Here is a 226,294-nt window from a genome sequence, read left to right on the forward strand (position 1 = left end):
CATCAGACTGTGGGTGATCTCGGCGTTCGCCCGCAGCCACCGCTCGCGCAGCCGGGACTCCTCGTAGAGGCGGGCGTTGTCGATGGCGACGCCCGCCGCGACCGCCAGGGTCGACAGAACCGACTCGTCCTCCTCGTCGAACTCCGCCCCGCCCTGTTTCTCGGTCAGGTAGAGATTGCCGAAGATCTGGTCCCGGACCTGGATGGGGACGCCGACGAAGGTGTTCATCGGGGGGTGGTGGGGCGGAAAGCCGTAGGAGGAAGGGTGGTCGGAGAGCTTCGTGAGCCGCAGGGGCTCGGGGTGGCGGATCAGCTCGCCGAGGATGCCGTGGCCTTCCGGGAAGGGACCGATCCGGGCGATCTCCTCGTCACTCACCCCGACCGTGTGGAAGGCGGACAGCCGCTTTCCGTCCGGTCCGATCACGCCGAGGGCCGCGTACTGGGCGTCGACCAGTACGGCCGCTGCCTCGACGATGCTGTTCAACGCCTGTTCGAGGTCGAGTTCCCGGCCCACCGAGAGCACGGCCTCCAGGAGGCTGTGCACCCGGTCGCGGGTGCCGCGGGCCGCGTCGATGCGGGCCTGCAGCTCCTCCAGCAGCTCGTCCAGCTTGAGCTGCGGCAGCCGTACGCGAGCCTCCTCAGGGCTTCCCACCGGTGCTTCTCACGTCCCCTCGGCGGCTGACAGGCGACCGTTGCGGTCATCTGCCACGGTAACGGTCCGAGGAGCCGGACGGTGAGGAATCGGTCCTGGTCATCCCGCAGAAGGACGGGCTGGGAAGGACGGGCTCCGTCGAGCCCGCGGTGGTGCGGTCCGGCCCTCGGAGCTCGCGCCTCAGTGGCCTTCGTGCCTCAGCCGGTCCTCTGCCTGGGTGGCGATCACCGCGGCCTGGATGCGGCGCTCCACCCCGAGCTTGGCGAGCAGTCGGGAGATGTGGTTCTTGACGGTCTTCTCGGCGAGGTAGAGCCGCTGGCCGATCTGGCGGTTCGTCAGGCCCTCGCCGATGAGAGCGAGGATCTCCCGCTCGCGCCCGGTCAGGCCCGGCAGCGCGTCCGGCTCCGGTTCCCTGGTCTGCTCGCCGCGCAGCCGGGCCATCACCTTCGCGGTGGCGCTCGGGTCGAGCAGGGACTGGCCCGCGGCCACCGTACGGACCGCCGAGACCAGGTCGGAGCCCTTGATCTGCTTCAGTACGTACCCGGACGCCCCGGCCATGATCGAGTCCAGCAGGGCCTCCTCGTCGTCGAAGGACGTCAGCATCAGACAGGCCAGCTCCGGCATGCGCGATCGCAGCTCCCGGCACACACTCACCCCGTCGCCGTCGGGCAGCCGGACGTCGAGCACGGCCACCTGGGGGCGCAGGGCGGGGACCCGTACGAGTGCCTGCTCCACCGTGCCGGCCTCGCCGACCACGGTGATGTCCGGCTCGTCGTTCAGAAGGTCGTGGACGCCTCGGCGTACCACCTCGTGATCGTCCAGCAGGAAGACCCGGATCGGTCCGCCGGTACCGGGCGTACCGGGCCGCTCGCTGTCCGCCATCGGATGCTCCTTGTCGGGAGTGCGTCGTGTGCCGTGGGCCGCGCTCCGGACCGGGCCGCGGCTCCTGCGGGAGATCCTTCTCGTTTCCGGGCCGGACGGCCAGGGCCGGTCGGCCCTGTTTCGTCCGCGGATCACCCCCCGCCTTCTTCCGGAGGGGCGCACGGGTCGCACACCGGTCGGTCGGAGCAACTGCTCAGGTCCGCGGGCTGATCGCCCTGGGGTGGCGGCTGTGGCAGCGACGTGAAAAGGTCCGGGCACCGCCGCTCTCGCAGGGCGGTGCCCGGGGCCGGGCGGGCCGCTCAGCCGTCCCAGGTCCAGTCGGCGACCTCCGGCAGATCGGTGCCGTACTCGCGGATCCAGCCGTGGTGGCGCAGCCGGGTGTCCTCCATCCGCTGCCGTACGGCAGCGGCGCGCACCGCGAGGCCGGGGACGCGGTCGATGACGTCCATGACCAGCCGGTACCGGTCGAGGTCGTTGCGGACGACCATGTCGAACGGCGTGGTGGTTGTGCCGATCTCCTTGTAGCCGCGCACGTGCAGGTGGGCGTGGCCGGCCCGGCGGTAGGCCAGCCTGTGGATCAGCCACGGGTAGCCGTGGTACGCGAAGATCACCGGTTTGTCGGTGGTGAACAGGGCGTCGTACTGCGCGTCGGGCATGCCGTGCGGGTGCTCCTCGGCGGGCAGCAGCCGGGCCAGGTCGACGACGTTGACGACCCGAACAGCCAGCTCCGGCAGGTCGCGGCGCAGCAACTGGGCGGCGGACAGGACCTCCTGGGTGGGGACGTCGCCCGCGCAGGCGAGCACCACGTCCGGCTCCCGGGTGCCGTCCTCGGTGCCGGCCCAGTCCCAGACCCCGGCGCCGCGGGCGCAGTGCACCGTGGCCTGGTCCATGGACAGCCAGTCGTAGCAGGGCTGCTTGCCGGCGACGACGACGTTGACGTAGTCGCGGCTGCGCAGCACGTGGTCGGCCACGGAGAGCAGGGTGTTGGCGTCCGGCGGCAGGTAGACCCGCACCGCCTCGGGGCTCTTGTTCAGGATGTGGTCGACGAAGCCGGGGTCCTGGTGGGAGAAGCCGTTGTGGTCCTGCCGCCACACGTGTGAGGTCAGCAGGTAGTTCAGGGAGGCGATCGGGGCCCGCCAGGGCAGGCGCCGGGTGGTGCGCAGCCATTTGATGTGCTGGTTGACCATCGAGTCGACGATGTGCACGAAGGCCTCGTAGCAGGAGAACAGTCCGTGCCGGCCGGTGAGGAGATAGCCCTCCAGCCAGCCCTGGCAGGTGTGCTCGGAGAGGATCTCCATCACGCGGCCGTGGCGGTCGAGGTCCTCGTCGACCTGGAGCGTCTGGGCCTGCCACGCCTTGCCGCTGGCCTTGTAGACGGCCTGCAGCCGGTTGGACGCGGTCTCGTCCGGGCCGACGAGCCGGAAGTCGCGCCGGTCGGCGGTGCCCCTCATCACGTCCTGGAGCAGGTCGCCGAGGACTCGGGTGGGTTCGTGCAGGGTGGCGCCGGGCTTGTCGACGTCGACCGCGTACTTCTCCAGCGGCGGCATGGGCAGCTCCCGCAGCAGCAGGCCACCGTTGGCGTGCGGGGTGGCGCCCAGTCGCCGGGTGCCCTCGGGGACGCAGGCCAGCACCTGCTCGCGGGGGCGGCCGTCCTGGTCGAAGAGCTCCTCGGGACGGTACGAACGCATCCAGTTCTCGAGTTGGCGCAGGTGGTCCGGGTTGTCGCGGACGGCGGCCAGCGGGACCTGGTGGGAGCGCCAGGTGCCCTCCACCGGCAGCCCGTCGACCTCGGCGGGCCCGGTCCAGCCCTTCGGGGTGCGCAGCACGATCACCGGCCAGCGGGGGCGGTCGGTGGCGCCGTTCTCGCGCGCGGCGCGCTGGAAGGCGGAGATCCGGTCGAGCGCGGTGTCCATGGCCTCCGCCATGGCGCGGTGCACGGCCATCGGGTCGTCGCCGGTGACGTGGATCGGGTCGTGGCCGTAGCCGCGCAGCAGCTCGTCGAGTTCGCTCTCGGGCAGCCGCGCCAGCACCGTCGGGTTGGCGATCTTGTAGCCGTTGAGGTGCAGGATCGGCAGGACCGCGCCGTCGTGGACGGGGTCGAGGAACTTGTTGGAGTGCCAGGAGGCGGCCAGCGGCCCCGTCTCCGCCTCGCCGTCGCCGATGACGCAGGCGACCACCAGGTCCGGGTTGTCGAGGGCGGCTCCGTAGGCGTGCGAGAGGGAGTAACCCAGCTCACCGCCCTCGTGGATGGAGCCGGGGGTCTCCGGCGCGACATGACTGGGCACCCCGCCGGGGAACGAGAACTGCTTGAAGAGGCGGCCCATACCGGGCGCGTCCCGGGTGATGTCCGGATAGGTTTCCGTGTACGACCCCTCCAGCCACGCGTTGGCGAGGACGGCCGGGCCGCCGTGGCCGGGGCCCCACACGCACAGGGCGTCCAGGTCGCGGGCCTTGATCACCCGGTTGAAGTGGGTGTGCACCAGGTTGAGTCCCGGTGATGTGCCCCAGTGACCCAGCAGCCGCGGCTTGACGTGCTCCGGGCGCAGGGGCTCGGTCAGCAAGGGGTTGGCCATGAGGTAGATCTGGCCCACGGCCAGATAGTTCGCGGCGCGCCAGTGGGCGTCCAGGGCGCTGAGCTCCTCCTCGGTGAGCCGGGCCGACGCCTGCTGCGTGTCGACGGACATGGGGGATCCCTTCCGGATCGGGTGCCGATCGGGTGTCGATCGGGTGCTGTGCGCGTGCCTGGCGGACGTACAGGCCGTCCATGCCTTCCACCATCGGTGGCTCGACGGGTACCCGACAGGGCCGACCGGACCACTGCGGTGGGGCCTCTCGGATCGTCAGGGCGTGAGATCCACCCCGTAGAGCGTGCGCACGCCGGCGAGTTCCCGCCCGGTGACCAGTTCGGGCCCGATGCGGACGAAGACCTGCCGGGGCGAGGGCACCCAGGAGCGCGGGCCGCCGCGTGCCAGCCGTTCGTGTTCGACGGGGTCGGTCACGACCGTGGCCGGGCCGGTGACGACGACGCTCCAGCCCGAGTGGGCGGCCGCGTCGATCTCATCCACCTCGAAGGCGACCACCGTGCTGTCGACGGCACGGACCAGTTCCGAGGTGGCGGAAGCGCACAGCACCACCGCGTCGTCGCGGTCCAGACAGAAGGTGACCGGCAGGACGGCCGGCAACGCCTGGCGCGTGTGCACGATCCGGCCGACCGGCACCTTGGCCAGCAGACGCAGGCACTCCTGCCGTCCGAGTTCACGGAAACCGTCGTTGCTGTACATGACCAGTCCGTCTTTCGCCCGATGTCGCGGGGTGTGGTGTCGGTCCATCCTCCGGCGGGCGGGGGACGGGGGTGAGGGCCCGTCGGTCCCTCCTCGGCCGGAGACCGGTCCCGCCCGGCGGGTCCGGGGGGCGGCCGGCGCGGTCCCGGAGAAGGGCCGCGCGATACCCGAGAACGTCCGTACGGTCCTCGAGACCGGCCGTGCGTTGTCCTGGACGGGCCGTGCGTTGTCCTGGACGGGCCGCGCGCTTTTCGGGACAGGCCCCGTCACACCGTGATCCGGCGCCCGGTGACGGCATCGGGTTCGATACGGATCCACAGGTCCCGTTGCCCTCCGGCCCAGGGCGCGCTGTAGACCCGTTCCGTGAGTCGGTGTGCCTCGTCGGGTTCGGTCACGGCGTGTGCCTGTCCGCGCACCAGCACGCTCCAGCCCCGGCTCAGGGTGTCGTCGACGCTGTCGGCCTCGAAGGCGACCCGGTGGCCGGACGCCTGGGCCGGTGCGGTGCCGGCGGCCGTACGGAAGACGATTGCCCCGTCGACGACGCCGTAGTTGACCGGCACGACGAGCGGACCGGCGGGCGTGGTCATCGCCAGCCTGCCCACCCCGTGCGTGCTGAGCAGATCCCGGCACTCGCGCTCGGTCAGCTCGGTGAACTCGACGCTGCGGGCGGCCCGCCCGTGGCCGGGAGGCAGGTCGGCACTGCCGCCGGCGAGCTCGGAGGCGGTGGTGCCGAGGACACCGGCCAGCCTCAGCAGGGCGCCCCGGTCCGGCGAGGCGGCAGGGCGCTCCTCCAAGTACCGGAGGTAACTCGGCGCCATCTCCGCCCGCAGCGCCGTCTCCCGCCGGGTGAGTCCCAGCTCGGCACGCCGTCGGGCGATGCGACGCCCGAGGTCACCGCGAGGCGCTCCGTCGCCCCTCTCCTCCTCGATTCCGGGATCCGGCACGTCCTTCCGGGCGGGCTGCCCAGGACCGCGAACCACGTGAGCGCTCATGACCATCGCCGCCTTCTCGAACGGTTCCACCGCTCCGGGCCCGTGTGGCACCGGGTCCGGAGCGGTTCCGGGGATCCCCCGTCTCCAGCCTCTCCCCCGGCCCGCCGGCCCCGCTTGGGCCGTTCGGCCCTCCTCGCCGACCGGACGGACCCTGTGGGCACACCCGAGCCGCGGCCGAAACAAAGGGTCCGGCCGGCCCGCCCGCCGGGGGGCCGAACGGCCCTTCCCGCCTCCCGTCCCTTCTCGCTGCATGTCCGCAACACTCGCCAGGCCCGCGTTCCGCCACGCGATGCGCAGCGTCGACGGCACGACCGTCGTCGAGCTGCCCGGCGCGATGAACCTGGCTCGGGCCTGCTGAACAGGGCGCGCGACCGCACTGCGGTACGACACGGCCGCCTCGGGTTCGCCCGCGCTGTCCCCGCCTGACCGGGGCCCTGGTCCAGAGCGAGGCTCTGGTTCGGACGGCGACGACACCCGTGGCACGGAAGTCCCTGAGCGCGCACAGGGCACCGGCCCACTCACATGGGGTGCCGGGCGGCCCCGGGCCCAGGGCCGAGTGGCCCATGGTGCGGGCCGGTGCACGGGGCCGACGGTGGAAGCGGACCACCTATCCGTGGAGGCAGCCATGAACGTTTCCGTCACTCCGAGCCTGCTGCGAGGGCTGCCGACCGAGCACCGGAACCGGTTGATGTGCCTCGCCCGCGAGGTCGACATCCCGTAGGGCGGCCGCCTGTTCGAGGAGGGGCGGCGAGCAGACCGTTTCTGGATCATCCGCAGCGGCAAAGTGACCCTCGACATGCATGTGCCCGGACGCCGCTCACCGGTCATCGAGACGCTGGGTTCCGGGGATCTCGTCGGCTGGTCCTGGCTGTTCGAGCCGTACGTCTGGCAGCTGGGCGCCCAGGCCGTGACACCGGTTCGCGCCCACGAGTTCGACGCCGTCGCCGTACGTCTGCTGGTCGCCGACGACCCGGACTTCGGGCGGGCCGTGGAGCACTGGGCCGGCCGGGTGCTGGCGCACCGTCTGCACGCGACCCGCATCCGCCTGCTCGACCTGTACGCCCCCTACGGCAGCGGCACCACGCTGTGAACCGGTCGACCCCCCACCCGTTGGCGGCCCGTCAGCCGCCCGTGTCCAAGGAGGCACGATGTCGTCCGACACCCCGCGCTCGCCGCGCACCGTGAGCGACGTGATGACCCACGCTGTCGTCGCCGTCGGCCGGGACGCCCCCTTCAAGGAGATCGTGGAGTTGATGGACCGGTGGAGGGTGAGTGCCCTGCCGGTGCTGGAGGGCGAGGGCCGGGTCGTCGGTGTGGTCTCGGAGGCCGATCTGCTGGCCAAAGAGGAGTTCCGCGACCACGACGGCCGGATGAGTGAGCTCGCCGACCTCGCCAAGGCCGGGGCGGTGACCGCGGGCGAGCTGATGAGCACTCCGGCCGTCACCGTGCACGCAGACGCGCTCCTCGCCGAGGCAGCCCGCATCATGGCGCGCCGCCGCGTCAAGCGGCTCCCGGTCGTCGACGCGGTGGGCATGCTCCAGGGCGTGGTCAGCCGCAGCGACCTGCTCAAGGTTTTCCTGCGCCCCGACGAGGATCTCGCCGACGAGATCCGGCACACCGTCCTCAGCCACGTGGCGGCCGCGTCGGATGTCACCCTCACCGTGGAGGGCGGCGTCGCCACCCTCGGCGGAGCCCTGAGCGACAGAGCGCTGGTCCCGGTACTGGCGCGGGCCGTCCGCGCGGTCGAGGGCGTGGTCGACGTCCGGTTCGACGTCGCGCGACAGTGATCCCGGACGGCCGGCACACCACCACCGCCACCGCCACCGCCTAGGCCGACGGACGGGACGTCCCCCGGCCGGAGCGCAGGTCGGCGAGGAGTTCGGCCTGGCCTGCCAGGACCCCGGAGAGGATCGTCCGGGCCACTTTGAGCAGTTCGGCCACGTGCGGACTGGTCAGCGAGTAGTACACGGCCGAGCCTTCCTTACGGGAGACGACCAGGTTGGCGCGGCGCAGCACGGCCAGTTGCTGGGACAGGTGCGCGGGCTCGATGCCCACCTCGGGCAGCATCTCCGCGACCGCGTGCTCCCGCTCACTGAGCAGTTCCAGGACGCGGATGCGCGCCGGGTGACCGAGCGTTTTGAAGAACTCGGCCTTGAGCTGGTAGAGCGGCGTACTCATCGCGTTCTCCCCCTTCGGTCCCCGGCGCGTCGCGTCCGGCCTCTCGTCACCCGCATGCCGACCATCTTCGCCTGCCGGCCCCGGGACGGGATCCGCGGCCCGCAGACACGGCTGCCGTACCGGCCGAGCCCGGGCGCACCGTGCCGCGGCCTGACCCCGTACCTCCCTCGCGGCTCCGTATGGGCTCTGATCACAGCGTTCACGAGTCGGCTCCTCGGCCGGCCGTGCCCCGCGTCCCGGCGGTCGGTGCCGGTATCAGCCCGACCGTCTCCAGGTGGCCCCGGGCCGCCCGGATCGCCTCGGGTGTATCGGCGTACTCCCGGCCCTCGGCGCGGAGCAGCCCCAAGGCGCCCACGGCGTCGAGAGCCGGGAGCTGGGCGGGTCGTATGCCGGAGGCCATGACGACGATGCCCCGCCGGTGGAGCTTGGCGACGGCGTCCTTGAGGACCAGGGCACCGGTGGCGTCGACGGTGGTCACCCGGGACATGCGCAGGATGACGACGCGGACGTCGGCGACCTCGCTGAGCTCCAGCAGGAAGCGGTGGGCGGCGGCGAAGAACAGCGGGCCGTCGAGGCGGTAGGCCACGATGTGCTCGGCGAGCAGCGCGTGCTCCTCCTCGGTGTGGTCGCCCGGGTCGAGCGGCACCTCGTCGAGCCGGGCCTGCTGGGCGACCGCGCGCAGTGCCAGTGCGCCCGCCACGAGGAGCCCGATGATCACGGCGTACACCAGGTCGAGAGCGAGGGTGGCGGCGGCCGTGAGGACCAGGGTCAGCGCGTCCGAGCGGGTGGCGCGGGCCAGGGCGAGCAGCGAGCCGACCTCGATCATGCGGATGGCGGTGGCCAGCAGGACGCCCGCCAACGCGGCGAGCGGGACCTTCGCCACCAGCGGAGCGGCCGCGAAGACGACGGCCGCGAGGATCGCGGCGTGGGTGAGTGCGGCCAGCCGGGAGGTGGCTCCGGTGCGGACATTGACCGCGGTCCGGGCGATCGCGCCGGTGGCGGGGACGCCGCCGAACAGCGGTGCCGCGATGTTGGCCAGGCCCTGGCCGAACAGTTCCCGGTCCGGGTCGTGCCGCTGGCCCACGGTCATACCGTCGGCGACCGAGGCGGACAGCAGAGACTCCAGCGCGGCCAGGGCCGCCACGGCGACCGCGGGGGCCAGCAGAGTCCCGAACCGTCCCGGGTCGAGGAAGGCCAGTGATGGCGCGGGCAGTCCAGCCGGCAACTCGCCGATCGGCCGGGCGTCGCGCAGGCCCGCCACCTGCACCACGACCGTGGCCGCGGCCACCGCCAGGAGGGAGAAGGGCACGGTGGGCCGCCACCGGCCCCCCAGCAGCATGGCGGCGGCCACCGCGCCCGCGAGCCCGATCGCGGTCCAGTTCGGCTCCCGCGCGAACTCCACCGAAGCCCGCCAGGCGACCACCAGCACCCGATCCCCCTCGACCCCTCTCACGCCCAGGGCGTTCGGGATCTGCTGGAGGCCGATCACGCAGGCGATCCCGAGCGTGAAGCCCTCCACGACCGGCGCGGGGACGTAGCGCATGTAGCGGCCGGCCCCCATGACCGCCAGCGCGACCAGCATCACGCCGGCCATCAGCCCGACGGTCAGCACGCCGCCGGCTCCGTGCTCGGCGACGATCGGTACCAGTACGACCGTCATCGCACCGGTCGGGCCGGACACCTGGAGGTTGGATCCGCCGAACACCGCCGCGAGCGCCCCGGCCACCACCGCCGTCGCCAGCCCCGCCGCCGCTCCCAGCCCTGAGGAGACGCCGAAGCCCAGGGCCAGCGGCAACGCGACGATCGCGACGGTCAGTCCGGCGAGGAGGTCCCTTCGCGGGCTGCGGCACACGTCCGCGAGATCGGAGCGGTCGGGCAGCAGCACCCTCAGCCGGTGCGTCACGGACACAGCACTCCTCGACCCGCCTTTCGGATGCCCGCCCCATCGGCGTGCGACCTCCACAGCATGTATCGACTTGCGAAATTTGGCAATTCGTAATATTCGATATCTCGCATGCTTCGCACCGATCCACGGTGCGCCCGCCCCGGCCCGCGCGTACGGTGCTGGCTGGACGACCCACAACACAGTGCAGTGGGAGGCGGCATGGCCGGCGACAAGAAGGCTGCGACCCTGCCTCGCAAGGTCTACGAGAAGGAGTTGCTACGCCTGCAGACGGAGCTGGTGAAACTGCAGGAGTGGGTACGCGCGGAGGGCGCCCGCCTGGTGGTCGTCTTCGAGGGACGGGACGCGGCGGGCAAGGGCGGCACCATCAAACGGGTCGCGGAGCACCTCAACCCGCGCGTCGCGCGCATCGCCGCGCTGCCCAAGCCGACCGAACGACAGCGCACCCAGTGGTACTTCCAGCGCTACGTCGAACACCTGCCGGCCGCCGGGGAGATCGTGCTGTTCGACCGGTCCTGGTACAACCGGGCCGGCGTCGAACACGTCATGGGCTTCTGCTCCAAGGAGGAGTACCAGCTCTTCCTCCGGCAGTGCCCGATCTTCGAGCGGATGCTGGTGGAGGACGGGATCCTGCTGCGCAAGTACTGGTTCTCGGTGAGCGACACGGAGCAGCAGGAGCGCTTCCGACGCCGCATGCAGGACCCCCTGCGGCGCTGGAAGCTCTCACCCATGGACCTGGAGTCGCTCACCCGCTGGGAGGCCTACTCCCGGGCCAAGGACGAGATGCTGGTGCACACCGACATCTCTCAGGCACCCTGGTATGTCGTCGAGAGCGACGACAAGCGGCGCGCCCGCCTGAACATGATCGCCCACCTCCTCGGGTCCCTGCCGTACCGCGAGGTGCCGCCCCCGGTGCTGGAGCTCCCGGAGCGTCCGCCGTCGACCGGGTACCAGCGACCGCCGCGCGATCTGCAGACCTACGTCCCCGACCACGCGGCCGGCCTGTGACTCACGCCCGCTGCGGTACGACGGCGACGGGGCAGGCGGAGTGGTGCAGTGCGGCGTGGGCGACGCGGCCGAGGTGTCCATGGCGGCGTCGGGAGCCCACGACCAGGAGATCGGCGTGCCGCGAGGCGTCCACCAGTACCTTCCAGGGGTGGCCCTCGGCGGTGCGGCGACGCAGGTCCACGTCGTGCGGGGCGTCCAGCAGCGCCGTCTGAAGCGCTTCGGCCGCCCGCTCCTCGTGCAGCCGTGCGGGCTGTCCCGCGAGCAAAGGGTGGTCGGTGCTTTCGCGCGCGGGCCACCGCCAGGCCCGTACGGCCTCCAACGGCACCCCGCGCAACCGTGCCTCCTCGCAGGCGAAGCGGATGGCCTCGGAGGCCTTGCCCTCCTCTCCGACCCCCACGACCACGCGGCCGTGGTACGCAGGCCCGGCCTGGTCGTCGTGGTCGCCGCGGACCACGATCACGGGGCAGTGGGCGTGCGTGGCCACCGTCAGACTGACGGAACCCAGCACCGCACCGGCCAGGCCGCCGCGGCCTCGGGTGCCGACCACCACCGCGGTGGCGTACCGCCCCTCCCGTTGGAGCGTGTACGCCGGCTCCTCCGGGGCCACGTCCGCGGACACCGTCAGCGCGGGATGCCTGCCGCGGGCCCGCCGGGCGGCGGCCGCGACGATGTCGTCGGCCATGATCTGCTCCGACGGCCTGCCGGGATCGCCGGCGGGTACCGCGCCCTCGTAGCGCTCCCAGAGCGAGGCGTGGACCACCCTCAGCGGCAGTCGGCGCAGGGCGGCCTCGTCGGCCGCCCAGTCCACGGCTCGCAGGCACGGTTCCGAACCGTCCACGCCCACCACCAGCGGTCGCTCCGTCATCGTCGTCATCCTCCCGCGTCCAGGTCGAAGACGATCCGGGCCTTGACCTCGCCGCGCAGCACCTCGCCGATGGACTCGTTGACGGAGGCGAGCGGACGGGTCTCCCGAATCACCCGCGTGCGTCCGGCGGCATGCAGGTGGAAGACCTCGGCGAGGTCCTGCCGGGTCCCGACGACGGAGCCGATCACCGAGGTGCCGTTCAGGACGGTGTCGAAGATCGGCACCCGGATCGTGCCGAGTGCCGGCATGGCCACCATGACGAGTCTGCCGCCGCGTCGCAACCCGGAGTTGACCGCGGCGAACGCGGCCTCGTCCACGGCCGGCGCGAGCGCGGCGGGTGCGCCGCCGTAGCGCTTGAGCGACTGACCGACGTCGTCCTTTCGGGCGTCGATGACAAGGTCGGCCCTATTGACCTGCTGCTCGCACAGCGTCTCCCACCCGGACAGGCAGTGCTCGCACCGCCCGCAGGCCTTGCCCAGCGACGGCACCGTGACGCGCTGTCCGACCGCGAGGTGGGTGACACCGTCACCGAGCTTCCCGACGAGCCCGACGCCCGAGGGGCCCGGCACGAACGGCGGGTTCGGCGTGACCGGCCAGTCGCCGTGCGCGGCGTGGATGTCGGTGTGGCACAACCCGGAGGCCTCGGCCCGGACCCGGACCTGGCCGGGGCCGGGCTCGGGGTCGGGGCGTTCTTCGATCACCAGGGGTGCACCGAAAGCTCGAACGACCGCTGCCTTCATGACCGTCTCTCCTCTGCCGGGCTCTGTCTCGGAGCGCGTCAGCTGTGCGGGACGACGGCGACGGGGGTGGTGGAGTGGTGCATGACGGCGTGCGTGACGGGGCCGATGTGGGCCCCTGTCGGGCTGCGCCGGATCCGGCGGCCCACGACGACGAGGGAGGCGTCGCGGGAGGCGTCGATCAGGTGGTTGGCCGGGCTGCCCGCGTGGGAGACCTCGGCCACCTCGACGTCCGGGTACTTCGCGCGCCACGGCCGCAGCACGGCGGTGAGGGCGTCGGCGTCGGCCCGGTCCAGCTCCCCGTTGAACTCGGGGTCGGCGGCGAGGCCGTAGACGTAGTACGGCGGCAGGTTCCAGCCGTGGACGACACGCAGGGCCGCGCTGCGGCGTGCGGCCTCCTCGAAGGCGAACGCGATCACCGTGTCGTCGGGGCGGTCGGTGTCCAGACCGAGGACGACGGGGCGGAACCCGGTCGCCGCCGACGGGATGCCGACCGGGTCCATGGCGTGCTCGTCGGCCGCCTGCTCACCGGCCCGGACAAGGACCACGGGAACCTCGGAACGCGCGACCACTGCCTGCCCCACGGAGCCGACCAGGAAGCCACCGATTCCGGTCAGCGCGCGGGAGCCGAGGACCAGGAGGTCGGCGTCCTGTGCCTCGTCCACCAAGGCGTCCGCGGGCCGGCCGGTCAGCTGCCGCCGGGTGACGTCGACACCGGGGTGGCGCAGGGCAAGGCCCTCGGCGGTCTCACGGGGGACGCGCTCGCTCCAGTGCGCCTGCGTCTCGGCGCCGAGCAGCGGCGCCTGGGCCAGCGGATCGGGGGCGGGTTCCCAGACGTGGACGAGCCTCAGCGACAGACCCCGCAGCTTCGCCTCGCGGGCCGCCCATTCTGCGGCGGCTCGGCTCTCGGGCGAGCCGTCGATGCCTGCGACTACGGTGCGGATCATGGTGTTCTGCCTCCTGAACTGCGCAGGCCGCTGAGACTGCGGCAACTGCTTTCAGCGTGGCGGTGTGAGTGGTGCGCGGTGCAGGGACCGCAGGTCCTCGCCGCAGGCCGACCGGCCCCATGAGCCGGGCCGAAAGGGGTGGCGCGGAACGCGAAGTGCGAAGTACCGCAACGCCGCGGGGCAGGGCAGTGGGAGGCAGGGCGGCTTTGGCGGGTTCCGACGCCGAGGGCCCGCCCTGCCTGAGAAGCCATCCGCTTCAGCGGCTGGTGGATGCCCGTGTGACGGTGACTGAGGCGCTGGCCGAGCCGTCTTGCGTGGTCGCGGAACCGCGGAGCGCGGTCGGGGTGTCCACCGCGCTCGCGGCGCCGGCCGGCTGAAGGTGCCTGGGCGGCGTCCGGCCAGGCGTCTGCTCATGAGCATGGTCATCGACCACAGAGCTTGTTCACGTTCGTGTCACCCACGGGCAGCGCGACGGGAACGGGGTCGCCGCCGACGGAGGAGACCGCAACTCGCAGACACTGCTCAACATGGTTACACAAGCGGCTTAATGAACTCGACCTGCACTCTGACTTCTTGTATCTGCTACGCATAAGCCATATTGATCAAGTCGATGAGACACCACCTTGACAGGTGTCTTCTCTTCACCAATGCTGGTACTCCTGACCGACAGGAGGCACCATGCACGAGCACGACGAGTACCTGTACTTCCTTCGCCGCGCCTTCGACGGCATGCTCGGCGCACTGGAAGAACTGGGTGATGACCTCGCCAACACCGCGCCGCACCTGCCCGGCGCCAACTCCCCGTACGCCATCGCGCACCACTGCGTTGCCGTGGCCGACTACTGGCTGGGCCACGTGATCGCGGGGCGCCGCGTCGACCGCGACCGTCCCTCCGAGTTCACGGCGAAGGGGGACGTGCGGCGTCTGCGGACGCAGGTCGACGCGCTCTTCGCCCGCCTGCAAGCAGACCTCTGCGAGGCGCTGCCGTCGCAACCGCCGCGCAACACACCCCCTGCCGACTTCGAGGGGCCGGACCGTCCCCTGAGCGTGCGGGGCGTCCGGCTTCACGTACTGGAGGAACTGGCCCAGCATCACGGGCAGGTGCAGATCACCCGCGATCTGCTGCGGACGGGGGTCCCGGCATGAGGCCCGCACCGGCCCGGGGGATACCCGGCTTCGACGACCTCGACCTCGACCGGCTGCGCGTTCGCGGCAGCGTGAAATGGCACCGTCCGGAGCGAGACGTCCTGCCGGCGTGGGTGGCCGACATGGACTTCCCCACCCCGCCGCCGGTGGTGGCCGCGCTACACGAAGCCGTCGACCGCCATGATCTCGGTTACCCGGACTGGCCGGACGGCAGTCCGCTGCGCTCTGCCTTCGCCAAGCGGATGGCCGAGCGCCACGGATGGGCCGCGTCGGCCCACCGCGTGCGCGAGCAGACCGACCTCATCCAGTGTCTGCAACTCGTCCTTCACCTCGCGACGTCGGACGGGGACGCGGTGGCGGTGCAAATTCCCAACTACCCACCGGTCCTGTCGACGTTGCGGACGATGAACCGGCGGATCGTGCCCATCCCGATGAAGGACACCGACGACGGCTGGCGGATGGACTTCGCCGCCCTGGACACCGCGGTGAAGCGGTCCGGCTGCAAGACACTCGTCCTGGTCAACCCCCACAACCCCACCGGCCGGGTGTTGACGCCCGACGAACTCGGCGAGCTCGCGGCCATCGCGCGACGACACGATCTGCTCGTCATCAGCGACGAGATCCACGCCGAGCTGACCTACACGGCCCATCGGCACATCCCCTTCGCGAGCATGTCCGACGACGCCGCGCGCCGCACCGTGACCCTGACCTCCGCGACCAAGGCGTTCAACCTGGCGGCCATCCGCTGCGCCGTCACGCACTACGGCCCAGACCGCCTCCTCGCGTTGCGGGACGCACAACCGCCCGACCTGTACGGCACCGTCTCACCCCTCGGTGTCATCGCCACCCTGGCCGCGTGGGAAAACGGCGACGCCTGGCAGCGCGATCTCCTGACCGTGCTGGACCGCAATCGTCGGCGCGTCCGCGACGTGGTACGCGACCGGCTCCCGCTGATCCGCCACCACCTGCCCGAGGCCACGTACCTGGCATGGCTGGACACCCGGCCGCTCGGCCTGGACGAACCGCCGGTGGAGAGGGTGCTCAGGGACGGCCGGGTCCTGCTCGACGGCGGCGCGCCCTTCGGTCCGGACACCGAGGGGTTCGTGCGGCTGAACTTCGCCACCTCGCAGCAGGTGCTCGACGAGATACTGGGCCGGGTCGTCGACGCACTGGGCGGGCAGGAGGGGTGACGACGGTGCCGGACGCCACCTGGCACCATGGCCATGTGAATGATTTCGTCTTCGTCAGCGGGCGGCTCTCCCTGGACCTCGCGGGCACGCTGCTCTGGCGACGAAGCCGACGCACCGAACTGCTGCGTTCCCCCGACGACCTGCGACGCTGGATCCACCAGGCCGGACTGCTCGACGCGCCCGGCCTTCTGGACGCACGCGCCCTGTCGAGAATGTGCCGTCTCAGGGAAGCGGTGTACGCGCTGGTTGGCGCATGGCCCCTGACACCGCCCGCGGACAGCGAGGTGCGGGAAGCCCTCGCCGAGGTGAACGAGACGGCCCGGCTGCCGCTGCCGAGGCTCCAACTCGACGAGGACGGTCGCCTGACACGTACCGGGGGCATCGACGAGGTGCTCGGCGCGTTGGCACGGGACGCAGTGGACCTTCTTGGCGGCACCGACTTCACTCGCGTGCGGGAATGCCTCAACGAGGACTGCACCCGGCTGTTCGTGGACCTGTCGCGGTCCGCCAACCGCCGCTGGTGCGGCATGACCGAGTGCGGGAACCGACACAAGGTGGCCAACTACCGCAAGCGGCGGCAGGGGACAGCACGCTGACCTCCTCCGAGCATCGCCTGCCGCCCGGTAGGAGCCCCTGCCGTACCGAGAGTGCAGGTCCTGGGTGGCCACCCGGCGCAGGCAGACGGCGGCCAGGGCGCGGTGCTGATGACCCGACCTCGGATTCCACTGGTCTCATCCACGGCGCTCGTGATCAAGGTGGTCCCCCAACGCCCCGGACTGCGCTTCCTGCGTGATGATGAACGACCAGTCCGTGCGGTGTGTCCACCGCCGTCCGGCCAGGCGCCTGCTCATGAGAGGCGGCTGGCCACAGCTCGTCAACCACGAGTAGCACGTCGCCTGTGACCTGATGCGTCGGCACGACGGGCGCGACCCCGAAACGGTCCTGGCGCCGCAGCTGCCCGACGTGCTGACCTTCGAGCCGAACAAGGGCTACCTCCGCGAACTGGTGGAAACCCAGATCGACTTGGCCACGCTGGGCGCCGGCTACGCACGGGACGCGCACGAGCGGTTCGAGAAGTTGCGGGAGCAGATCCACGGCGGCGAAGCGCCGCCCAGCGAGCGGGTGGTGGTGCAGCACGACGAGATGTTCGGGCGTGAGTACCGCATCGAGACCGAGGGTGAGCACCCCGATCCCGCCCTGCGCGAGAAGTGAGGAGACCTGCCATGGCTGAGACACACACGCCACAGGCGGGTGACGACGCCGCCCCCGATGCCGACGTGGTGACCCCCTCATGCGTCAGCACGGAGACATCCGCGATCTCTTCGACGAGTCGAGGCAAGCTCCGGGGACACACGGCAGGAGCCCTTCCGCCGGCTGGTACGCCTTCTCGCCGTCCACGAGACGGCGGAGGAAGAGGTCGTGCACCCGTTCGTCCGTCGCAACGTGACCGGCGGGGACGCGGTCGTGGACGAGCGTCTGCGGGAGGAGCGGTCGGCGAAGGAGACGCTGAGCGCCCTGGACGGTATGGACACCGCGGACCCCAAGTTCATGCCGCAGCTGCCGGCCCTGCGCACCGAGGTCCAGGAGCACGCCCGCGCGGAGGAACGCTACGAGTTCATCCACATCCGGCGCAGCGCCGACACCTCGGCCCTTGCTGCCTTGGCCAAGGGTGTCAAGGCGGCGGAGGCCATGGCCCCCACCCGCCCGCACCCGGGGGTGGAGTCGGCGGCGGCCAACGTCGCGCTCGGTCCCGTCGCCGCCCTGATGGACCGCACGCGGGACGCCGTCCGCAAGGCCATGGGCCGCGACTGATCTTTGTTCGTCCGACCCGTCGGCGGCCCGGATCGCGGCCCGGCCGCCGACGGGAACGCCATCAGTGAGGCGATCTTCGACGCCATGGCCCACGTCACCGCCGCCGGCCTGACCGCCAACGTTGCGGTGCCGGCCCGCGCATCCCATGGGGACCCGAACCTGCAACCGGAGCCCTGACCGTTCCCCGGTCCGCCGGCTCGCGGCGCTGTCTCCGGAGGCCGAGCGCTTCCGTCCCCGCCTTCCGCGAAACGGATGAGCCCGCTCGGCGGAGGGTCCTTTCGCTCATTCAGTCCATGTCGTTAAGGCTTTTCGGGCCGCTGTCGGGCGTGGTGCCCGATGGCCATGACCGATGTCCGCTGGGCTGGCTGCACACTGCCGACCGCAGGCCGGCAGCGGGGGCTGTCGCGCCGCATGAGCTACCGGCCCGCGCATCGGAACGCCGTTGAGATGAGGGGAATTTTGATGGCGACACAAACTGAGCCGGTCTCTCCGGTGCCTGTCGTGAAGCGCCGCGGCCGGGGACAGGTGGTCGTTTCCTGGCTGACCACGACCGACCACAAGAAGATCGGTCACCTCTACCTGATCACGTCGTTCTGCCTTTTCCTGGTCGGCGGCGCGCTGGCGATGGCGATGAGGGCGGAACTGGCCCGGCCGGGGCTGCAGATCCTGTCCTCGGAGCAGTACAACCAGGCGTTCACGATGCATGGCACGATCATGCTTCTGCTGTTCGCCACCCCGACCTTCGCCGGGTTCGCCAACGCGGTCATGCCGCTGCAGATCGGTTCCCCGGACGTCGCCTTCCCGCGGCTGAACATGTTCTCCTACTGGCTGTTCCTGTTCGGCGGGCTGATCGTGCTCGGCAGCTTCCTGACCCCGCAGGGCGCCGCCGACTTCGGCTGGACCGCCTACACCCCCCTCAGCGGCCCCGTCCGCAGCGGCTACACCGGCGGCGACCTGTGGATCATGGGCCTGGCGCTGGCCGGGTTCGGCACCATCCTCGGCGCGGTCAACTTCATCACCACCATCATCTGCATGCGCGGCCCCGGCATGACCATGTTCCGGATGCCGATCTTCACCTGGAACGTGCTGCTCACCTCTGTGCTGGTCCTGTTCGCCTTCCCCGTCCTGGCCGCCGCCCTGTTCGCCCTCGAAGCGGACCGGAAGTTCGGGGCGCACGTCTACGACGCCCAGAACGGCGGGGCACTCCTGTGGCAGCACCTGTTCTGGTTCTTCGGCCACCCCGAGGTCTACATCCTGGCCCTGCCCTTCTTCGGGGTGATCACCGAGATCATCCCGGTCTTCTCCCGCAAACCGATCTTCGGCTACATGGGCCTGGTCGGCGCCACCATCTCCATCGCCGGACTGTCGGTCACCGTCTGGGCACACCACATGTTCGCCACCCAAGCGGTCCTGCTGCCGTTCTTCTCCTTCATGACCTACCTCATCGCCGTGCCCACAGGCGTGAAGTTCTTCAACTGGATCGGCACGATGTGGAAGGGTTCGCTGTCCTTCGAACCACCGATGCTGTGGGCGGCCGGCTTCCTCGTCACGTTCCTCTTCGGCGGGCTGACCGGCGTGATCCTCGGCTCCCCACCACTGGACTGGCACGTGACGGACACGTACTTCGTGGTCGCGCACTTCCACTACGTGCTCTTCGGCACGATCGTCTTCGCGATGTTCGGCGGGTTCAGCTTCTGGTGGCCCAAGATGACCGGCACCATGCTCGACCACCGACTGGAGAAGATCCACTTCTGGACCCTGTTCGCCGGCTTCCACACCACCTTCCTCGTCCAGCACTGGCTGGGCGCCGAGGGCATGCCCCGCCGCTACGCCGACTACCTGGCCGCCGACGGCTTCACCACGCTCAACACCGTCTCCTCCATCGGCGCCTTCCTGCTGGGCCTGTCCACGCTGCCGTTCCTCTACAACGTCTGGAAGACCGCCAAGTACGGCACCCGGATCGAGGTCGACGACCCCTGGGGATACGGCCGCTCCCTGGAGTGGGCCACCTCCTGTCCTCCGCCCCGCCACAACTTCGTCACCCTGCCGCGCATCCGCTCCGAATCGCCCGCCTTCGAACTGCACCACCCGGAGATGGCGGAGCTCGACCAACGTCAGCACACCGGCAGGCGCGACGCCGTGGACGCACCGGGCCACGAGGGCGAACGGTCATGAGACGCAAGACGCGCACCGCCCCCTCCGTCGACCGGGCCCGCGTCCTGGCCGACGAGGTGGAGGGCTACCTGCTCGCCCGCACCCACCTGGACCAGGCGCGCCGCGAGGCCGCCGACTTCTGCTCGCGGATGCCGTGGCTGACCACCGCCCAGGCCGAGGACGTCACCCAGCACTACCTGACCCGACGCATGGACCTGACCCGGTGCATGCTGCTGGCCACGGTCGAACGAGCCGCACAGCTGCGGCAGGAGTACGAAATCCGGTACTCCGCCCTCCGGCGTGACCTGCTCAGACGGCACGCCGTCGGTGCCTGCGCCGTCCTCGCCTGCGCCGGCGGGGTGAGCGTGTTCGTGAGCCTGCTCAGCCGCTGACCGGCCCGTCGGCCCGGAGCAGGAGCCCGCTGGTGTCTCCGGCCGGCCGGACCTATCGGCCGTAGGCGTTCTTACGGGGAAGCGGTCCGATGCCGGCCCGGCGGCCGGGGCGGACGGCAGCGTGCCGTTGTCCGGGGCCCGGGCCGCCGCGGGCGGCGAGAGCGTCGGCGACGGCGCCGGTGGTGAAGGCGTAGACGGCCTTGTGGAGGACGTCCACGACGAGTTCCTGGCGGGGCCAGGTGTCCGGCGGAGCGCCCACGCCGGTCGCGTTCTCGAGGATCTGGTCGTTGGTGAGGCGGACGACGGCGAACTTCGCGGAGGCGAGCGGTCCGCGCAGTCCGGACTGGGCCATGACCGAGCGCAGCACCCCGAGAAGGGCGGCCTGGCCGTAGTGCATGGCCCAGTCGACCGGCAGCGGCTGGGGGCCGGGTCGCTCGGGCCGGCCGGTCAGACGCCGCAGGACGCGCGCGGGGACATGAGAGTCGGGCCGCCCGGTGACGGCCTGCTCCATCTTCTCGCCGAGGGTCATCACCAGACCTCCGGCGGTTCCGGCGACCAGTCCCTGCCACAGTGCGCGCCTGATCATGCGGTGACGGGTACCCGGTGACCCCGGCCCCCACCCATCCGGCAGGACCGGACGAACCCGGTCACCGGCCGTCCCGGTCGGTGCTCCGATCGCAGGGCATGGGCGGTGGCGCAGTCGCGGCGGGCGGCAGCCGTCGTCCCGCACGGCAGGAAGGCGGATGCCCATGAAGCAACCGGCCCGGTCGAACGTCGCCGCGGGCACCGGCGCCGCGCCGCGGAGGTCGATGGCCGTCTGCGCGCTGATCGGGGCGGCGGTGATGGCCGCGGCCGATGAGATCGTCTTTCACCAGATCCTGGGCTGGCACCACTTCTACGACCGTTCCACCACCAGCGCGGGCCTGCTGTCCGACGGGTTGCTGCACACGGCCGAACTGCTGGCCCTGGTCGCCGGGTTCTTCCTCTACGCCGACCTGCGCCGCCGCAAGGCCCTCGCACGCACCCACGCGTGGGCCGGCTTCTTCCTGGGCATGGGAATCTTCCAGCTGTTCGACGGGATCGTGGACCACAAGTTGCTGCGCGTCCACCAGATCCGCTACGGGGTGGACGTCACGCCGTACGACTGGGCGTGGAACGTCGGCGCTCTGATCCTGCTGCTCATCGGCGCGGCCCTGGCCGTCCAGGCGGGCCGCCGCAGCGGTGCCGGAACGTCGTCGTGACGCTCGCGCACGATCACCCGGGTCCAGGTACCACCGCGCTGGTCACCGCTGTGGCCGCACTGCTGACGGCCCTGGTCTATCTGCCGGCCGCGGGGCGTCTGCGGCGCCGCGGGGATGCCTGGCCCCGGTGGCGGGACGGGTCGTTCGGGGCCGGATGCGCGGGGGTGGCATGGGCGACGGCGGGCGGACTGCCGGGAGGACCGTTCACCGGGCACATGGTCCAGCACCTCGTCGTCGGCATGGCGGCCCCGCTGCTGCTGGTCCTGGCCCGCCCCCTCACCCTCGCCCTGCGAACGCTTGCGCCCGGCCGGGCTCGTCGGGTCCTGCTGGTTCTCCTGCACTCCCGTCCCGTCGGCCTGCTCGCCTTCCCTCCCCTGGCGGCGTTGCTGGACGTCGGCGGTCTGTGGCTGCTGTACCGCACCACGCTGTTCGCGGCCACGGCACACCAGCCGCTGCTGCACGGCGTGGTGCACACGCACATGCTGGCGGCCGGGCTGCTGTTCTCGTTCGCCCTGTGCCGGCTCGATCCGGTGCGCCGCCGGTGGAGTCTCGCCGTGCGCGGTCCCGTCCTGCTGGCCGTCGGCGCCGCCCATGGCCTGCTGGCCAGGACCCTGTACGCGCTCCCCCCGCCCGGCACCGGCTTCACGACTGCCGACCTGCACAGGGGTGCCCAGGTCATGTACTACGGCGGCGACCTGGTGGAGGCCGCCCTGGCACTGGTGCTGGGGGTGGGCTGGTACACGGCCGGCGGACGTGCCCGGGCCCGTCAGACGCGCCGGCCGCCGCGGCCGGGGCACTCGGTGAGCATCGAACGCGCTCAGGAGTCCCGGTCCCGCCCGGCGCGCCCTGTCGCCGATTGCCGTGCGCCTCGACACCGCCGCGCCACAGCTCGGCGCTTGACAAATCCTGCTTCCCGGCGGTTACGGACGGTTCCGACGCCTCCCTTACATCGGATCATTCTCCAGCGTGTTGAGACCGTTGACGCTCACTGATGGGCAGCCCTACTCTCCCCCGAGAGATAGGTCCGATGAATCGACCCGAGGAAGCGTGGTATTGGCATGCCTCCATCACGACGCACGGTTCTCGCAGCCGGAGGCTTACTCGCCGGAGGCGCCGTCGGAGCGCTGGTTCCGTCGACGTCCTCCGCCGCGGCCGCTTCTCCCACGGACGGCTGGAGCAGGACCTCGTTCACCTACAGCCTGCACAAGCCGTGGAACCTCGCCGCCGGTGACCGCCACAGCTACAGCGGCGGCGTCCACCGCATGTGGGTGTACAGCACCGACGAACCCATGTCGCAGGGCAGTTCCACCGATCCGCGCACCGAGCTGCGCTGGAAGCAGGAGTACACGTCCGGGCAGCACATGTGGGACGCCGACGTGTACCTTCCGTCCGGCACGAACGGCGCGACCTTCGTGCAGATCCTCCGCGTGATCCACCCCGAGGGCACACCGGCCACGGACTTCATGCTCAACGTCTACAGCGCGAGCGGCGGCACGGTGAAGGCGTACGACGGCACGGTCCTGAGGACGGACGCCTACGACTCCTGGTTCAACGTCAAGCTCGCGCACAACGCCTCGAGCGGCAGCGTCAAGGTCTACTTCGACGACGAGCCGGTCCTGACGGCCAAGGACCGCGGGCCCGCGACCCGCCACTTCAAGAACGGTGTCTACCACCACGGCAGCGGCCGGGCCGAGGCGCGCTTCCGCAACCTCACGTACTGGACCCGGTGAGCCGCGCGCGGTGCGGCCGCTCACCGCGCTCGCGCCCCGGCGACCACCGCCACAGCCACCGCCGCGATCACGCCGGGGCGGAACGCCCCCGGCGTACCGATCGAGGGCTTCAGGAACTGCCGCATCTTGGAGGCACCCGCAATGACCTCTAGAAGAGCTGTGCTCGGCTCCGTGCTGGGCGGCACGACAGCCGCCGTTCTCCCCGGAGTCGCCCACGCCGAGCCCTTCTCCGCCACCCCCGCCGCCACCGGGGCCGACCTCGCGCCGGGTGGCCCCTGGCGACTGCGCAACCGTATGGACTCCGACGGTGCCTGGGCCGGTTTCCTGCGCGGGCAGGACCTGCTGTGGCACACGCTGCCCAAGGTCTGGTACGAGGGCCCGTTCCTGGGGGACGGCCGGCTGGGCAGCATGGTGTACCGGGAACCGGACACGAACAGCATCCGTTTCACCGTTCAGCACGGGGAAGTCCAGGACCACCGACCCGAGTTGGGCAGCGGCTGGGGCACCAACCGACTGCCCGTGGGACATCTGACCCTCGACCCGGTCGGCACCATCACGGCGGTCGACTGGCGCCTGAGCCTGTGGAACGCCGAACTCACCGGCACCGTCACCACGGACAAGGGCACCCTGACCCTCGCCGCCCTCATCCACGACGGAATCCTCGCCGCGCGCGTGACGGCAGGCGGTGGCGAGAAGGTCCGCTGGACTTTCCACCCCGAGGAGGCCATCAGCCCACGGAAGATCCAGGAGGCGCCGCCGGCCGGATACGTCGTCAACCCGCCCTGGACCACGCGGACCACCGGCGAAATCGAACAGGTCCTGCAGCCGCTCGTCGGCGGCGGCCAGACAGCCACCGCCTACCGCCACGCGGGCGACACCCTCGTGCTCAACGTCGCCCACAGTTTCCCCTCGAACACCCGGGCCGGCGAGGCCTCGCTGCGCAAGATCCAGCGCGCCGCTGGCTACGGAGCGCTCCGCACCCAGCACACCCGCTGGTGGCACGCCTTCTACCGCAAGAGCTTCGTCTCGGTTCCCGACGAGCGGCTGCAGAGCTTCCACTGGATCCAGCTGTACAAGGTGGCGTCGGCCAGCCGCGAGGGCGGCCCGGTGATGGCCACCTCCGGGCCGTGGCTGGAACCCACCCCCTGGCCGGCCGTGTGGTGGAACCTCAACGTCCAGCTCGAGTACTGGCTCATCCACGGCTCCAACCACCTGGAACTCGACTCGCTGGCCAGCACCCTCCGGCAGAGCCAGGAGCAGCTGATCGCGAACGTGCCCGACGCGTACGAGTCGGACAGCGCCGGAGTCGGCCGCAGCTCCGACATGTTCGCCACCCGCAGCGTCGGCACGCCCGGCAGCGGCGCCGAAGTGGGCGACCTGACCTGGGCGCTGCACAACGCCTGGCTTAGTTATCGGCACACCATGGACGAGGCGCTGCTGCGCGACACGGTGTACCCGCTGCTGCGCCGGACGATCAACTACTACCTGCACTTCCTCCAGCCGGGCGACGACGGCAAACTGCACCTGCCGTCGACACTGTCGCCGGAGTACCCGGTGGTGCCGCCGAAGGACACCAACTACGACCTGGCGCTCATCCGTTGGGGATGCACCGCGCTCCTGGAGGCGACGGCACGGCTGAAGGTCGACGACCCGCTGAAGAGCCGCTGGCAGGAGGTGCTGGCCAAACTGACGCCGTATCCGGTCGACGAGAACGGCTTCATGATCGGGGGCGACACCCCGTACGCCCAGTCCCACCGCCACTACTCCCACCTTCTGATGGTCTATCCGCTGTACCTCGTGAACTGGGACCAGCCGGAACAGCGGGAGCTGATCGAGAAGTCGGTCGTACGCTGGCACGCGCTGACCGGCGCACACCGCGGATACAGCTACACGGGCGCCGCGTCGATGTACGCGATGATGGGCCGCGGCGACACGGCCCTGACATACCTCAAGAAGTTCTTCGACCCCACCACGCGTTTCCCGTGCCGGCCCAACACCCACTACACCGAGGCCGGTCCGGTCATCGAGACACCGCTGTCGGCGTCGCAGTCCCTGCACGACATGCTCTGCCAGAGCTGGGGCGGCGTCGTCCGGGTCTTCCCCGCCGTCCCGCCGTCCTGGTCCGACGTCACCCTCCACGACTTCCGTACCCAGGGAGCCTTCCTGGTCAGCGCCGTCCGCGCCGGGGGCACCACCCGTTTCGTCCGCGTCCGCAGCCTGGCCGGCGAGCCGCTCGAACTCCGCCACGGGCTGCCCGCCGGCCGGCTGACCGCCGTCCTCGACGACGGCCGCCCGGCACGCACCCGCGCGACATCCGAGGGCACCCTCGCCATCGACCTGCCCAAGGGCCGCGAGGTCCTGCTGTACACCGGGGAACGACCCGATCTGTCCATAGCTCCGGTGGACGTGAGCGAGCCCGGTGAGCCCTGGGGGCTGCCCTAGGCACGGCCGATGGAGTGGGAGAGGCAGCCGGCGATGTTCTGAGGGGCCCCGCGGCTCGGATGTGCTGCGGGGCCCCTCCGGTCCGCCGGGTCAGGGCGACTGAGTTCTTGACGGCGCGCACCGATGGTCACATGGCGAGACGCCGTTGCGTCATGAACCTGACCAGGCGTTGTCTCGCACGGTGAGTACCGAACAACCCGCACAGTCCGAACAGCCCCGCCAGCCCGACCAGGCCGGGCAGCCCCACCAGTCCGAACAGTCCAGCCCGGCCGCCCGTTCCGGACCACCCGAACCGTCCGAACGCCACGGCAATGACGCCACCACCGGCGACCGCTCCGCGCGACGCGCCGTCACCGTTTTCCCGGTCCTCGTCCTCCTGGCCGGTGTCGTCGGCCTGCTGTTGCCGGGGAGTTTCACCGGCTGGGGCGAGGCGGTGCCGTATCTGCTGGGCGTGGTGATGTTCTGCATGGGCGTCACCATGACTCCACAGGAGTTCCGCGGTGTCGCCCAGCGGCCCTGGGCGGTGGCTCTCGGGCTGGTCGCGCACTACGTCATCATGCCGGGGCTCGGCTGGGCCGTCGCCCACCTGCTCCAGCTCTCGCCGCAACTCGCGGCGGGCGTCATCCTCGTCGGCTGCGCCCCCAGCGGCACCGCGTCCAACGTGGTGACGTATCTGGCGCGCGGCGATGTGGCCCTGTCCGTCTCCGTGGCCACTGTCTCCACGCTCGTGGCCCCGCTGGTCACCCCGCCCCTGACGCTCCTGCTGGCGGGCGAGTACCTGCCGGTCGACGCCGGCTCCATGGTCACCGACATCCTCAAGACGGTGCTGCTGCCGGTGTTCGCGGGCCTGGCCGTACGGCTCCTGGCGGGCCGTTACGTGCAGCGGGCCCTGCCGGTGCTGCCGTGGCTGTCCGCACTGACCATCGGAGTGATCGTGACCGTGGTGGTGGCGGGCAGCGCCGACGCCATCAAGTCGGCCGCCCTGCTGGTCTTCGTCGCCGTCGTGCTGCACAACGGGCTCGGCCTGGCCCTGGGGTACGGCGCCGGACGGCTCGCCCGGCTGGGCGAACCTGGGAGCCGTGCCATGGCCTTCGAGGTCGGCATGCAGAACTCCGGGCTCGCGGCCTCACTGGCCACGGCCCACTTCAGTCCGCTGGCCGCCCTGCCGGCCGCGATCTTCTCGGTCTGGCACAACATCTCCGGTGCCCTGGCCGCGGCCTGGCTGGCACGCCGGGCACGCTGACGGTGTGTGGGGCGCCGGCCGTCGCACTCGGCCGGCAGGAGGGCATAGCCGGGTGACCGGGGTGCGCGGGGACGGGACGTCCCCGCGCACGTCCTCGGCTCAGTCCACGATCACCGCGTCACGGGCAACCGCCGTCGGGCGGGCGGGCGCGGCGCCGAAGTTGCCCTCGACCTCCGCCTTCTCGGCCGCGTCGGGATAGGGATTCGTGCAGGAGACGCCGGCGCTGGAACCCGACATCAGGCTGGTGCACGGGCCGGGCTTGCGGTCCGGCAGGCCGAGGATGTGGCCCAGTTCGTGCGCCGAGATACGGACCGTGTTGTACCCCTCGTTCACGGCCTCCCGTCCGATGTAGACCGTGCCGTTGCCGAGCGAGGTCGTCATCGCCCGCGGCCAGCCGTTGTCGGCCAGGATCCGGATGTTGGCGCGCTGCCCGGCGGCCGCCGGGCGCAGTTCGACGGCGTCCACGCTCTCGTTCCAGATCGCCGCGCCGCGATCGACGGCGGCCTTGAACTCCGCCGACGCGCCGGCGTCATAGGTGACGACACGGGCCGCGAGCAGCTGATCGCCGGAGCCAGGCGCCGCGTTGGCCTGGGCGCCGACAAGGGTGAGAGCCACCGTGAGGGCAGCGGTGAAGCCATGGACGAACGTGCGTGAGTGCATGGTCGACCTCCTGTGGGGGGCAGGACAATGAAGGCATGTTCATGCCACACACTGCCAGCCCAATGCCCAGCCCCACAGGCCCCAATCCGTCAAACTGCGCACCCCACCGCGCGGGCGGTCCGAGGGTAGGCTCGTGGCTGATCATCGTCACCGGGGCGGGGGTTTCCGAGGTATGAACGCAATCGTGACAGCGGTCAGCAGCAACGGCGCGTACTCGTTCACCAAGCCGAACCGGGACAGCGTCACGCTGCTCGCCGGGCTGGGAGTCGAGGGCGACGTACACGCCGGTGTGACGGTCAAGCACCGCTCGCGGGTCGCGCGGGATCCCACGCAGCCGAACCTGCGTCAGGTCCACCTCATCCATGAGGAGCTCTTCGCCGAGCTCGGCGAAGAAGGGTTCGCGGTGAAACCCGGTGAGCTCGGCGAGAACATCACCACCCGCGGCATCGATCTGCTCGGCCTGCCCGTCGGTGCCCTGCTCCGCGTCGGCGACGAGGCGGTCCTCGAGGTGACCGGCCTGCGCAATCCCTGTCTGCAGATCGACTCCTTCCAGAAAGGGCTCCTGAGTCAGGTCGTCGGCCGCGACGATGCCGGGAACATCGTGCGCAAGGCGGGAATCATGAGCATCGTGAAGGAAGGCGGCACAGTGCGCCCCGGCGACACGATCAGGACGGAGCTTCCCAGCGGGCCGCATCGGGCCCTGGAGCGGGTCTGACGTCAATCCTGCGCAGGCCGCTGGTTCGAGCACGGCTTGGGGGCCGCCGGAGGCAGGCGGGCTACGGTCTGCGCCGCAGCACCGCCTCCGGCGGCCGACGGTCAGCTTTGGCTCCCGGTCCTGGTCCGCTCCGCGTCGGTGGGCTGCTGGCCGGCTTTGTCGACGACGGCGTGCTCCAGCACGGCTTCGCTGGACAGCAGGGTCCCGGCCTTTCCGTACGAGCCGTCCTTGGTCAGGTAACTGCGGGAGCCAAGGAAGGCGAAGGTCTTCGCGTCGAAGACCCACTCGGTCCGGATACCGTAGCGCGTGTCGTCTCGGGCGATGCCGAGGCCCTTGCGGCCGATCGCGTCGTGGGCCTGCGGTGCCGGGGTGACGCCCGGGATCTTCGCCGCGGCCCGGTAGAGGGCGGCGGCCGTACGGGGCGGCATCACCCGGCCGATCATGAAGCCGATCTGCTCGAACACCGCCTGGTCGCGTTCCCGGCGGTCGGGTTGCGGGGTGTTGGCGTACAGATACGTCAGCAGCTTGTCGGGGTCGGTGGGCAGCGAGATGAGCCAGCGGTAGGTGGGCCGGCTGATACCGGCCGGAGTGCCGTTGGTGTCACCGAGGTCGGCATTGATGGGGAACGTCGAACCGTTCTCACGGATCAAGCCCTGCTTGCGCAGGGGACCCGGCTCCTGCGAGATCCACCGCTCATAATCCATCAGCGGGCCGAGCACAGCCTTCCCGCTGGCCAGTTCGGCCCCTTGGGTCTTCATTCTGGTGTACACGAACTGGTCGTCGCGCACCGTGAGGTCGGCGTGGGTCTCCGTGGCGGCGGAGATCCGGTCCAGCAGCGCGGCGGCGGGCTGCATGTTCGTGACCGCGCGGTGTGACGCGGTGCCGGCGGGCCCCTGGTCACCGCCGCTCAGCACGATCCCCGCGGTGACCGCGCAGGCCAGGGCCAGAGCGGTGGCGGGCGCCAGGACCGCGGGGCGCAGCAGCCGGCGGGCCGGCCGGGTGGCAGCGACCTGGTCGTGGTCGATGTGGTGCATCAGAAGTTCCTTGTGACGAAGGTGCTGCTCGCGCGGAAGGTCCCAGTCGGCCGGGGCCGGGAGCAGACGGGCGATCTCCTCGCGGTCGCCGTCCGGCTCCGGGGAAGCGCCGGTGGTGTCGTCGTTCATATGAGCTCCTCCCGTACGGGCAGGGCCGCGATCGCGGCCGCACTTGTCATCTCTCCGCGGGCAGTGGGTGGTTCCAGGTCTTCTTCCGCGAGGTGCGCGAGTTTCTTGCGGGCACGCGAAAGGCGGGACCGTACGGTTCCGACCGCGATGCCCAGCGCTTCGGCCGTCTGCTGGTAGTCCAGCCCCGACCACACGCACAGGGCCAGCACCTCCCGCTCCTGGCGCCGCAGCCGCCCCAGCGCGACCTGTACGGCACGCAAGTACCGTGCGTCGTCGATCCGCCCGATGGTCCGGGGCGCGAAGTCCTCCTCCACACGCGGCTGCGGCTGACGCGCCAGGAACAACTGCCGTCGGCGGACTCCCCGGCGGGCGTTGTCCGCCTTGTGGGTGGCGATGCCCAGCAGCCAGGGCAGCAGGGAGCCGCCGTCCTCATGCACCCGGGCGCGGGTCCGCCACGCGGTCAGGAACGTTTCGGACATGATCTCTTCGGCCGTCGACCAGTCGCCCGTCAAGCGCAGCCCATGGTTGTAGACGGCGCGGGCGAACTGCTCGTAGAGCAGGGCGAACGCCTCGCGGTCCCCCTCGCGCACACGGCGGCGCACATCGTTTTCTGAGTCCCTCACGACCACTTCTCTCCGCGACACGGGAGGAGTTCCTGTGGCCTGTGTCACCCACTGGTGCGACCGCAACGCCGTCCACGTCCAGAGGCACATCATAAGAAGGAGACGGCGCTTGGGCGGCGGATGCCGACCCGGGCCGCCGCGACACCAGCCGGCCGGCACCGACCGGTAACCGGGCCGGCGGATCCCGCGGTGAATCAGGCCCGATCCGTTTCCTCAGCTGTCAAACAGTGAACGGGAAGGCCGGTCACAGGGACCGGATGTGTGATCGGGGCACGCGGTCCTCCCGGCCCGCGCGTCGGCGGACTGTTCCCGGTCGTCTCGGATGCCGTCTCAGCGGCGCAGCCGACAGCGCGGGAAAACCAACTCGTGTGACGCACGCGTTTCGGGGTAGCAGGGCCATTTCGAGCGGGCATTCGGCAGGTGAGAAGCAATTCGTTTCATGAGCAGGGCAGCAGGCGTGCCGGTGACAGGCGGCGACGGGGAGACGGAGGCGGAAGGGAAGGCGTCAGGGCATTCCTCCGCGCCGGCGGAAGCGTCGAGACGTGGGGCGTGCGGCCGGGGCTTCCCCTCGGCAGCGGCACGCAGCGGCCGGGTGAGCGGGCTCGACGGCCTGAGAACCGTGGCGGTGGCGATGGTCCTCGTCTACCACGTGGAGCCGGACCTGTTGCCGGGCGGTTCGGTCGCGGTGGACGTCTTCTTCACCATCAGCGGCTTCGTCATCACCCGACTGCTGCTCGCCGAGTACGCCCGCACGGGCGGCATCGAGCTGCGGAGCTTCTACCGAAGGCGCTGGCTGCGCCTGGTCCCCGCCCTGCTTGCGGTCTGCGCCGCGTGCGTCGTGCTGTCGCTGACCACCTCGCTGTGGGCCTTCGAGAACGCCTGGGCGGCTGCCGTGCTGGCAGCGACGTTCGTGGTCAACATCGTGCGCGCCGGGGCGAGCGGCGCGTACTCCGACGTCACCGGACCGTTGGCGCACACCTGGTCGCTCAGCGTGGAGGAGCAGTTCTACCTGTTGTGGCCGCTGGCGTTGCTGTTCCTCCTGCGGCGGTGCCGGGCCCGTACGGTGCTGTGGTGCACGGCGGCGCTGTGCGTGGCCCCGGTGCTGTGGCGGTTCGCCCTGTGGAACCCGGACGCCGCGCACCGGATCTACAACGGCACGGACACCCGCGCCGACCAGTTGCTCGCCGGCGCCCTGGTGGCCGTGGTGCTGGCCCGGCTGCGGGCCGGCGATCCCCGTCTGGAGCAGTTGCGCCGCTGGGCCGGCCGGCTGGCCTGGCCGGCGCTCGGCCTGCTGCTGCTGACCGCGTGGCAGGTACCGGTCACCGGCGACTCGGGTGTCTGGACCGCCACCTGGTACACCGTCGGTCTCCTGATGGTGGCGACGGTGTCCGCCACGCTCGTCACGGGACTCGAACTCCGCCCGGACGCACGGCTGTCACGAGCACTCTCCCTGGCACCGCTCGCCTGGGTGGGCCGCAACCTCAGCTACGGCATCTACCTGTGGCACTACCCCGTCGTCCGCCTGCTGGCCTCCCTCGGCGTGACGGACGGACGGCTGTCGACCACGATCGTGCTGACCACCGTCATGGCCCTGCTGTCGTACGCGCTCATCGAGATGCCGTTTCTCCGTCAAGGCCGCCGGCTGCGCCAGTCGGCGGCACGCGCGTGAACCAGCCGCTACCGGGCCCGGGTGCCGATGAGTTCGTCGGTGACCCACCGTGCGACATCGGCGGGGTAGGGCGTCGGCAGTCCGAGGACGATGTGCCGGAAGCCGGCGTCGACCGCCTCGTCGATCGCGTGCCGGGTGACGCCGGGCCGGTCGTAGAAGACCGGCAGATGGATCGAGCGGGTGACCGAGGCGGGATCGCGGCCGATCTCTCTGCAGTAGCGGTCCAGCAGTGCGCTGCGACGTGGGACGTCGTCGATGTCGCCACCCGGGATGTTCCACAGGTCGGCGTGTTCGGCGACCACGCGCAGCGTCGCGGACGAGCGTCCGCCGATGAGGATCGGCGGGTGGGGGCGCTGGACGGGTTTGGGGTTGCCGAACGCTCCGGTGAGGTGGTGGTAGGTGCCGTGGAAGTCGAACGGCTTGTCCTCGGTCCACAGCCGCCGGATCAGCGTGCAGGCCTCGGCGAGGCTGCCCACGGCGTGCGCTGAGTCGTGGAAGGGCAGGCCGTGTGCCGCGTACTCACGCCGGGCCAGGGGGTGGTCGGGGCGTGAGCCGACGCCGATGCCGAAGTCGAGCCGTCCACCGGAGACGATGTCGACGGTCGTGGCGATCTTGGCCAGCATCGCGGGCGGCCGGAACCGGTTACTGCTCACCAGCACGCCGAGCCGCAGTCGTCGGGTCCGGGCGGCGAGGGCCGAGAGCAGTGTCCAGCCCTCGTAGGCCGGTCCGTCCAGGTCGCCTCCGATCGGCATGAGGTGATCGAACAGCCAGGCGTGCTCGATCTCGGGGATCGCGTCCGCCTCGCGCCAGACCCGCAGGACGTCGTGGTAGTCCACCTGTTGGGGGGCGGTCATGATCCCGAAGCGGGGTGGGGGTGGGAGTGGGGGTGCCATGAGTTGTTGTCCTTTCGACCCCGGCGGCGCGCGGGCTGGGGCGCGCTGCCGAGGTTCAGTCGGAATGTACGTACGAACGTGGCGGCCGTACCTCGGGCGGTCAGCGGCGCCGCAGTGCCGCGTCGAGCAGCGCGGGCGGAGTGTCGAACTTCTCGTCCGCGGCGAGGTCGGTGCCGGGGGCCACGATCGCGTCGATCGCGTCGAGTATGTCGGCGGAGAGCACGGTGTCCGCGGCGGCGAGCTGTGAGTGCAGGTGGTCCAGGGTGCGGGGGCCGATGAGCGCGCTGGTGACGGCGGGATGCGCGGTCACGAATCCGAGCGCGAGCTGGATCATGGTCAGGCCGGCCTCGTCGGCGACCTTGGCCAACTGCTCCACGGCGTCCAGCCGGGCCCGGTTGGCGGGGATGGAGGTGTCGAAGCGTTGCGGCATGACCGTCGAACGGCTGGTGGTGATGGACCGCCCCTCGCGGATCGCGCCCGACAGCCAGCCCGAGGCCAGCGGGCTCCATGCCAGCACGCCGAGCCCGTACTCCTCGGTGACGGGCAGCACGTGGGTCTCGACTCCGCGCTGCAGGATCGAGTAGCTGGGCTGTTCGGTGACGTAACGGCTCAGGTGGTGCTCGCGCGCGGCCCACTGGGCCTGCACGATGCGGTAGGCCGGGAAGGTCGAGGAGCCGAAGTGCCGGATCTTTCCGGCGCGCTGCAGGTCGGTCAGTGCCGACAGGGTCTCCTCGTCGCTGGTGCGCGGGTCCCATCGGTGGATCTGGTAGAGGTCGACGTGGTCCACACCGAGACGGCGCAGGCTGTTGTCCAGCTCGGTGACCAGCCAACGGCGCGAACTGCCTTGGTGGTTGCGCTCGTCACCCATGGGCAGGCCCGCCTTCGTGGCCAGCACGATGTCGTCGCGGCGGCCGGCGATGGCCTTGCCGACCATTTCCTCCGACTCGCCGTTGCCGTACATGTCGGCGGTGTCGATGAGGTTGACGCCGCCCTCGAGAGCGGCGTCGACGATGGCGGTGGCCTCGTCCTGGGTGGTGCGCCCGATCGCGCCGAAGTTCATCGCGCCGAGCGCGAGGGCGCTGACCTGCACACCGGTGCGGCCCAAGGTGCGGTACTGCATGACTGTGTTCCTCCAGTGCGGACGAAGCGTGGTGTCGACGGGGTCGCTTGGTTCTCGGCTTCCGCTCTGGCATCATGAACACAAGCGGAACCACGTTCCGGAACGATACGGAACGTCGTTCCGTTTGGCAAGCGGCAGGGTTGGAGGGAGCGGCGAGGTGAACGGCAGCAACGAGGACGCGGGGCGCGCGGCACCGTCCAAGCGGGCGGACGCCCGGCGCAACAAGGAGACTCTGCTCGACGCGGCCGCCTCGGTCTTCGTCACGTCAGGCGTGCACGCGCCGGTTCGCGACATCGCGGCCAAGGCCGGCGTCGGACTGGGTACGATCTACCGCCACTTCCCGACGCGGGCGGACCTCATCATCGCCGTCTACCGGCACCAGGTGGAGGCCTGCGCCGAAGCGGGTCCGGCCCTGCTGGCGAGCAGCGCGACTCCGCACGCCGCGCTGGGGCAGTGGATCAACCTCTTCGTCGACTTCCTGGTCACCAAGCACGGGCTCGCCGCCGTGCTGCACTCCGACGACGCCGGCTTCGACACGCTGCACGGCTACTTCCTCGACCGGCTCGTGCCCGTGTGCGCCCAGCTGCTCGAAGCCGCGGCTGCCGCCGGGGAGATCCGCTCCGACCTGGGAGCCTACGAACTCATGCGCGGCGTCGGGAACCTCTGCATCGGCGCGGACAGCGATCCCCGCTACGACGCCCGTCGGCTGGTCGAACTCCTCATCGCAGGGCTGCGCCGAACGGACTGACCGGACTGACCGACGGCCGGGCAGCCGACACCGGCCGGCCGCCCGGGACCGCGATCAGCGCGGAGCGCGGACGGCGGGCCGCACGCAGGCCCGCGGCGAAGTCGTCGGCGCGGCTGGATGAACCGGCCCGTGGTGCCGAACCCGCCGGGCAGCCGGTCGGTGCTCGACCCGACCGGACAGGGGTCGGACGTCGACGTGCGGGGCGGACTCGATGGTCAGCCGATGCACACCACGAGCAGGCAGATCTCGGTCGGCGAGGTCGTGGCGGGCGAGGTGCTCGTCTGCGGCGTCCCTGAACCCGTTCCACCCGTTCCGCTGTTGCCGCCGGTGCCGCCCGTTCCATCGTTACCGCCGCTCCCACTGGTGCCGGCTCCGCCCGTGGTCGCGGGGGGCGGCGTCTGCGTGGGCTGCGTGACCGTCGTATGCGCCGGGTCGGTGCGGTCGGATGTCCTCGTGCCGGACGACTGAGCGGTGGACTTCCGCTGCGGATTCGATCCCGCCGCCGTACGCGGCGCCGCGGTGGCGTCCGGCTGAGCGCTCGGCGTGCTGCGCAGCGATTCGGTGGCATACCGCCCGCGCGCGAGGTCGGGGGCGGACGGCTGTGCGGTCGGTGTGGGCGAGGAGCGCGGTCCGTCGGGCTGCCGCGAGGCCGGGCGGGCGTCCTGCAGGGTCTGTTCCTCGAGGGTGCCCATGCCAGGGTCCTCGGGCCCCGCGGCTGCCTGTGTCCGGTCGCCGGACTGCCGGTCCATCGAGGCCAGGGTGATGCCGCCGCCGACCAGCGCGACGGCGGTCGCGACCACGGCCCGGCGCTGGTTCTTCTTCCAGCGGGCGCGCTGGCGACGCCGTGCCGCCCGCCCTTCCGGCAAGGCCGCCACGCCGTCAAGATCGCCGGATGCGTCGGCTGGGGGTGCGCTCTCCACGCGGCCGGCCCCGACCGCCGTCCCGTCACCGGGTCGCCCGTCGTGCCGTGCGCTCCAGCCCGAGGACTCCGACGCGGCCCCCGCGCTCCACGACGCCCTGTCAGCCGGAGCCACCCCGAGGGCGACGTCGGCGGCGACCGGAGCGATGTCCGGAGCGTACGCACCGCAACCGGGGCACACCAGGGCACCGTTGAGATACCTACGACACGAGGAGCAGTAGTCCATCTGCGGTCTTTCTGAGTTGGCGCGCCGTCGACCTGCGAGAGTTGCTACTCGGTCACGTTCGCATGGGGGATCGAACCGTCAGCAACACTAACGACGCCTTCGCAAGGCCATGTGCAGTCCGTGTGAGGCTCGTGCAGGGATTCTCGGTACTCGCGTGTGGGCCGTACGCAGCCAGGCACCCGCCCGCGAAGCCGTCCGCGAGGGTCCGGCTGTGCTACCGCCCCCTGTGGGCGTGTGAATGTGTGGACGCGCCGCGGCAGCCGCCGCGGCCAACCTGCGTGCCGCCGGGATCGGTACCGGGACCAACGGTTCGATCGTCGACCCGGCCTCGGAGAACCGCGTGGTCGGGGTGAAACCGACGTCGGACCGGTAAGGCGTGGTGGTGTGATCCCCCGGTGCGCCGAGCCAGGACAGTGCCGGCCCGAGCGCACGCACGGTCCGCGACGCCGCGATCGTGCCCGGCACGCTGGCCGGGATCGACGCCCGCGATCCGGCGACCTAGGCGAGCCGCGCGACCCTGCTCCGCCTCGCGTACGCCTACGAGCAGGCCGGCGGCGTCCGTCGACCACCCACCTACCGCACTCCCGGCGTCGCCTTCTGGCATGATCACGGGAAGGTGGCCGGAGTCCGGGATGGGCGCCTCCGTCCGGATTCCTCCAGACCGGCGGGCGGAGAATGTTCGCGGATCGATCACAACAAGAGGGCAACGCGTCGGTCGTGTCGATCCAGCAGGCGCATACTGGTGACAATGACAAAGTCACCCATGCCCAAGCGTCATCTGCCGACCAGCCCCTTCCTGGCTCCGGTCGCGCCAACTCCCAAGCAGTTCACTGTCGGAAGCCGGGTCACGCACGATGTGTACGGTCTCGGCCGGGTGACCGCCATCGAGGAGGGGGTTGCCGTCCTCGTCGATTTCGGTTCGCTCCAGGCACGGATCGTGAGTCCGTACACCAAGTTGACCAATCTTTGAGGTCCGCTGCGCCTGCACGATCGAGGCGCAGCGGGCAGTCACCCGCTTCCGGGCCCTGAACCGGCCCGTTCGCACCACACGCCTCTGCTTGGCGTGCTCGCAACGAAGGTGAGACCTCCCATCGACACGACCTCGCTGTTCTCCGACCCGGAGCAGGCCCCTCTCCACGCCACGACGGAATCGCCGCCTCCGGAGAGGAACCCCTTTCAGGCTCCGGATGTGCAGGAGGAGACCGTCCACGTGCCCGCCACCGCCGCTCCGGTGCCCGGTACCGTGACCCGACCGCACCGTCCCCGTACTCCGGCGGACCGGTGATCGCTCCCGGAGGCCCCTTCGGGACATGATCGCTGTGCCGCTCCAGCGGAGGGCTTCACCGCCGGTGTGAGGAAACCGCCGCGTGTGATCGGCCGGGTCGGCGGACGGAACCCGCGTCCTGCTGCTCTCCCCGCCCAGCTCCTCCACCTGTGGGGCTCTGTGAGCGTGCGGATGCGTCTGCGTGCGGCCCCGGCCGGTGAGGGCCCTGGTCGGACTGCGAAGAGGAAGAGGGGCGTGAAGGGCGGTCGGTCGTCCACGCGGCGAAGGCCCTGACGCCGGATCGCCTCCCTGATCAGCAGCGTACGTACGGCGGCGCGCCCGAGGTGCACGGTGGCCGGACAGCGTGGAGTCTGAGGACCATGCAGCGCAGGCGTGGTCGGGACAGCACAGGACACGACGTGGAGGCAGCCCTCGACGAGCTGTACACCATGCCACCGCCCGGCTTCGTCGCCCGCCGGGAAGAGCTGGCGGCCGCGGCCAAGGCGGCAGGCCGCGTGGAGGAGGCCCGTCTCATCCACGCCGCCCGACGGCCCACCCTCGCCGCATGGGCGGCAAACCTGCTGCTGCGCTCCCGGCCGCAGGAGAGCGGGCGCTTCCTGGAACTCGGGCAGGCCTTGCGCGGGGCCTACCAGTCCCTGGACTCCGACGGGATCAGGAAACTGTCCGACCAGTCCCGAGGTGTCGTCGCCGCACTGTCCCGGCAGGCGGCCCAGCTGGCGCGGCAAGCAGGCCACCCCCTGTCGGACACGGCGCAGCAGGACGTGGACACCACCCTGCGCGCCGTACTGGCCGATCAGGACGCCGCCGGCCAATGGGCCACCGGCCGGCTGGTGGGTGCCCTCACCCCGCCGTCGACGTTCCCCTCGCCGACCGCCCCAGCCGCCGGCGCGCGCAAACCGTCCAGGACGAGGTCCACGTCACCCCCACCGACATCGCCACCGTCGGCGCGGGCGCGGGCGAAGGACGAGCTCGCCGAGCGGCGCCGCCGACGGCAGGAGGAAATCGCCCAGGCCGAAGAGGCAGCCAAGGCGGCCGAACAGCGCCTCCGTGACCAGCACGCGGCACAGGCGGACGCCGACGCCGGGCTGCGGCAGGCACGCGACCGGCGTGACGAGGCCCACCGGCAGGTGCTCGCTGCCGAGCGGCAACTGGAGCAGGTTCGCCAGGAGCTCCAGCGGGCGGAACGGGAACAGCGGGAAGCCGAGGACCGGCGCCGGGCGGCCGCCGACGCCCTGGCCCAGGCCGAACAGACGGCACGTGTGACCGCCCAGAAGGTCACGCGCCTGAGGCCCGTTCAATAAGAGCCCTTACGGTCATGTACGCGGCGTATGCGACAGGCATTTCGTCCCGCGCTCAACTGCTGGAGGCATGCTCCCGTCAATCGGTGCGGCAGGGTCGGCGGCGCTCGCAGCCCGCGCCCCTGGATGTGCCGTCCGTACGATCAGCCGAACCCGGCCGCGCCGGGGCCGTCGCCTCGGTCCTCGCCAGCCCGGCGGCCACCGTGACCACCGCGAGCGTCACAGGGATCGCGCTGTCGGAGCGGGTGATCAGGGGCGTGGTGTCGGAGCGGGCGGTCAGCCGGGCAGCCCCCACCGCGGCGCTTCCTCGTTCGGCTCGACCGGCGCGATCCGCAGGTCCGGACGGTCGCCCTTGGCGGTGATGAGCGCCGAGTCGCCCTTGCGCAGGGCGACTCGGATCGCGCCCTCACCCACGGACTCGTACCGCAGCCGGCGTCCGCTGTCGTCCCGTACCTCTATCGGGCCCGTGATGCCATGCCGTACGACGCAGGGGGCGCCCGCCTCGCTGACCAGCCGGACCCAGCGGGTCACTCCGTCCTCGCGTACGGCACTGAGCAGGAACGCCCCCTGGGTACGGAAGTCGTGCACGGTCAGATCCCTCCACGCGGCGGGCAGCGCGGGGAAGACGCGGATGATGCCGCCCCAGGACTGGCAGACCATGTCGTGCAGGGACTGGGCGGCCGAGAGGGGGGTCTCGATGACCGGCCCCGACTCCTTGTACATGGTGTTGGGCTGGATGAAGCGGGTCATCAGCTGGCCGAGGTAGCTGAGCGCGTCCTCGCCCTTGCCGAGCAGCGCCGACATCGAGGCCGCGCCCGTGAACGTATAGCCCTGGAGGGCGCCTTCGAAACCCACCCAGTGGGCCAGTGACTTCTCGATCAGGGCTTTCTCGTCGGGCGTACGGCCGGTCAGTTCGTACAGCGGGTACACGGCCAGGAGGTGCGAGTAGTGGCGGTGCGACTTCGCGAAGGGGATGTCCGCGCCGATCATGAATCCGTTGTCGTCGGTCGGATACGCGACCCGTTTGGCGAGGACCTCGCGCCAGCGCGGCGCCGACTCGTCGTCGATGCCGAGGACTTCGGCGGATTCGAGGAGGGTGCGGCAGCCCCACGTCAGCAGCATCAGGTCGTAGTTGCAGTCCCGCGAGTCGCCGCCGTACTCGGGCGAGAAGGTGGCCGGCAGGTGCAGTTTGCCGTCGGCGCCCGGCTCCAGGAAGTGCAGGTAGTAGTTGATCGCCTTGCGCAGGAGGGGGAAGAGGACGTCGCGGAGGATGGACTCGTCCATCGTGTGGCGGTAACTGAGCCAGACGTTGTGCAGGGCCCAGGTGAGGTTGCCGACCTCGGGGGTCGGCGGGTTCTGGCCGGGGATGCCGACGCCGTAGCCCAGGGCGGGCTCCGTCGGGCCGCCGTTGACCAGCGAGGCGTCGGTGGTGCGCGGGATGCCCAGCGAGTCGGCGCGGTAGGGGGCCGCCACCTCCGCCTTGAGGTTGTCCCGGAACTCGCTCAACGCTCGTGTGACCGCGTCGAGTTCGAGGTGGTTGGAGCCGTGGATCAGCCAGTACTCCAACTGCACGTTCAGGTTCCACCAGGTCGCCGGCCACGGGGTGGGCTCCAGCCAGGGGCCGCTGGTGGCCATCGGGGGCGCGTCGCGCCGGGCGGCGGACGCCGTCTTGTACAGCTGGATCCAGTAGAAGCGCTGCATGCGCGCATCGGGCAGCGAGAGGAAACTCTTCCGGTAGAAGGCGTGCCACCAGGCGCGATGCGCCACGGCCAGCAGGTCGTACGGAAGTTTCGAGGCGTCCCGGACCGCGGCGAGGGCCCGTCCGAGCGCCGTCGACTTCGGATACGAGTGCGCGACATGGGCGTACAGCGTCCGCGTACCACCCCGTGTGCGCTCCCACCACGCGGTGACGTGCTGTCCGCCGGACAGCAGCGGCTGTACGGCGGCGCGGATGCCGTCGTGCTCGCCGGTCTCGGCGGGCGGGTTGGGTTCGTAGCCCGTCGGCAGTGGCCGGAACGCGGCGCGCGGGCTGATCGCCTCCGCCGGGTGGAACACCCACGCGAAGTCACGCTCGCCCTCGGTCGGTGTCACCTCGACGGCCAGTACGGAGCGGGAGTTGTGCACCAGGGCACGGATCGTGAGGGTGCCCCGGTCGGTGGTGAGTGTGCCGGTCAGCTCGGCGTCGTGCAGCCCGAGGCGCCAGTCCAGGCCGGTGATCGTGCCCACCGGCTCCAGCGTGAAGTGGCCGATCGGCAGCCGCGCGAGCCCGAAGAGCGAGCCGAACTGCGGGCGGTGGTCCTGGACTTCGGTGTGCTGCACGTTGAAGCGGACGGCCTGGACGGTGTCGGCGTCGGCGCCCGGTTCGGCGTAGATTCCCGAACCGAGAAAGCCGTTGCCCAGATACGGTCCCTCGTACCAGGTCTTCGGCATCCGCTGCCAGACCAGGTCGGCGTCGTCGAGAACGGTGCGCCAGGGATCGGATCCGGCCTCGGCCGCGGTCGCCGCTCCGGCCGGAGCGGGCAGGCCGCCCACGAGCAGTGTCCCGCCGAGCGCGGAGCCGGTGGCAAGCACCGTACGTCGGGACGGACGGCTGGAACGACGGCTGGACGGGCTGGGCATCACGCCTCCTGGCGGCTCGTACGTCGCGCGAGATTCATCGGAGCTATTTCAAGTGCGCAAAGTAGAGACAGCAAGGCATGCCGTCAACAATCTCGTCAATAATCAGGGAGAGATCCGAGGTGTTGAGCGCGTACCTTCCTCCGTGAGGCACGTACGGGACACATGGCGGACTCGCCCCGCACGCGGGGCCCGCCGGGGGCCCTTCCGCTCGCAGGGGCAAGGGGACCATGAGCCCGAAGTGAGCGCGCGGGTCGAGCAGCCGCGCGCCGCGGAGACCTGGCGCAGGTCGCCCGACGGGGGTGGTCGCTCCCCTGGGCGACGCCGCGAGGAGCGGTCAGGGGTTGGGCGCGCGGTGCGGGCCCAACCCCCGCAGGACGCCGTCGAGTTGAGTGGCGCCGAGCGCGGGAGCGGGGAGCGGGGGGAGTGCCGGGGAGGCACGCAGGCCGTCCAGGAGCAGGCTGAGGGGACGGCGCCAGGCGTCCGGAGCCACCTGCTCGGCCAGAGAGGGAACGGCGCGTCCCAGGGCGGCCAGCGCGAACAGGACGTCCTCGACAGTGGCGTCCGCACGTACGGTCCCCTGCTCACGACCGCGCTCCAGCAGGAACTCCACCGTCTCCCGGTTGTGCGCGTGGACGGCCCGCAGGGTCTCGACACCCTCCACATGGGTGGTCATCAGGTCGTTCGCGCCGCGGTCGGCTGCCAGGACCTCGAAGACGGAGTACAGGTAGGCGGTCAGTCCGGCCCAGGCGTCCGCTGCGGCCCGTGCCCGTTCGCCGGCGGCCATCGTGTCCGTGAGGAGACTTCCGAAGACGGTGTCGACGAGCGCGGCACGACTGGGGAAGTGGCGGTAGAGCGTCGCGTTGCCGACCCCGGCCCGGCGGGCGATGACGTCCAGTGGCGCTTCGAGGCCCTGCTCCGTGAACACCTCGTGGGCCGCCGCGACCAGGAGTTCCTGGTTGCGCCGGGCATCGCGCCGCCGTACCGGTGCGCCCGTGCTGTCACCGCCGGCCGTCATCATCACCCTCCGCCCTTCCGGGGAGCCTTCCCCGGAAGGGATGTTACCGTCGGGACCTGACTGGCAACGACGAGGTCAGATCGCTGACAGCCGGCGCGGTTTCGAACGGGACGGGCGTCCGGCGTCCGCGCTGTCGTCGACGACCGGTCAGCCCAGGACGAGCGGGAGCTTGCCGGCCCACTCCCCCAGTTCGCCCCTCTCCCCTTCGGTCGGGGCACGCCGTCCGGTACCGATCAGCAGCGCGTCCTTGTCGGAGAACGAGGCGGGGAACGCCGTACCGGCGATCTTCTCCAGCAGCTCGCGTGACCGGGCGAGGGCCTCGGCCGGTGGTTCCGCGGCGTCCGGGAGGTGCGCGATCAGGTCGAGATGGTGCAGCGCCCACTCCAGGACGTACGCGCCGAGGTAGTCGCCCGCGGTGAGCACCACGTCGCGAGTGCCGACCCGGGCGGCGGGGTTCGCGAGCGCGGCGGCACGGCCGGCGGCGGAACCGACGTCGTCGAGGTGGAACTTGAGCAGCCACGGCTCTTCGTACGCGGCGGCCATGCGGACGGTCAGCGCGTCGAGCGGATCGTCGCCGGTCGGGGCTCGGACGATGTTCCAGTAGGTCGCCGCGTCCCGCGTCGGTTCCGTTCCGGCCGGCGTGACGAGAGTGATCAGGACGTCCTGAGCGTCGATGATCAGATGGCACACCAGGTCCCGCACGAGCCAGCCGGTGCAGCCGGACGGCAGCGCGAAGGCCTCGTCCGGGAGGTCGGCGACCGTCGTGCGCAACGCGGCCCACGAGCGTGAGAAGAGATTCACGGCAGGGTGTGAGGAGAGATTCACGGCCGCAAGCTAGCAGCGACGGGTCCTGGTTGCGAGGGATTTCGCCCGGCCCTCGGACCTCGCCCGGACCACGTCGATCGTGTTCCGTCCCGTGGCGGCGGAGGCTCCGGCAGGCCCTGCGCCAGGGCTGCCACGGTCTCTCACAGTGCTGCCATGGCAGTCCCGCCGGGTGTTCGGCCAGGCGCTGCGGCTGAAGTGCACCGGCAGACCGCGCCGGCGGCGAGAGGCGCGGTCGTCGAGCAGCCAGGTTCCGTCGTACCCCGCGTCCCGACGCCGACGCTGAAGTCCCCTGCCGACGGAACCGCCCCCGGCCGGCCTGGAGACCACCGGCGGGCTCCATACGTCGCCGTCAGTCAGCGCGCGGCCGGGGTCTTGGCACGGTGCCCGGCGAGGAGGAAGGCAGGGCCGATGGCCAGGATCACTGCGAGGACTGCGAAGCCGTGGGTGAGGGTGGTGAAAGTGGCGACCGCGGCGACGAGGAGCGGGCCGCCGGCATCGCCGAGTTCGCGGCCGAGTTCGGCCGATCCCATGGTCTGGCCGAGGCGCTCGGCGGGCGCGGTGGCGGCCAGGGCGGCAAAGCCGAGGGGCGTGATCAGTCCGGTTCCGGCGCCGATCAGGGCCGCGCCGGTCAGGATGCCCGGCAGACCGGGCAGCGTGGCGCAGCCGAGACCGGCGGCGGTGATCAGCAGCCCGGCGCTCAGGCCGGTACGGGTGGTGATGCGCGCGCTGTCCAGGGCACGGCCGGCGGCCGGCTGGACGACCGCCGCGCATGCGGCGAGGGCGGAGACAGCGGCGCCGGTGGCCACGGTGCCCAGCCCGGCCGCCGCGCCGGAGACCGGCAGGAACCCGACACCGACGGAGAGCGCGGCGGTCGCGCCGGCCAGGGCCGCGGTCGGGGCGAGGAAGGAGCGGGAAGTGAGCCGGCGGGCCAGGTCGAGGACGGTCTGGCGGCTGCGCGGCAACGGTGCTACGGCGGGCACGGCGAGCGCGGCCCAGGCCGCGACGACCACACCGAGCAGCGCCATGACCGTGAAGAGCAGTCGCAGGCCGCCGGCCCAGACCAGGACGCCGCCGAGCAGGGGGCCGAGGGTGTAGCCGACGGACTTGTAGAACCCGTAACCGCCGAACGCCCGGCCGTGCTTGGCGGCCGGGTTGAGCCGGGCGACCAGAGCGGAGGCCGAGGGTGAGAAGGCGGAGGCGGCGGCGCCCTGTCCGAGGCGGGCCGCCCACAGCCAGCCGGGGCTGTCCACCACCGCGTACAGCGCCGAGGCCGCGGCGAACGCTGCGAGCCCGCCGAGCAGGACGGGCCGTGCGCCGATACGGTCCGCCAGGGTCCCGAAGACCGGTTTGAGCAGTACCTCGGCCCCGTCGTACAGGGCGAGCAGCCCGCCCAGGACCAGCAGCGAGGTGACCGCGTCGTCGGAGAATCCGCCGAGGTTGGCGGCGATGCCGTGGGCGCCGAACGCGGTGGTGAAGCCTGCCGCGTACAGCGGCCACATCGCCCGCCGCGGCGCCGGAACGCCTGCCCGCGTGCTCACGCCTGACCCCCCATGCCCTCGCTCTGGTGCAGGGCGGCGAAGACGCGTTCCGCGTAGTCCTCGCAGATCGCCCGGCACTGCCTGAGCCGCTCGCCGGCCGCGGCGGACTCCGGCGCTCCGAAGACGTCGCGTGCCGTCAGGTCCCGGTGCCAGCGTCGCAGGCGCTCCAGGCTCTGTTCCTCTTCTTCCAGCTCGGCCAGGGTGAACTTGGCGATCCGGATCTCCTTGGCGATCTCCTCCTCGAACTTGCCGCAGTCGGCGAGGAACTCGGTCCAGTCCTCGGACCGCGCGGCGGTGAACAACGCCTCGAAGCGGGCCGCGTCCTCGGGGCCGCGCCCGGTCGCCCGCAGCGTCACGGCCTGCCCCTCGGCGCGCTCGGTCAGCTCCACCGCGCGCCGCACCCCGTCGGCGAAGGCCGGCACGTCCGGCACCGCCCAGATTCCCTGCCCCAGCGACAGCGCGCCGATCTTGCGCAGCTCCCGCCAGACGGCCACCCGGTGCCGCGACGGCTCGCCGGGGAGCCTGATCACCAGGATCAGCCACTGCGGTGCTGCTCGGTCGTCCGTCACGTGAGGAAATGTAGCACCCGTTACATCCCATGTATCGGGCGACGGCGCTCCCTTGCCCGGGCGATCCACGCAGCCGCACGTGAAGTCGGCGACCCGGCGGCCACGGCCGCCACCCGCGCCGCGTGCCATGCCTCGGCGACTCCTTGCCTCCACCCTGGCGGATGGTGATGACGCCAGGGTGAGTGACGAGGAGATCCGTCGCGGCTCCCGCGTACGGTCGCGCACGCTCGGCAGGCCGGTGTCACATCACGCCGCTGACCGGCTCCGGCTCCCGTTCACCTGACGTGGTCCGGCTGCTGAGCCGGTGACCTCGCCCGGTGTGCGGCAACGGCCATGACGACGACGGAGATCAGGCAGATGCCGGCGCCGGCGCAGAGCGGGGAGGTGTAGCCGAGGCCGGCGGTGATGGCCAGGCGCACGAGCCAGGCGCCGAGCAGGGCGAGCACCGGGGCGCGGTCACTGTCCTGGTCGGCCGCTCGCCGGCCGACCAGGTTCCCGACGACCAGGCCGACGCCGTACACCATCAGCAATCAGGCGACATCTTCCGAGGAGAAACCGCCGACCTCTGTGAACGTGTATGTCCGGGGGCCGTCCGCACGGTGCCCCTCCCGGCGACCGGATCGATGGGTCGGCAGCCTGTGAAAGGGCGCTGGGGTTGTCCGGACAAGTGGTCCGGCCGAGTGGTCCGGCCGCTGGTGTCTCAGGTGGCGGTATATCCGAGTTGGCGTCGCATGTACGGCGTCATCAGGGTCTTCGCCTTGGCGAGGACCGTCGTGCGGCTGCCGAGGACGGCGGTTTCTCCGCCCGGGACGGGCAGCATGGTCAGTCCGTCGGCCGGGCCGAAGGGCACGATGAGCGGGGTGCGGTGGACGGCCCGGTAGAGGCGGGGGTCCTTGCGGTGCCTGCCCGAACTGGCCAGGTGGGCACGGATGTTCCAGGCGGCGAGGTCCGCCTGGGCGAGCGCCGCAGGGGTGATCTTGAGCTCGGTGGCGTCGTTCACGTCGCCGACCGCGAACACGTCCTGCCGTCCCTCGACCCGCAGCGTCCGGTCGACCTTCACCTGCCCGCTCGCGTTGAGCCAGTCGCCGTGTCCGCCCAGACGCAGCCACAGGGTGTTCGGGGTGGTGCCCGTCGCCCAGAAGGAGAGGTCGGCCTCGACGATGGTGCCGCGGGCATCGCGATAGGTGCCGAAGTCGACACCGGGGGACATGAAGGAGTCCAGCCGCACCTCGACGTCGTGCGCCTCCAGCCATGCCCGGGCCCTGCGTCCGGCCCGCTCGCTGCCCGTGGAGTCGAGCAGCACCGGCCCGGCGTGGGCGAGCGTGACCCGGGCGTCGGGTCTGGCCAGGCGGATCTCGGCGCTGAGTTCGACGCCGGAGGGCCCGCCGCCGACGACAAGGACGTGATCGGCGGTGGCGATGCTGCGCTGGTGGGCGGCGAAGGTCTTCGCCGCCTCCTCGGTGGTGGTACCGGTGAAGCGGGCCGGTTCGGGATAGTCGGCACCGGTGGCGATCACCACCGCGTCGTACGGCAGCCGCTCCCCCGTGGCGAGCACCACCTGCCGCTCGACGGTGTCGACACGGACCGCCTTGCCCGCCACCACACGGCCGTTGCGCAACAGCCGGTCGTACGGGATGAACGGGGTCGCCGTCCAGTCGGGGCGCACGCCGGCCCTGAGGGAGGCGATGCGGTGGAAGAAGACTTCCTTGCGGTCCACCAGCGTCACCCGCGCGGTCCCGTCCAGCCGTTTCGCGAGGCGAACGCCCGCGTATCCGCCGCCGATCACCACTACGTCACCGTCACGCACACCGATCTCCTGTACCTGGTGGGGTGGTGAGCACCGTGGCGGGGGTCGTCCTCGGCCACTCAGTCTGCGGCGAGCGTAACGATTGAAACCTAAAGCTCCGGGGATGCTCTGTGAGCGTTCCGTGAAGCGATGGCGTGGATGACCGCCGGGGCGCGCACGACGCCCTGAACGTCGTCGTCCACCGGGCAGGGTCGCTCTGCCGTCCGTCAGGCCGAGTCGCTCTATAGACTCGCGCCCCATGACCGCCTCACACCCTTTCCCGCGCTACGTGGCGATCGGCGACAGCCTGACGGAAGGCATCGGGGACCCCGGTCCGGCGGGCGGTCACCGCGGCTGGGCCGACCGCCTCGCCGAAATCCTGGCGGAGGGGCAGCCGGGGCTCAGCTATGCCAATCTCGCCGTGCGCGGGAAGACGAGCGGCCAGATCAGGACCGATCAGCTCGGTCCGGCTCTCGCGCTCGAGCCGGACCTGGTGACGGTGATGGCCGGCATGAACGACCTCGTACGGCCCCGTTATGACGCCGAATCGGTCGCCGCGAACATCGAGGAGATGTTCGCCCGGCTCACCGCATCCGGCGCCCGGGTCGCCACCCTGACCTTTCCGGACCTGGGAAAGGTCTCACCGGTCGCCCGCCGGATCCTGCCCCGCATCCTCGACCTCAACGACCGTGTGCGCGCCGTCGCCGAACAGCACGGCGTCATGGTCCTGGACGTCTTCCCGCACCCGGTGACTACCGACCCACGCCTGTGGAGTGACGACCGGCTGCACGCCAGTCCCCTCGGGCACGCCCGGATCGCCGCCGGTATGGCCCACACACTCGGTCTGCCCGGATACGACGACTGGGCCGAACTCCTGCCGCCGCAGGCGCCCGTCCCCGCCCTTCGCGCCCTTGAGGCCGACGTGCGCTGGGCTGTGGACCATGTCGCGCCCTGGCTGTGGCGACGGCTGCGCGGACGCACACCGGGCGACGGCCATGCGGCCAAGCGGCCCGAGCCGGGGCCCGTGACATCGTTCAACCACTGAGCGTGAGGCTGGAGTTGCCGCTGCTCTGGTAGCCCTCTGTCGCGAGGATCATGTAGTACCGGAAGCTGCCCAGCGGCATTCCGGCACGGGCCCATGCGTCGAAGTGGTTGCCGGTGGTGATGGCTCCCCCGGTCCTCCTCGACTGCCGGACGCTCCAGTACTGGTTGAACGTCCGAGTGCCTTCGACGGACGGGGCGTTGTACCGCGTCGTCTGATAGATGTCGTACGTCCCGCCGTCGCTGGTCACCGTTCCCTTGTACGTGCCCGTCGGCCGGTAGGTGCCCCAGTTGTCGACGATGTAGTACTCCACCAGCGGGTTCGACGTCCATCCGTAGAGGGCCAGGTAGCCGTTGCCGGACGGGTTGAAGCTGCCCGAATACTGCACCGTCCGTCGTCCGCCGTTGCTCCAGCCCTTGCCGCAGACGAAGTTGCCGCAGTTGGTCCAGGAGGTCCGGTAACTGCCGCCGGATGCCAGGGTCATGGAGACCGAGCCGCCGCCGTCGGTCCAGAACGAGTAGTAGAAGCCGTTGTTGGTGCCGGTCTGGTTGGTGGTGATGGTCGTGTCCGCGCGTGCGGTTCCCGGCAGGATGAGCCCGGACGCGGTGGCCAGGGCCAAGGCGCCGGTACCACCGAGGACACTCCTGCGGCTGATCCGGCCGACGGGGCCGTCGTTCTTCTCCATGCTTCCTCCTCGCGAAAACTGGCGGAAACCTTTGTGGGGGTGGGTCTGGAGGTGGATCGGTGCCCGTCAGTGTTGGGCGAGGCCCTGTGACTGTCAACAGTTTCGGCGTTGATTCCGAAACATCTTCCAGGCCAGTCGAACGTTCGATGCCGCGTTTCCGCAGATCAGACGTGAATTTTTTGACCGGACCAGATCAAGAGGTCGTAAATCCTCGTTCTCTGGCCGAATGTCGAGCTGGAATCCTCGAAATATTTCGGTCCGCGTCGAATGGAACGAGGAGCGGCAGCGCCGGATTCACTTCAGCCCGATGTGCGCGCCGGGGCCGAGCGGCAGGTCGAAGCCGTAGAAGATCCCCAGGATCCCGAGCCATACCACGAGGAACGGCACGGTGAAGATCGACAGCCGGGCGACGAGCGTGCCCAGGCGCGCATCCGGTTCGTACCGTCGCAACAGCGCCAGCAACAGGAAGACGTACGGATTCATCGGCGTGATGATGCCGGTGGCCGAATCGCCGATGCGGAACGCGGCCTGGCTGAGCGCCGGGCTCATGCCGAGCAGCATGAACGCCGGCACGAACACCGGACCGACCAGCGACCACAGGGCGGACCCCGAGACGACGAACAGGTTGAGACACGAGACCAGCAGGACGAACGCGACGAGCGCCCCGAAGCCGGTCAGACCGATGGAGTCGAGGCCGGCCGCGGCCTTCACGGCGAGCAGGACGCCCACGTTGGACCAGTTGAACAGGGCGATGACCTGGGCGGCGACGAACATCAGGACGATGTAGCCCGACATGTTCTTCACCGAGTCGGACATGGCCGTGGCCACGCCCTCCGAGCCGGCCAGTGCCTTGACCGTGAAACCGTAGGTGATCCCGGCCAGCAGGAACGCGCCGAACAGCACGGGGACGATGCCGGTGAGGAGGGGAGAAGGCACGAGGGCCCCGCCGTCGCCACGCAGCGGCGCCCCCTCGGGAAGCCACAGGGACAGCACGGCGCCCAGATAGAGAGCCAGAACCAGGCCGGTGAGGAGCAGCCCCCTGCGCTGGACCGCGGTGGTGGCGAGGTCCTGGTGCTCGGGCTCGTCGGCGCAGGGCTCGTACGTGCCGAGCCGCGGTTCGAGCACACGGCTGATGAGGAAACCGCCGAGCAGGCCGAGCACCAGACTGCTGGACGCGGTGAAGAAGTAGTTGACCAGCAGGTTCAGATCGAGGCCCCGCGCCCCCGGAAGCACCGCGGCCGCCTGCTGGGTGATACCGATGTAGAGGGCGTCCAGGGAGCCGATGGTGAACCCGGCGGCGTAACCCGCGCCGACACACGCGAAGCCGCCGATCAGGCCGGCCACGGGATGGCGTCCCGCGCTCTTGAAGACCACGGCCGCCAGCGGCGGCAGCACGATGGCGGCCACGTCGCTGATCATGTGCGCCTGGCAGGCGATGAGTGCCACCAGGTACGGCAGCAACGCGCGCGGCGCGCGGGCCAGCGTCGCGCGCATGACGGTCTCGAGGAGCCCGGCCTTCTCCGCGACACCCACCGCCATGATCATGAGCAGCACGGCGGCGATGGGCGGGAACGTGGCGAAGTTGGTGACGAGGTTCTCCGTCAGCCAGCGCACGCCCTCGCCGGTGAACAGCCCCGTGATGGGCTTGGTGTCGGAGGTGCCGGGAACGGTGACGCTCACGCCGGCCAGGGCGAGCGCGGTGGAGATGGCGGCCAGGAGCACGAAGAGGGCGGTGAACAGGACGATCGGGTTGGGCAGCGCGTTGCCCGCCCGCTCGATGAGCGCCAGCACCCGGTCGATGCCGGTCGGCCGCCGCTGGTTGGGGGATTTACCGGCCGGGGCGGGGAGTTCGGTCAGTGAGGACATCAGGGCTGCCTTCCGGTCGGAGCCGCTGGGAGCAGGAGGTCCTTGCGGACGACTCCGTCCTGGACGACGCAGACGATGTTCGCGGGGTCGCCGAGGACGCCGATGTCCGTGAGCGGATCGCCGTCGCAGACCACCAGGTCCGCGGTCCGGCCGGGGGCCAGGGTGCCGAGCCGGTCGGCGACGCCGAGGAGTTCGGCGGCGGTGCGGGTGCCGGCGACGATGGCGGCCATGGGGTCCATGCCGAGGTCCACCAGGTAGCTGAGCTCCATCAGGTTCACGCCGTGCGGGCCGACGGCGGCGTCGGTGCCGAGCGCGATCCGGGCACCGTACTCGATGGCCCGGGCGATGTTCTCCTTGGTGATGCCGGACCAGCGGACCTTCTTCTCGTAGTGGTAGTGCGGCATCGTGTCCTTGTTGATGCCGGCGTACACGGTGGACAGCGTGGGGACGACGAAGACGCCGCGCTCGCCCGCCATGTCCAGGGCCCGGTCGTCGAGTCCGTAGCCGTGCTCGATGCTGGTGACGCCGCCGCGGATCGCGTTGAGGATGCCGGCGTTGCCCTGGGCGTGCGCGGCGACCGGCTTGCCGCCGTGGCGTCGGGCCTCGTCCACGACGGCGCGGATCTCCTCCTCCAGCAGGCCCTCGTCGTCCGGCTGGTCGTAGGGGCTTCCCATGCCGCCGGTCGCGCAGACCTTCACCAGGTCGGCGCCCTCGCGCAGCACCCGGCGGACGGCGAGCCGGGCCGCGTCGGCGGTGTCGGCGATCTCGGACATGCCGGCGCTGAGATCGGTGCCGTCGGGCAGGCGCAGGTCGGCGTGGCCGCCCGTGTGACTGATGATCCGTACCGCGGTGTGCAGGCGCGGGCCCACGATCCGGCCCGTCTCGACAGCGGTGCGGTATCCCGCCGACAGGCCGCCCAGGTCACGGGCGCTGGTGATGCCGGCGTCCAGGGTCTGCCGCAGCCGCGTCACGGTGTCGAGGGTGACCAGGACCGGGTCGAGTTCGGCGCGGCGGCCGGGCGGTGAGCCGTGCGCGTAAGCGAGGTGGACGTGGCAGTCGAAGAAGCCGGGCAGTAGGGTGCGTCCGCCGGCGTCGACGACGCGGACCGGGGCAGCCTCCTCTGAGACCGGCGGCGCTGTCGCGGCGGCTCCGGCGTAGGTGATGGTCCCCTCGTCGTCGACGATGACGACGGCGTCGTCCACGGGGGACGCGCCGGTACCGTCGATGAGCCGGGCGTGCTGGACCCGCAGGGCGGTCCGTTCAAGCTCCTGCGTCGTGGCGTGCGTCATGGGGCGCCGTCACTCCTTGGGGGTCGGGAACTGGCGAAGGGAGTGTGGAATGCGCACGAGAACCTGGTGTGACAGTGCAGGTTTCGCGCCGGATTCCCTGGATGCGAGCAGACAAGCGCCGCCCTTGGGCATGCAGGAATCCGCCACGGTGGAGCTCGACGAGCTCGACCGCGGTGTCGTCCACGCCCTGCAGATTCATCCCCGGGCGCCGTGGAAGCTCGTCGGTGAGGTGCTCGGGGTCAACCCGGTCACCGCGGCGCGGCGCTGGCACCGGCTGAACGAGGCGGGCCTGGCGTGGGTGACCGCCTATCCGCGGCTGTCCGACTCCCGGATCGTGGTCACCGGTGTGGTCGAGGTGGACGCCGAACCCGGCGTCGCGGGGGACGTCGCGCGGCATCTGGCGGCCGACCCGGCGGTGGCGAACATCAAGCTCACGGCCGGTGGCCGGGATCTGGTGGCCTCCGTACAGGCCCGGGACCTGGACGAGTTGGCCCACCTCACCACGCTGCTGTTCCAGCGGACGCCGGGCGTGCGGGCGACCCGTACGCACATCTCGACCGGTGTCCCGACGGAGGGCAGCCGGTGGCGGCTGCGGAGTCTGGACGCGACCCAGAGCGCGCGCGTCGAGGCGGCGTTCGCCACGTCCTTGCGGCCCGCTCCGGCCGCCGAGGCCGACTGGGACGGCCTGGACGAGCGGTTGTTGGAGCTGCTGAGCACGGACGGGCGGATGTCGTCGCGCGACCTGTCCGCGGCGACCGACGCGAGCCTGACCACGGTGCGCCGCAGACTTCAGTCGCTGCTGGCCTCGCGGGTGAGTCTGCGCTGCGATCTCGCCCGGCCGCTGTCGGGATGGCCGTTGTCCGCCGTGTACTTCGCGTCCGTGCCGGCCCAGTACCTGGAGGAGACCAGCAGGGTGCTGTCCGGCGTGCGTGAGGTCCGGTCGTGCATGATCGCGGCGGGCCCGCACAATCTGGTCATCGATGTCTGGCTGCGCGCCCTGCGCGATGTGCACGCCTTCGAGGCCCACCTGTCACGGCAGTTGCCCCGCCTCACCGTCGCGGACCGCTCGGTGGTGCTGCGCACGGTCAAGCACATGGGCCGGCTTCTGGACCGGGACGGCCGCTGTGTGGGTGTCGTCCCGCTCAGGTATCCCCAGGGCGAGCAGGCCGCTGCCGGGGACCCTCTGAAGGGGACGGCACTGCAGGACCGCGGGCCCGCACATGCCGACGCTGTGACAGCGGGTACACACCGAAGCAACTGAAGTACCTCCATATTTTGCCTTCTCGGTACTGGTGGCCGCCTCCGCCCGGGGCGCGCTTCTCAGGTGAGGAGGGCGAGTCATGGTGGCTGCGCACGAGGTCGGTGAGAACGGCGGAGAGACCCGGCCGGGACAAGCGCCTCCCAAATCGGTCCCGGCAAGGTCGGGCTCATTCTGGGCGCCTTCCGGGACGACGACTTCTCGTTGAGCCTGGCCGAGCTGACCGCCCGCACCGGGGTCGCGAAGGCCACCGTCTACCGTCTGTGCCAGGAACTCGTCGCCGGCGAACTCCTGGAACGGGAGGGCTCCGACTACCGGCTCGGGCTGCAGCCGTACGAGATCGGTCTGCGCGCGCCGCGCCAGCGGACCCGGCGCGAGGCCGCGCGGCCCGTCGTCGAGAACCTCGCGCAGAGCCTCGACAGCCCTGCACCTCGGTGTCCGGGAAGGACACGACGTGGTCTACCTCGAGCGGATCCACGGCCACGAGACCCTGTCGCTGCCGTCCCGCATCGGCGGCCGGCTGCCGCTGACGTGCACCGGGGTGGGCAAGGCGCTGCTGGCTTTCTCCGGCACGGAGCTCACGGGACACCGTACTGGCGCAGCCGCTGGCCCGGCTCACCGCGCACTCGGTCACCGACCCGGCGCGGATGCGCACCGCCATCGAGCAGGCCCAGGTGTCCGGCCTCGCCTACGAGGAGCAGGAGGCCGCCGTCGGCGTGAGCTGCATCGCCGCGCCCGTCTTCGACGGCCCGACGGCGGTGGCGGCGCTGTCGGTGGCCGTGCCGCGAGCCCGGTTCCACCCGGCCCGACCGGCGCCCGCCGTGCGGACGGCGGCGCTCGGCCTGTCCCGTGTACTGCGTACGGGCAGGGACGTACCAGGGGGCGCCTACTGACGCCCTGCCGGCGGCCGCTGTTCACTAAAATGCCCGCACAGGTGCCGATGATCCATGGACAAGTGAGGTAGTCGCGAACCATGCCGACCGAAACGTTTGAGTTCCAGGTAGAGGCCCGTCAGCTGCTCCAGCTGATGATCCACTCGGTCTACTCGAACAAGGACGTCTTCCTCCGTGAACTCGTCTCCAACGCCTCCGACGCGCTGGACAAGCTGCGCCTGGCCGCGCTGCGGGACGACTCGCTCGACGCCGACATCTCCGACCTGCACATCGAACTCGAGATCGACAAGGACGCCCGTACCCTCACGGTGCGGGACAACGGCGTCGGGATGTCGTACGACGAGGTCGGGCAGCTCATCGGCACGATCGCCAACTCGGGTACGGCCGAGTTCCTCCGGGAGTTGAAGGAGGCACAGGACACGGCGGGCGCGGAGGGCCTGATCGGTCAGTTCGGCGTCGGTTTCTACTCGGGTTTCATGGTGGCGGACGAGGTCACCCTGCTGACGCGGCGCGCGGGCGAGAAGAAGGGCACCCGCTGGACGTCCCGCGGCGAGGGCACGTACACCCTGGAGGAGGCCGGCGACGCACCGCAGGGCACCTCGGTCACCCTGCGGCTCAAGCCGGCCGACCCCGACAACCAGCTGCACGACTACACCTCGGTGTGGAAGATCAAGGAGATCGTCAAGCGCTACTCGGACTTCATCACCTGGCCGATCAGGCTGGTCGGGGAGCCGGGAAGCGAGGGTGAGGGCCCGGCCGATCCCGAAACGCTGAACTCGATGAAGGCGCTGTGGGCGCGTTCCCGCGACGAGGTGTCCGAGGACGAGTACCACGAGCTGTACAAGCACATCAGCCACGACTGGCGCGACCCGCTGGAGACCATCCAGCTGCAGGCCGAGGGGACGTTCGAATACCAGGCCCTGCTGTTCGTCCCGTCGCACGCCCCGCACGACCTGTTCACGCAGGACTACAAGCGCGGGGTGCAGCTGTACGTCAAGCGCGTGTTCATCATGGACGACTGCGAGGCGCTGCTGCCGCCCTATCTCCGCTTCGTCAAGGGCGTGGTCGACGCGCAGGACCTCTCGCTCAACGTGTCCCGCGAGATCCTCCAGCAGGACCGGCACATCCGGATGATGCAGCGGCGGCTGACCAAGAAGGTGCTGTCGTCGGTCAAGAGCATGATGGCCGGCGACGCCGAGCGCTACGCCACGTTCTGGCGGGAGTTCGGCGCGGTGCTGAAAGAAGGGCTGATCACCGACTCCGACAACCGCGACGCCCTTCTCGCGGTGTCGTCGTTCGCGACCACCCACGGCGCGGACGAGACGGTCACGCTCAAGCAGTACGTGGAGCGGATGCCGGACGGGCAGGAGAACATCTACTACATCACCGGCGGGTCCCGGCAGAGCGTCGACAACTCCCCGCACATGGAGGCCTTCCGGGAGCGGGGCATCGAGGTGCTCCTGCTCACGGACCCCGTCGACGAGGTGTGGGTCGACGCGGTGGGCGAGTTCGAGGGCAAGCGGCTGCAGTCGATCGCCAAGGGCGAGATCGACCTCGGCGCGCAGGGAGACGGGACGTCCGAGGACGAGCGGGAGAAGCAGGCCGAGGAGTACGCGACCCTGCTCGGCTGGATGAGCGAGCAACTGGATGCGGACGTCAAGGAGGTGCGTCTGTCGTCGCGTCTGACGGTGTCGCCGGCCTGCGTCGTCGCCGACGCCCACGATCTGACACCGGCGCTGGAGAACATGTACCGGGCCATGGGACAGGAAGTGCCGCACACCAAGCGCATCCTCGAACTCAACCCGGACCACCAGCTGGTGAAGGGCCTCAACCAGGCGTACAAGCAACGCGAGGACCGCTCCGACCTGACCGAGACCGCCCAACTGCTGTACTCGCTGGCGGTTTTGGCGGAAGGCGGACGGCCGGCCGACCCCGCACACTTCGTGAAGCTGGTGGCGGACCGCCTGGAACGCACCCTGTGACCACCCTCCGCCACTCCGCGGCGACGGCGCGCGGACGCCCCGCGGGGCTGTTCGTCGGCCTGTGCACGCTGGACGTCATCCACCTCGTGGACCATGTACCGGCGTCCAACGAGAAACTGACGGCCCGTGAGCAGGTCGTCGCGGCGGGCGGTCCGGCGGCCAACGCGGCCGCGGCCTTCAGTCACCTGGGGGGCGCGGCCAGGCTGCTCACCGCGATCGGCTCGCATCCACTGGCGCAGGGCGTCAGGGCCGATCTGGACCGGCTGGGCGTGGCCGTGTCGGACCTGGCCGCCGACTCGGTCGAGCCACCCGTCGTGTCCTCCGTTCTGGTGACCGCGGCCAGCGGCGATCGCGCCGTCGCCTCGACGAACGCGACGGGCCGGCGGCTCGATGCGCCCGGTGATCTCGACGCGTTGGTGCGGGCCGCCGACATCGTCGAGTTCGACGGCCACCACATGGACCTGGCCGTGGCCGCCGCCCGCACCGCGCGGGCGGCGGGCCGCCGGACCCTGCTGGACGCCGGCAGCTGGAAGGACGGCACCCGGCGACTGCTGCCCTGGATCGACGTGGTCGTGTGCTCGGCCGACTTCCACCCGCCCGGCGCCGGCACTCCGGCGGACACCCTGCGGTTCCTGCGGGAGCAGGGGGTTGTCTGGTCGGCGGTCAGCCGGGGAGGACGGCCGATCCTGTGGGCGGGCCCCGACGGCGACGGCACGGTGGACGTGCCCGAGGTCCGCGTGGCCGACACCCTCGGTGCGGGCGACGTCCTGCACGGGGCCCTCGCCCATCGCCTCGCGGTCCAGGGTGACCTGACCTCGGAGGGCTTCGTCGCGGCTCTGCACGGCGCGGCCGAGGAGGCCTCACGGGCATGTGCCTCGTTCGGCACGCGGGCGTGGATGCTGCGGACGTGACGTGAGCTGACGCTCGTACGCGGAGAGCCGGGGGCTGCACGAGCGTGCCGGGGCTGTCGTCCGCGCCGGGGGCGACGGTGGCCTTGTCGCCCGTGACCAGGGTGACATCGCAACGGCAACAGGCAGGAAACACCAGGCAGTCGAGTCACGGGCGTGTGATGTGGTGCACCACCGCCCGCCGGTCAGTCCTCCAGCTTCTCGAACAGGAACTCGTGCTTGAGGAACGACGTGTCGTACTCGTGACCGGGGTACGGCGGCAGCAGCTGGGACGCCTGGAACAGGCGCCAGCCGTCCCGCAGGGCGGCGAGGCCCGTCTCGTACGGCGGCTCGTCGCTGTCCCCGGTCGTCGGACGGGAGGCGCCGGTGCCGTCGTAGCGGGACCAGCCCACCACGTCGGAGTCCAGGGCCGACGAGGCGAGGTAGAGCACCAGGACCTGCTGTTTCACGCGTGGCTCCTCAGGGTCGGCCGGTTGCTTACACGGGTGACCCAGTACTCGATGTCGAAGGAGTCGTCCCCGGTCAGCGCACGCCACAGCAGAACCCGGTTGTAGATCTCCAGCCGGGCGGTGGCCTGCTCGTACCACGGGAAGCGGGTGTTCAGTTCCGCCGTCACGGCGGGATCGTGCAGGTCGGAGGTGTCCCAGAGACGGACCTGCGGAACGGTCGGATTGAAGCGGATCTTGTACATGTAGCGCCGCCGCCCGGTGTCGTTGCGACGACCGCTGTGCCAGATCCCGTGATGGACCAGGACGACGGTCCCGGCCGGGCAGGTCAGACGGTTCTGCCCGCGCAGGTTCTGGACGCGCCCGATGTCGGTCTCGTTCACGCGCCGCAGGTGGCTGCCCGGCACGCTGAGGGTGCCTCCCATGTCGGGTGTCACCTCGTGCGGGTAGTACATGAGCTGGACGTCGAAGGCGTCCGGCCGTACGTCGATGATGGCGTCCCCGTGCAGGTCCTGCGCCGTGCCCTCGTGCGGTTCGCGCACGTGCACCGCGTGGTGGTCGACCGTCGGCTCGGGTCCGACCAGACTCCGCAGGGCGCCGGACACCAGGGGCAGGGAGAGCAGATCGTGGACGAACGTGCCCTCCGCGAACGCCTTCGACAGCGGTGTGCCGTACGGCACTGAGGCCATCCCCGCCGACAGGGACTCGATGGCCTTCTCGTTGATCTCCCTCGGCACGATCCCGTCCAGGCGCAGAAAACCCTGCGCGACGAAGCGCGCGGTCTGAACCGAGGTGAGGAGCTGTGGCGTGGTTGACATGCGACGAATCTAGGGCGCGGATCCCGCACCGTCGTGGGGTGCATTCGCCGACTACTGGTAGATTTCCGCTCCCATGGATCACGTACCCCTCGCACTCGACGCACCGCCGGAAGTGGTGAACGCGGGTGTCGGCGTGCACGGAGTCTCCACGGCGCACGAGGTCTTCCGGCTGCCCGACCTGTGGCAACTGCACCTCTACAACTACTCGGGCGCCCTCTCCGTGGGCGGCGCCGTGCACCCCATCCGGCCCGGGCATGTGAGCCTGGTCCCGCCGGACACGGAGGTGCACTTCCACTACCGCGGCCGGTCGGAGCATCTGTACGCCCATCTGCGCCTCGCGGACACCGGCGTGCCGCACAGGGTTCCGGTGATGCAGGACGCCACGGCCGAGGGCGCCCTGCTGGCCCACCTGCTCAGGCACGCGGTCACCGCGGTGCCCGTCTCCCCCGCGCGGGCCTCCGCCGAGGTCTGGACGGTGCTCTGGCACGTCGCCCGGTTGGCCGGCCCCGATCGCGACGGGCGGCAGCACCCCGTCGTGGCGGCTGCCCGGGCCTACATCGAGGAGCGTCTGGCCGACCCGCTGGCCGTGCCCGACATCGCTCGCGCGGCCGGCGTCTCGCACACCCATCTGACCCGGCTGTTCCGCGCCGAAACCGGCCACACGGTCGTCGCCCACATCCGCCGCCGGCGACTGGAACGCGCCCGCCATCTGCTGCTTGCCTCCACCCTGCCCATCCCGGCCGTCGCGGCCGCGGTGGGCATCGCCGACCTGCAGGCGTTCAACAAGGCCTGCCGTCGCGAACTGGGCGCGGGCCCACGGGCCGTACGCGACGCCGGTGCCGCGGTGAGCCAGAGCTGAACCGGGCACCTCCGGTACGGCGTGACGCACCGAGGGAGCTATCCTCCTACCTATTACCTCAACCACCATCTCAGTTTGCACTGTTGACAGCTCGGTGAGCCCAATCAATCATCAGACATCCGATGAATTGGAGCCGCTCATGAGCACATATCCGAGACGTCAGGTCCTGGGCGCCACGGCCGGGGTCGCCGCCGCGGCAGCCCTTCCCCTCACCGCGGCGACCAGCGCACACGCCGCCGAACCAGTCGCCACCGAACCAGTCGCCGCCGAGCAGGCGGGGCCATGGGCTCCCGTCCCCGATCCCGTCCCCGTCCCGCTCGACACCCTCTACGACAACGACGCCATCGACACCGCCTCCGCGCCGGGCGGCGACTTCGACGGCTCGGGCTACACGTTCCCCGGTGAGGAACTTCCCGCGGGCCGCGTCGAGGTCGACGGAGTGCCCTTCCTCTTCCCGGGCTCGGCCGCGGGCGCGAAGAACAACGTCGTCGCCCTCGGCCAGCGCGTCGAACTGCCCAAGGGCCGCTACCTCTCCGCCGTCTTCCTGACCGCCGGCAGCTACGGCAACGCCTCCGGCAAAGCCACCGTCCACTACGCGGACGGCTCCACCACGACCGCGGGCCTCGGCGGCGCCGACTGGTACGCCGCCGGCGGATCACTGTCGGCGCCGTACCGCTACAAGCCGGACGGCACCAAGGACGACCACAGCGTCGGCATCGGCACGTCCGAGGTGTGGCTGGACCCGCGACGGGAGGCGGTCGCGATCACCCTGCCGGTGACCAACCCGGCGCAGGAGGGCAAGACGTCCCTGCACGTCTTCGCGCTGTCCCTCCAACCCGCCGCCCAGGGGCGCGCGTTGACCCTGCGCGAGGCCCGCTCCACCAACTCGCTCCTCGAGTCCAGCGGCGCCCAGAGCGTCGAGGCCACCCTCGTCAACGCGGGCACCGTCGCGGTCCTCGCCGCGGACGGCGTGTCGGTCCAGGTCGACGTGTCGGGGGCCCGCACCGTCGAGCCCGCCGCGGTGCGTCGGCTGGACCCCGGTGAGCAGGCCCGGGTCCGCGTCGGCATCCGCAACCGTACGGGCACCGCCCCCGGCACGGCGCGCGACGGCTCCGTGACCGTCACCGGACGCGGCACCCAAGCCACCTCGCGCAAAGGCCGGTTCACCCTCGGCGTCCCCGACTACCAGCCCACGGCGACCTCCCTCTCCGGCCACCAGGCGCCGTACTGGTTCCAGGGCGCCAAGTTCGGCATCTTCATCCACTGGGGCGTCTACTCGGTGCCTGCCTGGTCACCGGTCGGCAAGCAGTACGCCGAGTGGTACTGGAACCACATGCAGGACCCCGCGAACGCCGTCTACGGGTACCACCGCGACAAGTACGGCGAGAACTTCGCCTACGACGACTTCATCCCGATGTTCACGGCGGAGAAGTTCGATCCGCGCGCCTGGGTCGAACTGTTCCGGGACGCGGGCGCGCAGTACCACGTGCTGACCTCGAAGCACCATGAGGGCTTCGCGCTGTGGGACACCAAGGTCTCCGACCGCAACTCCGTGAAGATGGGCCCGAAGCGGGACCTCGTCAAGGAACTCTTCGCGGCGTCCCGCCGCTACACCCCCGAACTCCACCGCGGGCTCTACTTCTCCATGCCCGAGTGGTTCAACCCGGACAACCCCTGGATGGGTCACGCCCCGCGCAATCCGTACACCCTGGAGCCCGTGCCCTACACGGGTTACACCGCGGGCAAGGACTTCGTGAAGGACTACCAGGCCCCGCAGATGCTGGAGCTGATCCAGGGCTACGACCCGGAGCTCATCTGGTGCGACATCGGCGGCGCCAACGACAGCCTCCATGTCCTCGCCGAGTACTTCAACCACGCGAAGAACCGCGCCCGGCCCATCGAGGTCACCGTCAACGACCGTTCGGGCATCGGCTTCCACGACTTCACGACGCCCGAGTACACGACGTACGACAACACGGTCGTCGCCAAGTGGGAGTCCAGCCGCGGCCTGGACCCGTTCAGTTACGGCTACAACCAGGCGACCCCGGACGACGCCTACATGACGACCGAAGCGGTCGTGCACAGCCTCGTCGACATCGTCTCCAAGAACGGCAACTTCCTGCTCGACATCGGCCCGCGCGCCGACGGCACCATCCCCGCGATCATGCAGAGCCGGCTGCGCGAGACGGGCAACTGGCTGCGCACCAACGGAGAGGCGATCTACGACACCACGTACTGGTCCCGGATGGCCGAACTGGGCGAGGACCTGAGGTTCACCGTCCGCCCGGACGAGGCCTTCTACATCCACTCCCTCGCTGAGCCGGGCGCCAAGCTCACCGTCGAGGCCCCGGTACCGATCCGCAGCGGCGACACAGTGACCATGCTCGGCCACGATCGACCGCTGACCTGGACCGTCAGCAACGGCGCCCTGGTGATCGACGTTCCCGCGGCCGCGCGCAAGGCCGGTCAGCACGCCTGGGTGTTCAAGGTGAAGTGGCGCGTCTGACGCCGAAAGGCCGCGGCAACACCGACCGGTGTCGCCGGTTTCGACACGCCTCGCGGCACCGGTCCCCCCGCATCCGGGCACGACACCCTCGATCTCTTGCCCGGTGCTGCCGACGAGCTCACATCCCGAGGTGGCGCTCCATCCAGTCCGCCGCGGCCCGGCGGAACAGGCGCCGGTTGTCCGCGCGCAGGAAGTCGTGGCCCTCGTCGCGCAGGGTGAGGAGTTCGGCGGGGATGCCACGTTCGCGGGCGGCGCGTACGAACTGCTCGGACTCCCCCGGTGGCACGTTGGTGTCGTGTTCGCCGTGGACGGCGAGCAGCGGGACCCGCAGCGCGTCGACGCGGCTCATCGGGGAAAGGTCCCGCAGCAGTTCGCGGTCGCGTTCGGGGTGGCCGTACTTGTGCGCCGCCGACTCCGCGAGCCAGGGCTCCGTACCGGCGAAGAAGGTCAGCAGGTCGGACATGCCGCAGACCGCGATCCCGGTGCGGAACAGATCCGGGTGCCGCACGAGGGAGGCGAAGGTCAGATAGCCGCCGTACGAGCGCCCCATGACCGCCAGCCGCGTCGGGTCGGCGGGGCCGGCCGTCACCGCGTGGGCCGCGCAGTCCGCGACGTCGTCCAGCGCGGCGAAGCGGCCGGTGCCGAGGTCGGCGTCGACGAACGACCTGCCGTGTCCTGAGGAGCCGCGGACGTCGGGGGCAAATACGTCCAGCCCGCGCCCGAGGAGCTCGTGATAGAGCGGGTTGAACACGGGGCGTTCCTGTTCCTCGGGACCGCCGTGCAGGTGGACGACACAGGGGGCCGGCTCGTCCGGGGCTCGCCCGGGGGCCCTGTAGTACCAGCCGCTCAGGGGCAGCCCGTCGCGTGCCCTCAGGCGCACGGGGACGGGCCGCACGGGCGGGCGGCCAGGCGGGACGGCGTCCTCGTCGCGGGAGGACCACGGGGTGCGCAGCACGGACACGCCTTCGTGGGCCCACCACACACCGGGACGGCGTTGTGAACCGGCGAGCGCGAGCAGCAGCCGCCCCGGCCCGGCCGCTGCGACCCGGGTCACGACCTCGTGCGGCAGCGAGACGGGCCTCGCCGGTCCCGCCTCGCCGAGGCCCGGGCGCGACGGGAAGGTCTCGACGAGTTCGAGTTCGCTCGCGCCCTGGACGTTCCAGGCCAGCACGGCCGTGCGGCCGTCCTGGGCCATCGACAGCAGTTCCAGGTCGCTGCCCGCGCGTTCCGCCACGACCGACCTCCCCCGCGGCTCGCCGTCGTCACCCAGGGCGACCGCGAACAGCGCCGCGTACTCCCGGTCGGCGTTGCTGCGCAGCCACAGCGTCCGCCCGTCGGGGGCGAACCGGCCGATCCACGGGTCACCGTCGGCGACCGGAACGGCGCAGGTCGTCGCCGAGTCGGCGGTACGCCGGACGATCGCCTCCCGCCGTCCGCGCGGGCCGCGGCGCAGCAGCGCGAGCGTGCCGTCGTGACTGAGGTCGCACACGCGCAGGGTGGCGGCGTGCGTTTCGGTGGCGAGCAGCACGGGAGAGGCCAGGCCGTCGGGGTCGATCAGGTAGGCCGACAGGCCACCGCCGGCCCGGACCGCCGGTGCCGCGAGGGCCAGGAGGTCGGTCGGCGTCGGGGCCTGTGGTGTCCGCGGTGCGGCGTCGTACCGGGCGCCTCCGAGGAGCGTCGCGCGGCCGTGCCGGTCGGTCCAGTCGGGTGGGAGGGACGTGCCGACGGTCTCGGAAGGTATCGAGGTGTGTCCGGGATCGTCCACGTTCGTACGGGTGGTGGGTGCGGCGAGGGTGACGGCGACGGCCGAGCCGTCGTGCGTCCAGCAGCCCAGATAGGCGGAACTGCGGGGGTCCGCTCCGGCCAGGATGCGGCGGCCGGTGCCGTCGGGCCGTACACACAGCACCCGGGTGTGCTCGCCGCCGCCCGGTGCGGTGGTGTACGCGATCCAGCGGCCGTCGGGCGACCAGGACACCTCCTTGACGGGCTCCGGGGAGGCGTCGAGCAGTCGGACCTCGCCACCGTCCACGGGGCCGGCCCACAGCTGGGGGACGCCGCCCCGGTCGCAGATGAAGGCCACCTGGGTGCCGTCGGGGTCGGCGGAGGGATACCAGCAACCGTGCGCGTGCAGCCGGGTCACCGCGTCCCGCGGGCCCCCCGCCCCGGGCAACGGCACCGGAGCGGGAGCGGCGGCGAAGGCCGGTCCGTACGCGTCCGCCGACCGGGTGTCCGACGGCCAGGGGTCCGACAGCCGAGTGTCCGGCGGCCGCGGAGCCGTCGCCAGGACGCCGGGGGCCTCGGGGTGGGGGGCGTCGGGAGGGGGTGCCTCGGGGTGGGGGGCGTCGGGAGGGGGTGCCTCGGGATGGGGGCCCTCGGGATGGGAGGCAGCTGACGACCGGACGGCCGCCGCCGCGGGACGGGGGACTTCCGACGGCCCGGCGGGCACCACATCGTCCGGGGCGGCCGACGACCCGGCAGGGACCACATCGTCCGGGGACCGGGTGCCGAGTTCGTCGGTCACTTGATCTCGTGGGTCTGCAGCCATATCTCCAGCAAAGCTACCTGCCACAGCGCGTTGGCTCCGCGCCTGGTCCGGTGCTCGTCGGGTGCCGCGAGGAGCTCGGCCAGATACGGTTCCTGGAAGATGCCGCGCTTTTTTGCCTCGGGTGCCTCCAGCGCCTCGCGCACCCGGTCCAGGACCGGCCCCGCCATGTGCTTGATGGCCGGGACCGGGAAGTAGCCCTTGGGCCGGTCGACGACTTTCCGGGGCAGGAGCTTCCGGCCGGCTTCCTTCAGCACACCCTTGCCGCCGCAGGCCAGTTTCAGTTCCGGCGGGCAGGCCGCGGCCAGCTCCACCAGCTCGTGGTCGAGGAAGGGCACCCGGGCTTCCAGGCCCCAGGCCATGGTCATGTTGTCGACCCGCTTGACGGGGTCGTCCACGAGCATGACGTGGGTGTCCAGCCGAAGTGCCGCGTCCAGGGCGGTCTGGGCCCCGGGTACCGCCATGTGCTCCCTGACGAAACGGCCCGAGACGTCGTCGGGGATCAGCATGTGGGGCTGCAGGATCCTGGCGAGGTCGGCGTGCGGCCGGTCGAAGTACGTCTCGGCGTACCGGTCCGGTTCCTCCTCGCGGGCGACCTCCGCCACCTGCGGATACCAGTGGTAGCCGGCGAACACCTCGTCGGCCCCCTGCCCGCTCTGCACGACCTTCACCTCCTTCGACACCTGCTCGGACAGCAGATAGAAGGCGACCACGTCATGGCTGATCATCGGCTCGCTCATCGCCTCGACCGCCCCGTCCAGCGCCGCCGACACCCGAGGGGAGGGAACCATCAGCCGCCGGTGGTCGGTGCCGAACTCCCGGGCCACCAGATCCGAGTACCGGAACTCGTCGCCCTCCTCGCCGCCCTCGGACTCGAACCCCACACTGAACGTCATCAGGTCGCGCTGGCCCTCATCGGCGAGCAGCGCGACGATCAGGCTGGAGTCCAGCCCGCCGGAGAGCAGCACACCGACCTGGACGTCGGAGACCATCCGACGGCGTACGGCCGTACGCAGGGACTCCAGCACCGCGTCACGCCATTCGTCCGGGGCCATGACGGCGTACTCGGGCCGGCGCGTGTAGGACGGCTGCCAGTAGCAGTGGTCGCGGTGGGTGCCGTCCGGCTCGACGACGCGCACGGTGGCCGGCGGGAGCTTGCGCACACCGTTGAGGACGGTGCGCGGCGCCGCCACCGTTGCGTGCCAGCTCAGGTACTGGTGGACGGCCACCGGGTCGAGGGAGGTGTCCACGTCCCCGGCCGCGAGCAGGGCCGGCAGCGAGGAGGCGAACCGCAGCCGGCCCGGCGTCCGCGCCAGATACAGAGGCTTGATCCCGAGCCGGTCGCGGGCCAGCACCACGCGGCCGGTGCGGTGCTCGACGAGGGCGAAGGCGAACATGCCGTAGAAGTGCTCGACGCAGGCGGTGCCCCATTGCCGGTAGGCCTTCAGTACGACCTCGGTGTCGGACGTCGACTCGAAGTGGTGGCCGAGTCTTCGGAGCTGTTCGCGCAGCTCCTGGTAGTTGTACACGCAGCCGTTGAAGACGCCGGTGACCTCGCCCCGGGCGTCCGTCATCGGCTGCGCTCCGAGGTCCGACAGGTCGATGATCTTCAGCCGTCGATGTCCCAGCGCCACCGCGTCCCGCGTCCAGACGCCCCGGCCGTCGGGCCCACGGGCGGCGAGCCGGTCACTCATGCGCTCGACGGCCGCGAGGTCGGGTCGCCGACCGTCGAAACGGATCTCCCCGCTCAGACCGCACATGGGGTGTCGCCTCCCTTCCAGCCACTGTAGGCCGGGACTCCCGGGTCCCGCCTTCCGGTCACGATCCGGTCGGCGCCACTGGACATGACAAAAACACTCCTGTCACAGGTGAGTGAGGGTGGTGATGCGGTGCTCCCGCCGAATCGGCTGCGCGCGCACGGCATGTGCCGACAGGGCATGTGCCGCACCGAGTTTTCCCGCACAGCATGTGCCGGCACGGCACGGCACGGATCGGCCGGTCGCGGGGAGTCGGCGGGATGCGATGTGATGCCCCCGCGACGCAGCCGGGCTGTGCGGATCTCATGGCGTCCACCAGTACGTCAGCAGCCGAGTGCGTCAGCGGCCGATCACCTCCGGCGCCCCGGGGCCGAAAGAGGGGCGCGCCCCGTGGGTGCCGGCGGAGGGAGCATGGCCGCGGCCGCGCTCCGTGCCGGCGGACGGGGCGCCTGAGCGGCCGAGCGATGTCGGCCCGCGGTTTCTGCGTTCGCCGCGGGTTTCGGCGATCAGCAGGTCGACGCAGGCCAGCAGATCCTCTTCCTGGGCCGTACGGCGCATGCGCTCAGCGGCACTGCCGTCGGCGAGGGCCGCGTCCGTCAGGGGCTTGACCGTCTCCCAGTCCCCGTGGGCCTCGAGCGCGGGGCGCAGTCGAGCGAGGAGCTTCCGGACGACCTGTGGCGCGGGTGCCTCCCGGCGGCTCTCGGGATCCACCAGGTTGCCTTCGAGGCCGGACCGGGCCGCCCGCCAGGTGGCGCCGCGCAGCCACTCGTGCCGGCCCTCGCACGCCCATGCGCCACCCGCCCGCAGCCGCCCGCGGGCCTCGGTCACCAGAGCGCGGAACAGTCCGGCGATGAGCACGACGGTCTCCACGCGCGGGCAGGCGTCACAGATACGGAGTTCCAGCGTCGGCAGATGTGCGGACGGGCGTACGTCGTAGTAGATCATCCCCGGGTCGCTGATGATCCCCGCCCGGACGAGATCGCGTACGGCGGCGTCGTACTCGGCCCCGTTCGCGAAGCAGCCGGCCGGACCCGCGGTGGGCCAGCGCTGCCACAGCAGCGTGCGCCAGCTGGCGTATCCGGTGTCCGAGCCCTGCCAGAACGGCGAGCTGGCGGACATCGCCAGGAGCACGGGCAGCCAGCCGGAGACCGCGCACATCACCCGTACCGCCGTATCGCGGTCGGGGATGTCCACATGGACCTGGTCACCGCAGATGAGTTGCTCATCGGCGACCTTGCCGTATTTCTCGACCATGTGCCGGTAGCGCGCGTCGGTGGTGGGATGCGCGGAGGCACCGGGTGCCAGCGGCGCCGTACCCGCGGCCACCACCGCGAGCCCCAGCGATGAGGCGGCCGCGTCGAGCCGCCGTCTTGTCCTGGCGAGGTCGGTGTACAGGGCGTGCAGCGACTTGTGCACCCCGCTGTTGGACTCCACGGTGGACTGGTGGAGTTCCGTCGTGAAGTTCCGGCGGGGAAGCCGTCGCAGGACGGCGTCGGCGCGGGGCACGAGCAGCCCGCTCTCCACCTCCAGGATGTGGAACTCTTCCTCCACTCCGATGCGAATGCTCACGATCACTCCTTGAGGCGCCTGAACGTCTGTCCGTCCCGGGGAACGCTCCTCTCCGGGGTGCGGCGGCTGGATGACCCCCAAGTGCCCAGGACGGCGATACGTAAGCGCAGCGATGCGCGTTTGACACGAGCGCATCACAGATGAGCGACCTTGGACGGAGCGGCCGTGGGCCGGTTCGGCGGTCCGCTCCGGCTTCCCGCCGACGTCGCGGACGACATGCCTCTCAGGGGCGCGGAACGTTCCGCAGGTTGGTGCGGGCGAGGTGGATCATGCGGCCCACTCCCCCGGTGAGGACGGCGCGGCTCGCTGACAGGGCGAAGCCGGTGACCTGTTCGGCGGTGATCTTCGGCGGGATGGCCAGCGAGTTGGGGTCGGTGACGATGTCGACCAGCGCGGGTCCGTCGTGGGCGAAGGCTTCGCGCAGGGCGTCACGTACCTCCCCCGGCTTCTCGACCCGGATCCCGCGGGCGCCGGCGGCGGTGGCGATGGCCGCGTAGTCGGTGTGCGGGTACGAGGTGCCGTAGGGGGGCAGTCCGTCGACCATCATCTCCAGGTCGACCATGCCGAGCGCGGAGTTGTTGAAGAGCACAACCTTCACCGGGAGGCCGTACTGCACGAGCGTCAGGAAGTCGCCCATCAGCATGGAGAAACCGCCGTCGCCGGAAAGGGAGACCACCTGTCGGCTCCGGTCCAGGAACTGCGCGCCGATGGCCTGGGGCAGCGCGTTGGCCATCGAGCCGTGCACGAAGGAGCCGAGGATGCGACGCCGGCCGTTCGGGGTCAGGTAACGGGCGGCCCAGACGCAGCACATGCCGGTGTCCGCGGTGAACACCGCGTCGTCGGCGGCTTCTTCGTCGAGCACCGATGCCACGTACTCGGGGTGGATCGGGGTGTGTTTCTCCACGTTGCGGGTGTAGGCGCCGACAGCGCCTTCGAGCGCGTGCACGTGCCGCTCCAGCATCCGGTCGAGGAAGCGCCGGGAGGGCTTCTCGCGCACGGCCGGGGTCAGGCACCTCAGTGTCTCGCCCACGTCTCCCCAGACGGCGAAGTCCAACTGCGTGCGTCGGCCCAGCCGTTCGGGCTGGATGTCGATCTGCACGGTCCTGACGTCACGAGGCAGGAAGTCGCTGTAGGGGAAGTCGGTGCCGAGGAGCAGCAGCAGGTCGCACTCGTGCATCGCCTCGTATGCGGCGCCGTAGCCGAGCAGGCCGGACATGCCGACGTCGTACGGGTTGTCGTACTGGATGTGTTCCTTGCCGCGCAGCGCGTGTCCGACCGGTGCCTTGACCTTCTCGGCGAAGGCCATCACCTCGGCGTGCGCGCCCTCGACACCCCGGCCGCAGAACACCGTGACCTTCTCGGCGGCGTTCACCAGGTCGGTGAGCCGGGCCAGTTCGCTCTCGCCCGGGCGGACGGCGGGACGGTCGAGCGGTATCGCCAGTTCGGCGCCCCCGTGCGGGGAGTCCTCCGCGGCGACGTCGCCGGACAGGGCCACCACCGACACGCCTCGCCGGCCGACCGCGTGCTGGATCGCCGTCTGCACCACCCGGGGCATCTGGCGGGGCGAGGAGATCAGTTCCGAGTAGTGACTGCACTCCGCGAAGAGCCGGTCGGGGTGGGTCTCCTGGAAGTATCCGGTGCCGATCTCGCTGCTGGGGATCTGGGCGGCCAGGGCGAGGACGGGGGCCATCGAGCGGTGGGCGTCGTACAGGCCGTTGATCAGGTGCAGGTTGCCGGGTCCGCAGGAGCCCGCGCAGGCGGCCAGCCTGCCGGTGAGCTGCGCTTCGGCGCCGGCGGCGAAGGCGGCCACCTCCTCGTGCCGGACCTGGATCCATTCGAGGGTGTCGTGCCGTCTGATCGCGTCGACGACTGGGTTCAGACTGTCGCCGACCACGCCGTACATGCGGCGCACACCGGCGCGGGCGAGGAGGTCGACGTACTGCTCGGCAACGGTCTGTCTGGCCATGGCGCTCCTCCAGGGGCGGTGTGGGGCGAGGATCAGGCTAGTGAGGGAGGATCCGCGGAACGGCGGGTCAGCGCACCGGTGGGTGCCCGACAGTGCACCTGTCGTCAGCGGCCGGGCGTGCTCGGGTGTCTGGGCGCGCATCGGTCCTCCTCCGCTCACCGATGAGCGGCAGGCGCGACCAGCCACGACCCAAGGCATGATCGGTACGGTGGCACCCGGGACGACACGAGGGGCGGCGAGGCCGTGAGCGAGCAGGCGGGGATAAGGAACGCGAAGGAGGCCGCGGGCCACGAGCTGATCCTCGCCTTCGGGCGGCTGCAGGGCGCGGCCAACCGGCTGGAATACATCCTCGGGCGGGCCCTGGAGGTGGAGTGCGGGATCAGCCATCTGATGTTCGAGGTCCTGCTGATCCTCGGGCGTGCCGGCACCCCGGGCCTGTCGATGCGGGCCATCGCCCAGGAGCAGGTCCTGACGACGGGCGGCGCCACCCGGCTGGTGGACCGCATGGAGGCGGCGGGGCTCGTGGCACGCGCGGAAGCCCCCGACGACCGGCGCGCGAAGCTGGTGCGGCTCACTGCGCTGGGCGAGGAGACGGCGGTCCGCGCTTCTCGGGTGCACGTGGAGAACATCAAGCGGTACTTCATGGAACCGCTGCCGTCCGAGGACCGTGCGCGGTTCGCGGAGGACCTTCGCATCCTCAGCCACTCGGCCCGGGACAAGCTGCCCCGCCTGCCCTGACCCGCACTTCGACGGCAGCGCTGGTTCACCGACGCCAGCAGCGTGACTGTGGCGCAGTTCACAGAGCCGGGGAAATATCTGACACGTCAGTTACTGTTCTGTCAGATGAATCGCCCGCATCGGGTGGGCGCCGTTCCCTGTCGAGGTCCTCGGTGAAGCTGGTCTACGTTTTCGATGCCTACTGCGGCTGGTCGCACGGCTTCTCCGGAACGCTGCGCGAGGTCGTCTCCCGCCACCCCGGGCTGTCGGTGGACGTGGTCTCCGGTGGCCTGTTCACCGGCGAGCGCCGCGTACCGCTGAGCGACTTCGGCTACATCGAGCAGGCCAACGCCGACATCAGCCGGATGACCGGCGCCGTCTTCGGCGAGGGATACCGACGGCTCGCCGCCGAAGGATCGTTCGTCATGGACTCCGAGGCCGCCGCCCGCGGCGTCGCCGCCCTGCGGCGCAGCGCCCCCGACCGGGCGGTGGAACTCGCCATGGCACTGCAGCACGCCTTCTACGTCGACGGACACAGCCTGTCCGATCCCGCCACCTATCGGCAGCTCGCCGAGGCCGCGGGGCTGGACGCCGACGCCGTGGTGGCCGCCTTCGAGTCGCCCGACGCCCGGGAAGCGGCCGGCGCCGACTTCCGCCGCAGCGCCGAGCTCGGCGTCACCGCCTTCCCCACCCTTCTCGCCGTCGACGGCTCGCGTGCCGTCCCGGTGGCCCGCGGCCATGCCACCGCCGACGAGGTGGACCGCCGCCTCGCTTCCCTCGGCGCCCCCCGCTCGTCCTGACACGCCACCCACCACCCCTCCCGAGGAGCACCCATGAGCACGCTCTCCTTCACGGTCCTGGACCTCGACTTCCCCGCCGGCACCAAGAACAAGACCGCCACCCTCGTCACCGGCGAGAGTGAGGCCCTGCTCGTCGACGCCGGCTTCACCCGGGCCGACGGCCACCGGCTGGTCGCCGAGATACTCGACTCCGGCAAGAAGCTGACCACCGTCTTCGTCAGCCACGGCGACCCCGACTTCTACTTCGGCGCCGAAGTCCTCGCCGACGCCTTCCCCGACGCCGCCTTCGTCGCCACCGACCACGTCATCGAGCACATCCAGCACTCCTACGAGGGCAAGCTCAAGGCATGGCAGGCACTGGGTCCGAACCTGCCCACCCGTCTGGTGGACCTCGAGCCGCTGGCCGACGGCCTCACCTTCGAGGGGCACCGCTTCGAGCTCAAGGGCGGCGGCGCTCAGCTGCCGGACCGCCACTACCTGTGGCAGGCCGAGCACCGCGCCCTCCTCGGCGGTGTCCTGCTGTTCCAGCAGGAGCACGTCTGGGTCGCCGACACCGCCCAGCCCGAGCAGCGCGCTGCCTGGATGACGCTGCTGGACGAGATGGCCGCCCTCGACCCGCAGCTGGTCGTCCCCGGGCACCGTCTTCCCGGCACCCCGGCCGACGCCTCCGCCATCACGGCCACGCGGGACTACCTGACCGCCTTCGAGGAGGAGTTCGGCAAGGCCTCCGACTCAGCCGCGCTGACCGACGCGCTCGTTCGTCGCTACCCCGACCACGGCATGCTGATCGCCGCGCAGATCGGTGCGAAGGTCGCCAAGGGCGAGATGGCCTGGGGCTGACCATGATGACCACGAGCACTGCGACGAATGCTGCGATGAATACGTCGACGGCCCCACCGAGCGCCGGCTTCGCGAGCTCCGATGCCCCCGCCGACGTCGTTCGCCGGCAGTACCTGGCCTCGGCGGCCGGCGACCTGGAGGCCCTGCGCGCCACCCTCGCCCCCGACGTCGAGTGGACGGAGATGGCGGGCTTCCCGCTGGCCGGCACCTACCGCACTCCGGACGGCGTCACCTCCCACGTCATGGAAAGGCTCGCCCAGGACTGGGACGGGTGGACCGCGCACGACGACACCTACGTGGTCGACGGTGAGAACGTCGTCGTCCTCGCCCGCTACACCGCCGCCAACAAGGCGACCGGCAAGCAACTCGCCGTCCGCGTCGCCCACCACTTCGTCGTCCGCGGCGGAAGGATCGTCCGCTTCGAGCAGTTCGTCGACACGGCACTCGTCCGCGACGCGATGACGAACTGAGGGGCCGCGCCTCTCAGGCCTTCTTGGATTCCACCCGTCCGAGCGGGCTCGGGCCCGCCGTCAGCGCGTCACACGCCGCCTGCCGGGCGGAATCCCCGGGGTAGAGCTCGGTGCGCAGGTAGGCCCAGGTGAGCCGCTGGACCGCGGCGACTCGCTCTGGGGTCTCGTCCGTGGTATCGGCGACGTCGTACCCGGAGACCCCACCGAGCCCGTGCTCTGCGTCGAACAGGGTGAACAGGGACTTCGGCCCGGGGAAAGGACGTATGGATCGGCGTGCCGTTCCGGGCCCCGGACCGTCAGGTGCGCAGAGGCGTCCTTGTCGCCGGCGACCACCAGCGCGGGTGTCGTCACCCTGGAGAAGTCCGTGGTCGAGAAGAAGGGCAGGTTCTCGGCCACGGACACGGCCGGTTGCGCAGCAACTGCCGTATCCCCTCAGGGGACTGGCCGTCAGGTCCGTTCGCGTGCCGCCGTGCACCGCGCACCAACAGTCCGACCGTCCCGGCGGCGACGACGAAGGAGATCGCGTCCGCCAACACCATTGCGCGGTAAGCCTGTTGTGAGGCGAGCCCGAGGAGAACGCCCGCGAGCAGCGTGCCGGCGCCGGTGCCGGCCGCTCGGATCATGCCCGCCCGGGCGAACCACTGGTCGCCGGCCGGGCCGCCGCCTGGTCGGCGATCAGCGCGAACACCGAGGACCAGTACACGCGTAGCCCCACCGCCTCGACCAGCGCCGCGAGGAACAGCGACGCCGGACCGGCCACTGCCAGGTACAGGAAGAACCCGGCGGCCTGCAGCAACTGCCCCGCGATCACCACCGGCCGCGGCCCGATGCGGTCGACGATCCGCCCGACGAGCAGCGGCAACGGGAGCGAGGAGGCGGCAGCGGCGGTCATCAGCAGGCCGACGCCGGTCTGCGACAAGTCGGTGACGGTGAGGAAGTAGACCATGGACAGCGGGAGACAGAGCCCGGTGCCGATGGCGTCGATGGCCAGCGCCAGGGGTATCGCCCAGGCCGCGCCGTCACGGGCCCGCGGCCCTCTCACGGTGTGCCGGGTCCGGCGAACACGCCACCGCTCCGTCGCACGGGTCGGCCCTCTCCTTCTGTGCGGGGGGCATCGGAATCCGCCGGACACGCCCGCGCCCCCCCTTCGCAGGGCGCGTGAGCAGGCCAAGGCCGCGAGTTCGGCGAGCCCCACGTTGTAACCGCCGGCGTACGCCGAAGTCAACGCAGTTCGGAGGCAGCCTTGGCCGACGTCCGCCCGGTGAACGGTGGAGAGGACCGACTCACCGGGCTTCGGGGCTCCGCGGCCTTCGCCGTCGACGGACGACGGCGAGGGTGCAGAGCAGCAGCAGCGTCACCAGCGACACGGCGCCCACACTCATGCCCAGCCGCAGGCCCGGCGTATGGAACGTGCAGGAGACGCTGGTCGCGGAGGCGTTCAGGGATACGGCGATGAGGCCGTAGTACTCCCCCGCGGGTGTGGCCCCCGCGTCTCCCGTGGCGCAGCGCCAGCCGGCGATCCGTGGTGCCGCGATGACGGCGGTGCCCGTGGTGCCGGCGGGGAACTTGGCCCGGATCGTGCCGCCGGAGACGGTCACGTCGGTGGCGCCGGTGGTGGTGAGGCGTTCGACGGCGGTGTGCAGCCGCGTGGTGTCCAGGCAGCCGACCGCGCCGTCCGGGATGGTGCTCGGCTGGTTGGGAGACAACTCGATGGTCAGCCGTCCGGACACCGGGACGGTGCCGAGCCGCGCCATGGCAGCGATCTTGGTGACGGGGTCGGACCGGAAACGTCCGGTCAGGCCATGGGCCCCGGCGCCGGTGAGTCGTGCGGTGCCGGCGAAGTGCGGTGTCCACAGGTACACCTCACTGTCTGCCGGGCACTGGGCCGTGATGGTGGGCTTGCGTACGGTGGTTCCGCGCCCGAGAGCGCCGATGCGTACGCCCGGCCGGTCGCCGTCGACACGCTGCGGTGGCTTGCCGGTTCCGGTGCGGACGGTGAGCCGGGGCACGGTGTAGACACGGGTGCCCAGCAGCAGTTCCTGGTTGCGGTAGGGCGAGGGCCCGAACGCGGACACGCGCGTGCGGGCGGTGGCGGCGGACGGTCGTACGGTGACCAGCGGCGGTACCTCCTGCCGGGACACGGTCACCCCGCTGCCGTCCTGCGGGAACCAGTTCTGGTGCGGGTCCGGCGGGGAGTGCACCCGCGCGCCGACGGAGAAGATCGCGTCCGTGACGGCGTTGTCCAGGCTCTGCAGGCTGCGTCCCCCCGATGTCCAGCCGCCCCCGAGGGCGGTGAGGGTGCGGAAGAGGATGTCGGAGGTGTGGCTGCTGTAGTACTGGGCTCCCTGACCGCCCACCAGCAGCGGGTCGTTGCCGACGGTCTGCTCGCGGCCGGGGTCGGTGCGGTAGCGGGGCCAGCCGTCGGCCTCGGCGATCGCCTCCGCCTGCTGCTGCCGCCGGTCCCCCCAGGGCGCGTAGTCGTCCATCTGCGCCAGCCGCATCCGGGTGGTCACGGCGGCGGTGGCGGTGGTCTCCCCGAGTTGTGTGCCCACCAGCAGCAATACGGCGAGGACGGCCGGCCCCGTGCGCCGCCCGCCACCGGCGGCACGCCTGCCGTTCGTACGGGCGAGCAGGACCAGTCCGCCCAGCGCGCCCGCGACGGCCGTCAGCAGGATCGGCCACACGAAGGGCCGTACCAGGTCGCTCCGGCTCGCGTAAGCGGTGATCAGGGCGAGCAGCGCGGTGGCCGCGACCAGGGCCCGCCGGCCGGGTGGGCCGTAGGAGAGGGTGTGCCAGGCGGCGATCACCAGCAGTGCGCACACCACGAAGGTCTCGCGGTACGAGCTGCCCTGCGGCGGGGTGAAGGCGTGCCACATCAGTTGGGTGGGGGCCCACTGCATCGACAGTGTCACCCCCACCATGAGCACCGTCCAACCGATGCGCACCTGCCGGGGCGCTGTCCGGTGGAAGGGCAGGGCGAGGGCGAGCAGCAGCGCCGTGGTGCCCACGTAGAGGGCGGGCGAACCGAAGCTGTACGTCGTCGGCAGCAGGCGGGCCAGCAGGTCCTGCGTCGCCACCGGTGTGAAATCGGTGAATCTGCCCGGGGAGGCGTGCGTCGTGCCGAAATACACGACCGTCACCAGCGGCGCGGCCAGTCCCATTCCGAGTGCCACGGTCAGGCCGCCGCGTCCCGCCACCGCGAGAATGCGGCGGCGCGGCGGACCGGAGAGCAACAGCCTCAGCAGCAGCACGAGAACGGCGGCGAGGGTGGCCATATAGGCCGTATAGAAATTGGCGATCCAGGCGGCCGCCACGACCACCACCCCGAGGACCGGACGGCGTCCGTTCAGCACCCATTCGCCGACCAGGCACAGCAGCGGAAGGGCGATCAGCCCGTCGAGCCACATCAGGTTGTAGACGGCGCTCGCCACGGTCCAGCCGCACAGGGCGTAGGAGGCGCCCAGCAGTCCCGCCGCCCACCACCGGCCGGGGCGCAGAGTCAGCAGCAGACAGGCCATGGCGGCGGCGGCGCACGCGATCTTCAGCACGGTGATGACATAGACCGCGAGATCGATCTCGTCGCGCGGAAACACCCCCACGAGCAAGGCGAACGGGCTGGTGAGGTACGTACCGAGGTCAGGCAGGAAGCCGGCGCCGTATCCGGACTGCCAGTTGAAGAACAGTCCGCCGTCGGCCCGTCCGTGCAGCAGGTCCCACAAGTGCGCGTGGAAGGGCACGTACTGGTTGCCCAGGTCGTTGACGCTGCGGGTGCGCCAGCCGAAGGGGTAGCTACGGGCCACGATGTCACCGGCGCACAACACGCTCACGGTGAGCAGCGCCGCGAACAGGGCGGCGGCCCGCCTGGCGCGCATCGGGCGCGGCAGGCGGAGCCACCCGAGGCGGTCGTGGGACCGGCCCGGTGGCGGACCGGCGGGCATTCCCGGTCCGGGCACCTCCGCCGCGGGTATGGAGGGCCCCTCACCGCCGAGGCCGACATCGGTCTGCAACTCCGAACGGGCCGCCGGTCTCATACCCGGCCCCCGTCCGCTCGTCGCTGTGCGCTCCGGTGCGCGGCAACGCCGTGAGCCACGGCCCCGCGCAAGGTCAGACAATCCATAGGTGACAGGCCCTCAGAACATCCGGGACGCAGAGCGTCCCGACCGGGGACCGCAGCCCCCGTGCGTCGTCAATTCGCCGAATTAGACAGGCCCTGTTCCCGGTTGGTTGTGCCGCCGACGGAAAAAGACAGAGGGGATGTGGAATCGGTGCCTGCCCATGCACGAATTCAGTTACCACCAAGGAAACAGAAGATGTCCGGCACACCATTGACACGTTAAGGGCGTACCCTTTCAACTCCCTTCAATGAATGACTCATGGCTCGCCGATCCGTGCTCTTTCGCACCCCGGCCGCCGTGGCGCGCGGGCACACTGACGAGTGACTCAGGCTGCACAGGTGCGACACTCCGCATCCGGTTGTCCGTACTATCGCTACGGTTAAGGCTCCATGTACTGCAGGTGCTGCCAACTCGGGCCGACCGTCCGGGACAGCGCCCGCACGCAGTCGGGTCCTTCCACTGCGGCCCATGCCGAGGAAAGGTTGTGCATCGCATGTCCGAGACCACCTCCCCCACCGAACTGACCTCGCAGTACACCGCTCAGGTCACCGCCGACCTCGAACGCAACACCAAGGAGCAGGAACGGATCGGCGCTGAAATCGCCGCCCTCCAGGAGCAGTTGACCGCTCTGCAACGCGACCACCAGGTGCTGGTCGGCATCCAGCAGGTGATCGACACCGCACCGCCGTCCGCCCCGTCCGAGCCCGCGGCGACGGCGGACACCACCGCCGTGCCCGCACCGCGCACAGAGACAGCCACCGCCCCGGCCACCGCAACACGGAAGCAGACGAAGACGAAGAAGGCCGGCTCGGCCTCCCGTCGTGGCCCGGCAAAGAAGTCCGCCGCCGCACCTCCCGCGGCCAAGGCCGCGCCCACCGCGGGCAAGGCCGCACCCACTGCGGCCAAGAGCGATGCCGCCAAGACCAAGCAGCCGAAACTGGTCGACCTGGTCCGCAGCCACCTCGCCGAGCAGAGCGAACCGCGCTCGGCGGCCGAGATCGCCACGGCCCTCGGCCAGGCCCATCCCGACCGCAACATCAAGACCACGGTGATTCGCACCACCCTGGAAGGGCTCGTCGCCCGCACCCAGGCGCAGCGCTCCAAGCAGGGCAGCTCCGTCTACTACACCTCCCCGGAGACGGCCGAGGAGTCCACCTCGTCGCAGCCGGAGAAGCCCGCAGCCGCCGACGCGTAACCCTCCGCCGGCGAAGGCGTGGGCGGGGGACTCGGCAGTTGGCGGTGACGGGGACCGATCGGGTCGTCGACGCGGACCGTGCCTCGGTGGGGCGGCCGGCATCGGTTCAGGTGAGCCGGGTGGCTGCCGGGGGACCCGGTCTCGACGGTGGCGCGCAGGCCACAGGCGTGACGTTCGACGGAGAGTACGTCGAGGGTGGCGTCCGTCAGGTGGGGCGGGACCGACGCGTCCCGGCGCACGGCGTCGATCCGGATCTCGTACGGCGCGAAGGCGAGCGGCACCTGCACCGCGCGCCCGCTCGTCCGGTGGACGGGTGCCGGCGCGGTCCCACCGGCCGCCGGGTTCCACAGCGCCGGGACACCCGCGGCGGGCAGGACCGCCGTGGTCCGGACGGCCGTGCCGCTCTCGTGGCCGAACAGGAAAAGCGGTGTCCTCACCCCGGGTGACCCGCAGGGCACGGATCGCCTCCCGACCGACCAGTCACCGACAGCAGGGCGTCGCTGTCACCCGGACACATCCGTCAGCATCCGCCACCCCGGCGCGTAGTTGCCGTGCAGCACCAGCGAAGCCGCCCCGACGGCACCGACCGTGTCGCCGATGACGCTCTGTTCGACGGCGACCGCGCGGATCGTGCGGGCGACCGAGGTGCGGTTGACGGCGGCGTCGATCTCCTCGCGCATGATCGGCTCGATGCCGTGCAGTGCCTCACCGCCGAGGACGACCCGGCTGACGTCGAGCAGGCTGGCGGCTCCCCGCGCCGCCTCTCCGATGCGGCGCGCGGCCCGGCGTATGACGTCACAGGCATCGGGGTCGCCCGTGCGGGCGGCGCGGCGCAGGGCCTTCCAGTCGTGGTGCACCGAGTCGGGTGAGCCGGTCAGGCCGATGCGGTCGGCGGCGGCCCGGCCGTGCAGGCGCAGCAGGTCGTCGATGAGGGCGGGCGGGCTGCAGTACGGGCCGAGGCAGTCGGTGGCGCCGCAGTGGCAGACACGGTCGCCGGGCTCCACCGCCATGTGGCCGAACTCGCCGGCGTTGCCCGAATCACCGTGCAGGACGGTGTTGTTGAGGACGATGCCGGCACCGATGCCCGTGCCGACATAGATGAAGAGGAAGCTGCCCGCACGGTCGGCGCCGCCGATCCAGCGCTCGCCGATGGCGGCGGCCGTGGCGTCGTTGTCGAGGGCGACGGGCAGACCGGTGGCCTCGGCGAACATGCCGGCCAGGGGAACCCGGCCCCAGCCGGGGAAGTTCGGCGGGGACACCACGGCCCCGGAGGTGCCGTCGAGCGGGCCGGGGGCGGCGATGCCCAGGCCGAGCAGGCGGGCGCGGTCAACGCCGCTGCGGTCGACGAGCCGTCCGGCGGCGCGCGCGACCCGGTCCACGACATCGGCGGGGTCGGCGGGGTCGGCGAGCCGCAGTCGGCGGCCTCCGACGACATCTCCGGCCAGGTCGACCACCACGATCACCGCGGCCTCGGGGTCCAGGTGGACACCGACCGCGAAGGCTCCGTCGGCCCGCATCGACAGCAGGGTGCGGCGCTTGCCGCCACTGGACGGTGCCTGACCGGACTCCGCCACCAGACCGGCGTCGAGCAGCTTGCGCACGACATTGGAGACGGTCTGGTTGGTCAGGCCGGTGAGTGCCGCCAACTCGACCCGGCTCACCTGCCCCGTGGTGCGGATGGCGTCCAGGACGACGGCCTGGTTGTAGCCGCCGACCCGCGGCAGGTTCGTCCCGCTGAGCATCGTCACCTGTCGGTCACCTGAACCCCTCACGTCAGCCCTGTCCATCCCTCGACGCCCGCCCCGCACCCGTCGGCATGCGCGCGCGCGTACGGTCCGCCGGGACCACCGCGGCCCCGACTCCCTGCACCTGACAGGCCCTGTCCACCGCTCTCGACGGCGCCCCCGGGGCCCCCGGCGAGCACTCCCGTGGGCGCTCCAGGGCGAAAGTTTACACGTCGGAAGCATTGACTTCATCCATCAATTGGATTTAGCTGACGCCACCAAGTCGGACCTATCAGGCCAGGCAGCGCAAGGTGGCGCCATGCATGGGGCGTCGTGCGACCTGGTCTTGTCGCCCGGAAAATTCGCGGCTCTCCCTCAGGTTTCACGTTCCCGGAGGAACCACTGTGCGCGTCAGACTCGTCACCGCCGCGGCCCTCACCGCCGCCACCGCCCTGGCCGTCTCCGGCTGCGGCTCGGGCTCGTCAGGAAGCTCGGCCAAGTCGGTCAAGGTGGTCTACTGGCAGAACCTGGACAGCACCAACAAGCTCCAGGCCAACTTCCTCGCCACCATGGTGAAGCAGTTCACCAAGGCCAATCCGGGCACCAAGGTGACCCTCGTTCCGGTGACCTCCTCCGAGAACGACTACTACACCAAGATCCAGCTGATGATGCGCTCCCCCTCGACGGCGCCCGACCTGATCTACGAGGACACCGCGCTGATCAACTCCGACATCGCGGGCGGCTACCTCAAGCCCCTGGACACCTACACCGCGAAGTGGGCCGACTGGTCGCAGTACGCCAAGGCCGCCAAGGGGGCGGTCACCGGTGCCTCCGACGGCAAGATCTACGCCGTACCGGACGACACCGACACCCGCGGGATCTGGTACAACAAGCAGCTCTTGCAGAAGGCCGGGATCCCGGTGCCCTGGCAGCCGAAGACCTGGGCCGATGTGATCGCCGCCGCCAGGAAGGTCAAGGCGAAGCTGCCCGGTGTCACCCCGCTGAACCTCTACACGGGGCAGGCGGGCGGCGAGGCGTCCTCCATGCAGGGCTTCGAGATGCTGCTGTACGGCACCCCGGCCGGCGACAAGTCCCTCTACGACGCCTCCCAGAAGAAGTGGGTCGTGGGCAGCAAGGGCTTCAAGGACGCGCTGGACTTCGTGCACACCCTCTACAGCCAGGGCCTCGGTCCGTCCAAGGAGCAGGCGCTCGGCGCCAACTTCGGGACCGCCGTGGGCACCGAACTCATTCCCGAGGGCAAGCTGGCCATCGACATCGACGGCTCCTGGATGCCCAACAACTGGAGTTCCGCGGCGGCCAAACCGTGGAGCGAGTGGCAGTCGGTGATCGGCACCGCGGCCATGCCGACGCAGAACGGCCAGGCGCCCGGTCGTACCAGCATGTCCGGCGGGTGGGCCTGGTCGATCCCCGCGAAGGCCAAGAACCCCGATCTCGCCTGGAAGTTCCTGTCGACCACACTCCAGACGAAGACCAACGCCGCTCAGTGGAACGCCACCAACGCCAACATCGCGGTGCGCACGGACGTCGCTTCGGACAAGACGTACCTCGACTCGGTGCCGACCAACAAGTTCTTCACCGAGCTGGTCGCCGACACCCACTACCGGCCGGGACTGCCCGCCTACAACCAGGTCTCGACCGCGATCCAGAAGGCCATGGAGTCCGTGACCACCGGTCAGGCCTCGGTCGACAAGGCCGCCGGCACCTTCGATAACGATGTCAAGGCGGCCGTCGGCGACGACAAGACCGTCGAGAGCACTTCGTGACCGCGATCGCCCCGTCGCCCGGAGGGACCGGCGGTCACCACCGCCGGTCCCTCCGGGCGGCGCCCCTTCCCGCCGTCCGCACGCTGCTGCGCGGCCTGCCGACGTTGCCGGCCGTGATCCTGCTGACCGTCTTCCTGGCCGGACCGATCGCCTACTGCGTGTACTACGCGTTCACGAACATGCAGCTCACCGGGGCCTCCGGGACCAGCTTCGTCGGCTGGGACAACTTCACCAGAGCGCTCAAGGACTCCGACTTCGTCAACTCGGTGAAGCTGACGCTGGTCTTCGTGGTGGGCTCGGCGGTGATCGGCCAGAACACGCTCGGGCTCGCCCTGGCCGTCCTGATGCAGAAGGCCACCAAACCGGTGCGGGCGCTCATCAGCGGTGTGGTCATCGCCGCCTGGGTGCTGCCCGAGGTGGTCGCCGGCTATCTGATGTACGCCTTCTTCTACGACCAGGGCTCACTCAACTCGCTCCTGGACGCCGTGCACCTGCCGCAGCAGAACTGGCTGTACACGATGCCGATCCTGGCGGTGTGCCTGGCCAACGTCTGGCGCGGCACCGCGTTCTCGATGATGGTCTTCACCGCCGCCGTCAACGACGTGCCGCAGGAGTTGCTGGAGGCCGCCGAGATGGACGGTGCGAACGCCTGGCAGCGGCTGTGGCGGGTCGTCCTGCCGGTCATCAGGCCGTCGATCCTGACCAACCTGATGCTGATCACGCTGCAGACGCTCTCCGTCTTCGGCCTGATCTACACCATGACGCGCGGCGGACCGGGCAACAAGAGCGAGACCCTGCCGATCTTCATGTACCAGCAGGCCTTCCAGAACAGCCTGATCGGCTACGGCACCGCCATCGCGCTGGTGCTGCTGGTGGTCGGCGCCCTGTTCTCCGTCGTGTACATCCGGCTGCTCAAACTGGAGGAGGACTGATGGCCGCCGTCGCCACGCCGCCGACCGCACCCGCCCGGCGGGCGGCCGTCACCGCACCCGGCCCCGCTCGCCGCCGCCCGCGCCGGGGCCGCGTCGCGGTCAACGCCGTCCTGCTGGCGGTGTCGGTGCTGTACGTGCTGCCGCTGCTGTGGATGGTCCTCGCCTCGGTGAGCGACACCAACAGCTTCCGGCTGACGCTGCCCTCGTCGCTGACGCTCGACAACTTCGACGCGGTCCTCGACGTCGACACCACCTACCGGCCGATGCTCAACAGCCTCCTGCTGTGCGGCTTCGGGACGGCGGTGACCGTGGTGGTGTCGGTGCTGGCCGCCTACCCGCTCTCGCGCTACCGCTCCCGCGTACGGCGACCGTTCCTCTACGCCATCCTGTTCTCCACCGGCCTGCCCATCACCGCGGTGATGATCCCGGTGTACAGCATGTTCGTGCAGGTCGACCTGATCGACTCGATGCCCGGCACCACGCTGTTCCTGGCCGCCTCCGCGCTGCCCTTCGGGATCTGGCTGATGAAGAACTTCATGGACGGCGTACCGGTCGTCCTGGAGGAGGCCGCCCGGATCGACGGCGCGAACACCATGCAGGTGCTGTGGAGAGTGGTGCTGCCGCTGATGCGGCCCGGCGTCGTCGTGGTCACCATCTTCACGTTCATCGGCATGTGGGGGAACTTCTTCGTTCCCTTCATCCTGCTGCTCTCCCCGGAGAAACTTCCCGCGTCCGTCAGCGTGTTCACGTTCCTCAGCGCCCACGACCAGACGCAGTACGGGCAGTTGTCGGCGTTCTCGCTGCTGTACTCGCTGCCCGTCGTCCTGCTCTACCTGCTGCTGGCCCGCAAACTCGGCGGCGGCTTCGCCCTCGGCGGCGCGCTCAAGGGCTGACTCCCTCTGACGTGCCCCTCGGCTCCCCCCACCTCCACGGAGAAGACACTTCATGCACAACGACCGTGCCGTCACCGAACAGCGGCTCGCCCGCGTTCTGAACGAGCGCATCCGGCCCGCCGTCCATGCCAGGTCCGTCCCCCTCGACGTGCGGGTCTGGAACGTCCCCGGCGAGCCAGTGCCGGTGTGCGAAGGCCTGGCGGCCCCCTACCGTCCGGCCCGTGTCGGCGACCTGTGGGGACCCGCCTGGTCCACGAGCTGGTTCAAGGTGACCGGCACGATCCCCGACCGGTGGGCCGGCGAGCGGGTCGAGGCCGTCCTGGACCTCGGCTTCGCCACCCACTCCCCCGGCTTCTCCGCGGAGGGCCTGGTCTACGGCGCCGACGGCACCGCCGTGAAGGCACTCAACCCGCGCAACACCTGGCTGCCCGTCACCGAACAGGCGCTGGGCGGTGAGGACTTCACGGTCTTCATCGAGGCCGCCGCCAATCCGGTCGTGCTGCACACCCTCCCCGGCGAGTTCACGTTCGGGCCCACCTCGGTGGGTGGCCGTGCGCCGTGGCTGGGCGACCCGGCCGCCGACCCGGGCGAGCCCCTGTACCGGCTGCGGCGCCTGGACCTCGCCGTCTTCGACCAAGGCGTCTACGAACTCGTACAGGATCTGGACGTGCTGGGGCAGCTGATGCCCGAGCTGTCCCCGGACGATCCGCGCCGCTGGCAGATCCTGCGGGCGGTCGAACAGGCCCTGGACGCGGTGGACCTGCGGGACGTCGGCGGCAGCGCGGCAGCCGCGCGGGCCGCTCTCGGCCCCGTCCTCGACGCACCCGCGCACGCGAGCGCGCACCGCATCTCCGCGGTCGGGCACGCGCACATCGACACGGCCTGGCTGTGGCCGCTGCGCGAGACCGTACGCAAGGTCGCCCGTACCGTCTCCAACGTCACCCATCTCATGGACACGGAGCCGGAGTTCACGTTCGTGATGTCGCAGGCGCAGCAGCTCGCCTGGCTCAAGGAGCACCGGCCCGAGGTGTACGCGAGGGCCCAGGAGAAGGCGAAGAGCGGGCAGTTCCTGCCGGCCGGCAGCCTGTGGGTGGAGCCCGACACCAACATCTGTGGCGGCGAGGCCCTGGTGCGTCAGTTCGTGCACGGCAAGCGGTTCTTCCTGGAGGAGTTCGGCGTCGAGACCGAGGAGATGTGGCTGCCGGACACCTTCGGTTACAACGCGGCCCTGCCGCAGCTGATGAAGCTGGCCGGAGTGCGCTGGTTCCTGACGCAGAAGATGTCCTGGAACACCACGAACAAGTTTCCCCACCACACGTTCTGGTGGGAGGGCATCGACGGCACCCGGATCTTCAGCCACTTCCCGCCCGTCGACTCCTACAACGGCGAGTTGTCGGGTGCCGAAGTGGCCCACAGCGTACGCAATTTCCAGGACAAGGCCGGCGCCAGCCATTCGCTGATCCCCTTCGGCTACGGCGACGGCGGCGGGGGCCCCACCCGCGAGATGCTCTCCCGCGCCGCACGCCTGAAGAACCTGGAGGGCTCGGCCCGGGTGGAGATGGAGAAGCCCGCCGACTTCTTCCAGCGCGCGCACGCCGAGTACGAGGACAACGGCGGCGCCCCGGTGTGGTCCGGGGAGCTTTACCTGGAGTTCCACCGCGGCACCCTCACCAGCCAGCTCGCCACCAAACAGGGCAACCGGCGCGGCGAACACCTGCTGCGCGAGGCCGAGTTGTGGGCGGCGACGGCCGCCGTACGCCACCGGTACTCCTACCCGTACGGCGCCCTGGACCGGCTGTGGAAGACGGTGCTGCTGCACCAGTTCCACGACATCCTGCCCGGGACGTCGATCGCCTGGGTGCACCGCGAGGCGGAGGATACGTACGCGGCCCTTGCCCGGGAACTGGAGGAACTCATCGGCGCGGCCCAGCGGACGCTGGCGGGTCCGCCCGGCGGCACTGTCGTGTTCAACGCCGCCCCGCACGCCCGCGGCGGTGTCACGGCGCTCGGCGCCTGCCCGCGCCCCGAGACCGCGGACGCTCCCGTGGAGCCGGTCGTGGACGGCATCGGGTTCGCCCTCGACAACGGCCTGGTGCGGGTGGTCGTGGACGACCGCGGCTTGATCACCTCCGCCTACGACCGCACCGCCGGCCGCGAGGCCCTGGCGCCCGGCGCGGTCGGCAACCTGCTGCAGCTGCACCAGGACTTCCCCAACCAGTGGGACGCCTGGGACATCGACGTCTTCTACCGCAACACCGTCCGCGACCTCACCGAAGCGGAGTCCGTCACCTCGATCGGCGACGGCATCCGCGTGGTCCGCGTCTTCGGCGCGTCGCGGATCGAGCAGACCCTGACCCTGCCCGCCGGCTCCCGGCAGCTGGTGATCGACACGGTCGTCGACTGGCACGAACGGGAGAAGCTCCTCAAGGCCGCCTTCCCGCTGGACGTACGGGCCGCCCACTCGACCGCCGAGATCCCCTTCGGGCACGTCGAGCGCCCCACGCACACCAACACCAGCTGGGACGCGGCCAAGTTCGAGGTCTGCGCCCACCGCTTCCTGCACGTCGGCGAGCCCGACTGGGGCGCCGCCCTGGTCAACGACTCCACCTACGGGCACGACATCACGCGTGAGGTGCGCCCCGACGGCGGTACGACCACCACGGTCCGCCTCTCCCTGCTGCGCGCCGCCGTCTTCCCCGACCCGGACGCCGACCAGGGCACCCACCGGCTCGGCTACGCCCTGGTGATCGGCGCCGATGTCGCCGACGCGACCCGTGAGGGCTACCGGTTCAACCTGCCCGAGCGCACCGTGCCGGGCAGCGCGACCGTGGCCCCCCTGGTCTCGGTCGACCACGCGGGAGTGATCGTCGAGGCCGTCAAGCTCGCCGACGACCGCACCGGTGACGTCGTCGTCCGTCTCTACGAGTCCCGCGGCTCCCGCGCCCGAGCCCTCCTCAGCACGGGCTTCCCCCTGGCATCGGTCACCGCGACCGACCTGCTCGAGCGCCCCCTCGATGACCCGACGTCCCACCAACACACCGGCGAGGGCGTCGAGTTGACCCTGCGTCCCTTCCAGATCCTCACACTGCGCCTGCGGCCCGAAACGGCAGCACAGCCACACAGCCGGACAGCCGCTGTCAGCCAGGAATGACCAAGGTCGCCCACACCGCGTTGCCGCCGGTGCGCCGGGAGCGGTCCACCCCCCAGGTGTGTGCGATCTCCTGGACCAGGAACAGCCCGCGGCCGCCCTCGTCCTCGGGTCCCGGCTCGCACCGGGGCAACGTGCCGACCGTGTAGGCGTGGTCGTGCACCTCCAGGCGGAGGCAGTCGTCCGCGACGCGTCCGATGCCGCACAGGACGCTCGCGCTCGGTGTGTGGCACACCGCGTTGGTGACCAGTTCCGACACCAGGAGCACCGCGTCGGCGGAGGTCTCGGCTGGCAGCCGCCAGGCGGTCATGCGCGCGTCCATCGAATGGCGGGCCACTCTGACACTGGATCGGTGCGCGGGGAGCTCGATCCAGTGCGCGCGTTCCGGGCCCGCGACATCCGAGAGTTGGGGGGAAGAAGTCGTGTGGGGGGACACGCTTGTCGCCTTCCATCAAGAGGAGCGCAGGGAGAGCCGGGCAGCCAACGAGCCCGCCGGGAAGGGGGTGGTCCCGGAGCAGAGGGCCAGTTGGATTCGAAGTGTGGCTGCGCGTCAACTCCGCGTAGTGGTGCGGTGATTGACGACGGTGCCCTCGCGTCCGAAGGAACCGCTTGCACACGTAACTATGCTCGTAGTCGAGTTCACACTGCAACCGGCTCCCTGATAATTTCAGGAAGACGGTATCCGTTCGGCAGTTCATCAAGTCACTGTCAGACTGGCGCCGGTGACACATTCTCAGGAGGTAGCGCAGTGAGCGACGCTCGTTCCGGTGCGGGCACCAGCGCGCCGACCGTCCTGCGCATGATCCTCGGCCGCCGGCTCCAGGACAGACGGCTCGGCGCGGACATGTCTCTGGACGACGCGGCCAAAGCGCTGCGGGTGACGTCACTGACCATTCGCCGCCTGGAGAAGGCGGAGGTCGCGCTCAAGCCCCTGTACGTGGAGAAGCTGCTGCAGACGTACGGGGCCGGCCAGCAGGAGATCGACGAGTTCGTCGAGCTGGCCGAGCGGGCCAACGAGCCGGGCTGGTGGCACGCCTACCGCGACGTGGTGCCGAGCTGGTTCACCGCCTACGTGAGTCTGGAGAGCGGGGCCAAGACCCTGCGTACCTACGAGCCGCAGTACGTCACCGGGCTGCTGCAGACGCACGGGTACGCGCGCGCCATCCTGCGCGGGGGCTTTCCCAACGACAGCGAGGAGGACCTGGAGCGGCGTGTCGACCTGCGGCTGCGGCGCCAGAGCCTGCTGGAGAAGGCCGACGCTCCGACCCTGTGGGTGGTGATGGAAGAGGCCGTCCTGCACCGGGTGGCGGGCGGCAACGAGGTCATGCGGGAGCAGATCGAACGACTCCTGGAGGTCTCGGAACTGGAGCACGTCAGCGTCGACATCGTGCCGTTCTCCGCGGGGGCACACGTCGGGGCGTGCGCTCCCTTCACCTACTTCCGGTTCGAGGAACCGGAACTGCCCGACGTCGTCTACAGCGAGATCCTGTCCGCCTCCGTGTACCTGGACCAGCGCTCCGATGTGGCCGCCCATCTCGAGGCGCACAACCGGATGTCCCTTCTGACCTCCTCCGCTCAGAGCAGGGCACTGCTGCATCGCATGCGCAAGGAGTACTCATGACCTTCGCCGACGCCAGCGTGTACAACGGAATGCCCGCCTCCGAGCTCGGCGAGCAGGGCTGGGAGTGTCCCTGGAGCGGCCCCAACGGGGGCCAGTGCGTGGAGACCAAGCGACTCGCGGACGGCCGCGTCGCGTTGCGGCAGTCGACCGATCCCACCGGCCCCGCACTGATCTACACACCCGAGGAGATCTCCGCGTTCGTCCAAGGGATCAAGAAGGGCCTGGCCGATCATCTGACGGCCCGCTAGAGCGAACCACAAGCGGGAAGGATCCGAGCCTGCCCTGGCCGCGACCCGCCCGGCACACCGCGTACACCACCGAAGGGGACAGGACAGCATGAGCAGCACCCACGCCGCACGGGGCATCGACACCAGCAGGCCGCACTCCGCCCGCATGTACGACTACTACCTGGGCGGCAAGGACCACTTCGACATCGACAAGCAGGCCGCCGAGACGGTCGCCGCGGCTTACCCCGGCATCTTCGTGTGCGCCCGCGAGAACCGGGCCTTCATGCACCGTGCCACCCGTGTCCTGGCTCAGGAACACGGCATCCGTCAGTGGCTCGACATCGGCACGGGCATTCCCACCGAGCCGAACCTCCACCAGGTGGCCCAGAGCGTGGTCGCCGAAGCGCGTGTGGTGTACGCCGACAACGACCCCCTGGTCCTCAAGTACGCCGAACGCCTCATGCGCAGCACCCCCCAGGGCCGCACCACGTACATCGAAGCGGACGTCAACGACCCGGAGGCCCTGCTCAACGCCCCCGAACTGGCCGAGGTCCTGGACCTGAACCGGCCGGTGGCCCTGTCGATGAACGCGCTCATGCACTTCGTCACCGACGCCCAGGACCCGTACGGAATCGTGGGCCGCCTGCTCGGCGCCCTCCCCTCGGGCAGCGCCCTGGCCCTCAGCCACTGCACGCCCGACTTCGACCCGGCCACCTGGCAGAAGGTCACCGACATCTACACCGCCGCCGGGACGCCGGTGCAGTTCCGCTCCCAGAAGGACGTCGCACGCTTCTTCGACGGCCTCGACGTCCTCGACCCCGGCATCACCGTGGGCCACCGCTGGCGCCCCGACGCGCCGAACGGCGACGAGCCCGCGGAGGAGCTCACGGACGCCACCGTGAGCCTGTGGACCGGGGTGGGCATCAAGCCCTGAGCCGGGTCCGGCGGCCCGTGCGGCGATGCCGCCCCTGACGCGCGGGTCAGCGGGCGGCGAGCAGTTCCAGCGTGTCGATCACCCGGTTCGAGAAGCCCCACTCGTTGTCGTACCAGGCGACCACCTTCACATGGCGGCCCTCGACCCGGGTGAGGGCCGAGTCGAAGATCGACGAGGCCGGGTTGCCCGTGATGTCGGAGGACACGAGCGGGAAGTCCGAGTACTCCAGGACGCCGGCGAGCGGCCCCTTGGCGGCGGTTCGGTACGCCGCCAGGACGTCGTCGCGCGTCACGTCGCGGGCCACTGTCGTGTTGAGCTCGACGATGGAGCCCACCGGAACCGGCACGCGGATCGAGTCGCCCGACAGCTTGCCGTCCAGGTTCGGCAGCACGAGGCCGATCGCCTTGGCGGCGCCCGTCGTGGTCGGCACGATGTTGACGGCGGCGGCCCGGGCGCGCCGGGCGTCACGGTGCGGACCGTCCTGCAGGTTCTGCTCCTGCGTGTAGGCGTGCACCGTCGTCATGAAGCCGTGCTCGATACCGGCGAGCTCGTCGAGTACGGCGGCCAGCGGCGCCAGGGCGTTGGTCGTGCACGAGGCGTTCGAGACGATCGTGTGCAGGTCGGGGTCGTACGCGCCGGTGTTGACCCCGAACGCGAGCGTGACGTCGGCGCCGTCCGACGGCGCGCTGACCAGCACCTTCCGCGCGCCCGCGTCGAGGTGCGCGCGGGCGGCCTTGGCCGAGGTGAAGCGGCCGGTCGCCTCCAGCACGATGTCGACCCCCAGCTCGGCCCACGGCAGATGCGCCGGTTCGCGCTCGGCGAGCACCTTGATGCGGCGGCCGTCGACGACGAGGGTGTCCCCGTCGACGGTCACCGGACGACCGAGCCGGCCGGCGGTGCTGTCGTAGGCGAGCAGTCGCGCGAGGGTGGCGGGTTCCGTGAGGTCGTTGACGGCGACGACTTCGAGGTCGCTGTCGCGTTCGAGCAGGGCGCGCAGCGTGTTGCGGCCGATGCGGCCGAATCCGTTGATGGCGATACGAGTCATGAATGGTGTCCCTTCCGTTCGCCACCAGGCTCGCTCGCGGCGTGTGCCGCTGACAGTGGCGTGATCGCCATGGTTCAAAAGGATCGCGCCACGCTGGACCGCGCTGCTTCCGGGTCACTCGCCCTGGGCGAAGGTGCGCCGGTATTCGCTCGGGGTCGTGCCGAGGATGCGCTGGAAGTGCAGCCGCAGATTCGCGCCGGTGCCGAGGCCGACGTCGGCGGCGATCTGCTCGACGCCGCGCTGCGAACGCTCCAGCAGCTCGCGGGCCATGTCGATACGGGCCCGCATCACCCACTGCATCGGCGTGTACCCGGTCTCCTCGACGAAGCGCCGCGAGAACGTGCGCGCGGAGACCGCGGCCTGCCGCGCGAGTATCTCCAGGGTGAGCGGCTCGCCGAGCCGGCGCAGCGCCCACTCACGGGTGGCGGCGAACCGCTCACCGAGCGGCTCGGGCACGCTGCGCGGAACGTACTGCGCCTGACCGCCGCTGCGGTAGGGGGCCGCGACCAGGCGCCGGGCCGCGTGGTTCGACGCGGCCACGCCGAGGTCGCCGCGCAGGATGTGCAGGCACAGGTCGATGCCCGAGGCGGCGCCGGCCGAGGTCAGCACGCTGCCCTCGTCGACGAACAGGACGTTCTCGTCGACCCGGACGTGCGGATGCCTCGCCGCGAGTGCCCGCGTGTAGTGCCAGTGTGTCGTTGCCCGCCTGCCGTCGAGCAGACCGGTGGCGGCGAGCGCGAAGGCGCCCGTCGAGATGGCGGCGAGCCGTGCGCCCCGCTGGTGGGCGGCGATCAGCGCGTCCACGACGGCCTGCGCCGGGTCGTCGCGGTCCGGGAACCGATAGCCGGGAAGGAACACGATGTCGGCCCACGCGAGCGTGCCGAGGCCATGAGCGACGTGGTACGACAGGCCGTCGCCGCCGGCCACCAGACCGGGTGCCGCGCCGCACAGCCGCACCTCGTACGGCATGCTCGCGCGCGTGGAGAACACCTGCGCGGGGATACCGACATCGAGCGGCTTCGCTCCGTCGAGCACGAGAACGGCGACGCGACGCAGGGGGGAGGCTGACACGGGGAAAGGGTACGCAGCGGCGCGGGCTGTGGTTCGACGGCAGGGGACCTCGGCGAGGTCAGACGTCCTCGACGGTCGCGGTGACCGGCGTGCCGGTCTCGACCGTGCGGCTGACCGTGCAGAGCCGGTCGTGGGAGGTCTTGACCGCCCGGGGCAGGATCGCCCGGGCACGCTCGGCGCCTTCGCCGTCCGCGAAGGTGACGGAGAAGGTGACCGCGAGATCGGTCATCCGGTTGCCGAGCTCATCACTGATCTTGTTACCGGTCACCGCGACGGAGAACCTGGTGGGCTCCGCGTGGCGGCTGGTGGCGATGTCGACGTCCACCGCTGTGCAGCCTCCGAGCGCGGCCAGCAGCAACTCGACCGGGGTGAAGTCGGTGTCCCCGTCAGAACCGGAACCGGTACCGAAGCTGATGGTGCCGCCGCGGGCGTTCGTCGCGGTGAAGTGGCCGGTGCCGGTTCGCTCGATGGTGACGGAGCGCAGGGAGTTGTCGTTCATGCCGACGACCCTACTGCCGGCCGGACCTGCGTGAGCGCCCCCGTCCGAGGACGGGGGCGCTCACGCTCTTCACTTCCGGGTGTCGTGCTGCCTACCGGCCACCCCTACTGTCCGGGGATCGTCATGCATGGACGTGTCCGCGCCGGTGTCCGTGCCCGCGGCCGGCGACCAGCCGGTACAGCGCGAGCAGGATGACGGAGCCGACGATGGCCGCGATCCATGTGGACAGGTCGAAGAAGCCGTCGATCGAATCAACTCCGAAGAGCACCTTGCCGAGGAAGCCTCCGAGGAGACCACCGGCGATACCGATGAGCATGGTGATGATGATTCCGCCCGGGTCCTTGCCCGGCATGAGCGCCTTGGCTATGGCGCCGGCAAGCAGACCGATCACTATCCACGCGATGATGCCCATAGCAGAATTTCTCCTTGCTGTCGGTTCGCCGAACGAGTTTCCAAGGAGCCCTGCGTCAAACCGTCGTCGGTACGCACGGCGCAGCGGGTCGCGCGCATCGACCTGACCAGCGGCCAGAAGGCGGGGCTCGTGGGGTGGGTGAGCTCGGTGGTCCGCACGACCACGATGGCGACGCATCGACGCATCGACACGGCGGTACGGCCACGCCTGGCACGGGGATCTCGTCCGCCGTCCGGATGACCCGACCCGGCCGTCGGGGAGGACAGTTCTGTCCCAGGAGGAAACTCTCCCCTTCGCGAGCAGGCGCGTGGGTGCGAGCGTGGAACAGGCGGCGGCACGCTGGACAACGGGCTGAGCCGGGAGGATCCCGTCGAGGCCCTGACACGCCCGCCCGCGATCAGTTCGCAGCAGGAGAAGTTCGTACCAATAGAAGGACACCGATGGAGTTCGTCAAGCCTGAGTCCACCGTGAAGGCCCCCGGGGACTGGTTCACCGGCGACGTCTGGTTCGACGTCATCCACGCCGGTCAGGAGCCGTCCCGGATGCGCGCCAACATGGTGCGGTTCTCTCCGGGCGCGCGCACGGCGTGGCACCACCATGCCGTCGGGCAGACCCTGCACGTCGTGGAGGGCGTCGCGCTGATCGGCACCCGCGACGGCACGGTCTTCGAAGCCCGCCCCGGGGAGACGGTGACCTGTCCGCCCGGCGAGGAACACTGGCACGGTGCGACGCCGGATCGGTTCATGCAGCACCTGGCCCTGTGGGAGGGCACGGGTGACGACCGGCAGGAGACCACGTGGCTCGAGAAGGTCACCGACGAGCAGTACAACGGCCCCCGCACCCGCAGCCACTGACTCCTCGAGGCCGGGCCAAGTCCCGGTCCGGCCGGTGCGGTGGAAGGCCCGGCCGGAGAAGGCCATGATCGCGTGGGTCAGCGGGCGTCCGTCAGGCCCGTTGCCCGGCCCTCCTCGTCCCACCGGACTTCGAGGACGCGCGCGACGGCGTCGCGGTTGACGGGCCCGTAGATGTGCGGGAACAGAGTGTCGCCGGCGACGCCGGGTGGCGGGGCGGGAGCCGCCGCCTCCCATGCGCACCTGGCGGTGAGCCGGTCCTCGTCGAGGAGCAGTGCCAGCAACGGCCGGGGAGCGGTGGGGTAGAACGCGTTGACGATGATCAGCGTGGTCGCCTCGTCAGGGGAACAGTGGACGAATCCTTCCTCCGCGAGGGAGGCCGGTGCGTACGGCTGGTCGGTACGGGCATTCCACTCGTCGAGCGGCACGACGTGATAGATCATGGTCCGGTTATACAGCAGCCGTTCGGACTGCCACGATCGGGGCGTTGTCGACGTACGCGGCACGTACGTCCGGCGCCGCCTCCTGGGCGGTCTCGTGCACGTTCGGGGACGTGGGCAGCCCGGTGCGGATGCATCGGCCGGCTCGGTCGGACTGGGCGGTCTCCCAAACTGACCAGACTATGGCGATCTCAGCGTGCGATCTCCTGACGGAGTTGGGTGAGGGCGCGGTGCAGTGTGCTTTTGACCGTTCCGGGGGCCATGCCGAGAGTGGCGGCGGTCTCGAACGTGGTCATCTGCTCGCAGTACCGAAGCACGACGACGCTGCGCTGCTTGGGGGTCAGACGCTTCAGGACTTCCGTCAACAAGGCCCTGTCGGCATGCTGGTCACTGGTGTCCTTGACGGACACCTCGGGTATGTGTGCGGTCGGAATTTCTTCCAGCTTCCGTGCCCGCCACCACTCCGTGCGCGTGTTGATCATGACGCGGCGCAGGTAGGCGTCCGCGAGCCGTTTGTCGGCGATGCGTTCCCACTGGCGGTACGTGCGTAACAGTGCGATCTGCAGGAGGTCCTGGGCGTCGAGTGGGTCGCCGACCAGACGCCGGGCACTGCGCAGCAGAGCGTCGTGCCGGGTACGGACGTACTCCTCGAATTCCAGCACCGTGGTGCGTTGCTTGCGGGGATCCATGCGTGGGCTCCTTTCACACGCGGGCATGAGCGGTCAGTACGTGCTGTGTGGCGGAGCGGCGCCGGGGCGGGCGGGCCCGCCCGCCCCGGCGTCGGCTCATGCTCGGTACCGTGCCGGCCGAGTCGTCAGGTCGTGGTGCGGTTGCCGAGAGGGCCGAGTGGATCCGTGCTCTGCCCGGTATCGGTCAGCGGCGCAGGTAGTCCCAGGTGTGGCTGCCGACGACGCCGTCCGCGCCCCCGGCAATGTTGTGGTGGCTCTGGAGCCACCTGACCGCCGCGAGGGTGTCGGGGCCGAAGCTGCCGTCGACGGACAGCCATACGGGGTAGTCCGTGTGCTGGTTGATGATGTCCTGGATCTCCCTGACGGCAGCGGCGTTGGAGCTTCCCTCGCTGATGGTCGCGGTGCCGTAGTAGTAGTCGCACGTGTAGCCGACGGTGGAGCGGTAGGTGCAGGAATGGACGGCGGCAGCTTGCGAGGCCGACCTGGTCGCCTCGCTGCCGGCGGCGGCTTGAGCAGCCATGACGGGCACGGTGACGAGCAGTCCCGTGGTCAGGACCAGGGCGCTGACGGCGCGGGTGCGGTGGTACGGCACGGGCATGTCTGTCTCCTTGTGGGAAGCAGGGTTGATTGGGGTTGGTGGCCGGCTGTCAGCAGCCCGGCACATGGGGCACCTTGGGGGCCGCTCCGCGTACGTAGTGGTTGCTCACCCAGGCCGGGTCGCTGCCGTGCAGCAGGGTGACCTTCGTCCACCACTTGTTTCCCGCGACCTTGGTGGTGTGCCGGTTGGTCTGGCAGAACGCCCGCAGGGTCGCATGGGACACCCGTGTGACAACCCGGCAACCCGTGCGCGGGCACTCCCGCAGGGCCACCTGCGTGCCCTTGATACGGATCTTCGTCACGCCGGCGGCCGAGGTGCTGTCGGACACCGGCAGCAGCGTGGAGGTCTGGGCGGCCACATGCTGCGTGCCCCGCGCATCGGCGTGTGCGGGACCGGCCACGGCCAGGCCGCCGGCCAGAGTGAGGGCGGTCGCGGCCAGCGCGAAGCTGCTGCGCACCGTAGAGGACATTGCTGTACTCCTTTCACTGGCGCCGCACTTCGCGGCGCACTTGGGTCGTTACAGCGGCAGACCGGCCCGATATCGGGGCGGTCCGTGACGGGTTTTGGGCAACGGCCTTCCACCCGAGCAGGGAGGAGGACCGGGCTGCTGGCCGCTCCCCTCGCGCCGGCCAGCAGCCCGGTCCGGAATTGACGGCCCGTGATGACGGGCCGCCTACCGGGGAGGTGGGTCACTACGAGCGCCTGGTGGATCCTTTGGCAGCCGGTCAGTACGGCTCGCTCCGTCCTTTCTCGGACCCGGCCACTGCCAGGGCGATCGGCTTGCCGATGGTGGTGATCGACACCAGGTGCTCCTTCGAACGAGGGGCTGCTGCCTTCCGGAACGGCCGCGTGTGAGATGGCGGCCGGTGAACAGCCGGACCTGACGTGCGCATCCGGTGCCGTACGACCTCGACTTTCCCGGCCGCGCCATTGAATGGACAGCCGGATCCGCCACCCTGATCAATGGCGACGTCGCAGGTCACGGGCACGGCGCAGCACGCTGACCAAAAGCGCGCGAGAGCCGTTGACGGCGTGGCGTCGGGAACGCCCTGCCAGGCGACGACTGTGGCAGCCAGGGGCTGTGGGGAAGCTGAAGGTTCCTGAAAGAAAGGCCCGTGCGTCAACTCCCGGACGGTGTCCGGTTCTTCAGGTCGGCCACAGGTGGATTCCCTCATGCTGGAGCCATGCGCGTACTGGTGGTTGAGGACGACCGGCGGATGGCGGAGCTGCTGCGGCGCGGCCTGGTCGGTGAGGGATGGGCGGTCGATGTCGTGCACGACGGACCGTCGGGGCTCGAGCGGGCGGGCGAGAACCCGTACGACGCGATCGTGCTGGACGTGATGCTGCCGGGCCTGAACGGATACGGAGTGTGCGGCCGGCTGCGTGCGGCGGGCATCTGGGCGCCGGTGCTGATGCTGACGGCGATGGACGGGGAGTACGACGAGGCGGAAGGCCTGGATGTCGGCGCGGACGACTACGTGACCAAGCCGTTCTCGTTCGTGACGCTCCTGGCCCGGCTGCGCGCGCTGATGCGGCGCGGACAGCCGCAACGCCCCGCCGTGCTGCGCGTCGGGGACCTGGAGGTGGACCCCGCGGCCCGGCACTGCCGTCGCGGTACGGTACCGGTGGCCCTGACGGTGCGGGAGTTCTCGGTCCTGGAGTACCTGGCGCGGCGCGGCGGTCAGACGGTCACGAAGACGGAGATCCTGGAGCACGTCTGGGACGACCGGTTCGATGGAGACGTCAACGTGGTCGAGGTCTACGTCAGCGCCCTGCGCCGCAAGATCGACACCCCCTTCGGTCGGCGGTCCATCCGCACCGTCCGGGGGGTCGGCTACCGGCTCGACGTTGCCCCGGAGGGCGCGTGCTGAGGGCTCGTCGGGCCGGGCGAGCCGAGCGCGGTCTGCGCCTGGGCAGCGTGCGACTGCGGTTGACACTGGCCGCGACCGCCCTGGCCGCCGTCCTGCTGACGCTGGCCGCCGCCGCCGGCGCCGTCGCCGTGCGCAACTCGTTGGTGGCCTCGGCGATCGAGCGGGTCACCAACGGCACAAGCGCCGAGGTGGCCGAGTCGCCCGTGTGCGAAACCGGTCTCGACAACACGTCCTGCGTCGAACCGCCTCCCGACTCGTCCCCCGACCAGCGTGACACGCGCCCCCTGGTCCGAGGCGAACGCCTGTCCCTGTGGCCATGGACCGACCCGCACGACGCCACGTTCGTCGCATCGGACCAGGCCGACGGGGCGTTCCCGCCGGACGTCTGGGCGGACCAGCAACGCCTGAACACCACCGTGTGGTGGCTCGTCGGCGGCACGCTGGTGCTCACCCTGGTGACTGCCTGCGGGACATGGCTGGTTGTCAGCCGGGCCCTGAAACCGTTGGACGGAATCCGCAATCAGTTCGCGGCACTGAGCCTGAGCAACCTCGACCAGCGCATACCGACGGCGCGCGGCGGCCGGGAGTTCACGCAACTGGTGGCGACGATGAACAACGCCCTGGACCGGCTCGATGAAGCGGCCGCCCGGCAACGGCAATTCACCTCCGACGTCGCACACGAACTGCGCACCCCGCTCGCCTGTCTGCGCGCCGAACTCGAACTCGCGCTCGCCCCGTCCGGGAACGCCCACTGGCCCGACGCCGCCCGTGACGCTCTGCACGACACTCTTCATGTCCAGGACATCACCACGAACCTGCTGCTCCTGGCCCGCCTCGACGCCCAAGCCCCACACTCGAAGACCCTCCTGACCAAGCAAGTCGACCTGCCCGACCTGATCCGCGACGCGGTCGCCCGCCGTGACGTACCCGATCACCTGAGCCTGGTCGTCACCGCACCCGACGAACCCGTGGCCGTGACCGGCCACCCGGGCCTGCTCGCCCGCGTCCTGGCCAACCTTCTCGGCAACGCCGAACGCCACGCGGCCACCACCATCGCCGTCACGCTCACCCCGGACCACGAACGCCGACAAGCCGTACTCGACGTGGCCAACGACGGCCCGCCCATCCCGCCCGAACACCGGGAGACCATCTTCGAACGCTTCAGTCGGCTCGACGACGCCCGCACACGGGACGCCGGGGGCACCGGCCTCGGCCTGGCCATCGCCCGCCGCATCACCACACTCCACCACGGCACCCTCACCCTCGCCCCCAGCCGGGAAGACCAACCAGGCGCCCGGTTCACCGTACGACTGCCCCTCGCCCACGGGGACGTCCTGCCGCTGGTCACCGAACTCCTGCACGCTTGGGACCAGCCCGACGACATCCCCGAGCTCTTCACCCACAACGCCGGACACCAGCCCCTCGAAGACGTCGTGCCCGACCTGGCACGCGCCCTCATCACAGCCGGACGCGACCACCACCTCCACGCACTGCTCCTCCACGTCGCCCGGAAGGCACCCGCCTGGGAAGTCACCGGCCTCGCCGACATCCTCCGCGACGAAGGCATGCCCGCAGCCGCCGACGAACTGCTCGCCGCCCGCACCGCACGTGTTCGTCGAACCGGCATGACCATGGGCTGACTTCGCGTCCTCGGGCCCGGCAGCGAGCGGCGCAGGGCAATGGCCGGTCCGAGGGCATGGCAAGTGGCCCGGGCCAGGGCTGCATCACCGTCCTGCGCAGCCACGGCTCCGGCAACTCGTGCGGCGGCCTGGGGAAGGCCGGCCGACCCGGTCCTCAGCCCGACGCGGTGGTCATCCAGGCGGCGGCCGGGGAGGACGGCACGGCCCTTGTGCACATCGTGTCGAACTGACCGCCTGGACGGTCCCGCCCCAGTGAGCGCTGCGCCCGCGCACGTTCCGGCCCGCAGGCTCACGCAGGATGTCCTTCCCGTCGGCACCAGTCCCGCTGCCGCCCGTACCGGACGCGTCAGCCACGGAGTTCGCCTCAGGCACAGTCGCCGAAGTCGCGGCGAGGCCCTGCCGTGGTCACGGGGTGTCGCCGCGCCAGTCGAACCGGCGGGCGTCCTCGGCGCGAGGTGTGTACAGGGTGTGCCCGCCGGGTCCGTGGGCGCCTATCTCGGTCGCCAGTGCCACGCCCTCGCGCAGTTCGTCGTCGGGCCGGCCGGTGACGTCCAGCAGCAGACCGTCCAACGGCCCGCCGACCAGCTCCACGTAGAGGCGGCCGGGCCGGGGCCCGGCGTCGTCGTGGTCGGCGCCGTAGACGCGGCCACGCATGAACTCCAGCTCATCCATGCCATGCAGGCTCGCATCCGCCACTGACAATCGACGACCGCCGCTGCCCGCGGACGAGGTACGGTCCGCGCCGGCACCGGAGGTCAGCTGCCGGACGGCATGACGGACGGCATCGGGTCGTCCAGGAGCGGCAGGTGGGCCGTGATGCGCTTGCCGACCGGTTCGCGTCGCGCCGAGAAGCCCTGCACCACGGCCATCACGATCTCCAACCCGTGCTGACCCACCCGCCCCACGTCCGCCGCCCGGGCCACCGGCAGCACCGGGTCGCTGTCCCAGACCTCGATCTCCACCACGGCCCCGGCCACCCGCAGACACAGCAGTGCCGGGCCCGGCGCGTATTTGCAGGAGTTGGTGACCAACTCGCTGACGACCAGCTGCGTCAGGTCCATCGCGCGCGCGGTCACCGGCAGCCCGTACTCGGTCTGTACGCGAACGAGGAAGTCGGCCGCCAATCGCCGGGCCTCGGCAATCGAGGCGCTGTCCCCTTCCAGGGCGGCGGTGAGCTCGGCTGAGCCCGGATCCGGTTCCAGGGCGGCAGTGCACTCGGCCGAGCCGGGCTCCGGGGCGAGCGAACGCTCCATCCCGTCGGGTTCCATCCGCATCACTACTCCCCTGGCCTGCACATCGGCGCGCATACCCCGGAAGTCGTTGTACATGCCTCCGGTAAGAAACCTGTGTGATGTTCCCACCCCGGGCGTCGTTCACAAGGCCGCGGGGCAACCGCGAACATCTGCATCGGACCGTGCAACCATCGCCGGTGGCAACGGGTCGTCTCTGAGGGCGTACGGCCCCACCTGGAGGTGACTTTGCATGGCGCGACTGCGGCAGGCGCGAAGGTCGGCGCTCATGGCCGGCGTAGCGATCCTCGTCGGGTGTTCGGGCGCGCAGAACGCTCAGCCCGGCGGGTCGGGACCCGACTCCGTCTCGTCCCCCGCCATGGCACGTACCGCCGTGGCTGTTTCGGGGCCCTGGCGGGCGTGGACCAAGTCCCTGTCCGCGTGGGAGGCGTCCGGGACCTGTGGCGCCACGGCCCATCAGGTCGTGTGCGGTACCGCTCCCGACGGGCTCGTCGGGCGGTCCCGTGCCACCGGCGCCGTCACCTGGGCCGTCCCGGCGACCGGCGCCGGCGGCAAGAACGGCGGCCTGGTCGTCGACGCGACCGACGAACGTGCGGTGACCATCGGCGGCCGAGTGCTGCGCGCCGCGAACCTGCGGACGGGCAAGGCGGCCTGGACCCACCGGTTGCCCTCCCGGCGCTCCTACCTCAGCATCGCCGCGTCTTCAGGGATCGTGTACGCCCTCGACGCCGGCGATTCCGTGCCGTCCGAGGGCTTCACGGACCTCACCCTCGGTGCCTTCCGGGCGTCCGACGGCGTATCTCTGTGGCAGAAGTCCGCCGACGCGGACCCCACTGAAGGAATCGCCGTGATCGGCAACCGGGTCTACACCACCGACGGCAAGAAGGCCACCGCCCGCGACGCCCGTACCGGCACCACCGTGGCGACCAGCCCCTCGGCCCTCGAGTGCCCCCACCTGATCTCCGGCGGCCGCTACCTGGTGTGCACCGGGAGCCCGCTGTCCGCCGAGGACAGCTTTCCGCCGCTGCGCCGTCTCGACCCGGCCACGCTTCAGCCGCTGGCGACCGCCGAGGACACCGGCATGAAGCCCGAAGGGGGTCTGATCTCGTCCGACGGTGTACTGGTGCTGTACGAGGACAGCGCGGAGGATCCGGGCGCCGGTGCCTGGAACGCCTACGACCTCGACCGCCACCGGAGACTGTGGAGTTACGACACCACCACCGAGGAAGCCGGCCTGGCCGGTGGGCGGTTCGTCACCTTCACCCCCGAGAACGCTTCGACCAGGGACCGGCTGATCACGATCGACCTGCACGCCGGCCCCGACGGGACCGGAGCCGCCGCGCCGCGCATCTCCGCGTGGTACCCGCAGACGAAGAGCGGCGAATACCCCGTACTCATCGTGCCGGGGGGCGATTCGGGTCATGTCGTCGTCGAGCCGAGGAAGCACCGGGCCCTGCGCTCGATCCCGCTTCCCTGACATCCCGGGCAGCGAGTACGACGACCCTCCCCGGGATGGATCCCCGCCCAGGAAGCCCGTCAGGCACCCTGCGGCCGCTGCCTGCCGGTGCCTGTGTGTGAACGGCGCAGGCGCTGCTGGAGCGCGCCGATGACCGTCGACTGGATCAGCACGGAGAGGACGAGGGCGGTGTGGAAGAACCATCCGGATGCTTCGGCACCGGCCGACAGCAGCGCCTCGCCGGCACTCAGGAAGAGGACGAACGTGGGCGAGGCGAGGGCGATCAGGTAGATGCCGGAGAAGGACGGGCCCTCGTGGGACACGAGGACCTGGTCCCAGACGAGGAAGGCGGCGGCCGCCGCCACGAGGGTCAGGTAGACGAGCGAGGCCGGGGTGGCGAAGGCGAGTCGGGCCAGGGTGCGCAGTCGTCGGGTGTTCATGTCGGTCCCCCATCGGAAGGTTCAGGTCGCTTCCCAGCTTCGGCCGGCAAGTCGCCGATTCCTTGAGTACGTCTACTCATTCAGTCCTGAGCACCCCTCCGCGCACGCCCTCATCCTGTTCCGTGACCCCGGCGGCCGGCCGATCGACCGAGAGCACAAGAGAGAGGAACTGGCGTACGCGGCGCAGCCGTTGGGACGTACGTCGATGCAGGAACACGCCACGCCGCGGCCGCAGGACGCACGCCGCTCGAACCGACCCTGCGATACCGCCCGGACCTGCGGCACATCAGAAGACCGACACGTCGGTGCCGCACTCGGCCCGCGTCTGGAACCACTGGCTGGGCGGAAGGACAACCACCCGTCGACGAGGAAGCCGGCGACGCGTACACCGCCGTCCTCCCCGGCATCATGAACTCGCCCGCAGCGCCCGGGCCTTCTTGCGCCGCACCGTCACGTACCTCGTCACCGGGGCGGGCATCCGGATCTCAACGCCCGACGGACGCCGGTGCGTTCCGGAACGCCTGCGGAATTGTCCGTGATCAGTAACAGACGGATCCCGCGGCGGTCTTTCTCCGTCCTCACAGCTGTACGGGAAGCACCGAGACGACCAGGAACAGGGCGGACATGGCGCGGCATGGCGGGCGGGGATGGTACGGCCGGGTAATCGCGGCGGCAGTCGGGGTGACGGCGGTGGCCGCCGCCACGTCGGTATGGACGGCGCAGGCCGGACCCGTCGACGGGCGGCAGGCGGGAGCGGGCGCCTCGGCGCGTCCCTCGGCATCGGGAGCCGCCGGGCCCGCCCGGGCGCCGGTGCCGGTGGAGATCGTCCATGCCTCGGACCGCGGCGCCCGGGGCGTCAACATCACGATCGACGACGGGCCGGACCCGATGTGGACGCCGCAGGTCCTTCAGGTCCTGCGGGACAACGGTGTGAAGGCGACGTTCTGCATGGTGGGCACGCAGGCCCAGGCCCATCCGGACCTCGTGAAGGCCGTGGTGGCGGCCGGGCACCGGCTGTGCGACCACACGGTCTCGCACGACACCACCATGGACACCAAGTCCGACTCCTACCAGTCGCAGCAGATCCTGGACGCCGAACGCATGATCACCAAGGCTTCGGGGGGCGTCCGGCCGCTGTACTACCGGGCCCCGGGCGGTGCCTTCACCCCGTACAGCCGCCGCCTCGCCGCCTCCCGGGGGATGCGGCCGCTGGGCTGGAACGTCGATTCCAAGGACTTCGAGCGCCCCGGCACCGACGCCATCATCACCACCGTCAAGAACGAGATCCCCAACGGCCCGACCGTTCTCTTCCACGACGCCGGCGGAGACCGCTCCCAGACCGTGGCCGCCCTGCGCGAGGTCCTGCCGTGGCTGAAGCAGCAGGGGTACTCCTTCGGCTTCCCCGTCGTGCGCTGAGCGCGGCCCGTCGCCCCGCGCGTGTTCGCCGCCGGGAACGAACCCGTACGAACCAGAAGAACCAGAAGAACCAGACGGTACGACGCCGACGACCGGGCCCGACCCGCGCAGCCCTCGTCGGCGCCGTCCCTGGTCTCCTTCCCCGCTCGTCTCGCGTGTCCCTGAGGGCGTCGGTCAGCTGCCGACGTAGGCCGCGAGGTGCTCGCCGGTGAGGGTGGAGCGGGCGTCGACGAGGTCGGCGGGAGTGCCCTCGAAGACGATGCGGCCGCCGTCGTGGCCGGCGCCGGGGCCGAGGTCGACGATCCAGTCGGCGTGCGCCATGACCGCCTGGTGGTGCTCGATGACGATGACCGACTTGCCGGAGTCGACGAGCCGGTCGAGCAGGCCGAGCAGCTGCTCGACGTCGGCGAGGTGAAGACCGGTGGTGGGCTCGTCGAGTACGAAGACGGACCGAGCGCCGCCCTTGTCTCCCATGTGCGTGGCCAGCTTGAGCCGCTGCCGCTCGCCGCCGGACAGCGTGGTCAGCGGCTGACCGAGGGTGAGGTAGCCGAGTCCGACGTCGGCGAGCCGACCGAGGATGCGTTGGGCGGCCGGTGTGTGCGCCTCGCCGGCCCCGAAGAACTCCGCGGCCTCGGTCACCGGCATCGCGAGCACCTCGCTGATGTCACGGCCGCCGAAGCGGTATTCCAGCACCGACGCGTCGAACCGCTTGCCTTCGCAGTCCTCGCAGGGGGTTTCGACGCCGGCCATGATGCCGAGGTCGGTGTAGATGACGCCGGCGCCGTTGCAGGTGGGGCAGGCGCCCTCGGAGTTGGCACTGAACAGCGCCGGCTTGACGCCGTTGGCCTTCGCGAACGCCTTGCGGATCGGGTCGAGCAGTCCGGTGTACGTCGCCGGGTTGCTGCGCCTGGAGCCGCGGATGGGTGCCTGGTCGACCGACACGACGGCCTCGGAGGCGGGGACGGAGCCATGGATCAGCGAACTCTTGCCGGAGCCGGCGACGCCGGTGACGACGCAGAGGACACCGAGCGGGATGTCGACGTCGACGTCCTTGAGGTTGTGGCGGGAGGCGCCGCGGATCTCCAGCATGCCGGTGGGCTTGCGCACCGTGCCCTTGAGGACGGCCCGGTCGTCGAAGTGGCGGCCGGTGACGGTGCCGCTGCCCCGCAGCTCCTCGACGGTGCCCTCGAAGCAGATGGTGCCGCCCGCCGTGCCGGCGCCGGGGCCGAGGTCGACGACGTGGTCGGCGATCGCGATCGCCTCCGGCTTGTGCTCGACGACGAGCACCGTGTTGCCCTTGTCCCGCAGCCGCAGCAGCAGGTCGTTCATCCGCTGGATGTCGTGCGGGTGCAGCCCGATGGTGGGCTCGTCGAAGACGTACGTGGTGTCGGTGAGCGAGGATCCGAGGTGGCGGATCATCTTGACGCGCTGTGCCTCGCCGCCCGACAGCGTGCCCGCCGGCCGCTCGAGCGAGAGGTAGCCGAGGCCGATCTCCACGAACGAGTCGAGGGTGTGCAGCAGCTTGCCGAGCAGCGGCGCGACCGACGGCTCGTCGAGGCCGCGGACCCATGCGGCGAGGTCCCTGATCTCCATCGCGCAGGCCTCGGCGATGTTGATCCCCTCGATCTTCGACGACCGGGCCTCGGCCGCGAGCCGGGTGCCCTCGCAGTCCGGGCACGGCGTGAACGTCATCGCCCGCTCGACGAACGCGCGGACGTGCGGCTGCAGCGCGTCGATGTCCTTGGACAGCATCGACTTCTGGATCTTCGGGATCAGACCCTCGTACGTCAGGTTGATGCCGTCGACCTTGATCTTGGTCGGCTCCTTGCGGAGGAGGTCGTCCAGCTCCCTCTTGGTGTACTCGCGGATCGGCTTGTCCGGGTCGAAGAAGCCGCAACCGGTGAAGATCCGGCCGTACCAGCCGTCCATGCTGTAGCCGGGGATGGTCAGCGCGCCCTCGCCCAGCGACTTGCTGTCGTCGTAGAGCTGGGTGAGGTCGATGTCGGAGACGGTGCCCCGGCCTTCGCAGCGCGCGCACATGCCGCCGTGGTAGACGGCCTTGCGTACCGTGATCCGCTCGCCCTTGCCCTTGTCGACGGTCATGGACCCGCTCGCCGTCCGCTTGGGCACATTGAACGCGAAGGCGGTGGGCGGGCCGATGTACGGCTTCCCGAGCCGGCTGAAGAGGATGCGCAGCATGGCGTTCGCGTCGGTGACGGTGCCGACCGTGGAGCGGGGGTCGGCGCCCATCCGCTGCTGGTCGACGATGATCGCGGTCGTCAGCCCGTCCAGGACGTCGACGTCGGGCCGTGCCAGCGTCGGCATGAAGCCCTGCAGGAACGCGCTGTAGGTCTCGTTGATCAGCCGCTGCGACTCCGCGGCGATGGTGTTGAACACCAGCGAACTCTTGCCCGAGCCGGAGACGCCGGTGAACACCGTCAGCCGGCGCTTCGGGATCTCGACGCTGACGTCCTTGAGGTTGTTCTCGCGCGCCCCGTGCACGCGGATCAGATCATGGCTGTCGGCGGCGTGCGGCGCAGGCGACTGCGAGTCCGTTCTGGTGGTCGTGGTCATTCTGTCTCCATCTGTCGGGCGGAGCCGCCCGTGCGGTCTCCGTCGGCGTCGCCTGGCTCGATCCGATCGGCTTGCAGCGTACGTCCGGTTCCCGTCGCCTGGGCCCGTGGCGCCCTGGAACCCGGCCACCCCGGGTGTCCACCGGGGTGCCGGACCAGGAAACCGCCTTCGCAGGTCGGGGCGCGGACGAGCAACGCGCGCCGCTCCCGAAGCGGCTGTGCCGGGAAGGGCGGTGCTCAGCGGTCCTGAAGCAGCCCGAGGACGTTGCCGTCGGGGTCGGTGACGGTGGCCACCAGGCGGCCGCCGCCGACGTCGTGCGCGCTCTCGCGCACGGTGGCACCCGCGGCGGTCACCTCGGCCAGCTTCGCCTCGATGTCCGGGACGTGCCAGTAGGCCACCGGCGAGGTCATGCCCTGCGGTCCGCCGTTCGGCACCAGCCCGATGTGCTGGCCCTCGGCCTCGAAGCCGACGTAGTAGGACTCGTCGGTCTGCGGCGCCACACCCAGCAGGGCGGCGTACACGGCCTTGGCCTTCGCCAGGTCGGATACGGGGTGCAGCACGGTCTTGATTCCCTGGGTGGAAGAGCCGGTCATGGTCACTCCTGAGGTCGTGGGTCCGGTCGGGACCGCCTCGACGCCCGCGTGAGGTGCGAGACGTGAGGCGTGATGCCCATGGCAGTCACGCTAGCCACGACCCCGCGACCGGCGCTTCTCGATTCCTGACCGGTCTGCTCAGGGGGGCAGGGGTGCCGGCGGACGGCCAGGTCCGGCGCCCTGGCCGCCGGCGCGCGGGCCACCGGCCGACGGCACGGCACCCCGCCCGGTCTTCACGCGTCGAACTCGGTGAGATCGATGGCGTGGATGTGCAAGGGATAGCCGTACACGGGATGTACGCTCTCGCGCTCCAGCGTCATGCCGAGTTTGCGGATGACGTTCTCGGAGGCCTCGTCGCCGATCCGGCAGACGCTGATGACCCGGTCGAGGCCGCGGTCCTGGAGGGCGAACTCCAGGGTGGCCTGGGCGGCTTCGGAGGCGTAGCCCTGGCCCCAGAACGGTGAGCCGAGCCGCCAGCTGACCGCCACGTCGTTCGCCGCCTCCGGCGGGAACTCGGGCACGGACAGGCCCGTGAAGCCGGCCAGCTCACCCGAGGCCAGCAGTTCGACGGCGAAGAGGCCGAAGCCTTCCTCGTCCCACTCCTCCTCCCAGCGTTCGATGGCCTCGGCCGTGTACTCCAGGTCGCGCACCGACCCGTCGTCGATCCAGTGCATGACCCGCGGGTCCGCGTTGATCTCCGCCATGGGCACGAGGTCGTCGTCGTGCCAGCGACGGAGGACGAGGCGGGGGGTGCGGATCTCGGTCATGACGCCATCCTGCCAAGGTGGGGACCGCACGGGTAATCGCGGCCCGGAATCAGGAACCCACCTTTGCATGATCATGCGAGATCATGCATACTCTTCCTATGTCCAAGGTCCTCACCTCCCTTCCCGCCGGCGAGCGCGTCGGCATCGCCTTCTCCGGCGGGCTCGACACCTCGGTCGCGGTCGCGTGGATGCGCGACAAGGGCGCCGTCCCGTGCACCTACACCGCCGACATCGGCCAGTACGACGAGCCCGACATCGCCTCGGTGCCCGGTCGCGCGCAGACCTACGGTGCCGAGATCGCGCGCCTGGTCGACTGCCGCGCCGCACTCGTCGAGGAAGGGCTGGCCGCGCTCACCTCCGGGGCGTTCCACATCCGCTCGGGCGGGCGGGCGTACTTCAACACCACGCCGCTCGGCCGTGCCGTCACCGGCACGCTCCTGGTGCGGGCGATGCTCGAGGACGACGTCCAGATCTGGGGCGACGGCTCGACCTTCAAGGGCAACGACATCGAGCGGTTCTACCGCTACGGCCTGCTCGCCAACCCGCACCTGCGCATCTACAAGCCGTGGCTGGACGCCGACTTCGTGACCGAGCTCGGCGGCCGCAAGGAAATGTCGGAGTGGCTCGTCGCCCACGACCTGCCCTACCGGGACAGCACGGAGAAGGCGTACTCCACCGACGCCAACATCTGGGGCGCCACCCACGAGGCCAAGACCCTGGAGCACCTGGACACGAGTCTCGAGACGGTCGAGCCGATCATGGGCGTCCGGTTCTGGGACCTTGAGGTCGAGATCGCCACCGAGGACGTGACGATCGGCTTCGACCAGGGCCGCCCGGTGACGGTCAACGGCAAGGAGTTCGCCTCCCCCGTCGACCTGGTGATGGAGGCCAACGCCATCGGCGGCCGGCACGGCCTGGGCATGTCAGACCAGATCGAGAACCGGATCATCGAGGCCAAGAGCCGCGGCATCTACGAGGCTCCCGGCATGGCCCTGCTGCACGCGGCGTACGAGCGCCTCGTCAACGCGATCCACAACGAGGACACCCTCGCCCAGTACCACAACGAGGGCCGCAGGCTGGGCCGGCTGATGTACGAGGGCCGCTGGCTCGACCCGCAGGCGCTGATGATCCGGGAGTCCCTGCAGCGCTGGGTCGGCTCCGCGGTCACCGGCGAGGTCACTCTGCGGCTGCGGCGCGGAGAGGACTACTCGATCCTCGACACCACCGGCCCGGCGTTCAGCTACCACCCGGACAAGCTGTCCATGGAGCGCACCGAGGACTCCGCGTTCGGCCCGGTGGACCGGATCGGCCAGCTCACCATGCGCAACCTCGACATCGCCGATTCACGCGCCAAGCTCGAGCAGTACGCCGGCCTCGGGCTGATCGGCGCCGGCAGTCCCTCCATCGGTGCCGCCCAGGCGGCCGCGACCGGCCTGATCGGCTCCATGCCGGAGGGCGGCGCCGAGGCCATCGCCTCCCGCGGCGAGGTTTCCGAGGAGGACCAGATGCTGGACCGCGCGGCGATGGAGTCCGGCACGGACTGACGGTCCCGTCGAGCAGACCGCTCGGCAGCACGCGGACGCACCATGGACAGGCCGGCTCGGCGCGCGACGGCGCCGCGTCGGCCTGTTCCGTCCCCGGGTCCGCCCGGACGTCCGGCCCTGCCGGTCAGGCAGCGCGGGCTCGGTGGGACACGGTGCGCGCGGGTAGGGCCGGGGCCGGGGTCCGTGCGGGCCGGACACGGTAGGTCGTCCTGGTCGGATCGACGACCGCCTCGCCGAGAGTGATGCGTCCAGCCAAGTGCAGCGCGTCGCATTCGACGGTGGACAGTGCGACGTAACAGCTCCCCCTCCCCGTATCGGCGTCGAACGGCTGCCAATAGCCGTATCTGCGGCGGCCGTCCGCGTGCACCGTCAGGAACACCGGGGTCCCGGGAGCGGAGACGACGCGCAGAACCTCGGCACCGGCGGGGCCGACCGGCGCGCCGGACCGGCCGCGGTGGGGCAGGAGCATCGTCAGACCTCCCCGTGGGTGGCCCGCGGACCACGCCGCGCAAGAGAGGACGGAACCAGGCCCTGTGCCGGTTGGGGAGTGGGGTGCATCTGCGGTGGCCTTCCTGGCGGGGACGCAGGATCGCCTACCCAGTGCGGACGATCTTGATCTCGCTCGCTCCGCATTGTTCACCACACCACTGACATCGATACTCCTGCGCGGCTCAGGGCTGAGTCGCCGCACGGAGGGTAGGCGAGTCGAGGCAGACAGACCCGCCGGTACCCGAGGGAGGAGCCACATGCCGGGCATGATGGAGCGCATCAAGCAGTTCGCGAGGAGTCCTCAGGGGCGGCGCGCGGCCGAGCAGGCGCGCCGGGCCGCGGCCGACCCCCGACGGCGGGCCCAGGCCCAGCGCCTGCTGGGCCGGCTCCGCGGACACCGCTGACCGCGTCACAGCGCACGACCGGGCGGCCCGGCAGACAGACCCAGCCGGGCCGCCCATGTATGCCCGGAGCCGGTCCACTCCGGCTGACGGGACAGGACGACACCCCGAGCCGTACGGCGAACCTCCCCCCCTCGGCGCGCCCTCAAGCCCTCGTACCGCCCGGCGGCACGTACTGCCCGGACTGCCCGGACAACCGGACAGCCCGACGTAGCCTGGCTTGGTCTGCGGCGCAGGCGGTAACCACGACGGCGGAACCCGACGGCGAACCCCTTGGTGGCGTGATGTGTTGGAGTGCGACAGCTGATCTCGTGGCGGGCACCGCTGTCGCGGGCGTGGGGGTGGTGTGTGTGGCACGGGTACGCAGGGGCCGGGATCTGCCGCTCGCCGCGCTGCCTCTGCTGCTCGGGGCCCATCAGATCGTCGAGTCGGCCGTCTGGGAATCCGGTGGCGGCAGCGGCCCCGCCACCATGGCCTGGGCCGTGATCGCGCTGCCCCTGCTGGCGGTGTGGGTTCCGGCCGGGGTGCTGTGTGCCGCCCCACCGCACGCGCGAAGCCGCCTGGGCCTGCTGCTCGGAGTCGGGGTCGCGACGGCCGCGGTGCTCGCGTACGGGCTGGTCACCGGTCCGGCCAGGGCCGAGATCCGCGGTCACACCGTCGGCTACGCCTTCGACCTGCCGTACGTCCCCGTGCTCATCGTGGGCTACCTGCTGGCAACCGTGGGCTCGTTGCTGCTCTCCGGTGACCGGGGACTGCTGACGCTCGGGCTGCTGACCGGCGTGGGGGCGTCGGTCTGCTGGGTTCTGTGGCGGACGGAGTTCGTCTCGACCTGGTGCGCGTTGGCGGCCGTGTGCTCGGTCGTCCTGCTGCGCTGGATCCACACGGGGCCGGCCGCCACGGCGCGGCCGGGCCGCGCGCCCGCACTCCGCTGACACGTCGCCACTTGCACCGCCGCCATATTACTGAACCGTAACCTTCCGACTGCTACCGCCGGTAACGCCTTCACCGCTACGGTCCTGACAATCCGTCTAAGAGTGGCGGCGCAAGCGCGGTTGGACGACCGGGCTCCCGCCGCCCCATCCGCCCCACCGGATCGTCGAACCGCCCGAGCCGCACATCAAGCTCGGCCTCCCCCACACACGGAGGTCCGTCATGCCCGCATCCGCTCGCATCGTGGCCGCGGCCGTCACCGCCGCGGCCTGTCTCGGCGCGACAGCCGTCCCGGCCGCCGCCACCACGGACACCGACGCCGTGATCTCCCGCGGCGTCACCATCCCCACGTTCTACAACCCGCCGGCGACCCTGCCGACGGCCGACGGCGCCCTGGTGCGCAGCGAGCCCCTGCCGCTCGCGCTGACCCTGCCCGGCGTCCACGGCCCGCTGCCCGGAACCGCCACCCGGCTGATGTACAAATCGACGGACTCCAACGGACGTCCCGTCGCGGTCACCGGCGCCTACATCGAACCGACCGCGGCCTGGAAGGGCGGCGAAGCCCGCCCGCTGGTCGCCGTCGCCCCCGGCACCATGGGACAGGGCGACCAGTGCGCCGCCTCACTGGGTCTCGAACATCCCCTGCGGCTCAACGGGCAGACCCTCTCCGTCGGTTACGAGAACCTGGCCGTCTACCGGCTGCTCGCCCAGGGCATCGCCGTCGTGGTCACCGACTACGCCGGGCTCGGCTCAACGGACCGGCTGCACACCTACGTCAACCGTGTCGACGAGGCGCACGCCGTCCTGGACGCCGTCCGCGCGGCCCGCTCCCTGCGCGGGACGTCGGTCACGGCCGACTCGCGGGTGGCACTGTTCGGCTACAGCCAGGGCGGCGGCGCGACCGCGGCCGCCGCCGAACTCCAGGCCACGTACGCCCCCGACGTCACGCTCGCCGGCACCTACTCCGGAGCGCCGCCCGCCGACCTGGCCGAGGTCACCAAGGCCATCGACGGCAGCGATCTGGCCGGGGCACTGGGCTGGTCGGTCAACGGCTTCCTGCAGAGCGACCCCGCCCTGAGGCCGATCGCAGACGCCCACCTCAATGCGAAAGGCCGCGCGGCCCTCACCGACCTGTCCACCATGTGCGTCGGTGACGCGCTGTTCGCCTACAACTCCGCGCGCAGCACGGCCTGGACCACCGACGGGCGGCCTCTCAGCGACATCATCGCGGCCGAACCCGCACTGCGCGCGTTCCTCGACGACCAGCGCATCGGCGGCATGCGGCCGGCCGGTCCGGTCCGCCTGGCGACGGGCACCAGCGACAACCTCGTACCCCACGCGCAGTCCCGGCAACTCGCCGTGGACTGGTGCGGCAAGGGCGCCGACGTCACCTACAAGCCGGTCATCCTGCCCGACGTGGGCCGCTCCCTGCTCAACCACTTCGCTCCCCTGCTCACCGACCAGGGTCAGGCCATCTCCTGGCTCACCGACCGCCTCACCGGCAAGCCCGCCACGTCCAACTGCTCCACCCTGCCCACTCAGCCCTGAGGAGGCGGCCGCACGGGGTCACGCTTCCGTGACCCCGGTGCACCGACCAGCGCGGGCCCTCCCGAGGCGCCGCCAAAGAAACCCTTGCGTTTCGCGCGGCTGACGGCTGAGTCGCGCGTACGAGGTCGGACGGGACGCTTCCCGGGGCAACCGGACCAGGAAGCCACCCCACGACCAGGAGAGTCCGCGCCATGGGAACCGCTGTCCACGTCCCGCAGACCCGGGACATGATCGGGGACGAACTCTCCGCAGACGAGGCGTTCACCGCCCTGCGCCGTTACGGCGGCCTGCGGCTGCTGACCGACTCCTTCGCCCGGTTCCGTTACGCGGACGGCTTCACCAACGCCCGCGCTCTCGCCTTCCAAGTGGTCCTCGGCCTGGTGCCGTTCACCGTCGCGCTCGTCGGCCTGGCCACCTCGGTCCACACGGAGGAGATGGGCCGGATCATCGAGCACACGCTCGGCCGGATCGTGCCGGGGGCCGGCGCCGACGTGGTCGCGGACGCCTTCGACGGGACCCGGCGTACCGCCCGGGACGACGTCCGGAGCACCCTCGCCCTGTGGCTCGGCCTGGCCTTCGCCCTGCTGAACCTCGCCTCCGCCATGGGCCAGATCGAACGCGGCGCCAACCGTATCTACGGCATCGAACGCGACCGTCCCTTCCCGCGCAAGTACGCCAGGGCGCTGCTCCTCGCCCTCGCGGCCGGTCTGCCCATGGTCCTGGGGTTCGTGGTGCTCGTCGCGGGGGACGCCGTCGGTGACGCGGTCGCCGACTCCGCCGGGTGAACGGGCGGCGGGGCGCGATGGTGGAGTGTGCTCGACATACCCGTGGGGCTCGCGCCGGCCTGGGTGGCCTCCGCCGTGATCTTCCGGTGGTCGCCCCGCCGGGTCCAACCCGGCTACACCTGGCTGGCCTTCGGCTCCGCCGTCCACCTCCTGCTGTGGGTCGCGGCCACCTGGCTGCTCGCGCTGTACGTCGAGGAAAGCGGTGCCTTCGGCGCGGGGTACGGCCCGCTCACCGCCTTCATCGCCCTGCTCCTGTGGGCCAATCTGACCGCCGTCGCGCTCTTCCTCGGCACCGCCTTCGCCGCCCGACTCGAGGCGGCCCGCGCCGGTATCGCATCAGCCGTGCGGCCGGACCCCGGGGCCGGCGCGTGACATGAACGGCCACCGCGGCCGGCTCTTCGAGCCACGTCACCCCGCCCGAAGAACGACTCCGCATTGGTATGGACCTGACAGCCGCGCGGGATTAGGCTCTGCCCGACGCCACGAGAGCGCTCTCAGACCGCGTTGTTCCGCCCCCACCTTGCTGGAACGACGAAAGGCAACTCCTATGAGACGTACCAGACTTCAGCATGTCGGCCTGGCCGTCCTCCTGATGCTCGGCAGCTGGGCCGCGGCAGGAACCCTGCCTGCCGCGGCGAGCGACTCCTCCACACCCGCCGGCTCCTCCGAAACCGCGCCGGCCTCGCCCGGCCTGCTCCAGGCGATGCAGCGGGACTTCGGCCTGTCGAAGGCCGAGGCCGAGGCCCGGCTGGCCGCCGAGCGCGGGGCCACCGCACTCGTGCCCGCGGCGCGTCGCGCCGCCGGAGCCGACTACGGCGGCTCGTGGTTCGACGCCGGGAACCGGAGGCTGACCGTGGCGGTCACCTCGGACGCCGCGCCCTCGACGGTCCGGGCCGTCCGGGCCACCGGCGCGCAGGTGCGGACCGTCGAGCACAGCGCGCGACAGCTCGACGCCACCAAGGCACACCTCGACCGGCTGCGGGCACCGGCGGGCGTCAGCGGCTGGTCCGTCGACCCGGCCGCCAACACGGTGGTGGTGAACGTGGTCGGGAAAGAGCGCCACGACAACGATGTCCGGCAGTTCGTCGCCCGGGCCCGTGAGGCCGGACCGGTCACCGTCCGGACCGTACGAAGCGCGCCGCAGACCTTCGCGGCCGGGACCGTGGGCGGCGATCCCTACTACACGGGCAACGTCCGCTGCTCCATCGGCTTCTCGGTCCAGGGTGGATTCGTCACCGCCGGCCACTGCGGCCAACCGGGCGCCGGGGTAAGCGGCTGGGACCGCACCTACATCGGCACCTTCCAGGGCTCCTCGTTCCCGGACAACGACTACGCGTGGGTCAGCGTGGGCAGCGGCTGGTGGACGGTTCCGGTCGTCCTGGGCTGGGGCACGGTGTCGGACCAGCTCGTGCGCGGCTCGGCCGAGGCACCGGTCGGCGCCTCGATCTGCCGCTCCGGCTCCACCACGCACTGGCACTGCGGCACCGTGCTGGCCAAGAACGAGACCGTCAACTACAGCGAGGGCGCGGTGCACCAGATGACGAAGACCAGCGTCTGCGCCGAACCCGGGGACTCGGGCGGCTCGTTCATCAGCGGAGACCAGGCACAGGGCGTCACCTCCGGCGGCTGGGGCAACTGCTCCGGCGGCGGGGAGACCTGGTTCCAGCCGGTCAACGAGATCCTCAACCGCTACGGGCTCACGCTGCACACGGCCTGAACCCAGACCGGCCGGAGGATCCGCCGAACACCGGGCGGATCCTCCGGCCGCTGTCGTGTCGTCGTCCGGTGCGGCGGCAGCACGCGTCGGCAACCGGGGCCGGCCCGGCGCGCAAGAGCCCGGGCGAGACGTGCTGTCCGGACAGCACACCTAGGGTCTGTTGCCGTCGGCGCCGACGCGGCTCTGCGTCGTGCGGTCCGCCTCGTCCTGGACCAGCAGCGAGAGCAGCGAGGCCACGGTGAGGCCGGCCTCCGCGGGGTGGCGCAGGACCTTGCCGGGCTCGATCCGGTAGGTGTTGCCACGCCCCTCGCGGGTGTGTGACAGGTAGCCGTCGTGCTCCAGGTCGGCGATGATCTTCTGCACGGCCCGCTCCGTCAGCCGGCAGTGCACGGCGATGTCCCGGATGCGCACGTTCGGATCGTCAGCGATGACCGCCAGCACGCGCGCGTGGTTGGTGACGAACGTCCATCCCGTGTGCGGTTCAGGCACTCCACCCATGCCTGCATCATACGTTGAGGGTTTCACGCACACAAATACATGAACTTTTTTTCGTGTATCTGTTGACGTATACCGTGTGCAGGCGTGACCTTGGAGAGGTAAGTGGACAAGAGGTCGTGGGAGAGTGTCATGCCGCAGTCGGCGTACTCCGCGCAGCCCGGATCGGGGGACGCCGAGGGCTGGGCGGGGTCGTTCGCCGGCACCGGGGTGCGCAAGCCCTCCGAGGTGACGGTCGTCGCCGGCCACGAGGGCGATCGCGTGCTCGTGTCGGTGAGCGGCGAACTCGATCTCCAGACGGAGGAAGTGGTGCGGCGGGCCCTGTTTTCGGCACTCGCCGAGTCGGCCCGGGGTATAGACCTGGACCTCAGCGGGGTCGGCTTCTGCGACTGCTCCACCCTCAACGTCCTGCTCAGCGTGCGGCAACAGGCCCTGAAGGAGGACAAGACCGTCCTCCTGCGCGCCACCGGCCGCGTGGTCGAGCGGGTACTCGATCTCACCGACACCCGATCCCTGTTCACGGATACCGACGTCATGGATACCGAGTTCTCGGATACCGAGGTCACCGACTCCGAGGTCACCGTCCCCGACGCGGACCAGCCAGGTGACCGGCCGGGCGAGGCGGAGGCGGAGCCGCAGCGGTGGACTCCCGCCGACGACGGGGAGTCCGAGCAGGGCCGGCACACCGAGGGCGACAGCGCGCAGGACCCGCGCATCGAGATGGCGCAGTTGCGCCGAGCCATGCAGACCCGGCCGACGATCGACCTGGCCCGCGGCATCCTGATGGCGAGCTTCCGACTCAGCCCCGAGGACGCCTGGTCCACCCTGGTCAGGACCTCCCAGAACACCAACACCAAAATGCACCAGCTGGCCCAGGACCTGGTGAACACGGTCAGGGGCGACCCACTGCCGGAGGGTGTGCAGAAGCAGTTGTCCGCCGCGGTCGCCACGCTCAGGGCCCCGGCAGCCGTGCCGGACGACGAGTGATACCTACTCACCGGAGTCGGGCGCGAGGTGTGGCGGGAGCGTCCTGGGTGCCGCCCGCTTGGCGAGGCCTGTCATCCCGATGCTGACGACAGTGCTCACCAGGGTGACATCGTTCATGAACAGCTCCGTCCCGAGCCGGAACCGGAACGATGCGTGCACCGCTTGGTAGAGCACGGTAAGGCCGAACAGCGCCGCCCCGGCGCCCCAGAGCCGGGGCCTGGTCACCGACGACGTCAACCATGGCGGCATCCTCGACCATACGGCCGCCATGAGGCCCACGGCGAGGAAGAAGAAGGCCGCGAGGAGAAGCAGCACGGTGATGGCTATGCCCACCGCTTGATCGTCGCACCGCTGCGGATCCCCGGATACGGCCCCTGCCCCGCCTTGACGAAGTCATTGCGGGGGCAGGACGCGCGCCGGGGCGGAGCTTTACCGCGTGAGTCCGGCCTTGTCGCAGGCGGGTCGAAGGTCGGGGGTGCAGATCTGGCCGACGGTGTACACGCCGTCCTTGACGAGGGTCCGACCGATGGTGGCGGCCGTCACCGCGGTCGGCGTCAGCAGGACCGACGGGATGTTCTGGGTGGTGGGGCTGTCGGTCGTCGTCGTGGCGACGTCTCCCAGATCCTCGCCACGTCCCAGGGCGACCGCCATCGCGGCGGCCGTGGTGGCTTCCGACGTGAAAGGCTTGTAGACCGTCATGTACTGCTCTCCCTTGACGATGCGCTGCACCGCGTCGAGATCGGCGTCCTGACCGGTGACCGGAGGAAGCTTTCGGACACCGGCGCCCTTGAGGGCGGAGATGACGCCCTCGGCGACGGCGTCGTTGACCGCCAGGACCCCTCCGATGCGGTACGGGCCCAGTGCCGCGATGGCGCCGACCATGTCGGCGTGGGCGTTCGCCGTGGACCAGCCCTGGATGTCGTACGACCGGGCGATCTTCGTTCTGCCTTCGAGGACGGACAGCGCGCTCCTGCGGTACCAGGCCGCGTTGGGGCTGATGGGATCGCCGTTCAGCATGACGACGTTGGCATCGGCCGCCTTGTCGCCCATGGCCCTCAGGAGCGCCTGGCCCTGGAGTCGGCCGACCTTTACGCCGTCGAAAGTGACGTAGGCCGAGATGGGTCCTTCGGCGAGCCGGTCGTAGGCGACGACGTGGACATCCTCCTTGCGTGCCTCCCCGATCGAGGAGCGCATCGCCCTGGTGTCGGCGGCGTCGAGGATGAGGACCTTGGCCCCGTTGGTGATCATGGAGGCCATCTGCTGCCGTTGCGTCGACGCGTCGTTCTCCGCGTTCGCGTACAGGATTCTGCAGTGGGGGCAGAGTTTCTTCACGTGCTGTTCGATGAGCGGCTTGTCGGACTGCTCCCAGCGCGGGATGGCCCGGCTGGGCAGCAGCAGGCCTACGGTGAAGCTGTCCGTACCCGTCCCCCCGTCTCCCGCGCAGGCGGAAAGGGAGATCGTCACTCCCGCGACGAGCGCCGCGACCGTGTGCCAGGTGCGTCCCTTCACGGCAGAGCTCCTCGTTCCGTCGAGGGCCCCGAGTCCCCGGGGGCCGACTCGTCGCGCGGCACGGCGACCTCGCTCCACACCTGCTTGCCGCCGGCCACGGGCGTCGTTCCGAAGGAGTCCGACATCGCCTCCACCAGCAGCAGGCCCCGGCCGCCGGTCGACTCCCAGTCCACGATCACCGGCTTGGCCGGCGCCCGCGGCGAGGAGTCGCTCACGCAGACCCGCACCCAGTCGCCGCGGAGGGTGAGGTCCACGCGGACCGGGCCCTGGGTGTGCACCAGCGCGTTGGTGACCAGCTCGGAGACGACCAGGAGCACCGCGTCGGAGGCTGCCTCGGCCTGCCACCGGCGCAGCGTGCGCGCGGTGAAACGGCGGGCGTGCATGACGGCGTCGGGCAGTCGCCACACCACCCAGTTGGCCCGGATCGGCCGGACCTTCATGCCGTCGTAGCGCAGCAGCAACAGCGCGACGTCGTCCTCCCGGCGGCCGGCCTCGCCGAGGAGTTCGTCGGCCACGCGCCCCAGGTCCGCCGGATCGGCCCCGGCCAGCGCGGTGCGCGTTCGCCGCATGCCCTCGTCCAGGGGCAGGTCGGAGGCCTCGACCAGACCGTCGGTGACCAGGGCGAGCACCGTGCCGGGGGGCAAGGTCACCGCGGTCATGGGGAACTCCGCCTCCGCGAGAACGCCCAGCGGCAGTCCGCCCTCGACCTGTACCTCCTCGGTCTGTCCGTCGGGGTGGCGCAGCAGCGGTGCGAGGTGGCCAGCCCTCACGAACAGGGTGTTGCCCTCCTCCAGGTCCAGTTCGACGTAGCAGCAGGTCGCGAACAGGTCGGTCTCCATGCCGACGAGGAGACGGTTGGCGTGGGACACGACCACGTCGGGCGGGTGGCCCTCCACCGCGTACGCCCGGACCGCCGTACGCATCTGCCCCATGATCGTCGCGGCCCCGGCGCTGTGTCCCTGCACATCACCGATGACGAGTGCCACCCGTTCCTCGGAGAGGGCGATGACGTCGTACCAGTCACCGCCGACCTGCAGGCCTCGCCGGGCGGGCATGTAACGGGCGACGGCGGTACAGCCGGGGAGTTCGGGAAGGCGCCGGGGCAGCAGGCTGCGCTGGAGCATCGTCGCGAGTTCCTGCTCCGCGTCGTGTGCGTGCGCGCGTTTGAGGGCCTGTCCGATCAGCGCGGCGGTGGCCGTCAGCAGGGTCCGTTCCTCGGGGACGAACTCGTGGGGCTGGTCCCAGCCGACCAGGCAGACACCGGCGACGCCGCCCTCGGCGGGAAGCGGCAGTACGGCCAGGCCCCCGCTGCCGATGCCCGCCAGCGCGGGTTCGAGGGCCGAACCGGCGGGCCACAGGTCCATGCGTCCGTCCTGCAGGGCCATTTGCAGGGTGGGCAGGGCGCTGACCGGGGCGTCGGGCCATTCCGAACGCCACTCGGAGCCCCAGGTCTCCGGCCAGGCGGCGGGTTCGGGCGGATCGAGCACGGTGACCATGAGCCGGTCGTGCTGCAGCTCCGCGAGCGCCACCCGGTCGGAGCCCAGCGGTTCACGCAGCGCGGTGATCGCCACCCGGCCGACGTCACCGACGCTCTCGGCCCCGTCGAGCGCCGCGGTCAGCCACTGGATGCGGGAGACGTCGTCCCCGCTGCGGCTCAGCACCGAAGTCGCCGTCACCACGCCCAGCACCCGCTGGGCCTGGCCGTCGGTGCCGGCCGCCACCCGGCAGCTCAGACTCAGCCAGCGCATCTCGCCACTGGGGCGCCGGACGCGGAACTCCAGCTCTCGCAGACCGTACGCCTGACTGGCCGGCTCCAGTACCGACATCAGCGCGTGCATGTCCTCCGGCAAGGCGTGCGCGAGCAGGGTGTCGGCCTTGCCGTCGAAGTCGTCCGGTGCGATGCCGACCAGTTCCAGCAGCATCTCGTCCGCCTCCACCAGGCCGGTGTCCGGCACCAGGACGAAAGAGCCCGCACGCAGGCTCCGCAGCGCGCGAGACAGCAGCGCCGAGGGATCGGGCCGGCCGGTCCCGGCCTGCAGCACGTCGGCGATCGCGTCGGCATACCGTTCAAGGAATCGCCGTTGCTCGGCCTCGAAACCGCCCGCGAAGCCGCCCATGACGACCAGGCAGCCCAGTCGTCTGCCGCCCGCCACCAAGGGCAGCGCGCCGAGCGACATGTCCGCTCGCGCCGGCGTCGGCACCCCCTCGGAGAAGGAGGTGAGGACGGCGGACGTGAGCCACACCGACCGGCCGGCGCGGACGGCGTGAGCCGCGGGCGAGCCACCGGCCAGAGACAGCCGTTCCGGCGCTGCGGGCGGTGAGGGGAGACAACCGGCCGTCTCCGCCAGCCGCAGCTCGTCGTCGCCGGCGTCGAGCTCATAGACCGCTGCCAGTTCCGCTCCGGCGAAGGTCAGGGCCCGACGGCTCACGGCGGCCTCCGGCATCGCGGGCGGAGAAGAATCCCTGCCCGCCGCGCCGGCCTCGGACGCCCGCAGCTGTGTGACTCCGGCCCGGGCACGGCCGTCCTGGGGCATGTCCGCAACGCACCTCCGTCCGTGCCGCAGGTGCCGACACGCTGAGAGCTGAGCACCCACGTCAAGAATCTCACAGGAGAACGAAACGGACAGATCCATCTGTTCAGGTCATTCGCGGCTGCCGACAGGCGCCCATCCACCGCTTCCGCGGGCTCGGCTCCGCGACGGCCGGCGAGCCGGTGCCACGACTGCCGGCGAGCCCGGCGCCACGGCCGCCGACAGGCCCGTCGGACGCCCCCGCTCGCCATGGTCGCTGCGTTCGCAGATCACCGCGGCCGGTGCCAAACTGACGACGTGGTCGTCCTGCCGCCACCCCGATGACGTGGCCGCGGCTGTGCAGGCGGGCGGCGACCGGTGCGGTGAATCTCCGGGCTGACGCGGCGACCTCGGAACCGGCACAGGAGGTCTTGCGCATGAAGGCCTGCACACGGGATGCGGCCCTCGCAGTGACCGCCCTGTCCACGGCCGTCACGCTCGCGGCCTGCGGGACCGGCACCGGCGGCGATGCCGGTGGAAACGACACCACCATCGGGCTGCTGATGCCGGACGCCACCACTGCCCGATGGGAGACGCAGGACAGGCCTCTGCTCGAGAACAAGATCGACCAGCTGTGCGCCGACTGCACGGTCCAGCACGCCAACGCCAAGGGCGACGTGGCCCTCCAGCAGGAACAGATGGACTCGATGATCACCAAGGGTGTCGACGCCATCGTCCTCGTGGCCGTGGACGCCAGATCACTCGCTGCCGCGGTCAGGGACGCCGACGAGGCGCACATTCCGGTCATCGCCTACGACCGCCTGGCCGTGGGCCCCATCGCCGGCTATGTCTCCTTCGACGGCGAGGAGGTCGGCAAGCTCCAGGGCCGGGCGCTCCTCCAGGCCATTGGCGCCAAGGTGCACGACGGCGAGATCGTGATGATGAACGGCGACCCGAGCGACCCCAACGCGGTGGCGTTCAAGAAGGGCGCACTGTCCGTGCTCCGGGGGAGAGTGAAGATCGGCAAGGCGTACGACACGCTGCAGTGGAGGGCCGAGACCGCGAACATGAACATGTCCGGCGCCATCGCGGCCCTCGGCGTCGACAACATCAACGGGGTCTACGCCGCCAACGACGGACTCGCCGCGGGCAGCATCGCCGCCCTCAAGGCGGACAAAGTTCACCCGCTGCCCCCTGTCACCGGACAGGACGCCGAACTGGGAGCGGTACGGCGCATCGTCGGCGGCGACCAGTACATGACCGTGTTCAAGCCCTTCCGGCCGGAGGCGTCCGCCGCAGCGGCGATGGCCGTCGCCGCAGCGCGCGGGGACAGCCTCGCCCGGGTCGCCAAGGACGAGGCGAGGGTCGGCACCGGCAAGGAGACGGTGCGGGCGAGCACCGGCAAGGAGGTGCCGGCCGTCCTGCTCGCTCCCGTGTCCGTGACCGTCGGCACCATCAAGGACACCCTGGTGAAGGGCGGCGTGTACACGGTCCAGCAGATCTGTGTCCCCCAACTCAAGACCGCCTGCGCCAAGGCCGGGCTGACCTGACGGACCGGTTCCCGTCGATCGCGGGCCCGGGAAGTCCGGAAAATCCGGGGAGTGCGGCAGGACGTCCGGGAAGCGCGGCAGGGAGACCGGGAAGTGTGGGAGGGCGATCCGGGAAGTGTGGGAGATCCCGGAATGTGGGAAATCCGGTAGATCCTGGTACGTCCGGTAATTCCGGGAAGGAGATGTTCCCTGTGCCGACTCCGCCCTTGCTGGCGCTGCACGGCGTGTGCAAGCGCTTCGGCGTCGTCGAGGTGCTCAGCGACATCGAGCTGGAGATCCGCGCCGGCCAGGTCCTCGCTCTGCTGGGCGACAACGGTGCCGGGAAGTCCACCCTGGTCAAGGCGATCTCCGGGGTCGCCCCCGCGGACAAGGGGCTCATCGAGTGGGAGGGGCATGCCGTCCACATCAGGCGCCCCAACGACGCCCGGGATCTCGGCATCGCCACGGTCTACCAGGACCTCGCGCTGTGCGGGAACCTCGATGTCGTCGGGAACCTGTTCCTCGGGCGGGAGGTCCGTCGGCACGGGTTCCTCGACGAGGTGGAGATGGAGCACCGCACCCGGCACCTGCTCCAGCGTCTGACCAGGGGCATCCCGGATCTGCGTGCCCCCGTCGTCTCCCTGTCCAGCGGTCAGCGGCAGACGGTCGCCATCGCGCGCTCCCTGCTGGGCGACCCGCGGGTCATTCTCCTGGACGAACCGACCGCGGCGCTGGGTTTCGAGCAGACCGCGGAGGTCCTGGACCTCGTCGACGAGTTGCGTGACCGTGGCCTCGGAGTCCTGCTCATCAGCCACAACATGGGCGACGTCAAGGCGCTCGCGGACCGGGCCGCCGTCCTGCGGCTCGGGCGCAACAACGGCTTCTTCGACGTGAACACCGCCTCGCAGGAGCAGATCATCTCCTCCATCACGGGCGCCACCGAGAACGTGCCCCGCCGGCCGGCCCACCGGGAGGCGGAATGGTGAAAGGGACACAGGCCGTGATCCGCACGGTGGAGGGCTGGGGCGCCGCCTTCCGGCGCAAGCTGAGCGCCGGTGAACTGGGCTCGCTGCCGGTCGTCCTGGTGCTCGCCGTGGTCTGGATCGTCTTCCAGTCCCTCAACAGGAACTTCCTCTCGCCCCGGAACCTGTCCAACCTCAGCGTGGACATCGTGGGCACCGGTCTGATCGCGGTCGGCATCGTCTTCGTACTGCTGCTCGGTGAACTCGACCTGTCGGTGGGCTCGGTCAGCGGTCTCGCGGCGGCCGTGTTCGCCGTGCTGAACGTGAACAACGGTGTGCCGGAATGGCTCGCCCTCGTCGTCGCGGTGCTGGCGGGCACGGCGACGGGAGCCGTCCAGGGCTTCTCCTTCGCCAAGACCCGGGTACCGGCGTTCGTCGTCACGCTCGCCGGGCTGCTCACCTGGAACGGCCTGATGCTCTACGTCCTCGGGACCAGCGGGACCGTCAACCTCGACGAGGACGGGCTCCTGGCCCGGCTGACCAGCTACTACTTCACCAACGACTTCGCCGCCTACGGCCTGGCGGCGGTCGGAGCGGGCCTGGTGTTCCTCGTGTCCTACCGGGACAGACGGCGTCGCAGAGTCGTCGGTATGCCACACCGCTCGTTGCGGGCCATCGGGGTGCGCACGGGAGTCCTCGCCGTGACCGCGTTCACCGCCGCGTATCTGCTCAACCGGTTCCGGGGGCTGCCGCTCGGCCTCCTGCTCTTCCTCCTGATCGTGGCCGGCCTCGACGTCATCCTCCGCCGCACGCATTACGGGCGGCAGGTCTACGCCCTCGGCGGCGGCGTCGAGGCGGCCCGGCGCGCCAGCCTCAACGTGACGCGGGTGCAGACAGCGGTGCTCGCGGTGTCGGGCACCATGGCCGCGGTCGGCGGACTGTTCCTGGCCTCGCGCATCACCTCGGTGAGCCAGAACTCCGGCTCCGGCGTCCTGCTGCTCAACGCCATCGCCGCGGCCGTCATCGGCGGCGCCAGCCTGTTCGGCGGACGAGGCACGACCTGGAACGCGGTCCTCGGCATCCTGGTCATCCAGTCGATCGCCTCCGGCATGGCGATCACGGACACCCCGGCCGCCGTGCAGTTCATCATCACGGGCGGTGTCCTCTTCGCCGCGGTGGTCATCGACTCCCTGTCCCGACGTTCGCAGGAGGCACACGGGCGGGCCTGACCGGGATACGGGTACCGGGGGGGCCGGGAACCCGAGCGCCGTGGGATGGAGCCGTAGCTCCGCCAGGCCCTGTCGCCGGACTCCCGTCGTCCGCCCGGAGGGCGGGCCCCGCGGCGGCCGGCACGTGCGGTCGCAAGGCGCCGGGCCGCCCGTGGCGGGGCCACGCGGGCGGCCCGGCAAGGCGGCGAGCGTGCGCGCAAGGCGTCGCGGGACAGGCGTCGCGGGGTAGGCATCGCGGGGCAGGCATCGCGGGGCAGGCATCGCGGGGACAGGCGGGAGTCTGACGACAGGGTCTAGGGAGCGTCAGGGCCCACGTGATACTCCCGCAACTTGCGGTACAGCGTCGCGCGGGCGATGCCCAGTGCCGCCGCGGCACGTACCTTGTTGCCGCCGTGGCGGCGCAGGGCCTCCAGGATCGCGGCGCGTTCGGCGAGTTCCATCGGGCTGAGCCGTCGCGCCGCGGGCCCCTCGCGGACCGGGTCGGGCAGCTCGCCGCGCCCGACCGGGCCACGGAGCCGCCGCCGTCGGGCCACCGCCCGGACGAGGTGGGCGAGTTCGCTGACGTTGCCGGGCCAGGGATGCTGCTCCAGGGCGCGCAGGGCGTCCAGGGTCCAGGTCAGCGGGGGGCTGCCCCGGGCCGGCCGGGGTGCCAGGACCGGGAGCAGATCCCTGATGTCCTCGGGGCGCTCTCGCAGGGCCGGAAGGGTGACGGAGCGGGCCGCGAGGGTGTCGAGGAGACGCTGCAGACACGGGCCTGGCGCTGTTCCGGGGGTGTAGGTGGCGACCAGGGGGAGGTCGGGTCTCTCCTGGAGGAGGGAGTTGAGCGCGGCGACGTCCGGCTGGGACAGCCGTTCGGCGTGCCGCAGCAGGAGCGGGCGTACGCCGACGAACGCCTGGTCCTGAAGGACCGGTCCGGTCGACTCGGCGGCGTCGGCGATCACGGGCGCGGTGCCGTCGAGGAGTTCGTCGGCGAGGGCCGTCTTGCCCGTTCCGCGCTCTCCCACCAGGAGCAGCGGGCCCGCCGTGCGGGCCAGTTCCGTCGCCTGTGCGACCGCGTGCCGCCAGGGCACGGAGCTTCCCGCCAGTGCGCTCGCCGGACGTGCCGGGGAGCGCGCCGGCGCCACGGGACGCGCTTCGAGTACGGCGACGACGCCGAGGACGCGGCCCTCGTGCCGTACCGGAGTGATCCGGGCGGTGCAGCCGGCGTCTTCGGGGAGCGGCAGGTCGTATGCCGGTGAAGCGGTTCCGGCGCTCTCGCGCGGCGTCACCGTGCGCTCCAGGGCCTCCAGTACCTGGGGCGAGGCCAGGCGCACGGCCGCCTCGCTGACCAGGCGGTTGCGGCCGTCCAGGGCGACGACCGCCCGCTCCCGTCCGCTCGTGGCCCGGGCGTAGGCGTCGAGCAGGACTCGTTCAGGCGTCCGCGCGCATGCCCGCAGTTCCCGTTCCACCGCCGTGGCGAGTGCCTCGGCGAGGGCCGCGCCGGGGTGCGGGCGGCGGCCCGCACACAGGCCCGAGGCGACCGTGACCGTACCGGCCGCGTGTCCGGTCTCCGGGTCGAGCACCGGGACACTGACCGCGGAGACGTCCTGCCACGCGTCGAGGAAGTGTTCGGGACCGTGCACCTCCGCGCGGCGCCGGGTGCGCAGAGCCAGCGCGGCGCTGTTGTGCCCCACCTGGTGCTCGGACAGGTCCCGCCACCGCTCGCCCACGGGTCCGCCGCCCGACGACCACAGCACCCGCAGCCGCTCGTCGGTGAGCGCCAGCGACGACCGGCCGCCCAGGGCCGGGGCGAGGCGTTCGAGCACGGGGCGGGCCGCGTCCAGCAGGGCCGAGTCCGAGGGCCGGGCGGGTTCGTCGGCCGGACGGTTCAGGTCGTGCCGTACGCCGAAGAAGCGGGCGCGCCGCCACGCGGCGACGACGTCGTCGGGCACGCCGTCCGGGACCGGGAGCCCTGTCAGGAACCGCTCGCGGGCCCGGCGGAGAGGAGCGAGGGCGGGGGGATGTTCCACGGTGGTCATGACGGCACTCACCGTACTCGCCGCCGGAGCGCCCTCGCCCTCGGGTGCGGGTGTCTCGTAATGAGACACCCGCGTCCGCCCGTTCCGCTCCATGATCATGAATGGTCGGCGTCTGTTCCCATCCCCTGGCGCTTCCCTGTCGCTTTCCTGTCGCTTTCCTGGTGCTTTCTTCATCGCTTTCGTGTCCCGTCCCCCGCGTCCCCCGTCCCATCTCCTGCCTCATCTCCTGGAGCGTCCTGTCGTGCAGACCGTTGTCGAGACCGACGTACTGATCGTGGGCAGCGGCCCGGCGGGCGCGTCGGCCGCGCTCGCCCTGAGCACCTACGGCGTGCGCAACATGGTCGTCACCCGCTACGCGCACCTCGCCGACACGCCCCGCGCGCACATCACCAACCAGCGCACCATGGAGGTGCTGCGCGACCTGGGCGTCGAGCAGGACGTGATCGACCGGGCCACGCCCCAGCACCTGATGGGCAACACGACCTTCTGCACCAGCCTGGCCGGCGAGGAACTGGGCCGGGTGCGCTCCTGGGGCAACGACCCGCTCGTCCAGGCCGCGCACGACCTGGCGAGCCCCACCCGCATGTGCGACCTGCCGCAGCACCTGATGGAGCCCCTGCTGGTGAACGCGGCGGTCGCCCGCGGCACCGACCTCCGCTTCAGCACGGTCTACAAGTCCTTCGTGCAGGACGAGCACGGCGTCACGGTCACCGTCGAGGACCGGCTGCGCGGCGACGAGTACACCATCCGCGCCAAGTACCTCATAGGCGCCGACGGCGGCCGCTCCAAGGTCGCCGAGGACGCCGGGTTGCCGATGGGCGGGAAGATGGGCGTCGCCGGCAGCATCAACATCGTCTTCGAGGCGGACCTGAGCCAGTACACCGCCCACCGCCCCTCCACCCTCTACTGGGTGCTCGCCCCCGGCGCCACCGTCGGCGGCATCGGCGCGGGCCTGGTGCGCTGCGTGCGCCCCTGGAACGAGTGGCTCATCGTCTGGGGCTACGACGTCACAGCCGGCGCCCCCGACCTCACCGAGGAGTACGCGCTCTCCGTCGTACGCCGGCTGATCGGCGACGACGAGATACCCGTGACCATCACGTCGTCCTCGGCGTGGACCGTCAACGAGATGTACGCCGAGACCTACGCGAGCGGCCGCGTCCTGTGCGCCGGCGACGCCGTCCACCGCCACCCGCCGTCCAACGGGCTCGGCTCCAACACCTCCGTGCAGGACGCCTACAACCTGGCGTGGAAGCTGAAGCTCGTCCTCGACGGCGTCGCCACGCCCCGGCTGCTCGACACCTACGACGCGGAGCGGGCGCCGATCGGGAAGCAGATCGTGACCCGCGCCAACAAGTCCATCGCCGAGACCGCCCCCGTCTTCGAGGCGCTCGGCGGGTTCTCACCGCAGACCCCCGAGCAGCTGTGGGCCAACATCGCCGCCCGCAAGGACGCCACCGAGGCCGCCAAGAAGCAGCGGGCGGCGCTGCGCGAAGCGATCGCCTTCAAGGTCTACGAGTTCAACGCGCACGGCGTCGACCTCAACCACCGCTATGTCTCCGACGCGATCGTCCCGGACGGCACCCCCGACCCCGGCTACTCCCGCGACCCCGAGCTGTACCACCAGCCCACCTCCCGCCCCGGCGCCAAGCTGCCGCACGCCTGGATCACCTCCGGCACCCGCACCCTGTCCACCCTCGACACCGTCGGCAAGGGCCGCTTCACCCTGCTCACCGGCATCGGCGGCGAAGCCTGGGTTCGGGCCGCCGCGGCCCAGCCCCTCGACATCGCCACGGTGGTCGTCGGACCGGGGCAGGAGTACGAGGACCCGTACGGCGACTGGGCGAACCTGAGCGAGATCTCCGACGCGGGCGCCCTTCTCGTACGCCCCGACGGGTATGTGGCCTTCCGCCACGCCGACGCGACCGAGGACGCCGACCGGTTGCTCACGGACGCATTGCGGCGGATCCTCGGGCACGACTGACCCGCACCGCTGACACGCACGAGTGGCTTGCGCCGCTGACACGCACGCTGGGAAAGGAACCGCGATGACCAGCAACGCCCCGGGTCCGACGGTCACGGACGAGGTCGTCGCCAGTCTGCACGGCACCGGTGATCCGCGGCTGCGGGAGCTGCTGACCGGCCTTGTCCGGTATCTGCACGCGTTCGCGCGGGAGAGCGGCCTGACGCGGGAGGAGTGGGAGCGGGCGATCGGCTTCCTCACGGCGACCGGGCAGGCGTGCACGGACACCCGGCAGGAGTTCATCCTGCTGTCGGACGTGCTGGGCCTGTCGATGCTGGTCGAGGACATCAACGGCCACCAGGCGCCCGGCACCACGGAGTCGACGGTGCTGGGCCCCTTCCACCTGACCGAGTCGCCGGTGCGGGAGCTGGGCGCGGACATCGACCTGGTGGGCGGCGGTGAGCCGTGCGTGGTCAGCGGACGGGTGCTGTCGCGGGACGGCACCGCGCTGCCCGGCGCGCTGGTGGACGTGTGGCAGGCCGACGGGCACGGCTTCTACGACGTGCAGCGTCCGGACGTGCAGCCGGCGGGCAACGGCCGCGGTCTGTTCACCGCGGACGGTGAGGGCCGGTTCTGGTTCCGTACATGTGTGCCGAGCCCGTATCCGATCCCGACGGACGGCCCGGTCGGGGAGCTCCTGCGGGCGACCGGCCGGCATCCCTACCGGCCCGCGCACATCCACTTCATCTCCTCGGCCGCCGGGCACACGCCGGTGACGACGCACATCTTCGTGGCGGGCAGCGACTACCTGGACTCGGACGCCGTGTTCGCCGTCAAGGACAGCCTCGTCACGGATTTCGCGGAGACCGACGATCCTGTCCTGGCCCGGGAGTTCGGGGTGGCGAGTCCCTTCCGGCAGGCCCGGGTCGATCTCGTGCTGGAGCCCGCGTCGTGACGAACCTGCTGGATTTCTCCTACGAGGCTCAGCCGATGCGGGTCGTCCTCCGGCCCGGCGCTTCGGTGTCCGCCACGCCAGGTGAGGCCGAACGGCTCGGTCTGCGACGGCTGTTGGTGGTGTGCGGACCGCGCGGGGCACACACCGCGCGGGCGGTCGCGGACGCGCTCGGGCCGGCCTGTGCGGGCCTGCACGCGCGGGCCCGGATGCATGTGCCGGTGGAGGTGGCCGACGAGGCCGTCGAGGCGGTTCGCGCGGCCGGCGCCGACGGGTGCGTGGCGGTGGGCGGAGGCTCGGCCATCGGCCTCGGCAAGGCCATCGCCCTGCGCACCGGACTGCCACTGATCGCGGTGCCCTCCACCTACGCCGGCTCGGAGATGACCCCCGTCTGGGGCCTGACCGAGCACGGCGCCAAACGCACCGGCCGCGACCCCGTCGTGCTGCCGCGCAGTGTCGTCTACGACCCCGAGCTCACCCTCTCCCTGCCGGTGCCGCTGTCGGTCACCAGCGGCATCAACGCGCTCGCCCACGCCGTCGAGGCGCTGTACGCCCCCGACACCTCGCCCCTGATCGCGCTCATGGCCCAGGAGGGCGTCCGGGCCATGGCCGGGGCGCTCCCGGCGGTGGCGGATGATCCCGCCTCCCTGGGCGCCCGCGGCCGTGCCCTGTACGGGGCCTGGCTGTGCGGCTCCTGCCTGGGCGCCACCACCATGGGCCTGCACCACAAGCTCTGCCACGTCCTCGGCGGCACCTTCGGCCTGCCGCACGCCGAAACCCACACGGTGGTCCTGCCGTACGCCCTGGCGTACAACGCGCCCGCCGCCCCGGACGCCGTCGCCGCCCTCGACCGGGCCCTGGACACGGACGACGCGCCCAGGGCCCTGCGGGACCTGGCCGGACTCCTCGGCGCGCCCCGCTCGCTCGCCGAACTGGGCCTGGCCGAAGCCGACTTGGCCGAGGCGGCGGAACAGGCGACGGCACAGCCCTATGCCAACCCCCGCCCGGTCACCACGGACGGCGTGCTCGCGCTGCTGCGGGCGGCCCACGCGGGGGAAGCGCCCCGATAGCGATCGAATCCGACGGCAGTCGGACCAAAGCAGGTTGAAGCTCACCGAATCCGCCACCTGATCCCCCCATTTTGTCCGCTTACCCCTTACGCAGTTGTCCGCATACTCACTAACTCACCCCCCTTACGCACAGACCCGTTGACTCACCGACCCGTACGAAGAAAGGTGCCACCCATGGTCCTCGCACTGCTTCGGAGGCGGCGCTCCCGGAGCACGCCCAGCCCATCACTGCCACTGCCCGCCGGCGCGGGCTCGGTGGGCCGCACCGTCCTGGATCCGATGGGCCAGCCGATGGGCGGCGCCGACGTGGCCGTGACCGCGGCGGACTCCCACCAGGTCGTGGCGCGCGGCATCACGGATCCCTACGGGTTCTTCTTCGCCGCGCTGCCCCCCGGCCGCTACCGCCTCATGATCACGGCCGATGGACTGACACCGCATCAAGAGACGGTGGACGTCGTCAGCGGCGCGGTCCTGACCCCCGAGCTGATCCAGCTCTCCTCGGCCCCGCAACTGGAACTGCCGGTGCCCGGCACCTGGCTCTTCGACCCGCCGCACACGGCGATCAGGTTCATCGCGAAGCATGTCGGCATGGCGCATGTCCACGGCCGCTTCACGCGCTTCACGGGCGGGATCCGGGTCGCGCCCGACATGACGGACTCCCAGGTGTCCGTGCGCATCGACGCCTCCAGCATCACGACGGGCAACAACACCCGTGACAACCATCTGCGGTCGGCCGACTTCCTGGACGTCGAGCGCTACCCGTACATCGACTTCACCAGCGCGCGCTTCGCCTACCGCGGCGGCGCCAAGTGGGCGCTGCACGGTTCGCTCACCATGCACGGCGTCAGCCGCTCGATCGCCCTGGACACCACCTACCTCGGGTCGGTCAACGGCGGCTACGGCGAGGAACTGCGCTGTGCCGCCCTGGCCAGGGCGGAACTGCACCGTGAGGACTACACCCTGAACTGGCGCAGCATGCTGGCCCGCGGCATCGCCGTGGTCGGCCCCACCATCCAGCTCGAACTGGACGTCCAGGCGATGTACCGCACGCACGACACACCGACGCCGCCGGAGTAGCCGTCGGCCCCCTGGGCCCTCGCGGGTGGTCATGACCCCGCTGAGCGGACGACGGCATCACCGTGAGTGAGATCGGGGTGTGCGCCAAAGCACCTGTGCGGTCCTGCTGTTCGAACTTGTTCGACCTGTCGGATGTTGTTCGAAACCTCTTGACGGTGCGCCACACCCCGATTGACACTCTCGCAACACGACGTCACACAGCCGAAACGATCAGGCGCCCACGGCCGGGCTCCCGTTGCCGGCCGGCTTCGTCATGCCTTCTCCCGTCAGTCGTCAGCCATGCTCAGCAGGGGTCCCCACATGACGTACACCGCAGGTCCGCGCAGCCGCGCGAGACGTTGGGCGAGCCGGTTCGCCGGTCTGACCGCCGCGTCGCTCTTCCTGGGCCTCGCCACGCCCGTCGTCCCCGCGCAGGCGGCCGCGAGCGCGGCTGACAGCGCGGCGGAGAGCGCGGACATCACCGACGGTCTGGCCCTCTGGTACAAGCTCGACGCCGCCTCCGGCAGCACCGTCACCGACGCCTCCGGCAACGGCCGCGGCGGCACGGTGAGCGGCACCGCCGACTGGTCGGGCACCGGCCAGGGGCTCACCTTCAACGGGTCGGACACCTACGTCAAGGTGCCGAACGACGTCATGAAGGGCATGGACGCGATCACCGTCTCGACGGACGTGCTGATCGACTCGGCCCAGAGCACCCCGTACTTCCTCTACGGCTTCGGCAACTCCAGCGGCGGCAACGGGAACGGCTATCTGTTCACCACGGGCAACGGCCTGCGGACGTCCGTCGCGACCGGCAACTGGTCGACGGAACAGACCACCAAGCCCGCCGACGGCCACAGCCTCACCCGCGCGGTGTGGAAGCACATCGCCTACACGCAGACCGGCAGCACCGGCGTGCTGTACGAGGACGGCGTCGAGGTCGGCCGCAACACGTCGGTCACCATCACCCCCGGCGCCATCGGCTCCGGCACCACGACCGCCAACTACATCGGCAGGTCGGTGTACTCCGGCGACAAGCTGTTCAAGGGCAGGATCCGCGACTTCCGGGTCTACGACCGTGCCCTGGACGCCTCCGAGGTGGAGCAGCTGTCCCTGCCCGTCGCCACGCGGGGTGTCGCCGACGACAAGGCCGCGCTGAGCCTCGGCGACACCGGCGCGGTCACGGCCGACCTCGACCTGCCGAAGACCGGCACGGCCGGTGGTTCCACCATCAGCTGGGCCAGCGACAACACGGAAGCGGTGACCGACACCGGCAAGGTGACCCGTCCGGCCGCCGGTGAGCCGGACGGCCACGCCACGCTCACGGCGACCCTGAGGAAGGGCACCGTGACCGACACCAGGACCTTCGACGTCACGGTCCTGCCCGACTTCGACGACCGGACGGCCACCGAGAAGGCGGCCGGGGCCCTCACGGTCCACAACCTCGACGACGTGCGCGGCAACCTCACCCTCCCGGCGCGGGGTGACTACGGCACCGCCGTCGCCTGGTCCTCCGCGACCCCGGACACCGTCTCCGCCGACGGCGTCGTCCACCGCCCCGCGCACGGCGACGGCACCACCGCCGTCGACCTGACCGCGACCGTCACCAAGGGGGCGGCGAAGGCGACCCGCGTCTTCACCGCGAAGGTCCCCGAACTCCCCGCGAAGCAAGCCCTGAAGGGCTACATGTTCAGCTACTTCACGGGTGAGGGCACGGCGGACGGCGAGCAGCTGTACGCCGCCCTCAGCAAGGGCGACGACCCGCTGAAGTGGCGGGAGTTGAACGACGGAAAGCCGGTGCTGACCTCTACACTCGGCGAGAAGGGCCTGCGCGACCCGTTCATCATCCGCTCCCCCGAGGGCGACAAGTTCTACCAGATCGCCACCGACCTCAGGATCTACGGCAACGGCGACTGGGACGCCGCCCAGCGCACCGGCAGCAGGTCCGTCATGGTCTGGGAGTCCACCGACCTCGTGCACTGGACGAACCAGCGCCTGGTGAAGGTCTCCCCCGACAGCGCGGGCAACACCTGGGCGCCGGAGGCGTTCTACGACGCGAAGCTCGGCGAGTACGTCGTCTTCTGGGCGTCCAAGCTGTACGACGACGCCGCGCACTCCGGCGACACGTACAACCGCATGATGTACGCGACCACTCGCGACTTCTACAGCTTCAGCGAGCCCAAGGTCTGGATCGACCGCGGCTACTCGGTCATCGACTCCACGATGATCCAGCACGACGGCACGTACTACCGCCTGTCGAAGGACGAGCGGAACAACACCTCCTCCACGCCCAACAGCAAGTTCATCTTCGAGGAGAAGAGCGACTCGATCCTGAACCCGTCCTGGACCGCGGTCGCCGAGGGTATCGGCAAGGGCGCGATGAGCGCCGCCGAGGGGCCGTTGGTGTTCAAGTCCAACACCGAGGACAAGTGGTACGCGTTCCTCGACGAGTTCGGCGGCCGCGGCTACCTCCCGTTCGAGACGACCGACCTCGACTCCGGCAACTGGACCCCGGCCACCGACTACGACCTGCCGGCCAAGCCGCGCCACGGCACGGTGCTTCCGGTCACCCAGGCCGAGTACGACCGCCTGCTGCGCGCCTACCAGCCGGACCAGCTCGTGGAGAGCGTCGAGGACGTGTCCGTGAAGACGCGGACCGGCGAGGCTCCGGTGCTGCCGGCCACCGTGATCGCCACGTACGCCGACGGCGTGAAGCGTCCCGTCGCCGTCACCTGGGAGGACGTACCGGAGTCGAAGTACGCGCAGGCCGGCACCTTCACCGTGACCGGCAGCCTGCCCGACGGCGCCGCGCTGCCGGTGCGGGCCGAGGTCGCGGTGTCGGAGGAAGGCACGGATGTCCCGGCCGACCTGCTCCTGCACTACGGCTTCGACGAGACCGGCGGCAACATCGCCCGTGACTCCAGCGGCCACGGCTACCACGGCACCTATGTCGGCACGCCCGACTTCGGCACCGGCGTCGACGGCGGCTCGTTCAGGATGTCCGGCGGCTCCACTTCGCCGTATGTGAAGATCCCGAACGGTGTGCTGAGGAACGCCGGCAGTGTGACCGTGTCGACGTACGCCAAGTGGAAGGGCGGCGACAGCTTCCAGTGGCTGTTCGGGCTCGGGCCCGACAGCGACAGGTACCTGTTCGCCACCCCCTCCAACGGCGGCTCCAGCCTCTACTCGGCCATCACGAAGGCGAGTTGGTCGGCGGAGTCGAAGCTGACGGCCGGCTCGCAGCTCACCCCGGGTGAGTGGCGGCACGTGACCGTCACCCTCGACGGCTCGACCGGCACGATGGTCCTCTACGTCGACGGCGTCGAGGCGGCCCGCACGACGACCACCATCAAGCCGTCCGAGCTGTACGACGCGAACAAGGACTACAGCGGCTACATCGGCCGGTCCCTGTACTCGGCCGACCCGTACTTCGGCGGCGAGGTCGACGACTTCCGCATCTACGACCGGGCGCTCACGGCCGCGGAGGTCATGGAGCTCAGCGGCAACACCGCGGGCATCGCGAAGGCGACGCACCCGGCGCTGAAGGTCGACGCGATCGTCGACAACGCCGGCAGCAGGATCACGTTGCCGATGAAGGAGGGCACCGATCTCACCGCGCTGGCACCGGAGTTCACCCTCGCCCACGGCGCGGCGATCAGCCCCGCCTCCGGAAGCGTGCAGGACTTCACCAAGCCGGTGACGTACGCGGTGACGGGATCCGACGGCAAGAAGCGTACGTGGACGGTCTCCGCTCTCATCATGAAGAGCCCGGTCCTGCCGGGGCTCAACGCCGACCCGAACATCGTCCGCTTCGGCGACACCTTCTACATCTACCCGACCACCGACGGTTTCGAGGGCTGGAGCGGCACCCGGTTCAAGGCGTACTCCTCGACCGACCTGGTCCACTGGAAGGACCACGGCGTCATCCTCGACCTCGGTCCTGACGTCTCCTGGGCGGACAGCAGGGCGTGGGCGCCGACGATCGCCGAGAAGAACGGGAAGTACTACTTCTACTTCTGCGCCGACGCGAACATCGGTGTCGCGGTGTCCGACTCGCCGACCGGTCCGTTCAAGGACGCACTCGGTCAACCGCTGCTGAAGGCGGGCCAGTTCAGCGGCCAGATGATCGACCCGGCGGTCTTCACGGACGACGGCGGGCAGTCGTACCTCTACTGGGGCAACGGACATGCCTACGTGACCCCGCTGGGCGACGACATGACCTCCCTCGACTCGTCGAAGGTCAAGGACATCACCCCCAGCGGCTACAACGAGGGCACCTTCGTCGTCAAGCGCAAGGGCACCTACTACTTCATGTGGTCGGAGAACGACACCCGCGACGAGAACTACCGCGTCGCCTACGCCACCGGCCCCTCCCCCACCGGCCCGTGGACCAAGCGCGGCGTCATCCTGGAGAAGGACCTCGCCCTCGGCATCAAGGGCACCGGCCACCACTCGGTCGTCCAGGTGCCGGGCACCGACGACTGGTACGTCGCCTACCACCGCTTCGCCATCCCCGGCGGTGACGGCACCCACCGCGAAACCACCATCGACAAGCTGGAGTTCGACGCCGACGGTCTGATCAAGAAGGTCGTCCCGACCCTGACCGGCGTCGACCCGGTCACCGTCGTCCACGCCGGCCCGGACGCCGACGGCACCGAGGGCGACGCGATCCAGCTGAACGGGACGATCTCCGGTGCGGGCACCGCGAAGTGGACGGCCGAGGACGGAGCACCCTGCGCCTTCGCCGACGCCCAGGCGGCAATCACCACGGTCACCTGCACCGACGACGGCACCTACGAGCTCACCCTGACCGGCGGCCGCAGCAGTGACACGGCAACCGTCAAGGTGGCCGACGCGGCGCCGGCCATCACCGCCACCACCGGCCCGCGCTCCCCCGTGCCGGTCGGCAACCGGGTAGTCGTCACGGCCGAGTTCACCGACCCGGGCACCCGGGACACCCACACCTGCGTGGTCGACTGGCAGGACGGCACCGCGCCGGCGGACGGCACGGTCACCGGCACCGGCTGCCGCGCCGAACACGCCTACACGAAGGCGGGCATCCGCCGTCCGGTGATCACCGTCACCGACGACGACGGCGCCTCCGACAGCAGGACGCTCCCCGAGCTCATCGTCTACGACCGCACGGCCGGACCGGCGCTCGGGACCGGCGTTCTCACCTCCGCGGCCGGGGCCTACCCCGCCAAGCCGAATCTGACCGGCAAGGCCGCCTTCTCCTTCGCCGCCTTCTACCCGAAGGGAGCCACCGTCCCCACCGGAAAGACGTCCTTCGACTTCGGTCCCGCCCGGCTGGCGTTCCGCTCGACCGGCTCCGACTGGCTCGTGGTCACCGGCTCCCGGGCCGTGTACCAGGGGTCCGGCGCGGTCAACGGCACCGGCGGCTACGGCTTCCGTATCACCGCCACCGACGACCCGGACACCTTCCGCATCAGGATCTGGAAGAAGTCCGCGGGTGAGGTCGTCTACGAGAGCACCACCGGCCCGAAGCCCCTGGGCATCATCACCATCGGCAGCCGCCGACGGTGAGCCGAGCCGTGCTCGGGCACGTCCCCGAGCACGGCGCCCCACGACCCGGGTGTGCCCACCGCCGAGATGCCCCCGCTCCTGGAAGGGATCTCCCGGGCACCCGCGAAGCTGGGGGCCACCCCGGCCCCGCCGACCAGGCTGACAGGCGTTGCGGCACTGGACGTCCCCGACCATCTGGTCGAGCTACGGTCCCATGTCAGTGGCGGGTGGGGCGCGCCGGGCGGTCGTCGCGGCCGACGGACAATTGGGCCGGGTAGTACGGGACATACGCCGCGCCGTCAAGACCGAGCGCCGTGGCCGACCGCTGGAGCGCGACCGGAGTCGCGACGTTGTCCCAACGGCCAGTGCTGACGCGGTGTTCGAGCGAGTGCAGGGCGGCCACGGTCTCGGCTGTGGTGAACGTGCAGTGACCCTGTCGCTCGACGAACGCCTGCCGCAGCAACGCACCGTCGCCGGAGGCGCGCACACGGGCGGCGAAGCGGTTCTCCTGCTCCACCGGAACCAGGTTGTCGCCGGTGGTGTGGATGTCGAGCAGGGGTACGTCGAGTCCTTGGCCGGCGGAGGACGTCTGCTGCGCTCTGCGGACGGCGGCGGGATCGGCGGTGATGGTGGCGCCCTTGGTCAGCGCGCTCAGGTCGGCCGCCAGGTCGAGGCCGGCCGCCTGGTACAGGGCGTGGACCTGAGGCGCGTGGCCCGTCCGCAACAGGAGCACCACTGGCACCATGCCCAACGAGCCTCAGACGGTGGCCACTTGGACCTTCGTCGATTCCACTGCCGACGGCTTGCGGATCAGGAGCAGCGCCGCGTCGTCATGGAGCCGGCCGCCGACATGGGCCAGCAGTTCGTCATGGAGCGCGGTGAGGGTGTGCTCCGGCTCTTCGGTCACATGGCGGGCCAGGCCGTCGAGGAGCGGGTAGAACGCGCGGCAGCGGTCGCGGGCCTCAGTGACCCCGTCGGTGTAGAGCAGCAACTGGTCCCCGTCGGTGAAGGGCAGCACCTGGAGGTCCGGGGTCTGTCCGGACAGGGCCCGCAGACCGAGGGGCGGAGTCGGGTGCGTCGGCTCGACGGCCACGACGTCGCCGCGCTCGCGGACGAGCAGGGGAGGCGCGTGTCCGCAGTTCACCATCTCCAGCCGGCCCGTCTGCGGGTATCCGGCGACGACGGCGGTGACGAAGTCGTCGGGCCCCAGGTTGCGCGCCAGACTCCGCTCGATCCTCTCGACCACGGCGAGGAGGTCGGGCTCGTCATGGGCGGCCTCCCGGAAGACCCCGAGCACCAGCGCCGCCGTCCCCACGGCCGGCAGCCCCTTGCCCCGTACGTCACCGACGATCAGCCGGACCCCGTACGGCGTGGGGATCAGCGCGTAGAGATCCCCGCCGATCCGGGCCTCCGCCGCCGCGGCGCTGTAGCGGACGGCGGCCTGGAACGGGCCGACGGTGGCCGGCACGGGGGTGAGCAGGGCGTGCTGGGCGGTCTCCGCGACCGAGCGGACGGCCGCGAGCACCCGTTCCCGGCGGCAGCGCAGCGCGCTGGCCAGGCCACTCGCCAGCGTGACGGCCACCACGGCGGAGAGCGTGGCCGCCAGTTCGCACTCCGGGACACCGTCGCGGATGCCGAACAGCACGCCGAGCCCCGCGGCCAGGAGGCCGACGCAGAGGACACCGCGGGGACCGTTGGTGGTGGCGGCGAGCGCGGGCCCGGCGGCCAGCAGGGGCAGCCAGATCGTCCCCGCGCCGCCGACGAGGGCGGCGAGCACGACGGCGGAAACGATCAAGACAGGCAGCACGGGCGTCCTGAGGGCCAGTCGGACGACGGCGCAACGGGCCGCGGCCCGGGAGCAGGCCGCGCGCATGCGCGACGGCCGCGTCGGCCAGTGGGCGTCACCGTGGTCTCGGGCCTGACTCATGTCTCGTCCGCAGTCCTCACTTGTGTGCCAGGGCGTCCTTCGTTGCCTTCTCCTCCAGGAAACGGTGTGGCCCCGGGCGTCACAAGGGACGCGTTTTCAGATGGTGAGCGAGAGATTCCTGGTCACGCGCGTCGCGGTCGGCAGCAGTCGGTCCCGGATCTCCGGCAGCCGGGAGACCCGTCCGGCAGGCAGGGAGACGCCGAGGGAGCCGAGGGTGCCCCCGCTGTAGACGGGCACGGCGACGCAGATCGTACCGAGGGCGTACTCCTCCAGGTCCGTGACGGCCGGAGCGACCGGTGAGGAGTCGATGCGCCGGAGCAGTTCCGGCAGGCTGGTGATCGTCCGTGGGGTGAGATCTGCCAGATGGTGCCGGGAGAGGTACTCCTGGCGGTCCTCGTCGTCCAGTTCACGCAGCACGGACTTGCCCAGGGCGGTGGCATGGCCGGCGTCCTCGAACCCCACCCAGAGATCGACACGGGGTGCGCGGGGGCCGTCGACGATCTCGGCGACCCGGATCTCGCCCTCCTCGTAGAAGGTGAGGTAGGCGGCGACCGCGAACTCGTCCCGCAGCGCGGCGAGCGTGGGCCGCACCCTGCTGAGCAGTGCCTGCCCGCTTCCGGTGGTGCGCAGCGTCTGCAGCTTGTCGCCGAGGATGAACCCGCCGTCGGGAAGCTTGCGCACATATCCGTCGTGGACCAGCGTCCGCAGCAGGTGGTAGGCGGTGGGCAGGTGCAGGCTGGTTTCCCGCGCCAGCTGTTTCGCCGGCGCGCCGTTCTCGTGCGCGCTCACCGCCTCCAACAGGCGGAAGGCCCGCTGGACGGACGTGATCAGCGTAGGGCCGTCGTGCACACCCATGAGACAAGCGTAGAGGGAGGAACTGGATCGGCGACGCCTGTGCACGTACCCAATATCGATGAGGAGGAATAACTGCTCTCAACTGCGCGAAATACATACGACACGTGTATTTACAGTTCCTGACACCTCTTCTACTGTGAACGTTCACGGATCCCCCATGCGCATGTCAGGCCCTGCGCCTCGACTTCGCCACGTCTCGATCAAAGGAGTCGGGATGACCGTGAACGGCTCAGGCCGCACGAAGAAGGCCGCCCTGTTCCTGGCGGCCGTCGCCCTGCCGGCGACCCTGCTCACCATGCCCACCGGCGCCTCCGCCGCGAACTCGCTCAGCATGCTCGGGGCGGACGTCTCGACCGCACAGCGAGCCCTGGACCTGGGCGCCAAGTACTACGACGCGAGCGGAACCGCCAAGGACCCGCTCGACATCCTCAAGGGCCTCGGCGTGAACTACGTCCGGCTGCGGGTCTGGAACAACCCCGCCAGCGGTTACAACAACAAGGCGAAGGTGCTGGCATACGCGAAGCAGGTGAAGGCCAAGGGGCTGAAGCTGCTGGTCGACTTCCACTACTCGGACACCTGGGCGGACCCGGGCAAGCAGTACAAGCCCGCGGCCTGGGCGAACCACGGCATCAACCAGCTGCAGACGGACGTGTACAACTACACCTACGACGTCTGCAACAGCCTCAAGTCCCAGGGCACCACCCCGGACAGCGTGCAGATCGGCAACGAGATCAACGTCGGCATGCTGTGGGACGACGGCAAGGTCGTCAACAACGACTTCACCAACCTCAGTCTGCTGCTGAAGTCGGGTTACAACGCGACCAAGGCCTGCAACAGCGGCACCAAGGTGATCGTTCACACGGCCGACGCGGACAGCGACGCGCACGCCCGCTGGTTCTACGACGGCATCAAGGCCAAGGGCGTCAGCTGGGACATCACCGGGCTGTCCTACTACTGCCCGTGGCACGGCACTCTGGCGAACATGGGCAGCGTGGTCTCCGACATGAAGTCCCGGTACGGCAAGGACGTGGTCATCGCGGAGACGGCGTACCCGTTCACCTCGGCGAACGCGGACGGCACCGCCAACTCGATCACCTCCGGCTGCTCGGGCTATCCGCTCTCCTGGCAGGGCCAGGCCGACAACTTCACCGCCGTACAGAACACGGCCCGCAGCGCCGGCGCGATCGGCGTCTTCTACTGGGAGCCGACCTGGTACGCGGTCACCGGCAACGGCTGGGACCCGGCCGACATCAACAACAGCGGAAACGGCTGGGACAACATGGCCGTCTTCAACTGGACGGGGCAGGTGAACCCGAACATCAAGTGGACTCCGTGACGGCCGGACAGTGAGCGGCACCGCCCTCGGGCGGTGCCGCTCGTGTGCGCCCAGGTGACGTCGCGCCTCATGGAAGTCCTCATGGAAAGTCCTTGCGCGGAACCCGCTGTCCGGTCACGACGGTCGATCATCTTTACTCTGTCAGGTCGTCATGTCCACAGCGTGCCGCGGCAGGAACACCGCCGGCCCGAGGAAAGGAAACCATGGGGTCCCCACCGAACAGCGGGCCGGCGGTCCGCCACGAGCCGCTGGAGTCGCTGAAGCCCGAGCCGCTCATGACCCGGGACTACGAAAGCCGCCCGGACCTTGTCTTCGAACGGCTGCGCCGGACGCACGGCCCGGTCGCGCCGGTGGACCTGCTGGGGGTGCCCGTCTGGCTGGTCCTGGGGTACGAGGAGGCGCTGGAGGTCCTGCGCAACGACCAGGACTGGCCCAAGGGCCTGGAGAACTGGCGGGCGCGGGAGGAGGGGCGCGTTCCCCAGGACTGGCCGCTGGCCCCGTCGCTCGACGTCAACCACGTGCTGATCCAGGGCGGTGCGGGATACCCGGCCCTGCGGGGTGCCTGGGACGCCGCTCTCAGGCCGTTCCAGGACCCGCGGCAGCCGCAGGCCCGCCGGCTCAGGGCGAAGATCACCCGGGACGCGGACGAACTCATCACCTTGCTCTCCCAGGGCGGCCGCAGCGGCTGGGCGGACCTGTCGGCACAGTTCGCGCGGCCGTTGCCGCTGATGGTCGCCAGTCATCTGCTCGGCTTCCCCGGCTCCCAGGACGACGACGCGCTGATGGACATGTGGCGGGTGCTGGACGCCGGCCCCGACGCCGGCCCCGCCCTGGACCGGCTGCTGGCGGCCCTGGCCGAACTGGGCGCCTGGAAGATGAGACAGCCGGGCGACGACTTCCCGTCCTATCTGCTCGCCGCCCATCCCGGCCTCGGCGTCGAGGAGTTGTCCCGCGAACTGATGATGCTGCTCGGGATGACCTCGGACCATGTCGGCATCCTGATCTCCCACACGGTCGTCGAGGTGATCGGCGGGAACGCCTCGGCGCGCGCCAGCCTGTCGGCGGGAATGATGAGGGAGACCATGAACCGGGTGGTGATGCGGAAGCCCCCGCTGGTCAACTTCGTGCCGCGGTTCCCGGTGGCCGACACCCGGCTGGGCGAGTACACCATCGCCGCGGGCGACCCGGTGTGGGTGTCGGTCGGCGCCGCGCACGCCGACCCGGCCTTCTCGGACAAGGTCTGTCCCGCCTCGACGATCAGCACCCGGGCGCACCTGGCCTGGGGTGCGGGACCGCGTCAGTGTCCGGCCAGGGAACTGGCCACCACCACGGCGGGAATCGGGGTGAGCCGACTGCTGGAGCGGCTGTCCGGGCTGGAGCTGTCCCTGCCCGCCGACCAACTGCCCTGGCGTTCCTCCCCGTTCATGCGGGGCCTGCGCTCGCTTCCGGTCCGCTACACACTCGCGGACGACCCCGCTCCCCGCACTCCGGACACGCCCACGCTTCCCGCCGTCCCTCCCCCGCCCGGCCATCCGCCCACGGTCGAGGGTCTGGAACGGCCGCGGTCATCGCTGTGGCGCTACCTCGCCGGGCTGGTCCGCGGGCGCTGACGTCCTGACGCCTGCCCCGTCGTCGGCTTCGGCTGTCGGGGGCGGGGGTCGGGCCTGCGACGGGACGTGAGCGGACCCCGGAGATCGCCGGAACTTATCCGGCGGCTCGCTAGTTTCTACGTTGCTGTAGATGTTCAGCGGCACCGGGCCGCCGCCAGGGCGGGCCGGGATTCGACCGATCGTATGGAGTGCTCATGGCCCTGTGGGACCGCATCAAGGAATCCGCATCGACGATGCAGACCCAGCTGGAAGCGAAGAAGAACGACCTCAAGAGCGGCGCGTTCCGCGACGCGAGCATGGCGATGTGCGCGCTGGTCTCCGCCGCCGACGGCAGCATCGACCCCGCCGAGCGCCAGCGTGTGGCCCAGCTGATCGCCACGAACGAGGTGCTGCGGAACTTCGACGCCACGGACCTGCAGCGGCGCTTCGACGACAACCTGGGCAAGCTGACCGCCGACTTCGCCTTCGGCAAGGTCAGTGTGTTGCAGGAGATCGCCAAGGCGAAGAAGAAGCCCGCCGAGGCGCGGGCGGTCATCCAGATCGGCATCGTCATCGGCGGCGCCGACGGCGACTTCGACAAGACCGAGCAGGCCGTCGTCCGCGAGGCGTGCTTCGCCCTGGACCTGCCGCCGCACGAGTTCGACCTCTGACCACACCACGGTCCGCGGGCCGGGCGGCCGCTGGTACGGCCGCCCGGTCTCCGGTGACAAGGCGCCCCGCGGTGCGCCTCAGAGGGGTGTCGCCGCGTGCAGGACGAGAACCATCGTCACCGCGGAGTTGGCGGACGACAGCGCCGAGACCGCGGTTCCCGCGGCCGCTCCCCAGGCGGCCAGGCCGACCGAGGTGAACATCGACGGCCACCTGGGCAGCGCCGGTGCGGGCGCGAGCAGGGCGGCGACCCGCCGTGGCACCGGCCCCGGCGCGGCGAGGCCCGCGAACGTGCGGGCCGGGGTGCCGCGGGAGACCAGGGCGGCCTTGCCGATCGCGCACGCCACGTCCCGGCGGCTGCCGACCGTGTGCGCCGCCGCTTCGTCCGCCCATCGTTCCGCGGTGCAGGACACCGCCGTGCGCAGCGGACACAGAAAGGGGTTGGCTCGGGCGGCCAGTTGGACGGCGAGCAGGAACCGGTGGTGCCGGGCGGCGAGATGGGCGCGCTCGTGGGCGAACAGCGCGCGCCGTTCGGCGGGTTCGAGGCAGGACAGCATGGCGGTGGTGACGACGACCCGGTCCCGTCGCCGCCCGGGGAGGGCGTACGCGTACGGCGCCTCGTCGGGCACCACGGCCACCCGGGTGCCCGGAAGTCCGGCCAGGGCCCGGTGGGCGCGGCCGCGGATCCGTCCGTGTCGCCACAGGGCGCGCCCACCGGCCACGAGCACCGCGAGCAGCGCGGGAACGGCCAGTTTCCCGGCGACCTCGTCGTGCGGAACGGCCGCACGCACCTCGGGGTCCGACCAGGCGTCAGGCAGTGGATTGCCGGGCAGTTGCGCGGTGCCGACCACCATCAGCAGGCCCAGGCAGACCGTGCTGCACACCGCCATCACCACGGCGACCCCGGTCAGCAGCCGGGTCGCGGTCCGCGGATGCAGCCGCTGCTCGGCCAGACGCGCGATCGGCCACGCGGTGAGCGGCAGGACCAGCGGCAGAAAGACGAACATCCCCATGCCGCTTCAGTCTTCCCTCTCGCCCCTCGCCTGCTCCAGCAGGTCCCGCAGCAGCCGCTCGTCGTCCGGCTCCAGCGAGGTGACGAAGCTGGCCAGCACCGCCTCGCGGTCGCTCTGGCCGTCCAGCACCTTGCGCATCTTGTGCGCGGCCAGGCCGGCCTGGTCCGAAGCCGGGGTCCAGACGAAGGAGCGGCCGGCCCGTTCGCGGGTCACCGCGCCCTTGGCCAGCAAACGGGTCAGGATCGTGATCACCGTCGTATAGGCCAGGTCTTCGCCGAGACGTTCCTGCACCCATCCCGCGCTCACCGGGCCGTCGGCCTCGCGCAGCGCGGACAGGACGAGCGCCTCCAGCTCGCCCTGTCCCCGCCGCCGGGAACGCCGCGGCTCGTCCGTCACGCCCTGTCTCCCTTCCACCGGCCCCGTATGCACGGGGTGTCCATCGTATAGACGCGTACGGAAGCCACACCCCACCTTTCTTCTACAGTGCTGTAGATTCTTGTTCAGGGTCCCTCCGGACCCGACCTGACGTACCGAGAAGGAGTACCCAGTGGGAGTTTCCCTGTCCAAGGGCGGCAACGTCTCGCTCAGCAAGGAGGCGCCGGGCCTGACCGCGGTCCTGGTCGGCCTGGGCTGGGACGTGCGCACCACCACCGGCACCGACTACGACCTCGACGCCTCCGCGCTGTTGCTCGACGTGTCGGGCAAGGTCCTGTCCGACCGGCACTTCGTCTTCTACAACAACCTCACCAGCCCGGACGGCTCGGTCGAGCACACCGGCGACAACCTCACCGGTGAGGGCGAGGGCGACGACGAGTCCGTCAAGGTGAACCTCGCGGCCGTGCCCGCCGAGGTCGAAAGGATCGTGTTCCCGGTCTCCATCCACGACGCCGAGAACCGCGGCCAGAGCTTCGGCCAGGTGCGCAACGCGTTCATCCGCGTCGTCAACCAGAGCGGAGGTACCGAGATCGCACGGTACGACCTGTCCGAGGACGCCTCGACGGAGACGGCCATGGTCTTCGGTGAGCTCTACCGCAACGGCACCGAATGGAAGTTCCGCGCGGTCGGGCAGGGTTACGCGTCCGGGCTGGCCGGTATCGCCGCGGATTTCGGCGTCAACGTCTGACCGCGCCGCCTGGATCTCGCCGGCCCCGCCGCCGGCTTCGTCGGGCCCGCTCCCCGCGAGCGGGCCCGACGCACGCCCCGGACCCCCAGCCCGTCCCCCACCCGTCAGGAGACCACGTGGCCGAACCGTCGGTGCAGCGGGCCGCACCACGGGACTGCACCCCGCCGGCGCGGCCCACGCCGGCCGTCCTGATCGCCCTTATCACCGGAACCGTCACAGACACCGGAACCGTCACCGGCACCCGGGCGTTTCCCCGCATGAGCGCGGAGTCGGCGGGGCCTGCACGGACGAACGGGGTGTGACGTGACGCGGATTCTCGTCATCGGCGGCGGAATCGCCGGTACGGCGACGGCGATGGCCCTGCACAGGGCGGGCATCGAGGCCGCCGTGTACGAGGCGCACCCCGACTCGGCCGAGGACATCGGCGCGTTCCTCACCCTCGCGAGCAACGGCATGCGCGCCCTCGCCCAGCTCGACGCCTCCGCCGCGGTCACATCGGTCGGCTTTCCGCTCACCTCGATGCGTGTGGTCGACCGCGAGGGCGCCGAACTGGCGCACGTTCCGCTGGGCGAGGCCGGCGACCCGCGACTCCGCTACCGGTGCCTGCGCCGCGGTGACCTCAACGCGGCCCTGCAGGCGGAGGCCGCACGCCGCGGCATCGACATCGTCCACGACGCCCGGCTCGCCTCCGTCGAGGACGGCCCGGACGGCGTCACCGCGCACTTCGCCGACGGCAGCACCGCGACCGGTGACCTGCTCGTCGGCGCCGACGGCCTCAACTCCGCCGTACGCCGGGCCATCGCACCCGCCACGCGACCGCGTCACGCGGGCCAGCGCGTCTTCTACGGCTACGCGGGCGCCGCGTCCGTGAGCGGACCGGAGGCGTGCATCACCATGGTGCGGGGCCGGACGGTCGCCTTCGGCTGCGCGGTGTCGCCCGGTGGGGAGGCCCACTGGTTCGCGCGCGTCCCCGGTGAGGCCCTGTCCGCCGACGAGATCGCGCAGGGCACGGCCGGCGGGTGGCGCGAGTTGCTCGTGCCGTTGCTGCGCGCGGACGCCCCCGCCGCCGTGGACATCGTCGCGGCCGCCACCGGCGACATCCTGGTCACCAACGCCACCGAGATCCCGACCGGCGGCCCCTGGCGGGCTTCCCGCACCCTGCTCATCGGCGACGCCGCCCACGCGGCCTCCCCCGCGACCGGGCAGGGCGCTTCCATGGCGCTGGAGGACGCCGTCGTCCTCGCCAAGTCCCTGCGCGACGCGGCCGACACCGAGACCGCGCTCTCCCTCTACGAGGCGCTGCGCCGCCCGCGCACCGAGCACAACACCACCGTCAGCGGGAACATCTCCCGCGGCACCCACACGTTTTCGGGCCCCGCCCGGGGACCGGCCCCGTCCCGGCCCGGCGACGAGGACCTCGTCCGGCTCCTCGACTGGGACGAGGACCTCACGACCGTGCGGCCGATCCAGCAGGCCTGAGGCCCGCCTGCCCGCAGAGGCCGGCCCGCCTTCGCAGGCCGGCCCGCCTTCGCAGGCCGGCCCGCCTTTAGGGCACGCCCAGTTCGAAGAGCGCGTATCCCGCGTACGAGCCCGAGGCGACCGCGGTGATGCCGAGCAGCGTGAACAGCGTGGGCAGACCGACGCCGCGCAGTTTGACGGCGAGCGGGATGAAGAGGGGGAAGGCCGGGAGCAGGTAGCGGGAGACGTTGCCGAAGATCTGCTGGCTGCCCATGACCAGGGCGATGGTCAGCACCGTGTAGATGACCAGCACGGCCGGTGGGCGCAGGCGGATCAGGAGGGGGATCAGGAGCGCGGCCAGCAGGACGGCGCCCACGGCGATGGTGTCTTCGACCGGAAACGCGAAGAGGTAGTCGAAACGGCCCACCGCGACCGAGGTGAGGACGTTGCCGGTGTGTTCGCCGTAGTCGAAGGTGTGCGCCCAGGCTCCGGTCTGGAGCGTGAAGTAGCCGCCGAGATCGCCCATCCGGTTACCGACCCAGAGCAGGTAGCCGACGACCCCGAGCGGCGCGATCGCTGTCGCGATCCACGGGCGCGCGAAGTCCTCCTGGCGGCGGTGGAGCGCCATCAGCGCGGCGACGGTGACGGCGGCGACGAGGGCGACGGCGGTGGGCCGGTTGAGACCTGCGGCGAAGGTGAGGACGCCGGCGGTGAGCCAGCGGTCGTTCATGACGGCGTGACAGGCCCAGACGGCGAGGGCGACGTACAGGGATTCCGAGTAGGCCGACCATTCCATGCCGGAGCCGGGCCAGACGGCCCACAGTCCGGCCGCGGCCAGCCCGCCCCGTCGGCCGCCGAACCGGGCGGCGACGGCGTAGATGCCGAGGGCGGCGACGAACGAGGCGACGACCGAGACCAGCATCCCCGCCCCGTACAGCCCCAGGCCGGTGCCTTCGGAGACCATGCGCATCGCCGCCGGGTAGAGCGGGAAGAACGCCGCCGAGTTCCCTTCGAGGGTGATCAGTCCCTTGGCGCCGGGCACCGGGACCAGCGCGGGGTCGTATCCGTGCGCGGCGATCTGCTGGTACCACCAGCCGTCCCAGCTCGCCAGCACGTCCCAGGCGTGGGCGCCGCCGCCGAAACGCGGGTCCTTCTCGCGGAAGTCACCGGCGGAGTCCAGCAGATACATGAAGACGCAGAAGCCGATGAGTTTCAGTACGCCGTACAGCGCCAGTACGGGACCGTAGTACCCGGCCGCGCGGAACAGGCGCGCACGCAGGTCGTCGCCGCGTTCGACGGCGGCGGGACCGAAGTGGCCGATGGCGGCAGGGGCCGTCAGGGTCGTCGTGTCGTTCATGCGGCCGCGGATCCCGTCCCGCGGCGGCCGGCGGGGAACACCCACGCCCGCAGGAGCACGAATCGCAGGAGGGTCGCGGCCAGGTTGGCGCCGACGAGGACCGCGATCTCGGTGGGACGCGCGGGGCGGGGTGCCACATGGTGCAGCGTGGCCAGGGACCCGCTGGTGAGGGCCAGGCCGACCAGGAAGACCAGCAGGCCCTTGGCCTGGTGACGCAGGGCACCGCCACGGCCCCGCAGCCCGAAGGTGAGCCGGCGGTTCGCGGCCGTGTTGGCGACCGCGCACACCAGCAGGGCCAGCGCGTTGGCGGCCTGAGGTCCCGTCGGCGGCCGCAACACCGCGTACAGCAGCACGTATCCGAGGGTGCTGACGGCGCCCACGGCACCGAAGCGCAGTAACCGGCCGGCCAGTCCGGTGCCCGCGTGGTCGGCGGAGCTCCGGCGCAGTGCCGCTGTCGACAGGGTGCCGCGGGCCAGATCACGGCCGATCCTCACGATGCCGCGCAGATCGGCCAGGGCGGTGGCGAGGAGGTCGACCCGGCTGTCGGGGTCGTCGATCCAGTCGACCGGCACCTCGTGGATGCGCAGCCCCGCGCGCTCGGCTATCACCAGCAGTTCCGTGTCGAAAAACCACCCCGAGTCCTTGACGAGGGGCAGCAGCCGCTCGGCCACGTCGCGCCGCACCGCCTTGAAACCGCACTGCGCGTCGGAGAAACCGACGGCGAGGGCGGAGCGCAACAGGACGTTGTAGCAGCGGGAGATGACCTCCCTCTTGGGGCCACGCACCACCCGGGAACCACGGGCCAGCCGGGTGCCGATGGCGATGTCGGAGTGACCGGAGATCAGCGGGGCGACCAGGGGCAGCAGCGCCGTCAGCTCGGTCGACAGGTCCACGTCCACGTACGCGAGCACGGGCGCCCCCGACCCCGACCACGCCGCGCGCAGCGCCCGGCCCCGCCCCTTCTCGGCCAGCCGCAGCCACTGCGCCTCCGGCAGCTCGGCGGCCAACCGGGCCGCGATCCGCGGGGTTTCATCGGTACTGGCGTTGTCCGCGACGGTGATGCGGAACGGGTACGGGAAGGTCTCGCGCAGGTGTGCGTGGAGCCGCCGTACGCTCCGCTCCAGGTCCGCCTCCTCGTTGAACACGGGGACGACGACGTCCAGGAGGGGCTCCCCGGGGGGCGCCGACACCGGTGCGCGCAGCGGTAGTCGGCCCATCAGGCGGTCCGTCGGCCGGTCCGACGGGCGGTCCGACGGGCGGTCCGACGGGCGGTCCGACGGGTGATCCGACGGGCGGTCCGACGGGCGGTCCGTCGGGTGATCAATGGGGTGGCCCTTCACTGTGGCCAACTCGGATTTTGTCACGTCATGTCCGTGTCTGTGGTCTGTCGCAGGGCATGCCGAAGTCACGCACGGCGTGGTGCGACGGTGAGCGGAGATCGTGATGAGGCGGAGCCGGTGCCTGCTACGGCTTGTCGTTCAGGGGGTGGGCGGCGGGAAGAGCGTCGCCTCCGAGGTGGGTGGCGGGGTGGTCACGGAATTGCCCGGGCTCGGGGACAGCGTGCTCGAACCCCCGGATGATGTGGGCGGGTTGGACCTGACCCCGCCTCCTTCGACGGGCGCGGTCGGCGTGTACGACGGCTCCCCGCCCCCGTCGGCGGTCGCCCCGGCGGTTTCCGTGGAGGGCGGCGTGGAGGGCACCGTCGGCGACTCGTTCGGAACCAGGGTCGGAGTCGAGCTCGGGCCCGGGCTCATCGCGGGCCTCGGCAGGGGGGCCTGCGGCCTGGTCTCGACGGTGTCGTGGGGCAGCAGGAGGAAGCCGAGGCCGAGTCCCGCGACGGCCAGGGCGGAGCCGACGGCCCGCTGAGCCACGCGGGCACGGTGCCGTGCCCGGACGCCGGACCGCAGGCGGTGCTGATGCTGCGGCTCGAACGGGGCATGTTCCTGGGAGTCGCGCATCATCCGCGCCAACTCCCGTTCGAAGTGATCCATGGCCTCCCCTTCACCCCACCGGCTCGATGACATCGGCCAGGATCTCCCGCAGCCGCGCCACGCCACGCGAGGCATGGGACCGGGCCGTGCCCACGGGGCACCCCAACACCGCCGCGACCTGTTTCTCGGGCAGGTCCTGGTAGTACCGCAGCACCACCGCGGCACGCTGCCGCGGCGGCAACTGGGCCAGCGCGGCCTCCAGTCGCGAGCGCTCCGCCACCGCGGCGGAGACGTCCCCCGAGTCCGGCCGGTCGGGCAGTTGCTCGACCGGGCGCTCGCCCCACCAGCGCCGCCGCGCCGAACGGGCCGCCACTCGGACCAGCACCTTGCGTACGTAGGCCTCCGGCGCCTCCTCGGCGATCCTGGGCCAGACGAACCAGAGTTTGACCAGGGCCTCCTGGAGCAGGTCCTCGGCACGGTGCCGATCGCCTCCCACGAGGAGACGGGCGAGGTGGAACAGCGCCGACCAGCGAGCTGCCACGAACCCGTCGAACCCCTCGGCTCGACCCTGCTCCATCCGCACCGTCCCCGTTCCGACCAGCCCTTCACACTGGGAGAAAGACGGTGGGACCCCCACCACTATGCACCGCACCCCTATGATCCGGATCACACCCGCGCCAGCGATCCCGTCCCCCGGCTGTCTCAGCGCTCGGGCTTCTTGTCCCTCAGCAGCGCGCGGACGAAGTCCTCCCGGACGGTGCGCGACCGCTGCGACCGGGCCGCGTCCAGGGACTCGTCGAGGCGGGTGGTGACGGAGAGGGGCAGGGAGCGCCGCCCGTCCGGAGGCGCGGCGATCGGGGTCGATCCACCGCCGCTCCTCACGGACCACCGCGCCGTCGTGGAGCGCTCCCCCGGCGTAGCCGCGGATGAGCGGCCACGCCGGCAGGCGTGGAGACGATGCCGCCCGAGGCCGGCACTCCGACAGGCGCTGAGGATCTCGCTGACGCCCTGGGGGTGCGGGCGGGTTCACGTCGTAGCCGTGCAGGTACGGCTCGGGCATCCCGGTAGCGCTGGGCCGGACCGGTGCCCCGGAGGTCCAACCGCTCGTGGACCGGTTCGCGCAGCGGTCGCTCGTCACCGGGGGCGGATACCGGCCGCCCCCGGCGCCCGCTCACGGCCCGGTCATCGCACCGCTGTCCACCCCCGCCGACGCGTTCCGCCCGGCCGTACCGTCCCTTTCGTCACCCGCCCAGTGTCGTGCGGACCACCGCCTTGGCCTCCTCCTGCACCTGGGTGAGGTGGTCGGGGCCGAGGAACGACTCGGCGTAGATCTTGTAGACGTCCTCGGTCCCCGAAGGACGTGCCGCGAACCAGGCGTTGGCGGTGGTCACCTTGATACCGCCGATGGGCGCCTGATTGCCGGGGGCCTCGGTGAGCACGGCGGTGACCGGCTCGCCGGCCAGGGTGTCCGCGCTGACCTGGGCGGGCGAGAGCTTGCCGAGCAGGGCCTTCTCCTCGCGGGTGGCGGGTGCGTCGATGCGGGCGTACGCGGGCTCGCCGAAGCGGGAGGTGAGCGCCGCGTAGTGCTGCGACGGGGTCTTCCCGGTGACCGCCGTGATCTCACTGGCGAGCAGGGCCAGGATGATGCCGTCCTTGTCGGTGGTCCACACCGAGCCGTCCCGGCGCAGGAACGACGCCCCGGCCGACTCCTCGCCGCCGAACCCGAGCGATCCGTCGACCAGCCCGTCCACGAACCACTTGAACCCGACCGGAACTTCGACCAGCCGGCGCCCCAGGTCGCCGGCGACCCGGTCGATCATCCCGGACGACACCAGCGTCTTGCCGACGCCCGCGTCGGCGGGCCAGCCCTTGCGGTGGGCGTACAGGTAGGAAATGGCCGTGGCCAGGTAGTGGTTGGGGTTCATCAGCCCCGCGTCGGGCGTGACGATGCCGTGCCGGTCGGCGTCGGCGTCGTTGCCGGTGGCGATCTGGAAACGGTCGCGCTGCTCGATGAGGGAGGCCATGGCGTACGGCGACGAGCAGTCCATGCGGATCTTGCCGTCCCAGTCCAGCGTCATGAACCGCCAGGTCGGGTCGGCGAGCGGGTTGACCACGGTCAGGTCGAGCCCGTGCTCCTCGGCGATCCGTCCCCAGTAGGCGACCGACGCGCCCCCCAACGGGTCGGCGCCGATCCGGACGCCCGCCGAGCGGATCGCGTCCAGGTCCAGAACGCTCGGCAGGTCGGCGACGTACGTGCCGAGGAAGTCGTAGCGCCCCGTGCCCTCGGCGGTGAGCGCACGCGTGTACGGGATGCGCCGGACGTCCTTGAGACCGGACGCGATGATCTCGTTGGCGCGGTCCTGGATCCAGGACGTCGCCTGGGAGGCGGCCGGACCGCCGTTGGGCGGGTTGTACTTGAACCCTCCGTCACCGGGCGGGTTGTGGGACGGGGTGACGACGACTCCGTCCGCGAGGCCCGCCGTCCGGCCGCGGTTGTACGTGAGGATGGCGTGCGAGACCGCCGGGGTGGGCGTGTACCCGTCCGCGCTGTCGATGAGCACGGTCACCTCGTTCGCCGCGAACACCTCCAGGGCGGTGACCTTCGCCGGTTCCGAGAGCGCGTGTGTGTCGGCTCCGAGGAACAGGGGGCCGTCGGTGCCCTGTCCGGCGCGGTACTCGCAGATGGCCTGGCTGGTCGCCGCGATGTGGGCCTCGTTGAACGAGGTCGCCAGCGACGATCCGCGGTGCCCGGACGTCCCGAACGCGACGCGTTGCCCCGGCTGGGCCGGGTCCGGGTGCAACGCGTAGTACGCGGTGACCAGTTGGGCCACATCGACGAGGTCCTCCGGACCGGCCGGCTTGCCCGCTCGCTCGTGCTGCATGCCCGCTCCCACACATCGTTGACCTACGGTGACGCCCCCATCCTTCCTCGTCACGGCCCCGCTGCGCGAGTCCGCCGCCCGCACACCGCGGTAACCGTACGAGGAGGAGCGGCCGTCGGTCGTCAGCGGTCACCACCGGACCCCGGATCGCGGGTACCTCGATCGTGGTGAGGGCCGGTCAGGGCAGGCCGTACCCGGACAGACCTGCGGTCGGCGACCTGGCGCCCTGTCGCGCCGGTCCTCGGGCCTCGGGCCTCGGGCCTCGGGCCTCGGGCCTCGGGCCTCGGGCCTCGGCGGCAGACTCACCGCCCGCGGGTCGGCAGGGCCCGTCCCACAGGGGCGCTCACCACCCGGTCCCTCCCGGGTTGACTCCCCCACCGAGCACGACGAGCACACCGGCCCCGGCCGCCGGCCGCCGCACCGCCGACCCGCTCGACGAGGCCGGCCGCCGCGCACACGGCGCCGGTCCGACCCCGTGTACGGGGTTTGAGCTGCGCTGAGGCGTGTACGCGAAGGACATGGCCCAGTCGACACGAGAGACAGAACGCAAGTACGCGGCCTCGGCGGCCGACGACACCTCCTGGCTGCCGGACCTCACCGGCGTGGACGGTGTCGCGTCCGTCGTGGACCGAGGCACCGACGACCTCGACGCCGTGTACTACGACACCGTGGATCTGCGTCTGGCCGGCACCTCGGCCACCCTGCGCCGCAGGACGGGCGGGGCCGACGCGGGCTGGCACCTGAAGCTGCCGCTGTCCGGCGACAGCCGGGAGGAAGTACGCGCCCCGCTCTCCGACACGGTTCCGGACGATCTGCGTGACCTGGTGATCTCACGGACCCGGGACGCGGAGCTGCTGCCGGTCGTGCGCCTGCGCACCCGGCGCCACCGGCTCGAGCTCGTCGGCGCCGGCGGCGGCGCGCTGGCCGAGTTGAGCATCGACGCGGTCGAGGCGGCTTCCCTGCTCGCCGGGGCCACGCGCGCGTCATGGACGGAACTGGAGGTCGAACTCGCCGAGGACGCCGACCCCAAGCTGCTGAGGGCCGTGGACAAGGTACTGCGCAAAGCCGGCGTCGAGCGGGAGTCCGCGCCGTCCAAGCTCGCCCGGGCGCTGGAGGAGACGGCGGTGGGCGCGCCCCGCCTGCCCGACGCCCGCGCCGAGGAAGTGGTCGAGGGCTCGGCCGGCGACCTGGTCCTCCGGTATCTGGAGCAGCAGGTGCGGACCCTGGTGGACCTCGATCCCGCGGTGCGCCGGAACCTGCCCGACTCGGTGCACGGGATGCGGGTCGCCTGCCGTCGGCTGCGGAGCGTGCTGCGGTCCTACCGTTCGGTCCTGGACCGCGAGGCGACCGACCCCGTCCGCGAGGAACTCACGTGGCTGGCCGGTGAACTGGGCGGGGAACGCGACCACGAGGTACTCGAGAAACGGATCGGCTCTGGTGTCGATGCCCTCCCGCGGGAACTGGTCCTGGGGCCCGTCACTGCACGACTGCAGGCATGGCACGTGACCAAGGACTCCGAGGCCCGCACCCGCACACAGGACGCCCTCGCGTCCTCCCGCTACGTGTCCCTGCTGGACTCACTGGCCGACCTGGTCGCACGGCCGCCGCTGCGCCGCAAGGCCGCCCGGAAGCCCAAGGCCGTACTGGCCAAGGCCGTCCTCAAGGAGTACGACCGGTTCGCCGGCCGTGTCCGAACGGCCCTCGAAGCGTCGCCCGGGGAGGAGCGGGACAGGGCGCTCCATCAGGCGCGCAAGGCGGCGAAGAAGGCCCGCTACGCGACGGAACCGGCCCGTGCCTCGCTCGGCAGGCCCGCAGGGCGTCTCGGCAAGCGCGTCAAGGCCGTCCAGAAGGTCCTCGGGGACCACCAGGACAGTGTGGTGGCCCGGGACGAGCTGCGCCGTATGGCGGTGGCGGCGGGCGCGGTGGGTGAGGCGAGCTTCACCTGGGGGCTCCTGTACGGCCGGGAACAGGCGGTGGCCGGCGAACTGCAGCGTGAGCTGCCGGGGGTGTGGGCCCGCGCCTGCGACCCCTCGCTGCGCAAGGCCCTCAAGGTCTGACGGCGAGCCGCTCATCTCTCTTCGGGCTCGCGCCGTTGCTCCTTGGCCTCACGCCGTTGTTCCTCGGACTCATGCCGGGCCGGGCCGGTGGCTCCCGGTGGTGGCAGGCGTGACGGGTCGCCTGCCGTGAGGTGTGCCACCACCTCCACCAGCTCCTGGCAGGCCTGCTCCACAGAACGCCGGGTGTTGAGTTGTTCGGTGATCACGGCCGAGAGAAGCAGGGCGGTCAGCGCCATGGTGCCGTTGAACGCCTGCAGTTTCATCATGATCGCGATGCGGGTCAGCCCCGCGAAGGGGCCGGCCTCCTGCGTCGCGGCGACGGTGGCCATGACGGACGTGAAGAGGGCACACAGCATGCTGCCGACGAGCTGGAAACGCAGGGCGGCCCAGATCATCAGCGGGAAGACGAGGAACAGCAGGCCGGACTCGTGGCGCGTGGCCAGCGGTACGACCGCGCAGGCGATGACCGTGAGCCCCGCGGCCTCCTTCCAGCGGGCCACCGGCAGAGGCCAACGGGCGCGGTGCAGCAACAGCAGGAGCGGTGTGACGATCAGGACGCCCATCGCGTCGCCCACCCACCATGCCAGCCACACCTGCCAGAAGTCGGCTGCGCCGACCCGGTCGGTGAGCCGGAGCAGGCCGACGCCCACCGTGGCGCTGATGAGCATGGCCGTGAGGGCGCCCAGGAACACCAGGGCGAGGCCGTCACGCAGTCGGCTGAGGTCGGTGCGGAAGCCCACCCGGCGCAGCATGAGGTACGCGCAGACGGGGGCGGCGGTGTTGCCCACCACGGTGCCGAACACGTCGGGCCGCAGCGAGGTGATGTGCAGGATGACCAGCAGGACGCCCAGCGCGATTCCGGGCCACACCCGCAGCCCGAAGATCAGCAGGCAGGCCACCGCGACGCCCGTGGGCGGCCAGATCGGGGTGAGCATCGCGCCTTCGACGACCAAGGGCAGCAGCAGTCCGAGGCGCCCCGCGGCGTAGTAGCAGGCGGCCACCGCCAGCGTCCGGAGGGCGAAGACCCCAGGTCGGCGCAGATCCTCGGTACCCACCACACCAGCCATGAGACACCGGTGCCGCCGTCCGTGCGAGGCGGGCGACCAGCCGTGCCGCCCTACGGCTGAACGTCGGGCCCGTCGTAGCCGAGGACCAGCACCGCGGCGTCGTCCTCGTGTCCCACGCGGTCGGCGCCCTTGATCACGGCGGCGGCGAGCGAGTCCGCCGTCATGCCCGCCACGGCGGCGATACCCGCGAGCCGGACCACCTGGTCCAGCCCCTCGTCGACCTCCAGCAGGGGGCCTTCCACCACACCGTCCGTGAGCAGGACGAACACCCCGCCCGTGGTGACCCGGTGCCGGGTCATCGGGTAGGTGATCCCGGGCTGGACGCCGAGGGGCGGACCCCCGTTCCCGTCGACGATCCCGGACCGCCCGTCCGCGGTGGCCCAGACGCACGGGATGTGACCGGCCCGGGCGCCCTCCAGCACGCCGGTGGAGGGGTCCAGGCGCATGAAGGTGCAGGTGGCGAAGAGTTCGGTGCCGAGGGACAGGAGCAGGTCGTTGGTCCGGGTGAGCAGTTCTCCGGGTTCGCTCGTGACGGAGGCGAGCGCGCGCAGACCGACCCGTACCTGGCCCATGAAGGCGGCGGCCTCGATGTTGTGGCCCTGTACGTCACCGATCGACAGCCCGATGCGCCCGTCGGGCATGGCGAAGGCGTCGTACCAGTCGCCGCCCACGTTCAGTCCGTGACAGGCCGGCGCGTAGCGGACCGCGAGGTGGTAGCGGGGCGCCGCCGGCATCTCGGCGGGAAGCATGTCGCGCTGCAGCGCGATGGCCAGCTCGACCCGGGAGCGCTGCAGTTCCGCGTGTTCGCGCGCCTGCGCCGTCAGCGACCCGAGCCTGGTCAGCAGCTCGTCGCCGTCGTCCGTGGGGCGCTTGCGGGACATTGATCGCTCCGGGAGGAGGCCAGTCCGTTCGGGGCGATATCCCCAAAAGGTTCCTTATCGGATGATAGCGATGCCGGAACGCGGCCTGGCCAGTCCTCGGCTCACCGCTGCCTGGGTTCACGACGGACTCCGCGTGGGCCCCGGTCCGTCGCCGCGCGTTCTGTTCCATGATCCCGTAGGCCGGCTCGACGTCGAGGTGTCACCCGCCACCCGGCGCTCCGCGCCTCGGCCGGTCGCTCCCCCTCTCCTGGTGCGCCCGGCTCCCTCCGGCGTGCCGAGTGTGGAAGAGATCGCCCGTCCGGGCGCCGCTGAAGCGGTGGGGACCGGCGCCGTTCGCCCGTGTGAGCGCTTCGAGTGGTGGGATCACCGGGACTGACTGACGGTGGATCACGTCGAGGCCGGGTCGGTTCAGCTGACGCGACGCCAGCTGCCCGGGCCGAGACGGAAGGAACCACGGATGCGCTCCACACGCACGTTCCTGGCCCTCGCGGCCGCCTCCGCCGTCCTCGCGATCGCCACACCCGGCGCCTTCGCGGGCGACAGCGACTGGGACCACGGGGACTCTTCGTACAGCAAGGAGCACGACAAGGACGGCAGACACGACGCGCCTCACGGCGGGATCCACACCGGTGGCGGCGCGCTCACCGCGGTGAACGACGACGAGTGGGGCACCGCGAAGGACCCGAAGTACGACCCTGAGACCTACAAGCACGACCAGGACGTGACCCCGAAGGACCCCAAGCAGGACCCGGAGACGTACAAGGACCACGGCTACGAGAAGGACTCGTACGGCAGCGACCACGACAAGCCCCACGGCGGGATCCACACCGGTGGCGGCGCGCTCGCCGCACCGGGCATGACCGCGGCCGGGCTGGCCGTCCTGGGCGTCGCCGCGACCGGTCTGTACGCGGCTCGCCGCAACAGGTCCGCCGGAAGCACGGCCTGAGCCATGCCGGACGCGATAGCAGCCGAGGCCGCCGCCGCACCGCACGGTGGCGGCCCGGCCCGCGCTCCGCGTTCCGCTTCCTCCGAGCTGCCGTGCCCGAGTGAGAGTGAGGTGCTGTCCGATGGCAGCCGGCCCTTCTTCCCCCGCCGACAAAGAACCGGCCGACCGACCGGCTGACGGACGGACCGAAGAGCCGGCCGACCAACCGGCCGACGAACGAGGATCCAGCACCGGTCTCACCACGCTGTGCGCCGTGGCCGCCCTGCTCCTGGCGGTGAACCTGATCGGCGGACAGAACGCGTCGTCGGACTCCCCCCGCCCGCCGCAGGGTGCGCAGGCCGGCACGTACGCCGAACCGACGGCCACGACCGCGGTACCCCGCCCGGGCAGGCATCTGCCCCGCTCGCGCCCCGTGCGTCTGCTCATCCCGAAAATCTCGGTCGACGCCCCCTTCACCCCCCTCTTCACCGGCCGGAACGGGCACCTCGAAGCCCCGCCGCCGGACGACACCAACCTCGTCGGCTGGTACGCCGGGGGCGCCACTCCCGGGGAAGCGGGCACCGCCGTCATCGCCGGGCACGTGGACACCGCCACCTCGGCGGCGGTCTTCGCCGGCCTGGGTGAACTGAAGAAGGGCGACACCTTCCGGGTCGTCAGGGCCGACCGGAGCACCGCGACCTTCGTGGTCGACGACGCGGAGCAGTTCGCCAAGGACGACTTCCCCAGCCGGCGGGTGTACGGCGACACCCCGCAGGCCCAGGTCCGGCTCATCACCTGCGCCGGGGAGTACGACCGTTCGGTCAGGGACTACACGGAGAACCTGGTGGTCTTCGCCCACCTCGTGTGACCGTCCGGGCCGGGCGTCCGCACCCTGACAGGTGTCAGGCACCGGCGGGCGGCGGGGTCTCCTAGGGTCGGCAGGCAAGCGGTACCCGGCGCGCAGCCGGTCGTACGCCGCTCGTCCCGCACATCGCCGACACAGGAAAGAGGACTCATGAGCCGCCGATCACTCACGACTCTGCTGGCCGCGGGGGGCGCCGCCGCGGTGTTGGCGCTCACTCAGGTCTCCGCCGAAGCCGCCTCGTTCCAGGGCGGCAACTACGGGGCGTACGGGATGGAGGGCCAGTACCCCACCGTCTCCAGTTGCGCGGGCACCTTCCAGCAGGTCGGCGCCACGCGTTACGCCGAGGGCATGGCGCTGAAGTACTTCTACTCGTCCAAGTGCGGGTCCTTCGCCCGGATCGAGAACTCCAGGGCCAACTGCGCCGCCGTGCTGCAGCGGTCGAACTCCGGCACGGGGCGCGTCGACGGATGGGTGTCCGAGACCGTCGACCCCGGCATCAACTACGCGTACACGAAGATCGGCAACAACCTCGACGGCCGGGTCTCCCGGGCCCTGCTCGCGTGCGACGGCCACGATCTGGTCTTCACCAACTGGTACTGACCGCTCGTCGGCGGGTGCTGACATCCCCGCCGCGGTGCGCCGCCCCTGCTGCCGGTCCGGCTGGACGGCCGGCTCGATCGGCAGCGCTGGGACCTGCCGGACCTGCCGGCGAACTGCTGGGCCGGCGGCTCGACCACCGGCCACCACATCGACGGCATGACCCCGTGGACACCGGTGGATTCCGGGCGGTCGGCGCCGTCCGGGGCACCCCGGACGATCTGCTCACCACTGCCACTGCTGGGCGATCCTCGGCCGGCGGGCCTTCCCGGGACTCTGCCCGGGCACCGGCACGGCACTGGGCGCCAGGCGCACCCGCCGCTGCCCCGTCCGCGGCACCTTCGTACGACCGCAAGGGCCTGCCGGCACAGGGGTGCCGGCACAGGCGTGGCGGCACAGGCGTGGCGGTACAGGCGTGGCGGCCTGCCGACCGGGCCCGGTCCGCGGGCCGCCCATCCCTGGCGGTATGTCAGACGCGCTGCCACAGGGCGGGGGTGGCGGCCGGCTGCAACGCGCCCTGTGCCTGGTGGCTCTGCAGACACTGGTAGGTGACACCGTCGTACGTGACCTGCGCCCCGACGTCGTAGACCCGGCCGCTCGCCCAGGAAGCGGACGGTGTGGCGGGGGCCTCGGGAGTCTCGGTCTGCGCCGCGCCGGTCTTCAGGACGAGTCCGTAGGTGCTGAGCACCGGGTTGATCGGCTGGTAGAAGGTGGTACCGCCGCTGGTGCAGTCACCGGAGCCGCCCGAGGTGACGCCCTGCGCCTGGGCGCCCGAGACGTAGGGGCCGCCCGAGTCGCCCGGCTCGGCACAGACGGTCGTGCGCGTCACGCCCTCGACGGTGCCCTCCGCGTAGGTGACGCTGGTGTCGTGCTGCTCGATGACGCCGCAGTGCCAGCCGGTCGTCGATCCCGAGCGGCAGATCGCGGCACCGACCAGGGCCTGCGCCGAGCCGGCGACCTGGACGTCCTGGCCCCCCTCACCCTTGACGGCGGCCGTCGCGGTCCAGTCGCTGTTGACGCCCACCCACGACATGTCGTGACCGGGGAAGACCGAGGCCTGGAAGGTGCCCTGAGCCACCTTGTTGAAACCGGTGGTCGTGTCCCCCGCCTTGCCGCAGTGCCCCGCGCTCGCGAAGCCCTGCTGGTTCCCCTTGGTGACGGCGAACCCGATGGAGCAGCGGGCGATGTCCTCGATGTAGTAGGCGTCGCCGCCGCGGATGTCGTACAGGGCGTGCGGCCGGGCCGCCGACACCCTCACCTTCACCAGCTTGCTGTCGACCCCGGCGGCGGCGACGAGCAAGTTCGCGGCGGCCCGACTGGTGGCCTGGACCGTGACGCGGTTGGTGCGCACGTCGACGTAGCGGACGGGTGCTTCCAGCCCGGTGGTGCCGGTCGTGGCGGAGTCCAGCTTCGCCTTGGCCGCCTTGAGGTCCACCAGGGGCGTCCCGACGACCGCGGCCTTCGCCCCGCCGGCCTCGATGGCGGACTTGTCCGCGGCGTCGGTGGTCGCGACGGTGAGGTCGGCGGAGGTCATGCCGCTCACCCAGGCGCCCGCGAAGCGCCGGCCCAGGGCGATCTGCAGCCGGCCCGCGCGTGTCCCCGCCTCGGCCTCGTTCTCCAGCCGCGCCCTGGCCTGAGCGCTCGTCAGTCCCAGATCGCGCCGCAGTGCGCGCAGCACCGCGGTCGACGGGGCGTCGGCCCGGAGCGTCCGCGCGGCCGAGGGGCCGTCCGCCGGTACGGGGAGGGCGGCGACCGCCGCTCCGGGCGGTGCCGTCAGGACCAGCGCGCCGAGCGCGGTCATGGCCGCGCAGGCCGCACCGATGTGTCTGTGGGCCATGTGTCTCTCCTAGGTCTCAGGGAAAAGCGCCTCGAATCAGTAGCTTTTGCCGCGAGTCGTACAGAAGATGTCCTGTGCCCGCCGGTTCCGCGTATCGGACGACATGAGGGGCCCGCCCGGCGGAACAGCGGGCCCGTCACACGGGCGGGAGTCCCGGACTGCGGGCCTCGGCACGAAGGACGCGGCCGTCGTGATCGCTGCGCCGGGGTCGTCACGGCCGAGACGGTCATGAGGGGCGAGACGCTCCCGAAGGGTGGAGACGGTCGACCGAAATCCCGGCACCACCCGGCCCGCTGCGCCACTCGTGGGGCGACCCGCGCCGTCGGGCCCGACATCGGCCGCCGCCGCGCTCATTGACATGCACCCGTCGCAGCGCAACGCTGAGAGCGCTCTCACTAAAGGTACGGACCAGACCCCGTTCCCCCCACACGGAGGTGAAGCGTGCTCGCCAGAGTCACCCCACGGCTCGTGTCCGTGGCAGCGGCAGCCGCGTTGCTGGGCTCCCTGCTCACGTTCGCGGCCCCGTCGTCCGCCCGGGCCGCGGTGCCCGACACGATCCCGCTGAAGCTGACCAACAACTCCGGCCGCGGTGAGCCGGTGTACGTCTACACGATCGGCACGTCACTGACCTCGGGCCAGCAGGGCTGGGCCGACGCGAACGGAAGCTTCCACCCGTGGCCCGCCGGGAACGTCCCGCCCGTACCGGCGCCCGACGCGTCCATTCCCGGGCCGGCCGCGGGGCAGTCGAAGACGATCCGGATCCCCAAGTTCTCCGGCCGGATCTACTTCTCGTACGGACAGAAACTCGCCTTCAAGCTGGCCACCGGCGGCCTGGTGCAGCCGGCCGTGCAGAATCCGAGCGACCCCAACCGCGACATCCTCTTCAACTGGTCGGAGTACACACTCAACGACTCGGGGCTGTGGCTCAACAGCACCCAGGTCGACATGTTCTCCGCCCCCTACGCGGTCGGTGTCCAGCGCGCCGACGGCAGCACGGTGAACACCGGGCACCTCAAGCCGGGCGGCTACAACGCCGTGTTCACCGCGCTGCGCGCACAGCCGGGCGGCTGGGCCGGGCTGGTCCAGGCACGCTCCGACGGCACCGTGCTGCGAGCGCTGTCCCCCGGTCACGGGGTGGGGAGCGGCGCGCTGCCCGCCTCGGTACTGGACGACTACATAAACCGGGTCTGGCGGAAGTACGCCACGGCGACGCTGACGGTGACGCCGTTCGCCGACCAGCCCGGCACCAAGTACTACGGCCGGGTGTCGGGCGACGTCATGAACTTCACCAACGGCGCGGGCGCGGTTGTCACCACCTTCCAGAAACCGGACGCGGACAGCGTCTTCGGCTGCCACAAACTGCTCGACGCCCCCAACGACGCGGTGCGCGGGCCCATCTCCCGCACCCTGTGCGCGGGGTTCAACCGCTCCACGCTGCTGGCCAACCCCGACCAGCCCGACACCTCGGCGGCGAACTTCTACCAGGACGCGGTGACCAACCACTACGCCCGGGCCGTCCATGAACAGATGGCCGACGGCAAGGCGTACGCCTTCGCCTTCGACGACGTCGGTCAGCACGAGTCGCTGGTGCACGACGGCAGTCCGCAGCAGGCGTATCTGACGCTGGATCCGTTCAGCTGACGGATTCGTGCCTCAACGGGCCGTGGGGGCACCGCCGTCGCCGCGCAGGCGGGCCAGTTCTGCCCAGGCACTGCCGTGGACACGGCGACCCCCACGCCCCCTTCGTCCGCCACCGGTGCCATCCGGTCGTCGGCGCCGCGGGGGACCTCCGGCCGTGCGGGGTCCGCCTCCACCACCGCCGGGTCGGTGTCGCCGGTACCGGAGATCTTCCCGGCGTGGACACTGGGCGAGCTGCCCGGCGAGAGCCTGGCCGCCGAAGCCTGCGACCAACTGCATGGCGAGTTCCGCGAGTTGAGGTGTGGCTGACAGGCTTACGACGGACCGGTCTCCACCGCGGACCCGTCCTTACGGGGACGTGAACGAAGACACCAGGCATGCGATCTCAGTCACGGAGCTGCCCTAAGCTGACCCTTCCAGCTGATGGCCGGCAAGGAGTGAGACGAATGGCGGGCGCACGCGAACTGCCGTCGGACGAGGTACTGGTCCAGCGGCTGCGTGACGGTGACGAGGAGACGTTCGCCCTGGTGCTGGACACCTGGTCAGGTGGGATGCTCCAGCTGGCCATGTCGTTCGTGTCGACCAAGGCAACCGCGGAGGAGGCCGTCCAGGACACATGGCTGGCGGTCATCAAGGGGATCAGCGACTTCGAAGGCCGTTCCGCCCTGAAAACCTGGGTGTACCGGATTCTGGTCAACACGGCCAAGGCGCGCGGTACCAAGGAGAGCAGAACCGTTCCCTTCGCCAGCCTGCTACCCGAGGAGGAAGGGCCGACGGTGGAGCCCTCACGGTTCCGCGACCCGGGCGAGCGATACGCCGGACACTGGGCCGTCGGGCGGGAACCGCGGAACTGGCACATTCCCGAGGACCACGTGCTGCGCGGCGAAGTACGCGAGGTGATAGCGCAGGCCCTCGACGAGCTCCCGTCCCGCCTCCGCACGGTGATCACACTTCGCGATCTCGAAGGGTACGGCTCGGAGGAAGTCTGCTCGCTGCTTGAGATCTCGCCCGGAAACCAGCGCGTCCTCCTCCATCGGGCCAGGGCCTTCTTGCGCCGTAAGCTGGAGAACTACTTGTCCGGTGCCCATGACGTCGCAGGAGGGAGGGGACGACTGTGAACTGCATCGATTTCGTAGAGCTGGTGACCGATTTCCTTGAGGGCACTTTGTCCGAAGAGGACGAGCAGCGCTTCATCGAGCACTTGGCGGAGTGCGACGGATGCGAGCGCTACCTGGATCAGTTCCGTCAGACGATCGCCGCGACGGGCGAACTGACCCCGGACAGCATTTCACCGGACGCCAGGCAACAACTGCTCACCGCCTTCAGGGACTGGCGGCGGCAGTGATCTCCCGCCGCCCTCGGTAAAACTTGTCGAGAGCCCCACTCGCCACGTACACCGGATCGCCTGCCAGGTCACTGCCTCGCCCTCCCCCACGCCGGCCATTCAGCCCGACTCTCTTGCGGCTGGTCCTCCCGCGTGTGCCACCGCGAGCGGGTGGCGTCGCCACCCGCTCCCGTTCTCCCGTTCTCCCGTTCTCCCGTTCTCCCGTTCTCCCACGCGACCTGGGTTCGTCAGGTGCGCTGCCGCAACTCCGCCGCGCCGAACGACACGCTGAAGCGTTCACACCAGATCGTCACCGTGGAGAACGTGTTCAGGTCGGTGCCCGCCGGGATCGCGTAGTTCTGGTTGCCCTCATTGCCCTTGAGGTCGCCGAGGTCGACGTGCTTGCCGTCGTCGAGGTTGCCGCCGTCCCCCTCGACCGGTTGGTCGCTGAGCCACACGTGCAGGGCAGGGCCGTCGGAGGTGCGCAGGTCCGTCAGGCGCAGCGTCGCCTTCCCGTCGCCGGGTTGGAGGACCTCCACCGAGCCGCTGGTGTCGTGCTCGTGGGAGATGAAACTGCCGGTCGCCAGCGGCCCGGCTGGAGCCCCCTGTCGACCGACGGCCACGGGAGCCGCCTCGTCCACGCGTTCCGTGGTGAACAGCCGCCAGGGCTGGAAGAGGTAGAGCCCGACGGCCGCCGCGACGACGACCAGCGCGGTGGCGGCCCAGAGGACAGGGCGCTTGGTTGCGGACATGAGGATTTCCGTTTCCGTTTCCGTTTGGTGTTCACGCCGCACCGGTGGCCGGGCGTGGCGCCGAGGCACCTGTCGGCGATGGCCTCGACGTCTGTCTGCCGGCATACGGGGCCTGCCCGGGGTTGCCGTCCCGGGCAGGCCCCGAACTCCGCTTACCGCCGGCTGCGGTTGACGGCTCCGTCACGCCGACTCGGCGCTCCTGATCGGAAGGCCGAAGCCGGCCCACCGACGACCGTTCAGCGCTGCTCGGCGGGGCGCGACCGCTCCTGTTCGGTGGAGCGTGAGGCTTTCTCGCGGCGCAGCTCATCGGCCTCGTCACGGACGGCGTCGAGCCGGACCTCGAGCATGCCGACACGCTCGCGGTAGCGCTCCAGTTCGGCCCGGACGAATTCGGCGTCCGCCACCTGGCGGGCCGTCTCCTCGCGGATCGCGGTGGTCTCCTCGGTGAACTCCTGCTGCGCGGCATCGAGCGCGGCGACGGCCATGTCGCCCGCCTCCTCGGCGAGCGCGGCGCGCTCCTCGGCGGCCAGGATGCGCTGCGCGGCGGCACGGGTGACCGTCTCGATCCGGGCCTCGGCCGCCGCGGAGTCCGTGATGATCGCCAATTCCTCGATGTAGGCGGGCAGATCGGCGGCGAGCTGCTTGATGAGCGCGACAATGCTGTCGCGTGACTGAGCGGCACGGTCACCGTCGCCCATCGGTGCCGCCGCCATCGCCGCCATTTCACTCTTCAGGGCTTCCACGGGCGCCTGCTCGGACGCGGCGACGAGGGGCGCCTGCCCGAGCTCCTGGGGCAGCGCTTGTGCCGCGGACGTGGGCCAGGGCCCACCGTGCGCCACACCGGCAGCGGAGGAGGTGGCGGGCCAGGAGGGCTCGACGACCGGGTTTTCGGCCCCCTTCGCCGCCTCCTTGGCCGCCTTCTTGGCCTCGGCCGCAGTGCGCTTGTCCTCCTTGCGCTGCTGCCGCTTGGCGCGGAACTTCCTGAATGCGCCGAGTGCGTTGTGTTCGGGGTGCTCGCAATAGCGGTGCGCCGTTCCCTGCGCGTCGGGTGCCTGCGGCTCGGGCGGATTGGTGCAGCCCGGGTAAGCACAGGTGGGTACGGTCTCGACAGTCATTTCGGAGCCTTTCATTGCTTCCTTCGACATCGTTGCTCAGCGATATTCCGGATTCTCGAAGTCGAACCGGCACCCGGCGTCCCACTGCGATCTTTGGTTCCCGTGCGCCGGGACGCCACCGGCGTCCTTGAGCAGCCGGGCCAGATGCAGCAGGTTCCACGTCATGAACGTGGTGTTCCGGTTGGTGAAGTCGTTGGTGGGACCGCCGGAGCCGGGATCGAGATAGGACGGGCCCGGCCCGGCTTCTCCGATCCAGCCCGCGTCCGCCTGCGGCGGGATCGTGTATCCCAGGTGCTGCAGGCTGTACAGGACGTTCATGGCGCAGTGCTTGACGCCGTCCTCGTTGCCGGTGATCAGGCAACCGCCCACACGCCCGTAGTAGGCGTACTGGCCGGCGTCGTTGAGCAGGCTCGAACAGGCGTAGAGCCGCTCGATGACCAACTTGGTGACCGAGCTGTTGTCTCCCAGCCAGATCGGCCCGGCGATGACGAGGATGTCGGCGGCCATCACCTGCTGGTAGATCGACGGCCACGCGTCGCGTTCCCAGCCGTGCTCGGTCATGTCCGGCCACACCCCGGTGGCTATCTCATGGTCGATCGGCCGCACATGCTCGACCTGAACGCCCTGCTTCTCCATGATCCGCGAACTGAGGTCGATCAGGCCCTGCGTATGGCTGCGCTCCGGGCTCCTTTTCAGGGTGCAGTTGAGGAACAGTGCGCGCAGGTCGTCATAGCTCATACTCCTCAGTGCGGCCGGCGCCTCGAACGTTACAAGCGGCACTCGAATCCTTCGGGCCCGGCGAACAGTGACGGCGAGCCTGCCGGCGCCGAGCCGGGCCGGCCGCTCGGAGCCACCGCTCACCGGCCTCGTCCCGAAGCGACATCGCCGCCGGCCTTGCCGCCGTCGTCCGTGCCACCCGAGCCGCCGCCGCACGCGGTGAGGACGGCGATCGCCGTCGTACCGACCGCGATCAGCAGGCTGCCCCGTGCCGCACGACGAGGCAGGCGACGGGACCTCGGCAGTGATCGAGAGGTGAGATTCTGCATGGCGCCCAGCCTGGCCGGACGATGTGAAGCTCCGGTCAGCCCGCCATGAGCGGGCTGTCCGGTCTCGCCACCGCGGCGGGCGCTCGTCCGGAAGGGTTTCGCTCACTCGCCCGGCACAGCGCATTCACCGCGGAAACGTCACGCAGCCGTAGTCGGCCGCAGGGGGTGTGATCGCCGAGGCGATCGTTATGATGGCGCGCATCGCTCAAACGAACATTCACGCGCTCCGGGAGGCCCTCGTGCGGGAGCCGGTCGATCGCAGGCAACAGCGGATCCTCGCCGCCGTTCAGTCGCGGGGCACCGCGCGCGTACGGGATCTCGCCGCCGAGCTCCAGGTGTCGGTGGTGACGCTGCGCCGCGACGTGGAGGAGCTGGCCCGCGAGGGCAGACTGCGCCGCGGGCACGGTGTCGTCCACTCGACGCTGCCCACGCAGGAACTGCCCGGCAGCGGTACCGCGGGCCCGGACGGGGACATGGTGGCGGTGGTGGTGCCGGAGCGGCACTCGTACCTGTACGAGACGCTGCACGGCGCGCGTACGGTGCTCGAGGCGGCCGGGATGCGCATCGCGCTGCGCATCGCGCCGCAGGTCGCCGGGGCGGAGCGCCCTCTGGTGGAGCGGGCGCTCGCGGACGGCGCGCGGGGGCTGCTGCTGGCGCCGCGCTGGCGTACCCCGGCCGCCGAGGAGGCCGACTACGGCTGGCTGGCCGCGCTGGAGGTGCCGGCCGTGCTGATGGAGCGGCGGCCGCGTCCCGGCAGCGCGTTGCACGCGCTGGACTCGGTGTGTTCGGACCACTGGTACGGCGCGCACCTCGCGGTGGAGCACCTGGTGAGGCTCGGCCACCGGCGGATCGTGTTCGCGACCCGCGACGACAGTCCCACCGCGCGGAGTCTGCGGGCCTCCTTCACCCGGATCGCCGAGGAGCATCCGCTGGTGCGGGAGTGGGCGTGGGCGCTGAGTTCGCCGGACGCCGGCAAGGACGGGCCGTACGCGGCGCAGGAGACGGCGGACGTGCCGACGCTGCTGCGCAAGCTCGGTGCGACGGCGGCGGTGCTGCACAGCGACGTGGACGCGCTGATGGTCGTTCAGCGGCTGGCGGAGAACGGTGTCCGGGTGCCGGAAGGCTGCTCGGTCGTGGCGTACGACGACGTGCTCGCGGGGCTGGGCACCATCCCGCTCACCGCGGTGGCCCCGCCGAAGGCGGAGGTCGGGCGGGTCGCGGCGGAGCTGCTGCTGCACCGTCTGACGGGCGGGCACGGCACCGGGTCCCCCACAGTGCGCCGCGTCGAGTTGCTGCCGTCCTTGACGGTGCGGGGTTCGACGAGTGAGCCGATCACCTCGTAGCCATGGAATGAGCGTTTGACCGTTTCATTTTCTTCTGATCGATCTATTGACCGTTTATGGTCGGCCCGTTGAGGATTCCCGTGTCCCGAACCGTCGTGCCATGAGGCACGCAGAGCCGCGGGAGGCGCCATGCTCGGCCGGCCCAGTCGCCGATCCGTGCTCGCCGCGACGGCCGCCGTGCCGCTGTCAGGAGCCGTGAGCGCCTGCAGCGGATCGTCGGATTCGTCGTCGCGCAGCACGGGCAAGACCACGCGCGTCACTTTCTGGTCCGCCCTGCGCGGCAGCCAGGAGGTGGTCGACGCCTTCAACAAGACCCATGACCGCATCCAGGTCGACTTCCAGCAGATCCCGTCCGGAACCCAGGGCGGTTACGCGAAGCTCAGCAACGCGGCCCGGGCGGGCAACGCCCCCGACGTCGCCACCATCGAGTACCCGCAGATCCCCGGGTTCGCCATCGACGGCGTCGCCCGGGACATCACCGACCTGGTCAGCGACCGTCTGCGCCGCAAACTGCTGCCGCAGGCGCTCGGGCTGACCACGTTCGAGGGGCGGACCTTCAGCGTCCCGCTGGACGTCGAGCCCATGGTGATGCACTACCGCACCGACCTGTTCGACCGTTACGGCCTTCGAGTCCCGCGCACCTGGGACGAGTTCGCGGAACTCGCCGGCACGGTGCGCCGTAAGGCGTCCGGCCGGCGGCTGGTGCTCTTCCCGACGGACGGGGGGACCCAGTTCGCCGCCTACTCCTGGCAGGCGGGCGCGCACTGGTTCGACACCGGCAAGGGCGCCTGGAACGTCTCCCTCGCCGACGCACCCACCCGGCGCGTGGCCGCGTACTGGCAGCAACTCATCGACCGCGACGACGTGTTCATGAACGCCAACGAGAGCAGACAGTTCGACGCGCAGGTCGCAGGCGGGCTGGTGCTGACCCGGCTCAGCGGCGCCTGGGAGGCCGGCGCGCAGATGAAAAAGGTTCCCGCCCAGAAGGGCCAGTGGCGGATCGCGCCCCTGCCGCAGTGGGACAGCGGGCACCCGTCCGTCGGCACGCACGGCGGCTCCACGTTCGCCATCACCAAGGACTGCCGGGTACCGGAGGCCGCGATGGAGTTCATCGAGTGGCAGGTGTCCCACCCGGACTCCCTGCGCGCCCGCCTCTCCAGCGGCACCAGCAGCCAGTACCCGGCGGCCACCGCGCTGATCGCCGTCGGCCGCGAGGCGTTCGACCGCTCCTACTACAGCGGCCAGGACATCTACACGCTCTTCCAGCAGGAGGCCGAGAAGATCCGCGACGGCTGGGTGTGGGGTCCGCGGATGACCGCCACGCTGCGGGTCATGCAGGACAACTTCGCGCGCGCGAGCGGCGGCCAGGGCTCCCTCATCGACTCCGTACGCGCGGCCCAGGACGGCACCATGCCCGACCTCAAAGCCCTCGGCCTGTCCACCACACAGCACAGCACCTGAGCCGCCCGAAAGGCAGGTGAACTCCCCCATGACCGCGACCACCCAGCCCCCGGTGCCGGCCACCGCACCACGCACGGCCGCACCGGCCTCCGGCCCCCGCGCCCGCAAGGCGGCCCGCCGCCGTCAACTCGCCGCCTGCGGCGTGCTGATGACGCCGTTCTTCGCCCTGCTGGTGACCGTCTTCCTGATCCCCGTCGGCACCGCCGTCTACCTGAGCTTCTTCAGCGACGACCAGCCCGGCCTCGGCTTCGGCCCCGAACGCACCGTCTTCGTCGGCCTGCGCAGCTACGCGGCGGTCCTCACCGACCCGACGTTCCTCGGCGGCCTCGGCACCGTCGCCCTGTACTGCCTGATCTACATCCCGCTCATGGTCGCCGGCGCCCTCGCCCTCGCGCTGCTGCTGGACTCCGGTGTCGTCCGGCTGCGCGCCTGGGCGCAGTTGGGGCTGTTCCTGCCGCACGCGGTGCCCGGGATCATCGCGGCTCTGATCTGGCTGTACCTGTACACGCCCGGCATCAGCCCGATCATCGACCTGTTCGCCCACGCCGACATCACCATCGACTTCCTCGGCGTGCACACGGTGATCCCGTCGATCGTGAACATCGCCCTGTGGAGCAACCTCGGCTACAACATGGTGGTCTTCTACGCCGCGCTGCAGGCCGTGCCCCGCGAGGTGATCGAGGCGTCCGTGGTCGACGGCGCCGGGCCGGTGCGCACGGCACTGCAGGTCAAGACGCCGCTGGTGCGCGCCTCCATCGTGATGGTGGCGATGTTCACCCTGATCTGGGCACTGCAGCTGTTCACCGAGCCCGTGCTGCTCAGCCAGTCCTCCCCGATGATCAGCTCCCGGTTCTCGCCGAGCATGTACATCTACGACGCGGCCTTCACCCGCAACAACTACAGCCTGGCGGCGGCCGCCTCGGTCGTGCTGCTGCTGTGCACGATCGCCCTGTCCTACGGCGTCACCCGCTGGACCAGCCGCGCCGACGCCCAGGAGGTCCGATGAGCGCCACCGACAGCACCCTGCTGCGCCCCCGACTGCTGGGCCGTACGACGGTCAACGCCGTCGTCCTCCTCTCCGTCCTCTACACCCTGCTGCCCGTGGTGTGGCTGGTGCTCGCCTCGACCAAGGACCGGGACGCGCTGTTCAGCAGCAATCTGCTGTCGATGAGCAACTTCTCCTTCGGCCAGAACCTGCACGACCTGTTCGCCATGGACGGCGGCCAGTACGGGCGCTGGTACCTCAACAGCCTGCTGTACGCGGTGCTGGGCGCCGGCGTCGGCGCGCTCGTGAGCGTCGCGGCCGGCTACGCCTTCGACAAGTACCGCTTCCAGCACAAGGAGAAGCTGTTCGGCCTGGTGCTCGCGGCGGTGATGGTCCCGCAGACCGTGCTGGCGCTGCCCCTGTATCTGATGGCTTCGAAGACCGGGCTGGTCAACACCTTCTGGGCGGTGTTCATCCCGGTGCTGTTCAACCCGTTCGGCGTCTACCTCGGCCGGATCTTCAGCCAGGGCTACGTGCCCGACGAGGTGCTGGAGGCGGCGCGCATGGACGGCGCGGGCGAGCTGGTCGCGTATTTCAGGGTGGCGCTGCGGATGCTCGGGCCCGGACTGGTGACCGTGTTCCTGTTCCAGCTGACCACCATCTGGAACAACTTCTTCCTGCCCATGGTGATGCTCTCCAACCAGGACCTGTATCCCGTGAGCCTCGGCCTGTACCAGTGGAACAGTTCGGCGTCCGTGTCGCCCGAGTACTATCCGGTGGTGATCATGGGTTCGCTGCTCGCCGTCCTGCCGCTGATCCTCGCGTTCATCCTGCTCCAGCGCTTCTGGCGGGGCGGTCTGACCGCCGGAGCCGTCAAGTGAGCGCCCCCCGGCCCCGTGCCGCGCTGGCCATGTCCCAGGACGCCGCCCGGGCCGTCCTCGACCCCGCCTCGCTCGACGCCCTCCGCGCGATCTGCGACCTCGCCCCGCTCCCGGCCCTCGACGACCTGACCACACCCCGGGCCCGCGACGTGCTCGCCGAGGTGGAGGTGCTGGTCACCGGCTGGGGCTGCCCGCCGCTGGACGCGTCGGTGCTGCGGGACGCGCCCCGGCTGCGGGCCGTGGTGCACACCGCGGGCAGCGTGCGCGGGTTCGTCACCGACGCGTGCTGGGAGCGCGGCATCGAGGTGTCCTCGGCCGCCGCGGCGAACGCCCTGCCGGTGGCCGAGTACACCCTCGCGATGATCCTGCTCACCGGCAAGCGCGTCCTGGAACGGGCCCGTGACTACCGGGCCTCCCGGCACCGCGCGAACTGGCTGGACACGCCCCGCGCCGTCGGCAACTACCGCCGCACCGTGGGCATCCTGTCCGCGTCGCTCATCGGCCGCCGGGTCGTCGAACTGCTGCGCCCGCACGACGTCGAGGTCCTGCTGCACGACCCGTACGTCTCCGACGCGGACGCCGCCGAACTCGGTGTGGAGCGCGTGGAGTTGGCGGAGCTGTTCGCCCGCTGCGACACCGTCAGCGTGCACACCCCGCTGCTGCCCGCGACGCGCGGACTGGTCAGCCGTACGCTGATCGACTCCATGCCCGCCGACGCGGTGCTGATCAACACGGCGCGTGGCGCGGTCGTGGACCAGGAGGCGCTCACCGACGCGGTACTGGCGGGCCGTATCCGGGCCGTCCTCGATGTCACCCATCCGGAAGTGCTGCCGTCCGAGCACCCGTTGTGGACTTGCGAGAACGCGCTCATCACCCCGCATCTGGCCGGCTCCCAGGGCAACGAGTGGCGCCGGCTGGCCGATCACGCGCTCTCCGAGATCGCCCGGTGGGCCTCCGGTGACGGATTCCGCCATCCCGTACGACGCGAAAGGCTGGCCTTCCTCGCATGAGCATCCCGTTCGAACTGCCCGCTCAGGACCGCGAGTCGAGCCCGTACACCGGCTACACCCGGGCCCACTGGGAAGCGGTCGCCGACGGGCTGCTGACGGCGGCGTGGCGCTGGAGCACACCTGGCGGCGCGCTGCTCGACCTGCCCGGCCGGCCCTCGCGCTCGGGCGTGCGCTCGGACGGTCTTGAGGGCTACGCCCGGACGTTCCTCGCCGCCGCCTTCCGGGTGGCAGGGGCGGACGGAGACGATCCGCACGGCTGGCTCGACCGCTATGCGCGGGGCCTTGCCGCGGGCACCCGCGGCCCCGGCCGCGACGACACGGAGTCCTGGCCGCTGATCCTCGATCACCACGTCCAGGGCCAGCCCATGGTCGAGTCGGCGTCGGTCGCGCTCGGGCTGCGGCTGACGGCGCCCTGGCTGTGGAAGCACCTCGACGACGCCGTACGGGACCGGGCGGAGGAGTGGCTGCGCGGGGCGCTGCGGCACACGCCCGCGCCGAACAACTGGTACCTGTTCCCCTACACGGTGGCCGGTTTCCTGGAGTCGGTCGGCCGGGGGGACGCCGAGACGGCGGCCGCGCGGGAACGCGCGCTGGAGTTGATGGAGACCTGGTACCGGGGAGACGGCTGGTACGCCGACGGTGACGGACGCGCCTTCGACCACTACAACGGATGGGCCCTGCACCTGTACCCGGTGCTCGACGCGTATCTCGGCGGCGACAGGGAACTGGCGGCCCGCTACGGGCCCCGGCTGCGCGCCCACCTCAAGGGTTTCGCGCTGACGTTCGGAGCGGACGGGGCGCCGATACACTTCGGCCGCTCCCTGTCGTACCGCTTCGCCGCGTCGGCCGCCGTGGGCCTGGGCGCCCTGACCGGGGACACCCCCCTCTCCCCCGGCACGTCCCGGCGTCTGGCGAGCGGCAGTCTGCGGTACTTCCTGGATCGTGGCGCGCTCACCGCCGACGGGCTGCTGAGCCTCGGCTGGCACGGCCCGCACGAGGCGACGTTGCAGTCCTACTCGGGCCCGGCGTCCCCGTACTGGGCGTCGAAGGCGTTCGTGTCGCTGCTGGCTCCCGCCGGTCATCCGCTGTGGACGGCCCGCGAGGAGCCCGCACCGGTGGAAGAGGCCGACCGGGTGCTCGCCCTGCCGGCGCCGGGGCTGCTCGTGCAGGCCACGCGCGGGGACGGGATCGTACGGCTGCACAACCACGGCAGTGACCATGTGCGGCCGCACGAAGGGGAGGCCGCGGAGGGCGACGACCCGCACTACGGGCGCCAGGCGTACTCGACCCGGACCGGTCCGACCCCGGCCGGGAACCTCGCGGACAACCACCTGAGCGTGGAGGTGGAGGGGAGGGGAAGCGTCCGGAGGCGGATCCATCCCCTCGGTGCCGGGCACGGCGACGGCTGGGGCTGGGCGGCGTCGTGGCATCTGCCCGTGTTCGCCGGCGGGCCGCCGATGGTGCCGGGTCTGCGGGTGGAGAGCGTGACGGTGGCGTACGGGCGGTACGAGCTGCGGGTGCACCGGGTGGTCGGGGCGCCGGCCGGCGCCCGCGTCACGCAGACCGGATGGGCGGTCGGCCCCGAGGAGGAGGGCCTGGTCTCGGCGCTGTACGGGCTGCACGGGTGGAGCGGTCCCGCCGAGTCGGCACGCGCGCCGCAGGGCACCGCGTACACGCGCTGGGCGCGGGTGCCACGGCTGGTGGGCCGGGCCGGGGGCACCTCGGTGCACGCCTGTGTCGCGACGCTGACCGGCGAGGAGGGCCCGGCCGGCCCGGCCGAGGCCGTCAGGTCCGCGGCCGTCGACGGTGACGTGGTCGAGGTGGTGTGGAGCGAGGACGGGACGCGCACGCGGATCGCCTTCGGTCCGGTGCGGGTGTCCCACGAGCCCGCCTGAGGGCGCGTCTCATCAGAAGGCGGGCGCGTCGACGATGTCGCCGTTCTTGTCGACGGTGTGAGTGTCCCAGTAGACGTCCCACTTGTCGTCCACGTGCTCGGGGACCTTGCCCTTCGGGTAGCGGACGTACCCCTTCGGGGGCTCCTCCCCGTTGGACACGCAGGCACCGCCGGTGCCGCCCACCGACATCACCGTGTACTCGCCGTCCTCGCAGATCGCTTCCTCGGCCGAGCAGCCGACGAGCATCGCGCCGACCACGCCGGCCAGCGCGAGACCCCATACGGGCCTCATCATGCGGGACATGGTGTGAACGCGGTTGGTGCTGGGCATGGTGGACTCCCCCTGGTCGGCTTGTACGACCAGCCTGCGGGAGACACGGGGACCGGATCGTGAGTACGCGTACTCAGATGTGGCGCGTCCGCCTACCCGAGTGCGCGGGGCGCCACCCGCGGGTGGCGCCCCTCCTGACGTCAGCCGGCCGTCAGGACGCCGTGCACGCCCCCAGCGCCGGGGCAGCCGTGTTGCCGTTCGTCATCACCGTGAAGCCGAAGCTCGTGGACGCCCCGGCGGCCAGGGTGCCGTTGCCGTTGGGCTTCATGGTCATGACGTTGCCGCTGCTGTCCCAGCTGGGGGTGCCGTTCCAGGTGGCGGAGATCTTCTGGGGTGAGGTCACCGTGACGGTGGTGCTCCAGGTGCTGATGGCCGAACTGCCCGCCGTGACCGTGACCTTGCCGTTGAAGCGGTCGCCCCACTCCTCCTGCTTGCTGTAGGAGACGGTGCACGCGGCGGTGCCGCCGCCACCCGGGGAGGAACCGCCGAGTGCCGTGAGGACGGAGGTGTAGGCGGGCTTCTTGGCGTAGCTGCCGTCGAAGAGCAGCGGGGTGCCGCTCGCGCGCCAGGAGTACTTGTCGGTGATGCCCCAGACCGTGATGCCGTTACAGCGCGAGACGGCCAGACAGGCCTTCACGACGTTGCCGTAGCTGGTGGCCTGGGCGGTGCCGGAGCCCTCGATGTCCAGCTCGGTGATCTGCGCGTCCACCCCGAGGTCGGCGAACCGCTGCAGGTTGGCCTGGTAGTCGCCGGGTACCGGGGACGCGCTGTTGAAGTGGGACTGGAAGCCCACGCAGTCGATCGGGACGCCGCGTGCCTTGAAGTCCTTGACCATGTTGTAGACGGCATTGCTCTTCGCGTTGACGCCATCGGTGTTGTAGTCGTTGTAGCAGAGCTTGGCAGCCGGGTCGGCGGCGCGGGCCGTGCGGAACGCCTCCTCGATGAAGCCGTTGCCGAGCTTGTCCTGGAACGGCGAGCTGCGCCGGGCGCCGCTGCCGCCGTCCTGGAAGGCCTCGTTGACGACGTCCCAGGAGTGGATCTTGCCCTTGTAATGGGTCATCACCTGGGTGATGTGGCTGTTCATCGCCGTTCTGAGGTCGGAGGCGCCCAAGGTGCCCACCCAGCCGGGCAGTTGGGAGTGCCACACCAGTGTGTGCCCGCGGATCTTCATGCCCTTGCTCTGCGCGTGGCCGACGATCTGGTCGGCGGCCCTGCACGGGCGGGCATCGCCGCTCGGTCCGTCGACCACGTCGAGGCCCACGGCACCGGCACCCCTCGGCGACCCGATCGAGGCGGGAGCGCTGGACGCCGTGCTCGGCCGGGACCGCGACCCGGACCAGCCGCTGCTGCTCGGCTCCGTCAAGAGCAACGTCGGCCACCTGGAGTCGGCCGCGGGCATCGCGGGCCCGGTGAAGACCGTCCTCGCCCTGCACCACGACCACATCCCGCCCTCCCTGCACTGCGCGGACGGGAGCGCCCTGGGCGACGACGCGCGACTGCGGGTGGTGACCGAGGCCGAGCTGTGGCCCCGCTACGGCGGCATCGCCGTCGCCGGCGTCTCCGGGTTCGGGTTCGGGTTCGGTGGCACCAACGCCCGTGCGGTACTGGAGGAATGGCGTCCCGGCACGCTCGTACCGGAGGCGGACGAGCAGCCCACCGCCCACCTGTTCCCGCTCTCCGACATCGACGCCGAACGCGTCCGCGACACCGCGGGCCGCCTCGCGGACTGGCTGCACACGACCGAGGGCAGAACCGCCCGCCTCGCCGACGTGGCGCGCACGCTGGCCGGACGCACCGGCCACGGCCGGGTGCGGGCCGCCGTCACGGCCCGCGACCGGACCGAACTCGCCGACTCGCTGGGCAAGTTGGCGCGGCAGCGACCGCACGAGCGGGTCGTCACGGGTGACCGTGAACGCGTCGGGCGCGGCCCGGTGTGGGTGTTCTCCGGGTACCACAGCAAGTGGGCCGGCATGGGCCGACGGCTGCTGGCCGAGGAGCCCCTCACCTGGCGCGACTTCAACCCGCGGGCCCGTGCGGAAGGACTGCGCGGCACCGCCCTGTACGTCTCCAACGGCAGTGGCCTGGTGGGCGGCAGCGGTGATCCGCTGCCCGCGGCGCTGGAGAGCGCGCTGTGGCCCTCCGCGCATCTCTTCACCGCCGCGCTGGCCCGCCTCCGCATTCCGGTGACCACGCACTTCTACACCGGAGGAGGACACGACTGGCCTTACTGGAAGCAGGAGTTCGCCGCGTCATGGCCGATGCTGGCCGGTGCGCTGGGTCTGCCCGAGTGATGTCGCAGCCATGGGGGCACGGAACGGAGCGCAGGGGTCGTCCGTCCAACACGGGACGTCCCACTCGCCCCACGGGCAACGGCCCACGGGTGAACCGCTTCCGGGTGAAAGGAGTGTCCGCGATGGCTTTTCCCGCCCCGCACGGCGGCCTGGCCGGCCCTGGAGCCGCACCGGTACCACCTGAACTGGCCACACTTCTGCGCGACCAACTCGAGACGGTCGCCGACGAAGTGGAGAAGGAGGTCCGCAGACAGGTCCCCGAGTACGCGCGGCCCGCCGACGGCGCGTACCGGGAGAACCTCAGAACCGGGGTGGTGCAGGCGCTCACCCTGTTCGTCGACCACATCGCCGACCCGCGCGGCCGGGGCGACGCCATCGCCGCGACCTACTACGGGCTCGGGCGCGGTGAAGCGCTGGAGGGCCGCAGCCTGGACGCGCTCCAGTCCGCGCTGCGGATCGGGGGGCTGCACGCCTGGCGGCTGATGGGCCGTACGGCGGAGGACCTCGGGCTGGACTCGACCGTCGTGGCCGCCCTGGGCGAACTCGCGTTCCGCACCGTGCACGAGGTCGCCGAGGCGGCCGCCGCGGGATACGCGGAGGCACAGTTACGCAGTACCGACGAGCTGGAGCGGCGGCGCAGGCGGCTGCTCGACCTGCTGCTGGGCGAGGGTCCGATGTCCCTGGAGGCCGTCCACGACCTGGCGCACGGCGCCCGCTGGACGGTGCCGCGGCAGGTCGCCGTCGTCGCGCTCGCGTCCGGCCCGGAGCAGCGCGAGGAGGACCGGCCGCTGGCCGCGGCGGGCGCACTGGTCGACATGACGTCCCGGCCGCCCCGCATGCTGGTGCCCGACCCGGACGGCTCCGGACGGTTCGGCCGGGCCTTCAGCCTCGCGCTGCGCGGCCGCCCGGCCGCGATCGGCCCGACCGTCCCGCTGACCGACGCGGCCCGGTCACTGCACTGGGCCGCCCGCGCCCTGGGCCTGATGGGCCGCGGGATCCTCCCCCGACAGGGGGTGGTGCGGTGCGCCGACCACCTGTCGACCCTGCTGCTGTACGGCGACGAGCCGCTGCTCGCGCAGGTGCAGGCACGCGTGCTGGCCCCCCTCGACACCGTCTCGGCGGGCCAGCGGCCCCGGCTCGCCGAGACGCTGCTGGCCTGGCTGCTGATCGGCAGCAACGTCCCCGACGTCGCCGCGCGCCTGCACGTCCACCCGCAGACCGTCCGCTACCGCCTGCGGCAGCTGGAGAAGCTCTTCGGTGACGCCCTGCACGACCCGGACACCCGCCTGGATCTCGTGCTGGCACTGCGCGCCGAGGCATTGCGGGAACAAGGGACGGAAAGCCCGTGAATTCCCTTTCGGGCACATTGCCCGCCTAAAGGTCGCCAATCTTCCGGGCACCCAACCCGGCACTCATCCCGGCACAAAAAGCCGCGACAATTCCATAATCCTCTGCATAACACTTCGGCGGGACAGCGAATACGTTCGGGACGTCCATTTCGCAGGCGCACCACGCGCCCCCGCACGCGGAGGATCCCCCAATGCGTATCCGCTTGTGCCTCGCCGCGCTCTCGCTGGTCGGCGGGGCCGGACTGGCCACGGTTCTGGCACCTTCGGCAACGGCAACGACAACGGCCGCAAGCGCTGCCGCAGCCTGCACCGACATCGACGTCGTCTCGGCCCGCGGCACCTTCGAACCGGGCCGGCTCGGCCTCATCGTCGGCGACCCGGTGTTTTCCTCACTCCAGAGGAAAGTCACCGGCAAAACGCTTTCCAGCTACGCCGTGAACTATCCCGCCGACCTTTCCCTGACATCCGCCGCGCAGGGAAACAGGGACCTGGTGAACCACGTGCAGAGCCAGGCCGCCTCATGTCCGAACCAGCGTTTCGTTCTGGTGGGCTATTCGCAGGGCGCGAACGTCGTCGACAACTCGATCGGCATCAGCAGCGCCGGCGCGGTGGTCGGCAGCCCGATCGTGGCGACCCTCCCCGCCGCCGTCGAACCGAAGGTCGCCGCCGTGCTGCTGTTCGGAAATCCGATCCGGGCCATCGGCAAGAGCGTCACCGGCACCTACCAGAGCCGCACCATCGACTTCTGTGCCAACGGCGACCCCGTCTGCCAGGCCGGCGGGGCCAACACCGCGGCACACCTCGGGTACTCCGCCAACGCGGACGCCGCGGCGACGTTCGCCGCCGGCAAGGTCTGAGCCGCACGGGCGTGAGGGCATGACGGTGGGCCCGGGAGGATCTCCTCCCGGGCCCACCGACGTGGTGGCGGGGGCTGTCACTCGGGAGACCGCGCGAAGCGGGCGAGGTTGGTGGAGACGGGTTCGGGCAGGCCGTTGTTCTGGACGGGCGCCGCGGTCAGGACGTCGAGGTGCTGGTAACCGTCGGCGATCACCGGGTGCAGATCGGCCGGGGCACGGCCCGCCAGCAGTCCGTCGCCCGCGAGAACGGTGAGCGTCGGCTTGGCGGTGATCCCGTCGGGGTGCACGACGAGCCGCTTCACCCGCGGTGAGGTGGCCAACTCGATGTCGGTGACCAGCTTGGCCGGGAAGTACTGCTCGGTGAAGTCCAGCGGCTGCTCGGCCAGGCTCCGGGCCGGCTCCCGGATGTCGGTCCTTGCCGGCGGCGGTGAACGGCGTGCCGTCGGCCGACCGGTATCCGGGGGCGTCCAGGTCGCCGACGCGGTCGTAATCGCGCCATGTGTACAGCGGGCCGTGCGGACGGGCAGGGATGGCCTTGTAGTCGGTGCCGAACAGGCCCGGCTGGGTGTCGCTGCCGTTGGCGGCGGGGAAGTTCTTGTCGGCGATCGGCCCGCCGTCGAAGCCGACGCTGCTCTGCAGGAACGCCAGCGGCACGGAGTTGTCGTCCATCCGCGAGCCGAGGACCGCCGCGTTGATGAGCCGGAAGTCCTTCACCGCGGGGGTGCCGCTGAGGAACGTGGCGGTGTCCTTGGAGAACAGGAAGCGGTTGGTGGTCTCGATGTTGGCGTTGACGGGCAGGTAGCGGGGCAGGTCGGCCTCGCCGCCGAGGTCGTCGACCGCGCCCAGGCCCGCGATGGCGAGCAGGGTCATGGTCTCGGCGGGACCCCGCCCGATGGACGTGGATCCCGCCGGAAATCCTCATACTCCACGGGTGCCGCTCAGTGCTTGAAGACGTCCTTCGCCTTCTCCTTGGCCTGACGTGCGTCGCCCTTCGACTGTGCGGCCCGGCCCTCGGCTTCCATCCGCTCGTTGCCCGTGGCGCGGCCGATCGCCTCCTTGACCTTTCCCTTGACCTGTTCCTTCTTGCCCTTGGCCTTCTGGTCTCCGGCCACGTTCCTCACTCCAAGTCTCGGTCGACTTCGGGGTCTGCACTTCGGGTAACCGGGCCGATATGTCCCAAACAGTCCAAGAAGCTGTGTCCTCCGGACTCGGAACTGCGTTTCCGCTGGTCGGGCATATACTCGGCGGTCTTTCAGGCCGAGCCGGCCGGGGCCGTGGCCGTGGCCGAGGCCGAGGCCGAGGCATGCTCAGCCGAAGCGGCCCGCCACGTAGTCCGCCGTCCGCCGGTCCTGCGGGGAGCCGAAGATGCCGTCGGTGGGTCCCGCCTCGACGATGCCGCCGGGAGTGCCCTCTTCGGCGAGGAAGAAGGCGCACTGCTGGGAGACACGGGCGGCCTGCTGCATGTTGTGGGTGACGATCACCACCGTCACCGCCCCGGCCAGTTCCTGGATCGTCTCCTCCACCCGGCGCGTCGAGGTGGGGTCGAGCGCCGAGCACGGTTCGTCCATCAGCAGGACCCGGGGCCGTACCGCCAGCGCCCGTGCGATGCACAGACGCTGCTGCTGGCCGCCGGATAGCGCGCCGCCCGGCTGGCGGAGGCGGTCCCTGACCTCCTTCCACAGACCGGCCCGGGACAGGGACTCCTCCACCAGGGCGTCCTTCTCGCGCCGGTTCGCAGGCGTTCCCGTCAGGCGCAGGCCCGCGATCACGTTGTCGTAGATCGACATGGCGGGGAACGGGTTCGGCTTCTGGAAGACCATGCCGATCCGCCGCCGGGCGTCCGTCAGCCGCCACGACGGGTCGTAGACGTCCTCGCCCTCGAAGAGGACCTCGCCGCCGAACCGCGCGGCCGGGATCAGCTCGTGCATGCGGTTCAGGGTGCGCAAGAAGGTCGACTTGCCGCAGCCCGAGGGGCCGATGAGGGCGGTCACCCGGCCGGCGGGCATCGTCAGCGACACCCGGCTGAGCACCTGGTGGGCGCCGAACCAGGCCGAGACGGAGCGGGCCTCCAGGGTGGCGGGGGCGGTCGCCGGTGAGACGGGCGGCAGGACGACCGTGTCGGTCAGGGGCTCGGCTACTTCGGTCACGTCGGACACCTCACGGGAAGCGGTCACAGCAGGTTGGGCAGGAGTTCGGTGGTGCGGGTGGCGACCTGGAGGCCGAGCACCGCGACGACCGGGGCGAACACGATCCAGGTCTGGTGGCGGCCCCACCGGTGCCAGGCCCAGACGGCGGCCACGGCGGTCAAAAGGAGCGCCTGGAGCCACATGACCAGGGGCCACGGCACTCCGGCGGGCCGGGCCAGGGGCTCCTCGGAGTCGGGGAGCGTGCCGGAGCGGATGACCGCCGCGGGCGTCTGGAAGGGCGCGGAGACCAGGTCGGCGTCGACGCGCAGGACACCGGACGGGACGAAGCGGGGCCCGGTGGCGGTGACCAGGACCAGCCGCCCGTTCCCGGAGGCGAGCGGTGCGGGTGCCGGGTCGCCGGCCCGTCGTACGTCGCTGACCCGGTACGTCGCCTTGCCCTGGCCGGTGGTCACGGAGAACCGGTCGCCCGCCGCGAGCGAGGCGAGCCGGCCGAACGGGCCGCCGTAGGCGGCGGCGCGGCCCATCAGGACGCTGGTGCCGGCCTGTCCGGGCAGCGGGGTGTCGCGGCGGTGGCCGGGTCCGTCGGTGAGGACGGCCGAGTCGGTGCCCTCGAGCACGACCTGGCTCATCCTCAGGCCGGGGACGGCGATCAGCGCGACCGGGGTGCCCGGGGCGAGCAGCCGGCCCTGCTGGTCGGCCTGGGCCACCGGGGCGGTGCCCAGGGCGAGCTGGTCGCGCAGCTCGTCGAACGCGGCGTGCTGTGCGGAGCGTTCCTGGGCGGCGCTGACCACCAGTAGCTGTGCGGTGATTCCGAGCAGCAGGGCGGCGAGGGCGAGCAGGCCGCCGCGGGCGAGGTGGCGGACGGCGGTGACGCTGCGGACGCGGGAGAGCGTCAGGGGTACGGCGACCGTCACGGCGGCCCGCCTCCTTCACAGATGGTCGTGCTTCACAGATGGTCGTACTTCACAGATGGTCGTGGGGACCGGTCGGCCGGGGAGACACTCCCTCAGTGATCTCCCCGGCCGCCGGGATCCGGGGGGTCAGGTGGACTTGATGGTGAAGGCGGCGCCGTTCCTGGCGTACACCGTCGAGGAGCCCGTGTAGTAGGCGTGCATGGTGTGATAGCCCCTGGCGAGCAAGGGCAGGGTGATGGTCACCTGACCGGCGCTGAGGGTGCCGGTGGCGATCACTCTCGAGCCCTCGTAGATACGCACGGTGCCGGTGGGCGTGGTGCCGGGCGCGGTGACCTTGACGGTGGCCTTGGCGCGGGCGGTGTGGCTCACGGACGTCGGCGCGCTGGTCGCGACCGACGGCGTCGCCTTGGTGATCTTCAGGTAGATCTTCGTCGAGGACCCGTAGAGCTGGGTCATGCCGCCGTAGGACACGCTCAGGGTGTGCGTGGCGACCTTGAGGTGGTTCGACAGGCCGATGGTGACCTTTCCGGAGGTGTTCAGGGTGCCGGTGCCGAGGGTGGTGGTGCCCTCCTTCACGGTCACCTTGCCGCCGGGGACGACCGCGTGCGAGTCGGTGACGGTGACCGCGACCTTCGGGGTCCTGCCGTACGCGGTGGTCGCCGCCGTCGCCTTGGTGGTGCTGGTGTACCTGACCACGCCGGTCCAGGTGGCCGCCGTGCCCGCGCCGTTGAGGTTGTCGGCGGTGACCTCGGCGGTGTAGGTGCCGAGGGCCAGTCCGGTGAAGGAGTACGTCGTGGTGGTCGCCGGGAGGTCCTTCGTGGCGACGAGGGCGCCGTCCGCGTCCTTGAGGGTGACGCGGTAGTCGGTGACGGCCTGGGCGGGGGCGGGGCTGGGCGCCGTCCAGTTCAGCTTGACGCTCGCGTCGCCACGGGTGGCCTTGAGGGTGGGTACGGCGGGCGTGCTGGTGTCGAGGCCCGAGATCTCCAGGCCCCCGACCTTGGCGTGCTTGGCCAGGTTGACGGAGCCGTTGTACGACTCGTTGAGGAAACCGAAGTCCGCGATGACCTTCTCGGCGTTGTCCGAGGCCAGGGCCGCCTCGTGGGTGCCGCTGGTGACGAAGACGTCGTAGAGGTCCTTGTCGAAGAAGATGCCGGTCGTGTCGATCGCCCGGCTCGGGACGACGTTGTAGACGTCGCGGCCGAAGGTGGAGTTCTCGTAGTAGTGGGAGACCGGGGCGAGTTCGCCGTCGACGGTGGTGACCGGGCTGGTGACGCCGCCGGTGTCGCCGGGCAGCTGGACGCTCGCCAGGTGCGCGCCGGCGGCGACCGCCGTGTCGCTGTAGTCGGGGGCGATCCCGTTGTTCTGCGCGATCCAGCTGCCCACGGAGAACGGGACGAGTGTGCCGTCCTGGGTGAGCGCGGCGTTCGCCTGGTTCTCCTGGACGGTCGGCAGGCTGGTGTCAATGGTGTTCTCGTTCAGGCCGATCGCCGCGATGAAGAACTTGCGGGTGCCGGAGCCGCTCTGCGGGAGGACCGGGTGCACGGTCTGGCCCTTGATCTGGTGGGTGCTGCCGGCGGCGTACACGTCGTGCAGTTCGTCGGCCGTCAGTGAGTCCAGGCCGGAGCCGCGGACCGCGATGCCGATCGCGTCCCGCGCGAACGGGATGTAGGTGAGGGCGGTGCCGGACACGCTCGGGCCGCTGGAGGAACGGGCGAAGTCGACCTGGCCGGGGATGGCCACGCCGGCGGAGTTGGGGAACTTGTCACCGGTCAGCGACATGCTGAGCGCTGCGCGGCCGTTGCCGGAGCCGTTGGGGCGGGTGAAGGCCGGACCGGCCGGGCGGGTCTGGATGGTGGCGGAGCCGGTCGCGTCGTACGAGGCGACGCCCGCACCGGACGTCGACTTCACGGCGGTGCCGGCGTAGCTCGTGCCGTTGACGGTGTCGCCGGCCAGGGCGTTCAGCACGTCCTGAGTGGTGTCGGAGCCCACGCCGACCAGCTGGCGGAAGGTCCCCGCGGGGGTGGGGTCGGCGTACGCCGGGCTCGCGAGAGCCATGCCGCCGGCTACCACTGCGGCGGCGACCATGGCCGCCGTGGAGCGCGTTCTGCGCATCGAGAGTCTCCTGATGAGAGCGTGCGTGAGGTGGAGAGGGGAGGGATCTGGCAGGGTGGTGCGGGCCGTCCGCCCCGACTGTCCTTCGGGGCGGGCGGCCGTCTGTGGGGAGCGCCGCCGGGCGAGGCGGCGCTCACTGCCGCAGCAGCTTCCGCAGCCGCTCCGGCAGGGCGAGGGCCGGTATGACGGTCACCATGCGGCCGCCCGGGAGCGGTAGCCGCAGGGGCAGTCGCAGCCGGCTGCCGCCCGCGAAGGGCGCGCCCGCCGCTGCCGCCGCACCGAGGGCGGCTTCCACCGGGACGGCGTAGCGCAGGGCGTTCGCGGGGTCGGCGGGCGTCGTGCCCAGGGCGGTGGTGTGCACCGCGTCGCCTCCGTCGTACGACGCCGAGGCGGCGGGTGAGGCAGTGGCGCCGCCGGCCGCCGCGCCGGTGCCGCCGGCGGCCGTGTCACCGCCCAGGGAGCCGCCGGTGCCGCCCCCCGTGGACGAACTGTTCGAGGAGCCGCCCGTGCCGGCGCCCGCGGAGGAACCCTTCGAGGAGCCGCCGTGGCCGCCGGAGGTGCCGCCCTTGTAGGCCGCCAGGGCCTGGGCGGCGGCGATGGCGCGGGCGCGCAGCTTCTTCGGCAGCGGGGCGTATCCGGCGGGCAGCCGGCCCGGGTCCGCGCCGGTGATCTGTCCGTCGCCCGCCGCGTACCGCAGCAGGGTCGCGTAGTCCTTGCGGGCGGCCGTGTCGAGGTCGGCGGGGCGGGCCGCCGCGTAGACGAGCTGGGCCAGTGGGTAGGCGCCCTTCGCCTTCGCCCCGGTGGGAGTGATCTCGGCGACGCCCTCGCCGGATGCGCTCGCGGCCGCGGCGGTCAGGGAGGCGGTGTCCGGCGCGGTGAACCTGCCGGCCGTGTTGCGCAGCCGGGCCGTCTGGAGGCCGTACCGGGTGGCCGAGGCCGCGTCGGTGACGGTGATGAGGAAGCGGGAGCCGACGGTCTGCGGGCCCGGGGTCTTGTACGCGGGCGGGCTGGCCAGCGGGTCCCAGGTCGATTTCCACAGCCCGTCCGCGCGGCGGGTGTGCAGGGCGCCGGAGTGCATGTCGTCGACGTACGGATGGAAGTCGATCATGCACTGCTGCTGGGTGGCGCCGGTGCCCGGCGGGATCGTGCACCACGGGTCGCTCTTCGGGAAGTCGTCCGTGCGGGAAGGGTCGAAGGCCGCTCCGGTCGGGTTCAGGTCCGCGTTGGTGGCGTAGTACGGGTTGACGCGCATGCCCCAGTCGTCGGACACCCCGGCGAGGAACTGACGGGCGTCCTTGTCGGACAGGACCCACTGCCACAGCGCGCGGGCCGAGTCGGAGTGGCCCAGCGAGGTGAGCAGGTCGGTGTCGGTGGCCGGGGTCTCGGCGACCGACAGGTACGCGAACTGCGGGTTCAGCGTGATGAACTCGGGATCGGTCGCGAGACCGGCCGGGTTGTTCCTCGCCCAGCCGTAGCCCTTGGCGGCCGTGCCGCTGAGCACGGCTCCCCAGGGCGAGTTGCGGTAGGACTCGGTGAGCAGCTTGGCGACCAGGCGTGGGGTCAGGTCGATCGACTCGACCTTCGTACCGGCGAGTCTCGCCGCCGCGTCCGGTGCCCCGGCCCTTGGTCTGCGTTCGACGGTGAACCCGATGACGGTTCCTGACAGCGCGACCGGAGCGTACGACGTGCTGCCCGCGGGAGCGGTGGTGCCCTCGTCGGCGCCCAGGGCGCGGGTGGTGAAGGCGAGCCCGGAGGAGCCGTCGTCGGTGAGCCTCGCGCGGGCGTCGGGCTCACCGAGCTCTGTGTAGCCGTAGACCCTGCCGGACGGGCACAGCGCCGCCTGCCAGCTCGTCATGGCGTCGGCCGCCAGCTCGCTGCCGGCGGTGGGGCGTTCGGCGGAGCCCAGGGCGCAGTTGGTGCCGACCGGGTTGAACCCGAGCGGGATCGCGATCCGGTTCGCCCAGTTGGTGGAGGAGACCGGGGAGCCCGCGTTGACCTGGCTCTGGTCCGCGTACGGCTTCCCGTCGAGGTCGAGGTGGCCCTGCGGGACGATCACCAGCCAGCAACCGCGCGGATGTGTCGTGCCGTTGGTGGTGACCGGGGTGCCGCAGCCCAGATGCGGTGCCTCGTTGGCGGTCTGTACCTCGAAGAACTCCTGGCCCCTGCCGTCGGCGCCGGTGCGGGCGAAGTCGACCTCGTTGGTGGTGTTGCGGTTGAAGTACGGGTTGTTCTGGGTGTTGGTGGTGACGGTGGCTCCGCTGACCGGCTTGAAGGGGACCTCGCCGGGGGCGTTGGGGTTGGCCGCTCCGTAGCGGTTGTCCTGGCCGTAGTTGGTGGGGTCGGCGCTGTAGAAGACGCGACGGGTGTCGTCGTAGTCGTTGCCGGGCCAGCTGCCCCGGTCGGTGGTCGGGGAGGCGCCGTACTGGCACTGGGTGCGCGAGGGGCCGGGGTTGGCCGGGACGGTGCCGTCGTCGTCGCCCCAGCACTGCATGATCTGCACGAAGTCGGTGTTGAAGAGGGTGCCCGCGAAGGTGGTCGGGGTGCCGCCGGTCCAGGAGACGGTGATCGCCTGACTGGTGAGGTGCGTGGTCTGGTCGACCGTGAACCTCATGTCCTTGAACTCTCCGCGTCCGGAGACGGTGACGGAGGAGGAGGAAGCCGCGGCCGTCGCGGGCGGGGCGGCCTGGGCGACCGCGAGACCGGCCAGCGCGCCGACGGCGGCGCCGGCGACGAGGCGGGTGAGGACCCGGCGTACGGACTTCATCGCGAACCTCCGTCCGAGGAACGCCTGTCGGAGAGGACGCGGGACACCAGGGAAGGCAGCAGGATCAGCCCGAGCACCAGGAACGCGGCGAGCAGCATCAGTGTCTGCGCGCCCGTCCAGCCGGTGCGCCCCGCGACCGCGACCGGCTGGGCGAGGGCGACCGTGCCGTCGGCGGTCGTACCGCCGCCCGAGGCGCTGCCGGAGGTGCCGCCCGGGCTCAGTGTCTGCCCGGTGTCGGGGTCGACGGACGGCTGGGTGCCGGACCCGGAGCCGGGGCCGGCGGTCGTCGTGCCGCCGCCGGTGGAGCCGCCCGGCGTACCGGATCCGCCGCCGGTCGAACCGCCGGACGTGGCCCCGGAACCGCCGTTCGAGCCGGCCGAGCCGGCCGACCTGGCGCCGCCGCTGCCTGTCGTGCAGGGCGCGGCGCCCTTCTTGTCGCAGGCCGTCGGGTAGGGCGCGGTCTCGGCAAGCCTGTTGCGGCCGTCGGTGGTGAAGGTCGGGTTGTTGCAGTTGCGGATGTTGATGTTCTGCGCCCGCACGCCCGGGATCCGGCGGATCTGGTCGAAGCCCGCCTGCACCAGGTTGATCGGCAGCGGCGAGTAGCCGAGGTCGGGCGCCTGCTGCTGGCCCTGGCACATGAAGTAGTAGGAGAACGCGCCGAGCGTCTTGCCCTTGGCCTCGGTGAAGGTGCCCTGCACCTTCAGCGGGAGGATCATGTACGAGTAGCTGGACAGCGCGTAGTTGCGCCGGTCGCTGTCGTTGTAGACGCCGTCGAGCTGCTGGGTGAGGTAGTCCGGCGAGCTCTTGTCCGTGTTGATCCTCGCCTTGAGCAGCGAGACCGCCACGTTCTGCGGGGTCGGCTCGGTGTAGTAGCCGGCGTGGTTGAGGACCTTGGCGACGGGATAGTGCGCGTTGAGGGCGTAGGAGTAGTTGACGTAGCCGATCGCGCCCTCGCCGTAGTTCTGGGCGACGTAACCCGCCACGCCCAGGTCGCCGGACTGGGCGATCATGCCGGAGACGGTCGGGTAGTACGAGGTCTGCCCGCACGCCCCCGAGCGGCCGACCTTGGCGCAGTACGCCTGCCACAGCGACTTGTGCTGGTTGGCCATCCACATCGTGAACTGGGCGGTGGAGCCGGAGCCGTCGGAGCGGACGACGGGCACGATGGTGCGGTGGGGAAGTGCGAGCCCGGGGTTGTCGGCCTTGATGGCGGCGTCGTCCCAGGTCTTGACGGCGCCCGTGAAGATCCTGGTGACCACGTCACCGGAGAGGCGCAGGTTGGTGACCCGCTTGCCGTTGACGGTCAGGTGGTACATGAACACCGTGCCGCCGGCCACGATCGGCATGTAGGCGTACGACCCGGAGGCCGGCCGCTCCGCCGCGCTGCCGTCGGTCGGGTGGGTCTGGAAGGGGATGTCCGAGACCGCGAAGTCGACCGTGCCGCTGAGGAACTGGCGGCGGCCGTCGGACGATCCGGTACCGGCGTACGAGATCCGCATCCCGTACTGGTTGACGGCCCGGCGCCACTCGTCGACGGCGTTCTCCGCCCAGGTGGACCCGGCCCCGGCGATCGGGGTGTAACTGTCGGCGGCGGCGGGGCCGGCCCCCGTCCCGGCGAGGATGCCGAGCAGGGCGGCCAGGATGCCCAGCCGGTGCAGGCTGGTCCTGAGGTGGCTGAGCATCAGTCGCTCTCTCCTGTGATGGGCTGTGGCGCCCCGCCCGCGGTGTCCGGGGCGGTGGTCCCGCCCGTACCCCCGCTGCGGGATGCGTTGTCAGGTGCGGGTGGCTCCAGTGGAGTCGTCTCGCCATCGGCGGCCCCGAGTGCACTCGGCTCGTCGCCGAGGCCGGGTCCGGAGACGTCACCCGCCGGTCCGGGGGCGGGCTGCGGCTCGGTTTCGAACAGGGACAGCCCCGCAGCGTGCAGTTCCGCGAAACGGGCCGCGTCGCGGCGGGAGGCTCGGGCTGTCCGGCGGGTCTGGTGGCCGGGGCCATGACCGCCGATGAATCGGGCGATCGCGAAGAGGATCAGGACCAGGGCCATCAGGACCGCCGCCGCGCCGAAGCCGCGGGCGATCATCGCGGGCTGCGGGGACTTGACGAAGTTGAAGACGGCCAGCGGGAGGGAGACCATCGGGCCGCTCACCGGGTCGGCGTTGAGGGCGGCCGTGAAGCCGGCGGTGAGCAGGACGGGTGAGGTCTCGCCGATGCCGCGCGCCGTGCCGAGGATGACCGCGGTCGCGAGGCCGGAGCGCGCCGTCGGCAGGACCACGTGCCACACCGTGCGCCAGCGCGGGGCTCCGAGGGCCTCCGCGGCCTCGGTCAGGGTGCCGGGCACCAGGCGGAGAACGACGTCGGAGGCCCGGATCACGATCGGCAGCATCATCACACTGATCGCGAAGCCCGCCGCGAGGCCCGACTTCTGCAGGCCGAGGCCGAGGATCCAGGTGGCGTACACCATGAGCCCCGCCACGATCGACGGCAGCGCGGTCATCGCCTCGACGATGGTCCGTACGAAACGGGAGAAGCGGCCGGGAATCTGGTTGAGGTACACCGCGCAGGCCAGACCGAGCGGGACGGTGATGGTGAGCGCGATGGCGATCATCATCAGCGTGCCGAGCATCGCGTGCGCGATGCCGCCGTGGGTGAGCGGGTCGAGCGGGCCCGCCGCCTGCATGTCCTGGGTGAAGAAGTTGCCGTGCGGCAGCGCTTCCCGACCACGCCACGCGGTGAAGCCGACGACGAGCGCCAGCCCGCTGAAGAGCAGGCCGGCCGCGGTCCAGAGGATCACCGTCATCACGCGGTCGCGCACCGCCTGGCCGTTCTCCTCCAGGCCGGTGAGGACGGCGTACACGATGAGGAAGGCACCGTACGCGGTGACGGTGAAGCCCAGGCCGCCGGAGAACGGCGCGATCTGCCCGAACAGCAGCACCGCGACGCACAGGCCGGACGCGGCGGCGCCGACCAGGGACAGCACGCCCGAGCGGGTGGGGCCGCCGATCCGGCGCCACTGGTCGGGGAGTTGAGCGGCGAGGGACGCCTCGGAGACCGGCGCGGCCGGTGCCGTGGGGTCCGCGATGTTTTCCACGACGGTCATCTCATGCCTCGCTCTGCGCGCCGGACCGGGAGCGGGCCACGACGGTGGAGGCGGTGAAGTTGACCGCCAGGGTGAGCAGGAACAGCGCGAGACCTGCCGCCATCAGCGCCGACATGCCGAAGGTGGAGGCGTCGCCGTAGTGCAGGGCGATGAGCGAGGAGACCGAGTTCGAGCCGGTCTGCAGGATGTGCGGCTGGATGACGAAGACCGGCGAGATGATCAGGTAGACCGCGATCGTCTCGCCGAGCGCCCGGCCGAGCCCCAGCATCGTGCCGCCGATGATGCCCCCCTTGCCGTACGGCAGGACGACTGCGCGGATCATGCCCCACCGCGTGGCGCCGAGAGCGTATGCGCCCTCGCGCTCGCCCGCCGGGGCCTGCGCGAACACTTCCCGCATGACCGAGCACTGGATCGGCGCGACCATCAGCGCGACGACGATCCCGGCGACGAACGTGGAGGCGGTGTAGACGCTGTCCGAGGCGAGGGGGTCATCGGGCCGGGTGCCGTCGACGGCGAACAGCGGAATCCAGCCAAGCCAGGTGGACAGCCAGCGCGACAGCCCGATCACGTGCTGCTGGAGGAAGAAGAGGCCCCAGAGGCCGTACACCACCGAGGGGACGGCCGCCATCAGGTCGACCATGGTGACGAGGGTGCGGCGCAGTCCGCGCGGGGCCACGTCGGAGATGAACAACGCGGTGGCGACGGCCAGCGGCACGGAGATCGTCACCGCCACGGCGGCGATCAGCAGGGTGCCGGTGAGCACGGCCGCGATGCCGAAGTTGTGCACATCCGGCTGCCAGGCGGCGGTGGTGAGGAACCCCAGGAGGCCTTTGGCGCGCAGTGCCTGACCGGCCCTCAGCAGCAGGAACAGTCCGACGGCCGCCATGACGGCGAGGACGGCGACGCCCGTGGCCGTCAGCTGGTACCGGAAGATCCGGTCAGCGAGATCACGTGCCGCGTACAACCGTCGAGGGACGGGTCTGTCGGGCTCCGGATCGCCGGAAAACTCCACTGCGGACACCACGGCAGGCCCCCAAAGAAACGATTCTCCCCATGCGACTTCGTGATCGAGGCACGCAGGGAGAGTCAATGGCCGGATCTTGTCGCTCCAACCCGTCGAACGATGGACCAAATGTGAACTGTTGACGACTTTTTCGTGGGACAGCTATGGAGTGAGTGCACGGGAGTGAGGGGCGGGTCGGTGGAGTCGACCACCGGTGAGCAGTGACCGAGCAAACATCCCAACGCCATCCCCTCCAGCCTTGTTCACCATTTATCCCCCTTGACGCGGGTCGTCCGTTAATGCCTTGGCGGGAGATTGGCGGACCTCAAGAACAACAGGAGGATGCGATGAGAACGTGGCGTCGTGCCGCATCAATCGCCATGGCCCTGGGCGCTTTGTCCCTGACCGTCTTCGCGGAACCGGCGGCGGCCGGCCCCGAGGACGACGCCCCTTTCACCTTCGCCGTCATAGGTGACGTACCGTACGGGGCCGCCGAAATCGCCGCCTTCCCCCGCGACATCAGCCAGATCAACGCCGACCCCGACGTCCGGTTCGTCGATCACCTCGGTGACATCAAGAACGGCTCCACCGTCTGCAGCGACGCGTACTTCCAGCTGATCAAGTCGGATTTCGACCAGTTCACGGATCCGCTCGTCTACACCATCGGCGACAACGAGTGGACCGACTGCCACCGGCCGAACAACGGGTCGTACAACCCGCTGGAGCGGCTGGCCACGGTGCGAAAGGTCTTCTTCCCCCGGCCGGGTTGGACGCTGGGGCAGGACAGCGTGCGTGTGACCTCGCAGGCCGAAGAGGGTTATCCCGAGGACGTCCGGTACACGCGGGCCGGGGTCGCCTTCGCCGCTCTGCACATCGTCGGCAGCAACAACAGCATGGCGCCGTGGACGGGCAACAGCACGCCCACGTCGGAACAGACCGCCGAGGTCCGGGGGCGTACGGCAGCCGTCATCGAGTCGATCCACGACACCTTCGCCGACGCGCGCCGTCACCACAACAAGGCGGTCACACTGCTCACGCAGGCCGACATGTTCGACCCGACGGTCACGGACCCCTCCTTCGCCGACTACTCCGCCTTCCAGCCGATCGTCAGGACGATCGCCCAGGAGTCCGCCGCGTTCGGCGGCCCGGTCTACCTGTTCAATGGCGACAGCCACGTCTACAACAGCGACAAACCCCTCGCGGACGGCTCTCAGTGGCTTTCCTTCTACGGCGTCACGACTGCCGCGCCGAATCTCAGCCGTATCACCGTTGACGGGTCGAACAACGCCACCGACTGGCTGAAGGTGACCATCTCTCCCGGCAGCCAGCAGGTCCTCAGCTGGACCCGGGTGCCGTTCACATCCTGACCCCCGGACCGCACGCGGTGCCCGCCGGGCCATACCCGGCGGGCACCGCCGCGTTCACCCGTCGGCCACGCCGCGCGTACGGCCTCCTCGCCGACCTGCTGTGCCGCCGGTCAGCCGCAGCCGGCCCATGATCTCGCCGAGTCGGTCACCGTGCAGCCTGGGGAACCGCTCGCCGCGCACAGGGGCAACGCGTCGGTGGACGGCAGCCTCAGCCCGCGACCAAGCCCTGATTGCGCACGTAGGTCGTCCAGAGCTGGGCGAGGAGGCGGGCGACCATCGCCTCGATCAGGGCGACTGCCGCCTTGGTGAGTATGGAGGTGAGCAGGTGCGGCATGGGAGGCTGCCTTTCTTTGCGTACATGTCCGTGCTCGTCCTTTCTGCACCCTTCGCGCTTCGGGCAGGCGGAACCCAGGTGTCTGGCAGGTGAACTGTCCATGATGTCCGGGTTGCGCGGCTGGCGTCGGGAAGAGCCCTGGCGCCGTCACCGCTCACTGAGGGCACGATCCGTCCGGCAGGTACCAGGGAGCGGGTGCAGGACAAATCCGAGGGCCGGGAATCCTTGCGTGCGCTGGATCCGACCAGGTGCCGCGGTACTGGTCGCACGCTCTGCTCCGCGTGCGCACGCCCGGCGGCGTTCGGCCGCCGGGCGTCGACCGGATGGGCTTCTTCAGCCGCTCTGCCTGACGGATTCACCAGCCTGGGTCTCGCGGTCCGCACTGCCTCGCCCGCCCGCGTTCCGCGGTTCCGTTTTCCTGCCGCGCAACAGCCAGGTTGCCCCGCCGACGGCCAGGGCGACCGGCCATTCCAGGGCTCCGGCCACGGCCATCGCGCCCAGGCCTCCGTAGAAGACGGCGTCCTTGGCGGACGGCATGCCCGGCATGCGGGACGTGGCCTCGCGGCTCGAGCCGACCGCGTCGTCCCGGGCGATATACGGGATCGGCACCGCGGGGTGCACCGTACGCGTGTGCAAGTGCAGACCCGCCCCCTTGTGCGCATGGGTTTGAGGGGTTTGTTGTTCTTTCTCTTGTGGTTGTGTCCCTGCTGCCTTGGTCATGCCCTGTCCTCCCTTCGTGGGAGTCGGCTTAGCGGGCCTCCTCCAGTGTGACGCGCTTCCGGCCGGAAAAGGAGGAGAATCTGCGCAAACTTGCCTAAATGGGAAACGGTCGTTGTGGCCACCCGTGGGCCGCGGTTGCCGGGCCGCAGGAAGCAGTACGACAGCAGTTCCTCAGCGCAACACGCGCAGCGCCCCCGGCAGCACCCGCGCCGTGACGGGAAGGACCGCTTCCACCTCGCCGTCCGCGCCGTAGGGGACCGGGCGGTCGGCCTCGATGCGGATCTCCCTTCCGCGCAGGACGCGGACCTCGGGGCGGTGGACGTGCGTGCCGGACCTGAGCTCGTTCATCAGGGCGAAGAACAGCCGGCGCGGTGCCTCGCGGATCATGACCACGTCGAGCAGGCCGTCGTCGAGGCGGGCGTCGGGGGCGATGAGGCGGCCCGAGCCGTAGTGGCCCGAGTTGGCGGCGACCACGGTGTAGCCGGTGTGCGGGTGTTCCTCGCCGTCGACGGTGACCCGGTAGCGCGCCGGCCGCCAGGTGGTGACGGCTCTGAGGCCCCCGGCGTAGTAGGAGGCGGTGCCGCGCAGGAGTCGCGCGTGGTTGGCGTGGCGGTTGGCCAACGCGTCGACCCCGGCGTACACGCTGCCGAGGACGACCCTGCGGTCGTGGACGGCCGAGCTGACCTCGATGGTGTCGACGCGGGACGGCTCGTGGTGGAGCAGGACGCGGGCCAGGCCTGCCGGGTCGGTGGGCAGGCCGAGCGCCCGGGCGAAGTCGTTGCCGCGTCCGGCCGGGACCAGCCCGAACACGGCGTCGGTGCCGCTGAGGGCTCCGCCGACGCGGCCGGTGATGCCGTCGCCGCCGACGGCGAGGACGACCCGTCCGTTCTTCCCGGCGGCGCGGGCCAGGTCCTCGGCATGGGCCAGGCTGTGGCTGTACTCCGTCTCGAGTTCGGCCCCCGCCTCCCGCAGCAGCCGGGCCACCCCGAGCAGGGTCGCGGCCCCGGTGGATCCGCCCGCGGTGGGGTTGACGACGGCGGTGAACTGGCGCATCTGGGTGTCTCCGGTGGGCGGGTGGGAGCGGCGGCAGGCGAAGCGGGGGTGCGGGTCAGTCCGGGGGCAGGAGGACCGCGGGGTTGAGCAGCCCCGCCGGGTCCAGGCGTCGTTTGACCGCGCGCAGGGCTGCCACGCCGAGCGCGCCCGCCTCCTCGGCGTACCAGTCGCGGTGGTCGGTGCCCACGCCGTGATGGTGGCTGATCGTGCCGCCCGCGGCGAGGATCGCGTCGCCCGCCGCGTACTTGGCCCGTGCCCAGTGGGCGAGCGGATCGTCGCCCTGGGCCGAGACCACGGTGAAGTACAGCGAGGCCCCGTTCTCGTAGACGTGGGAGATGTGGCACATGACCAGGGGCGGGGTGCCCGCGTCGGTGAGCGTGGCGGTGAGCGCCTCGCGGACGGCGGCGTACAGCCCGGGGAGGCGGGACCAGAAGGCCGCCGTCTCCAGGGTCTCCGCGAAGGCGCCGGCGTCGAGGAGGGAGTCGCGCAGGTAGGGGGCGGAGTAACGGCCGTGGGCCCAGCGCCGGCCCGGTTCCTCGCCCAGGGACGTCGCGCCGCTCTCGCGCAGGACGGCGGCGGCGCGTTCCGCGCGGTACGCGGTGTCCTCCTCGGTGCCTTCGAAGCCGGCGACGACCGTGCAGCCGGCGGACCGGGGCCCTGCCGGGGAGCCGATGGCGTCGGGCTGGGCGAGACCGATCATCGTCTCCGTCTCGTCGGACAGCCGCAGAACGGTCGGGCGCGGGCCGTCCTGGGCGAGCCGGCGCAGGGCCGCCGTGCCTTCCCCGAAGGAGGGGAAGTGCCAGCCTTCGTAGCGGCGGACCTGTGGGACGGGGCGGATCCGGACGGTCACGGACGTGATGACCCCGAAGGCTCCCTCGGAACCGAGGATCAGTTGACGCAGGTCGGGTCCGGCGGCCGAGCGCGGGGCGCGGCCCGTGTCGAGGGTGCCCTCGGGGGTGGCGAGAGTGAGGCCCAGGACCATCTCGTCGAAGCGGCCGTAGCCCGCCGACGCCTGCCCGCTGGAGCGGGTCGCGGCGAATCCGCCGATGGTGGCCCACTCGTAGGACTGGGGGAAGTGGCCGAGGGTGAAGCCCCGTTCAGCCAGCAGCGCCTCGGCCCGGGGGCCGCGCAGACCGGGTTGCAGGGTGGCCGTGCGGGAGACCGGGTCGAGAGCGAGCAGCCGGTCCATGCGGCGCAGGTCCAGGGCGACGAAGGGCACGCGTCGGCCGGGGGCGAGGCCGCCGACCACGGAGGTGCCGCCGCCGAACGGGACGAGCGCCAGCGCGTGTTCGGCACACGCCCGTAGGACGGCGAGCACCTCGTCGTGGCTCGCCGGGAGGACGACGGCCGCCGGGAGGTCGTCGACTTCGCCGTCCCGCATCCGCAGCAGGTCGGGGGTGGACTTGCCGCGGGTGTGCCGGATCCGGGTCTCCGCGTCGGTGCGCACGTGCGTCCCGCCCACGGCCGAGACCAGTTCGCGGTGTGCGGCCGGGGTCAGCGCGGAGGGGGGTACGGGGATCTCCGCAAGGCCGACCGGTTCCGTACCGCGTGGCCTGACGCCGAGCAGGTCGCGCAACAGCCCGGTCACCGTGTCCGGCAACGGCCGGCCCCTGGCAGGGTCGCCCCAGCCGTTCCACAGCATGTCCATGACTGTCGTCCTCACCGGTCGGTCGGAGTGGTGCCGTCCGTGGCCTTCGGCGGCTCAGCGGGCGTTACACTGTGACACATGACGCCTATTCGTCACAACGGCTCGGACGACAGAGTCCTCGACGCGGTGCGGGACTGTGTCCTGGCCGTCGGGGTCCGCCGCACCACGCTGACCGACGTGGCCCGCCGCGCCGGGGTCTCCCGGATGACCCTGTACCGGCGCTGGCCCGACGTACGAACCCTGGTCGGTGATCTGATGACCCGGGAATGGGTGGACGTCGCCACCCGGGCCATGCCCGAAGGGCGCCCCGGAACGGACGCGCGCACCCTGATCGTCGACGGCCTGGTGGCCGGCGTGGAGGCGTTCCGCGCGCATCCCCTGTTCCGCAAGATCATCGACGTCGATCCCGAACTGCTCCTCCCCTATGTGCTGGACCGGCGCGGGGCGAGCCAGGCCGCCCTCCTGGGACTGCTGGCCCGGGCGCTGCGGGAGGGCCACGCCGACGGGTCGGTGCGCCCGGGGCATGTGGAACGGCAGGCGCGGGCCGTGCTGCTGGTCGTGCAGTCCTTCACCCTGTCCCTGCGGACCATGACCGACGAGGACGACACCGAGCTGAGCGACGCTGCCTTCCTCAGGGAGCTGCGGACCATCCTGGAGAGGACCCTCACGTCATGAGCACCATGAGCATGGCCGGCAGCCCGGCGTCCGCGGTGCCGTCACCGGCCTCGTCCCTGTCCGCCGCCCGCCGCTCGCGCGAGCTGACCGCCGCCGTCGAGGGGTCCGTCGCGGACGTCCTGGTCGTCGGCCTCGGGGCGACCGGTGCCGGGGTCGCCCTGGACGCCGCCGCCCGCGGCCTGAGTGTCGTCGCCCTGGACGCGCACGACCTCGCGTTCGGCACCTCCCGCTGGAGCTCCAAGCTGATCCACGGCGGGCTGCGCTACCTGGCCTCCGCACAGCTGGACGTGGCGTACGAGAGCGCCGTCGAACGCGGGGTGCTGATGGAGCGTACGGCACCTCATCTGGTCGGCGCCCAGCCGTTCGTGCTGCCGCTGACGCCGCTGGTCCCGCGCGGTCAGGCCGCCCTGGCGTGGGCCGGTTTCCGGGCCGGGGACAGCCTGCGCCTGGCGGCCCGTACGGCCCGGGCCACCCTGCCCGCACCGCGCCGGCTGTCCGCGGTGGAGACCCGGCACCTGGCCCCCGCCCTGCGCGCCGACGGGCTGCGCGGTGGCCTGCTGTCCTGGGACGGCCGGCTCACCGACGACGCCCGTCTGGTGACCGCGCTCGCCCGCACGGCCGCCGCCCACGGCGCCCGGATCCTGACCCGCGTCCGCGCCCTGGAGCTGACCGGCTCCGGCGCCCGGGTCCGTGACGAACTCACCGGCGAGGAGGGCCACATCGGCGCCCGCGCGGTGGTCAACGCCGCCGGGGTGTGGGCGGGCGACCTGGTCGACGGCATCCGGATCCGGCCTTCGCGCGGCACCCACCTGGTCCTGCGCGCGGAACAGTTCGGCCCGCTGCCCGCGGGCGTGCACATTCCGGTCCCCGGCGAGACCGACCGTTTCGTGCTGGTCCTGCCCCAGGGCGACGGCCGGGTCTACGTCGGCCTGACCGACGAACCCGTCGAGGGGGAGGTCCCTGACGTGCCGGAGGCGCCCGAGGCGGACATCGGGTTCCTCCTCGACATTCTCGGTTCCGTCCTGGACGTCCCCGTCCGCCGCGCCGACGTCGTGGGAGCGTTCGCCGGTCTGCGTCCGCTCCTCGACACCTCGGCGCACTCCGGGGGCACGGCCGCCAGGACCGCCGACATCTCGCGCCGACACGCCGTGCTGACCTCGCCGGACGGTGTGGTCACCGTGGTCGGCGGAAAGCTCACCACCTACCGGCGGATGGCCCAGGACGCCGTCGACGCCGCCGTGGCCGCCCGCCGCCTGTCCGCCGGCCCGTCCCCCACCGCCTCGCTCCCCCTCGTCGGCGCCGCCTCACCCCGCGTCCTCGGCGGCGTGCGGGCACCAGGGCGCCTGGTCCGGCGCTACGGCACGGAGGCCGCGGCCGTCCACGCGCTCGGGGCGGACGACTCCCGTCTGCGCGCGCCCGTGGTGCCGGGGCACCCCGTCACCCGCGCCGAACTGCTGTGGGCCCTGCGGCACGAGGGGGCGCTCGACGAGGCCGACCTGCTGGACCGGCGCACCCGCATCGGGCTGGTGCCCGCCGACCGCGCGGCGGCGCTGGAGACGGTGCGCGAGGTCCTGGGCGAGGCGGTGGCGGAGCAGCCCGGCTGAGGGCCCCTGTGCCAGTCCGTGAGGGCGGGGTCAGTGACCGGTCCTCCGCAACCGCCACACATGGTCGTCGCGGTACCCCTCGACTCCCTCCGGGGAGACGCTCGGCTTGCGCACCGTCTCCCGGGTCTGAACGGTCCAGCTCTCGTCCGGCAGGGCGAGCGCCGCCGACAGGCCCGCGAGCGTGGGGAATTCGGCGTCGAAGGGCGCCTCCTCCTGCCACGAGGGCCAGCCCGCGTGCATGACGATCAGGAGCGTGCCGCCCGGCGCCACCGCGGCGGCGGCCCGCCTCAGGACCGTGTCCTGGTCCAGCGGCACCGGGGACTGCAGGAACTGGGCGCTGACAAGGTCGAAGGATCCCTCGGGGAACGTCACACCCAGTTCGTGCCGCTCCCACTGGACGCGGTCCCCCACTCCGGCCTGAGCGGCATGCCCGGCCGCGCGCTCCAGGGCCGTACGGGAGATGTCGACTCCCGTGACCCGCCAGCCGCGCGCGGCCAGCCACACCGCGTCCGCCCCCTCACCGCATCCCAGGTCGAGCGCGGTACCGGGCTCGAGATCGCTCACCTCGCGCACGAGCAGCGGATTGGGACGGCCGCTCCAGACGGGGCCGCCGCCCTGGTAGCGGGCCTCCCAGAACTCGGCGGCCTGCGTCGGGTGGATGTGGGTCATGGCTCCTCCTGCACGGAACACAACGGGTCGTCGCAGGAAGCCTCCGCCGTGGCGGACGCAGGGGCCAACGAAGTTGCCGGTACGGCAACAAGGGCGTCCGGTCCGCCCTGTCGGACTACTCCTGTTCCGACCGCCGCACGGCCGTTTCCACGTCCGCCTGCACCTCCTGCCGCGAGCGGCCCCGCTCCTTCGCGTACTGGGCCAGCGCGGCCTGGGCGTCACGGTCGAGGTCGCGCCAGGCCCGCCACGCGGTCTCGTAGGTGGCGGTCTGCTGCTTGGTCCACTTGTGCTCGGTGGGCGGACCGAAGGAGTGGCGCAGCTCCTCGACCCGGTTGTGCGCCTGTTCCGCCGCGCGCTGCTTCTCCACCACTTCCTCGAACACGTGGACCATGTGCTCAGCCACGAGCGAAGGTCTCCAGCTTGTCGGCGGAGCCGCGGAACTTGTCGTGGTCGCCGACGGTCGGCCCGGTGGAGGTGTACTGCCACATCGTGTACTTGTTCCAGCCGGCCGGGAGCGTGCCCACCGTCGAGGCGTACTTGGCGATCCACAGCGGATTGGCCCCGAATCCGGCGTAGTTGCCGGTGCACTGGGTCCACCAGGTGCTCGCCGTGTAGATGACGGCGTCCCGTCCGGTACGCGTCTTGTACCGCTTCAGGAAGGCGCGGATCCAGGAGACCATCGCGCTCCGCGACTTGCCGTAGCAGGACGCGCCGTACGGGTTCCACTCGATGTCGAGCGCTCCGGGAAGCGTCCTGCCGTCGTCGGACCAGCCCCCGCCGTGGTCGACGAAGTAGTCGGCCTGGGCGGCGCCGCCGGTGGTGTCGGGGGTCGCGAAGTGGTACGCCCCGTGGATCATGCCCATGTCGTACGAACCCCCGTACTGCTGCGTGAAGTAGGAGTTCTTGTAGTACGTGCCTTCGGTGGCCTTGGCGTAGGCCCAGCGGACCCCGCCGTTCCACAGGCTGGACCAGGCGACCCTGCCCTGGTAGCTGGCCACGTCGACGCCGTGGGTACGGCTGGCGCGGGTGTCGACGGGGACACCGTGCTGGCCGTCGTGGGCCGCGACGCCCATGCCCATGAAGGCGGAGCCGCGGACGGGCGAGGGGTCGGGCACCGCGGAGGCGGCGGGCGGGGTGAGGTGGACGGAGACGGCGGCGAGCAGAGTGCCGGCCGCGAGCAGACGTGAGCGGCTCAGGGCCGCGGTGATGGATATTCGCACGTTCTCCATCTGACCCGTACTCTCGCTCCCGCGCCTCGCCCTGCTGACCCGGCGGAGTGAACGCCGCCGGTCCGCCACCCGGTCGGCGGCAGGTACGGACTGCTGCCGGGGCGGCGGACCGGTGGTCATGCGCCGGGCATCACGCGGAGTTGCGCCTGGTGCGTACGAGGAGCAGGAAGCCGCAGATCAGGAGGACCGCGCCGGCGGCGGCGGGCCACAGCTGCGTCCCGGTCTCGGCGAGGCTGCCCCCGGCGGCCTGGGGTGCGGATGGGGCAACCGCGGACGGCTGCGCCACGGCACCGGCCGCGGACGGCGCGGAGCTGACCGCCTCCCCGATGTCCTGGCCGGCGGGCTGGTTACCACTGCCGGTCTCGGGCACCGCGGCGATGGTCTTCGGCGCGGACTTGGGTGTGAGGGAGGCCTTCGGCCCGTTGCCGCCGGGCTCGGTGGGCGTGTCGCCGCCGTTCGGTGCGGTGGTGGCCGGCGTGTCGGCCGGAGGCTGTGCGGTCTGGTCGTCGCCGGAACCGCCCGGCTGCGCCTCGCCGTTGCCGCCGCCCGGAGCGTCCGTGACCGGCGGCGCCGCCGTCGGCTGGTCCTGCGGGGCGCCACCTTCGCCGGAACCCTGGTCACCACCCGAACCCTGCTCGCCACCTCCGCCAGAACCCTGGTCACCACCCGAACCCTGGTCACCGCCTCCGCCGGAACCGTTGCCCGTGCCGGCGCCGCAGCTGCGGCCCTCGTTGATGCAGTCGACCATCTGCCCCATCAGGTTCTCGTCGAAGACGTTGATGAAGTCGCCGTGGTCGGTGACGGGCTTGTGCAGCTGCTCGGGGAAGGAGTCCACCGCGAACAGCGGAGTCGTCCGGCCTCCGTCCTGCAGGCTCGGCGCGTCGACGTCGTAGACGATGCGCTGCACCAGCTGCGGGATGGCCTTGAAGCCCTCCGGGCAGGTGCCGTCGGCCTGCGCGAACGCCACGTGGGTGCGGTGGTTGGCGCTGTCGATGTTCGAACCGTCCCAGCAGCTCTGGAACTTGAAGCTGCGTACGACGTCGCTGCCCTGCGGACACAGCGGGTATTTGTCCTTCAACTGCCGGTCTTCGAAACCAGTGCAGCTCCAGGACGCGTTGGCGTTGGCTGTTCCGTTGACGAACGCCTTGGCGTCGCCGGTGATGATGCGCAGCAGCCTGGGCATGGCCGTGACCTCGCTGCGCGGGTTGCCCACGAAGGTCAGGGTGACTTCCTTGGGGGTGACGATCTCACCGGCGTTGCCCTCGATCCCGCCGCCGGGAGAGTTGGCGTCCTGTTCCTGGGTGCCGTTCTGCAGGCGCAGCACGGGCCAGTAGTACGTGGACTTGTCGCCCTGGTCGACGCAGCTCGTCTCCGCGTTCGCCAGGTCCTCGTCGCTGGCGAAGGCGTTGTTGGACTGGTTGCCGACGTAGTCGTGGAAGTGGTGGGCGCCGTTGGAGACACCCGGGGCGACGATCACGTTGTCCGAGTTGAACAGGCCGTTCGCGTTCACTCCGCAGCTGGTGGCGAAGGTGCCGCTGGAGCCGTCACCCTGGACCTGCGGGTTCTGCACGTTGGGCTGGACGGTGGTGATGTCGGCGTAGTCACCGGCGACGGGTCCGTTGCCGGCCTGACCGCCGTTGCCCTGCTGTCCGCCGCCTTGGTTCTGATCGCCGCCCTGGTTCTGATCGCCCTGATTCTGGCCGCCCTGATTCTGGTCGCCCTGGGCTCCGTCGCCTTGGTCCTGACCGCCGTTCGCGTCACCGCCGGCCTGGTTCTCGGCCTTGCGCAGCGTGCAGGGTGCGAGGGCGTCGAGCCCCTCGGGGCGGTCCCCGACCCGGTCGATCGCGGCGGCGATCCGCTCGATCGTCGCGGCCCGTTCCTCCTTCAGCGGATTCAGGACGCTACCGGCGTCCGCGTCGCTCTCGAGCTGCGCGGCCGTCGCCGGGTCCATCAACCGCTGGTAGGCCACGGCCGTCTGCTGGTCCAGAGCGGCGAGTTCCTTGTCGACGTCCGCCCGCGCCTCGTCGGGTACCGAGGTCAACCGGGTTCCGACGTCCGGGCAGTCGAGCGTGCCGGCTCGCCGGGTCTGCGCGTTCGTCGCGCCGCCCGAGCCGTCCTCGGTGGCGGACGCGTACACATTGACCGCGACGAGTCCACCTCCGCCCAGCATCAGTGCCACTGCGGCAAAAGTCGCACGTCGTGCGCCTGTCGGGCGTCTACGCCTGTTGCGTACCACGGACTCTCTCCTGCGCCTGTCGACCGGTCGAACATGATGGAAATCCCCCGTCCCATACGGACGAGGGTCCCTGGGTGTTCAACCGACCCGGAAATTCACAGAAACCTCCATGAGCCCCTGAAACCAGGTCCGTTCCGAACCAGGGCCGTTCGAAGCAGGGGCTTCCTGGACCAGGGGCCTTCCGGACCGGGGAGCGCCTGTGGCGTGCCTATCTGGAGGCGGATCATGTCCGTTTCATCGTCGAGGAGAGACTGCGCGAGGCGGTGGAGGAACGCGCGGAGATCAGGGAGCGCCTCCTGGGAGCCGATGTCGTGCCCGTCCTCAGGGAGTCCCTGCGCGCCGGCCGGGGCTCGCTGGCCGTGCTGAACCTGCTGCGCGAGGTGGGCGGGGACCGTCCCGACGTGGTCCACGCCCTGCTGCCCGAGCTGTACGAGTACTGCCTGAGCGTCAACAAGCCGGGCATCTGGGGCCGTGAGGTCGTGCGGACGCTCGCCGCGTCGGTCCCCCTGCACGACGAACTCGCCCCGCTGGTGGACCGGACACTGCGCGACGAGGTGACCGACGTCTTCGCGATGCGGGCCCTGGGGATGCTGCTCGACGACATCGACAACACCGACGGCACCGACACCGCCGCGCTGCCGGCACGGTGGCGGCGGGCCGTCCTCGCCTCGCCGGACGCCGACGTGCGCGAGATCGCGGAGGAGTACCCCGCCGACGACGGGGCGGATGCGCCGGCCGCCGCCGACGGCGACTGACCGGCCCGGCGGGCGGACCTCCGGTCAGCCTGCCGCGTCGTCGACGCGCAGCCGTACCTGTTCCTCCAGACGTCGCAGGCTGGAGTCCAGGGCGTCCTGTACGGCCTGGTGGCCCGGGTCGTGGCTGTCGTCGAAGAACGACAGGTGCACGGTCACCTCGCTGGCCCCGCTGTCCAGGCCGGCGACCTGCAGCCAGCCGGAGTAGGCGCCCTGGTCGCGGGTGCCCCATTCCAGGCGCAGCTGCTCGGGCCGCGCCTGGAACAGGGCGCGGGTGTCGTCGTTCTGGCGGTCCTCGTGCACCGTGACGGCCGGCAGGTCGTCGGCGCGTACATGCAGGTCACCGGGCAGCCAGGAGTCCAGCTGGTCCACATGGGCGGCCTGGTCGAAGACGTGCTCGGGCTGGGCGGGCATCGTGCGGGAGCGTTCGTACTCGGTCATCGGCGCACCGTCCCTCGGTTCGGACATCCGACAGGACGCGTTCCCGGCCTGCCGCAACCGAACCGGCCCGCGCGACACCGGTTCGGCGCCGGACGCCGAATGAGCCCGACACCGGTGGGGAACCCGGGACCAGCAGTCCTGTCCATGCTTCCGAATGTCCGAACGCCCGAATTTCCGATCTTCCGATCTACCGAATGTCCGAGGAGGGCCCATGAGTCTCCTGCGCCTGGCCGGCCGTCCCTTGCTCGCCTCCATGTTCGTCGCCGGTGGCCTGAACTCCGTGCGCGATCCCAAGGAGCTGGCTCCGGTCGCCGAGCCCGTCATCCGCCCGGTCACCGAACGTGTCTCCGCCCTGCCGGACCGCACCGAACAGGTCGTACGGCTCAACGGTGCCGTGCAGGTCGTGGCGGGCATCCTGCTCGGGATGGGACGTGTTCCCCGGCCGGCCGCCCTGGCCATCGCCGCCACCCTCGTGCCGACCACACTGGCGGGGCACCGCTTCTGGGAGGCGGAGGACCCCACCGAGCGCGCCCAGCAGCGGATCCACTTCCTGAAGAACCTGTCGATGCTCGGCGGTCTGCTCATCGCGGCCGACGACACCGGCGGCCGTCCTTCCCTGTGGTGGCGCGGCCGCCACTCCGCCCACGGCCTGCGTCGCGAGGCCCATCTGGTGCGCCGCTCGGTCCGCGCGACGGCCCGTCCCGCCACCGCGGCCGGCCGCGTCCGTGCCAAGCTGCCGGTCTGATGCCGATCGCTGAGATCGCTGACGCCTGACTCGCGGCCAGTGCGTGAGCGACGGGGCGCGGACCTGACGGTCCGCGCCCCGCTCGCCCCGTTTCCGGTTCACCCGGGTCCCTGGGTCCAAGGTGTCAGGGGGGTCCAAGGGGTCCAAGGGATCCAAGGGTCCCCGGAATGGATCACCTGGTCACGACGTGCCGCTCGTCCGGAACGCAGTGGGTCATGGTGAGTCCCTCGACGTCACGCGGCGGGTTCTTGCCCAGGTTGGCCAGCCGTTCGCGGTCCTCGTCCGTCAGGTCCTGGGAGGCCGGCGGTTCGAGGCCGGAGACGTCGTCGGGGCTGATGCCCAGACCCTCGCCGACCCGCAGCCCGAGGTCGTTCTCGACCAGCAGGAAGTGCCAGACCATGCGTTCCTGCACCGGCCGGTCGCACTGGGACAGCAGGTTGACGAAGTTGCCGACCAGGTCCTCGCGCTCCCACTCCTCCATCAGGAGATAGCGCTGGCCGGCCTGCAGGTAGTCGTTGGTGCGGGGGATGCGCTTGCGGGTCAGGCGGCCCCGGATCTCCGGCCCCTGCTCGTCGTGCGTGGGGTACTGGGCCTCCCGCAGACCGCCCCGGATCGAGGGCTCGTAGTTGACGTCGCGATTCTCGCCCGCACCGGCGCCGTCGACGTGGTAGGTCATCAGGCCGTCCCGCTGGTTGGTGCGGACGTCGGCGTTCTTGGCCTGGTTCACCGGGAGTTGGAGATAGTTGGGGCCCACCCGGTAGCGCTGGGTGTCGCTGTAGGAGAACGTGCGGCCGACGAGCATCTTGTCGTCGGAGAAGTCCAGGCCGTCGACGAGGACGCCGGTACCGAAGGAGATCTGCTCGTTCTCGGCGAAGAAGTTCTCCGGCATCCGGTTGAGCACCATCTTGCCCACGGGCCTGGGCGGGAACTCCTGCTCGGGCCAGGTCTTGGTGTCGTCAAGCGGGTCGAAGTCGAGTTCCGGGTGGTCGTGGTCGTCCATGATCTGGACCAGGAGCTCCCACTCCGGGTACTCGCCGCGCTCCACCGCCTCGTACAGATCCTTGGTGGCGTGGCCGAGGCCCTCCGCCTGGACGTTGGCGGCGTCCTCCTCGGTCATGCTGCGCACACCCTGCTTGGGCATCCAGTGGTACTTGACCAGCTTGGTCTCACCGGCCTCGTTGACCCACTTGTAGGTGTTCACGCCGAAGCCCTGCATGTGCCGGTAGTCCGCCGGGATGCCGCGCGGGCTGAACAGGTTGACCAGCATGTGCATCGACTCGGGCGTCTGCGACATGAAGTCGAAGATGCGCCGGGGCTGCTGCTCGAAGGTCACCGGGTCCGGCTTGAGGGCGTGGATGACGTCCGGGAACTTGATGGCGTCCCGGATGAAGAAGACACCCAGGTTGTTGCCGACCAGGTCCCAGTTGCCGTCCTCCGTGTAGAACTTCACCGCGAAGCCGCGGGGGTCGCGGGCGGCCTCGGAGGAGTCACGGCCGCCGATGACGGTGGAGAAGCGGACGGCCAGGTCGGTCCGCTTGCCGCGCTCCTGGAACAGCTTGGCCCGGGTGAAGCGGCTGATCGGCTCGTCGCCCCAGGCCCCGTACGCCTCGAAGTAGCCGTACGCGGTCACCCCGCGGGCGTGCACGACGCGCTCCGGGATCCGCTCCCGGTCGAAGTGGCTGATCTTCTCGAGGAACTGGTAGTTCTCCAGAGTGGCCGGGCCGCGGGCGCCGACCGTGCGCTGGTTCTGGTTGTCGTGGACCGGATGCCCCTGTCGGTTGGTGAGCACCTCGCGGTCGTCGCCGGGGGCGGGGCCCTTGCTCGACACGTCCGTCATGGTGATGGGCTCCTTCAACTCGTGGCTGCCGTGACCCGCGGATCGAAACGGCGCAGCAGCCGCCGACCGGTCGGTCACAGCCGGGCGGCCCGAGTACCCGGCACCGCGGGTCCGTCACACCCGCGGCGGATCTCCGGCGGTCCGGTGTGCCGGATGTCGCACGGGGGCACTCGGGCGCCATGACAGACGACGAACACCGTTCCGACGAGCGTCACTACGACGAGCAGGCCGAGGCCGAAGTGCCCCTGGCGGGCTACGCCACGCTCGCCGCGGCCTTCACCGGGGCCGCCGCGCTGTTCGCCGTGGCCGCGCGGCGACGCGGGGTGCGACTGCCCGACCGGGTGCCGCCGTGGGACGTGGCGCTGCTGGGGACCGCCACGTTCAAGGCGTCCAGGCTGCTGACCAAGGACCGGATCACCAGCTTTCTGCGAGCACCCTTCACCCGTCGTGAGGAGGAGGGCGCGGGCGGCGAGGTGAACGACGCCCCTCGCGGTGCGGGTGCGCGCCGCGCGGTCGGGGAGCTGCTGTCGTGCCCGTTCTGCACCGCCGCCTGGGTGGCCGGCGGTCTGACGGCCTCCTATGCCTCGGCGCCGCGTGCCGCCCGCCTGGTCTGCGCGGGCCTGAGCGCCGTCACGGTGGCGGACTGGCTGCAGTACGCCTGGACCTGGACAGAGGAGAAGACGGAGGGCTGAGAACGGTCCGGCGTCCCACTGGCCCATACACCCCTGTCAGCCCGGTGCCGGCACGCTCCTCGGGACCCCCGAGACGTAACCGCAGGTCCCACCGGGCTCCTCGCCTGACGGTCGACCTGCACCCGTCAGACCGTGTACCCCCGCGCCCCCAGCCACCGGTGCACGGCGTCCTTGTCCGCCGGGGTGATCCGGACGGGTCCTTCGACCCACGGGCCCTCGTCCTCGTTGAAGCCGGTGTCGGTGACCCGGGCGGTGACCCAGTGGGCCAGGTCGGCGGCGGCCCGGTCCGACAGCGAGCCCCGTTCCCATCCGGCTCGGGCCTCGCGGGCCGCGGCGGCGTCGTGCCGTTCGGTCTCCGCCAGCCAGGCCGGGACCAGCCGCTCGACGACCGCGCGCTCGTCCGCCATGGCCGACTGCTCGTTCTTGCTGTCCATACGGGCCGGGTGCCCGGATCCACCGAACCGTAAGGCCCGTCAGGCGGGCCTGACACCCGCGCACCGGGCTCGTGTCGACGGCGATGCGCCGGGTACTCGGAGATCTCGCCGTCACAGTCCTACGCCTGCGGTCCCGGATGCGGGCCGGGCGACGGGACGACCAGAAAGGGGGCAACGATGGCGCCGCACGCCGACGACAATGCTCTCGACCAGCGCGCCGGCGTCGCCGAGTTGCGGCTGGCGACAGGAGATCCCGAACTGGTTCCCCAGAACAAGGTGCTCACCGACGATCTCCCCCTCGACCGCAACCAGGCGATCCTGCAGGCCGCCAAGCAGGTCGGCGCGATCCTGAAGCGCAAGGGGCACAGGTTCGCGCTCGCGGGCAGTGTTGCCGTGTACGCCCACGGAGGCACCCAGAACCTCCAGCACGACGTCGACTTCGCCATCCGGCCCGAGGACGCCCAGGCCGTCGCCGAGAGCCTGCGCGAAGCCGGACTCCAGGTGTTCACCCCGCCGGAGGACTGGCTGCTGAAGGCCGACTGCCTCGGCCAGCAGGTCGACCTGATCTTCGAGCTGGCGCACCAGCCGGTCACCACGGAGCTGCTGGAGCGTGCGCAGGAGCTGTCGGTGGACTCGGTCTTCATGCCGGTGCTGGCGCCGACCGACCTGTTGCACAGCCTGCTGTCCGCCTTCTCCGAGCACCACTGCGACTTCGGAGCCGTCCTCCCGATCGCCCGCACCCTGCGCGAGCGGGTCGACTGGGACGCGGTGCGCGCGGCCTGCGGGAACGACCCGATGCCCGACGCGTTCTTCTACTTCCTGGAACGGCTGAAGGTCATCGACCCCAGGCCTGAGGAACCCCGGCGCGAGGAACCCGGGCCGACGGAGCCGGGGCCGAAGGAGGACCAGCGATGAGCGAGAACGCCGCCCCCCGCCCCGGTGACCCGGGCGGGGGCGCCGAGAACGCCGAGTACCGGGTCGCCCACCTGCGCGACCGGCTCGCCGCCGAGGAACTCGGCGAACTCGGCGTACGGGCCGAGGTGAGGGCCGGCGCGGTCGTGGTGACCGGCACGGTGCCCTCCGCGCAGTGCCGCGAGACACTGCTGCGGACCGTCCACGAGGAACTGGCCGGACTCGCCGTGCACACGGACGTGGTGGTGGCGGAGACCACCTCCCCCGATCATGCGGAGGACCTGTCGTGATCCGCGTAGCAGCCGTGGGGGACATTCACATGGGCCCCGACAGCCAGGGCCTGCTGCGGCCCGCCTTCGAGACCCTGCCCGACTGCGCCGACCTGCTGCTCCTGGCCGGGGACCTCACCCGGCACGGGACGCCCGAGGAGGCGCGGGTGGTGGCCCAGGAGGTACGGGGGCTGCCGGTGCCGGTCGTCGCCGTCCTCGGCAACCACGACCACCACGACGAACAGCCCGAGAAGGTCACCGGCATCCTCCAGGAGGCCGGTGTCACGGTGCTGGAGGGCGAGGGCACGGTCGTGGAGTGCGGCTCTGTCTCGGTCGGCATCGCCGGGGCGAAGGGCTTCGGCGGCGGGTTCGTCGGGCGCAGCGCCGGGGAGTTCGGCGAGCCGCTGATGAAGGAGTTCGTCCGCACCACCCGGCGCAGCGCCGACAGTCTGCGCGGCGCGCTGGAGGACGTGCGGGTGCGCGGGTGCGACGTACGGGTGGCGCTCACCCACTTCTCCCCCGTGGCCGACACGCTCGCCGGTGAGCCGCCGGAGATCTACCCGTTCCTCGGCAGCTACCTGCTGGCCGAGGCGATCGACACGGCCGGCGCGGACCTCTCCGTCCACGGCCACGCCCACGCGGGCACCGAGCACGGGATGACGGCCGGTGGTGTGCGGGTACGGAACGTGGCCCAGCCGGTGATCCGGCGGGCGTTCAACGTGTACCAACTGCACACCACCGACGGACCCCGGCTGACCCCGGCGGACCCCGATGACCGGCGCCGAGCGCCCGGCAGCGGGCCCCCCAGCGCCTGCCAGTGCCCGAACGAGGGCGTCATGTGACAGTGCCCGACGGTGGGGTCATTCGGTACCGGCCATGACGGTGGGGTCATTCGGTAGCGGCCATGACGGTGGGGTCATTCGGTAGCGGCCATGTGCGTCTGCCACGCCTTCTCCCGTACGTCCGGACACACCAGGACCTCCACGGCCGTGCAGGCCAGCGCCTCCGTCGCCGCCAGCATCACCTGACGGCCGCGCTCGGAGGCGGCCGCGGCGGCGAACTCGGGAGTGTGGTCGGAGCCCTCCGGGTCCGTGATGGCGACGAACGGGTGGATGGCGGGCACCCGCCCGCTGACGTTGCCGATGTCGGAGGAGCCGAGGTAGACGCCGGGTGCGGGCGGGGTCAGCTCGATGCCCGCGCGTTCCAGGTGCCGGGCGAAGTGTCCGGACAGCACCGGGCTGTCGCGGAAGTGCTCGTAGCGGAGGGTGGCTCGTTCGACGGCGGCCGTCGTACCCGTCGCCCGGGCCACGCCGTGCGCGCAGGTCAGCAGTTCCCCCGCCAGGTCCTCCAGGCCCACGGTCGTCACCGCGCGCAGCCCGAACAGGCCTTCCGCGTACTCGGGGACGATGTTCGTCGCCCGGCCGCCGTCCGTGATGATGCCCTGGATGTGCGAGCCCTCCGGCAGCCGCCGCCCCACCGCGTTGAGTGTGTTGAACAGCTGGATGAGCGCGGCGAGGGCGTCGACGCCCTCGGTGGGGTTCCCGGTGGGGTGGGCGGCACGGCCGTGGAAACCGACGCGGTACTGGGCCTGCGCGGTCAGCGGCGCCCACTGCCAGCTGTGGACGCCCGGGTGGAACATCAGCGCGGCGTCGACCTCGTCGAACAGGCCGGCCTCGGCCTCGATGATCTTGCCGCCGCCGCCCTCTTCGGCGGGCGTGCCCACGGCCCAGACCGTCCCTTCGTCCCGGTCCAGCACGGTCCGCGCGGCGAGGGCGGCGCCGAGACCGGCTGCGGCGATCAGATTGTGGCCGCAGGCGTGCCCGAGGCCGGGCAACGCGTCGTACTCCAGCAGCAGGGCCACGGCCGGCCGGGACGGCGTGCCCGCCCGTGCGGCGAAGGCGGTCGGCAGTCCGGCCGCGCCCTGCTCGACCACGAACCCCTCCCGCTGCAGCTCCGCGCCGAGCAGCTGGGCGGCCCGGTGCTCGGCGAAGGCGTACTCCGGGTCGGCGTGCAACACCCGTGCGACCTCCCACAGCCGATCCGCCCGTCCCGCCACCTCCCCGCGCACCCGTTCGAGCAGCTCGGGCAGCTCGTCGGCGGTGTCGGTCACGTCGGCCTCCCCGGTGGTCGTGTCCTGGTGCCCCTGCGGGTTCCAAGGAGGGCGCCCGTCCACACCCGCGCGTAGGAAGGTCGGCCCGGGGCACTCGAGGACCTGGCGGTTCCGCCCGGAGCCGTCCCGCTTGGCTGGAGGTGAGGAGCATGGGTCACGGAGGGAACGTCATCGACGAGCTGATGACCGACCACCGGGAGGTCGAGGAACTCTTCGGCAAGATCGAGGCGCTGCCGTCGGGTGACAAGAACCGCAAGGTCTACGCCGACCAGGTCACCATGGAACTGGTGCGGCACTCGGTCGCCGAGGAGGCCTATCTCTACCCGGCCGTACGGGAGCACCTGGTCAACGGGAACACCATGGCGGACCGGGAGATCGAGGACCACTCCAAGGCCGAGCAGACCATGAAGGACCTGGAGAGCTGCCAGGCGGACGACCCCGAGTTCGACCGGCTCATCGGGACGCTGATGACGGAGATCCGCGAGCATGTGGCCGACGAGGAGGAGAACCTCTTCCCGCAGCTGCGGGCGGCGTGCCCGGCGGAGGCGCTCGACGACCTCGGCGACAAGGTGCGCATGGCCAAGAAGGTCGCCCCGACCCGTCCGCACCCCTCCGCTCCGGACACCCCGCCGGCCAACAAGCTGCTGGCACCGGGAGCCGGCCTCGTCGACCGCGTGCGGGACGCCCTGACGGGGCGCGGCAAGCTCGACTGACCCACCCGGGAGACCCTGCGGGGCCCGTCGCTTCGGCGACGGGCCCCGCGTACTGTGATCAACCGCACTCGGCAGACCAAGTCCCGGACGCCGTCGGCCCATTGACCGGCCCCGTGGCAGCGGGCCGGACCGGGTTGGCGACCACTGGCCCGTCCCTTCTGTCACGATGGGCGGCGCCGTACCCCGGCTCTCTGGAGCGGCCGCGCAGCGCAGCCGGCGTTCCTTTCACCCGCCGTTGCCCCCGCCTGAGTCCTCCGACTCGTCTCCGAGTGCCGCACTGTGACTTCCTCCCTTCCTCCCGCCCTGCCCTCCCCTGCGCCGGAATCCGCCTCCCCGCCGCCGAAGCCCGCGTCCCGCTCGCCGTGGCGTTCCCTGAGATACCGCAGCATGCGCTGGTGGTCCGTCGCCAACTTCGTGTCCAACGCCGGTACGTGGATGCAGCTCACGGTGCAGAACCTGCTGGTCCTGCAGATCACCGGCTCCGCCGCCGCGACCGGGCTGTCCATGTCCGTCCAGGCCGCGCCCGCCCTGCTCATGAGCCTGCTGGGCGGGGCGGCCGTCGACCGCTGGCCCCGCAAGCTGACGGCCACCGTCAGCCAGGCGCTGCTCGGCGCCATCGCGTTCGTGACGGCGCTGCTCGTGGTGCTGGGCCGGCTCGACATGACCTCCCTGCTGGTACTGGCCGCGGTGACCGGCATCGTCGCCACCGTCGACGGGCCGGCCTGCGCCCTGCTCGGCAACGATCTCGTCCCGCCCGAGGACATCCCCTCCGCGATCGGGGTGGGCGCGCTGGTGCACAGCGCGGGCCGGCTCGTGGGAGCGGCCCTGGCCGGGGTGACGGTCGGCTTCGTCGGCACGGCCGCCGCGTACGCCGCGAACGGTGTGTCCTTCCTGTTCGTGGCGTCGGTCGTCCCGTTCCTGCGACCGGCGCCCGGGGCCACCCGGTCCTCCCCCTCCACCCCGTCCTCCCGGAAGCCGGTTCGCAAGGGCACGGAGCGGCGTGCCACCGGCTCCGACATGACCGTGCGGCAGGGGCTGGCCTTCTTCGCCCGCCGGCCCCGCCTGGTCGCGCTCGCCGCCGTCACCGGGATCAGCGCGGTCTTCGGCCGCAACTACGGCCTCACCCTGGCGGTGCTGGTCACCGGCCCGCTCGCGGGCGGCGCCGAAACCTTCGGTACGGTCTCCACGGTGCTCGCCGTCGGCGGGATCCTCGGCGCGGTACTGGGCGCACGCCTGCGACGGCCCTCGGTACGGCTGGTGGGCACCCTGGCCGCCGCGGGCGCGCTGCTTCAGGTGGCGGCGGGGCTGTCCCCGTCGGTGGCCGTGCTGCTGGTGCTCGTCCTGCCGATGGCGGTGGTGGAGTCCGTCTCCGACACCGCCGGAACAGCCGTCCTCCAGACCGATCCGCCCGCCCATCTGCGGGGCCGGGTGCTCGGCGTCTGGGGCAGCGTCGGCACGGTCTGGAGCCTCGGCGGCCCACCCGCTCTCGGACTGCTCATGGAACTGGCCGGGGCTCGCGGCGCCCTCGTCGTCGGCGGCCTCGTCATCGCCACCACCATCGGAGCCGGTTTCGCCCTGCGTTCCCGCCGCACCACGACGGTCGCCCTGCGCACCGAGGAGGACGGCCTGCCGAACCGCGCCACGCTGGGGACGGCCGCGTGACCTCGGCCCGCCCCGTCACCGTCAGGCGATGAGGGCCTGACCCGGCCGCAGCCGCTCCATCAGCTGGGTCTGATGGAGTGCGGCCACGGGTGCCAGGAGGTCGGGGTGGCGCAGGAGGGCCGCTGCCCGGCGGTCCGCCTCGTCGGGGGCGGTGAGACGGCGGAACTCGAACGCCGTACCGGCCGTGTGGCTGCCCTGGGCGAGCGCGGTCACCGCCAGGTGGGCCAGTTCCGGGTCGGTGAGCAGGCAGGCCGCCCAGCTGGCCACGACCTCGTCGACCCAGGTACGCCAGGCGTACTCGTCCGCGTCCCGCGCACCCACGTCGTCCGCGCCCGTGATCCAGTCCAGCCGGGTGGAACCCCCCGGGCCGGCCATCTGGACCAGGGCGGCGTCCATGGGCGTCGGATAGCGCAGCCAGGCGGCCACGGTCACCGCCTGCCGGGCCTGCACCTCGCACAGGGCGGAGGCCAGCGCGCCGCCGCCCGACGGATAGGCGCATGTCAGCCACTGGGCGGTCGCCGCGATGAGCGGGGAGAGATCTGCGAGCACTACCGGGCCGTCCGAACTCTTTCGGTGGGGACAGGGAGACTGCAGTGCACGGTAGCCGGGCGCCGCTCGCCCCGGCATGACGGGGGCCTCTCCGCAGACGTGGCCTCGGCCACACCGGCCCGGGCCGAGCCGCCCGGCCCACCACGCCGCCGCCCCGGTCACGCCGCCGCCCCGGGCACGCGGCGCACACTCCGCACCTGCGGCCCCGCGCCCCCAAGCCGCGCTCGCCGCGCCCCCGCGCGGGGCACGGCACCCGGCGCTCCGCGCCGAAGAAGTACACCCCGGCCCCCGAACACCACCCCACACCCACCCGCGCGGCCCCCGCGCCCCAGCGCGCGCTCGCCGCGCCCCCGCGCGGGGCACGGCACCCGGCGCTCCGGACGGGAAGAAGCACACCCCGGCCCCGCACACCCCGCCCCCGCGCACCCACTCCCCGACCCCCGACCGCGTCAGCTCCCCCCGCCACCCCCGCCCGGCGGCGGTCCCGTACTCGCCCGCACCACCAACCGGGTCGGCACGATGGTCGTCCCCCGCTCCGGTCCGCCCTGTCGCATCTTGCGCAGCACCGCGTCCACGCAGAGCCGTCCCACCTCGGCGAAGTCCTGGTGGAGCGTGGTGAGCGGCGGCAGGAAGGAGCTCGCCTCGGCGATGTCGTCGAAGCCGATGACGCTGACGTCCTCCGGCACCCGCCGGCCGCGTTCGTGCAGGGCGCGCAGCAGGCCCAGGGCCATCTGGTCGTTGGCCGCGAAGACGGCGGTGCAGTCCGGTTCGGTGGCGAGTTCGAGGCCGGCGCGGTAGCCGGACTCGGCCGACCAGTCCCCTCGTACGAGGCGCGGCGCGGGGCGCCCGGCCTCGGCGAGGACCGCGCGCCAGGCGTCGGCACGCCGCTGCGCGGCGAACGAGCCCTCGGGCCCGCCCAGATGCCATACGGTCCGGTGGCCCAGGCCGAGGAGGTGGTGGACGGCGGCACGGCTGCCGCCGGCCTGGTCGGTGTCGACGACGGTGTAGCGGTCGCCGGCGTCGGAGTCGACCACCACGACCTGGACGTGCGGCGGCAGCGTGACCGTCGCCGCGTCCAGCAGGTGGACCTCCATGATGACGATCACCGCGTCGACCGCGAGTTCCTCCAGCCGGCTGAAGGCGCCCCGCACCTCGTCCTGGGTGGGTACCGCGACCGGGAGCAGCGTCACCGCGTACCCCTCGTGCGCCGCGGAGTTGGCGATGGCCTCCAGCGTGCGCACGTTGCCGGTGGTGGACAGCGAGAAGGTGATGACGCCGATGGTGCGGAACTCACCGCGCTTGAGGGCGCGGGCCGCGCTGTTGGGCCGGTAGCCGAGTTCCTTCATCGCCGCGAGCACCTGGCGCCGGGTCTCCTCGTTCACACCGGCGTAACCGTTGGAGACCCGCGAGACGGTCTGCGACGAGACGCCCGCCATCCGGGCCACGTCCGCCATGGACGCGCTGGCCCGGCCGCCGCTCCGGGTGCGGCCGCGGGCGCGTGTCGGACCGTCGCCGCCGGCGCCCACCGCCCCACCTGCCGCTTCCGCGGCCTGTCCGGGCACGTTCGTCGGCGTTCTGCCAGATGTGTCCACTCGCCGTCCGCCTCCTCTCCACCGCTGCTCAGATCACGTTTCACTGAGGACGCTTGACCCCCGTCAACGGGGCAGTGTAGACATGCCGCCATCGGATGTTTACGTAAACATAACAGCACACCACCCCTACGGAGTGGCAGATGTTTGCGTAAACATCGTGCGGTGGGAGCGGCACCGGCGCCGGATGTCCGGACGCGCCCACCGGTTCCAGGACGTGGACGAGCGAGGAACGACATGACGACGCTGCAACCGCCGGCGGCCGCCGAGCCGCGGCCGGCACCACCCCCGGCGCGACGGGACCGCCGCTCCTGGACGGGGTGGGGTTTCATCGGTCCCTTCGTGGCCGTGTTCGCCCTGGTGTTCCTGGCTCCGATCGCGTACTCGGTCTATCTGAGCCTGTACCGCAACCAGTTGATCGGCGGAAACACGTTCGTCGGCCTGGACAACTACAAGCAGGCCCTGCAGGACGACCAGTTCTGGGCGTCGCTCGGGAGGGTCTCGCTGTTCCTGTGCGTGCAGGTGCCGATCATGCTCGGTATCGCGCTGCTGGTGGCCCTGGCGCTGGACAGCGGGCGGCTCTACGGCAAGAGCTTCTTCCGCATCACGATCTTCCTGCCGTACGCGGTGCCCGCCGTCGTCGCCACCCTGATGTGGGGCTTCATGTACGGCACGGAGTACGGGCTGGTGGGCGACATCAACCAGGCCTTCGGCGTCACCCTGCCCGACCCGCTCTCGCCCGACCTGGTGCTGGCGTCGATCGGCAACATCGTCACCTGGGAATTCGTCGGCTACAACATGCTGATCTTCTACTCGGCGCTGCGCGTCATCCCGCACTCGCTGTACGAGGCGGCGGAGATCGACGGCGCCGGACAGTTCCGCGTCATCACCGCGATCAAGCTGCCCGCGATCCGGGGCGCCCTCGTGATCGCGACGATCTTCTCGATCATCGGCAGCTTCCAGCTCTTCAACGAGCCGAACATCCTGCGGAAGCTGGCCCGCAACGCCATCACGACGGACTACACCCCGAACTTCTACACGTACTCGCTGTCCTTCAACGGCCAGCAGCACAACTACTCCGCCACGGTGGCCATCATCATGGGGCTGATCACCATAGTGATCGCCTATGCCGTGCAGCTGCGCGGCATGCGCAAGGGAGCGTGACCCGATGAGCACCCCTGTCACCACCGCCTCCCCCACCGCTCCCGCCGAGACCGGCGGCCCCGGCAAGGGCGCGCCGCGGCTGCGGGGCCCGCGCCGGTACTCGGTCAACCGGCCCAAGCGCAGTGTGCTCCTGACGGTCATGATTTCGCTGCTGGTCATCTACACCGTCGTGCCGCTGATCTGGCTGGCCATCAACGCCACCAAGACCCAGGCGGGCCTGGCCGATTCGTCCGGGCTGTGGTTCGCCCACGACTTCGCCCTGTGGGACAACATCCGGGACACCTTCACGTACGACGACGGCGTGTTCACGCGCTGGCTGCTGAACACCCTGTTGTACGTCGTACTGGGCGCCGGCGGAGCCACCCTGCTCGCGGTCCTGGGCGGCTACGCGCTGGCGAAGTTCGACTTCCCCGGCAAGCGCGGCATCTTCGCGATGGTCATCGGCGCGGTGGCCGTCCCCGGTACGGCCCTCGCGGTGCCCACCTTCCTGATGTTCAGCAAGATGGGCCTGACCGACACCCCGTGGGCGGTCATCATCCCCTCGCTGGTCTCGCCGTTCGGCCTGTACCTGATGTGGGTGTTCGCCACCGAGGCCATCCCCACCGAACTCCTGGAGGCGGCCCGCATCGACGGGGCCGGTGAGGCGCGCACCTTCTTCACGGTCTCCCTGCCGCTGCTCGCCCCCGGCATCGTGACCGTGCTGCTGTTCACCACGGTCGCGACCTGGAACAACTACTTCCTGCCGCTGATCATGCTCAAGGACTCGGACTGGTACCCCCTGACCCTGGGCCTGAGCGTCTGGAACTCCCAGGCGGAGACGATCGGCGGCCAGGTGATCTACAACCTGGTGATCACCGGTTCGCTGCTCACCATCGTGCCGCTCATCGCCGCGTTCCTGCTGCTGCAGAAGTACTGGCAGTCGGGTCTCGCGGCCGGAAGCGTCAAGGAGTGATGCCCGCGGCCCTCCGGCCGCCCCTCAGCCCCACGTTGACCCCCACCACCCTCACCCTGTCCCACCCACGAAGAAGTGGAAGCATCTCGATGCGCAGAACGACCGGCCGCCTGCTGCGCGGCCTCGCCCTCCTCTCCACCCTCGCCCTGGGGGCCACCGCGTGCGGAGGCTCCGACGACGACTCGGGCCAGAAGGCGGTCTCCGCCGGAGACATCCAGGCTGCCCTGAAGAAGGGCGGCACGGTCAACGTCTGGGCCTGGGAGCCCACGCTGAAGTCGGTGGCGGCCGACTTCGAGAAGAAGTACCCCAAGGTCAAGATCAACCTCGTGAGCGAGCGGTCCGGCGACAAGCACTACACCGCCCTGTCGAACGCCATATCGGCGGGCAAGGGCGTGCCCGACGTCGCCCAGGTCGAGTACTTCGCGCTGGGCCAGTACGCCCTCACCAAGGGCCTCACCGACCTGGCCCCCTTCGGCGCCGACAAGCTCGCGTCCAAGTACAGCCCGGGTCCGTGGAACGCCGTGAGCGAGGACAAGGCCGTCTACGGCCTGCCGATGGACTCCGGCCCGATGGCGCTGTTCTACAACAAGAAGGTCTTCGACAAGTACAAGGTCGCGGTGCCGACCACCTGGGACGAGTACGTCGAGGCGGCCCGCAAGCTGCACAAGGCCGACCCCAAGGTCTTCATCGCCGCCGACGCGGGCGACGCGGGCCTCACCACCAGCCTGCTGTGGCAGGCCGGCTCACGCCCCTACAAGGTCGACGGCACCAACGTGGCGATCAACTTCGCGGACGCGGGTGCCAAGAAGTACACGGACATCTGGCAGAAGCTGATCGACGAGAAGCTTCTCGCGCCCGTCAACGGCTGGACCGACGACTGGTACAAGGGTCTGGGCGACGGCACCCTCGCCACCCTGCCCAGCGGCGCCTGGATGCCCGCCAACTTCGTCACCGGCGTGCCGAACGCCAAGGGTGACTGGCGCGCGGCCCCGATGCCTGCCTGGACCAAGGGCGACAAGGCGAGCACCGAGAACGGCGGCAGCTCCCTTGCCCTGCCCGCGCTGGGCAAGAACAAGGAACTCGCCTACGCCTTCGTCAAGTACGCCAACGCCGAGGACGGCGTGCAGACCCGCGTCAAGCAGGGCGCCTTCCCGGCGACCACCGCGGAGCTTCAGTCCACCGAGTTCCAGAACACCAAGTTCGACTACTTCGGCGGCCAGCAGGCGAACAAGATCTTCGCCGAGTCCGCCGCCAACGTCGCCGACGACTGGTCGTACCTGCCCTTCCAGCCGTACGCCAACTCGATCTTCAACGACACCGTCGGCAAGGCCTACATCTCCGGCACCAAGCTGACGGACGGTCTGAAGGCCTGGCAGGACGCCTCGATCAAGTACGGCAAGGAGCAGGGCTTCACCGTCAAGTAGCGAGAAGCAGCAGGGAAGCAGCAAACGCCGGGCGGCGCGGTGGATCACCGCGCCGCCCCCGTGTACCACCTTCGGAAGGACCGCCATGATCTCCACCCTCCACTCCCGCCTGCGCGGGGCGGACGGTGACCCCACTCCCGCTCCCCGTCTCGCCTACGGCGCCGACTACAACCCCGAGCAGTGGCCGCGGGACGTGTGGGAGGAGGACGTCCGGCTGATGCGGGAGGCCGGCGTCAACGTCGTCTCCGTGGGGATCTTCTCCTGGGCCCGCATCCAGCCGGCCGCGAACCAGTGGGACTTCGGCTGGCTCGACGAGGTCATGGATCTGCTGCACCAGGGCGGCATCGGGGTCGACCTGGCCACCGCCACCGCCTCACCGCCGCCCTGGCTGACCACGGCCCACCCCGAGATCCTGCCGGTCACCGCGAACGGCGAGACACTGTGGCCGGGCGCCCGCCAGCACTGGCGGCCCACCTCCCCGGTCTTCCGCGAGCACGCCCTGCGCCTGGTACGGGAGATGGCCAGCCGGTACCAGGACCACCCCGCGCTGGTCGCCTGGCACGTCTCCAACGAGCTGGGCTGCCACAACATCTACGACTACTCCGACGACGCGGCCCGCGCCTTCCGCGGCTGGCTGCGCGCCCGTTACGGCACGCTGGAGGCGCTCAACCACGCGTGGGGGACGGCGTTCTGGTCGCAGCGCTACAGCGACTGGGAACAGATCCTGCCGCCGCGGCTCGCCGCCTCCCACCCCAACCCGACCCAGCAGCTGGACTTCAAGCGCTTCTCCTCGGACGCGTTGAAGGACTACCTGCGGGCGGAGCGGGACATCCTGCGCGAGATCACCCCGGACGTGCCGGTCACCACCAACTTCATGGTGATGGGCGGCACCAAGGGCATGAACTACCCGGACTGGGCGGAGGAGATCGACTTCGTCTCCAACGACCACTACGTCCACCCCGGCCCCCAGGACCGCGACGAGCTGTCCTTCTCCGCCAACCTCACCAGCGGCATCGCGGGCGGCCGGCCCTGGTTCCTGATGGAGCACTCCACCAGTGCCGTCAACTGGCAGCCCGTCAACGTGGCCAAGCGGCCCGGTGACCTGGCCCGTGACTCACTGCTGCACGTGGCGCACGGCGCCGACGCGGTGTGCTTCTTCCAGTGGCGGCAGTCGGCGGCCGGCGCCGAGAAGTACCACTCCGCTATGGTCCCGCACGCCGGCGCCGACAGCGACCTCTTCCGTGCGGTCACCGACCTCGGCGCCACGCTGAAGACCCTCGCCCCGGTCGCCGGGTCCGAACGGGAGCCGGCCAGGGTCGGGATCGTCTACGACTGGGAGTCGTGGTGGGCGAGCGAGCAGGACTCGCACCCCACCTCCCTGCTGGACTACCGCCAGGAGGCCCTCGACTGGTACTCGGCGCTGCTCCGCCTCGGCATCCGCGCCGACCTGGTCACCACCCGCGCCGACCTGTCGCGCCACCAGGTGCTGATCGCCCCGGTGCTGCACATGGTGCCCGCCGACCTCGCCAAGGACCTCACCCGGTACGCCGAGCAGGGCGGCCACCTGATCACGACGTACTTCTCCGCGGTCGTCGACGAGAACGACCACGTCTGGCTCGGCGGCTACCCGGGCGCTCTGCGCGACCTGCTGGGCCTGCGCATCGAGGAGTTCGGGCCGCTGCTCGCCGGGGACACGGTCGAACTGGACGACGCGTCCACGGGCAGCGTGTGGACCGACCGGATCACGGTCACCGACCGGCAGACACAGGTCCTGGCCCACTACCGCACCGGCGCTCAGGCCGGCCGCCCGGCCGTCACCCGGCGGGAGACGGGCGCCGGTTCGGCGGCCTACGTGTCCACGCGGCTCGGCGTCGAGGGTCTCACCGCCCTGCTGCCGCGTCTGCTCGGTCCGGCCGGTGTGGAGAGCGAACTGCCCGCGGAGATACGCGGCCTGGTCGAGCTGACCGTGCGCCGCGGTCCCGGCAGCCGGTTCCTGTTCCTGGTCAACCGGACCGACGACACCGTGCCGGTGACCGGTGTTCCCGGCGAGGTCCTCGTCGGGAACACCGCCGCCGACGGCACGCTCACGCTCGGGCCGAGGGAGGTCGCCGTACTGCGGCAGCCCGCCGGCTGACACCCGCCCAAGAAGAACACCGCACCCGCACCCCACGACTCCTCGAACGGCACGTGCCGTTCGAGGGCCGTCCTCTCCCGCTCCTCCGCGGGAGGGGCATCACAGCGACCACACTCCAGTTGGGAGCACAGATGGCACGCCGTACCCGCAGCGGACGGTCCCTCGGGGCCGCCGCCCTGACGGCCCTGGCCACCGGGGCCGCCCTGCTCAGCGTCCCCGCGCAGGCACAGGCGGAGGCCACCGCCTCCGTCACCGTGCAGCCGGACCCGTCGTACAGGCAGGAGAAGTTCGAGGGCTGGGGCACCAGCCTGGTCTGGTTCGCCAACGCCACCGGCGACTACCCGCCGGCGATACGCGAGAAGCTCGCGAGGCTCCTCTTCGGCGACGACGGCCTCGCGCTGAACATCGCCCGGTACAACATCGGCGGCGGCAACGCTCCCGACGTCAAGGACTACCTGCGCGCCGGCGGTGCCGTCGAGGGCTGGTGGAAGGCGCCCGCGGGCACCACCCGCGAGGACACCGACTGGTGGAGCGCCGACGACCCGGCCGACTGGAACAAGGACGCCGACGCCACCCAGCGCTGGTGGGTGGACCGCATCAAGAAGGACATCACCCACTGGGAGACGTTCAGCAACTCGCCGCCCTGGTTCATGACCGAGAGCGGTTACGTCTCCGGCGGATTCGACGCCGACAAGGACCAGTTGAAGGCCGACTCGGTCGACGACTTCGCCGCCTACCTGGCGGGGGCGACCAAGCGGCTGGAGAAGGCTGAGGGCATCAAGGTCGACACGGTCGACCCGTTCAACGAGCCCAACACCGGCTACTGGGGCACCAAGCTGGGCGCGGACGGCGAGCCGGTCGGCGGCCGTCAGGAGGGCGCGCACATCGGCCCCGAGCTCCAGCAGAAGGTCCTGGCCGCGCTGGCGCCCGCGCTGAAGAAGGCGAAGGTCAAGTCGGAGATCTCGGCGATGGACGAGACCAACCCGTCGATCTTCGCGCAGAACTGGAACACCTACTCGCAGGCGTCGCGCGACCTCGTCGACCAGATGAACGTCCACACCTACGGCACCGGGCAGCGCACCACGGTGCGGGACCTGGCCAAGGCGGCGGACAAGCCGCTGTGGATGAGTGAGGTCGAGGGCGACTGGGGCGACGGTCAGAGCTTCACCGACATGCGGCCGGGTCTCGGGCTCGCCCAGCAGATCGTCAACGACCTGCGGGAACTGGAGCCCAGCGCCTGGGTGTTCTGGCAGCCGGTCGAGGACTACGACAACATGAAGCCGGGCGGCGAGTCCGCCAAGGGCGGCAACTGGGGCAGCATCCAGCTCCCGTTCAGCTGCAGCTCGAAGGACACCCTGAAGTCCTGCCCGATCTACACGAACACCAAGTTCGACACGGCTCGCAACTTCACGCACTTCATCAAGCCCGGCGACAAGCTGATCAAGGTGAACGACACCTCCAGCGCCGCCGCCGTGACCGCGAACGGCAAGGGCGCCTCGCTCGTCCACGTCAACAGCACCACCGCGCCCCGCACGGTCACCGTCGACCTGTCGAAGTTCCGCACCATCAGCCGTGGCGCGACCGTCACCCCGGTCGTCACCAGCGCCGACGGCAAGCTCCAGCCGCAGGCGCCGATCAAGGTCAGCGGCCGCGAGGCCACCTTCACCGTGCCCGCCCAGTCGGTGACGTCGTTCGCCATCAAGGGTGTCTCCGGTGTCGCGAAGGACGCCCCGCTGCTGAGCAAGGGCCACACCTACACGCTGACCGGTGTCCAGAGCGGCAAGGCGGTCACGGTCGCGGCGAACGGATCCAGCCTGGTCATCGGCGCGGCCAACGGCAGCACCGCGCAGGAGTGGCAGCTGGACGCCCGCTACGGCAAGACCGGCGCTCGCCAGCGGTACGTGTTCGCCAACCCGGCGGAGGGCGAGCGACTGGCCGTCCGCGACAACGTGCCCGTGGTGGAGCCCGACACGGGTGAGCGGGACCCCGCCACCGAATGGATCATGTCGACCACCGGTGACGGCACCTGGACCCTGGTCAACGCGGCCACCGGACGCGTCCTGGAGGTCGGCGGCCAGGCCACGAACGAGGGCGCGGCCGTCACGACCTGGCAGCCCAACTCCGGCTCCAACCAGCGCTGGACGGTCACGGACGTGACGGACGAGGTGGCTGGCGACTAGGGCCTGTTGCGGAAGTGGCCTCTGCCGCGCGACGCCCGGCACGCACTCTCGCCGCACCGCCCGAAAGCCCGAGTACGCCCAGTACGAGGGCTTCCGGGCGGCACTCCCCCAGCCTTCGGCCGGGGGGACCCCCAGAGCACGCACCGGACGCCGCGCGGCCGCCCTCCGGGCAACGAGGCCACTTTCGCAACAGGCCCTAGCTCCGTCCCGACACCCGCGTAATCCGAGCTCTGCCGTACCGCCCCCACCCGCGGTACGGCAGAGCTTCTTCGTGGGCCGTTCGAGTGGTGCGCCGCCGGTCGCGGCCGTAGCGTCGGTGGCGGCGGACCAGCAGGGCGCCGGGGCGAACGGCGGGGAGCGGAACATGCGCACACACGGGGTGGCCAAGGCGGCCATGGTCTGTGCCGTCCTGGTGTTCGCGGCGTTGACGGGCACGGCGTCCGCCGCCCCCGGGAAGTCGTCGTCACCGCCGCGGACCGTGGCACGGCGGGGGTCGGAGCCCGTGCTGGTCGACTGTTCCTGGAAATCCCGTGTGCGCCCGGCGGACTTCGTGCTCGCCTGCGGCGACGGCAACAGCCGGCTCGGCTCGCTGCACTGGTCGCGCTGGGGCGCCCACTCGGCGGTGGCCAAGGGCCGCAACGTCGTCAACGACTGCGATCCGTACTGCGCGGCGGGCACCTTCCACTCGTATCCGGTCGTGGTCCGCCTCGACCGTCCCGAACGCTGGAGCAGGCACCCGCACCTGCGGCACTACGCACGGATGACGCTCACCTACCCCGAGGGCAGGCCGGAGCACCTGGCGCGCGTGGTGACGTACCCGCTGTGGAGCTGAGCGGGCCGGCGGCGTACGGCGTCAGAGGTCTTCCGTGCGGTGCACGGCCAGACTCGCCACCTCGAACGACAGCTCGTCGACGTCCGGTTCGGGCGGCGGGTGGTAGCGGCCGGCGCACACGGAGAGGTTGACGATCAGGTACGCGTGCCAGTCGCGGCCCACTCCGCGCTCGTCGCAGAAGACCGGGGCACCGTTCAGGGACCACGTCACGGCGGTCCTGCCGAACTCCACGGCCAGGTCGATCCAGCCGCCGGGCCGCACGGCCGGGTCGCGGTGGTAGCGGTGGCCGCCCCGGACGTGGTTGGACAGCTCCAGGAGGTCCGGATGGTCGGGGTGGTACTCGAACACGTCGATCTCCTGGTCGCCGTCACGCCAGGTCCACACGGCAGGCCAGGCACCGGTCCCGGTGGGGAGCCGCACCCGGGTCTCCAGCCGGTCCCCCGTACGGAGCGTGAAGCCCTCCTCGCTCTCCTCGGTGGTCAGCAGTCCGGTGTCCCAGAGGCCGTCGGGGCGGCGGGTGGCCCGGAAGACACCGCCGCGGGAGTAGGCGCGGTCGGCGACCAGATGGTCGAGCTTGTCGTCGCCCGGGTTCACCGGGCCGCCGTCGGGATAGGCCCAGGAACGGCCCGCGACCCATTGGCGGGCCGAGTCGAAATCGGCGGTGAAGGCGGCTCGGGTCACAGTCGGTCTCCCTGTCCCTCGACTGCGGTGACGCGGGGTGTCCTCCCCCTCAGGGCCGCGCCCATGCGGTCCGGGCCCGGCACCACCCGACGGGGTGAGCGGTGCGTACACCCGTGCGCCGCCGGTCGACGGGCTGTCAGGCCTCCTCGTCCCGCAGACGGTCCTCTTCGTCCGCCCGGCCGCCCCCCTCGTCCGGCCGGTGGGTCTCCTCCTCCGGCCGGAGGGTCTCCTCGTCCGGCCGGCGGGTCCTTTCGTCCGGCCGGCGGCCCTCCTCGTCCGGCCGGCGGGGCATGAGGTCGGCGATCAGGCGATCGCTCGGTACGGCGGGGTCGTCCTTGTGGGCCTGCCAGCGGTCGAAGGTGTGTGCCGCGGCGTCCGCGAAGCTGCCGGGCAGGCCGCTGCCGCGCCAGGCCTCGGCGATCTCCCGCATCTCCGGCTCCCACCGCCAGGCCTTGGCGCCCGCGCCGGCCAGCTGGTCGGGGCGGGCCAGCGGGGTGTCCGGCAGCAGGTGAGCGGCCAGCTCGCGGAGTTCGTCGAGGACGCCGTGGCCGGCGGCGAGGGCACTGGCCTCGGCGGCGAGCGCGTACGAGATCTTGTTGTAGGCGGCGAAGGCCAGCTTGAGCGCCGATGCCCGGCCGATCGGGCCGGGCAGGACGACCGGGGTCAGCAAGGTGCCGTCGAACAGGGCCCGGACGGACTCCACGGCGGTGGCGTCGCCCGAGAGGTACAGCCGGGTGGTGCCGGGTGTGCGGGGAGGGGGCCCGGTGACACCGCCGTCGACGACCGTCGCCCCGTGGGCCCCCAGCACCTCGCTGATCTGTGCCATGTGCCGGGGGCTGATCGCGTTGGCGTCGACGTAGACGCCGTCGAAGCCGGTGGCCGCGATCTGCTGGGCGACGTCGAGGGCGGCGGCCGGCGGGCACACGCTCAGGATCACCTCGCACCCGGCGGTCAGCTCCGCCATGCTGCGGGCCGCCGCGAGTCCCACGGCGGCGGCCCGCTCACGGGTGGCGGCCGACCGTCCCTCCGCCAGCCACCGCACGCCGGCTCCGGCCGCCACGGCCTGGGCGGCCACCTGCGCTCCCATGGAGCCGGGGTGCACGACGCCCACGTTCGTTCGAACCATGCCGGGACCTTATCGCCGTCGACATCGTCGTCGACATCGCCGTGTACGAGCCTCTCGGAGCGGGGACCGGTCCGTCCGGCGAGCACCGCCCCCACCCCTGCCCCCCACCGCTCACCCTCACCCCAGACTCGCGTGCCCATGACTGTGGGACACCTCGGGCGGGCACGGATCGCGGCGCGCCCTGCGGTCCCGCAGCCAGTCGCGCACCGCCAGCGCGAGCGCGCACAGCACCGGCGCGATGCCGGAGCCCACGGCGATCGCGACCGCCGACCGGTAGTCGTGGGCGTCGGCGTCGAGCACCAGGTAGAACAGGCCCGGCAGGGCGGCCGTACCGACCGCGCCGCCGAGCCGCTGCCCGGTCTGCAGCGCTCCTCCCGCCGCGCCCGCCATCCGCACCGGGACCTCGCGCAGGGTCATGGTGACGTTGGGGGAGATGACACAGCCGCTGCCCAGACCGCCGACGAACAGGACGGGGGCCGCCAGCCACACCGCGAGGTCGGCGGGGGCCAGGCGCAGACACAGGACAGCGCCGCCCAGTCCGAGGGCCACGGCGGTGAGCCCGCACACGGTCAGCAGCCGGCCCAGCCGCTCCACGAGCTGGCCGGCCACCACCGCGGCGAGCGCCGAGCCGAGCGCGAACGGTGTCACCGCCAGCCCGGACCGCAGCGGCGAATACCCCTGCCCGTTCTGGAAGTAGAGGGCGAACACCAGCCACACCCCGCTGAAGCCGACGAAGTACAGGGTGGCGATGGCGGCCCCGGCCGCGTAGCCGCGGGCGGCGGTCACCAGCCCGGGGTCGAGCAGGGGCTGTCCGCCGCGTGCGGCGACCCGCCGCTCCCAGCGGACGAAGGCCGCCAGGAGTGCCGCGCCGACGAGGAAGAGCCACCACAGCTGTCGTACTCCTCCCGACTCGGCGAGCACGAGCGGCAGCATCAGGGCCAGGACTCCGCTGCCGAGGAGGGAGACGCCCGGCAGGTCGAGGCGTTCGCCGCGGCCGGGGGCGAGTTTCGGCAGCAGCCGCAGTCCCAAGGCCAGCGCGAGCACGCCGACGGGGACATTGACGTAGAAGATCCAGCGCCATCCCTGCGGCCCGTCGGCCAGCTTGAGGATCAGTCCGCCCACCACCGGCCCGACGGCGCTGGAGATGCCGACCGTGGCGCCGAACAGGCCGAAGGCACGGCCGCGTTCGGCGCCGCGGAACATCTGCTGGATCAGGGCGGAGTTCTGCGGGGCGAGACAGCCCGCGGCGACGCCCTGGGCGAGCCGGGCCACGATCAGCAGCTCGATCGAGGGGGCCGCGCCCGCCACCGCGCTGCACAGCACGAACGCCGTCAGCGCCAGCAGGAAGATGCGGCGCCTGCCGATCGCGTCGCCCACGCGTCCGGCGGTGACCAGGACAAGGGCGAACGCGAGGGCGTATCCCGAGACCACCCACTGGATCGCGGGCGCGGAGGCATGCAGGTCCCGCTGCATCGACGGCAGGGCGACCGCGACGATCGTCACATCGAGCAGGCTCATGAAACCGGCCACGAGGGTCACCCACAGGGCCTTCCACCGCCTGGGGTCGGCTCCCTCGGCTCCTGCGGCCAGGCCTGCCGGGGTGCCGCCCCGGCCGTCCGCCTTCGCCCCGGTGCCCACGCGGGCTCCTCTCCGCTCTCCGCTTCCTCCCCGACGGGTATCCCGACGGGCGTGCCGCCCGGCATGACTCAGCGCACTTCACATTTTCCCCACACTCACGTCATGCACTCTTCACAAGAGAGGTAAGCTCCATGCGCTCTGCTCGCACCACAGGGGGGATTTCCCA

Annotated in this window: 197 protein-coding genes and 13 pseudogenes (2 of these 210 cut by a window edge); 104 read left to right on the top strand and 106 right to left on the bottom strand. The window is 71.1% G+C overall.

What is annotated here, in order from left to right; all coding sequences use genetic code 11:
* The 5 genes from ACIBK3_RS16375 to ACIBK3_RS16395 form a co-directional block, all read right to left on the bottom strand.
* Positions 1–651, bottom strand: the start of a protein-coding gene (locus ACIBK3_RS16375) for a GAF domain-containing protein (RefSeq protein ID WP_399366069.1). The gene continues 1,077 nt to the left of window position 1, outside the view; the window shows 651 of its 1,728 coding nt (coding positions 1–651); the start codon lies at positions 649–651; the stop codon falls past the left edge of the window.
* A gap of 180 nt (positions 652–831) precedes the next feature.
* Positions 832–1,533 carry a response regulator gene (locus ACIBK3_RS16380; RefSeq protein WP_399366071.1) on the bottom strand — a complete coding sequence of 234 codons (702 nt, stop codon included), beginning with the start codon at positions 1,531–1,533 and terminating at the stop codon, positions 832–834.
* 299 nt (positions 1,534–1,832) lie between these two features.
* Complete coding sequence (locus ACIBK3_RS16385; protein WP_399366073.1) at positions 1,833–4,217, bottom strand: phosphoketolase; 2,385 nt, start codon at positions 4,215–4,217, stop codon at positions 1,833–1,835.
* Positions 4,218–4,373: 156 nt separating this feature from the next.
* Positions 4,374–4,814, bottom strand: coding sequence for a pyridoxamine 5'-phosphate oxidase family protein (locus ACIBK3_RS16390; RefSeq protein WP_399366075.1), 441 nt, complete (start codon positions 4,812–4,814; stop codon positions 4,374–4,376).
* Positions 4,815–5,080: 266 nt separating this feature from the next.
* Entirely contained in the window at positions 5,081–5,806 is a 726-nt protein-coding gene (locus ACIBK3_RS16395; protein ID WP_399366077.1) for a helix-turn-helix domain-containing protein, read from the bottom strand.
* Between the two features lie 625 nt (positions 5,807–6,431).
* Here ACIBK3_RS16395 and ACIBK3_RS16400 point away from each other — a divergent pair.
* Both ACIBK3_RS16400 and ACIBK3_RS16405 read left to right on the top strand, forming a co-directional pair.
* A pseudogene (locus tag ACIBK3_RS16400) lies at positions 6,432–6,896 on the top strand (Crp/Fnr family transcriptional regulator).
* 58 nt (positions 6,897–6,954) lie between these two features.
* On the top strand, positions 6,955–7,593 hold the full coding sequence (locus ACIBK3_RS16405) for a CBS domain-containing protein (protein WP_399366079.1): 639 nt from the start codon (positions 6,955–6,957) through the stop codon (positions 7,591–7,593).
* Positions 7,594–7,633: 40 nt separating this feature from the next.
* Here the strand turns inward: ACIBK3_RS16405 and ACIBK3_RS16410 are convergent, their stop codons facing one another.
* Positions 7,634–7,984, bottom strand: coding sequence for an ArsR/SmtB family transcription factor (locus ACIBK3_RS16410; RefSeq protein WP_399366081.1), 351 nt, complete (start codon positions 7,982–7,984; stop codon positions 7,634–7,636).
* Positions 7,985–8,183: 199 nt separating this feature from the next.
* Positions 8,184–9,893: a SulP family inorganic anion transporter gene (locus tag ACIBK3_RS16415; RefSeq protein ID WP_399366083.1), complete on the bottom strand. Its 1,710-nt coding sequence runs from the start codon at positions 9,891–9,893 to the stop codon at positions 8,184–8,186.
* Between the two features lie 195 nt (positions 9,894–10,088).
* Between ACIBK3_RS16415 and ppk2 the strand changes: the two genes are divergently transcribed.
* Positions 10,089–10,895 (top strand): polyphosphate kinase 2, encoded by an 807-nt coding sequence (ppk2, locus tag ACIBK3_RS16420; protein WP_399366085.1) that lies wholly within the window; start codon positions 10,089–10,091, stop codon positions 10,893–10,895.
* A gap of 1 nt (position 10,896) precedes the next feature.
* Here the strand turns inward: ppk2 and ACIBK3_RS16425 are convergent, their stop codons facing one another.
* The 3 genes from ACIBK3_RS16425 to ACIBK3_RS16435 are packed head-to-tail and all read right to left on the bottom strand — an operon-like array spanning position 10,897 to position 13,444.
* Positions 10,897–11,769 (bottom strand): universal stress protein, encoded by an 873-nt coding sequence (locus ACIBK3_RS16425; protein WP_399366086.1) that lies wholly within the window; start codon positions 11,767–11,769, stop codon positions 10,897–10,899.
* The gene (locus tag ACIBK3_RS16430) at positions 11,766–12,500 is read right to left on the bottom strand and encodes an alcohol dehydrogenase catalytic domain-containing protein (RefSeq protein WP_399366088.1); all 735 of its coding nucleotides are present in this window, start codon (positions 12,498–12,500) and stop codon (positions 11,766–11,768) included. The genes ACIBK3_RS16425 and ACIBK3_RS16430 overlap by 4 nt, the downstream gene beginning before the upstream one ends.
* 38 nt (positions 12,501–12,538) lie before the next feature.
* Positions 12,539–13,444, bottom strand: coding sequence for a universal stress protein (locus ACIBK3_RS16435; protein ID WP_399366090.1), 906 nt, complete (start codon positions 13,442–13,444; stop codon positions 12,539–12,541).
* A 678-nt stretch (positions 13,445–14,122) separates the two neighbouring features.
* On the opposite strand from ACIBK3_RS16435, the gene ACIBK3_RS16440 reads away from it, so the two are divergent.
* The 7 genes and pseudogenes from ACIBK3_RS16440 (at position 14,123) to ACIBK3_RS16470 (ending at position 20,138) form a co-directional block, all read left to right on the top strand.
* Complete coding sequence (locus ACIBK3_RS16440) at positions 14,123–14,590, top strand: DUF664 domain-containing protein (RefSeq protein WP_399366092.1); 468 nt, start codon at positions 14,123–14,125, stop codon at positions 14,588–14,590.
* Positions 14,587–15,780 carry a MalY/PatB family protein gene (locus ACIBK3_RS16445; protein WP_399366094.1) on the top strand — a complete coding sequence of 398 codons (1,194 nt, stop codon included), beginning with the start codon at positions 14,587–14,589 and terminating at the stop codon, positions 15,778–15,780. The genes ACIBK3_RS16440 and ACIBK3_RS16445 overlap by 4 nt, the downstream gene beginning before the upstream one ends.
* Before the next feature lie 35 nt (positions 15,781–15,815).
* Entirely contained in the window at positions 15,816–16,376 is a 561-nt protein-coding gene (locus ACIBK3_RS16450) for a CGNR zinc finger domain-containing protein (protein WP_399366096.1), read from the top strand.
* Positions 16,377–16,668: 292 nt separating this feature from the next.
* Positions 16,669–16,992: pseudogene (locus tag ACIBK3_RS16455) on the top strand (hypothetical protein); the annotation flags it as partial.
* Positions 16,993–17,003: 11 nt separating this feature from the next.
* Positions 17,004–17,592 (top strand): annotated as a pseudogene (locus ACIBK3_RS16460) (hemerythrin domain-containing protein).
* A gap of 462 nt (positions 17,593–18,054) precedes the next feature.
* A complete protein-coding gene (ctaD, locus tag ACIBK3_RS16465; RefSeq protein ID WP_399366098.1) occupies positions 18,055–19,767 on the top strand; it encodes a cytochrome c oxidase subunit I in 1,713 nt (570 codons plus the stop codon).
* On the top strand, positions 19,764–20,138 hold the full coding sequence (locus ACIBK3_RS16470; protein WP_399366099.1) for a hypothetical protein: 375 nt from the start codon (positions 19,764–19,766) through the stop codon (positions 20,136–20,138). The genes ctaD and ACIBK3_RS16470 overlap by 4 nt, the downstream gene beginning before the upstream one ends.
* Positions 20,139–20,190: 52 nt before the next feature.
* On the opposite strand, the gene ACIBK3_RS16475 is transcribed toward ACIBK3_RS16470, so the two are convergent.
* The gene (locus ACIBK3_RS16475) at positions 20,191–20,724 is read right to left on the bottom strand and encodes a hypothetical protein (protein ID WP_399366101.1); all 534 of its coding nucleotides are present in this window, start codon (positions 20,722–20,724) and stop codon (positions 20,191–20,193) included.
* Between the two features lie 163 nt (positions 20,725–20,887).
* Here ACIBK3_RS16475 and ACIBK3_RS16480 point away from each other — a divergent pair, with 163 nt between their 5' ends.
* The 5 genes from ACIBK3_RS16480 to ACIBK3_RS16500 all read left to right on the top strand — a co-directional run bounded on the left by ACIBK3_RS16480 (position 20,888) and on the right by ACIBK3_RS16500 (position 26,794).
* Positions 20,888–21,379: a DUF2243 domain-containing protein gene (locus ACIBK3_RS16480; RefSeq protein WP_399366828.1), complete on the top strand. Its 492-nt coding sequence runs from the start codon at positions 20,888–20,890 to the stop codon at positions 21,377–21,379.
* Entirely contained in the window at positions 21,376–22,371 is a 996-nt protein-coding gene (locus ACIBK3_RS16485; RefSeq protein ID WP_399366103.1) for a cytochrome c oxidase assembly protein, read from the top strand. Before ACIBK3_RS16480 ends, ACIBK3_RS16485 begins: the two co-directional genes overlap by 4 nt.
* 66 nt (positions 22,372–22,437) lie before the next feature.
* On the top strand, positions 22,438–23,109 hold the full coding sequence (locus ACIBK3_RS16490; RefSeq protein WP_399366105.1) for a polysaccharide lyase family 7 protein: 672 nt from the start codon (positions 22,438–22,440) through the stop codon (positions 23,107–23,109).
* A gap of 141 nt (positions 23,110–23,250) precedes the next feature.
* Positions 23,251–25,551: a glycosyl hydrolase family 95 catalytic domain-containing protein gene (locus ACIBK3_RS16495; RefSeq protein WP_399366107.1), complete on the top strand. Its 2,301-nt coding sequence runs from the start codon at positions 23,251–23,253 to the stop codon at positions 25,549–25,551.
* Positions 25,552–25,732: 181 nt separating this feature from the next.
* A complete protein-coding gene (locus tag ACIBK3_RS16500; protein ID WP_399366109.1) occupies positions 25,733–26,794 on the top strand; it encodes a bile acid:sodium symporter family protein in 1,062 nt (353 codons plus the stop codon).
* Between the two features lie 99 nt (positions 26,795–26,893).
* Here ACIBK3_RS16500 and ACIBK3_RS16505 read toward each other — a convergent pair whose 3' ends face one another.
* Positions 26,894–27,454 carry a snapalysin family zinc-dependent metalloprotease gene (locus tag ACIBK3_RS16505; RefSeq protein WP_399366111.1) on the bottom strand — a complete coding sequence of 187 codons (561 nt, stop codon included), beginning with the start codon at positions 27,452–27,454 and terminating at the stop codon, positions 26,894–26,896.
* Between the two features lie 172 nt (positions 27,455–27,626).
* Between ACIBK3_RS16505 and ACIBK3_RS16510 the strand changes: the two genes are divergently transcribed.
* Positions 27,627–28,169: an MOSC domain-containing protein gene (locus tag ACIBK3_RS16510; RefSeq protein WP_399366113.1), complete on the top strand. Its 543-nt coding sequence runs from the start codon at positions 27,627–27,629 to the stop codon at positions 28,167–28,169.
* A 101-nt stretch (positions 28,170–28,270) separates the two neighbouring features.
* Here the strand turns inward: ACIBK3_RS16510 and ACIBK3_RS16515 are convergent, their stop codons facing one another.
* Entirely contained in the window at positions 28,271–29,332 is a 1,062-nt protein-coding gene (locus ACIBK3_RS16515) for a CU044_5270 family protein (RefSeq protein ID WP_399366115.1), read from the bottom strand.
* The gene (locus ACIBK3_RS16520; protein ID WP_399366830.1) at positions 29,329–29,934 is read right to left on the bottom strand and encodes an RNA polymerase sigma factor; all 606 of its coding nucleotides are present in this window, start codon (positions 29,932–29,934) and stop codon (positions 29,329–29,331) included. Before ACIBK3_RS16520 ends, ACIBK3_RS16515 begins: the two co-directional genes overlap by 4 nt.
* Before the next feature lie 613 nt (positions 29,935–30,547).
* Between ACIBK3_RS16520 and ACIBK3_RS16525 the strand changes: the two genes are divergently transcribed.
* Positions 30,548–31,624 carry an acyltransferase family protein gene (locus ACIBK3_RS16525; protein ID WP_399366117.1) on the top strand — a complete coding sequence of 359 codons (1,077 nt, stop codon included), beginning with the start codon at positions 30,548–30,550 and terminating at the stop codon, positions 31,622–31,624.
* Positions 31,625–31,632: 8 nt separating this feature from the next.
* On the opposite strand, the gene ACIBK3_RS16530 is transcribed toward ACIBK3_RS16525, so the two are convergent.
* Positions 31,633–32,517 carry an LLM class flavin-dependent oxidoreductase gene (locus ACIBK3_RS16530; protein ID WP_399366119.1) on the bottom strand — a complete coding sequence of 295 codons (885 nt, stop codon included), beginning with the start codon at positions 32,515–32,517 and terminating at the stop codon, positions 31,633–31,635.
* A gap of 100 nt (positions 32,518–32,617) precedes the next feature.
* Positions 32,618–33,637 carry an aldo/keto reductase gene (locus ACIBK3_RS16535; RefSeq protein ID WP_399366121.1) on the bottom strand — a complete coding sequence of 340 codons (1,020 nt, stop codon included), beginning with the start codon at positions 33,635–33,637 and terminating at the stop codon, positions 32,618–32,620.
* 157 nt (positions 33,638–33,794) lie between these two features.
* Between ACIBK3_RS16535 and ACIBK3_RS16540 the strand changes: the two genes are divergently transcribed.
* The gene (locus ACIBK3_RS16540) at positions 33,795–34,385 is read left to right on the top strand and encodes a TetR/AcrR family transcriptional regulator (protein ID WP_399366123.1); all 591 of its coding nucleotides are present in this window, start codon (positions 33,795–33,797) and stop codon (positions 34,383–34,385) included.
* Between the two features lie 215 nt (positions 34,386–34,600).
* Here the strand turns inward: ACIBK3_RS16540 and ACIBK3_RS16545 are convergent, their stop codons facing one another.
* On the bottom strand, positions 34,601–35,260 hold the full coding sequence (locus ACIBK3_RS16545; RefSeq protein WP_399366125.1) for a hypothetical protein: 660 nt from the start codon (positions 35,258–35,260) through the stop codon (positions 34,601–34,603).
* A 508-nt stretch (positions 35,261–35,768) separates the two neighbouring features.
* Here ACIBK3_RS16545 and ACIBK3_RS16550 point away from each other — a divergent pair.
* From ACIBK3_RS16550 to ACIBK3_RS16560, 3 genes are all read left to right on the top strand, one after another.
* Complete coding sequence (locus tag ACIBK3_RS16550) at positions 35,769–35,903, top strand: amidase family protein (protein ID WP_399366126.1); 135 nt, start codon at positions 35,769–35,771, stop codon at positions 35,901–35,903.
* Between the two features lie 375 nt (positions 35,904–36,278).
* Positions 36,279–36,500 carry a hypothetical protein gene (locus ACIBK3_RS16555; RefSeq protein WP_399366128.1) on the top strand — a complete coding sequence of 74 codons (222 nt, stop codon included), beginning with the start codon at positions 36,279–36,281 and terminating at the stop codon, positions 36,498–36,500.
* Between the two features lie 674 nt (positions 36,501–37,174).
* A complete protein-coding gene (locus ACIBK3_RS16560) occupies positions 37,175–38,116 on the top strand; it encodes a hypothetical protein (RefSeq protein ID WP_399366130.1) in 942 nt (313 codons plus the stop codon).
* A 273-nt stretch (positions 38,117–38,389) separates the two neighbouring features.
* Here ACIBK3_RS16560 and ACIBK3_RS16565 read toward each other — a convergent pair whose 3' ends face one another.
* The 7 genes and pseudogenes from ACIBK3_RS16565 to ACIBK3_RS16595 all read right to left on the bottom strand — a co-directional run bounded on the left by ACIBK3_RS16565 (position 38,390) and on the right by ACIBK3_RS16595 (position 46,486).
* Positions 38,390–40,732, bottom strand: a complete 2,343-nt coding sequence (locus ACIBK3_RS16565; protein ID WP_399366132.1) for a glycosyl hydrolase family 95 catalytic domain-containing protein — start codon at positions 40,730–40,732, stop codon at positions 38,390–38,392.
* A 334-nt stretch (positions 40,733–41,066) separates the two neighbouring features.
* Positions 41,067–41,747: a TetR/AcrR family transcriptional regulator gene (locus tag ACIBK3_RS16570; protein WP_399366832.1), complete on the bottom strand. Its 681-nt coding sequence runs from the start codon at positions 41,745–41,747 to the stop codon at positions 41,067–41,069.
* Between the two features lie 147 nt (positions 41,748–41,894).
* Positions 41,895–42,548 carry a maleylpyruvate isomerase N-terminal domain-containing protein gene (locus ACIBK3_RS16575; RefSeq protein WP_399366134.1) on the bottom strand — a complete coding sequence of 218 codons (654 nt, stop codon included), beginning with the start codon at positions 42,546–42,548 and terminating at the stop codon, positions 41,895–41,897.
* Between the two features lie 377 nt (positions 42,549–42,925).
* A complete protein-coding gene (locus ACIBK3_RS16580) occupies positions 42,926–44,071 on the bottom strand; it encodes an MFS transporter (RefSeq protein ID WP_399366834.1) in 1,146 nt (381 codons plus the stop codon).
* A gap of 35 nt (positions 44,072–44,106) precedes the next feature.
* Entirely contained in the window at positions 44,107–44,679 is a 573-nt protein-coding gene (locus ACIBK3_RS16585; RefSeq protein ID WP_399366136.1) for a Chromate resistance protein ChrB, read from the bottom strand.
* A 275-nt stretch (positions 44,680–44,954) separates the two neighbouring features.
* A pseudogene (locus ACIBK3_RS16590) lies at positions 44,955–45,257 on the bottom strand (hypothetical protein); the annotation flags it as partial.
* A 122-nt stretch (positions 45,258–45,379) separates the two neighbouring features.
* Positions 45,380–46,486 (bottom strand): NAD(P)/FAD-dependent oxidoreductase, encoded by a 1,107-nt coding sequence (locus ACIBK3_RS16595; RefSeq protein WP_399366138.1) that lies wholly within the window; start codon positions 46,484–46,486, stop codon positions 45,380–45,382.
* Positions 46,487–46,724: 238 nt separating this feature from the next.
* Here ACIBK3_RS16595 and ACIBK3_RS16600 point away from each other — a divergent pair, with 238 nt between their 5' ends.
* Positions 46,725–47,510 (top strand): SGNH/GDSL hydrolase family protein, encoded by a 786-nt coding sequence (locus ACIBK3_RS16600; RefSeq protein ID WP_399366140.1) that lies wholly within the window; start codon positions 46,725–46,727, stop codon positions 47,508–47,510.
* Here ACIBK3_RS16600 and ACIBK3_RS16605 read toward each other — a convergent pair.
* From ACIBK3_RS16605 to ACIBK3_RS16615, 3 genes are all read right to left on the bottom strand, one after another.
* Positions 47,500–48,192, bottom strand: a complete 693-nt coding sequence (locus tag ACIBK3_RS16605; protein ID WP_399366141.1) for a glycoside hydrolase family 11 protein — start codon at positions 48,190–48,192, stop codon at positions 47,500–47,502. The genes ACIBK3_RS16600 and ACIBK3_RS16605 overlap by 11 nt on opposite strands.
* A gap of 294 nt (positions 48,193–48,486) precedes the next feature.
* On the bottom strand, positions 48,487–50,058 hold the full coding sequence (locus ACIBK3_RS16610) for an AbgT family transporter (RefSeq protein ID WP_399366143.1): 1,572 nt from the start codon (positions 50,056–50,058) through the stop codon (positions 48,487–48,489).
* Positions 50,058–51,347, bottom strand: a complete 1,290-nt coding sequence (locus ACIBK3_RS16615; protein WP_399366145.1) for an amidohydrolase family protein — start codon at positions 51,345–51,347, stop codon at positions 50,058–50,060. The genes ACIBK3_RS16610 and ACIBK3_RS16615 overlap by 1 nt, the downstream gene beginning before the upstream one ends.
* A 130-nt stretch (positions 51,348–51,477) precedes the next feature.
* On the opposite strand from ACIBK3_RS16615, the gene ACIBK3_RS16620 reads away from it, so the two are divergent.
* The 4 genes and pseudogenes from ACIBK3_RS16620 (at position 51,478) to ACIBK3_RS16635 (ending at position 56,391) form a co-directional block, all read left to right on the top strand.
* Positions 51,478–52,608, top strand: coding sequence for an Lrp/AsnC family transcriptional regulator (locus ACIBK3_RS16620; RefSeq protein WP_399366147.1), 1,131 nt, complete (start codon positions 51,478–51,480; stop codon positions 52,606–52,608).
* Positions 52,609–52,752: 144 nt separating this feature from the next.
* Positions 52,753–53,498: pseudogene (locus ACIBK3_RS16625) on the top strand (IclR family transcriptional regulator).
* A gap of 80 nt (positions 53,499–53,578) precedes the next feature.
* The gene (gene htpG / locus ACIBK3_RS16630; RefSeq protein WP_399366148.1) at positions 53,579–55,480 is read left to right on the top strand and encodes a molecular chaperone HtpG; all 1,902 of its coding nucleotides are present in this window, start codon (positions 53,579–53,581) and stop codon (positions 55,478–55,480) included.
* Positions 55,477–56,391, top strand: a complete 915-nt coding sequence (locus ACIBK3_RS16635) for a PfkB family carbohydrate kinase (RefSeq protein ID WP_399366150.1) — start codon at positions 55,477–55,479, stop codon at positions 56,389–56,391. Before htpG ends, ACIBK3_RS16635 begins: the two co-directional genes overlap by 4 nt.
* 182 nt (positions 56,392–56,573) lie before the next feature.
* Here the strand turns inward: ACIBK3_RS16635 and ACIBK3_RS16640 are convergent, their stop codons facing one another.
* The gene (locus ACIBK3_RS16640; protein ID WP_399366152.1) at positions 56,574–56,837 is read right to left on the bottom strand and encodes a hypothetical protein; all 264 of its coding nucleotides are present in this window, start codon (positions 56,835–56,837) and stop codon (positions 56,574–56,576) included.
* A complete protein-coding gene (locus tag ACIBK3_RS16645) occupies positions 56,834–57,652 on the bottom strand; it encodes a phytanoyl-CoA dioxygenase family protein (RefSeq protein WP_399366153.1) in 819 nt (272 codons plus the stop codon). Before ACIBK3_RS16645 ends, ACIBK3_RS16640 begins: the two co-directional genes overlap by 4 nt.
* A 73-nt stretch (positions 57,653–57,725) precedes the next feature.
* Here ACIBK3_RS16645 and ACIBK3_RS16650 point away from each other — a divergent pair, with 73 nt between their 5' ends.
* Together ACIBK3_RS16650 and ACIBK3_RS16655 are read left to right on the top strand one after the other, a co-directional pair.
* Positions 57,726–58,511 (top strand): helix-turn-helix domain-containing protein, encoded by a 786-nt coding sequence (locus ACIBK3_RS16650; RefSeq protein WP_399366155.1) that lies wholly within the window; start codon positions 57,726–57,728, stop codon positions 58,509–58,511.
* A 139-nt stretch (positions 58,512–58,650) separates the two neighbouring features.
* On the top strand, positions 58,651–61,017 hold the full coding sequence (locus ACIBK3_RS16655; protein ID WP_399366156.1) for an alpha-L-fucosidase: 2,367 nt from the start codon (positions 58,651–58,653) through the stop codon (positions 61,015–61,017).
* Positions 61,018–61,135: 118 nt separating this feature from the next.
* Here ACIBK3_RS16655 and ACIBK3_RS16660 read toward each other — a convergent pair whose 3' ends face one another.
* The 4 genes from ACIBK3_RS16660 to ACIBK3_RS16675 all read right to left on the bottom strand — a co-directional run bounded on the left by ACIBK3_RS16660 (position 61,136) and on the right by ACIBK3_RS16675 (position 68,851).
* Positions 61,136–63,268, bottom strand: coding sequence for a S9 family peptidase (locus ACIBK3_RS16660; RefSeq protein WP_399366836.1), 2,133 nt, complete (start codon positions 63,266–63,268; stop codon positions 61,136–61,138).
* A 266-nt stretch (positions 63,269–63,534) separates the two neighbouring features.
* Positions 63,535–65,319: an N-acetylglutaminylglutamine amidotransferase gene (locus tag ACIBK3_RS16665; protein ID WP_399366157.1), complete on the bottom strand. Its 1,785-nt coding sequence runs from the start codon at positions 65,317–65,319 to the stop codon at positions 63,535–63,537.
* Between the two features lie 336 nt (positions 65,320–65,655).
* A complete protein-coding gene (locus tag ACIBK3_RS16670; protein WP_399366159.1) occupies positions 65,656–66,885 on the bottom strand; it encodes a glutamate--cysteine ligase in 1,230 nt (409 codons plus the stop codon).
* A 223-nt stretch (positions 66,886–67,108) separates the two neighbouring features.
* Entirely contained in the window at positions 67,109–68,851 is a 1,743-nt protein-coding gene (locus ACIBK3_RS16675) for a pyruvate dehydrogenase (protein ID WP_399366160.1), read from the bottom strand.
* 243 nt (positions 68,852–69,094) lie between these two features.
* On the opposite strand from ACIBK3_RS16675, the gene ACIBK3_RS16680 reads away from it, so the two are divergent.
* The 4 genes from ACIBK3_RS16680 (at position 69,095) to ACIBK3_RS16695 (ending at position 71,678) form a co-directional block, all read left to right on the top strand.
* A complete protein-coding gene (locus ACIBK3_RS16680; RefSeq protein ID WP_399366162.1) occupies positions 69,095–69,589 on the top strand; it encodes a MarR family winged helix-turn-helix transcriptional regulator in 495 nt (164 codons plus the stop codon).
* Between the two features lie 152 nt (positions 69,590–69,741).
* Positions 69,742–70,368 (top strand): DsbA family protein, encoded by a 627-nt coding sequence (locus tag ACIBK3_RS16685; RefSeq protein WP_399366164.1) that lies wholly within the window; start codon positions 69,742–69,744, stop codon positions 70,366–70,368.
* A 33-nt stretch (positions 70,369–70,401) separates the two neighbouring features.
* Positions 70,402–71,208, top strand: a complete 807-nt coding sequence (locus ACIBK3_RS16690) for an MBL fold metallo-hydrolase (protein ID WP_399366166.1) — start codon at positions 70,402–70,404, stop codon at positions 71,206–71,208.
* 35 nt (positions 71,209–71,243) lie between these two features.
* Positions 71,244–71,678, top strand: a complete 435-nt coding sequence (locus ACIBK3_RS16695; protein ID WP_399366167.1) for a nuclear transport factor 2 family protein — start codon at positions 71,244–71,246, stop codon at positions 71,676–71,678.
* A 13-nt stretch (positions 71,679–71,691) separates the two neighbouring features.
* Here the strand turns inward: ACIBK3_RS16695 and ACIBK3_RS16700 are convergent.
* The 3 genes and pseudogenes from ACIBK3_RS16700 to ACIBK3_RS16710 form a co-directional block, all read right to left on the bottom strand.
* Positions 71,692–72,074 (bottom strand): annotated as a pseudogene (locus ACIBK3_RS16700) (chlorophyllase); the annotation flags it as partial.
* A gap of 223 nt (positions 72,075–72,297) precedes the next feature.
* The gene (locus tag ACIBK3_RS16705; protein ID WP_399366168.1) at positions 72,298–72,720 is read right to left on the bottom strand and encodes an MFS transporter; all 423 of its coding nucleotides are present in this window, start codon (positions 72,718–72,720) and stop codon (positions 72,298–72,300) included.
* A gap of 241 nt (positions 72,721–72,961) precedes the next feature.
* Positions 72,962–75,550 carry a YfhO family protein gene (locus ACIBK3_RS16710; protein WP_399366170.1) on the bottom strand — a complete coding sequence of 863 codons (2,589 nt, stop codon included), beginning with the start codon at positions 75,548–75,550 and terminating at the stop codon, positions 72,962–72,964.
* Between the two features lie 736 nt (positions 75,551–76,286).
* Here ACIBK3_RS16710 and ACIBK3_RS16715 point away from each other — a divergent pair.
* A complete protein-coding gene (locus tag ACIBK3_RS16715; RefSeq protein ID WP_399366171.1) occupies positions 76,287–76,988 on the top strand; it encodes a hypothetical protein in 702 nt (233 codons plus the stop codon).
* Here ACIBK3_RS16715 and ACIBK3_RS16720 read toward each other — a convergent pair.
* Together ACIBK3_RS16720 and ACIBK3_RS16725 are read right to left on the bottom strand one after the other, a co-directional pair.
* Positions 76,916–77,425, bottom strand: a complete 510-nt coding sequence (locus tag ACIBK3_RS16720; RefSeq protein WP_399366173.1) for a hypothetical protein — start codon at positions 77,423–77,425, stop codon at positions 76,916–76,918. The genes ACIBK3_RS16715 and ACIBK3_RS16720 overlap by 73 nt on opposite strands.
* Before the next feature lie 66 nt (positions 77,426–77,491).
* Entirely contained in the window at positions 77,492–78,730 is a 1,239-nt protein-coding gene (locus tag ACIBK3_RS16725; protein ID WP_399366838.1) for an ROK family protein, read from the bottom strand.
* Between the two features lie 386 nt (positions 78,731–79,116).
* Here ACIBK3_RS16725 and ACIBK3_RS16730 point away from each other — a divergent pair, with 386 nt between their 5' ends.
* The 4 genes from ACIBK3_RS16730 to ACIBK3_RS16745 are packed head-to-tail and all read left to right on the top strand — an operon-like array spanning position 79,117 to position 85,472.
* Positions 79,117–80,496: an extracellular solute-binding protein gene (locus ACIBK3_RS16730; protein ID WP_399366175.1), complete on the top strand. Its 1,380-nt coding sequence runs from the start codon at positions 79,117–79,119 to the stop codon at positions 80,494–80,496.
* On the top strand, positions 80,493–81,428 hold the full coding sequence (locus tag ACIBK3_RS16735; RefSeq protein ID WP_399366177.1) for a carbohydrate ABC transporter permease: 936 nt from the start codon (positions 80,493–80,495) through the stop codon (positions 81,426–81,428). The genes ACIBK3_RS16730 and ACIBK3_RS16735 overlap by 4 nt, the downstream gene beginning before the upstream one ends.
* A complete protein-coding gene (locus ACIBK3_RS16740) occupies positions 81,428–82,321 on the top strand; it encodes a carbohydrate ABC transporter permease (RefSeq protein ID WP_399366178.1) in 894 nt (297 codons plus the stop codon). Before ACIBK3_RS16735 ends, ACIBK3_RS16740 begins: the two co-directional genes overlap by 1 nt.
* A gap of 52 nt (positions 82,322–82,373) precedes the next feature.
* Positions 82,374–85,472: an alpha-mannosidase gene (locus tag ACIBK3_RS16745; RefSeq protein ID WP_399366180.1), complete on the top strand. Its 3,099-nt coding sequence runs from the start codon at positions 82,374–82,376 to the stop codon at positions 85,470–85,472.
* On the opposite strand, the gene ACIBK3_RS16750 is transcribed toward ACIBK3_RS16745, so the two are convergent.
* Entirely contained in the window at positions 85,459–85,905 is a 447-nt protein-coding gene (locus tag ACIBK3_RS16750; protein WP_399366182.1) for an ATP-binding protein, read from the bottom strand. The two genes, ACIBK3_RS16745 and ACIBK3_RS16750, sit on opposite strands and share 14 nt — an antisense overlap.
* Positions 85,906–86,217: 312 nt before the next feature.
* On the opposite strand from ACIBK3_RS16750, the gene ACIBK3_RS16755 reads away from it, so the two are divergent.
* The 3 genes from ACIBK3_RS16755 to ACIBK3_RS16765 all read left to right on the top strand — a co-directional run bounded on the left by ACIBK3_RS16755 (position 86,218) and on the right by ACIBK3_RS16765 (position 88,251).
* Positions 86,218–87,090, top strand: coding sequence for a helix-turn-helix domain-containing protein (locus tag ACIBK3_RS16755; protein ID WP_399366184.1), 873 nt, complete (start codon positions 86,218–86,220; stop codon positions 87,088–87,090).
* Positions 87,087–87,338 carry a DUF397 domain-containing protein gene (locus ACIBK3_RS16760; protein WP_399366186.1) on the top strand — a complete coding sequence of 84 codons (252 nt, stop codon included), beginning with the start codon at positions 87,087–87,089 and terminating at the stop codon, positions 87,336–87,338. Before ACIBK3_RS16755 ends, ACIBK3_RS16760 begins: the two co-directional genes overlap by 4 nt.
* 88 nt (positions 87,339–87,426) lie before the next feature.
* On the top strand, positions 87,427–88,251 hold the full coding sequence (locus tag ACIBK3_RS16765; protein ID WP_399366188.1) for an SAM-dependent methyltransferase: 825 nt from the start codon (positions 87,427–87,429) through the stop codon (positions 88,249–88,251).
* A 46-nt stretch (positions 88,252–88,297) separates the two neighbouring features.
* Here ACIBK3_RS16765 and gap read toward each other — a convergent pair whose 3' ends face one another.
* From gap to ACIBK3_RS16785, 4 genes are all read right to left on the bottom strand, one after another.
* Positions 88,298–89,296 (bottom strand): type I glyceraldehyde-3-phosphate dehydrogenase, encoded by a 999-nt coding sequence (gene gap / locus ACIBK3_RS16770; protein WP_399366190.1) that lies wholly within the window; start codon positions 89,294–89,296, stop codon positions 88,298–88,300.
* A 114-nt stretch (positions 89,297–89,410) separates the two neighbouring features.
* Entirely contained in the window at positions 89,411–90,367 is a 957-nt protein-coding gene (locus ACIBK3_RS16775) for a GlxA family transcriptional regulator (RefSeq protein ID WP_399366192.1), read from the bottom strand.
* 58 nt (positions 90,368–90,425) lie between these two features.
* Positions 90,426–90,866 (bottom strand): OsmC family protein, encoded by a 441-nt coding sequence (locus ACIBK3_RS16780; RefSeq protein WP_399366194.1) that lies wholly within the window; start codon positions 90,864–90,866, stop codon positions 90,426–90,428.
* 121 nt (positions 90,867–90,987) lie between these two features.
* Complete coding sequence (locus ACIBK3_RS16785; RefSeq protein WP_399366195.1) at positions 90,988–91,278, bottom strand: GlsB/YeaQ/YmgE family stress response membrane protein; 291 nt, start codon at positions 91,276–91,278, stop codon at positions 90,988–90,990.
* A 440-nt stretch (positions 91,279–91,718) separates the two neighbouring features.
* On the opposite strand from ACIBK3_RS16785, the gene ACIBK3_RS16790 reads away from it, so the two are divergent.
* Positions 91,719–92,132: a cupin domain-containing protein gene (locus ACIBK3_RS16790; RefSeq protein ID WP_399366197.1), complete on the top strand. Its 414-nt coding sequence runs from the start codon at positions 91,719–91,721 to the stop codon at positions 92,130–92,132.
* 77 nt (positions 92,133–92,209) lie between these two features.
* On the opposite strand, the gene ACIBK3_RS16795 is transcribed toward ACIBK3_RS16790, so the two are convergent.
* The 5 genes and pseudogenes from ACIBK3_RS16795 to ACIBK3_RS16815 all read right to left on the bottom strand — a co-directional run bounded on the left by ACIBK3_RS16795 (position 92,210) and on the right by ACIBK3_RS16815 (position 94,325).
* Positions 92,210–92,572, bottom strand: a complete 363-nt coding sequence (locus ACIBK3_RS16795; RefSeq protein WP_399366199.1) for a DUF952 domain-containing protein — start codon at positions 92,570–92,572, stop codon at positions 92,210–92,212.
* A 10-nt stretch (positions 92,573–92,582) separates the two neighbouring features.
* Positions 92,583–92,702, bottom strand: a pseudogene (locus tag ACIBK3_RS16800) (SAM-dependent methyltransferase); the annotation flags it as partial.
* A gap of 58 nt (positions 92,703–92,760) precedes the next feature.
* The gene (locus ACIBK3_RS16805) at positions 92,761–93,258 is read right to left on the bottom strand and encodes a SigE family RNA polymerase sigma factor (RefSeq protein ID WP_399366201.1); all 498 of its coding nucleotides are present in this window, start codon (positions 93,256–93,258) and stop codon (positions 92,761–92,763) included.
* A gap of 184 nt (positions 93,259–93,442) precedes the next feature.
* Positions 93,443–93,856, bottom strand: coding sequence for a peptidoglycan-binding protein (locus tag ACIBK3_RS16810; protein ID WP_399366203.1), 414 nt, complete (start codon positions 93,854–93,856; stop codon positions 93,443–93,445).
* 49 nt (positions 93,857–93,905) lie between these two features.
* Positions 93,906–94,325, bottom strand: coding sequence for a hypothetical protein (locus ACIBK3_RS16815; protein ID WP_399366205.1), 420 nt, complete (start codon positions 94,323–94,325; stop codon positions 93,906–93,908).
* A gap of 715 nt (positions 94,326–95,040) precedes the next feature.
* Here ACIBK3_RS16815 and ACIBK3_RS16820 point away from each other — a divergent pair.
* Genes ACIBK3_RS16820 through ACIBK3_RS16830 form a run of 3 tightly spaced genes read left to right on the top strand, consistent with a single transcriptional unit; the run spans position 95,041 to position 97,597 of the window.
* Positions 95,041–95,727 carry a response regulator transcription factor gene (locus tag ACIBK3_RS16820; RefSeq protein WP_399366207.1) on the top strand — a complete coding sequence of 229 codons (687 nt, stop codon included), beginning with the start codon at positions 95,041–95,043 and terminating at the stop codon, positions 95,725–95,727.
* Complete coding sequence (locus tag ACIBK3_RS16825; RefSeq protein WP_399366209.1) at positions 95,721–97,367, top strand: sensor histidine kinase; 1,647 nt, start codon at positions 95,721–95,723, stop codon at positions 97,365–97,367. Before ACIBK3_RS16820 ends, ACIBK3_RS16825 begins: the two co-directional genes overlap by 7 nt.
* Positions 97,368–97,423: 56 nt before the next feature.
* Complete coding sequence (locus ACIBK3_RS16830) at positions 97,424–97,597, top strand: hypothetical protein (protein WP_399366210.1); 174 nt, start codon at positions 97,424–97,426, stop codon at positions 97,595–97,597.
* A 175-nt stretch (positions 97,598–97,772) separates the two neighbouring features.
* On the opposite strand, the gene ACIBK3_RS16835 is transcribed toward ACIBK3_RS16830, so the two are convergent.
* Together ACIBK3_RS16835 and ACIBK3_RS16840 are read right to left on the bottom strand one after the other, a co-directional pair.
* Positions 97,773–98,039 (bottom strand): hypothetical protein, encoded by a 267-nt coding sequence (locus ACIBK3_RS16835; protein ID WP_399366212.1) that lies wholly within the window; start codon positions 98,037–98,039, stop codon positions 97,773–97,775.
* Between the two features lie 83 nt (positions 98,040–98,122).
* Entirely contained in the window at positions 98,123–98,635 is a 513-nt protein-coding gene (locus ACIBK3_RS16840) for an ATP-binding protein (RefSeq protein WP_399366839.1), read from the bottom strand.
* A 340-nt stretch (positions 98,636–98,975) separates the two neighbouring features.
* On the opposite strand from ACIBK3_RS16840, the gene ACIBK3_RS16845 reads away from it, so the two are divergent.
* Entirely contained in the window at positions 98,976–100,094 is a 1,119-nt protein-coding gene (locus tag ACIBK3_RS16845) for a PQQ-binding-like beta-propeller repeat protein (RefSeq protein WP_399366214.1), read from the top strand.
* 59 nt (positions 100,095–100,153) lie between these two features.
* Here ACIBK3_RS16845 and ACIBK3_RS16850 read toward each other — a convergent pair whose 3' ends face one another.
* Entirely contained in the window at positions 100,154–100,513 is a 360-nt protein-coding gene (locus ACIBK3_RS16850; RefSeq protein WP_399366215.1) for an SCO4225 family membrane protein, read from the bottom strand.
* Positions 100,514–100,635: 122 nt separating this feature from the next.
* On the opposite strand from ACIBK3_RS16850, the gene ACIBK3_RS16855 reads away from it, so the two are divergent.
* Together ACIBK3_RS16855 and ACIBK3_RS16860 are read left to right on the top strand one after the other, a co-directional pair.
* A complete protein-coding gene (locus ACIBK3_RS16855) occupies positions 100,636–101,052 on the top strand; it encodes an SAM-dependent methyltransferase (RefSeq protein ID WP_399366217.1) in 417 nt (138 codons plus the stop codon).
* Positions 101,053–101,137: 85 nt separating this feature from the next.
* Entirely contained in the window at positions 101,138–101,929 is a 792-nt protein-coding gene (locus ACIBK3_RS16860) for a polysaccharide deacetylase family protein (RefSeq protein WP_399366219.1), read from the top strand.
* Positions 101,930–102,103: 174 nt separating this feature from the next.
* Here the strand turns inward: ACIBK3_RS16860 and ACIBK3_RS16865 are convergent, their stop codons facing one another.
* From ACIBK3_RS16865 to ACIBK3_RS16875, 3 genes are all read right to left on the bottom strand, one after another.
* On the bottom strand, positions 102,104–104,503 hold the full coding sequence (locus tag ACIBK3_RS16865) for an excinuclease ABC subunit UvrA (protein WP_399366221.1): 2,400 nt from the start codon (positions 104,501–104,503) through the stop codon (positions 102,104–102,106).
* A gap of 236 nt (positions 104,504–104,739) precedes the next feature.
* Positions 104,740–105,096 (bottom strand): VOC family protein, encoded by a 357-nt coding sequence (locus tag ACIBK3_RS16870; RefSeq protein ID WP_399366223.1) that lies wholly within the window; start codon positions 105,094–105,096, stop codon positions 104,740–104,742.
* A 233-nt stretch (positions 105,097–105,329) separates the two neighbouring features.
* A complete protein-coding gene (locus tag ACIBK3_RS16875; protein ID WP_399366225.1) occupies positions 105,330–105,863 on the bottom strand; it encodes a GNAT family N-acetyltransferase in 534 nt (177 codons plus the stop codon).
* A 98-nt stretch (positions 105,864–105,961) separates the two neighbouring features.
* Between ACIBK3_RS16875 and argG the strand changes: the two genes are divergently transcribed.
* Positions 105,962–107,407 (top strand): argininosuccinate synthase, encoded by a 1,446-nt coding sequence (gene argG / locus ACIBK3_RS16880; RefSeq protein ID WP_399366841.1) that lies wholly within the window; start codon positions 105,962–105,964, stop codon positions 107,405–107,407.
* A gap of 124 nt (positions 107,408–107,531) precedes the next feature.
* Here argG and ACIBK3_RS16885 read toward each other — a convergent pair whose 3' ends face one another.
* On the bottom strand, positions 107,532–107,876 hold the full coding sequence (locus ACIBK3_RS16885; RefSeq protein WP_399366227.1) for a hypothetical protein: 345 nt from the start codon (positions 107,874–107,876) through the stop codon (positions 107,532–107,534).
* A 277-nt stretch (positions 107,877–108,153) separates the two neighbouring features.
* Here ACIBK3_RS16885 and ACIBK3_RS16890 point away from each other — a divergent pair, with 277 nt between their 5' ends.
* From ACIBK3_RS16890 to ACIBK3_RS16910, 5 genes and pseudogenes are all read left to right on the top strand, one after another.
* Complete coding sequence (locus ACIBK3_RS16890; RefSeq protein ID WP_399366229.1) at positions 108,154–108,300, top strand: hypothetical protein; 147 nt, start codon at positions 108,154–108,156, stop codon at positions 108,298–108,300.
* 281 nt (positions 108,301–108,581) lie between these two features.
* Positions 108,582–109,229, top strand: a complete 648-nt coding sequence (locus ACIBK3_RS16895) for a DUF6629 family protein (RefSeq protein ID WP_399366231.1) — start codon at positions 108,582–108,584, stop codon at positions 109,227–109,229.
* A 220-nt stretch (positions 109,230–109,449) separates the two neighbouring features.
* Complete coding sequence (locus ACIBK3_RS16900; RefSeq protein WP_399366233.1) at positions 109,450–110,775, top strand: lipase family protein; 1,326 nt, start codon at positions 109,450–109,452, stop codon at positions 110,773–110,775.
* Between the two features lie 191 nt (positions 110,776–110,966).
* Positions 110,967–111,932 (top strand): annotated as a pseudogene (locus tag ACIBK3_RS16905) (YihY/virulence factor BrkB family protein).
* 175 nt (positions 111,933–112,107) lie between these two features.
* The gene (locus ACIBK3_RS16910; RefSeq protein WP_399366234.1) at positions 112,108–113,277 is read left to right on the top strand and encodes a S1 family peptidase; all 1,170 of its coding nucleotides are present in this window, start codon (positions 112,108–112,110) and stop codon (positions 113,275–113,277) included.
* Between the two features lie 150 nt (positions 113,278–113,427).
* On the opposite strand, the gene ACIBK3_RS16915 is transcribed toward ACIBK3_RS16910, so the two are convergent.
* The gene (locus ACIBK3_RS16915) at positions 113,428–113,775 is read right to left on the bottom strand and encodes a MarR family transcriptional regulator (protein ID WP_399366236.1); all 348 of its coding nucleotides are present in this window, start codon (positions 113,773–113,775) and stop codon (positions 113,428–113,430) included.
* 129 nt (positions 113,776–113,904) lie between these two features.
* On the opposite strand from ACIBK3_RS16915, the gene ACIBK3_RS16920 reads away from it, so the two are divergent.
* The gene (locus tag ACIBK3_RS16920) at positions 113,905–114,759 is read left to right on the top strand and encodes an anti-sigma factor antagonist (RefSeq protein WP_399366238.1); all 855 of its coding nucleotides are present in this window, start codon (positions 113,905–113,907) and stop codon (positions 114,757–114,759) included.
* 3 nt (positions 114,760–114,762) lie between these two features.
* On the opposite strand, the gene ACIBK3_RS16925 is transcribed toward ACIBK3_RS16920, so the two are convergent.
* From ACIBK3_RS16925 to ACIBK3_RS16935, 3 genes are all read right to left on the bottom strand, one after another.
* The gene (locus ACIBK3_RS16925; protein ID WP_399366240.1) at positions 114,763–115,092 is read right to left on the bottom strand and encodes a hypothetical protein; all 330 of its coding nucleotides are present in this window, start codon (positions 115,090–115,092) and stop codon (positions 114,763–114,765) included.
* A 96-nt stretch (positions 115,093–115,188) separates the two neighbouring features.
* A complete protein-coding gene (locus ACIBK3_RS16930; RefSeq protein ID WP_399366242.1) occupies positions 115,189–116,268 on the bottom strand; it encodes a substrate-binding domain-containing protein in 1,080 nt (359 codons plus the stop codon).
* Positions 116,265–118,802 (bottom strand): SpoIIE family protein phosphatase, encoded by a 2,538-nt coding sequence (locus ACIBK3_RS16935; protein WP_399366244.1) that lies wholly within the window; start codon positions 118,800–118,802, stop codon positions 116,265–116,267. Before ACIBK3_RS16935 ends, ACIBK3_RS16930 begins: the two co-directional genes overlap by 4 nt.
* Before the next feature lie 413 nt (positions 118,803–119,215).
* On the opposite strand from ACIBK3_RS16935, the gene ACIBK3_RS16940 reads away from it, so the two are divergent.
* The 3 genes from ACIBK3_RS16940 to ACIBK3_RS16950 all read left to right on the top strand — a co-directional run bounded on the left by ACIBK3_RS16940 (position 119,216) and on the right by ACIBK3_RS16950 (position 122,498).
* Positions 119,216–120,328: a sugar ABC transporter substrate-binding protein gene (locus ACIBK3_RS16940; protein ID WP_399366246.1), complete on the top strand. Its 1,113-nt coding sequence runs from the start codon at positions 119,216–119,218 to the stop codon at positions 120,326–120,328.
* 182 nt (positions 120,329–120,510) lie between these two features.
* Positions 120,511–121,293: an ATP-binding cassette domain-containing protein gene (locus ACIBK3_RS16945; RefSeq protein WP_399366248.1), complete on the top strand. Its 783-nt coding sequence runs from the start codon at positions 120,511–120,513 to the stop codon at positions 121,291–121,293.
* Positions 121,287–122,498 (top strand): sugar ABC transporter permease, encoded by a 1,212-nt coding sequence (locus ACIBK3_RS16950; RefSeq protein WP_399366250.1) that lies wholly within the window; start codon positions 121,287–121,289, stop codon positions 122,496–122,498. Before ACIBK3_RS16945 ends, ACIBK3_RS16950 begins: the two co-directional genes overlap by 7 nt.
* A gap of 293 nt (positions 122,499–122,791) precedes the next feature.
* Here ACIBK3_RS16950 and ACIBK3_RS16955 read toward each other — a convergent pair whose 3' ends face one another.
* The gene (locus ACIBK3_RS16955; protein ID WP_399366252.1) at positions 122,792–124,516 is read right to left on the bottom strand and encodes a helix-turn-helix domain-containing protein; all 1,725 of its coding nucleotides are present in this window, start codon (positions 124,514–124,516) and stop codon (positions 122,792–122,794) included.
* Between the two features lie 241 nt (positions 124,517–124,757).
* Between ACIBK3_RS16955 and ACIBK3_RS16960 the strand changes: the two genes are divergently transcribed.
* The 6 genes and pseudogenes from ACIBK3_RS16960 to ACIBK3_RS16985 form a co-directional block, all read left to right on the top strand.
* Positions 124,758–126,497, top strand: coding sequence for an FAD-dependent oxidoreductase (locus tag ACIBK3_RS16960; RefSeq protein ID WP_399366254.1), 1,740 nt, complete (start codon positions 124,758–124,760; stop codon positions 126,495–126,497).
* Between the two features lie 64 nt (positions 126,498–126,561).
* Positions 126,562–127,431, top strand: coding sequence for a dioxygenase (locus ACIBK3_RS16965; RefSeq protein ID WP_399366256.1), 870 nt, complete (start codon positions 126,562–126,564; stop codon positions 127,429–127,431).
* Complete coding sequence (locus tag ACIBK3_RS16970; RefSeq protein WP_399366258.1) at positions 127,428–128,498, top strand: maleylacetate reductase; 1,071 nt, start codon at positions 127,428–127,430, stop codon at positions 128,496–128,498. Before ACIBK3_RS16965 ends, ACIBK3_RS16970 begins: the two co-directional genes overlap by 4 nt.
* Positions 128,499–128,672: 174 nt before the next feature.
* Positions 128,673–129,575, top strand: coding sequence for a YceI family protein (locus tag ACIBK3_RS16975; protein WP_399366260.1), 903 nt, complete (start codon positions 128,673–128,675; stop codon positions 129,573–129,575).
* Between the two features lie 300 nt (positions 129,576–129,875).
* Positions 129,876–135,098 (top strand): family 43 glycosylhydrolase, encoded by a 5,223-nt coding sequence (locus ACIBK3_RS16980; RefSeq protein WP_399366262.1) that lies wholly within the window; start codon positions 129,876–129,878, stop codon positions 135,096–135,098.
* A gap of 63 nt (positions 135,099–135,161) precedes the next feature.
* Positions 135,162–135,290: pseudogene (locus tag ACIBK3_RS16985) on the top strand (RidA family protein); the annotation flags it as partial.
* Positions 135,291–135,294: 4 nt separating this feature from the next.
* Here ACIBK3_RS16985 and ACIBK3_RS16990 read toward each other — a convergent pair.
* The 3 genes and pseudogenes from ACIBK3_RS16990 to ACIBK3_RS17000 form a co-directional block, all read right to left on the bottom strand.
* A pseudogene (locus ACIBK3_RS16990) lies at positions 135,295–135,807 on the bottom strand (alpha/beta hydrolase); the annotation flags it as partial.
* A 27-nt stretch (positions 135,808–135,834) separates the two neighbouring features.
* Positions 135,835–137,004, bottom strand: coding sequence for a PP2C family protein-serine/threonine phosphatase (locus ACIBK3_RS16995; RefSeq protein WP_399366264.1), 1,170 nt, complete (start codon positions 137,002–137,004; stop codon positions 135,835–135,837).
* A gap of 96 nt (positions 137,005–137,100) precedes the next feature.
* The gene (locus tag ACIBK3_RS17000) at positions 137,101–137,859 is read right to left on the bottom strand and encodes an IclR family transcriptional regulator (RefSeq protein WP_399366266.1); all 759 of its coding nucleotides are present in this window, start codon (positions 137,857–137,859) and stop codon (positions 137,101–137,103) included.
* Between the two features lie 214 nt (positions 137,860–138,073).
* Here ACIBK3_RS17000 and ACIBK3_RS17005 point away from each other — a divergent pair, with 214 nt between their 5' ends.
* The 3 genes from ACIBK3_RS17005 (at position 138,074) to ACIBK3_RS17015 (ending at position 141,455) form a co-directional block, all read left to right on the top strand.
* Positions 138,074–139,195 (top strand): arabinogalactan endo-beta-1,4-galactanase, encoded by a 1,122-nt coding sequence (locus ACIBK3_RS17005; protein WP_399366268.1) that lies wholly within the window; start codon positions 138,074–138,076, stop codon positions 139,193–139,195.
* Between the two features lie 203 nt (positions 139,196–139,398).
* Complete coding sequence (locus ACIBK3_RS17010; RefSeq protein WP_399366270.1) at positions 139,399–140,805, top strand: cytochrome P450; 1,407 nt, start codon at positions 139,399–139,401, stop codon at positions 140,803–140,805.
* A 194-nt stretch (positions 140,806–140,999) separates the two neighbouring features.
* The gene (locus tag ACIBK3_RS17015) at positions 141,000–141,455 is read left to right on the top strand and encodes a tellurite resistance TerB family protein (protein WP_399366272.1); all 456 of its coding nucleotides are present in this window, start codon (positions 141,000–141,002) and stop codon (positions 141,453–141,455) included.
* A 78-nt stretch (positions 141,456–141,533) separates the two neighbouring features.
* On the opposite strand, the gene ACIBK3_RS17020 is transcribed toward ACIBK3_RS17015, so the two are convergent.
* A complete protein-coding gene (locus tag ACIBK3_RS17020) occupies positions 141,534–142,466 on the bottom strand; it encodes a M56 family metallopeptidase (RefSeq protein ID WP_399366274.1) in 933 nt (310 codons plus the stop codon).
* A gap of 6 nt (positions 142,467–142,472) precedes the next feature.
* The gene (locus tag ACIBK3_RS17025) at positions 142,473–142,862 is read right to left on the bottom strand and encodes a BlaI/MecI/CopY family transcriptional regulator (protein ID WP_399366276.1); all 390 of its coding nucleotides are present in this window, start codon (positions 142,860–142,862) and stop codon (positions 142,473–142,475) included.
* A 151-nt stretch (positions 142,863–143,013) separates the two neighbouring features.
* Here ACIBK3_RS17025 and ACIBK3_RS17030 point away from each other — a divergent pair, with 151 nt between their 5' ends.
* Positions 143,014–143,589, top strand: coding sequence for a TerD family protein (locus ACIBK3_RS17030; RefSeq protein ID WP_399366278.1), 576 nt, complete (start codon positions 143,014–143,016; stop codon positions 143,587–143,589).
* 303 nt (positions 143,590–143,892) lie between these two features.
* On the top strand, positions 143,893–145,068 hold the full coding sequence (locus ACIBK3_RS17035; protein WP_399366280.1) for an FAD-dependent oxidoreductase: 1,176 nt from the start codon (positions 143,893–143,895) through the stop codon (positions 145,066–145,068).
* Positions 145,069–145,135: 67 nt separating this feature from the next.
* Here ACIBK3_RS17035 and ACIBK3_RS17040 read toward each other — a convergent pair whose 3' ends face one another.
* Entirely contained in the window at positions 145,136–146,404 is a 1,269-nt protein-coding gene (locus ACIBK3_RS17040) for a hypothetical protein (protein WP_399366282.1), read from the bottom strand.
* Positions 146,401–147,729, bottom strand: coding sequence for a glycosyltransferase (locus ACIBK3_RS17045; RefSeq protein ID WP_399366843.1), 1,329 nt, complete (start codon positions 147,727–147,729; stop codon positions 146,401–146,403). The genes ACIBK3_RS17040 and ACIBK3_RS17045 overlap by 4 nt, the downstream gene beginning before the upstream one ends.
* Here ACIBK3_RS17045 and ACIBK3_RS17050 point away from each other — a divergent pair.
* A pseudogene (locus ACIBK3_RS17050) lies at positions 147,666–147,848 on the top strand (hypothetical protein); the annotation flags it as partial. The gene ACIBK3_RS17045 and the pseudogene ACIBK3_RS17050 overlap by 64 nt on opposite strands.
* A 34-nt stretch (positions 147,849–147,882) precedes the next feature.
* Here ACIBK3_RS17050 and ACIBK3_RS17055 read toward each other — a convergent pair.
* From ACIBK3_RS17055 to pgm, 4 genes are all read right to left on the bottom strand, one after another.
* Positions 147,883–148,395, bottom strand: coding sequence for a hypothetical protein (locus ACIBK3_RS17055; protein WP_399366284.1), 513 nt, complete (start codon positions 148,393–148,395; stop codon positions 147,883–147,885).
* 10 nt (positions 148,396–148,405) lie between these two features.
* Complete coding sequence (locus ACIBK3_RS17060) at positions 148,406–148,912, bottom strand: SigE family RNA polymerase sigma factor (RefSeq protein ID WP_399366286.1); 507 nt, start codon at positions 148,910–148,912, stop codon at positions 148,406–148,408.
* A gap of 125 nt (positions 148,913–149,037) precedes the next feature.
* Positions 149,038–149,217, bottom strand: a complete 180-nt coding sequence (locus tag ACIBK3_RS17065; protein ID WP_399366288.1) for a hypothetical protein — start codon at positions 149,215–149,217, stop codon at positions 149,038–149,040.
* A 359-nt stretch (positions 149,218–149,576) separates the two neighbouring features.
* A complete protein-coding gene (pgm, locus tag ACIBK3_RS17070) occupies positions 149,577–151,217 on the bottom strand; it encodes a phosphoglucomutase (alpha-D-glucose-1,6-bisphosphate-dependent) (RefSeq protein WP_399366289.1) in 1,641 nt (546 codons plus the stop codon).
* 518 nt (positions 151,218–151,735) lie between these two features.
* Here pgm and ACIBK3_RS17075 point away from each other — a divergent pair.
* Positions 151,736–153,274, top strand: coding sequence for a CHAD domain-containing protein (locus ACIBK3_RS17075; protein ID WP_399366291.1), 1,539 nt, complete (start codon positions 151,736–151,738; stop codon positions 153,272–153,274).
* Positions 153,275–153,285: 11 nt separating this feature from the next.
* On the opposite strand, the gene ACIBK3_RS17080 is transcribed toward ACIBK3_RS17075, so the two are convergent.
* The gene (locus tag ACIBK3_RS17080) at positions 153,286–154,341 is read right to left on the bottom strand and encodes an MASE1 domain-containing protein (protein WP_399366293.1); all 1,056 of its coding nucleotides are present in this window, start codon (positions 154,339–154,341) and stop codon (positions 153,286–153,288) included.
* Positions 154,342–154,391: 50 nt separating this feature from the next.
* A complete protein-coding gene (locus ACIBK3_RS17085) occupies positions 154,392–155,222 on the bottom strand; it encodes a PP2C family protein-serine/threonine phosphatase (RefSeq protein WP_399366295.1) in 831 nt (276 codons plus the stop codon).
* A 457-nt stretch (positions 155,223–155,679) separates the two neighbouring features.
* Here ACIBK3_RS17085 and ACIBK3_RS17090 point away from each other — a divergent pair, with 457 nt between their 5' ends.
* From ACIBK3_RS17090 to ACIBK3_RS17100, 3 genes are all read left to right on the top strand, one after another.
* Complete coding sequence (locus ACIBK3_RS17090) at positions 155,680–156,168, top strand: hypothetical protein (protein ID WP_399366296.1); 489 nt, start codon at positions 155,680–155,682, stop codon at positions 156,166–156,168.
* A gap of 121 nt (positions 156,169–156,289) precedes the next feature.
* Complete coding sequence (locus ACIBK3_RS17095) at positions 156,290–157,015, top strand: class F sortase (RefSeq protein ID WP_399366298.1); 726 nt, start codon at positions 156,290–156,292, stop codon at positions 157,013–157,015.
* Between the two features lie 147 nt (positions 157,016–157,162).
* The gene (locus tag ACIBK3_RS17100) at positions 157,163–157,612 is read left to right on the top strand and encodes a hypothetical protein (protein WP_399366299.1); all 450 of its coding nucleotides are present in this window, start codon (positions 157,163–157,165) and stop codon (positions 157,610–157,612) included.
* Between the two features lie 466 nt (positions 157,613–158,078).
* Here ACIBK3_RS17100 and ACIBK3_RS17105 read toward each other — a convergent pair whose 3' ends face one another.
* Complete coding sequence (locus ACIBK3_RS17105; RefSeq protein WP_399366301.1) at positions 158,079–159,446, bottom strand: carbohydrate-binding protein; 1,368 nt, start codon at positions 159,444–159,446, stop codon at positions 158,079–158,081.
* 441 nt (positions 159,447–159,887) lie between these two features.
* Here ACIBK3_RS17105 and ACIBK3_RS17110 point away from each other — a divergent pair, with 441 nt between their 5' ends.
* The 4 genes from ACIBK3_RS17110 (at position 159,888) to ACIBK3_RS17125 (ending at position 162,429) form a co-directional block, all read left to right on the top strand.
* Positions 159,888–161,087, top strand: a complete 1,200-nt coding sequence (locus ACIBK3_RS17110; RefSeq protein ID WP_399366303.1) for a glycoside hydrolase family 64 protein — start codon at positions 159,888–159,890, stop codon at positions 161,085–161,087.
* A 75-nt stretch (positions 161,088–161,162) separates the two neighbouring features.
* Complete coding sequence (locus ACIBK3_RS17115; RefSeq protein ID WP_399366305.1) at positions 161,163–161,393, top strand: hypothetical protein; 231 nt, start codon at positions 161,163–161,165, stop codon at positions 161,391–161,393.
* A 137-nt stretch (positions 161,394–161,530) separates the two neighbouring features.
* Entirely contained in the window at positions 161,531–162,202 is a 672-nt protein-coding gene (locus ACIBK3_RS17120) for an RNA polymerase sigma factor (RefSeq protein WP_399366307.1), read from the top strand.
* Positions 162,199–162,429: an anti-sigma factor family protein gene (locus ACIBK3_RS17125; RefSeq protein ID WP_399366309.1), complete on the top strand. Its 231-nt coding sequence runs from the start codon at positions 162,199–162,201 to the stop codon at positions 162,427–162,429. The genes ACIBK3_RS17120 and ACIBK3_RS17125 overlap by 4 nt, the downstream gene beginning before the upstream one ends.
* 227 nt (positions 162,430–162,656) lie before the next feature.
* Here the strand turns inward: ACIBK3_RS17125 and ACIBK3_RS17130 are convergent, their stop codons facing one another.
* From ACIBK3_RS17130 to ACIBK3_RS17145, 4 genes are all read right to left on the bottom strand, one after another.
* Positions 162,657–163,160: a DM13 domain-containing protein gene (locus tag ACIBK3_RS17130; protein ID WP_399366311.1), complete on the bottom strand. Its 504-nt coding sequence runs from the start codon at positions 163,158–163,160 to the stop codon at positions 162,657–162,659.
* Between the two features lie 236 nt (positions 163,161–163,396).
* On the bottom strand, positions 163,397–164,275 hold the full coding sequence (locus ACIBK3_RS17135) for a hypothetical protein (protein WP_399366313.1): 879 nt from the start codon (positions 164,273–164,275) through the stop codon (positions 163,397–163,399).
* 36 nt (positions 164,276–164,311) lie between these two features.
* Entirely contained in the window at positions 164,312–165,013 is a 702-nt protein-coding gene (locus tag ACIBK3_RS17140) for a flavodoxin family protein (RefSeq protein WP_399366315.1), read from the bottom strand.
* 119 nt (positions 165,014–165,132) lie between these two features.
* Entirely contained in the window at positions 165,133–165,321 is a 189-nt protein-coding gene (locus ACIBK3_RS17145) for a hypothetical protein (RefSeq protein ID WP_399366317.1), read from the bottom strand.
* Between the two features lie 239 nt (positions 165,322–165,560).
* On the opposite strand from ACIBK3_RS17145, the gene ACIBK3_RS17150 reads away from it, so the two are divergent.
* From ACIBK3_RS17150 to ACIBK3_RS17175, 6 genes are all read left to right on the top strand, one after another.
* Positions 165,561–166,664 (top strand): substrate-binding domain-containing protein, encoded by a 1,104-nt coding sequence (locus ACIBK3_RS17150; RefSeq protein WP_399366319.1) that lies wholly within the window; start codon positions 165,561–165,563, stop codon positions 166,662–166,664.
* Between the two features lie 129 nt (positions 166,665–166,793).
* Entirely contained in the window at positions 166,794–168,125 is a 1,332-nt protein-coding gene (locus ACIBK3_RS17155) for an ABC transporter substrate-binding protein (protein WP_399366321.1), read from the top strand.
* 28 nt (positions 168,126–168,153) lie between these two features.
* Positions 168,154–169,131, top strand: a complete 978-nt coding sequence (locus ACIBK3_RS17160; protein ID WP_399366323.1) for a carbohydrate ABC transporter permease — start codon at positions 168,154–168,156, stop codon at positions 169,129–169,131.
* Entirely contained in the window at positions 169,128–169,991 is an 864-nt protein-coding gene (locus ACIBK3_RS17165) for a carbohydrate ABC transporter permease (RefSeq protein ID WP_399366325.1), read from the top strand. The genes ACIBK3_RS17160 and ACIBK3_RS17165 overlap by 4 nt, the downstream gene beginning before the upstream one ends.
* A 29-nt stretch (positions 169,992–170,020) precedes the next feature.
* Positions 170,021–171,001 carry a hydroxyacid dehydrogenase gene (locus ACIBK3_RS17170; RefSeq protein WP_399366845.1) on the top strand — a complete coding sequence of 327 codons (981 nt, stop codon included), beginning with the start codon at positions 170,021–170,023 and terminating at the stop codon, positions 170,999–171,001.
* The gene (locus ACIBK3_RS17175; RefSeq protein ID WP_399366327.1) at positions 170,998–172,896 is read left to right on the top strand and encodes a DUF2264 domain-containing protein; all 1,899 of its coding nucleotides are present in this window, start codon (positions 170,998–171,000) and stop codon (positions 172,894–172,896) included. The genes ACIBK3_RS17170 and ACIBK3_RS17175 overlap by 4 nt, the downstream gene beginning before the upstream one ends.
* A gap of 12 nt (positions 172,897–172,908) precedes the next feature.
* Here the strand turns inward: ACIBK3_RS17175 and ACIBK3_RS17180 are convergent, their stop codons facing one another.
* Both ACIBK3_RS17180 and ACIBK3_RS17185 read right to left on the bottom strand, forming a co-directional pair.
* Positions 172,909–173,226: an SCO0607 family lipoprotein gene (locus ACIBK3_RS17180; protein ID WP_399366329.1), complete on the bottom strand. Its 318-nt coding sequence runs from the start codon at positions 173,224–173,226 to the stop codon at positions 172,909–172,911.
* A gap of 151 nt (positions 173,227–173,377) precedes the next feature.
* Positions 173,378–174,436 (bottom strand): annotated as a pseudogene (locus ACIBK3_RS17185) (endo-1,4-beta-xylanase); the annotation flags it as partial.
* On the opposite strand from ACIBK3_RS17185, the gene ACIBK3_RS17190 reads away from it, so the two are divergent.
* From ACIBK3_RS17190 to ACIBK3_RS17200, 3 genes are all read left to right on the top strand, one after another.
* Entirely contained in the window at positions 174,396–175,517 is a 1,122-nt protein-coding gene (locus tag ACIBK3_RS17190) for a ketoacyl-synthetase C-terminal extension domain-containing protein (RefSeq protein WP_399366331.1), read from the top strand. The pseudogene ACIBK3_RS17185 and the gene ACIBK3_RS17190 overlap by 41 nt on opposite strands.
* 122 nt (positions 175,518–175,639) lie before the next feature.
* On the top strand, positions 175,640–176,866 hold the full coding sequence (locus tag ACIBK3_RS17195) for a PucR family transcriptional regulator (RefSeq protein ID WP_399366333.1): 1,227 nt from the start codon (positions 175,640–175,642) through the stop codon (positions 176,864–176,866).
* Positions 176,867–177,057: 191 nt separating this feature from the next.
* Entirely contained in the window at positions 177,058–177,723 is a 666-nt protein-coding gene (locus ACIBK3_RS17200; RefSeq protein ID WP_399366335.1) for a cutinase family protein, read from the top strand.
* 77 nt (positions 177,724–177,800) lie between these two features.
* On the opposite strand, the pseudogene ACIBK3_RS17205 reads toward ACIBK3_RS17200, so the two are convergent.
* The 9 genes and pseudogenes from ACIBK3_RS17205 to pstC all read right to left on the bottom strand — a co-directional run.
* Positions 177,801–178,599, bottom strand: a pseudogene (locus tag ACIBK3_RS17205) (hypothetical protein); the annotation flags it as partial.
* 62 nt (positions 178,600–178,661) lie between these two features.
* Positions 178,662–178,835, bottom strand: a complete 174-nt coding sequence (locus ACIBK3_RS17210) for a CsbD family protein (RefSeq protein ID WP_399366337.1) — start codon at positions 178,833–178,835, stop codon at positions 178,662–178,664.
* A 195-nt stretch (positions 178,836–179,030) separates the two neighbouring features.
* Positions 179,031–179,795, bottom strand: coding sequence for a phosphate ABC transporter ATP-binding protein (locus tag ACIBK3_RS17215; RefSeq protein WP_399366847.1), 765 nt, complete (start codon positions 179,793–179,795; stop codon positions 179,031–179,033).
* A 98-nt stretch (positions 179,796–179,893) separates the two neighbouring features.
* Positions 179,894–180,784, bottom strand: coding sequence for a sortase (locus ACIBK3_RS17220; protein ID WP_399366338.1), 891 nt, complete (start codon positions 180,782–180,784; stop codon positions 179,894–179,896).
* Positions 180,785–180,910: 126 nt separating this feature from the next.
* Positions 180,911–182,896, bottom strand: coding sequence for an Ig-like domain repeat protein (locus ACIBK3_RS17225; RefSeq protein ID WP_399366340.1), 1,986 nt, complete (start codon positions 182,894–182,896; stop codon positions 180,911–180,913).
* Positions 182,897–183,029: 133 nt separating this feature from the next.
* A complete protein-coding gene (locus tag ACIBK3_RS17230) occupies positions 183,030–185,660 on the bottom strand; it encodes a hypothetical protein (RefSeq protein WP_399366342.1) in 2,631 nt (876 codons plus the stop codon).
* On the bottom strand, positions 185,657–187,342 hold the full coding sequence (locus ACIBK3_RS17235; protein ID WP_399366343.1) for a phosphate ABC transporter substrate-binding protein PstS: 1,686 nt from the start codon (positions 187,340–187,342) through the stop codon (positions 185,657–185,659). Before ACIBK3_RS17235 ends, ACIBK3_RS17230 begins: the two co-directional genes overlap by 4 nt.
* Complete coding sequence (gene pstA / locus ACIBK3_RS17240; protein WP_399366345.1) at positions 187,342–188,754, bottom strand: phosphate ABC transporter permease PstA; 1,413 nt, start codon at positions 188,752–188,754, stop codon at positions 187,342–187,344. The genes ACIBK3_RS17235 and pstA overlap by 1 nt, the downstream gene beginning before the upstream one ends.
* 1 nt (position 188,755) lies before the next feature.
* Positions 188,756–189,718 (bottom strand): phosphate ABC transporter permease subunit PstC, encoded by a 963-nt coding sequence (gene pstC, locus ACIBK3_RS17245; protein WP_399366347.1) that lies wholly within the window; start codon positions 189,716–189,718, stop codon positions 188,756–188,758.
* Positions 189,719–190,104: 386 nt separating this feature from the next.
* Here pstC and ACIBK3_RS17250 point away from each other — a divergent pair, with 386 nt between their 5' ends.
* On the top strand, positions 190,105–191,124 hold the full coding sequence (locus ACIBK3_RS17250) for a hypothetical protein (RefSeq protein WP_399366349.1): 1,020 nt from the start codon (positions 190,105–190,107) through the stop codon (positions 191,122–191,124).
* Between the two features lie 208 nt (positions 191,125–191,332).
* On the opposite strand, the gene ACIBK3_RS17255 is transcribed toward ACIBK3_RS17250, so the two are convergent.
* The 4 genes from ACIBK3_RS17255 to ACIBK3_RS17270 form a co-directional block, all read right to left on the bottom strand.
* The gene (locus ACIBK3_RS17255) at positions 191,333–191,458 is read right to left on the bottom strand and encodes a hypothetical protein (RefSeq protein WP_399366351.1); all 126 of its coding nucleotides are present in this window, start codon (positions 191,456–191,458) and stop codon (positions 191,333–191,335) included.
* A gap of 333 nt (positions 191,459–191,791) precedes the next feature.
* A complete protein-coding gene (locus ACIBK3_RS17260; protein WP_399366353.1) occupies positions 191,792–192,067 on the bottom strand; it encodes a hypothetical protein in 276 nt (91 codons plus the stop codon).
* Between the two features lie 282 nt (positions 192,068–192,349).
* Positions 192,350–193,231 (bottom strand): diacylglycerol/lipid kinase family protein, encoded by an 882-nt coding sequence (locus ACIBK3_RS17265; protein ID WP_399366355.1) that lies wholly within the window; start codon positions 193,229–193,231, stop codon positions 192,350–192,352.
* A 55-nt stretch (positions 193,232–193,286) separates the two neighbouring features.
* Positions 193,287–194,879 (bottom strand): FAD-binding oxidoreductase, encoded by a 1,593-nt coding sequence (locus ACIBK3_RS17270; RefSeq protein WP_399366357.1) that lies wholly within the window; start codon positions 194,877–194,879, stop codon positions 193,287–193,289.
* Between the two features lie 78 nt (positions 194,880–194,957).
* Here ACIBK3_RS17270 and ACIBK3_RS17275 point away from each other — a divergent pair, with 78 nt between their 5' ends.
* Together ACIBK3_RS17275 and ACIBK3_RS17280 are read left to right on the top strand one after the other, a co-directional pair.
* Entirely contained in the window at positions 194,958–195,554 is a 597-nt protein-coding gene (locus ACIBK3_RS17275) for a TetR/AcrR family transcriptional regulator (protein WP_399366359.1), read from the top strand.
* A complete protein-coding gene (locus ACIBK3_RS17280; RefSeq protein ID WP_399366361.1) occupies positions 195,551–197,158 on the top strand; it encodes a glycerol-3-phosphate dehydrogenase/oxidase in 1,608 nt (535 codons plus the stop codon). Before ACIBK3_RS17275 ends, ACIBK3_RS17280 begins: the two co-directional genes overlap by 4 nt.
* 30 nt (positions 197,159–197,188) lie before the next feature.
* Here ACIBK3_RS17280 and ACIBK3_RS17285 read toward each other — a convergent pair whose 3' ends face one another.
* The 4 genes from ACIBK3_RS17285 to ACIBK3_RS17300 form a co-directional block, all read right to left on the bottom strand.
* Positions 197,189–197,827 (bottom strand): class I SAM-dependent methyltransferase, encoded by a 639-nt coding sequence (locus ACIBK3_RS17285; protein ID WP_399366363.1) that lies wholly within the window; start codon positions 197,825–197,827, stop codon positions 197,189–197,191.
* Between the two features lie 115 nt (positions 197,828–197,942).
* Positions 197,943–198,230 carry a hypothetical protein gene (locus ACIBK3_RS17290; RefSeq protein WP_399366365.1) on the bottom strand — a complete coding sequence of 96 codons (288 nt, stop codon included), beginning with the start codon at positions 198,228–198,230 and terminating at the stop codon, positions 197,943–197,945.
* Positions 198,223–199,056, bottom strand: coding sequence for a lysozyme (locus ACIBK3_RS17295; RefSeq protein WP_399366367.1), 834 nt, complete (start codon positions 199,054–199,056; stop codon positions 198,223–198,225). The genes ACIBK3_RS17290 and ACIBK3_RS17295 overlap by 8 nt, the downstream gene beginning before the upstream one ends.
* Before the next feature lie 130 nt (positions 199,057–199,186).
* A complete protein-coding gene (locus tag ACIBK3_RS17300; protein ID WP_399366849.1) occupies positions 199,187–201,226 on the bottom strand; it encodes a DUF1996 domain-containing protein in 2,040 nt (679 codons plus the stop codon).
* A 377-nt stretch (positions 201,227–201,603) separates the two neighbouring features.
* On the opposite strand from ACIBK3_RS17300, the gene ACIBK3_RS17305 reads away from it, so the two are divergent.
* Positions 201,604–202,047: a hypothetical protein gene (locus ACIBK3_RS17305; RefSeq protein WP_399366369.1), complete on the top strand. Its 444-nt coding sequence runs from the start codon at positions 201,604–201,606 to the stop codon at positions 202,045–202,047.
* Positions 202,048–202,071: 24 nt separating this feature from the next.
* Here the strand turns inward: ACIBK3_RS17305 and ACIBK3_RS17310 are convergent, their stop codons facing one another.
* Positions 202,072–202,485 (bottom strand): SRPBCC family protein, encoded by a 414-nt coding sequence (locus ACIBK3_RS17310; RefSeq protein ID WP_399366370.1) that lies wholly within the window; start codon positions 202,483–202,485, stop codon positions 202,072–202,074.
* Between the two features lie 211 nt (positions 202,486–202,696).
* On the opposite strand from ACIBK3_RS17310, the gene ACIBK3_RS17315 reads away from it, so the two are divergent.
* Positions 202,697–203,230, top strand: coding sequence for a DoxX family protein (locus ACIBK3_RS17315; protein WP_399366372.1), 534 nt, complete (start codon positions 202,697–202,699; stop codon positions 203,228–203,230).
* Between the two features lie 172 nt (positions 203,231–203,402).
* Here the strand turns inward: ACIBK3_RS17315 and ACIBK3_RS17320 are convergent, their stop codons facing one another.
* Positions 203,403–205,067: a catalase gene (locus tag ACIBK3_RS17320; protein WP_399366374.1), complete on the bottom strand. Its 1,665-nt coding sequence runs from the start codon at positions 205,065–205,067 to the stop codon at positions 203,403–203,405.
* A gap of 179 nt (positions 205,068–205,246) precedes the next feature.
* Here ACIBK3_RS17320 and ACIBK3_RS17325 point away from each other — a divergent pair, with 179 nt between their 5' ends.
* Positions 205,247–205,759 (top strand): DUF1360 domain-containing protein, encoded by a 513-nt coding sequence (locus tag ACIBK3_RS17325; protein WP_399366376.1) that lies wholly within the window; start codon positions 205,247–205,249, stop codon positions 205,757–205,759.
* A gap of 125 nt (positions 205,760–205,884) precedes the next feature.
* Here the strand turns inward: ACIBK3_RS17325 and ACIBK3_RS17330 are convergent, their stop codons facing one another.
* Entirely contained in the window at positions 205,885–206,193 is a 309-nt protein-coding gene (locus ACIBK3_RS17330; protein ID WP_399366378.1) for a hypothetical protein, read from the bottom strand.
* A gap of 177 nt (positions 206,194–206,370) precedes the next feature.
* On the opposite strand from ACIBK3_RS17330, the gene ACIBK3_RS17335 reads away from it, so the two are divergent.
* The 3 genes from ACIBK3_RS17335 to ACIBK3_RS17345 are packed head-to-tail and all read left to right on the top strand — an operon-like array spanning position 206,371 to position 208,216.
* A complete protein-coding gene (locus ACIBK3_RS17335) occupies positions 206,371–207,108 on the top strand; it encodes a nucleotidyltransferase domain-containing protein (RefSeq protein WP_399366380.1) in 738 nt (245 codons plus the stop codon).
* A complete protein-coding gene (locus tag ACIBK3_RS17340) occupies positions 207,105–207,395 on the top strand; it encodes a BON domain-containing protein (RefSeq protein WP_399366382.1) in 291 nt (96 codons plus the stop codon). The genes ACIBK3_RS17335 and ACIBK3_RS17340 overlap by 4 nt, the downstream gene beginning before the upstream one ends.
* The gene (locus ACIBK3_RS17345) at positions 207,392–208,216 is read left to right on the top strand and encodes a metallophosphoesterase (protein ID WP_399366384.1); all 825 of its coding nucleotides are present in this window, start codon (positions 207,392–207,394) and stop codon (positions 208,214–208,216) included. Before ACIBK3_RS17340 ends, ACIBK3_RS17345 begins: the two co-directional genes overlap by 4 nt.
* Positions 208,217–208,290: 74 nt before the next feature.
* On the opposite strand, the gene ACIBK3_RS17350 is transcribed toward ACIBK3_RS17345, so the two are convergent.
* On the bottom strand, positions 208,291–209,484 hold the full coding sequence (locus ACIBK3_RS17350) for an amidohydrolase (protein WP_399366386.1): 1,194 nt from the start codon (positions 209,482–209,484) through the stop codon (positions 208,291–208,293).
* A gap of 149 nt (positions 209,485–209,633) precedes the next feature.
* Between ACIBK3_RS17350 and ACIBK3_RS17355 the strand changes: the two genes are divergently transcribed.
* Together ACIBK3_RS17355 and ACIBK3_RS17360 are read left to right on the top strand one after the other, a co-directional pair.
* The gene (locus ACIBK3_RS17355; protein WP_399366388.1) at positions 209,634–210,197 is read left to right on the top strand and encodes a hemerythrin domain-containing protein; all 564 of its coding nucleotides are present in this window, start codon (positions 209,634–209,636) and stop codon (positions 210,195–210,197) included.
* A 387-nt stretch (positions 210,198–210,584) separates the two neighbouring features.
* Positions 210,585–211,859, top strand: coding sequence for an MFS transporter (locus ACIBK3_RS17360; RefSeq protein WP_399366390.1), 1,275 nt, complete (start codon positions 210,585–210,587; stop codon positions 211,857–211,859).
* 21 nt (positions 211,860–211,880) lie between these two features.
* Here ACIBK3_RS17360 and ACIBK3_RS17365 read toward each other — a convergent pair whose 3' ends face one another.
* Positions 211,881–212,408 (bottom strand): hypothetical protein, encoded by a 528-nt coding sequence (locus tag ACIBK3_RS17365; protein WP_399366392.1) that lies wholly within the window; start codon positions 212,406–212,408, stop codon positions 211,881–211,883.
* A 449-nt stretch (positions 212,409–212,857) separates the two neighbouring features.
* The gene (locus ACIBK3_RS17370; RefSeq protein WP_399366851.1) at positions 212,858–213,862 is read right to left on the bottom strand and encodes a LacI family DNA-binding transcriptional regulator; all 1,005 of its coding nucleotides are present in this window, start codon (positions 213,860–213,862) and stop codon (positions 212,858–212,860) included.
* A gap of 372 nt (positions 213,863–214,234) precedes the next feature.
* Between ACIBK3_RS17370 and ACIBK3_RS17375 the strand changes: the two genes are divergently transcribed.
* The 6 genes from ACIBK3_RS17375 to ACIBK3_RS17400 all read left to right on the top strand — a co-directional run bounded on the left by ACIBK3_RS17375 (position 214,235) and on the right by ACIBK3_RS17400 (position 222,683).
* Positions 214,235–215,161 (top strand): carbohydrate ABC transporter permease, encoded by a 927-nt coding sequence (locus tag ACIBK3_RS17375; protein ID WP_399366394.1) that lies wholly within the window; start codon positions 214,235–214,237, stop codon positions 215,159–215,161.
* A gap of 4 nt (positions 215,162–215,165) precedes the next feature.
* Positions 215,166–216,113: a carbohydrate ABC transporter permease gene (locus ACIBK3_RS17380; protein ID WP_399366396.1), complete on the top strand. Its 948-nt coding sequence runs from the start codon at positions 215,166–215,168 to the stop codon at positions 216,111–216,113.
* An 89-nt stretch (positions 216,114–216,202) separates the two neighbouring features.
* Positions 216,203–217,537 (top strand): ABC transporter substrate-binding protein, encoded by a 1,335-nt coding sequence (locus ACIBK3_RS17385; protein WP_399366398.1) that lies wholly within the window; start codon positions 216,203–216,205, stop codon positions 217,535–217,537.
* 85 nt (positions 217,538–217,622) lie between these two features.
* On the top strand, positions 217,623–219,671 hold the full coding sequence (locus ACIBK3_RS17390) for a beta-galactosidase (protein WP_399366400.1): 2,049 nt from the start codon (positions 217,623–217,625) through the stop codon (positions 219,669–219,671).
* A gap of 131 nt (positions 219,672–219,802) precedes the next feature.
* Positions 219,803–221,851, top strand: a complete 2,049-nt coding sequence (locus ACIBK3_RS17395; protein WP_399366402.1) for a glycoside hydrolase — start codon at positions 219,803–219,805, stop codon at positions 221,849–221,851.
* Positions 221,852–222,215: 364 nt separating this feature from the next.
* Positions 222,216–222,683, top strand: coding sequence for a hypothetical protein (locus tag ACIBK3_RS17400; protein ID WP_399366404.1), 468 nt, complete (start codon positions 222,216–222,218; stop codon positions 222,681–222,683).
* A 21-nt stretch (positions 222,684–222,704) separates the two neighbouring features.
* On the opposite strand, the gene ACIBK3_RS17405 is transcribed toward ACIBK3_RS17400, so the two are convergent.
* The 3 genes from ACIBK3_RS17405 to ACIBK3_RS17415 form a co-directional block, all read right to left on the bottom strand.
* Positions 222,705–223,364 (bottom strand): beta-glucanase, encoded by a 660-nt coding sequence (locus ACIBK3_RS17405; RefSeq protein ID WP_399366406.1) that lies wholly within the window; start codon positions 223,362–223,364, stop codon positions 222,705–222,707.
* Between the two features lie 136 nt (positions 223,365–223,500).
* Positions 223,501–224,490 (bottom strand): DUF1932 domain-containing protein, encoded by a 990-nt coding sequence (locus tag ACIBK3_RS17410; protein ID WP_399366407.1) that lies wholly within the window; start codon positions 224,488–224,490, stop codon positions 223,501–223,503.
* Between the two features lie 117 nt (positions 224,491–224,607).
* Complete coding sequence (locus ACIBK3_RS17415) at positions 224,608–226,128, bottom strand: MFS transporter (RefSeq protein ID WP_399366409.1); 1,521 nt, start codon at positions 226,126–226,128, stop codon at positions 224,608–224,610.
* 165 nt (positions 226,129–226,293) lie between these two features.
* Here ACIBK3_RS17415 and ACIBK3_RS17420 point away from each other — a divergent pair, with 165 nt between their 5' ends.
* Position 226,294, top strand: partial view of a lamin tail domain-containing protein gene (locus tag ACIBK3_RS17420; RefSeq protein WP_399366411.1) — a 1-nt sliver only. The gene runs 503 nt beyond the window's last position; just 1 of its 504 coding nucleotides falls inside the window; only part of the start codon is in view: it crosses the right edge, with 1 base visible at position 226,294; its stop codon lies beyond the right edge, outside the window.

It is taken from the genome of Streptomyces sp. NPDC050287, assembly GCF_044459385.1.
Lineage (GTDB): Bacteria > Actinomycetota > Actinomycetes > Streptomycetales > Streptomycetaceae > Streptomyces.

What these genes read in the sequence shown, in the direction of transcription:
- htpG (WP_399366148.1), top strand. Translation starts at nt 53,579, where the DNA reads ATGCCGACCGAAACGTTTGAGTTCCAGGTAGAGGCCCGTCAGCTGCTC.
- ACIBK3_RS16785 (WP_399366195.1), bottom strand. Translation starts at nt 91,278, where the DNA reads ATGGGCATCATCGCGTGGATAGTGATCGGTCTGCTTGCCGGCGCCATA.
- ACIBK3_RS17410 (WP_399366407.1), bottom strand. Translation starts at nt 224,490, where the DNA reads ATGGTTCGAACGAACGTGGGCGTCGTGCACCCCGGCTCCATGGGAGCG.
- ACIBK3_RS17380 (WP_399366396.1), top strand. Translation starts at nt 215,166, where the DNA reads ATGAGCACCCCTGTCACCACCGCCTCCCCCACCGCTCCCGCCGAGACC.
- ACIBK3_RS16530 (WP_399366119.1), bottom strand. Translation starts at nt 32,517, where the DNA reads ATGGCACCCCCACTCCCACCCCCACCCCGCTTCGGGATCATGACCGCC.
- ACIBK3_RS16815 (WP_399366205.1), bottom strand. Translation starts at nt 94,325, where the DNA reads ATGTCCTCTACGGTGCGCAGCAGCTTCGCGCTGGCCGCGACCGCCCTC.
- ACIBK3_RS16495 (WP_399366107.1), top strand. Translation starts at nt 23,251, where the DNA reads ATGACCTCTAGAAGAGCTGTGCTCGGCTCCGTGCTGGGCGGCACGACA.
- ACIBK3_RS17315 (WP_399366372.1), top strand. Translation starts at nt 202,697, where the DNA reads ATGAGTCTCCTGCGCCTGGCCGGCCGTCCCTTGCTCGCCTCCATGTTC.
- ACIBK3_RS16390 (WP_399366075.1), bottom strand. Translation starts at nt 4,814, where the DNA reads ATGTACAGCAACGACGGTTTCCGTGAACTCGGACGGCAGGAGTGCCTG.
- ACIBK3_RS16665 (WP_399366157.1), bottom strand. Translation starts at nt 65,319, where the DNA reads ATGTGCGGTCTGAGCGGGGAGATCCGTTTCGACGGTCGGCGACCCGAC.
- ACIBK3_RS17310 (WP_399366370.1), bottom strand. Translation starts at nt 202,485, where the DNA reads ATGACCGAGTACGAACGCTCCCGCACGATGCCCGCCCAGCCCGAGCAC.
- ACIBK3_RS17275 (WP_399366359.1), top strand. Translation starts at nt 194,958, where the DNA reads ATGACGCCTATTCGTCACAACGGCTCGGACGACAGAGTCCTCGACGCG.
- ACIBK3_RS16910 (WP_399366234.1), top strand. Translation starts at nt 112,108, where the DNA reads ATGAGACGTACCAGACTTCAGCATGTCGGCCTGGCCGTCCTCCTGATG.
- ACIBK3_RS17285 (WP_399366363.1), bottom strand. Translation starts at nt 197,827, where the DNA reads ATGACCCACATCCACCCGACGCAGGCCGCCGAGTTCTGGGAGGCCCGC.
- ACIBK3_RS17170 (WP_399366845.1), top strand. Translation starts at nt 170,021, where the DNA reads ATGTCCCAGGACGCCGCCCGGGCCGTCCTCGACCCCGCCTCGCTCGAC.
- ACIBK3_RS17015 (WP_399366272.1), top strand. Translation starts at nt 141,000, where the DNA reads ATGGCCCTGTGGGACCGCATCAAGGAATCCGCATCGACGATGCAGACC.
- ACIBK3_RS16790 (WP_399366197.1), top strand. Translation starts at nt 91,719, where the DNA reads ATGGAGTTCGTCAAGCCTGAGTCCACCGTGAAGGCCCCCGGGGACTGG.
- ACIBK3_RS16490 (WP_399366105.1), top strand. Translation starts at nt 22,438, where the DNA reads ATGCCTCCATCACGACGCACGGTTCTCGCAGCCGGAGGCTTACTCGCC.
- ACIBK3_RS16875 (WP_399366225.1), bottom strand. Translation starts at nt 105,863, where the DNA reads ATGACCGAGATCCGCACCCCCCGCCTCGTCCTCCGTCGCTGGCACGAC.
- ACIBK3_RS17080 (WP_399366293.1), bottom strand. Translation starts at nt 154,341, where the DNA reads ATGGCTGGTGTGGTGGGTACCGAGGATCTGCGCCGACCTGGGGTCTTC.
- ACIBK3_RS17020 (WP_399366274.1), bottom strand. Translation starts at nt 142,466, where the DNA reads ATGGGGATGTTCGTCTTTCTGCCGCTGGTCCTGCCGCTCACCGCGTGG.
- ACIBK3_RS17355 (WP_399366388.1), top strand. Translation starts at nt 209,634, where the DNA reads ATGGGTCACGGAGGGAACGTCATCGACGAGCTGATGACCGACCACCGG.
- ACIBK3_RS17385 (WP_399366398.1), top strand. Translation starts at nt 216,203, where the DNA reads ATGCGCAGAACGACCGGCCGCCTGCTGCGCGGCCTCGCCCTCCTCTCC.
- ACIBK3_RS16885 (WP_399366227.1), bottom strand. Translation starts at nt 107,876, where the DNA reads ATGCTCCTGCCCCACCGCGGCCGGTCCGGCGCGCCGGTCGGCCCCGCC.
- ACIBK3_RS16675 (WP_399366160.1), bottom strand. Translation starts at nt 68,851, where the DNA reads ATGGCCAGACAGACCGTTGCCGAGCAGTACGTCGACCTCCTCGCCCGC.
- ACIBK3_RS16505 (WP_399366111.1), bottom strand. Translation starts at nt 27,454, where the DNA reads ATGCACTCACGCACGTTCGTCCATGGCTTCACCGCTGCCCTCACGGTG.
- ACIBK3_RS16810 (WP_399366203.1), bottom strand. Translation starts at nt 93,856, where the DNA reads ATGCCCGTGCCGTACCACCGCACCCGCGCCGTCAGCGCCCTGGTCCTG.
- ACIBK3_RS16510 (WP_399366113.1), top strand. Translation starts at nt 27,627, where the DNA reads ATGAACGCAATCGTGACAGCGGTCAGCAGCAACGGCGCGTACTCGTTC.
- ACIBK3_RS17005 (WP_399366268.1), top strand. Translation starts at nt 138,074, where the DNA reads ATGACCGTGAACGGCTCAGGCCGCACGAAGAAGGCCGCCCTGTTCCTG.
- ACIBK3_RS16550 (WP_399366126.1), top strand. Translation starts at nt 35,769, where the DNA reads ATGTGTGGACGCGCCGCGGCAGCCGCCGCGGCCAACCTGCGTGCCGCC.
- ACIBK3_RS16430 (WP_399366088.1), bottom strand. Translation starts at nt 12,500, where the DNA reads ATGAAGGCAGCGGTCGTTCGAGCTTTCGGTGCACCCCTGGTGATCGAA.
- ACIBK3_RS17085 (WP_399366295.1), bottom strand. Translation starts at nt 155,222, where the DNA reads ATGTCCCGCAAGCGCCCCACGGACGACGGCGACGAGCTGCTGACCAGG.
- ACIBK3_RS16615 (WP_399366145.1), bottom strand. Translation starts at nt 51,347, where the DNA reads ATGACGCACGCCACGACGCAGGAGCTTGAACGGACCGCCCTGCGGGTC.
- ACIBK3_RS17010 (WP_399366270.1), top strand. Translation starts at nt 139,399, where the DNA reads ATGGGGTCCCCACCGAACAGCGGGCCGGCGGTCCGCCACGAGCCGCTG.
- ACIBK3_RS16605 (WP_399366141.1), bottom strand. Translation starts at nt 48,192, where the DNA reads ATGGAGAAGAACGACGGCCCCGTCGGCCGGATCAGCCGCAGGAGTGTC.
- ACIBK3_RS16745 (WP_399366180.1), top strand. Translation starts at nt 82,374, where the DNA reads ATGCACAACGACCGTGCCGTCACCGAACAGCGGCTCGCCCGCGTTCTG.
- ACIBK3_RS17195 (WP_399366333.1), top strand. Translation starts at nt 175,640, where the DNA reads ATGGCTTTTCCCGCCCCGCACGGCGGCCTGGCCGGCCCTGGAGCCGCA.
- argG (WP_399366841.1), top strand. Translation starts at nt 105,962, where the DNA reads ATGTCCAAGGTCCTCACCTCCCTTCCCGCCGGCGAGCGCGTCGGCATC.
- ACIBK3_RS16410 (WP_399366081.1), bottom strand. Translation starts at nt 7,984, where the DNA reads ATGAGTACGCCGCTCTACCAGCTCAAGGCCGAGTTCTTCAAAACGCTC.
- ACIBK3_RS17135 (WP_399366313.1), bottom strand. Translation starts at nt 164,275, where the DNA reads ATGACTGTCGAGACCGTACCCACCTGTGCTTACCCGGGCTGCACCAAT.
- ACIBK3_RS17120 (WP_399366307.1), top strand. Translation starts at nt 161,531, where the DNA reads ATGGCGGGCGCACGCGAACTGCCGTCGGACGAGGTACTGGTCCAGCGG.
- ACIBK3_RS16395 (WP_399366077.1), bottom strand. Translation starts at nt 5,806, where the DNA reads ATGAGCGCTCACGTGGTTCGCGGTCCTGGGCAGCCCGCCCGGAAGGAC.
- ACIBK3_RS16560 (WP_399366130.1), top strand. Translation starts at nt 37,175, where the DNA reads ATGCAGCGCAGGCGTGGTCGGGACAGCACAGGACACGACGTGGAGGCA.
- ACIBK3_RS17130 (WP_399366311.1), bottom strand. Translation starts at nt 163,160, where the DNA reads ATGTCCGCAACCAAGCGCCCTGTCCTCTGGGCCGCCACCGCGCTGGTC.
- ACIBK3_RS16870 (WP_399366223.1), bottom strand. Translation starts at nt 105,096, where the DNA reads ATGACCGGCTCTTCCACCCAGGGAATCAAGACCGTGCTGCACCCCGTA.
- ACIBK3_RS17225 (WP_399366340.1), bottom strand. Translation starts at nt 182,896, where the DNA reads ATGCGCAGAACGCGCTCCACGGCGGCCATGGTCGCCGCCGCAGTGGTA.
- ACIBK3_RS17265 (WP_399366355.1), bottom strand. Translation starts at nt 193,231, where the DNA reads ATGCGCCAGTTCACCGCCGTCGTCAACCCCACCGCGGGCGGATCCACC.
- ACIBK3_RS16840 (WP_399366839.1), bottom strand. Translation starts at nt 98,635, where the DNA reads ATGGAACCCGACGGGATGGAGCGTTCGCTCGCCCCGGAGCCCGGCTCG.
- ACIBK3_RS17270 (WP_399366357.1), bottom strand. Translation starts at nt 194,879, where the DNA reads ATGGACATGCTGTGGAACGGCTGGGGCGACCCTGCCAGGGGCCGGCCG.
- ACIBK3_RS16845 (WP_399366214.1), top strand. Translation starts at nt 98,976, where the DNA reads ATGGCACGTACCGCCGTGGCTGTTTCGGGGCCCTGGCGGGCGTGGACC.
- ACIBK3_RS16570 (WP_399366832.1), bottom strand. Translation starts at nt 41,747, where the DNA reads ATGACGGCCGGCGGTGACAGCACGGGCGCACCGGTACGGCGGCGCGAT.
- ACIBK3_RS16965 (WP_399366256.1), top strand. Translation starts at nt 126,562, where the DNA reads ATGACCAGCAACGCCCCGGGTCCGACGGTCACGGACGAGGTCGTCGCC.
- ACIBK3_RS17370 (WP_399366851.1), bottom strand. Translation starts at nt 213,862, where the DNA reads ATGGCGGACGTGGCCCGGATGGCGGGCGTCTCGTCGCAGACCGTCTCG.
- pstA (WP_399366345.1), bottom strand. Translation starts at nt 188,754, where the DNA reads ATGACCGTCGTGGAAAACATCGCGGACCCCACGGCACCGGCCGCGCCG.
- ACIBK3_RS16980 (WP_399366262.1), top strand. Translation starts at nt 129,876, where the DNA reads ATGACGTACACCGCAGGTCCGCGCAGCCGCGCGAGACGTTGGGCGAGC.
- ACIBK3_RS17140 (WP_399366315.1), bottom strand. Translation starts at nt 165,013, where the DNA reads ATGAGCTATGACGACCTGCGCGCACTGTTCCTCAACTGCACCCTGAAA.
- ACIBK3_RS17190 (WP_399366331.1), top strand. Translation starts at nt 174,396, where the DNA reads ATGCCCTTGCTCTGCGCGTGGCCGACGATCTGGTCGGCGGCCCTGCAC.
- ACIBK3_RS17390 (WP_399366400.1), top strand. Translation starts at nt 217,623, where the DNA reads ATGATCTCCACCCTCCACTCCCGCCTGCGCGGGGCGGACGGTGACCCC.
- ACIBK3_RS16475 (WP_399366101.1), bottom strand. Translation starts at nt 20,724, where the DNA reads ATGATCAGGCGCGCACTGTGGCAGGGACTGGTCGCCGGAACCGCCGGA.
- pgm (WP_399366289.1), bottom strand. Translation starts at nt 151,217, where the DNA reads ATGCAGCACGAGCGAGCGGGCAAGCCGGCCGGTCCGGAGGACCTCGTC.
- ACIBK3_RS16435 (WP_399366090.1), bottom strand. Translation starts at nt 13,444, where the DNA reads ATGATCCGCACCGTAGTCGCAGGCATCGACGGCTCGCCCGAGAGCCGA.
- ACIBK3_RS16795 (WP_399366199.1), bottom strand. Translation starts at nt 92,572, where the DNA reads ATGATCTATCACGTCGTGCCGCTCGACGAGTGGAATGCCCGTACCGAC.
- ACIBK3_RS16425 (WP_399366086.1), bottom strand. Translation starts at nt 11,769, where the DNA reads ATGACGACGATGACGGAGCGACCGCTGGTGGTGGGCGTGGACGGTTCG.
- ACIBK3_RS17360 (WP_399366390.1), top strand. Translation starts at nt 210,585, where the DNA reads ATGCGCTGGTGGTCCGTCGCCAACTTCGTGTCCAACGCCGGTACGTGG.
- ACIBK3_RS16830 (WP_399366210.1), top strand. Translation starts at nt 97,424, where the DNA reads ATGGCAAGTGGCCCGGGCCAGGGCTGCATCACCGTCCTGCGCAGCCAC.
- ACIBK3_RS16445 (WP_399366094.1), top strand. Translation starts at nt 14,587, where the DNA reads ATGAGGCCCGCACCGGCCCGGGGGATACCCGGCTTCGACGACCTCGAC.
- ACIBK3_RS16715 (WP_399366171.1), top strand. Translation starts at nt 76,287, where the DNA reads ATGTCCGAGACCACCTCCCCCACCGAACTGACCTCGCAGTACACCGCT.
- ACIBK3_RS17330 (WP_399366378.1), bottom strand. Translation starts at nt 206,193, where the DNA reads ATGGACAGCAAGAACGAGCAGTCGGCCATGGCGGACGAGCGCGCGGTC.
- ACIBK3_RS17335 (WP_399366380.1), top strand. Translation starts at nt 206,371, where the DNA reads ATGGCGCCGCACGCCGACGACAATGCTCTCGACCAGCGCGCCGGCGTC.
- ACIBK3_RS17300 (WP_399366849.1), bottom strand. Translation starts at nt 201,226, where the DNA reads ATGCTGGGCGGAGGTGGACTCGTCGCGGTCAATGTGTACGCGTCCGCC.
- ppk2 (WP_399366085.1), top strand. Translation starts at nt 10,089, where the DNA reads ATGGCCGGCGACAAGAAGGCTGCGACCCTGCCTCGCAAGGTCTACGAG.
- ACIBK3_RS17400 (WP_399366404.1), top strand. Translation starts at nt 222,216, where the DNA reads ATGCGCACACACGGGGTGGCCAAGGCGGCCATGGTCTGTGCCGTCCTG.
- ACIBK3_RS17295 (WP_399366367.1), bottom strand. Translation starts at nt 199,056, where the DNA reads ATGGAGAACGTGCGAATATCCATCACCGCGGCCCTGAGCCGCTCACGT.
- ACIBK3_RS16890 (WP_399366229.1), top strand. Translation starts at nt 108,154, where the DNA reads ATGCCGGGCATGATGGAGCGCATCAAGCAGTTCGCGAGGAGTCCTCAG.
- ACIBK3_RS16865 (WP_399366221.1), bottom strand. Translation starts at nt 104,503, where the DNA reads ATGACCACGACCACCAGAACGGACTCGCAGTCGCCTGCGCCGCACGCC.
- ACIBK3_RS16740 (WP_399366178.1), top strand. Translation starts at nt 81,428, where the DNA reads ATGGCCGCCGTCGCCACGCCGCCGACCGCACCCGCCCGGCGGGCGGCC.
- ACIBK3_RS16650 (WP_399366155.1), top strand. Translation starts at nt 57,726, where the DNA reads ATGGATCACGTACCCCTCGCACTCGACGCACCGCCGGAAGTGGTGAAC.
- ACIBK3_RS17100 (WP_399366299.1), top strand. Translation starts at nt 157,163, where the DNA reads ATGAGCCGCCGATCACTCACGACTCTGCTGGCCGCGGGGGGCGCCGCC.
- ACIBK3_RS17250 (WP_399366349.1), top strand. Translation starts at nt 190,105, where the DNA reads ATGAGAACGTGGCGTCGTGCCGCATCAATCGCCATGGCCCTGGGCGCT.
- ACIBK3_RS17060 (WP_399366286.1), bottom strand. Translation starts at nt 148,912, where the DNA reads ATGGAGCAGGGTCGAGCCGAGGGGTTCGACGGGTTCGTGGCAGCTCGC.
- ACIBK3_RS16555 (WP_399366128.1), top strand. Translation starts at nt 36,279, where the DNA reads ATGACAAAGTCACCCATGCCCAAGCGTCATCTGCCGACCAGCCCCTTC.
- ACIBK3_RS17255 (WP_399366351.1), bottom strand. Translation starts at nt 191,458, where the DNA reads ATGCCGCACCTGCTCACCTCCATACTCACCAAGGCGGCAGTCGCCCTG.
- ACIBK3_RS16725 (WP_399366838.1), bottom strand. Translation starts at nt 78,730, where the DNA reads ATGCTCAGCGGGACGAACCTGCCGCGGGTCGGCGGCTACAACCAGGCC.
- gap (WP_399366190.1), bottom strand. Translation starts at nt 89,296, where the DNA reads ATGACTCGTATCGCCATCAACGGATTCGGCCGCATCGGCCGCAACACG.
- ACIBK3_RS17040 (WP_399366282.1), bottom strand. Translation starts at nt 146,404, where the DNA reads ATGAACGACACGACGACCCTGACGGCCCCTGCCGCCATCGGCCACTTC.
- ACIBK3_RS16440 (WP_399366092.1), top strand. Translation starts at nt 14,123, where the DNA reads ATGCACGAGCACGACGAGTACCTGTACTTCCTTCGCCGCGCCTTCGAC.
- ACIBK3_RS17200 (WP_399366335.1), top strand. Translation starts at nt 177,058, where the DNA reads ATGCGTATCCGCTTGTGCCTCGCCGCGCTCTCGCTGGTCGGCGGGGCC.
- ACIBK3_RS16710 (WP_399366170.1), bottom strand. Translation starts at nt 75,550, where the DNA reads ATGCGCGCCAGGCGGGCCGCCGCCCTGTTCGCGGCGCTGCTCACCGTG.
- ACIBK3_RS16935 (WP_399366244.1), bottom strand. Translation starts at nt 118,802, where the DNA reads ATGCCCCAGGACGGCCGTGCCCGGGCCGGAGTCACACAGCTGCGGGCG.
- ACIBK3_RS16895 (WP_399366231.1), top strand. Translation starts at nt 108,582, where the DNA reads ATGTGTTGGAGTGCGACAGCTGATCTCGTGGCGGGCACCGCTGTCGCG.
- ACIBK3_RS17320 (WP_399366374.1), bottom strand. Translation starts at nt 205,067, where the DNA reads ATGACGGACGTGTCGAGCAAGGGCCCCGCCCCCGGCGACGACCGCGAG.
- ctaD (WP_399366098.1), top strand. Translation starts at nt 18,055, where the DNA reads ATGGCGACACAAACTGAGCCGGTCTCTCCGGTGCCTGTCGTGAAGCGC.
- ACIBK3_RS16765 (WP_399366188.1), top strand. Translation starts at nt 87,427, where the DNA reads ATGAGCAGCACCCACGCCGCACGGGGCATCGACACCAGCAGGCCGCAC.
- ACIBK3_RS17280 (WP_399366361.1), top strand. Translation starts at nt 195,551, where the DNA reads ATGAGCACCATGAGCATGGCCGGCAGCCCGGCGTCCGCGGTGCCGTCA.
- ACIBK3_RS16385 (WP_399366073.1), bottom strand. Translation starts at nt 4,217, where the DNA reads ATGTCCGTCGACACGCAGCAGGCGTCGGCCCGGCTCACCGAGGAGGAG.
- ACIBK3_RS16900 (WP_399366233.1), top strand. Translation starts at nt 109,450, where the DNA reads ATGCCCGCATCCGCTCGCATCGTGGCCGCGGCCGTCACCGCCGCGGCC.
- ACIBK3_RS16940 (WP_399366246.1), top strand. Translation starts at nt 119,216, where the DNA reads ATGAAGGCCTGCACACGGGATGCGGCCCTCGCAGTGACCGCCCTGTCC.
- ACIBK3_RS17235 (WP_399366343.1), bottom strand. Translation starts at nt 187,342, where the DNA reads ATGCTCAGCCACCTCAGGACCAGCCTGCACCGGCTGGGCATCCTGGCC.
- ACIBK3_RS16470 (WP_399366099.1), top strand. Translation starts at nt 19,764, where the DNA reads ATGAGACGCAAGACGCGCACCGCCCCCTCCGTCGACCGGGCCCGCGTC.
- ACIBK3_RS17105 (WP_399366301.1), bottom strand. Translation starts at nt 159,446, where the DNA reads ATGGCCCACAGACACATCGGTGCGGCCTGCGCGGCCATGACCGCGCTC.
- ACIBK3_RS16690 (WP_399366166.1), top strand. Translation starts at nt 70,402, where the DNA reads ATGAGCACGCTCTCCTTCACGGTCCTGGACCTCGACTTCCCCGCCGGC.
- ACIBK3_RS17325 (WP_399366376.1), top strand. Translation starts at nt 205,247, where the DNA reads ATGACAGACGACGAACACCGTTCCGACGAGCGTCACTACGACGAGCAG.
- ACIBK3_RS17055 (WP_399366284.1), bottom strand. Translation starts at nt 148,395, where the DNA reads ATGGATCACTTCGAACGGGAGTTGGCGCGGATGATGCGCGACTCCCAG.
- ACIBK3_RS16835 (WP_399366212.1), bottom strand. Translation starts at nt 98,039, where the DNA reads ATGGATGAGCTGGAGTTCATGCGTGGCCGCGTCTACGGCGCCGACCAC.
- ACIBK3_RS17145 (WP_399366317.1), bottom strand. Translation starts at nt 165,321, where the DNA reads ATGCAGAATCTCACCTCTCGATCACTGCCGAGGTCCCGTCGCCTGCCT.
- ACIBK3_RS16610 (WP_399366143.1), bottom strand. Translation starts at nt 50,058, where the DNA reads ATGTCCTCACTGACCGAACTCCCCGCCCCGGCCGGTAAATCCCCCAAC.
- ACIBK3_RS16620 (WP_399366147.1), top strand. Translation starts at nt 51,478, where the DNA reads ATGCAGGAATCCGCCACGGTGGAGCTCGACGAGCTCGACCGCGGTGTC.
- ACIBK3_RS16515 (WP_399366115.1), bottom strand. Translation starts at nt 29,332, where the DNA reads ATGAACGACGACACCACCGGCGCTTCCCCGGAGCCGGACGGCGACCGC.
- ACIBK3_RS17375 (WP_399366394.1), top strand. Translation starts at nt 214,235, where the DNA reads ATGACGACGCTGCAACCGCCGGCGGCCGCCGAGCCGCGGCCGGCACCA.
- ACIBK3_RS17155 (WP_399366321.1), top strand. Translation starts at nt 166,794, where the DNA reads ATGCTCGGCCGGCCCAGTCGCCGATCCGTGCTCGCCGCGACGGCCGCC.
- ACIBK3_RS16380 (WP_399366071.1), bottom strand. Translation starts at nt 1,533, where the DNA reads ATGGCGGACAGCGAGCGGCCCGGTACGCCCGGTACCGGCGGACCGATC.
- ACIBK3_RS16995 (WP_399366264.1), bottom strand. Translation starts at nt 137,004, where the DNA reads ATGAGTCAGGCCCGAGACCACGGTGACGCCCACTGGCCGACGCGGCCG.
- ACIBK3_RS16695 (WP_399366167.1), top strand. Translation starts at nt 71,244, where the DNA reads ATGAATACGTCGACGGCCCCACCGAGCGCCGGCTTCGCGAGCTCCGAT.
- ACIBK3_RS17090 (WP_399366296.1), top strand. Translation starts at nt 155,680, where the DNA reads ATGCGCTCCACACGCACGTTCCTGGCCCTCGCGGCCGCCTCCGCCGTC.
- ACIBK3_RS16780 (WP_399366194.1), bottom strand. Translation starts at nt 90,866, where the DNA reads ATGAACGACAACTCCCTGCGCTCCGTCACCATCGAGCGAACCGGCACC.
- ACIBK3_RS17395 (WP_399366402.1), top strand. Translation starts at nt 219,803, where the DNA reads ATGGCACGCCGTACCCGCAGCGGACGGTCCCTCGGGGCCGCCGCCCTG.
- ACIBK3_RS16580 (WP_399366834.1), bottom strand. Translation starts at nt 44,071, where the DNA reads ATGTGGCCGCTGTACGCGGCAGGCTTCACCACCGCGTTCGGCGCCCAC.
- ACIBK3_RS16850 (WP_399366215.1), bottom strand. Translation starts at nt 100,513, where the DNA reads ATGAACACCCGACGACTGCGCACCCTGGCCCGACTCGCCTTCGCCACC.
- ACIBK3_RS16945 (WP_399366248.1), top strand. Translation starts at nt 120,511, where the DNA reads ATGTTCCCTGTGCCGACTCCGCCCTTGCTGGCGCTGCACGGCGTGTGC.
- ACIBK3_RS16915 (WP_399366236.1), bottom strand. Translation starts at nt 113,775, where the DNA reads ATGGGTGGAGTGCCTGAACCGCACACGGGATGGACGTTCGTCACCAAC.
- ACIBK3_RS16655 (WP_399366156.1), top strand. Translation starts at nt 58,651, where the DNA reads ATGAGCACATATCCGAGACGTCAGGTCCTGGGCGCCACGGCCGGGGTC.
- ACIBK3_RS16860 (WP_399366219.1), top strand. Translation starts at nt 101,138, where the DNA reads ATGGCGCGGCATGGCGGGCGGGGATGGTACGGCCGGGTAATCGCGGCG.
- ACIBK3_RS16950 (WP_399366250.1), top strand. Translation starts at nt 121,287, where the DNA reads ATGGTGAAAGGGACACAGGCCGTGATCCGCACGGTGGAGGGCTGGGGC.
- ACIBK3_RS16535 (WP_399366121.1), bottom strand. Translation starts at nt 33,637, where the DNA reads ATGCAGTACCGCACCTTGGGCCGCACCGGTGTGCAGGTCAGCGCCCTC.
- ACIBK3_RS17075 (WP_399366291.1), top strand. Translation starts at nt 151,736, where the DNA reads ATGGCCCAGTCGACACGAGAGACAGAACGCAAGTACGCGGCCTCGGCG.
- ACIBK3_RS16805 (WP_399366201.1), bottom strand. Translation starts at nt 93,258, where the DNA reads ATGGATCCCCGCAAGCAACGCACCACGGTGCTGGAATTCGAGGAGTAC.
- ACIBK3_RS16405 (WP_399366079.1), top strand. Translation starts at nt 6,955, where the DNA reads ATGTCGTCCGACACCCCGCGCTCGCCGCGCACCGTGAGCGACGTGATG.
- ACIBK3_RS16480 (WP_399366828.1), top strand. Translation starts at nt 20,888, where the DNA reads ATGAAGCAACCGGCCCGGTCGAACGTCGCCGCGGGCACCGGCGCCGCG.
- ACIBK3_RS16565 (WP_399366132.1), bottom strand. Translation starts at nt 40,732, where the DNA reads ATGCCCAGCCCGTCCAGCCGTCGTTCCAGCCGTCCGTCCCGACGTACG.
- ACIBK3_RS17230 (WP_399366342.1), bottom strand. Translation starts at nt 185,660, where the DNA reads ATGAAGTCCGTACGCCGGGTCCTCACCCGCCTCGTCGCCGGCGCCGCC.
- ACIBK3_RS16920 (WP_399366238.1), top strand. Translation starts at nt 113,905, where the DNA reads ATGCCGCAGTCGGCGTACTCCGCGCAGCCCGGATCGGGGGACGCCGAG.
- ACIBK3_RS16760 (WP_399366186.1), top strand. Translation starts at nt 87,087, where the DNA reads ATGACCTTCGCCGACGCCAGCGTGTACAACGGAATGCCCGCCTCCGAG.
- ACIBK3_RS16975 (WP_399366260.1), top strand. Translation starts at nt 128,673, where the DNA reads ATGGTCCTCGCACTGCTTCGGAGGCGGCGCTCCCGGAGCACGCCCAGC.
- ACIBK3_RS17095 (WP_399366298.1), top strand. Translation starts at nt 156,290, where the DNA reads ATGGCAGCCGGCCCTTCTTCCCCCGCCGACAAAGAACCGGCCGACCGA.
- ACIBK3_RS17180 (WP_399366329.1), bottom strand. Translation starts at nt 173,226, where the DNA reads ATGCCCAGCACCAACCGCGTTCACACCATGTCCCGCATGATGAGGCCC.
- ACIBK3_RS17340 (WP_399366382.1), top strand. Translation starts at nt 207,105, where the DNA reads ATGAGCGAGAACGCCGCCCCCCGCCCCGGTGACCCGGGCGGGGGCGCC.
- ACIBK3_RS16955 (WP_399366252.1), bottom strand. Translation starts at nt 124,516, where the DNA reads ATGACCACCGTGGAACATCCCCCCGCCCTCGCTCCTCTCCGCCGGGCC.
- ACIBK3_RS17000 (WP_399366266.1), bottom strand. Translation starts at nt 137,859, where the DNA reads ATGGGTGTGCACGACGGCCCTACGCTGATCACGTCCGTCCAGCGGGCC.
- ACIBK3_RS17160 (WP_399366323.1), top strand. Translation starts at nt 168,154, where the DNA reads ATGACCGCGACCACCCAGCCCCCGGTGCCGGCCACCGCACCACGCACG.
- ACIBK3_RS17165 (WP_399366325.1), top strand. Translation starts at nt 169,128, where the DNA reads ATGAGCGCCACCGACAGCACCCTGCTGCGCCCCCGACTGCTGGGCCGT.
- ACIBK3_RS16600 (WP_399366140.1), top strand. Translation starts at nt 46,725, where the DNA reads ATGACCGCCTCACACCCTTTCCCGCGCTACGTGGCGATCGGCGACAGC.
- ACIBK3_RS16645 (WP_399366153.1), bottom strand. Translation starts at nt 57,652, where the DNA reads ATGTCAACCACGCCACAGCTCCTCACCTCGGTTCAGACCGCGCGCTTC.
- ACIBK3_RS16820 (WP_399366207.1), top strand. Translation starts at nt 95,041, where the DNA reads ATGCGCGTACTGGTGGTTGAGGACGACCGGCGGATGGCGGAGCTGCTG.
- ACIBK3_RS17175 (WP_399366327.1), top strand. Translation starts at nt 170,998, where the DNA reads ATGAGCATCCCGTTCGAACTGCCCGCTCAGGACCGCGAGTCGAGCCCG.